Source organism: Streptomyces sp. Q2, from assembly GCF_056820935.1.
In genome coordinates, this window is the sequence record NZ_JBXEJE010000002.1 from 1 (window position 1) to 230,686 (window position 230,686).

Genomic DNA, 230,686 nt, shown 5'->3' on the forward strand with positions numbered 1-230,686 from the left:
GGCGGCCGGCGGTGCCGCACTCGCCGTCGGCGTCGGCGCGGGACCCGCGCGGGCGACCGGCGCCGGCCGCACCACGGGACGTACGCGGACCGGAGTGCGGACGTACGTCCTGGTCCACGGCACGCACAGCGCAGGCGCGTTCTGGACGGCGATCGGCAGGGAGCTGGCGCTGCGCGGGCACCGTGTGGTCGCGGTGGACCAACCGCTGCACGGCACCGAGAAGTTCATACCCAGGGCCTACCAGGCGCAGGACCTGCGGGCCCTCGCGACCGAGCCCTCCCCGGTCGCCGCGCTCACCCTGGACGACTTCGAGCGGCGGGTGACGGGCGCCGTACGGCGGGCCGCGCGGCTCGGCGGTCCCGTCGTGCTGGTCGGGCACAGCATGGGCGGCCTGTCGGTCAGCAGGGTCGCCGACGCCGTGCCCGGACTCCTCGCGCACCTCTGCTATCTGGCCGCCTTCTGCCCGAGCCGGAGCATGCCGTCGCTCGACGCGTGTGCGGCGTCGCCCGAGGGGCAGCGCTCCATCACGCCGGTGGAGCAGATCGTCGGGGACCCGGAGAAGCTGGGTGCGCTGCGCCTCAACTGGCGTACCTCCAGCCGCCGCGACCTCGCCGTGTTCAAGGAGATGATCTGCGCCGAGTACACGGACGGCGAGTTCCTGAGGGTGCTGGAGGGCATGCAGACGGACGAGTCGCTGACGGCGTACGCGGGCCGGGCGGTGGGCCGCGCGCACACGTGGGGCCGGATTCCCCGCACGTACATCCGCTGCGGCAAGGACAGGACCGTGTCCCCGGAGCTCCAGGACCGCATGATCGCGGAAGCCGACGAACTCACCCCGGACAACCGCTTCAGGGTCCACAACCTCCCGGACTCCGGCCACCTCGGCCCTTCGGACCCGACCCGCGTCACGGACCTCCTGCACGGTCTGCCGCTGTAGCCCGGAAGCGCCGGTCTGCTCTAATCGACCAGTTGCCGGGACGGCGGCAACGAACGGCGGCAGGGGGAGCGGGGCGATGGGGGACCATTTCCAGCGGATCGTCGACGTCGAGGCGACGGACGAGCAGGCAGGCCCGCTCGCGGAGCGGATCGTCGACTGGATGGTCGAGGAAGGGCTGATCACCCGGCAGATCTCCGGTGACGGCGTGTACAGCCCGAGCGCCGACACGGGACACGTGCCCGGCCCCGACTGGCGCCGCGCGGTGGCTGATCCCTCCGATCCGGCATGGCGGCCGGGTCCGGTGGCCGTCATGGTCGGACGCGACTACTACGTCGAGGGCCAGGGCACGGACGAGGCGGACTCCGCGACCTGCCCACGCTGCGCGACGCGGACCGTCGTCATCGACTACCCGGAGAGTTTCGAGCCGGACCAGGAGGTCTGGCAGCCCTTCGAGGACGCCGTGGCGGCCTGGAAGGCGACGACCGGCGAGGCGAGCGTCATCTGCCGGTCCTGCGCCGCGCCGGTACCGGTCACGGAGTGGGACTTCGGCTCCGGCTTCACCCTCGCCACCCTGGCCTTCGACTTCTGGGGCTGGCCCCCGCTCGCGGCCGGCTTCCTCACGGACCTCGCCGCCCGCCTGGGCCACCGCGCAGTGGAACAGACCGGCAAGTTCTGAGCGCCGATCGCCGGCGGCCCGAACGAACACCCCGACGCGACGAAGGAGACATCGGTGACCCCGGCCGCCCCCTGGACCGACGTCGAGACCATCCTCCGCCGGCGGTACGTCACCGACGTCCTCCTCGCCGGCTACATCGAGCGCGATGCTGCGATCCCGCGATTCCAGCCGGCGTCGTACGTCGTGTTCGTCACCCTCGACGAGGGCGTCCTGAAGCTCGAAACCGACGGCCAGAACGCCCAACTGGACGTGAGTGTCATCGAATCCGTCACGCTGGACGGCATCGAGTTCTTCCGGGACTTCGAGGAGGAGACGGGCGACGAGCCCGCTGTCGGGTCGCACATCGTGCAGCTTTTCGGCGACGGCTGGAGCCGATTGCCCTGTACCGGGATCCGCGCCTTCGCCGACGCCCGTTCGTCCCCGCAGTCGGGTGTGCTCAAGGCCCTCGCCCTCGAACTGGACTCCCGGCACTGGCTCTTCTTCGATCCGACGCACACCTTCGGCATCGGGATCGGCAGGGCGGACGACCTGCGCCGCTGGGAGCGGGCCGCCACGGAGTACGGAGTGGTGGAGCTGCCCCCGGCAGCCGGATGACCAACCCGGCGGCACGGCCTCCCGGCGACCCGGACCTACTCTCCCTCCCCTTGCTCCAACTCGATCGCTATCGGCGCCCCGACCTGCACCCCCCACCCCGCCATCGCCCCGGCCTCCGCCTCCAGCACATGCCGGGCCCGCACCCTCGGCAGTCCCAACCTGCCCGGACTCATGGTCCGTACGGCGATGATCTTGAGCCTCCGGTCCAGGTACGCGACGTCGATGGGCATGCGCATCCGGAAGGTGTGGACGCTGTTGGCGGGGGAGAGGAGCATCGCCCCGTCGACACGGTCCCGGCCGAGCAGGCCTTTCGTACGGGCCCGGTAAGAGGCGGCGATCTCCAGTGGAACCCTGACGACCGCCCCGTCCTCGCCGGGTACGACCAGCGTCCCCCGCCCGTCACGCCACCGCCCCATACCCGTACCGCCGCCTTCCCCCTGCGTCTTCGCCCTATCATCCCCGGCGGTGATCAGGCACAACACCCCTCACGGGTCAGCCCGGCCGGTGATCCCCCGTCGCTCCGTCGACGAGTTCCCGCAGAATGTCCATGTGGCCCGCGTGTCTCGCGGTTTCCTCGATCATGTGGACCAGGACCCAGCGCAGGGACACGGAGTCGTCCCGGCGCCATGCCGGGTGGCCCAGGGCGTCCAGGGGCAGGGTGGAGATCATGTGGTCGGCGGCGGTGCGGGCCCGGCCGTAGAACTCGACGATCCGGGCCTTCGGCTCGTCCTCGCCCACCCACATGTCCTCGGCGCTGTACGGGTCGAACCACAGCGGCTCGACCTCACCGCCGAAGGCCTGCACGAACCAGCCGTACTCCACCGATCCGAGGTGTTTCAGCAGTCCGAGCAGGTTCGTGCCGGACGGGGTGATCGGCCGGCGCAGCTGCTCGTCGTCAAGTCCCTCCAGTTTCCACAGCACAGCGTCCCGGTGGCGGTCCAGGCTCGCGCGCAGTGTGTCCTTCTCTCCGCCGGTGTACGGCATGCCCGAAGTGCCTGCTACGCCCTGAACATCCTGGCTCGTCATGTCATAAAAATTAGCAGCGCCCACTGACAACGCCCTGCGACGATCACCTCATGGCAGAGCAGCGCGGCATGACGGATCACGGCACGCGGGAGCAAGGGCGACGCGGCTTCGAGGAACTCGTCGCCGAGGGTGCCGCCGTCCCCACGGAGGGATGGGACTTCTCCTGGTTCGAGGGGCGGGCCACCGAGGCACGGCCCTCCTGGGGCTACGCGCGCTCGATGGCGGACCGGCTGGCCGCCGCGACGGCCGTGCTGGACATCCAGACCGGCGGAGGGGAGGTCCTGGACTTCGCCGTCGGCGCCGCCCCGAAGGCGCCCGCGCTGACCGTCGCGACCGAGGGCTGGCCGCCGAACGTCGCCAAGGCCACCGTCCGGCTCCGCCCGCGCGGTGTGGCCGTCGTCGCCTCGCCGGAGGACGCGCCGCTGCCCTTCGGGGACGCGGCCTTCGACCTCGTGGTGAGCCGCCACCCCGTCCGTCCCAACTGGCCGGAGATCGCCCGTGTGCTGGAGCCCGGCGGCACCTACTTCGCCCAGCACGTCGGGCCCGCCAGTGTGTACGAGCTCGTCGAGTACTTCCTCGGTCCGTTGTCGCAGGAACAGCGAAGTGGCCGTCATCCCGACCGCGAACGCGCCGGTGCCGAGGCCGCGGGCCTGGAGATCGTGGACCTGCGTGCGGAGCGCCTCCGCATGGAGTTCCACGACATCGCCGCCGTCGTGCACTTCCTGCGCAAGGTCGTGTGGATGGTCCCCGGCTTCACCGTCGAGGCGTATGAATCCCGACTGCGGGCCCTGCACGAGCAGATCGATTCCGAGGGCCCCTTCGTCGCCCACAGCGCCCGTCACCTCTTCGACGCCCGCAAGCCGAGGCCGTAAGGCCCGCGCACGTCCTCGCGCACGCACTCACGCATGCGCCCCCACCGTCACCTCCCCGACCACCAACTCCGCCCGCGCCTCCAGCACATCGCCCACCCGCTGCGCCTGCTCCCCCAACTCCCGCTCCTGCCGCGCCGTCAGGCGCCCCAGCGGCTCCACCGTGACGGTCGTACGGCGTCCCTGGCGCCGCTGGTGCCACACCCCCGCCACCACCCCGTCGACGAGCAGCACGGGAAAGTTCCCGGCCTGCCCGCCCGCCAGCGCCCGCCGGTACGCGGCCCCGGGGAACAGCAGCTCACGGGGTTGCGCGGCGATGCCGTAGGCGTCGAAGTAGGGCAGCAGCCGCACGCCACGGACCGGCCCGTCGGGGAAGGCGGTGTCGCCGGCCGCCACCCACGCCTGGGCGCCCTCGAAGGCGACCTCCTCGATCTCGCCCGCCTCCGCGAGCTCCCGGAACAGGCCGCCGGCCCAACCGCCCGGCGCGGCGAGCCACTTGGCGAAATACGCGGGTGTCGAGGGGCCGTAGACGCGCAGATACCGCCGTACGAGCTCACGCACCGCGTCCCGGGGCGGCAGCGGGTCGACGTGCGGCGGGCGGGTGTACGTCACCTTGCGGCCCCGGTTCGGGCCGAAGCACAGGGCGCCCGACTGGCCGGCCCGGTGCAGTACCTGCCGCCAGCGCGGCCACAGGTCCTGGAAGGCGGGCATCACCGGGTCGCCGGCCCAGGAGCCGGTACGGGCGACGATCTCCTCGGTCAGCTCGTCGACGGTCAGGCACACGCCGTCGAGGGCGTCCCCGATCGCCGCCACGATCTGCCCGGTCTGCTCCTCGGTGACCCGGACCTCCGGGGCGAAGGGGCTCGCGCCGGACGGCACGGCCGGCAGCGCGGCGCTCCACAGCGGCAGCTCACGCAGGGTGAGCAGATGGACGGTCCCGCGCGGACCGTGCGTCTTCACCAGGGAACGGTCCTCCCACAGCGCCGCCCGTACGTCCGCGCGGGTCGTCCCCGTGCCCCGCACCCCCACCGAGATCTCCGCCGCGGAGAGCACCTGCGCATGCGTGGCGAGCATCGCGTCGACGATGTCGGCGGCCGGAGTACCCCTGTCGGCGGGAGTGGTCAGGAACTGACGTTCCAGCCGCCGGGCACTGGCCTGGTCCCACGTGATTCTCACGGTCATGGGGCGACGGTAGGGCGAGAGTAGGTCACATCCTGTCCTTCTTCCCGAGCTCTGGCTCTCCGGAATCGGGTGATCGGGATGTTCGGCCGCCGTGCATCCATGGCCCCGGGCGGTTCCCACATTGTTATCGCAGGCGGCTCGCATCGGGCCCGGGTAGCCCGTAAGTTCAGACCAATGGTAATTCGCGTGAGCAAAGTTGCGCGGGCGGTACCGCGCAGCGGAGGGGGCTGCGCGGTGCCGGGTCAACGACGCGCACGTCCCGGTGTCACCCGGAAGAGGGAAATACACCAAACCTCCCGGATCTCCCCGGCTCCCGTCCGATTCCCCTGGGAATCCGCTGTGTTCCGGCCATGAACCCGCCCTGGAAAGGGCCTCGAACGGCCATCTGGCCGTCGTCGCCCGACTCCGGAGAGTAGTTGTGGCACGCCGATGCGCGCAGCAGCCCTTACGAAGGGTTATGGTGGAAACCCCCCCTCGGGCCGGTCCGTATCCCCCCCACGGACCGGCCCGTTTTTTCTGCCCGGACGGGGCACCCGTACCGAGGCGACCGCCGCGCCCGCAGGGGCACAAGCACTCCCACGGGTGGCGCCCGAACCCGCCCGCAACCCGCCCGCAACCCGGACCGCGCGCCCGCGATACCCTTCGCTGCGCGGGGACCGCCACCGTACGGAGGGGCTGACAAACACGTGAACCTGCGCGACAAGCTGCGCAGCCTGCTCGTCAGGCTGTACGCACGCCGGGTGGAAGGTCACCTGGACCACGCCCAGGTGCCCAAGCACATCGGCGTCGTCATGGACGGCAACCGGCGCTGGGCGAAGGCCGCGGGTTCCACCACAGCCCAGGGTCACCGGGCGGGTGCCGACAAGATCGAGGAGTTCCTCGGCTGGTGCACCGAGACGGACGTCGAGGTCGTCACCCTCTGGCTGTTCTCCACGGACAACTTCGACCGGCCGCAGGAAGAGCTCGTCCCGCTCTTCGGGATCATCGAGGACGTCGTCCGCTCGCTCGCCGCCGACGGCCGCTGGCGCGTCCACCACGTCGGCACGCTCGACCTGCTGCCGGAGGGGATGCAGCGCACCATCAAGGAGGCCGAGGAGGTCACCGAGAAGGTCGACGGAATACTCGTCAACGTCGCCATCGGCTACGGCGGCCGCCAGGAGATCGCCGACGCGGTCCGGGCGATGATCCTCGACGCCGCCGACAAGGGCACCTCGATGGCGGAGCTCGCCGAGTCCGTCGACGTCGACATGATCGGCCGCCACCTCTACACCGGCGACCAGCCCGACCCCGACCTGGTGATCCGTACCAGCGGCGAACAGCGGCTGTCCGGATTCATGCTGTGGCAGACGGCCCACTCGGAGTACTACTTCTGTGAGGTCTTCTGGCCGGCCTTCCGCAAGGTCGACTTCCTGCGCGCCCTGCGTGACTACGCGGCGCGCCACCGGCGCTACGGCGGCTGAGGCGCGCGCCTCGCCGAAGGGCGGCCGTGTACCCCGTTTGGGGCGGAAGTAACAAGGAGTTCATCAGCGCGCCGTCATATGCACTGGCATGGCGGCGCATGTTCGAGGGCATAAGGCAAGCAGGTCGACGCCCGAACCACGGGTGTCGTATCTCAGCGGACGGCACGGGGCCGTCCGCCCGGGAGGCCCTTTGCACCAGCCCGACCGTGCGGTCACAGCACGGACGACGACGCGGAGGGCCGGTTCTCGGCCCGTGCAGGGCGGCCGACGACCGGTCCAGCTCCACTCCGTCGCTCCCCGACCTCATCCGAGGGGGTACGTCCTTCCGTGGTGACCAGCACAAAGCGCCATAAGCCCGACCGGCGCACTTATGTTCTCGACACCAGCGTCCTGCTGGCCGACCCGCACGCCCTGAACCGCTTCGACGAGCATGAAGTCGTGCTGCCGATCGTCGTGGTCACGGAGCTGGAGGCCAAGCGGCACCATCCCGAACTCGGGTACTTCGCCCGGCAGGCACTGCGCCTGCTCGACGAGTTCCGCGTCCGGCACGGCCGCCTCGATGCCCCCATCCCGATCGGGGACCTCGGCGGGACCGTCCGTGTCGAGCTCAACCACTCGGACCCCAGCGTGCTGCCCAGCGGCTATCGCCTCGGGGACAACGACTCCCGCATCCTCGCGGTCGCCCGCAACCTGCAGGCCGAGGGGTTCGACGTCACAGTCGTGTCGAAGGACCTCCCGCTCAGGATCAAGGCCTCGTCCGTCGGGCTCCTCGCCGAGGAGTACCGCGCCGAGCTCGCCATCACGGACTCCTCCGGCTGGACCGGAATGTCCGAACTGACCCTGCCCGGCGAGCAGGTGGACATCCTCTTCGAGGAGGGACACGTCTACGTCCCCGAGGCCGCGGACCTGCCCGTGCACACGGGCCTGACCATCCAGTCCGAGCGCGGCAAGGCGCTCGGCCGGGTCACGCCCGATGGCAACATCCGGGTGGTGCGCGGGGACCGCGAGGTGTTCGGCATCAAGGGCAGGAGCGCCGAGCAGCGCATCGCGCTCGATCTGCTCCTCGACCCGGACGTCGGGATCGTGTCCATGGGCGGCCGGGCCGGCACCGGCAAGTCCGCGCTCGCGCTGTGCGCGGGCCTGGAGGCGGTCCTGGAGCGCCGCCAGCACCAGAAGGTGATGGTCTTCCGGCCGCTGTACGCGGTCGGCGGGCAGGATCTCGGCTATCTGCCCGGCTCCGAGTCCGAGAAGATGAGTCCCTGGGCCCAGGCGGTCTTCGACACGCTGTCCGCGGTCACCAGCCGCGAGGTCATCGAGGAGGTCACCGCACGCGGGATGCTGGAGGTGCTCCCTCTCACCCACATCCGCGGCCGCTCCCTGCACGACGCGTTCGTGATCGTGGACGAGGCGCAGTCGCTGGAACGGAACGTCCTGCTGACCGTTCTGTCCCGGATCGGAGCCAATTCACGGGTCGTTCTGACCCACGATGTGGCGCAAAGGGACAATCTGCGAGTCGGTCGCTATGACGGAGTCGTCGCGGTCGTCGAGAAACTGAAGGGGCATCCGCTTTTCGCCCATGTCACGCTGACGCGGTCCGAGAGGTCCCAGATCGCGGCCCTTGTGACCGAAATGCTGGAAGACGGGCACATCTGACCCTTCACGCCCCATCCCGGGGTGGTTTCACAGCAGTTGGCGCCGTCCGGAAAGGCAGTGAGCCTAGCCGGGCGGCGCCTTCGCGTGTGGAGGTTTCTCGATTTCCCCAGGCCCAAACGGCATGTGAGCTTTCACACGCAACTCGGAATTGCCTTGCGGCGTCCGGTTACGGCAGAGTCTCACTCCTGTCAGGCCCCGCATACGGCACACCTGTACCCCCAGCGGTACGGCACCACAGAAGCACCACATCAACTCCATATCGTCGCCGTATGCCGCCCGCGTCTCCACACGGCGCTCCCCCCGGGGAGTTGCCCCACCGGGCCCGCGCCTCCGTGACCCGCAGTTGGGAGGCCAGTGCAAGGGGCACGATTGCGTCCGCCAGGGTCACCGAAGCGGGCGATGCTGGAAGGAAACCGTGTGAGCCCGATTTCGGTCCGGGGATTCGCAGTGGCCTCCGCCACGGCGGTCACCGCTGTCGGAAGCGTTGTTGGAGTTGCCTCGGGCAGCACCGCGCAGAACAACGACGCCGAGGCGACGGCAGCCGACTCGACGCTCCTCGCAGACATCCCCGCGGGACAGCAGGCCCAGGTACAGACCGCCTCCCTGACACAGCAGGCGGACGTACAGGCCATCGCGGCGGACGCGAGCGCCAAGAAGGTGGCGGAGGAAGCGGCCCGCAAGGCTGCCGCCCAGACCGCGATCGACAAGAAGGAAGCCGCCGAGAAGGCCGCCCAGGCCGCCAAGGAACGCGCTGAGGCGAAGACCAAGGCCAGCCGGGACTCCTCCAGCTTCCCCATCCAGAACTCCTACACCATCGCGCAGATCCAGGCGATGGCGCAGTCGATGGTGCCGAGCGGCCAGTTCCAGTGCTTCAGCAACATCGTGGACCACGAGTCCAGCTGGAACTACCGGGCGGTCAACGCCTCCTCCGGCGCCTACGGCCTCTTCCAGGCCCTGCCGGGTTCCAAGATGTCGTCGGTCGGCTCCGACTGGCAGACCAACCCGGCCACCCAGATCAAGTGGGGCCTCAACTACATGGACAGCCGGTACGGCAGCCCATGTGAGGCCTGGTCGTTCTGGCAGGCCAACCACTGGTACTAGCCCGCACCGGCTCAACCCGGCACAGCCCCTCCCCGTCCTAGGGGGAGGGGCTATCGCCATGTACGGTCGGTGCCGACGACGCCAGGGGGAGTGGTGGGCAGAGACGGGGGAGAGGGACGGATCATGTCACGCGTGCCAGGGTGGCTCGGACGGGTCGGCGCCAGACTGACCGACATGGGTGAGCGGTTCGGCGAGCGCCGGGCCGAGGCGGAGCGGGAGCACGCGGAGGCGGAAGAGCGGGACCTGCCCGCCGACCTCCCGCCGCCCGCGGATCCCGCGCCCGTGGTCGTGGTGGACCGCCCTGATCCCGCACTGGCCGTGCCCTGGGGGATGCGTGTCGCCGCCGAGGCCGGCTGGCGTCTGCTCGTCCTCGCGGGCACGCTCTGGGTCCTCATGCGGGTCATCAGCGCCGTACAACTCGTCGTGCTGGCCTTCGTGGCGGCACTGCTCATCACGGCCCTGCTCCAGCCGACGGTGGAACGGCTGCGACGGCTCGGCTTCCCGCGCGGGCTCGCCACCGCCCTCACCGCGGTCCTCGGGTTCGTCGTGATGGGCCTCATCGGCTGGTTCGTGACCTGGCAGGTCATGGAGAACATCGACAACCTCTCCGACCAGATCCAGGACGGCATCGACGAGTTGCGCAAGTGGCTGCTCAACAGCCCCTTCCACGTCACCGACAAGCAGATCAACGACATCGCCGAGAACCTGCGCGAGGCGGTCGGCGCGAACACCGACCAGATCACCTCAGCGGGTCTGGAGGGCGTGACGGTCGTGGTCGAGGCGCTGACCGGCATACTGCTGGCCGCCTTCTCGACGCTGTTCCTGCTGTACGACGGCCGGCGCATCTGGGAGTGGACGCTGAAGCTGGTGCCGGCGGCGGCCCGGCCCGGCGTCGCGGGAGCGGGCCCGCGGGCCTGGCGGACGCTGACGGCCTACGTCCGCGGGACGGTGATAGTCGCCCTGATCGACGCCATCTTCATCGGCCTGGGCATCTACTTCCTCGACGTCCCGATGGCCGTCCCGCTCGCCGTCTTCATCTTCCTGTTCGCCTTCATCCCGCTCGTCGGCGCGGTCGTGTCCGGCGCGCTGGCGGTGGTCGTCGCGCTGGTGACGCAGGGCGTCTTCACGGCGGTCATGGTGCTGGCGGTGGTCCTGGCGGTCCAGCAGATCGAGGGCCACATCCTCCAGCCGTTCATTCTGGGCCGCGCGGTCCGGGTGCACCCGCTGGCGGTGGTCCTGTCGGTCGCCGCGGGCGGGATGGTCGCCGGCATCGGGGGTGCGGTGGTGGCGGTGCCGCTGGTGGCGGTGACGAACACGGTGGTCGGCTATCTGCGGTCGTACTCCCATGAGGTCGCTCTGAAACAGTCGCCGCGTCCGAGGGGCGCCACGGCGGTGGGACCGGCCCCGCACGAAACGGCCCAGAAGGAAGCGGCCCCCAGGGAAACGCCTCCGAAGCCATCGGCCCCGAACGAGACGCCCCCGCCGCCATAGCGCTTCTCACCGCCACTACTCCGAGCCCGCCCTGTTAATCGTTCAAACGGACGCCCGACAGAGGCAGTTGGAGAGCCGGAAGGCACAACTTCCGTCAGTCGGGGACAGCTCGCAATACCGCGTCCGGAATATGCGCCCGGCCTGATACACCTGCCCCCTCAGGGCCACGCGTCGGGCGGGTGCGCGCAAGGCCGGCGGCGCGATGCCTGGCTACGCGTCGCTCCCTCGCACCGGCCCAGGGCTCGTCGGGGGAAGCCGAGCCGATCACATGCGAACGGACATAGGGGAGTGGGATACATGGATCACAAAGCCCTGGCGCTGGAGATGCGCGGCTTGCGTGAGCGGGTCGCCGGGATCACCGACACCGCCGTAGCCGCCGTCGACGGACTGCTGATCGCCGCCGACACCGCCGACTCCATCGACCCGGAGGGCCTCGCCGCGCTCGCCGCGGCCGGGCTCGGTCTCGCCCGCCGTACCGCCGAGGCGACCGAGCGCGGCGCGCTGAGCCGCACGGTGACGTACGGCAGCCACGGCTGCACCGCCTTCTACGCCGTCGGCGAGACCGCGCTGATGGTCGTCGTGGGCGACGAGGGGATCGACGTGGAACAGCTCCACCGCGCGACCCGGCCGACCCTGCGCCGTATCGACGCGATCCTCACCGGCCGGGCGACTTCTCCGACCGGGTGAGGGCGGCCGTGGGCCCTCCGGGAGAACCGGAGGGCCCGCTGCCGCTACTCCGTCCGCAGGCCGTCCGGCCGCATCAGCCTGAGCAGCGGCGGCAGGCTGAGCAGCGTCACCACCAGGACGACCGCGGCACCGACGCCGGTCATCGACAGCACGCTCGGCCAGTCCACGCGTACGGTCGTGTTCGTCATCCGCAGCAGGACCGCGCCCAGGGTCAGTCCCACCACCGAGGCCAGCAGCAGACCGAGCGCGATCGGGATGGCCGTCTGCCACAGCACCGACAGACTCAGCGTGCGCCGCCGGGTGCCGAAGGCGACCAGGACCGACAACAGCTTCTTGCGCTCGCGCAGTTGCTCCAGCTGCGACACCAGCAGGCTCGCCCCGATCAGCGCGAGCACGCAGGCGGCGCCGACGAACAGGCCGGTGCGGATGGCGGTGAAGCGGTCGGCCTGCTCGAACGACCGCCAGACCAGCGGGTTGGCCAGCGGGTCGATGGTCGCCGCCGTGTTCCGCACCAGATCGCTCACGTCCGGCACGGACTCGTCGAGCTGGAGATAGACCTGCCCGGTCAGCGCCGGCCCGGCCGCGGCGGGCACCGCCTTCGGGGTGATCAGGAAGCCGCCCCGCTCCATCCCGGTCGGGTCCTTGCGGGTCTGCGCCTGCTTCAGGTCCGCCGGCACCACCCAGGGGGCCTCCGCGCTCTTCGGGCCGTCCTCGTAGGACGGGTCGAGGTACAGCGTGCGGCCGGGCTTCGCCAGCTTCGGGGTGTCGGTGTCGTACACGGCGCCCTCTAGGGCGAACACATCGCCGTCCTGGCAGGAGGGCAGCTCGGCCACCTCGCGCAGCGACGCGCAGTCGCCGACGGTGACCTGGGCGCCGAGCTGCGCATCCCTGCGCCGCTCGCCGAGGTAGCCCTCGGAGTAGGTGTAGATCTGGCGCACGCCCTCGGTGTGCCGGAACTTCTCGGCGGCCTGGCCGAGCGGCAGTCCCTTCGGCACCGTGACCTGCATCTGGGCCCGCGTGACGTCGTAGTCCGTGTTCTTCGTGTAGTCGCTGTCCACCCCGGCGAACAGCATCTGCAGCGCGATCGCCCCGGCCACCGCGACGGCGATGCCGTTGACCATGCGAGCCGCCGTGCCGCTGCTCAACTGGAGTCTGCGTACGGCCAGTTGCCAGGCCACGCCACCGCCGCCGAGCCGGCCGACGACCGCCTCCACGATCCACGGCAGCAGTGCGGTCACGCCGATGAGCAGCAGGACGACACCGCCGGTGACGAGGTACTGGTTGAAGTCGCCGTTGTCGCGCCCCTGCCCGACCATCGGGTAGAGCATCGCGAGCCCGGCCAGCGGCAGCAGCAGCCGCCACCACAGACGGCGCCGCGCGGGCCGCGCCGTCCGCACCACACCGAGCGGCTCGATCACCACACGGCGCAGCGCGAACAGGGTGACCAGTACGGCGGCCGCCGGCACGGCGAGGCCGACCAGCAGGGCCAGGGCGGGGGAGGGATTGAGGTAACTCGGGTACACGCTGATGGCGAACACCTCGATCGAGCCAGCCACCTGACGTCCGATCAGGAAGAAGCCCGCCCCGAAGACCAGCCCCAGCACCGCGCCCGCGAGCGCCTCGCCGGCGGCGATCCGTCGGGTGGCCCGGCTGTCGGAGCCCACCAGCCTGAGCGCCGCGAGCCGCCGGTCGCGCCGCTCGCCGCCGAAGCGTACGGCCGCGGCGATGAAGACGGCGACCGGCATCAGCAGGACGACGAAGACCACGAGGATCAGCAGGAGCAGGACGGGGTCCAGCTCCTCGGACGTCTGCTGGGAGACTCCGAACCGCTCGATCCGCGCCACCCCGCCCCCGTCGAGCCCGTCGGCGAGGCCCTGGCCGCCCCGGTAGAAGGCGAGCTCGGCCGAACCGATCAGCCCGCTCTCGCCGATCGTGCCCACGATCCGCTGCGGCAGCCGCTCTCGCAGCAGTTTCCCGGAACCGGACTCCAGGAGGTCCTTCAGCGCGGGGGAGACCACCATCTCGCCGTGCGCCGGGAACGTGTCCACGCCCGGCGGCGGCGACGCCCGGGACCCCTCGGGCTCCATCTCCCGTCCCCGGACGTGCTTGTCGCGGAAGTCCGTGTCGGCGTTCGCGATCAGGAGGGAGTGGTCCGACCTGGACACCTTGGTGTCGGTGTCGCCGTAGTAGAGGTCGTTGCGGGCGCTTTCCCGGTCGTGCCGCGCGGCCAGCGCGTTCGGCACCGCGGTCGTCAGCAGCAGCAACGCCACCCCGAGCCCCACCCCGACAGCCGTGAGCAGCGCCCGCGACCACCCCTCGCGCCCGCCGGCGAACGCGAACCTGACCCCCATGGCAAGGTCCCTCGACCTCCCCCACGTCCGGCCTCGCTCGTGCGGAAGGTGCCCCCTCCTCACGCTCATACGACCCGCTCCATGTCCCGGGACTTCCCGTCCCGTACGACGATCTCGCGGTCCGAGTAGGCGGCCACCCGCGCCTCGTGCGTGACCAGCACGACGGCGGCGTTGGTGGACCGGGCGGCGTCCGTGAGCAGCTCCATCACGCGCTCGCCGTTGAGGGAGTCGAGGGCGCCGGTCGGCTCGTCGGCGAACAGCACGCGCGGGTTGGTGACGAGGGCCCGGGCGACGGCGACCCGCTGGCCCTGCCCGCCGGACACCTCACCGGGCCGCTTCTTGCGCAGGTCGTCGACCTCCAGCCGTTCCATCCACGACAACGCGGCCCGCTCCGCCTCCTTGCGGGAGGCGCCGTTCAGCCTCAGCGGCAGGGCGACGTTCTCCACGCAGGTCAACTCGGGCACCAACTGCCCGAACTGGAAGACGAACCCGAACTCGCTGCGCCGGAGCGCGCTGCGCTGGGCGTCGTTCATGGTCGCCATCTCGTGCCCGTTGTACGTGATCGACCCGGAGTCGGGCGTGACGATCCCGGCGAGACAGTGCAGCAAGGTCGACTTGCCGGACCCGGACGGGCCCATCACGGCGACGATCTCACCGGCGTGGACGGAGAACTCGGCGCCGTCGAGCGCGACGGTCGGCCCGTAGGCCTTGCGCAGCTCGTCGGCGGCGAGCAGGGAGCCTGCGGGCGCGGTCACCTGGTCACCACCTCGGCGAGCTTCTCCAGCCGCGCGGTCGTCAGCTCCAGCCAGCGCAGGTCGGCTTCGAGGTGGAACAGCGCGTGGTCGCAGATCAGCTGGTCGGCCAGGTCGCCCTTGCGCTTGCGGTCGGTGAGGATCCGCATCATGCGCAGGTGCTCGGCGCGCTGGGTGTCGAGGATGTCGCCCGCGTCGCGCCGGGTGAGCAGCGCGAGGACGACCTTGGTGTACAGCGTCGACTGGAGGTACGGCTCCGGCTTCTCCGGGGTCGCGAGCCACCGCTGTACGTCGGTGACGCCGGCCTCGGTGATGGCGTACCGCTTCCGCTCCGGACCGTCGCCGGGTTCGATGCCGTCGACCTCGACGAGGCCGTGCTTCAGCAGGCGGGACATCGTCGAATAGACCTGGCCGTAGTGCAGCGGCCGGTCGTGACCGAACTTCTCGTCGAAGGCCCGCTTCAGGTCGTAACCGTGACGGGGGCCGGACTCCAGGAGTCCCAGGAGGGTGTGACCGATGGACATGGAGAGGACTGTACACGGGGTGTATACCTCGCGTGTATAGATCGAGGAATCCGGTGCGGGCCCGGTGCTTCGAGCCATGTGGACGCCGGGTCGAGTGCTCAGGTGGGCTCGGAGCCGCCGGGTGGCCGGCCCCGCCGGGGGATCGGCTTGGCCTCGCCCGGCAGCCGACCGGCCTCCGCGAGCGCGCGCCGCAGCAGGAACTCGATCTGCGCGTTCGCCGAGCGCAGTTCGTCCCCCGCCCAGCGGGCCAACGCCTCGTACACCGCGGGATCCAGCCGCAGCAGCACCTGCTTGCGCTGCTGCGGCCGACGCTGAGGGGCCGGGCCCTCGGAGGGATCCGTCACTGGTACAGGGTTCCCGTGTTCAGGACCGGCTGCGGTGCCCGGTCGCCGCACAGCACCACCATCAGGTTGGACACCATCGCCGCCTTGCGCTCCTCGTCCAGTTCCACGATGCCCTGCTCGGCGATCCGGGCGAGCGCCGCCTCGACCATGCCCACCGCTCCGTCCACGATCTCCCGCCGCGCCGCGACGACCGCCCCCGCCTGCTGCCGCTGGAGCATCGCCGAGGCGATCTCGGGAGCGTACGCGAGGTGCGTGAAGCGGGACTCGATGATGGAGACGCCGGCCGCCTCCACGCGCGCGTGCAGTTCGACGGCGAGCTTCTCGGTGATCTCCTCGGCGTTGCCGCGCAGCGAGAGGCCGTCCTCCTCGTGGGCGTCGTACGGGTACTCGATGGCGATGTGCCGTACTGCCGCCTCGGTCTGGGTGGAGACGAACTCCAGGAAGTCGTCCACCTCGAAGGTGGCCTGAGCGGTGTCCTCGACCCGCCACACCACGACCGCGGCGAGCTCGATCGGGTTGCCGTAGGCGTCGTTGACCTTGAGGACGGCGGTCTCGTGGTTGCGGACGCGGGTGGAGATCTTCTCGCGGGAGGTGAACGGGTTCACCCAGCGCAGCCCGTCCTCGCGGATCGTCCCCCGGTAGCGCCCGAAGAGCTGGACCACCCGGGCCTCGCCCGGTGCCACCGTGTTCAGGCCGCACATGGCGATGAAGGCGGAGAGACCTATCACGACGCCGCCGACGATCAGGGCCGCCTTGGCGCCGGTCGCGGTGATGGTCGTGGCGGTGACGACCATGCCGATACCGAGCAGCAGGCCGACCAGGCCCAGCAGCAGCGCGAGCGCGCCACCGATGCTGTGCGCGGCGAACTCTCTGACGCGCGGAGTGGGCATTCGGGGCAGGTCGGCGGTGGGAGTGGAGTCGTGCGTGGAGTCATGTGCGGAGTCGTGCGTGGACATGGGGGTCCCCCGTTCTGGTACTGCGAACCACGAAGCCGGTCTAGCTTGGTGATGACTAAGTGATATCACTTTACCCTGCCACGGCAACCCCGAACCCCTCTCGGGAGTCAGGTTCCATGGACGCAGGTGCTGATTCTCACGTCCGTAAAAGACCGGATCGAAGGCCCTTTGTCACATACGGCGGTGTTAGCTTTCTGAGCTGACCTGGCCCACGAACCTGTGTGACAGCCGAGAAGGAAGCGGAGCGAGCGGACTCATGGGACGAGCGGAAGAGAGACGAGCGCGGCAGCGCGGTGGCCGCCGCGCGGCGCCCAAGAGCCGCCGTTCGTCGGCCGCCGCGGGCGGCACGCCCGGAAAGAGCCTCATACGCAGGCTCTTCACCTGGAAGAAGATCCTCGGCACCTTCTTCGGAGTGTGCCTGCTCGGCATCGGCGCGTTCATCGCGCTGTACATGATGGTGGGCGTCCCCAAGGGCAACGCGGCCGCCCAGCAGCAGAGCAACGTCTACAAGTACAGCGACGGCACGATCCTGACCCGCAAGGGCGAGACCAACCGCGAGATCGTGGATCTCAGCGTGGTCCCCAAGCCCGTCCAGTACACCTTCGTCGCGGCGGAGAACAAGAGCTTCTACACGGACGCCGGCATCGACCTCAAGGGCACCGCCCGCGGCCTGATCAACACGCTGTCCGGCAAGGGCAAGCAGGGTGGCTCGACGATCACCCAGCAGTACGTCAAGAACTACTACCTGAACCAGGACCAGACCGTCACGCGCAAGCTGAAGGAACTGGTCATCTCCTTGAAGGTGGACCGCACCACGTCCAAGGACGACATCCTCGCGGGCTACATCAACACCAGCTACTACGGCCGCAGCGCCTACGGCATCCAGGCCGCCGCCCAGGCCTACTACCGCGTCGACGCCAAGGACCTCAAGGTCGAGCAGGGCGCCTACCTCGCCGCCCTGCTCCAGGCCCCCAGCCAGTACGACTGGTCGGCCGCGAGCGACACCGGCAAGGCACTGGTGACGGAGCGCTGGAACTACGTCCTGGACAACATGGTCGAGGAGGGCTGGCTGAGCAAGGCCAAGCGCGACGCCATGACGTTCCCGAAGCCGAAGGAACCGAAGGGCGCCCCCGGCCTGGACGGCCAGAAGGGCTACCTGGTCGACCTCGCCAACCGGCAGCTCGAGGACCAGCTCATGCAGGAGCAGGGCATCTCGCGGGACGAGGCCGAGGCGCAGGTCGACAACCAGGGCTGGACCATCACCCTCAACATCGACAAGAAGAAGCAGGCCAAGCTGGAGAAGGCGGCCGAGACCCAGCTGACCAGCAAGCTGGACCCGAAGAAACGGTCGGTCGACAAGAACATCCAGGCCGGTGCCGTCTCCGTGGACCCCAAGACGGGCAAGGTCCTCGCGCTGTACGGCGGCGAGGACTACTACAAGCACTACCGCAGCAACGCGACCCGCGCCGACTACCAGCCCGCGTCGACGTTCAAGCCTGTCATCCTCGCCGCCGCGCTGGAGGACAACGCGAAGACGCAGGACGGCAAGCCGATCACCGCGAGCACGATCTACGACGGCACCAGCAAGCGTCCCGTCGAGGGCAGCGACATCGCCTTCTCGCCGGAGAACGAGGACGACCAGGACTACGGCGACGTCACCGTCCAGACGGCGATGAACAAGTCCATCAACTCCGTCTTCGCGCAGCTGGGCGTCGACGTCGGCATGGACAACGTCCTCGAGGTGGCCGCCAAGCTCGGCATGGACACCGCCGACCTCAAGGCGGTGCCCGCGCAGACCCTCGGCACCATGGGCGCCAGCCCGCTGCAGATGGCCGGCGTCTACGCCACCCTCGACAACCACGGCAAGAAGGTCACGCCGAGCATCCTCAAGTCGGCCGAGCACAACTCCCGCACGGTCGAGCTGCCCGACCCGATCGGCGACCAGGTGCTCAGCCCTGAGACCGCCGACACCGTCACCTCGGTCCTGACCGGCGTGGTCGACGACGGCACGGCCCGCACCTCCGTCCGCGACAACTCCGAGCGCGACGGCCAGCAGGTCGCCGGCAAGACGGGTACCTCCGACGACAACAAGTCGGCCTGGTTCACCGGCTACACGCCCGACCTGGTCACCTCGGTCGGCCTGTTCGGCGAGGACGCGAAGACCGGCGCGCAGACCAAGATGTACGGCGCCGGCGGCCTCGACCGGGTCAACGGCGGTGGCTTCCCGGCGCAGATCTGGGCGGCGTACACCTTCGGCGTCTCGGCCAAGAACTCCAAGTTCGACCTGGACACCGACCAGGGCGCGGCGGTCCAGCCGACGAAGTCGCCGACCCCGACCCGCACCGCCACCCGGACCCCGACCAAGGAGCCGACCACCGAGCCTCCGTCGACGGAACCCGAGACCTCGGAACCGGCGACGACCTCGCCCCCGCCCCAGACCCCGTCGTCGACTCCGACGACCCGACCGCCGACAACCCCGACGACGTCACCCCCGGCGGACGACACCACCCCGGAGGACCCGCTGGACCCGAGGGACGACGACAACCTCTAGCAACAGCAAGGGGCGCCCGGTGCGTACCGGGCGCCCCTTGACGTACCCAGGGGCGCGGGAACTGCGCGACAAGCCCCAACGAACCCGCAGCCGCCCTACGACCAAAACCCCCGCGGCGCCAGCGAACCCCGCCCCACCGCCGGAGGCATCAGGCCTCAGCTGCTGTTCAGCTCGAACCAGACGACCTTCCCCGTGCTCAGCCGCGTCGCCCCCCACCGCCGGGCCAGCCGGTTCACCAGGTACAGACCGCGTCCGCCCTCGTCCGTGGCACGAGCCTGCCGCAGCCGGGGAAGTTGCGGAACGTCGTCCCCGACCTCGCAGCGCAGCACGTCCGTCCGCAGCAGTCGCAGCGTGATCGGCCGGGTCGCATAGCGCACGGCGTTCGTCACGACCTCGCTGACCAGCAGCTCCACGGAGTCGGTGATGTCCTCCATGCCCCAGCGGGACAGCGCCCGCCGGGCCAGCCGCCGGGCCCGTCCGGGGGCCGCGTCCTCCGGCTCCAGGAACCAGTACGCCACGTCACTCGGCGCGATCCCGTCGAAACGGGCGGCGAGCAGGGCGATGTCGTCGTCCCGGTCGCCCGGGCCGAGCATGTCGAGCACCTCGTCGCACAGCGCTTCCAGGGGCGGCGGATGGTCGGGTCCCGTGAGCTGCGCGGTGGCGGCGAGCTTCTCCCGCAGCTGCTCTATCCCGGTCCACACGTCCCTGAGGCGCGATTCGACGAGCCCGTCCGTGTACAGGAGCAGGGTCGCGCCGGCCGGGGCGTCCAGCTCCACGGCCTCGAAGTCGACACCCCCGACCCCGATGGGCGCGCCCGGCGGCACCCGCAGCACCTCGGCACGGCCGCCCAGGTGCAGCAGGACCGGCGGGGGATGGCCGGCGTTGGCGATGGTGATCCGGTGCGAGACCGGGTCGTAGACGGCGTACAGACAGGTCGCCATGCGGTCGGTGCCGAGCCGCTGGGCCTGTTCGTCGAGGTGGTGCAGGACCTCCTGCGGCGGCAGGTCGAGCCCGGCGAGGGTCTGCGCGGTGGTCCGCAGCTGGCCCATGATCGCGGCGGACGTCATGGAGTGCCCCATGACGTCGCCCACCACCAGCGCCACGCGACTGCCCGGCAGCGGGATCGCGTCGTACCAGTCGCCGCCGACCCGCGCGGTCTCGGCGGCCGGCAGATACCGGGACGCCAGACGCACACCCGTGGGCCGCGGCAGCGTCTCCGGCAGCATGGTGCGCTGCAACTCGTCGGCGATGTACGCCTCACGGCCGTACAGCACCGCCTTGTCGATGCCGAGCGCGCTGTGCGTGGCGAGCTGGGCGGCGACCAGCAGGTCGTCCGGCTCGAAGGCGATGCGCTCCGGGCGGCGCAGGAACAGCGCGGCACCGATCACCCGGCGCCGGCCGCGCAGCGGCGCGAGGATCGCGCGCTCTCCGGCGGGTACCGCGAACTCGGAGCTCTCGCCGAGGAGTTCGGCCAGCGCGGCGCGTACGTCCGGGGTGTCGGTGAAGACGGGGCGCACCCCGCGCAGCACCTCGGCGAGCGCGCTGCCGGGCCGTACCTCGCACAGTTCGGTGCCGATCGTGTTCAGCTCGGGCTGATCCGGCACCGGCACCGGCAGGATCCCGTCCTCCAGGTCCCGCTCCTGCGGGATCCGGTCGGTCCGGCGCAGCCGCAGCACCAGTGGCCCGGTGGGCCGTTCGTCGCCGACCGGCAGCGGGTCGCGCAGATAGACGAGGATCGCGTCGGAGAAGGTCGGCACGGTCGCCCGGCACAGCCCCATCACGATCTCGTCGAGGTCGATGCCACGGGCGATCCGCCGGGTCGCGGCTCCCACGAACCGCAGCCGGTCCCCGTCCCGCCGCATCGGCGTGGGCCGGCCGGGCGGCAGCCCTTGTCCGGTACGGCGCTCCGCGCCTGTGCCGCCGTCGGTGCCCGGCTGGGCCGGGATCGTCTCCGGCACGGGCCGCGGACGGTGCGTGTCGGACTCCGCGGAGGCGGCGGGCTGGGAGTGCTCGGGGTCGGTACCTACGGCTCTGGTGTCCTTACCGCTCGATGTCGTCGTGCCGGGACCGGCGGGCGGCGTCTCGCCGCCGCGTGCCTGTGCCGGTAAGACGCCGGCGCCGGGCGCGTGCGACGGCGTATCGGCGCTGTGCGCAGGCGACGGCGTCGGGGTACGCAGGAGCGCCCCGCGGGGATCCGCGGGGGCGACGCCCGGCTGGGGGCGTTCGAAGGAGGTCGGCTGCTCCGTCACGCGTGTCGAATCCGTCCGTCCGGCGCTGAATGCCGCGCGTGCAGTTGGTCCCGCCGAAAACCCGATACCCGGAATACGTGTCCCAGGAACGGATTTCCCGCGTGGTCAGAGGCTGTTTCTGTGCCACCGGCGAAAAAACCGCCGTCGGCACCGGTGTTGCCCTCGTACCCCTCGCTCACGTCCTGCCGCCCCTCGGTGACGATCGGTCAAGCCCAGCGCATGCCCCCGAAGTTGCCAGTGCGCGCCCTTGCGGAGGACGATCCTACGTTTCTTGCCCGGGGGCGCATCAAGGGTCTCACGACGACATGTGCGCGGGCGTGCGATCCCAGTCCTCCGGCAGGGCCGGGACACTCCAGGACGGATCGGGACGCCAGTGCTGCCAGCCGTCCGAGAACGGCGGCCCCCAGTCCCGGATCACGTCCACCACACGGTGGCCAGCCTCCCGCACCTTCCGCGCTTGCTGGTCGTCCATCAGCCCGTCCCGCTGGGCCTGCGCGAACTCGTCCTCGTCCAGCCAGCGCCAACTGCGGTCGGAATGGACGGAGATGTCGAGAAAGTGATCCTCGGAGTCCACCCCGCCCGCCCAACGCGCCAGTGGCTCCTCCAGGTTCACGTACCAGTTCTTGAACCGCCAGCCCGGTTCCCAGAACAGCCACACCGACCACGGCTCACCCGGCCGTGCGAGCTTCAGCACACCCGTCCCGAACCACCGGTCGCGCTGCACGGACCGCGGCTTGGTGTAGCGGCTCTCCAACGGCTCGACGTGCACGGGCGTACCGTCCGCGAGCACCGGCTTCACACACTCGGTGCCCGGAGCCATCCACACGGCGAGCAGTTCGCTGTCGTCCCGTACGACGGTGACGGGACGCACGATGTGGAACCCCGCGCCGCCGTTCTCCCGGTAACGCCACAGAATGTGACTGCCCGGCGCCCAGAACACCGCCGACCCGCCCGCGCCCACGTCGGCTCTCACCGCTCCACCGTCTGCCATGCACAGATATTAGGTGCCATAGGCATACGACGCTGCGGCGCGTGTCACGGTTCACGCGCGGGGCGCGACGGGTGCGCGATTGGTTACGGGTGCGTCATCCGCAGGACATCCAGCGCCTCGTCGAGTTGCTCGGCCGTGAGGTCGCCACGCTCCACGTACCCGTTCTCGACGACGACCTGACGGATGGTCTTCCGCTCCGCCAGCGCCTTCTTGGCGACCTTCGCGGCCTCTTCGTACCCGATGTACTTGTTGAGCGGGGTCACCACGGAGGGCGACGACTCGGCGTACTCGCGTGCCCGGTCCCGGTGGGCGACGACGCCGTCCACGGTCCGGTCGGCGAGCAGCCGCGACACGTTGGCGAGCAGCCGGATCGATTCCAGGACGTTCTTGGCGATGACGGGCAGCATCACGTTCAGTTCGAAGTTGCCGGCGGCTCCGGCGGTGGCGACGGTCGCGTCATTGCCGACGACCTGGGCGCAGACCATGAGCACGGCTTCCGGGATCACCGGATTGACCTTGCCGGGCATGATCGAGGACCCGGGCTGGAGGTCGGGGAGACTGATCTCGGCGAGGCCGGTGCGCGGACCGGAGGCCATCCACCGCAGGTCGTTGGCGATCTTCGTCAGCCCGACGGCGATGGTCCTCAGCTGCCCGCTGGTCTCGACGATCCCGTCCCGGGCACCCTGCGCCTCGAAGTGGTCGCGGGCCTCGGTGAGCGGCAGCCCGGTGGTGCGGGCGACTTCCGCGATGACGGCGGCGGAGAAGCCGGGGGGCGTGTTGATCCCGGTCCCGACGGCGGTCCCCCCGAGCGGCAGCTCGGCAAGGCGCGGGAGGGAGGCCCGCAGCCGCTCGACGCCGTACCGCACCTGCGCCGCGTACCCCCCGAACTCCTGCCCCAGCGTCACCGGTGTGGCGTCCATGAGGTGGGTCCGCCCCGACTTCACGACGTCGGCGAACTCGTCCGACTTGCGGGCGAGGGAGTCGGCGAGGTGCTGGAGCGCCGGGACGAGATCCCGGGTGACCGCGGCGGTGGCGGCGATGTGGATCGACGAGGGGAACACGTCGTTGGACGACTGGGACGCGTTGACGTGGTCGTTGGGGTGGACGTCCCTGCCCAGCCGCTCGGTCGCGAGCGTGGCGATGACCTCGTTGGTGTTCATGTTGGACGAGGTCCCGGACCCGGTTTGGAACACGTCCACCGGGAAGTGCTCGTCCCAGTCCCCCCGGGCGACCTCGTCGGCCGCCTCCTGGATGCCCTCGGCGATGTCCTTGTCCAGCACCCCCAGACCGGCGTTGACCTTGGCGGCGGCTCCCTTGATGCGGGCGAGCGCTTCGATGTGGGCCCGTTCGATCCGTTGCCCGGAGACCGGGAAGTTCTCCACGGCCCGCTGCGTCTGGGCCCGCCACTTCGCGTCGGCGGGCACCCGCACCTCGCCCATGGAGTCGTGCTCGGTCCGGTAGCGCTGGTTGCCGTCGTCGGCAGTCGTCGTCATCGTCGTACCTCCGGTAGGAGAGCATGGCCGCGCGAGGGCGTATTCCCCTGCTGGTTCCCCTGCCAGCATGATCTTCACGGCCCGGCTTGTCCTGCCCGGCCACCCGAGGAGCCACGCCGGCGCTTGTTCTTCGGGCGCCACCACTCCCAGCCCGTCCGGCGTTTGAGGACGAGGCCGTCAGGCCGAACGGGGTCTGGGGCGGAGCCCCAGGGGACGGGACGGGCAGGGGCGGCGGGGGCGAAAGAATCCCCCGGCGCCCCCGTGGCACTACGCCAGCCCGGGCCCCCGCACCGGGATCGAAGTGAAGGTCGGCGCCGGGGCGGGATCCTGGAAGAAGTCGTTGCCCTTGTCGTCGACGACGATGAACGCCGGGAAGTCCTCGACCTCGATCTTCCAGACGGCCTCCATGCCGAGCTCCTCGTACTCGACGACCTCGACCTTCTTGATGCAGTCCTGGGCGAGGCGGGCGGCGGGGCCGCCGATGGAGCCGAGGTAGAAGCCGCCGTGGGTGTCGCACGCGTTGGTGACCTGGGCGGACCGGTTGCCCTTGGCCAGCATCACCTTGGAGCCGCCGGCGGCCTGGAACTGCTCGACGTAGGAGTCCATGCGGCCGGCCGTGGTCGGGCCGAAGGAACCGGACGCGTAGCCCTGCGGGGTCTTCGCGGGGCCCGCGTAGTACACGGGGTGGTCCTTCAGGTACTGCGGCATCTCCTCGCCCGCGTCCAGCCGCTCCTTGATCTTGGCGTGCGCGATGTCGCGGGCCACGACCAGCGGACCGGTGAGCGAGAGGCGGGTCTTGACGGGGTACTTGGTCAGCTCGGCGAGGATGTCGTCCATCGGCTGGTTCAGGTCGATCTTGACGACGTCACCCTCGGTCTCCAGGTGCTCGTCCGTCGTCTCCGGCAGGAAGCGCGCCGGGTCGGTCTCCAGCTGCTCCAGGAAGACGCCCTCGGCGGTGATCTTCGCGACCGCCTGACGGTCGGCGGAGCAGGACACGGCGATGGCGACCGGGCAGGACGCGCCGTGCCGGGGCAGGCGCACCACGCGGACGTCGTGGCAGAAGTACTTGCCGCCGAACTGCGCCCCGATGCCGATCTTCTGCGTCAGCTCGAAGACCTTCTCCTCCAGCTCCTTGTCCCGGAAGCCGTGGCCCAGCTCCGAGCCCTCGGCGGGGATCTCGTCCAGGTAGTGCGCGGAGGCGTACTTGGCCGTCTTCAGCGCGTACTCGGCGGACGTACCGCCGACGACGATCGCGAGGTGGTACGGCGGGCAGGCCGCGGTACCCAGCGAACGGATCTTCTCCTCCAGGAACTTCATCATGGAGGACTCGTTCAGGACGGCCTTCGTCTCCTGGTAGAGGAAGGACTTGTTGGCGCTGCCGCCGCCCTTCGCCATGAACAGGAACTTGTAGGCGCCGCCGTCCGTCGCGTACAGCTCGATCTGCGCCGGCAGGTTGGAGCCGGTGTTCTTCTCGTCCCACATGGTGAGCGGGGCCATCTGCGAGTAGCGCAGGTTCAGGTTCAGGTACGCGTCGTAGATGCCGCGGGACAGGGCCGCCTCGTCGCCGCCCTCGGTGAGCACGTTCTGGCCGCGCTTGCCCATCACGATCGCCGTGCCGGTGTCCTGGCACATGGGCAGGACGCCCGCGGCCGCGATGTTCGCGTTCTTCAGCAGGTCCAGCGCCACGAACTTGTCGTTGCTCGACGCCTCGGGGTCGTCGATGATCCGGCGCAGCTGGGCCAGGTGGGCCGGGCGCAGATAGTGCTGGATGTCGTGGATGGCCTCCTCGGCGAGCTTGCGCAGCGCCTGGGGCTCGACCTTGAGGAACGTCCGCCCGTCGGCCTCGAAAGTGGAGACACCCTCGGAGGTCACCAGCCTGTACGGGGTTGTGTCCTCTCCCATGGGGAGCAGATCGGTGTACGCGAACTCAGGCATCTCGCCCATTCCTCACTCGACAGACGGCCGCTGGCCTCCATTGGCAGCGCCCACCAGCGTAGAACCTGCCGCTGACAGCGGTCTTGTGAGGTAGGGCTCAGTTGGCCGGATCGAGCCGGGTCAAGGTTGTCCACAGCCCCTAGTCGCGATCTATCGCGTTTGGGTACGCTGCTGCCGTGGACCTTCAGAAGCACACCGAACCGCAGGTGCCGTCGGCCGAACTCCGCGCCTCGGACGCCGACCGCGACCGGATCGCCGACATCCTGCGCGAGGCCCTCGCGGAGGGCCGCCTCACCGCCGACGAGCACGCCGAGCGCGTCGAGGGGGTGCTGAACGCCAAGACGGTGGGCGAGCTGGAGGTCTTCATCCGGGACCTGCCGGCCGCCCACGAGCGCCGGGCCACCCCTGCCTACAGCCCGGCCCCGAACCGTCCCACGGACGCGATCCCGCACGACCCGGACGACAACGTGGTCGCGGTCTTCAGCAGCGCCGTCCGCAAGGGCCGCTGGCGAGCGGGCCGCCGTATCCACGCGTACGCGGTCTTCGGCAGCGTCGAGATCGACCTCAGCGAGGCGATCTTCGAGTACCGGCAGGTCGTCATCAAGGCGATCTCGGTCTTCGGCAACGTCGAGGTCCGCGTCCCGGAGAACGTCTCGCTGCGCGGCACCGGCGGTGGCGTCCTCGGCAACTTCGAGGTGGACACGCTGGATTCGGCCGACCCCGAGGCCCCCGTGGTCTACGTGGACGGCTGGGCCGTGCTCGGCAACATCGAGGGCAGACCCAAGCGCGGCAAGCTCGTCGCGGACATCCTGGACCGAGTGCACCGCAAGGTCGACAGGAGTTTGCGCAAGCACCTGGATCATTGACGGTCGCGAATTCGGCGGCGTGCGAAGCGGAGGGATCGCCGTCCGTCGCGCCTGAGAGCGCGTACAGGCCCCCGAATCCCGGCGGTTGGGGACTCAGTGCATAGGCGCGCGCACAGCGGGTAGGCCTTGCTGCATCGTCGCTCGCTCGCGAAGCCGTCGTCAGGAGTAGACCGTGCTGCAACCGCCGCATTCGTCCCTGCAGGTCGCTGCCGTTCCGGCCCAGCGGGTGCCAGTGCGGGACAGGGACCAAGACGCACCCTGGCACACCGAGGCGGTGTGCCGGCGCGACGAGGCCGGCCTGTTCTTCGCACCGTCCAAGGAACCCACCGCCGCCCGGCTCTCCCGCGAGGAGGCCGCGAAGCGCGTCTGCGGGCGCTGTCCGGTCATGGTCGAGTGCCGCGAGCACGCGCTCCTGCAACCGGAGCCGTACGGCGTCTGGGGCGGCCTGACCGCCGCGGAACGCCGTGTGGTGCTGGCCCGGCGCCGCCGCCGCGACCTGGAGCTGAAAAAGGCGACGAGGCCGGCGGACCACATAGCGGCCGCGGGCTGACCGGCCCGCCCGACATACGCCGAGGGGCGCCCCCACCGCACCGGGGGCGCCCCTTCGACGCTGGACGGGGAGGTGGCATACCCCCCGGCGAACGTACTTGCGAACCTTGTTCCGAACCTACTTCGCCTTGTCGAAGTCGATCGCGCTGTAGGCCCGCAGCTTGCTCAGCCGATGCTCGGAGTCGATCCTGCGCACCGTCCCCGACTTCGACCGCATCACGATCGAGTCGGTGGTCGCGGTCTCCGACCGGTACCGCACGCCCCGCAGCAGCTCACCGTCGGTGATGCCGGTCGCCACGAAGAACACGTTCTCGCCGGAGACCAGGTCGTCGGTCGTCAGCACGCGGTCCAGGTCATGCCCGGCGTCGATGGCCCGCTGCCGCTCCTCGTCGTCCTTCGGCCACAGCTTGCCCTGGATCGTGCCGCCCAGGCACTTCACGGCACAGGCGGAGATGATGCCCTCCGGGGTGCCGCCGACGCCGAGCAGCAGGTCGACGCCGGTGCCCTCGCGCAGCGCCAGGATCGAGCCGGCCACGTCGCCGTCGGAGATCAGCCTGATGCGCGCGCCGGTCTCCCGGACCTCCTCGATGAGGCCCTGGTGCCGCGGCCGGTCCAGGATGACGACGGTGACGTCCTCGGGCGTGGACCGCTTGGCCTTGGCGACCCGGCGGATGTTCACGGACACGGGCGCGTTGATGTCGACGAAGTCGGCGGCCTCGGGGCCGGTCACCAGCTTGTCCATGTAGAAGACGGCGGACGGGTCGAACATCGACCCGCGGTCGGCGGCGGCCAGCACGGCGATCGCGTTGGTCATGCCCTTCGCGGTCAGCGTGGTCCCGTCGATCGGGTCGACGGCGATGTCGCACTCGGGCCCGGTCCCGTCGCCGACGCGCTCCCCGTTGAAGAGCATCGGGGCCTCGTCCTTCTCGCCCTCCCCGATGACAACCACGCCGTTCATCGAGACGGTGGAGACGAGCGTCCGCATGGCCCGAACCGCGGCACCGTCGGCGCCGTTCTTGTCGCCGCGCCCGACCCAGCGGCCCGCGGCCATGGCCGCGGCTTCGGTCACCCGGACGAGTTCCAGGGCGAGGTTGCGGTCGGGAGCTTCGGAGGGAACCTCGAGCTCGGACGGCAGATGATGATGCTCGGTCATCGGAGCGCACCTTTCTGATACGGCGACGGCCGGATGAGGGTATGGGCCAGACTCTATCGTCAGGCAGACAAAATGAGCAGGGGGCCCCACGGATGAGCGGACCAGGGCACCTGCGACGATAGGGACGTGGCAGGTTCGAACGGTAAGCAGAAGACGGTCCGGGACATGATCCTCTCCCTGGGTCTGATCGGGCTCATGGCGGGTGTCATCTACCTCTTCATCCCTCATGACGACTCCGATCCGGAGATCAAGAAGGTCGACTACCGCGTCGAGCTGCTCACGGCACGCCGCGCCGCGTCCTACCCGGTGGCGGCGCCCGAGGGCCTCCCCGCCGGCTGGAAGGCCACCTCCGTCCGCTACCAGGGCGACAACTTCGACATGTGGCACCTGGGCTTCCACGCGCCCGACGGGGAGTACGTCCAGGTCGAGCAGTCGACTCAGAAGCCGTCGACGTTCATCGACGAAGCCAGCCAGGGCGGCAAGGCGACGAAGACCACCGAGGAGATCGGCGGCCGGACCTGGACGCGGTACACCGGCGGCCGCTACGACGCGCTCGTCCACCTGGGCGACGGGGCGACGACGGTGGTGGCGGGCACGGGTCCGTTCGAGCGGCTGACGGAGATGGCCGGGGCGCTCAGGACGGCGTGAGCGCCGAGGACGCGAAGAAGGCCCCCGGCGTTGCCGGGGGCCTCTTGCGTGATCTTGCACCGCTCAGTCGCGGACCGCTCAGACCGTGGTGACGACCTCGTCGTACGCCAGGCGGGGGGAGCGCGGGAACCAGGCGTCCTCGCCCGGCTTGCCGATGTTGACGACCATCAGCGGGGTGTGGTCGTCGTCGAGGAACTCCTTGCGGACGCCCTCGAAGTCCAGGCCGGTCATCGGGCCGGCGGCGAGGCCCGCGGCACGGACGCCGATGATGAAGTACGCGGCCTGCAGGCCGGCGTTCAGCGCGGCGGCACCCTCACGGGCGGAGCGCTCGCCGAAGAAGACGTCCTTGGCCTGCGGGAAGTGCGGGAAGAGCTCCGGGAGCTCCTCGTGGAACTCGTTGTCCGCGGAGAGGATTGCGACCAGCGGGGCGGTGGCCGTCTTGGGCTGGTTGCCCTCGGCCATGTGCTGGACCAGGCGCTCACGGGCCTCGGCGGAGCGGACCAGGGTGACGCGCAGCGGGGACTGGTTGAAGGCGGTCGGGCCGTACTTGACCAGGTCGTAGATCGCCTGCACCTGCTCGTCGGTCACCGGCTCGTCGGTGAAGGTGTTCGCGGTACGGGCCTCACGGAACAGGAGGTCCTGGGCGGCGGGGTCAAGGACGAGAGACATGGATGAACCTTTTCGAGACGTACGTCGGGCCCGGGGGCCGGACCGGCTGACGTCAACGACCGTACGCGAATGAAGTTCAACCTTCAACAAAAACCGGATCGCGGTGATCCGCCTCACAGGACCGGAGGTCTCGGTCCCGTCCCCTGGCTGCCTCGCGCCTGCCCTCGGCTCGCTACTCGGCGTCCCCGGCGTCCTCCCGGCCGGCCGGCTCCTCCTCCGCGAGGGCCGCGTCCAGCCGCGCCCGCGCCCCCTCCAGCCAGCGCCGGCACACCTTCGCCAGCTCCTCGCCCCGCTCCCACAGAGCGAGGGACTCCTCCAACGTCGTACCGCCCGCCTCCAGCCGCCGCACCACGTCGATCAGCTCGTCCCGCGCCTGCTCGTACCCGAGCGCCTCATCCACCTTGCTGCTCATCCGCCCACCCTAGGGCCTGTCCGGCGGCCCACCCCGGGGCCGCGGGGCCTGGCACGCACATCTGCCGCGTTGTCGTCAGTCGCCGACTCCCCCGCTCTCGACTTCGCTCGAGCGGGGGGACCCCCATCGCGTCGACTCCCTCCTCCGTCTTGCAGCTGCACGCACCAGGCCCCGCTCACCCGTGCCTATTCGGCGCCGTGAGCCGGCGTCGGGCTGGTCCGCCGGAACGGCCCTGCATCGACTCGAACGACGAACTCACCCTCGGCGACCCGTGCCCGCAGGACCTCGTCGCCCGTGACCTCGTCGGGGTCGCGGACGACGTGGCCGTCGGTCTTCTGGAGCACGGCGTACCCCCGCTTGAGGGTGGCGGCGGGGGAGAGGGCCACCACGCGTGCGTGCGTGTGCGTCAGCTCGGAGTCGGCGCGGTCGAGATGGTGGCCGAGGGTGCGCCGGCCGCGGTCGAGCAGGGCCCCTACCTGGTCCGCCCGCTCGTCGATCATCCGGTGCGGATCCTCTATCACCGGCCGGGCGAGCGCCTGGGCGAGCCCGCGTTCCTCCCGGTCGACGAACGCCTGCACGCACCGCCGGGCCCGGTCCCGCAGCATCCGCACCCGCTCGAACTCCTCACCGACGTCCGGTACGACCTTCTTGGCGGCGTCGGTCGGGGTGGAGGCGCGCACATCGGCGACGTAGTCGAGGAGCGGGGTGTCGGGTTCGTGCCCGATGGCGGACACGACGGGCGTACGGCAGCTCGCGACGACCCTGATCAACTGCTCGTCGGAGAACGGCAGGAGATCCTCCACGCTGCCGCCCCCACGCGCGACGACGATCACGTCCACCTCGTCGATCTCGTCGAGCTCCTTCACCGCCTGCACGACCTGCGGCACGGCGTGCACCCCCTGCACGGCCACGTTGCGCACCTCGAAGCGGACGGCGGGCCAGCGGTGCCGGGCGTTCTCCAGCACGTCCCGCTCCGCGGCGGACGCCCGCCCGCAGACCAGCCCGACGAGCTGGGGCAGGAAGGGCAGCGGCTTCTTGCGCTCCGGCGCGAACAGCCCCTCGGCGGCGAGGGCCTTCTTCAACTGTTCGAGCCGGGCGAGCAGTTCGCCGACGCCGACCGGCCTTATCTCCGCGGCCCGCAACGAGAGCTGCCCGCGCGGGGCGTACCACTCCGGCTTCGCGAGGACGACGACCCGCGCACCCTCGCTGACGACATCGGCGACGGCGTCGAACACCTGCCGATAACAGGTCACGCTCACCGAGATGTCGTACGACGGATCCCGCAACGTGAGGAAGACGACCCCCGCCCCCGGCCGCCGCGACAACTGGGTGATCTGCCCCTCCACCCACACCGCCCCGAGCCGGTCGATCCACCCTCCGATGAGCCGGGAGATCTCACCGACGGGCAGGGGCGCTTCGGGGGACGTGTTGACTGCCATGCCGCGAGCGTATCGGCCGCGTACGACAACGCCCGGTCGTGCGTCGCCCGTCTCGCGAGAGCCCCGTCCGTGTGGTCCTCGCCACCACGCCCGCCCCGGTCACCGTCGCTCTCCCCACCAACCCGACACACCGGCGATCTTCGACCCGCCGAACGCGGCCTTACGATGGGGTGCATGACTGCTTCGCCTGGCCGCCGTGTCCTGCTCGCCGCCCCCCGTGGCTACTGCGCGGGTGTGGACCGCGCCGTGATCGCCGTCGAGAAAGCCCTGGAGCAGTACGGCGCTCCGGTCTACGTCCGGCACGAGATCGTCCACAACAAGTACGTCGTGCAGACCCTGGAGAAGAAGGGAGCCATCTTCGTCGAGCAGACGGAGGAGGTGCCCCCGGGCAACATCGTCATGTTCTCGGCGCACGGCGTCGCCCCGACCGTCCACGAAGAGGCCCAGCAGGGCCGGCTCGCCACCATCGACGCGACCTGCCCGCTGGTCACCAAGGTCCACAAGGAAGCCGTCCGCTTCGCGAGCGAGGACTACGACATCCTCCTGATCGGGCACGAGGGCCACGAGGAGGTCATCGGCACCTCCGGCGAGGCCCCCGACCACATCCAGCTCGTCGACGGTCCCGCCGACGTCGCCAAGGTCGAGGTCCGCGACGAGTCGAAGGTCGTCTGGCTCTCCCAGACCACCCTCTCCGTCGACGAGACCATGGAGACCGTCGACGCCCTGAAGGAGAAGTTCCCGCAGCTCATCTCCCCGCCCAGCGACGACATCTGCTACGCCACGCAGAACCGTCAGCTCGCCGTGAAGCAGATGGGCGCCGAGGCCGAGCTGGTGATCGTCGTCGGCTCCCGCAACTCCTCCAACTCCAAGCGCCTGGTCGAGGTCGCCAAGCTCGCGGGCTCGCGCGAGGCATACCTGGTGGACTTCGCCGACGAGATCGACGAGGCGTGGCTGGAGGGCGTGTCCACGGTCGGCGTCACCTCCGGTGCCTCCGTGCCGGAGATCCTGGTCGAACAGGTGCTGGAGTGGCTGTCGCAGCGCGGCTTCGAGGACGTCGAGCTGGTCAAGGCGGCCGAGGAGTCCATCATCTTCTCCCTGCCGAAGGAGCTGCGCCGTGACCTCCGCGAGGAGGCGGCGACGCTCATGGAGCAGCGTGGTGGATCCGGTGCGGGTGGTGTGTGAGAAGGCCTCGACCGATGCGTGAAAGCACCTCGGCCGAATAACTGTCCGTCGTCCGTCGTAACGTAGAGCCATGCAGATCTTCGGCGTGGACATCGGTGGATCCGGGATCAAGGGCGCTCCTGTGGACCTGGACAGGGGCGACCTGGCGGACGAGCGTTTCAAGGTGCTGACTCCGCACCCGGCGACCCCGGACGGAGTGGCCGACGGCGTCAAGCAGGTCGTCGAGCACTTCGGCTGGACCGGGCCGGTCGGGCTCACCTTCCCGGGCGTGGTCACCGGCGGAGCCACGATCCGTACGGCGGCCAACGTCGACAAGGACTGGATCGACAAGGACGCGCGCGCGTTGTTCAGCGACCGTCTGGGCGGCCTGCCGGTGACGGTGGTCAACGACGCGGACGCGGCGGGCGTCGCCGAGATGCACTTCGGCGCCGGGCAGGGCCGCAAGGGCACGGTCGTCCTGCTCACCTTCGGCACGGGCATCGGCAGCGCCGTCTTCGTCGACGGTGTCCTCGTCCCCAACACCGAGCTCGGTCACCTGGAACTGCACGGGCACGACGCGGAGAAGCGCGCCTCCAGCAAGGCCAGGGAGGACGAGGACCTGACGTGGGAGCACTGGGCCCAGCGCGTCCAGAAGTACCTCGCCCACGTCGAGATGCTCTTCTCACCGGAGCTGTTCATCATCGGCGGCGGCGTCAGCCGCAAGTCACAGAAGTTCCTGCACCACATCGAGGGCATCAAGGCGGAGATCGTCCCGGCGCAGCTGCTGAACAACGCGGGGATCGTGGGGGCGGCGATGCACGCGGCGGAGGGGAACTAGGGATCACACGGGCGGGCGGTTTCTCGCGGCCCGGCGGTTCATCAGGCGGATCTTCCGCACCGTCGCGATCAGACCGGCGATGAGCGTGCCTCCGTACAGCCACCCGGCCTGTGTCGCGAGCGCCGTGAACAGCCCCATCAGCCGCCCGCCGATCCCGCCGCCCCCGGTCTCGGCCACGGGGAGGAGCCCCACGGCGAAGGCGATCGGTACCACGATGGGGGCGGTCAGCAGATCGCCCCGCCGGATCCACACGGCGGTCACGACGCACACCGGCAGGAACAGGACGCCGTACACCGTGAGCGAGGCCCCGAACAGCAGGTGGTCGAGGGAGCCGAGCGCGAACATCAGCGCCATGCAGAACAGCCCGCCGCCGAGCCCGGTCAGCCGCGGGTTGGGCACCCGGCGTACGGCCTGGACGATCGGCGGGGCGGTGGGCCGTACCGCCGCGGGCCGTCGTGGCGGCACACCACCGCGTGCCGACGGCGAGCCGGTTCTGCCGGCCTTCGCGCTCCGCGCCGCCTGGGGCGGCAGGGGCGGCGGCACACCGCGGCGCGTTCCGACGTGCGGGGATCGTGTCCTGTGTTGCTCCACTGGACCAACTTAGGTCGTTTTATGTGTCGAATGGCCTCTCAGACACGCCGTCGAGCGGACCTTGGCCAAGCGTTCGATACGTCGCCGGGGCGGGAGCGGGCACGCCGTAGACTGGTGGATCGGCCCCCAGGGGCCTGACGCCAGGGGCCCGCCCCCGGTCCTCTCTCGCCAGCCCTCTCACTCCGGGAAGTCGCACCGTGTCGCTCACGATCGGAATCGTCGGACTGCCGAATGTCGGCAAGTCGACCCTGTTCAACGCCCTGACCAAGAACGACGTGCTGGCGGCCAACTACCCGTTCGCCACCATCGAGCCGAACGTCGGCGTCGTGGGCGTCCCGGACGCCCGGCTGACCAAGTTGGCCGAGATCTTCTCCTCCCAGCGGATCCTCCCGGCCACCGTCGACTTCGTCGACATCGCGGGCATCGTTAAGGGCGCCTCCGAGGGCGAGGGCCTGGGCAACAAGTTCCTGGCGAACATCCGTGAGTCCGACGCGATCTGCCAGGTCATCCGCGCCTTCAAGGACGAGAACGTCGTCCATGTCGACGGCAAGGTCTCGCCCAAGGACGACATCGAGACGATCAACACCGAGCTGATCCTCGCGGACCTCCAGACGATCGAGAAGGTCCTGCCGCGCCTCCAGAAGGAGTCGCGGATCAAGAAGGACATCGCCCCGAAGGTCAAGGCCGTCGAGGAGGCGAAGGAGATCCTGGAGAAGGGCGACACGCTGTTCTCGGCGGGCATCGTCCAGGGCTCCGGCAACGAGGAACTGCTGCACGACCTGCACCTGCTCACCACCAAGCCGTTCCTCTACGTCTTCAACGTCGACGAGGACGAACTGGTCGACGACGACTTCAAGGCCGAGCAGCGTGCCCTGGTCGCCCCCGCCGAGGCGATCTTCCTCAACGCCAAGCTGGAGCAGGACCTCGCCGAGCTCGACGAGGAGGACGCGATGGAGCTCCTGCAGTCCGTCGGCGCCGAGGAGCCCGGCCTCACCACCCTCGCCCGCGTCGGCTTCACCACCCTCGGCCTCCAGACCTACCTGACGGCAGGCCCCAAGGAATCCCGCGCCTGGACCATCAAGAAGGGCGCCACCGCCCCCGAGGCCGCCGGCGTCATCCACACCGACTTCCAGAAGGGCTTCATCAAGGCGGAGGTCATCTCCTTCGGCGACCTGGTGGAGACCGGCTCGGTGGCGGAGGCCCGCGCGAAGGGCAAGGCCCGCATGGAGGGCAAGGACTACGTCATGCAGGACGGGGACGTGGTGGAGTTCCGCTTCAACGTGTGATCACGTCGTTACTGTGCGCTAGATGATTCGTCAAGTGCGCAGGTCGAGCTTCTGGGCGGTCGCCAGCCGCCCGGCCGCCCGGCTCGTCGCCCACGAGGACGTGCCGCGAGCCACCACGGTCATCCTCGGCGGCGTCGGAGCCGCGAACGTGTCGGTGTCCCGCTCGGCACCCTGGTCGGTGACCTCACCGGCTGGCGCATCGCCTTCTCCTCGCTGAGCGCCCCGGCGCTCGTCACACTCATCGCCCTGCTGGCGGTGCTGCCGGGGATGGCCGCCTCGCAGGCCATCCGGCCGAAGCTGCTGATGGAGCACTTCCGCAACCCGGGTGTGCGCGTCGGCATCATCGCGACGGTGCTCATCGTGTTCGGGCACTTCGCCGCCTGCACGTTCGTGAGCCCGGCGCTGCGGAAGCTGTCGGGGATCGACGAGCGCTACGTCGGTCCGCCGCTGTTCGGGTTCGGTGTGGCCGGCATGATCGGCAACTTCGTCGCCGGCTTGGCGATCTCTCGCCGCCGCGCCCCCTGCGGGACTTCTTCGCCTCGACCACGCTCGTGAACGGCATCCCCATTCACGAGGTTTCCCGCTCACTCGGCCACAGGCCCATCAAAGTCACCGTCAGTTCTACGGGCACCTCGTGTCCCGCGCCCGGCAGCGCCGCCGGGAAATCGGCCGGTGCTGATTCGGTGCTGACCTATTGACCGGCCTGCCGCAGGAAGCTGAGGCATTAGGACAATCGGGCTGTTTCTGCCCATATACGATATTCGCCCGGCGGGCAAGTGCATAGACACCTGGACGAGACAGACCAGGGGTGTGCCATGACCATCAAACTCCCGGCGCAGGCCGATGCGCGCCGCGCCGCGCAGCTTCAGGCTCCACCGCCGTCCGTGGTGCTCAGGACCTATCGGAGGCTGCTGCCCCTGCGGATGCGCAGGGCCATGCGGGCCCGGTTCGGTGCGGAGCAGTGGGAGAGGCTGCGGCAGCGGCTGGAGAGACCGGCGTCCTTGGTGCGCGAGGCGCGGCACCGCCGGCTCTGCGCGCGCCTGAAGCGCCTGGGACTGCTGCGGGACGGCGAACGGGTGCCCGTACGGAGCGCCGGAGGGACCCGTATCGCCCTGCTGCAGGAGGGCGTGACGCCCCTTCTGGCCCGGGAGCACAATCTGCGACTGGTGCTGAGCACGCTGGAAAAGGCGGGCGTGGAGCACTTCGTCGTACGCAATGCCGCGAGCACCTCCTCCGCCGTGGGGATCAGCTCCGAAGACCGGGCGGCAGCCGAAAGCGCACTGGTCGCCATGGGCGCGGACGTGCCGGCGTACCTTACGCGGACGGGTGGATCCGAGCGGGCCCGGGACCGGCGCGCCGAACCGGCCGGCTCCCGGCGTTCCTGGCACCGGGCCGCCGGCCGGCAGGTCATCCGCGTCTTCTGCTATCTGGCCGACGCCGCCGCACCCGGCATGGTGCTCGGTGCGGGCTACGGCTGCGACATCGAGGTCTGGCGACCGTCCGAGGGGGGCGCCGAACTCGTGGCGCCGCGCCGCAACCGTACCTGTGAGCGCGTCTGCCGGGAGGCGCCCACGGTCGAGGTTCCCGGTCGCCGCTTCACCCGACTCGCGTCCGAGCACACCCGGCCGCAGCCCGCCACCGTACGCACCCGGCGCGAGTTCGCCGAGCCGGTGCCCGACGACATCCACTTCCCCGTCGACGCCGTGTACACCTGGGTCGACGGCTCCGACCCCGAATGGCAGCGGCGCCGCGCGGCGGTCGTGGGGGAGCCGTACCACCCGCAGGCCGCCAACGCGGCCCGCTATCTCAGCCGCGACGAGCTGCGCTATTCGCTGCGCTCGCTGCACATGTACGCCCCCTGGATCCGGCACGTCTACCTCGTCACCGACCAGCAGGTGCCCGCTTGGCTGGACACCGGACATCCCCGGCTCACGGTCGTCGACCACCGGGAGATCTTCACGGACCCTGCGGTGCTCCCGACGTTCAACTCGCACGCCATCGAGAGCCAGTTGCATCACATCGACGGGCTCGCCGAGCAGTTCCTCTACTTCAACGACGACGTCTTCCTCGGGCGCCCCACGGTGCCGCAGCAGTTCTTCCTGGCCAACGGCATCAGCAAGTTCTTCCTCTCGAAGGCGTTGCTGCCGCCCGTCGGAAGCGCGGGCGCGGACGACGTACCGGTCTCCGCCGCGGGCCTCACCAACCGCCGGCTCCTTCAGGCCCGCTTCGGCAGCAGCATCACCCAGAAGATGAAGCACACACCGTGCGCGCTGCGGCGCAGTGTGCTCGCGGAGATCGAACAGGTCTTCGCGGACGAACACCGGCGCACCGCCGCCCACGCCTTCCGCAGCCCGGACGACATCTCGATCACCAACTCGCTGCACCACTACTACGCATTCCACACGGGCCGGGCCGTGCCCGGCGGCATCCGCTACGACTACATCGACATCTCCCAGCCCGACATCGCCCCGCGGCTGTGCCGTCTGCTGGCCTCCAGATCGAATGTCGCCTTCTGCCTCAACGACACGGTGACCTGCGACGCCGAGCGCCACACCGATGTGGCACTCGTGCAGCGCTTTCTGGACGGCTACTTCCCCACCCCCAGCCCCTTCGAGTACCAGCCCGACCACAAGGAAGCGCTCTCCCTGCCATGCCCCTCGCCATCAGGCTCCCTCACCATTCCGGCGTCCTCGAGGCCGACGGCTCCTATCCACGCGCGCTCAACGTCCTGAGCCGCAAGCAGACCGCCGTACAGCGGCAGCTGCGCCGATCGGGCCTGGCGGGGTACGAGCCCGTGACCCAGGCGACGCTGCTGGCTCTGGCGCAGCAGGCGCCGCCGGGCAGCGCGGTGTACGACGTCGGCGCGCACATCGGGCTCTACGCGGCACTGATCGACGCGGTGTACGGCCACCGGCTGTCGGTGCACGCCTTCGAACCGACACCGGACACGGCACGCATCTGTGGGGACATCCGCCGGCACAACGGCCTCGGCTTCGAGCTGATCACCTCGGCGGTCTCCGACACGCCGGGCACCGCCGAGCTCTATCTGTCCCTGAAGGCCGAATCCTCCAACTCCCTCAACGCCGCGCATCGCAAGCACACCGAGACCGTGAGCGTGCCGGTCACCACGCTGGACGCGTTCACCGAGGAACGGTCGGCCCGGCCCAGCCTCATCAAGATCGATGTGGAGACGCTGGAGGGCCAGGTGCTGGCGGGCGCGCTGGAGACGGTGCGCCGGCACCGGCCCTGGATCGTGCTGGAGATCCTGCCCGGCTCCGACCATGACGCCTTGGGGCGGGCCTTGGATGTGCTCACCGAGCTGGGATACGGACTGCATCTCCTCCAGCCGGAGAGCCCGTGGCCCGGCAGAAACCGCGGCGACTACCGTCGGCACGTGGGCGGTCAGTGCCGCGACTGGCTGCTCGCGCCCGCGCCGCTCACGTACGACTTCCACCTCGCGGTACGCACCTGGCTCAGGGCCATCCTGGCGTGCGACGAGCGCACCAACCTGATGGTCCCCGCCGGTGACTCCTTCCCCCGCGGCTGGAACGCCCCGTATCTGCGGCGCACAAGGTTCACTCCGCGTGAGGACGGGTCATTCTCGCACTGCGAACACGCGACACATGAACATGCGACGTCACCAGTCCCGAGGGCCGAGCGCGTGCGGCTGTCCGAACGCCGCGTACGCGATGAACCGTTCGACGCCACCTTGTGCGAACCGCGCTGATTCTGTGCTGACTTGGATCTCGCAGATGCCCGTTTCAGCGAGTGGGAGCGTTGTGGTCGACGTCCGCTTCAACGTGTGATCGATTCGCCACTCTCCGCCAGGTGATCCGTCAAGCGTCCAGGTCAGCAGGGGGCGGACTCCGTTGAGCCCGCCCCCTTCAGTGTTCACGTGCTGACTTGGTGCTGACTTTCGGCTGCTCCGTTGAGGAGTGAGTGCGGGATCCCGGCCTCCGCGTATGTGCGGAACTTGACCGTGCGGTCGCGGCTAGCGGATTCAGGGGAGACGACCTCGACGGCCAATCGCACTTCGTCCGCGGCGAACAAGGCGCGCACGGTATTCCGTTGTGGTGATCAGTGAACTCGATAACTCCCGATCACTGAGGGCCGTGCCGTCACGCGTCCTGCCGACATGGCTTCGCTCAGATGATGGTGCGACCCTTTGTGTCGGGTCACTGAAATGAAACTGCAGAGATAGGGTGCGCAGTGCGAACTCTCTGCCAATGCGTGTCGACGCTCTTCGGCCGCCTGCGCATCTTGTGGCCTCTCGGAGGAAAGTAGCCGTGCAGATCTGTGTAGTGGCGCTCGGAAAGATCGGCCTGCCGCTGGCTGTCCAGTTCGCTGCAAAAGGCCACCACGTCATCGGCGCCGACGTGGACGGGCACGTCGTGCACCTGGTCAATGAGGGCGTTGAGCCGTTCCCCGGTGAGGCCGGACTCGCTGAGAGGCTCAAGAGCGTCGTCGCGGAGGGGCGGCTGCTGGCCACCACCGACACGACCGCGGCGGTCATGCGGGCCGAGGCGGTAGTCCTGGTCGTTCCGGTATACGTCGACGCCCGGGGCACCCCCGACTTCGGCTGGATGGATACAGCGACGCGGGCTGTGGCACGCGGGCTGCGGCCCGGCACACTCGTGTCGTACGAGACGACACTGCCCGTCGGTACCACGCGAGGGCGCTGGGCGCCCATGCTCGAGCAGGGCAGCGGGCTGACCGCGGGCCGGGACTTCGCTCTGGTCTTCAGCCCCGAACGGGTGCTGACCGGACGTGTATTCGCCGACCTGCGCCGCTACCCCAAGCTGCTCGGCGGCATTGACGCGGCCTCCGCGCGCCGAGGTGTCGAGTTCTACGAGTCCCTCCTCGACTTCGACGTACGCGACGAGCTGCCTCGCCCCAACGGTGTCTGGGACCTCGGCTCGGCAGAGGCCGCGGAGTTCGCGAAGCTGGCCGAGACAACCTACCGTGACGTGAACATCGGGCTGGCGAACCAGTTCGCACGGTTCGCGGACCGCACCAACATCGATGTGGACCTGGTGATCGACGCCTGCAACTCGCAGCCCTACAGCCACATCCACCGGCCCGGCATCGCCGTAGGCGGTCACTGCATTCCCGTCTATCCGCGGATGTACCTGTGGAACGACTCGGACGCGACGGTCGTACGAGAGGCCCGTGCGGCCAATGCCTCGATGCCCGAGTACGCGGTACGGCGGCTTGCGGATGTGTACGGCGACCTGACCGGCGCAGGCGTGCTGGTATTGGGCGCGGCCTATCGGGGCGGCGTCAAGGAGACCGCGTTCTCCGGGGTGTTCCCCGTCGTCGAGGCGCTGCGGTCGCGGGGCGCCGAACCGTACGTGTCCGACCCGCTGTACAGGGCCGATGAGCTGAGCGCACTCGGCCTGCCGCCGTACAGCGGCCAGACAGTCACCGCCGCCGTCATCCAAGCCGACCACGGCGAGTACCGGGAGCTCGGATCCGACCGGTTCCCGCAGGTGCGCGTCGTGGTCGACGGCCGGCGGATCACGGACCCCGATCGATGGGCCGGGGCCGAGGTGATCGTGCTTGGTGCGCCGTCGCCGACGGCTCAGCGGGCCTGAGATCCGCTCATGTGATCTTCCAGCGCCCGCACCACGCGGGGTGCTGCTCTCCCGTCGCCGTACGGCATGCCGCGGGAGCTCTCCGGCGCAGGGCGCAGGACGATGTCGGGCCATGCCTGGGAGCCCGGTTCACGAGGATCCGGCACGAGTGTGTTCCAGCCGCCCCGGAGCGTCTCAGGCCATTCCGTCTCCGTACGGAGTGTCGTGCACACGCGCTCCAACAGGAACGCCTCTTTCTGGAGTCCTCCCGAGTCGGTGATCACGCCGCGTGAGCCGAGCACCGTGCGGATCAGCTCGGCGTAGGGAAGGGGGCGGCTGATACGGAGAGAGCCGTGGTCGAGCTTGATGCCGAAGTCCTCGGCACGTGCGAGCAGCCGGGGATGGGCGGCCAGGGCGACGGGAACCGGCAGACTGGCCAAGGCGTTCACGAGAGCGGCCAGGCGCTCGGGATGATCCGTGTTCTCGGCCCGGTGCAATGTGGCGAAGAGGTAGGGCTCCTGGGCGTCGAGGAAGGCCGGAAGTGCGGCGGTGGCGTTGTCCCTCAGCACCTTGTCCCTGATGCGCAGGCAGACGTCGACCATGACGTCCCCGGTCAGGACCGCGCGGTCGGCCAGGCCCTCGGCTGCCAGGTGGTCCACCGCCTCCTCGGTGGGCGCGAGCAGCAGATCGGCCGCGTGGTCGGTGAGGACGCGGTTGTGCTCCTCGGGCATCCGCCGGTTGAAAGAGCGCAGGCCCGCTTCCAGGTGGGCAACGGGGATGTGCTGCTTGGCCGCGGAAAGGGCGCCGGCAAGAGTTGAGTTGGTGTCTCCGTAAACCAGCACCCATTCGGGATGTGCGGCGGCGATGACGGGATCGAGGGCCGCCAGAATGGTACCGGTCTGCACGCCGTGGGTGCCTGATCCCACGCCCAGGTGCACATGGGGCTCAGGGATGGAGAGGCCGGTGAAGAAGACGTCGGACAGACCGGCGTCGTAGTGCTGGCCGGTGTGGACGATCGTATGATGGTGCTCCGTGTTTCCGAACGCTGCGGCGACTGCGGCAAGCTTCACGAATTGGGGGCGCGCCCCCACTACGCTCATGACCTTCACGGGCTCAACTTTTCTCGGTATTGAGCTGAAAGCTCCGTCAGAATTCCGTCTGTTTCTGCGTAAAGAGTCCCCTTACTCGGGCACTCCCAGAATCCGACCCGATCCGGCAGTGCGCGCAGACGCTCGCCGGCTCGGCCCACCCATCCGATCTGATGGGCAGGGACACCGGCAACGAGGGCGAAATCCGGCACGTCCTTGGTGACGACGGCCCCCGCGGCGACCATCGCCCAGCGGCCGATGCTGACCGGAGCCACACACACTGAGCGCGCGCCAAGTGACGCGCCCTCAGCGACTCGGACGCCGACCGCCTCCCAGTCACCGGCGCGTTTCAGACCTCCGTGCGCGTCGACGGCGCGAGGATTGCGGTCGTTCGTGAGGACGACCGCAGGCCCGACGAAGACGCCGTCGGCCAGCTCGGCAGGCTCATACACCAGCGCATGGTTCTGAATCTTGACCCTGTGGCCGATCTTCACCCCGGGTCCCACGTAGACACCCCGGCCCACGACGCAGTCACAGCCGAGCACGGCTTCCTCGCGAATCTGCGCGAGTTCCCACACGGTGGTACCAGGGCTCAGCACGGCTGACTCGTCGACCTGCGCACCGGGTGCGATCCGCACCTGAGGAAACGCCACCTTCCCGCTGAGGTTCATGTGCTGAGCAACGAGCACAGACCGCTCCGGGTGCGCCTGTCTGAGCCCTCTCCAACTCAGTTCGGTGAGCGGCAAGGTGAGGTGCTGTTCGCCGACCAGGCCTCTGAGCAGGAGGGCACGCGGCAGGCCCGACTCGCGGAAGAACCATTTGAGTTTCTGATCAGTAGGGCGACCGCCGACTTTCTGGCGCGCCGCGAATGGGGCGTCACCGTTTGCGCCTGTCCACTGGACTTCCTGCACCTGGTGGCCGGCTCGCCGAACGGACTGCTTCCTGGCGCTCGGCAGGGGTGCTCGTCACGACCGCTGGGTGACCATTGCCAGGGCCGGCGTGTGCGGGCGTCGCAGGCTCACGGACGCCTTCCTCAGTGCCGAGTCGAGGACGGCCTCCGCCACCTCGACCGTCCTCAGCCCCTGATCGAGAGTGACGATGTCCGTCGCTTTGCCGTCCACGGCATCACGGAACCGCTCGTGCTCGACGAGGAGCGGCTCGCGCTTGGGGATGGCGTAGCGGACCATGTCGCCCTCGGCTACGCCGCGGAAGGCGCGCAGCGCCTCCCACTCGGTGGTCACCGCTCCGTTGGCGTGGAAGGTCAGGTCTGCCGTGAGAGTGTCGGCGACGAGGCAGCCACGCTCGCCGGTCACCGCCGTGTAGCGCTCTTTGTGGGGGCTGAGCCAGTTGACGAGGTGGCTGACCAGGGTGCCGTCGCTGAGGTCGCCGACCACGGAGACCATGTCCTCATGAGGGCGGCCGCTCTTGGACACCGTGCGCGCCGAGACCGAGACGTAGTGGTGGCCGGTGACCCAACCGGTGAGGTCGATGTCGTGGGTTGCCAGGTCCTTGACGACCCCGACGTCGGCGATGCGGTGCGGGAAGGGCCCCTGGCGGCGCGTGACCACTTGGAAGACCTCCCCGAGTTCTCCCGCCTCGAGGCGGGAACGCAGGCTCTGCAGTGCCGGGTTGAACCGCTCGATGTGTCCGACACCGGCGACCAATCCGGCTCTGTCGAAGGCGTCGACCAGCCGTTGTGCGGCCGTCGCTGAGTGGGCGAGCGGCTTCTCGATCAGCGCGGGCACGCCGTTCTCGGCCAAGGCCAGGCCGACCTCCTCGTGCAACGCCGTGGGACAGGCGACCACCGCGTAGTCGAGTCCGAGCGCGAGCAGCTCGGGCAGGGTGGCGACGACGGGGGTGTTCCGGCCGGCCCCCGTGGAATCGCCTGCCGGGTCCATGGCGCCCACCAGCTCGACACCGTCAAGCGACGACAGCACCCGTGCGTGGTTGTGTCCCATGGCTCCAAGACCGATGAGTCCGGCCCGCAGGGTGTGCCGGCTCACCGTACTCCTCCGGCATCGCTCACGGCCTGTGCGATCCGCTCCAACTCGGCCCGCCCCAGGGTCGGGTGAACCGGGAGGGACAGAACCTCGGCAGCTGCCCGATCGGTCTCGGGGAGGGACGGCCTGCCGTGGTCCTGATAGGGCTTGAGTCGGTGGATCGGGGTCGGGTAGTACACCGTGCTGCCGATGCCCTGTCGCGCCAGGTCCTGCTGCACGGAATCCCTCAGACCGCCCGGGATGCGGACCGTGTACTGGTGGTAGACGTGCCGCGCGCCGTCCGCCTCATGCGGAACAGACAGTCCCTCGATGTGGGAGTCGAGCACCTTGGCGTTGGCTCTCCGCTGCTCCGTCCAGGCTGGTAGCTGCTTCAGCTGCTCACGGCCGACGGCCGCCGCGACGTCGGTCATCCGCATGTTGGCCCCGACGATCTCGTTCTCGTATCGCTGCTCCATGCCTTGGTTCCGCAAAAGCCGAAGGGTGCGGGCGAGGTGCGGATCGCCGGTCGAAATGATGCCGCCCTCGAGAGCGTGCATGTTCTTCGTCGGATAGAAGCTGAAGCATCCTGCCTCACCGAAGCTGCCGACGGGGCGGCCGTGCAGCGTGGCTCCGTGCGCTTGGCAGGCGTCCTCCAGTACGGCGAGCCCATGGCGTGCGGCAAGCTCCATCAGCTGGTCCATGGGCGCGGGGTGCCCGTACAGATGCACCGGCATGAGGGCCGCGGTGCGCGGACCGATCATCGCTGACGCGGCGAGCGGGTCGAGGCAGTAGGTGCCAGGCGTGATGTCGGCGAAGACGGGATCGGCGCCTACCAGACGTACTGCGTTGGCGGTCGCCGCGAACGAGAACGAGGGCACCACGACCTCGTCTCCCGGTCCGATGCCCAGGGCCATGAGGCTCAGCTGCAGGGCGGAGGTTCCGGAGTTGACCGCTACGCAGGCGCGTCCGGCGACCAACTCGGAGAACTCGTCTTCAAACGCGGCCACTTCTGGGCCCTGGACGACACGGCCACTACGCAGAACGCGTACGGCCGCAGCGATCTCGGCCTCACCGATCACGGGTCTGGCCGCCGGGATCGATGGAAAGGAGCGGGTCATTGGACTTCTCCGTTCGGGGGGCGAGAGAGAGTCGACCTACGTTCAACTTCTGCTCACCCCACCCGGTTTTCCTGCGCGTCACATATCCACTCTTATGGACGATCAGAGGCGATGCGCGTCGCTTGATTCAGGAACACATCGAGTACACGCGCCAGAATAGGCGTCATCATGGTAAGTACGTGGCTTCACGCAGTGAGCCTTTTTGAGAGATCTAGGCTAGGCCGTTCGGACCAAGTTTCCCGACATCTGGCGTGGTGACGCTTGCAATGCGTCTTAGCGACTGTCATTACTGATCCAAGAAAAATGCTTGGTTGCGGTGGACCCTTTCGATTCATGGGTAGGCAATGAAGGCAGGGAAGGACCCAGTGTGCAGCCGGAAGGGCGCTGTGGAGAGTGCGCGGGCATTCGCGGCTCTGATGTTACGGCGCCGCAACCGGGTCTTCCTCTGGGTTGCCGGAGCCGTCGGTCTGTTGTCCGCCGCGTCGGCCGGTTTCCTGGTGTGGGAGGTCCGCGCGGTCCAGAGCAACCTTGCGGCGGCTCAGGTGGCCACTGACCGACTGCAAACGGAGATGGCCCGTCAGCGCCGGCCCTCAGCCGAGGGGTTGGGCGACATCCGGAGACACACAGCTGCCGCCCGGAGCGCGGCCAGCACGCCGGTGTGGAGCGTGGCCGAGGGCCTCCCGCTGATGGGTCCACCGCTCCGTTCTGCCCGGGGGCTGAGTGTCGCCGCCGACGAGATGGCCACCGGCGTGCTGCCGGAGGCTGTGCGACTGCATCAGATGCTCGCGTCCGGCCGGATCGTGTCCAACGGTCGCGTCGACCTCCGTCGGCTTTCGGCTGCCACGGACCTGCTGGGGAATGTGGACCGTCAGCTGACCGGAATCGAGACGAGTTTGAATGGCCTGCCCGGCTCGACAGTGGTCGGTCGCCTCGACATGGCACGGCAGCGGCTGTCCGACAGAGTGGCACGCCTTTCCGACTCGGTCTCCGAGGCGGAGGCGACGACGCGGCTTCTGATGCCTCTTCTGGGTGCCTCGGGGCCACGCTCCTACTTTCTGGCCTTCCAGAACAATGCCGAGGCCCGGGGCACCGGTGGCCTCGTAGGCACCTTTGGTATCTTGACCGCCGACCGTGGTCGCATCACTTTGCACGACTTTGCGTCGGATGACACGCTGCCGCGCACCTCCACCCCCGTGGCGAACTTCGGACCGGCCTTCGACCGCCGGTACGGAGCCGCTGAGAGCACGCAGGGGCTGGCCAATTCCAATCTGTCCGCTCATTTTCCCTATGCGGCGCAGATCTGGATGGGCCTGTGGCAGCGGCATACGGGGCAGCGTCTCGATGGGGCCATCGCGACCGATCCTGTGGGACTCGCCCGTGTCCTCAGAGCCACGGGGCCGGTCCGACTTCCGGACGGAAAGCAGCTGACGGCGGATAACACCGTAGAGCTCACCGAGAGCACCCTTTACGCGTCGTACAGCAACATCGAACGAAAGCGTTTCCTGGTACAGCTCGCACAGTCAGTCGCTGCTGCCTTGCTGGGTCCCCACCATGATTCGGTGGCCCTCCTCCACGCACTGCGGCAGAACGTCGACGACGGCCGACTGCGTGTGTGGAGCAGAGATTCCTCCACCGAGTCGGCGCTCGAAGAAGCCGGGCTGGCCGGCGCCGTCCCCGAGAGAACAGGGCCGTTCGCCTATCTCGTGGTCAACAATTCCGCAGGCAACAAAATGGACTACTATCTTCGGCGGTCGCTGACCTACGAGCTTGGTCCTTGCGAGGGCGGTACCCGTTCCAGCATGGTGCGAATCAGGCTGACGAACACCGCTCCCGCTGCGGGCCTGCCTGCCCTCGTACCTCTCCGTTCCGACGATCCCCGGCGCTCACACCTCCGGGGGTCCACAAGCATCTGGCTTTCGCTGTACGCCAGTTCCGGTGCGCGGTTCACCGGTGGGACCCTGGACGGGCGGCGACTTCTGTTGTCGTCGACCGAGGAGCGCGGTCACCCCGTATTCGGGACGCAGGTGGAACTCCTGCCCGGTCAGACGCGAGAAGTTGACATTAGTCTGCTGGAACCGGCTTCGGACCGCGCCCCCGTGATGCCCTTGCAGCCGTTGGCATGGCCGCAGACCACCAAGGTGCGTATCCAGCCGTGCGTGAAGTAGTCGGACCGCTTGAGTGAACCTCAAGGGGCGCCCGCCCGCTCAAGAAGGATGCAGCGGGACTCATCCAGCCCAGCAGCGAAATCGTACCCACGGAAAGTCAAGTCTGCCAGAACACAAGAAATATTCTGATTCACCCAAAAGGATGCGGCGGCGTCCGTGGACATGCCGTCGGCAAAGTGTCGGAATAGGTCTTTGGCACATGACAACCTGCTGATCGGGGTTCACCTTGCGTGGGGAATGCGCGGGCAACGACAAGCTGACAGCGGATCATCCTGCGGTGTTCCACACCGCACAGGAAAGCCGCGTTGCGCCGGGTGGTTGGTCTGGCGTTGCCGCCCGGTACCGCCGGCCGGCGGTGCAGGCCGCCATAGACGCGATCGCATGGACTTGCGGCCTGTTGATTGCCGGCCTGATCACCAGCGGCGCTTACGATCCGCTCGTCGGACCAGGCGATCTGGTGATCATCTGTGTTGTCACATCGACAGCAGCGGTACTGGCCGGGGCCGTGTGTGGGCTCTACTCCGGGCGCTATCAGGCCGAGACCGGCGCGGAGTTGAGCGCGGTGCTGGTCTCCGCGGGGGTGACCGGGCTCCTTCTGGAGGGCATCTGCCGCGCGGGGCTTCCCCTGGTGGGCGACAAGCCAGGCGTGGCCGGCCTCGCCGCCCTGGTCGGCGTGCTTGCCATGATCACCGTGAGGGCCGCGGTCGCGGCTATCCGGCGCAGGCCGAGACGGCCCGCGCCGACCGCCGTCAAGGTGATCGTGTTCGGTGCGGGCAGCGCCGGAACGCAACTGGTGCAGCGGCTGATCGGTCACCCTGGCGCGCGGTACCAACCGGTTGCCCTGCTGGATGACGACCCAGGCAAGCGCCGACTGCGGATCTGCGGTATCCGTGTGCGCGGCGGGCGGGACCGGCTCGCGGAGGTCGCTGCCGAGACCGGGGCGACGGTCATGGTGATCGCGATCGCCGGCGGGTGCCGGGGCGGCCAGGTGATCCGCGAGCTGATCGCACTGGCCGAGTCGATCGGCCTGATCACCAAGGTGATTCCGCGCGTTGAGGAACTGGTCGCCGGACCGGCGCGGATCGATGACGTCCGTGATCCGCGGATCACTCAGCTGCTGGGCCGCGATCCGATCCGGCTTGACCTTGAGTCGGCTGCCGGTCAGTTCGCCGGACGCCGCATCCTTGTCACCGGCGCCGGCGGCTCGATCGGTTCGGAGCTGTGCCGCCAGTTGCACCCGCTGGGTCCCGCGTCGCTGGTGATGCTCGACCGGGACGAATCAGCTCTGCACGCGATCCAGCTCGCGCTGCACGGCCGTGCGCTGCTCGATTCCGACGAGGTCGTACTCGCCGACATCACAGATGCCTCCCGCATCCGCGAGGTCTTCGCGCAGACCCGCCCCGAGATCGTGTTCCACACGGCGGCGGTGAAACACCTGCCGCTGCTCGAGCGGTATCCGGCCGAGGCGCTGAAGACGAACGTGGCCGGGACGCTGAACGTGCTGCAAGCGGCTGCGGCCTGTGGCGTGCGGTCGTTCGTGAACGTCTCCACCGACAAGGCGGCCGACCCGGTCAGTGTCCTCGGCACCTCCAAACGGCTCACCGAGCGGCTCACCGCCCACATGGCCGGTGAATACCCCGGGACCTGGGTGTCCGTCAGATTCGGCAACGTCCTGGGCAGCCGGGGTTCGCTGCTCGGCTCGCTGTCCGCGCAGATCGCTGCGGGCGGCCCGGTCACCGTGACTCACCCTCAGGTCGCTCGCTACTTCATGACAGCCACCGAAGCCGTCCAACTGGTGCTGCAGGCCGTGACCGTCGGGGAGAGCGGTGAGGTCCTCGTCCTTGACATGGGCGACCAGGTCCGCATCGTCGACCTCGCCCGTCGCATGGCCGCCTCGGCATCGCGGCACGTCGAGATCGTCTTCACCGGGCTGCGGCCCGGCGAAAAGCTGACCGAGGACCTGCTGGGCAAGGGGGAGCCAAACCACCGGCCGAGGCATCCGCTGGTCAGGCAGGTGCCGGTGCCCGTACTCGATCCCGGTGAGGTCATCGGCATCGGTCACCTCACCGATGCCGATGAGGTACGCGCCGCCCTGGCGCGTCTCGCCGTCGCACCCGGCCCCGAGCAGTCGGCCGGCCAGCCCGCGCTGCCCGGCCAGCCCGGCCAGCCCGGAAAAGCGGAGGCCAGCAGATGACCGCCCCGCCTCTGTCAGGCCGGTACCCGGCAGACCCGGCAGACCCGGCAGACCCGGCAGACCCGGCAGACCCGGTGATCCCGGAGGCGCCCGCTGCAGCGCCCGGCGGCGCCCGGGTCGGCGACCGGGTGCCTCACCGCAGGTCGTACCGCGGCAAGCGACTGCTGGACCTGGTCGTGGTCAGCCTGATCATCGTGCCGGCCGCTCTGCTCTGCGCGATCGCCGCGCTGGCGCACCTGCTCGCGCATGGCAGACCCGTACTGTTCCGGCAGCAGCGGGTCGGCCGCGACGGTCGCCCGTTCGTCCTGCTGAAACTGCGCACGATGCGGAGTGTTCCGGCCGGCGCTGAGAAACCGGGTGACGCCGATACTGCCCGGGTGACCGCGGTCGGCCGGGTACTGCGCCGCACGTCCCTTGACGAGTTGCCACAGCTGGTCAATGTGCTGCGCGGACAGATGAGCCTGGTCGGGCCCAGGCCGACCTTGCCCTACCAGGTAAGCCGGTACACCGATCGTCAGCAGTTGCGGCTGCTGGCCACCCCAGGCCTGACCGGCCTGGCGCAGTTGCATGGGCGACAGCGGCTGAGCTGGCCGGAGCGCATCGAGTGGGATCTGCGGTACGTCCTCCGCCCGAGCTTCCGGCTCGACCTGGCCATCTTGTTCCTCACCATCTGGACGGTCCTGGCCGGGGGCGGAGCCACCGCCAGCCACGACAACGATCCGATCGCCCGCGAACCAGAAGGGATGCTCTCAGGTGGCTGACAGCAACGTCCGGATCCGGCTTGCCAGTCCCGACCTCGGTGAGGAGGAGGGTGAGGCGGTACGCAGAGTCCTGCGCAGCGGTGTTCTCACCAACGGCGCGGAGAACGAGGCCTTCGCGCAGGAGTTCGCCGACCGGCATCAGGCGCGGTTCGGTGTGACGTTCTGCACCGGCACGGCCGCGCTGCATGCGATGTTGCTCGCCGAGGGCCTCGGCCCCGGCGACGAGGTGATCGTCCCGTCGATGACATTCGTCGCCACCGCGACATCGGTGTGCCACGTCGGGGCCACCCCGGTGTTCGCCGACATCGACCCCCGGACGTTCAACCTCGACCCGGTATCGGTCGCGGCCCGGATCACCCCGGCCACGCGGGCGGTCATGACCGTCCACTACGCCGGGCAGCCCGGTGACCTCGACGGGCTGGCGCGGGTATGCGGCGCGGCCGGCGTGCCGTTGCTGGAGGACGCCGCGCAGGCGGCCGGCGCCGAGTACCGCGGCAGACCGGTCGGCACCTTCGGCCGGTCGGCCATGTTCAGCTTCACCCCCACCAAGAACATCACCACCGGTGAGGGCGGCATGGTGCTGACCAACGACCCGGGCGTCGCGGAGCGGCTGAAACTGCTCCGCAACCATGGTCAGACCGGGCTGTACCAGCATGAGAGCCTCGGGTACAACTGGCGGCTGACCGAGATGCAGGCCGCGATCGGCCGGGTGCAGCTGCGCAAGCTGGACGGCATCCTGGGGCGCAAACAGCTGATCGCGGAATCACTGACCCGGCGGCTGGCCGGGCTGCCCGGCCTGACGACGCCGCATCAGCTACCCGATGCCCGGGGAAGCCGGATGCTCTACACCTGCCTGCTTCCCGGCGTCCGCGACCAAGTGCTCGCCGACCTGTTGGGCCAGGGCATCGAAGCACGGATCTACTTCCCGCCCGTACACCGGCAGCCGATCTTCGCCCGGCGGGACGGCGGCACCGGGGACGCCGCGGCACTGCCGGTGACCGAGGCCGTCGCCCAGGCGATGCTCTCGCTGCCGGTGCACCACCGGCTGACCGAGGCCGAGGTGACCGAGATCGCCGACGCGGTGACCACCGCCGTCGCCCGGGCAACCGCGTCGCCGAATGCCACGGATCAGCCGATGCCGGTCGGTGCCCGGTGACCGCGCATCACGAGCGGGCGTTCACGACTTGGGCGCGATGGGCCAGAACCGCGCCCAGGTCCTGGCCGCGCTGCCCGGTGCAGGTCTGGTCACGGCCCGCGATCGGGACCTGACCGGCGGCACGGCGGTGCCCGGCCTGCCCGTGCTGCCGGACCTGCACCAGTCGCTCGCGCTGGACGTGGACTCCTGCAGGGGATCTGCGCGGACGCCGGGTGCTCGGGATCCCGTGATCGAACCGGACGGTCAGGGCTCCCGGGCCCTGGCGGGGACGCCGACGACCAGCTGACCGACGGCGACATCGCGGGTCACCAGAGCCGCGGCGCCGACCATGACGGACGGCCCGATCCGCCGGCCCTGCAGCACGGCGGCGTTACTGCCCACCGTGGACCCGGCGCCGATGGTCACGTTGCCGGCGATGTTGGCCCCTGGCAGGATCGTCACGAAATCCTCGAGCACCGTGTCGTGACCGATGCTGGCCTGGTAGTTGACCTGGACGTGTGCGCCGGTGACGGTGCCGGTGGAGATGAACGCCTGACCCAGCACAACGCAGCCACGCCCGATCCTGGCGCCGGGGGAGACAACCGCACGCGGGTCGATCACTGTCGCCGCTCGCAGGCCGCGGTCTTCGAACTCCCCGGCCAGCCTGCGGCGCGCGTCGGCGTCGGCGATCGCGACCACGAACTCGTTCCGCTGCCCGCCGGACGCAGCCAACTGCCCGGGCAGCAGCACCGGACAGCCGTCGACCGTGGTGGCTGCCGGGTGCTCGTCCACGAAAACAACCTCGGGTGCCGCGGCTGTCGCCCGCACCGCGTCCAGCGTCTCCCTGCCGAAGCCGCCTGCGCCCACGATGTGCAGCGTCACAGCCGAGCCTCCGTCACCGGACCCCCGGCCCGCGCCGGTTCCGAGACCGCGGCGAGGAACGCGCTTGCCAGCGCGGTCATGCCGTGGTGCCGGTAGACCCAGCGGCGGCCGCGCTCGCCCATCCGCTCCCGTTCGGTCTCGCTCATCGAAGTCAGCCCGGCCAGCCCGCCCGCCATGTCCGCCGGTGACTCGGCGGGCACGCACACGCCGCCGCCGGACTCGCGCACCGGGCCGCCGGGCGCGTTGCTCGCGAACAGCACGGGCTTGCCGGACGCCAAGTAGTCGAACAGCTTGTTGCTGCTCAGGCCGTACTTGAAGACCGCGACATCGCGCAAGCAGAACAGCGTCACGTCCAGCTCGGCCAGCACGGCCGGCACGGCCTGCTTCGGCACCGGCGGCCAGAACAGCACGTTGTCCAGGCCATGCCGGTGAGCGAGCCGTTGACACGCGGCCTTCTCCTGGCCGTCGCCGACCATCACCACAGCGACCCGCGGATGGCCGGGGCCCCGCAACTCCGCCGCGGCCGCGACAATGGTCGCCACCCCGTTGGCCGGTCCGTGCGAGCCGATGTAGCCGGCGGTGAGACAACCGTCCTTGCGAAAGCGCCTGATCCGCTCGATCAGGTCGGCGGCCCGGTCCCCGGGGTCCGCAACGTCCGGGTCGGCCGGCTCACCCGGTTCCATCGGCCGGGGGAAGTCGGCGATCCCGTTCGGCACATAGTGGATTTTGTCGGCCGGGAGACCGCGGGCCTTCAGGTAGTCGGCGGCACCGGGCAGCAGGCAGATCACGGCGGACGCACGCCGGCAGCAGAAGGACTCGACCAGCCGGAGAAGCCGGGCAGGCAGCCCGTTCGCGCGCAGCGCGCCCATGTCGATCAGTGTCTGCGGCCACAGATCGCGTACCTCGAAGACGAAGCGGGCGCGGCGGACGCGGGCCGCCAGCCAGGCGGCGAGCACCGCGGCCAGGTGTACTGATGAGCCGACGATCACATCCGGCCGGTTCAGGCCGCGCTGCGTCGAGAGCACCCGGGCCGCATAGTGGGCCATGTTCAGCACGCGGCGGTATCCGTTGCCGGCGTAGGGCGGCGTGCGGACCCAGACGAAGCGGACGCCGTCGATCGTCCGGGTGGCCACCTTCTCGCCGGGCGCGAGCCGCTCCTCGCGCCTGCTGAAATGGCTGAAGCTGCTGGCGAAGATGGTGACGTCGTGCCCCTCCGCCGCCAGCACCCGGCCCAGTTCGTAGTGCCGGGTGCCGGCGGCGCAGTCCGGTGGCGCCGCGTAGTGGTTGAAGATCCAGATCCTCATGTCCTCACCTCCGCCGAAGCCGCTCTGTCGCACCTGACGGCGTGCTGAGCCTGGGCTCGTCGTGGGCCCGTGGCGCCGGTCGAAGGACCGTAGGCCCGCCTCCAGGTGCGCGACGGGCAGTTCTCGTGCCGCCGCCGCGAGCCTTCCGGCGAGGGTGGAGTTGGTGTCGCCGTAGCTCAGTACCCAGTCCGGGCGCTCCCGCGCGAGTACCGGATCGAGCGCTGCGAGCATCCTCGAAGTCGGGGGGGGCGGGGGGGGGGGNCTCGTGCCGCCGCCGCGAGCCTTCCGGCGAGGGTGGAGTTGGTGTCGCCGTAGCTCAGTACCCAGTCCGGGCGCTCCCGCGCGAGTACCGGATCGAGCGCTGCGAGCATCCTCGAAGTCGGCTCGGCCTGACTGGCCGAGCCGACTTCCAGGTTCACGACCGGAGGCGGGAGGCCGAGCTCGTCGAAGAAGGATTGCGACAGCAGATTGTCGTAGTGCTGGCCGGTGTGCACGACCAGGTGCTCGTGGCCGCGGCGGGCGAGCTGCCACGCGAGCGGCTAGCTTGACGAACTGCGGACGTGCGCCGACCACGCTGAGGTCTTTCACAGCTGTGTTCCCCCTGCCCTAACCGGTCGTCCGCGCCGGGAAGGGGCCTTTTCCTGGCGTCTGGGATGCCGGCTGGGGCCGGCCGACGCCGAGAAACGCTACTACTTTGCGTGCTCAAATAGCTACTTATGGTTACTTGTGCCGCTATGTTGTGCCTGCCTGCCGAGGCGGCAAGAAAATCCGCCGCCCGCCGCAGCACCGCCCCGTCTCGCGACTCCGGAGGCCTTTCCCTGGTGCAGTCGATCATGAAAAGCCTCCGTGTCCGGCTGCCTGGGGTGAGTCCGGCGGCGATCGGGGGCACACTGGCCACGCGACTGCTGGCCACGGCCATGAGCTTCGCGGCGGGCGTCATCGCGGCGCGGGACCTTGGAGTGCAGGGCCGGGCCACGTTCGCGGTCATGATCTCGGTCCCCACCGTGCTGAGCATCGTCTCGGTCCTGGGTATGGACAACGCCAACGCCCGGTTCTCCGGAACCTCGCACACCGCATTCCGGCAGATCGTTCGGTGGAGCGTGGCGTTTTCCCTGGTTGCCGGTTCGGCACTGGCGGGGCTGTGGCTGCTGCTCGGTCATCTCTGGCCGGTCGTGCTGCTCGGCGTGCCGTTCAGGCTTGCGCTGGTCGCGGCTGCCATGTGCCCGGTGACCTTGCTGACCACACTGCTCGGCACGGCCGAGATCGGTCGGGGGCGCGTCAAGACGTACAACCGCGCGAGCACCGTCCCCGCGGTCTTCCACCTCATCGGAGTCTGCGGCCTGCTCGCCGCGGGATCGCTGACGCCCACCAGTTGCTTTCTGTCGGCGCTGGCCGGGCAACTGCTCTGCGCCGGGGTTCTGCTGATCGCGGCCACCGCCCGCGTCCACGACGATGGCGAACAGGTTTCCGCCCGGACCTTCGGCAGCTTCGCCATCAAGGCCTATCTCCCGAACCTCATCCATTACGGAATGATGCGTCTCGATGTGCCGGTGATCCAGTTGCTTGCCGGTGCGACGGCCGTGGCCATGTATGCCGTGGCGCTGCCCCTGGCCGAGGCGATGTTCCTGCTCCCGACGGCGGTCGCGCTGGTGATGTTTCCCGCGGTGACGTCGGGTGCCGTCGACGCGCGGGCGGCAGCGAGGATCGCCCGGACCGTGTTCGCTGCCGCCGCCATGGCCGCAGCCGTCGCGGCGGCAGCTGCCCCCGTCCTGATCCCAGCGATCTACGGGCGGCCGTACTCCGGTGCCGTGCAGGTGATCTGGGCGATGCTCCCCGGCCTGGTGCTGTTCAGCACGGGCCGCTCGCTCCAGGCGTACTTGTCTGCTGCCGACCTGCTTCGGCCGGTGATCACAGCCACCGTAGTCGGCGCGGTGGTCAACATCGCGTTCCTCGGAGTCCTGACCCCCCACTATGCCGCGGTCGGTGCTGGCGCGGCCAACTCGGCCGGATATCTGGTCTTCGCGGTGCTGCTCGGCCGCGGGGTGCGGCAGCGCGTCCGCGCCTGCCCGCGCGAGTCGGCCGAGCCCGTCACCGAGGAAGTACCGGCCACCCCCGCTCGTCCGTCGCTTGGGCGACTGTCGCTCAAGACGGTCGGCGACCGCTGGCGGGACGCTTACCCGAGGCAGGTGAGGTCCGTTCCGTTCAGCAGAGCACCCGTGGTTGCGGCGGGACTCCTGACCGCGGCGGGCGTCGGCTACCTCGCAATGGCGTACGGCCCCGCCATCAGCACCTTCACCGTCCTGAGCGCCGCCGGGCTCGTCGTCATCGTGCTGGCCTGTGTGCTGATCCCGGACGCAGGGCTGTATGTGCTCGCCGCCGCGGTCCCGCTGTCACAGTCGGACGTCGGGACTTCGCTGATCAGCCCGAGACGGCTGGTCGCTTTGATGCTCATCTGCCTGCTGGGTCGCGTCGTCGCCGGCAGGGGGATCGTGTGGCCGAAGCCGACCGGCGTACTGATCACCGTCGGCACGGTCGGTTACCTGGCGGCCGCCAGCGCCCTGATCTACGACGCCGGTCCGCAGGGCACCGGCAACTGGCAGTACCTGCTGCTAGCGTGCGCGCCGCTGCTGCTGCTGCCACTGACCATCGAACCTGGACCGGCGCTTGACCGGGCGCTCCTGGTGTTCTGCTGGGGCAGCGTGATTCTGGCCGTGGTCGAAATCGTTCAGGCGGGGTCCGTCTTCGCCATGAAGGGGGACCTCACCCCTGCCGACACCGCTGTTCTGGCCATCACTCAAGAAGGTGCGGCCAACCACAACGCCGTGGGTGCCCTGTTCGTCATGGCGGCCGCAGTCCTGCTCAGGCGCTGTGCGGTCGTCCGGAAGGGCCTGTCGCGGTTGGCAACCGGTGCCGGGGTCGTCGTGCTCGCTCTGGGGATCGCGTACTCGCTGAGCCGCGCGGCCTACCTGGCGGGAATCGCGGTGATCGCGCTCTATGCCATCCGCAGATCGCTGCGCGGCGTCCTGGCCCTGAGCCTCGGCGCGGCCTGCCTGGTACTGCTGCTGCCCGCCGCGATCGCGGCCCGGTTCGACTCGATCCTCGGCGGCGCTCCGGACGCCAACTCCGCGGTACGGCTCGATCTGTGGAGCAGCGCACTGCGGATGTTCGAGGCGCACCCGCTTTTCGGTGTCGGCTATCTCAACTTCGCCGACCAGTTGCCCGCCTATTACCAAGCCACTGGTGATTACGAGATCATGTTCCTACAGTTCCCGCTCCTGGAATTCGCGCACAACACCTACCTGACAGTGCTCTCGCAGACCGGCCTGGTGGGCGCGGTCGGAATCGGCGCGATTGTCGTGCTCGGCGTCCGCCGGACATGGCGCGCGATCCGCTCCGGCGACCCTGCGGGCGAGGCGGCTCTGCTGGCCATGGTCGGTGTCGGCGTCTGCTCGGTGTTCGGCGAGATCCTGCTGGTCCCGCCCCTGTTGGCCGGTCTGCTTCTGATCATCCTGGCTGCGAAGCCGGCTCCGGCCGACGTACCACGACCGGTACCGGCACCGGCCTCAGCTCGGGCTTCGGCACCGGTACCGGCAGGGGGGGCGCGATGAGTACGGCCGGGATCGAGAAGTCCTCCCGGCCGCTGCGCATCCTGCAGATCACCTCGACCGCTGTCGGCGGAAGCTGGTTCCTCGATCAGGTGCGGGGCCTGGCCGAGCTGGGCAACGAGGTCTGCGCGGTGTTGCCCCGAGAGGGCCCGCTCGCCCACCAGTTGCGCGGGGTACGGGGCGTCCGGGTGGAGATCATCCCGTTCGGGCTGTCCCGTCGGATCAGGCAGCTGCCGGGGCTGATGGCTGCGCAATGGCGGCTGATGAAGTTCGTCAGGGAATACAAGCCGGATGTGATTCATTCCCACCTGATCATCGCGATGCTCGCCGCCCGTGTGGCGTCGGCCGCCTACCGGCCGGCGCTGGTCGTGTCGCAGGTTCCCGGACTGGTGCATCTACGGATCGCGCCCTTCCGGATCCTGGAGCGGCTTTCGCTGCGCCGGGACGATCTGGTGCTCGGATCGTGCCGGGCGATCGCGCGCCGCTACCAGGCCATGGGAGCGCGGTCGGTCGCGGTCAGCTACTACGGCTGCCACGTACACCGGTTCGACCCGGCAGCACCGCCGGATGCGTTCCGCCGTGAGTTCGGCCTCACCGACGACACACCGGCCGTCGGCATGGTCGCCTACATGTATCCAAGCAAACTCCGGGAGTTCCGCCAGGTCGGTGTCAAGGGGCATGAAGTCTTCATCGACGCCGTCCCGCTGATCCTGCGTCAGTATCCCGAGGCCAGGTTCTTCGTGGTCGGTGACGAGTTGGTCGGTGACGGGGAGTACCGGCGCGAGCTGGAACGCCGCGCCGCCCGGCTCGGCGTCGCCGACCGGATCCGGTTCACCGGCTTCCGGTCCGACATCAGCTCGGTCATGGCCGGGCTGGACGTCCTGGTGAACCCGTCCATGGACGAATCCGCCTGCTATACCGTGGTGGAGGCGTTGCTCATGCGAAAGGGTGTGGTGGCGACCGACGTCGGTGGCCTGCCGGACACCGTCCAGCACGGCCGCACCGGCCTGTTGATCCCGCCCGCCGATCCCCCGGCACTGGCACAGGCCGTGAACGCACTGCTCGCCGATCCCGCAGCGCGTCTCCGCATGGCCGACCGGGGCCGTGAACTCGCGCTCCGGCAGTTCGATATCGCCGACACAGTCGGCCAGGTGAACGAGCTGTACCACCAGGCACTGGCCGCGCGGGGACGACGCGGGCCGCTCCGCAGGGAGAGTCCGGTGTGAAGGACAACAGGACGTGGGCCAGAACGACGCTGGCCGGCATGGCGGGAAAAGCCGTACGCGATCTGCGGCGGCCGAGCTTCCCGGTCGACGCGACGCCGCCGGGTGACATGACCACCGACCAGCCGGGCAGGTACCCGCTCGACCTGCGGCCGATGACGGCCGGGAGCACGCTCGACCACGAGCGCGTGGTGGTGACCCGTGCCGCGACCGGCGAGACCTACCGGAACCCGGTCTCTGTCAGCCTGTATGCGCTCGCACAGCACACCGGCGCGCTCGCCGCCGGCCGGCACCCGGCCACTGGGGACGAACGGTCGCCGGGCGTGCAGGCTCTGCTGACCCAAGCCGGATGGCTGCGCGCCGGCCAGGACAGCAACGGCGGATGGCGCTATCCGGTACCAGTACCCCGGTACGGGGTGCGCCCGGGCTGGTACTCGGCCATGGCCCAGGGCCTGGCGGTGTCTGTGATGCTGCGCGGATACGCCACAACCGGTCAGCGGTCCTTTCTCGATGCGAGCGAGGGTGCGGTGGAACTGATGCTCCGGCCGCTGGACGCGGGCGGTTGCTCGCACTACGACCACCTGGGGCGCCCTTTTCCCGAGGAATGCCCGTCGGACCCGGTCAGTCACATTCTCAACGGAGCGGTCTTCGCCCTCTTCGGTCTCTGCGAGCTGAGCCGGCATCAGAGCGGGACTGCCCACGAACGTGTGGCGGACCGGATCCGCGACTCGCTGACCGCGTTCGACCTGGGGTACTGGACCAGGTACGACCTGAGGCACACCGCGCCCGCCAGCTTCGCGTACCAATGCCTGCACGTCGCGTTGCTGACCGCGGCCGGAGAGGTGCTCGCCGACCCGCGATGGCCGGCGGTGGCCATCGCGTGGGACCGCTACACGCGCAGTCCGGCCGGCCGACTGCGGGCTGCGGCGGGCAAGGGCCGGTTCGTACTCAAGGAGCGCCGTGCCCGGTCATGACCAGACCCGACGGCTGGGCATCTGCGATGCGCCGGCCGCGCCGCTGCGCGTCGTCCTGCTCGCGTCGGCCACGTCGGCGCACACCCGGCGCTGGGCGGACGATCTGGCCATGCGGGGGCATCAGGTGACTGTCTGCAGCTGGCATGAGCCGGGCCCGCGTCCCGACGGCTGGCGAGCCGTGTCCGCCCCCACCGGGTCTTGCCTGCCGTTGCGGGCAGCGCGCGGGGGGCACTGGCTGCGCCGCGAGGTACGCCGGGCGCGGCCGGATGTCATCCACGTCCATTCGCTCGGCGTGCACGGGGCGCTCTCCCTTCTGCTGCCGGCCCACCCGGCAGTGCCGGTCGTGATCACTCCGTGGGGATCCGAACTGCGTGCGGCGGACCGGCACTCCGCCCGGGCGCTGGTCGCTCGGCTGGCGCTCCGGCGGGCCGCACGCGTGGTGCCGACCTCCCGGGAGGTGGCTGAGCTGGTCGCGAGCCGATACCGGGTCCCCTCTTCACGGATCACGGTCCTTTCCTGGGGGGTACCGGACGCGCTGCTGGATGCCGGAAACGACGCCGATCCCCGGTTGACGCGCGCGAAGTACGGAATTCCGGCCGGTGCCAGGGTCGCGCTGTCGGTCCGCAGCACGTCGGAGGTCTACCGGACCCACGAGATTCTCGCGGCATTCACCCGTGCCGCGCGAGTCCGGCCCGACCTGTTCCTCGTCTTGGTGGCGGGTCACCAGCCGGCTCATGCCGCCGCCAGACGCGCGCAACAGGAATATCTCGCGCTTCTGCACGCCCGGGCAAAAGATCTGGCAGGCCGGGTCGCCGTCATCGATCGGCCACTCGGACAGGCCGAGATGTTCAGCCTGATGCGCGCGAGCGGTGTGGCGATTTCGGTTCCCCGGGCCGACCAGCGAAGCTCATCGGTGCTCGAAGCCGCGGCTGCCGGATGCCGGCTGCTGCTCTCCGACATCGCGCCCTACCGAGAACTGGTGGAGGACGGCCTGCTGGCGGATCTGCTTCCCGATCCGCTGGTCAGCACGTTGGCTGACGCTCTCTCAAACGCAGGGCCGCTGGATGCCGGTGATCGCCTGTCCAATCGGAAGCTGATCAGCCAGTCCGAGCGCGGCTCCCTGAAGGTCGCGGAACTCGAACGGCTGTACAGGGATGTGGCCCGCGCGGGGGCGGTGTGATCAAGACCCGCTTATGCGGGGGGCAACGAGGAGTGAGTACCTCGTGCCGGAAGGCGCCACTGCCCACTGTCCGGTTTCAGCGGGTGGTGCGGCTCGGCGGCTGTGCCGGAACAAGGACGACACGGAACATCTTGGGCCAGAACTTGCCCGTGAGGAGGAATTGGTCCGTTCCGGGGACGGCCGCGATGCCGTTCAGGGTGGAGCCGGGGACGAGTTGGTCGGCGTGCAGGAGGCCCGAGGCGTCGATGCTCGCCGTCACCGCGCCGGTGATGGGGTCGATGCGCACGATGCGTTCGGTGGGCAGCACGTTGGCGTACACGGCGTGGTCGGCGCACTCCAGCTCGTTCACTCCCGTCACCGGCCGGCCGTCTTCGGTCACGGTGACCTCACCGTTCTTCGCGAGGGTGCGCGGATCGCGGAAGGTCAGTCGTGCCGAGCCGTCGCTCGTCACCAGCTGCCGCCTGCCGCGGTCGAAGCAGATGCCCCAGCCTTCGTCGGGGTACGGGACGCGGCGCAGCTCCCTCAACGTCGTCGCGTCCCGCTCGATGGCGATCCGGTCCCGCCAGGTCAGCTGCCACAGGGTCCGACCCAGCAGGGTGATCCCCTCACCGAAGAGAGGAGCGGGAAGGCTGGTGTGCACCCTGGGTTGCTTGCCAGGGGACCCGGACCGCACGGAGGACTGACCGGACAGCCCGGTGCCCTCGTAGAGCGTGCCGCCGGCCATCTCCAGGCCCTGAGTGAACGATTTCGGGTCGTGGGGGAGGGTTTCGAGGACCTTTACCCGCAGGCGTTCGACCCGGTGGGGGCCGGTCTGCCGCCAGTGTGTGTGGCTTCGGCCGGCCGGATCGTTGGACACTGCTTCGACGTCCCGCTGGGCCGTGAGCGGCTCCGGTCGGGTGAGCAGCCCGGTGGCTGCGATGCAGACGGAGCCGGTGACCAGGACCGCCGCGATGGCCGACAGGACGTGTCTCAGTGTGATCCCTCAGGAACTGCGACGACGGCGTACGGTCAGCACCGTGCCACCGCCCGCCATGAGCAGGGCGGCCGCCGTGCCGCCGATCAGCAGCGCCTGTTCACTGCCCGTCGCCGCGAGCCCCTTGCCGTTCTGGTCCGATCCCGGCGAATTCGACGGCTCAACGGCTGCGGGGAGGTCGTGGGCATCGTTGCGGCCGCCGCCATCTCCGTGGTGCCCACCGTACCCCGCCTCGTCAGGGTGCCCGGGCTTGCCCGGGTGGTGGGGCGGCTTTGGGGTCGGGGTGGGCGTCATGCTGCCCTGCACGTGGATGCTGACGCCGACACTCTGGTGGGGGTGCTTGGAGGTGAGCCGGAAGACGTGCCAGCCGGAAGCGGTGTCCGCCGGGATGGTCACGGTCCCCGCAACCGATCCGTCGGCCCGGGCCCGGAAGTGGCCGAGCACGACCGGGCGTGATTGCAGCAGCGCCGTGACGTCCGCCCCGGGCTCGAACACGCCGGGGATGGTACTGAAGCTCAACTCCTCCCCGGCCGTCACCGTGGTGGTACTGACGGACAGGGGCGGGGTCGGCGGCGGGTACGGCTGCGCCGAGGCGGCCTGCGCCCCGATCAGCGGTACCGCGATGAGAAGGGCAGTCGATGCCGCCGATGCCAAAGCGGCCCGCCATCTGCGCGATGCTGTCATCTTCTTCAATCTCCTCGACTTGGGCCCGGGCCTGGTCGTGCGGCGGCCGCGATTCGGGGTGGACACCAATACCTGGATACATGGCGCAAATAGAACATAACGACATTTATTGGTTTGATGGCGCAAGAAGTCACTGCATTGGGGGAGTCCCGGCTCGCACGGTGTGCGTCGCGGGTCTTTCGAGGGGGCGACACGGGGGGTGGCTCCCTCGCTCGAAGAGTCCGAGTCCCTATGGTCGACTGCGTCCATAGGGAACAGAAGCCCCAATTCGGGTGGTTCCCTCAGTCCCGTGAGGGGTGCAGCTTGGATCTCCAAGGATTCCTGAAGGCTCTTGCCAGACGGTGGCCGACGGTCGTGGTCTGTCTGGTTCTCGCGGTCGGGGCGGCGCTCGCCGTGACAAGCGTGAGCACCCCCGTGTACGAGGCGAGGACGCAGCTCTTCGTCGCTACCCGCACCGGTGAGAACACCGTCGATCTGAATCAGGGGCAGACGTTCTCGCAGGCGCGTGTGCAGTCGTACGCCGAGATCGTGAGGACCCGTCAGGTCACCGCTCCCGTGGTGAAACGGCTGCGGCTGCGCACCACCCCGGAAGAGCTGGCGTCCCGGATCACCGCCGTCGTTCCGCTCAAGACCGTGCTCATCGACATCACCGTCCGGGACACCGACCCCCGGCGCGCGGCACGTATCGCCAATACCGTTGCGAGTAGGTTCAGTTGGGTCGTCGAGCAGTTGGAGACCCCCAAGGAGCCGGCCCCCTCGGCACTGCCCGAAACGGGTGACAACGCCGAGCGTGACGCGCCTGTCCCACCGGTCTCCCCGGTCTCCCTGGGCGTGACCGAGGAAGCCGTCGCCCCGACCTCTCCTACATCGCCCCGCCCGTTGCTGAACCTGGCCGTGGGTGTGGTCGGCGGCCTGCTGCTCGCTGCCGGGCTGGTCGCCCTCCGCGAGACGCTCGACACCACGTTCAAGACGAGCACGGCACTGGGCGCATTCACCGCTCTGCCCGGCCTCGGCACCATCCCGTACGACAGGACCGCCCCAAGGCAGCCGCTGGTCAGTGCCGACGGGCACTCCAAGCGCGCCGAGGCGTTCCGCAAACTGCGTACCAACCTGCAGTTCTCGCAGGTCGACGATCCGCCGCGGATCATCGTGGTGACGAGCTCGATGCCCGGTGAGGGCAAGACGAACGTCGCGATGAACCTCGCCCGCTCCCTCGCCGAGGCCGGCGTTTCCACCTGCCTCGTGGACGGCGACCTGCGCCGTCCGTGCGTGGCGCCGGCTTTCGGCCTCGTCCAGGACGGGGGCCTGACCACGGTGCTCATCGGACAAGCCCGTGTCGAGGATGTGATGCAGCAGGTCGCCGGCGGCGTCTCGGTGCTCGCCAGCGGTGCTGTGCCGCCGAACCCCGCGGAACTGCTCGCCTCGGCGCGTATGAAAGAAGTGCTGCGCGAGCTCGCGGACGTGTACGACGTTGTGATCATCGACACTGCGCCGCTGCTGCCGGTCGCCGACACCATGGGACTCGCCTCTCTCACTCAGGGTGCGCTGCTTGTCGTACGGGCCGGGAAGACCAACCGGGACCAGGTGCGCACCGCCACGGAATCGCTGGAGCGCGTGGGCGCGCGCGTGCTCGGCACCGTGTTCAGCATGGCTCCGGTTCCCAAGGGCGGCCGTTATGGCCGTTACGGCGCCTACGGGGAGTACGGCGAGCTGCCCGCTCCGCGTACGTCCGCCGCGCAGGAGGGAAGGGCTGCCTCCGCGGTGATGCGTCCCACGGACGGGAGATGACTCGGATCCTGTTCGTCTGCACGGGCAACGTGCACCGCTCGGTGCTCGCGGAGCGCCTGCTGGCGGCGAAGCTGCCGCCAGGCTCGACCCTGCGGCCGGAGAGCGCCGGCACGGAGGCGTGGCACCGTTTCCTTATGGAGGACACCACTCGGGCGGTGCTGGAGGAACTGGGCGCTGATGGCTCCGGATTCGCCTCCCGCCCGCTCACCGCACAGCTCATGGCGGGCGCCCCGCTGGTCCTCGGCCTCGCGCGCGAGCACCGCGAGGCGGCCGTGCGCCTCGCGCCGGCGGCGATGCGGCGCTGCTTCACCCTGAAGGAGTTCGTGCGGCTCGCGGACGGCGGAGCCGCGGGGGGTGGCGGGGGCGGCTTCGAGGCCGTGGTGGCGGCGGCTGCCACCCGCCGCGGTGCCGCGGCCCCAGTCCCGCCGGCGGAGGACGACATCCCGGACCCCTGGAGCAGGCCCCGTGAAGAGCTGTACGAGTGTGCCCTGGAGATCGACAGGGCGGTGACCGGGCTGGTCCGGCTGTGGGGGCTGCGTCATTAGTACTGCGCTTGCGGTTCTCCATTCGATCCCGTGGTGTGTCACGAACGGTCCTCCCGCGGAGGCGCAGGCGGCGGCTTGAGGTCTCCCTCGCCGCGCGCCGGCGCGGCAAGGGCACGATGCCCACCGTCTCCACCTACGGCTACCACTTCCCAGAGGCGTACCGGTTGACCGGCCTGGTCGATGCGGACGGCGAGACGAAGTACACGCCTGGCAGGCTGCGGCAACTTCTTCGCCCCGACCGCCCCGACTCACGGCGTTCCGATCCATGAGGTCTCACGCCGGCTGGGCCACCGGTCGGTGAAGACCACGATCGACATCTGGGCTGTCATCGGTTTGGCGGTGCGTGGTGGAGGCGGATCGATTACGAGCACCGCCTTGTCAGGTGCGATCGGAACGGCGGTGCTGCCCCTCACTGTGGCGTGGATCACGGTCTTGGAGGTGAGCGTTGCCCGGGGTCGACCTCCGTATAGAACTGCACGATGACCGGTGTCCGGATGCGAGGATGAGGCGCCATGACTGCCGGGTGGGGTTCTCGCACGTTGCGGGCCGCGGTGTTCGCGGTCGTCTGCGTGCTGTTCGCCGCCGTGGGCCACGTCATGATGTCCGGCAGCCAGGTTCCCGCAGGGACTCTTGCCGGCGGAGCCGCCGTGACGGGAGTCGTGGGCTGGAGTCTGGCGGGGCGTGAGCGCGGACTGCCGTTGATCGTGTCCGTGGTGGTCACGGTGCAGACGGCCCTTCACGCTTCCTTCTCGCTCGTGCCGCACGAGGCCGTGGGCCGCGCGCAGACGCCCACGGGCATGGGCTCCGTGAGCCACACCATGGGGTCCATGGACCTCGGTCACATGAGCATGCGGCACGTGGACCACGCCGGGCCTGTGACAGGCGGTACGTCGCCGGTCGGCATGTTCGCCGCCCACCTGCTGGCCGCGCTGCTGTGCGGTCTTTGGCTCGGGTACGGAGAGCGCGCGGCCTTCCGCATCCTGCGGGCCGTCGCCGGATGGCTGGCCGCACCTTGGCGGCTGCTGCTTGACCTGCCCGCCCCGCCGGACCGCCCACGCATCCGCGTACGCCGTCACCACGACGACCGGTCACCGCGCCGGCTTCTTCTCGACCATGCGATCACCTTGCGGGGTCCGCCCATGGGGATCGCTGTCGTCTGACGACTGCCGGGTGTCCAGAGGCGGCCTTGTTCCGCCTCGGGCCAGCCGTAGGCGCGCGCCCGCAGGCGCAGGCGACCGCTTCCCGTCTTCACCGGACCGGTCGAACTCGCCGCGCCGCACGACCTGCTGGCTTCGACGACGGAATCGCCCTCCGGACCTGCTCGCCGCCCTGCCCGACGAACACCGTGAGGCGTTCGTCGTCAGCGACTGCTCCGTCGGCACCGTCCGCTTCCGCGTGGCCCGCGCCCGGGCGACCTTCACGGCCCTGTTGACCGAGGTCGAGGCGTCCGCACCGGCGACGCCGGCCGCCGCGTGAGGAACGGTGCTCCTGAATTCTGAAGTACTGGACCAACGCCACCGCCACCACGAACCGCAACCAGGGGGAACCCGTCATGCACAGCTCCACCCGCTCCTTCCGCGCACGCAGCCTGTGCCGTCTCGGCGCATTCATGGCAGTCGCTCTGGCGGCCACTGTCGCCACCGCGGGCCCGGCCTCGGCCCACACCGAGGTCGAGGCGGAGGGCGCCCGAGCCCTCGACCAGAAGGTCGCGCTGACCTTCACAGCGGAGTCGGAGTCCGCCTCGGCCGGGATCAGCAAGCTGGAGGTGATCCTGCCCAAGGGCCTCACGTCGCAGGACATCACCTACGAAGAAGGTCCGGAGGGCTGGAAGTTCGCCACCACCGGCAGGGGCTACACCGTGTCCGGGCCGAAGCTCGCTGTCGGCGAGGACGCCGAGTACGTCGTGACCGCACGGCAGTTGCCCGACGCCAGGGAACTGGTCTTCAAGACGCTGCAGACCTACAGCGACGGCCAGGTCGACCGCTGGATCGAACTGGAGGAAGAGGGTGGTGGCGACGGCCACGGTCACGGCCATCCCGCGCCTCGCCTGGAGTTGAAGCCGGCCGCGCCCGGCGCGAAGCCCTTGAGCCCCAGCCCCACCGCGGAACCCGCCACCACCGCCCCCTCGTCGGGCACCGGCGCGGGCGAGCCGACGACCGGGGCGTCGTCCCAGTCGTCGGCGCAGCCCGTCGCGGACAGTGCGGAAGGGGATGACGGCATCCCCCTGGCCGTGCCCCTTGGCATCGGTGTGGCCGTGCTCGCGCTCGGTGGCGGGGTGTGGTGGTTCAGGAGCCGCCGAAGCCGGGATGCCTGAGACGGGGTGCGGGGCGAGAGGACTCGACATCGCCTGTCCCGGCGGCGCTTTGGACATCGCCAACCGGTACGGCGCCGTGCCGCCGTACTTCACGGCCCCAGAGGTGACCCGGTGGGGAAGGGAACGGGAACAGGGCGGGAAGGCCGCCGTGCACAGTGGCGCTCATGTGTCCACACTCCCCGAGGAGTTCGCAGTTCAGGCTGCTCCTGGTAAAGCCCAGTCACCAACTCGTGCGGAAAGGCGCCGAGTTGGGGTTCCGTATCTGGTCGTTATGGGATCCGTCGCAGCTTGAGACCGACTTCGCGCCGCGCGTCGAAGAGGCCTCCGAGGAGCTGCTGTTCACCGACTTCACCGACGAGGCCGGACTGCGTGAGGTCATCGCGCGGACCGCACGGCGCCATGACGTCGACGCCGTGCTGCACTGCGGACACGGCGGCTCCGTCCTGCCGGTGGTCCAGGAGGCGTGGCAACTGGGCGTGTCTCCCACCCCCCCGGCGGTGTACGAACGGCTCCAGGCCGGGGAAGGGGACGACTGGGCCCCTGCCGAGGCCCCCAGGGTGAGCGTCGAGACGCTGACCGTGAACGGGACCCACCACATCGTGGGGATGACGGCTCAACGCACCACGGGACCACCGCACTTCCTCGTCACGGGCTACCTGCATCCGGCGCCGTTGACCGACGACGAACGAAAGATCATCGGGGCGGTGGTCGAGGAGCGGCTGACGTCGAGCGGATACCGTTTCGGCCCGGCTCACACGCAGGTGGCGCTGCTGCCCGACGGGCCGCGGATCGTGTCCTGCAGCGCGCACCTGGGCGGCGACCGTATCCCCCTGCTCGTCGAGATCGCGCACGGGTTCGACCTGGAGGCTGCGGTCTTCGCGGCCCTCCTGGGGCGCCCCCCCGTCGTGCCGAGCGCTTCCCGGTACGCCGAGGTCGGCTTCTTCCTGCTGCCCGAGGGGTGGCTGGAAACGTACACCGGCACAGAGGACATCGCCGTGACCCCATGGGTCCGTGGGGCCCGCTTCCCGTACACCGTCGGTGACTGGATCGCGCCTGTCGGTGACCCCCGCGCCCGTCGCGCCTACGTGGTGGTGGAGGGGGACACACCCGAACTGACCCGCGAACGAGTCGCCAAGGCGCGACAGGATCTTGTGGCCGATATCCGTCCGGCCACCCGATGACGCGCGCCGGGTAGTTATGTTTTCCTTCTGAAGAGGCGAAGCACGGGGGACGGGACGCGGGGCCGAACCTGCCTGGTGCATGTACTCCGAGAGGTGATCTACTCTCGCGGTGACGTGCGTCCCATCTCATCGCTGACGGGGGAGGGCAAGATGCGGGCCGCGACATCGAGACATATTCAAGACGAAACAAGTTCCATGCCGGAATTCGCCGTGCTGGGATCTCTGGAAGTCAGCAACGGCAGCGACCGCGTATCGGTCAACGGGGCTCTGCAACGGCGCGTTCTCGTGATGCTGCTCCTTGAGGCCGGGCGCGTCGTGCCCGTCTCCCGCCTGGTGGAGGCCGCGTGGAACGAGGAACCGCCGGACAGCGCCGACCACCAGGTGCGCAAGACCGTTGCCAAACTGCGCAGCCGCATTCCGCACGGCCCCGACATCATCGTCACCGACGGGCCCGGATACCGCGCGGTGGTCGACACCGAGCAACTCGACTTGCTGCGCTACCGGAAGCTGTTGAGACAGGCCAGGACAGCACTGGACGCGGGGGAGTCGGAGCGGGCCGCCACGCGACTGCGTGAGGCACTGGCGCTGTGGCGAGGGCCGGTGCTGTCCGGCTCCGGCGGCCGTGTGGTCGACGCCGCGTCGACGGCCCTGGAGGAGCAGCGCCTCACCGCCGCCGAGCAGCTCTACGACCTGTGCATCGACGCGGGCGAGGGCGCCAGGATCACGGGCGAGCTGCGTGTCCTCGTCGACGAGCATCCGCTGCGCGAGACACTGCGCAGCCGGCTGATGCTCGCCCTCTACCACTCCGGCCAACAGGCCGCCGCCCTCGACGAGTTCGCCCGGGCCCGCAAACACCTCGGGGACGAACTGGGCATCGACCCCGGCACGGAACTGACCGGACTGCACGAACGCATCCTGCGCCAGGACCCGTCGCTCACCCGCCCGGAACGCGCCGCGACCCCCGTCCCGCGCCAGATGACCGAGGCTGTGCACGCGCTGCCGTTCGACGTGCCCGACTTCTCCGGCCGCAGCTCCGAGCTGCAGTGGATCTGCGACGCGGCCCAACGTGCCACCGAGGGCTCACCGACAGTCCTGGCCCTCGACGGCATGGGCGGCGGCGGCAAGACGGCACTCGCCATCCGGGCGGCCCACCAACTGGCCGAGCAGTATCCGCACGGCAGTCTCTTCATCGACCTGCACGGCTTCACACCGGGCCAGACGCCGATCAGCGCGTTCCAGGCACAGGGAGACCTGCTCGCCGCCGCCGGCATCCCCAGCGAGGAGCTGCCCACGGTGCCGGCGGGACGCGCCGCGCGGTGGCAGTCCTACATGCGGGGCCGTCGCATGCTCCTGGTGCTGGACAACGCCGCCGCCTCGGAGCAGGTGCGGGAGCTGATACCCGCCTCGTCCGACAGCCTGGTCCTGATCACCAGCCGTCCGCGGCTGACCGGACTGGACGGCGTCGAGTGGCACTCCGTGGGGGCTCTGCCGGAGCTGGACAGCCACCAACTCCTGCGCAACACCCTCGGCGCCGCACGCGTCGAGAGGGAGCCGGACGCGGCCCGTGAGCTGCTGCGGCTGTGCGGAGGACTCCCGCTGGCGGTCCGGATCGCCGCCGCCCGGCTGGCGAACCGTCCGCACTGGACCGTCCAGCGACTCGCCGAACGACTGCGGGACCACGACCGGCGACTGGACGAACTCACCAGCGAGGGCAGGGGAGTGGCGGGCGCGCTGCTGCTGTCGTACCAGTCCATGTCCCCGGACCAGCGCACGGCCTTCCGGCGCCTGGGACACCACCCCGGACGCTATCTGGACGCCGAGGAGGCCGCCGCACTGCTGGACACGGACGTCCTGACGGCCGAGGACGTACTGGAGGAACTGGTCGACGTACGGCTGCTGGAGGCCAGGGAGCCGGGGGTGTACGCGCTCCACGACCTGGTGCGCAGCTTCGTGCAGCGGGTCGCGCAGGATCAGAGGGCGCCGGAGGACGGGCAGGCGGTGCGGCGACTGCTGGACCACTACCTGAACACGGCGGAAGCCGCGTGCGACACGCTGTTTCCCGGACGGCGCCGTTTCGGGCAACACGAGGAAACAGGCCGGGCGGACGACGAGTTCGACCGCAAGGACAAGGCACTCCAGTGGCTCGACCAGCACCGCGACAGTCTGCTGGCGGCGGTGGACACCGCGTATCACGGGGGACTGCTGTGGCACGCCGCGCGGCTGCCGCGTGAGCTGGGCTTCCACTCCAGCATCCGCGGCTACGACGCCAGCGCGAACGTGGCACTGGAGAAGGGCGTCAGCGCGTCGCGACAGCTCGGCGACCGGCCGTTGACCCGGCTGAACCTGATGAACCTGGCCATGGGCAAGTGGCGGCTGGGCCAGTTGCGTGACGCGGTCATCCGGCTGGAGGAAGCCGTCAACCTGTCCCGGCTGATGGAGGACGTGCACAGCGAGGCGGAATGCCAGGCCCGGCTGGGACAGGCGTACAACAGCATGGGGGAACTGGAACGCGCGCTGCTGCTGTGCCAGGAGGTCAACGCGCGTGCGCGCGAACTCGACTTCACCCGGCTCGACGGCTCGTCGCTGAGCACGCTGAGCCTGATCCAGGTGCGGCTCGGGCGGTTCGAGGAGGCGGCGGAGTCGGCGCAGCGGGCGGTGGCCATCTTCGACTCGATCAAGGAGATACAGCTCTCCGTGGACGCGCTGAGCAATCTCTCCCAGGCGATCGAGGGACTGGGCCGCTTCGAGGAGGCGCTCGCCCGGGCCGACGCCGCGCTGGAACGGTGCCAGCGCATGAGCATGCCCTCCGTGCTGCCGCTCGTACTCGCCCGCAGAGCCGACGTGCTGGTGCGCATGGGCGAGCTGGACGAGGCGGATGACAGCGCCGGCCACGCACTCGCCAAGGCCGCCAGCAGTACCGACGACATCCACCGTGCCACCGTGCACCTGTCGGTCGGGCGCGTGCGGTACGCGCAGGGGGACCTGGACACGGCGCAGGCCCAACAGCTGCTTGCCCACGAGATCGCCTGCCGTATGGAGTTGCGCTACGACGAGGCGTGCGCGCTGTGGGGCCTGGCCCGTACCGCAGAGGCCCAGGGACACCCGCAGATGGCCCGGCAGCACCGCTCGGCGGCGGACGACCTCTTCTCCCTCATGAAGGTGCCGGAAACGGCACGGTGAGTCCCGTGCGTCGGGTGGCGCACTGCGCGGGGATCGGACGGGTGTCCAGAGGGGAACGGGCCGGGAAGACGGACCGGGAGCATCAGCGGAGTCGAAAAGGCCTGCTGCTCTGAAGGAGTTCACTTATGCGCGTCACCCCTATCGCCGCCTCCGTCATCGCTCTCGGGGCACTTCTGGGGGGATTCACGGCCTCCTCCGACGCAGGCGCGCCGGAGACGGTCCAGCAGCGCACCGTCGCCTCCGCCGCCCTCCTGACGGACGAGGTCGTCGTCGGGACGCAGGACAACAACGGCAACGGCTGACCGGAGTGGGCCGCAACCGCTGGTTGCGGCCAAGCACTCCGGCCACCCGCAAGGGCTACCGCTGAGAGTCGACACCGCATCAGGCGGTGGACCCGCGTCCGGTCTCCCCACGCGTCACACGGGTTACTGCTCGTCACGTCGATGAGGCCGAACGGATGCCCTTCGGGGCGAGCCCCGCGCATCGCGCGCCGCGATCCGGTGCGGGACAGCGAGGCATCTTCGTCATCCTTATCGAGGGGAACACAATGACTATTCGGGTGCTCATCTGTGACCAGTTGCCTGTCATCGCGGACGGTCTCAGAACCCTTCTCGACGCGGTGCCGGACATCGACGTGATCGGCACGACCGACAACGGCATGGAGGCCATCGTCTCGGTGCGCACCCTGCGGCCCGATGTCGTGGTCACGGATCTGAACCTCCAGACCATCTCCGGCCTGGAGCTGATCCGCAGACTCGGCAAGGAGGACGCGCCGCCCAACGTCGTCGTGTTCACCGCGTCCGACGCCGACAAGACGGTGAGCGACGTGCTGCACGCCGGCGCGAGCTGCCTGCTCGGCAAGGACGCGAGCCCGCAGGAGCTGATCACCGCCATCCAGGCGGCAGCCGCCGGGCAGACCATGCTCGCGCCGAACATCGCGCAGCGCCTGGTCACCTGGTTCCGTGCGCAGCCCGAGCGACAGGAGAGCGCGCCGTGCCCGGAGGTCACCGAGCTGACCCCGCGGGAACGGGAGGTGACCCGGATGGTGGCCCGGGGCATGTCCACCGAGGAGGTGGCCCGCGAACTCATCATCGGTGAGGCCACCGTGCGTACCCACCTCTACCGCGTACGCACCAAGCTCGGCGTCCGCGACCGCGCCGAGCTCGTGTCGCTCGCCTACCGGACCGGGCTCATCCACTCGGCCGGCCAGCCCTTCGGTGACGAGAGGCTGGAGCCGGCCCTCGGCCTGCGCGCGAGCTGACCCCCTACCGCCGGGCCGCCGCCGTGACCGCGGAATCCCCGTCGGCGGCGGCGCGCCGGGCCGCCCGGACGCAGTCGGCGCCGACGATCCGCCACAGGGCGGCGGGGTCGCCGTACCGGCCGTACTCGGCCGCCGCCAGCCGGAAGTACCGGTGCAGACCCAGCTCCGCCGTCATCGCGCGCACCCCGCAGCTCTGCATGCTCAGCCGCACCACGTCGCGCGCGGTCTCGGCGGCCATCGCCAGCGCCACGACCGGCGCGGTACCGGCCTCGTCCGGCTCGGAGTCGACCGACCAGGCCGCCCGGTACACCGCCGCCCTTGTCGCGCGCAACGCCACCATGGCGCGGGCCAGCGGGAACGAGACCGCGGGCAGATCACGCAGCCGGGTCCCGAACTGCCGCCGGAAACCGGCGTACTCCACCGCGACCTGATGTGCGCCCTCGGCGATGCCCAGCAGGTAGGCGGCCTGCCGCAGTCGGGCTCGCGCGAGCGGGCCGGTGGGCGAGTCGTCCAGCGGTCCGACGATGTCGGCCGCGGCGACCGGCGTGGCCTCGAACCGGACGACCGGCGGCCGGTACCCGCTCTCCGTGATGCGGCCGGCCGCACCACGCGCCACCGCGACGAGGACCGGTCTGCCGTCCGTCCGGGTGGCCACCAGAAGCGGGCAGGGAATCACGTCGTCCACCGTGGCCGTGCCGGTCAGTTCCCAGCCGTCCCCGCGCGCGGTGGCGATGACCCCGCCACCGGTCGGCAGGGCCTCCAGACCGGCCAGCGCCGCGCCGGCCGGGCCGCCCAGGTCGGCCGCCAGCGCGTCGGCCCGGTAGGAGTTCCCGCATGCCGCGCGGCCCAGTTCCTCGCTGACCAGTGCCCCGGCCGTCAGGCCGAGACCGAGCCCGCCCGCGGAGACAGGCCGTTCGAGGTCGGCCGCGCCCAGCTCGTCGAGGACCGTCCGGGTCGGGCCGGACGCTCCGTCGGCCACCGGCGCGCCGTGCACGCCGTCCAGGGCGGGGACGCCGGCGAGACCCGCGCGCAGTGCCTTGCGCAACCGGACGAAGAGGGGGTCGGGGGTGAGGTCCATGTCAGTGTTCTTCCTGTCCGATGGAGTCGAACGCGGCGGCCATGATCTGGAGCATCACCTCGGAGGTGCCGGCCGACAGTGTGAGCCCGGGCGCCTCTCGGAAGGCCGAGTCCAGGGTCACGGCCGCTCGGGTGCGGTCCGCCCGCTGCTCAGGGGTGGGGACGTCGGCGGCCCACGCCGCGACGCTCTGGGCGAGTTCGCTGCTGTGGTACTTCGCGACGGCGGTGGAGACCTGGTCGACCCGGTCCGACGCCAGGCCGGTGAGCACCTCCCAGGCCAGGACGTGGTCGGCGGTGAGCGCGCCGTACCAGCGCCCGATCTGTTCGTGGTGCGCGTCGTGCGAGCCGTCGGCCCCGCGGTCGATCAGCGCCTCCAGCGCGGCCTCCAGCCAGTGCTCCGCCTTGAGGTGGTAGTCGAGGCCGGTGCGTTCGATGGCCAGTGCCTGATTGAGCAGCGGCCACCCCTCGTCACGCGGCCCGAGGAGGTCGTCGCCCGACACCGGCACCCCGTCCAGGTCGACCCGGTGGAAGTGCTCGTCGCCGATGCCGGGGATGACCGACACCGCGACGCCGGGAGCGTTCATGTCGACCAGGAAGAGACTGATCCCCTGGTACTTCCCGGCTCCCGGCGTGGTGCGGGCCGCGCACAGCCCGAGGTCCACGAACCGGGTCTTCAGGCTGAACACCTTGGTGCCCGTGATCCGGTAGTCGTCGCCGTCCGGTTCGGCCACGGCCCGCAGCGCGCCGAGATCCGATCCCGCGTCCGGCTCGGTGTAGAGCACCGAGGCGAAGCTCTCACCGCGGGCCAGCGCGGGCAGATACCGGCGCTTCTGCTCTTCGCTGCCCGCCATCAACAGGAACTGGCCGACGATCTGGATGGTGTTGACATGGAAGGTGTCCGGCACCCCCGCGCGCACCAGTTCCTCGGCGACGATCGCGGCATCGGTCAGCGGACGGCCCGCGCCGCCGAACTCGACGGGCCAGTGCACGGCGAGCAGCCCCAGCTCGCCGAGCAGGCGGTAGAGCGGACGCGCGTCCGGCTCGACACCGTCCGCGCCGGTGGCCTCCGCCGCCGCGGCACGCACCGTCGCGGACCGCAGCGTCCCGCGCACGTCCGCCCGGAACCGTTCTTGATCCTCGGTGAACCCGAACCGCATGTGCGTCTCCTCAAGGGGCGAGCGACTCTTCGATCGCCGCGACTACCCGGCTCAAGGCCGGTTCTGTGAAAAGGGTGTAGTGGTCACCGGGCACCCGCTCGGCCCGGAACCGGCCCGTGCACACCGTCCGCCACCGCTCACCCACGGCGCCGCCCGGGGAGGCGGCGAGCACCGTGACCGGTCCGCCGTACGGAGCCGGTGGCTCGTAGGCCTGCATCGACAGGGCGCAGGACCGGAAGGTCGCGAAGCGGGAGGTCAACTCCTGCTCGGTGAGGTCCAGTTCGACGCCGACGCGGGTCAGGGTCTGCCTGATGCCGGCGGTGCCGGCGAGCGGATCGTCCAGCACCGCCCGCACCGACGGGGTGTCACGCCCGGTCAGCCTGGCGACGTCGTGCACGAACCGCCGCCGTACCGTCGGCTCGTCGAGCGGGTCGGTGTCCTCGTCGTAGGCGGCGTCCAGCAGGACCACCGGTGGCCGTAGCCCGGTCTCCCGCTCGATCTGCCGGGCGACCTCGAAGGCGAGCACGCCGCCGTAGGACCAGCCGGCCAGGCAGCACGACTCGGGCAGGCCGCGCGCGGTCAGCGCCCGTGCGATCCGGGCGGCGGTCGCCGCCAGCCCGTCGTGCGGGTCCACGGCGGCGTCCTGTGGATCGGCGGCGAAACCGATCACGCCGATGTCCTCGCGCAACGCCCGGACCAGAGGTATGTAGCAGAACAGTTCACCGCCCGACGGGTGCAGCAGGACGACCTGCGGCTGCGCCTCGCCGGACGGGCGCATCACCACCGGCGCCCGGTCGTCCCGCGCGGTGGTCCCCGCGGGCCCCTGCCGGGACAGGCTCTCCAGCGCGTCCGGCGGATCGTCGTCCTCGCGCCGTGCGGCGCGGACGGAGTCGACGGTGGCGGCCAGGTGCGCGACGGTCGGGGAGACGAAGAAGTCGCCGAGCGAGATCTCCACCCCGAAGCGGCGGTTGATCGCGGACATCAGCTGAACGGCCTGGAGACTGTTGCCGCCCGCCAGGAAGAAGTCGTCGTGCACGCCGAGCCGGTCGTCGTGCAGCAGGGGAGCGAGCACGTCGTGCAGCAGCCTGCGCTCCGTCTCGGTGAGCGTCTCGTCGCCCGGTCCGTTGTCCGTACGCGTCAGGTCCGGCGGGGGCAGTCTGCGCCAGTCGACCTTTCCGCTGCTGGTGAGCGGCAGTTCGTCGAGTACCACGAAGTACGACGGGATCATGTACGACGGCAGGAACGTGCCCAGATGCTCGCGCACCGACGGCACCTGCTGCTCGGTGACGCCCGTCAGATAGCCGACCAGGTGCTTGGCACCGGTGTCGTCGGTCCACGGCTGTACGCTGACCGGCCCGATCCCGTCGAAACCGGTCAGTGCCGACTCCACCTCGCCCAGTTCGATGCGCAGCCCGCGGATCTTGACCTGCTGGTCGAGCCGGCCGAGGAACACCAGCCGGCCGTCCGCCAGCCGCTTCACCAGGTCGCCGGTGCGGTACAGCCGTCCGCCGGGCGCGGTGCCGAACGGGTCGGTGACGAACTTCTCCGCGGTCAGCTCCTGGCGGCGGAGATAGCCGCGCGCGAGCCCGGCACCGCCGATCACCAGCTCACCGGGGACCCCGACCGGCACCTGGCGAAGGTCACCGTCCAGCACGTGCGCCACGTGGTTGGCCATGGGCAGACCAATCGGCGGTGAGGCCTCCCAGGTGCCCGCGCACTCCTCCACGATCATCGTCACGGTGCACTCGGTCGGCCCGTAGCCGTTGAACAGCCGCCTGCCCGGGTTCCACCGGTTCACCAGTTCACCGCTGAACGCCTCGCCGCCGACGAACGCGATCCGCAGGGCGGTGAACCTCTCGGGCGCCAGCAGCGGCATCACGGTCGGGGGCAGGTCGATGACGGTGATGCCGGCCCGCTCCATCAGCGACTGGAGCCGGTCGACGGACAGCCGCTCGTCCTCGGTCGCCAGGTACAGCCGCGCTCCGGTCAGCAGCGCCGAGAACGTCTCGAACACGGAGACGTCGAAGGTCACCGAGGCGAACCCGAGCACCCGGTCGGCCGGCGTCAGATCGAACAGCTCGCGGGTGGAGTCGACGAAGTTGACGACTCCCCGGTGTTCGAGCAGGACGCCCTTGGGCCGGCCGGTGCTGCCGGAGGTGTAGATGACGTACGCGACGTCGCCGGGCCGCGCGGCGAGGGGCGGGTTCCCGTCGGGCATCGCCGCCAGGTCGTCGCGGACGTCGTCCAGTGTCACGACGGGCGCGTCGACCTCGCTCACGGTCTTGACGACGTCGGCGTGCGCGATCACCGCGCTGACCTCCGCGTCGGCGGCGATCTCCGCGACCCGGGCGGGAGGGTGGGCCGTGTCGAGCGGCACATAGGCCGCGCCCGCCTTGAGCACCGCGAGCATCGCGGTGCTCACGTCCACGTTCCTGCGCAGGCACAGGCCGATCCGCGAGCCCGGCTCGACGCCGTGCGCGCGCAGCAGGGCGGCGAGCCGGTTCGCTCGGGCGTTGAGTTCGGCGTAACTGGTCTCGACACCGGCGACGACGACCGCCACGTCGTCCGGCGACTCCCGCACGCGCGCCTCGAACTCCTCCACGACGGTGGATTCGCGGATCGGCCGCATCGGCCCCTTGCCGACCTCGGCGAGGAACTCCTTGTCCGCCGGGCTCAGTACCTCGGCGGCGGACAGCGGGGCGTCCGGCGCGGAGGTCAGGGTGTGCAGCAGTCCGTCGTAGTGCCGGGCGAACCTGGCGATGCTGTCGGCGTCGAACAGGTCGGTGTTGAACTCGATGCGCAGCAGCGCCTCGGCCCCGGTGGCCGACGGCGGTGTCAGGCTCCAGCTCATGTCGAAGCGGGAGGCTCCGGAGCGGACGCGCTCCCGCGAGGCGACGAGTCCGGGCCAGGTGGCGGTGCGTACGCCTTGCGCACCGGAGGTCCGGGCGCCATCGCCCTCGGCGCCACCGCCCTTGACGTCCGCCGCGTCGACGTCCGCCGCGTCGAAGTCCTGCGCTCCGAAGACGATCTGGAAGATCGGTGAGCGGGAAGGGTCGTGGACCGGGTCGACCGCGTCGACCAGCTTGTCGAACGGCAGCCCGCCGTGCTCGTGCGCCTCGGACGTCACCCGCGCGACCCGCCGGACCAGTTCACGGAAGGTCGGGTCGCCACAGACGTCGGCGCGCAGCACCCTCAGGTCGGCGAAGAGTCCGATGACGGAGGACAGGGTCTCGTGCCGCCGGCCCGCGTCCGGCGAGCCGATCACCAGGTCCTCCAGGCCGGTGTAGCGGTGCAGCAGGGTGAAGAAGGCGGCGGCGAGGACGTCGGACGGGCTCGCGCCTTCCTTCCGGGCCAGCTCCCTCGCCCGCTCCAGGCCCTCGTGCCCGACCGTGAAGTCGCCGCTGGCGCCGGCGAAGGTCCGGCTGTCACCGCGGGGACGGTCGGTCGGGAACTCCAGTACCTCGGCGCCCGCCAGCCTGTCCCGCCAGTAGCCGCCCAGCTTGTCCAGGTCACCGTTGTCGAGACGGCCGTGCTGCCACACCGCGTAGTCCGGGTACTGCACGGGAGGACCGGACAGCCGTGGCGCGTCGCCGTCGCACGACGACCGGTAGCACTCGGCGAGTTCCCGCAGCAGGACCTCCTGCGAGCGGGCGTCGCACACGAGCCGGGGGATGTCGAGCAGGAACAGGTGATCGTCTGGCGCCACCCGAACCAGCGTCGCGCGCCACATGGGTGTCCGGCCCGGGTCGAAGGGCGCCCCGGCCCGTTCCCGGACCAGCGTCCGTGCGGCGGCGAGCCGCTGCTCGTGGTCGTCGCCCGCCGCCTCGACCAGCGGCAGTTCGACCGGCACCTCGGTGGCGATCACCTGCATGGGGCGGCCCTCGCGTTCCACGATCGCGGTCCGCAGCGCGTCGTGCCTGGCCACGACCCCGGCCAGCGCCGAGCGCAGCGCGCTCACGTTCAGCTCGCCCTCGAGGCGCACACACAGCGGCACGTCGGAGGCGGGGCCGTCCGGGGCCGGGCGATCGAGGAACCGGAGCGTGCGCTGCGCGTGCGACAGGGGCGCCGGACCCGTGTTCCCGCGCGGCGTCGGGCCCCGCCCGGCCGCGGCCGCCACCTGCTCCCGCAGCCGGGTGAGGAACCGTTCGCGGCGCTCCGGGGGCAGCGCGGCGAGGCGCTGGGTCATGCCGGTCACGTGAGACTCCCTTCGGGCTGCCGCGCGTCGGTCGCCCGCTCGTCCGGGCGGACGGGCAGGTGTGCCAACTCCGAGACGGCAAGGGTGAGCACGTCGATGCCGCGCACGAAGTCCGAGAGGATGATGTGCTCGTCGTCGGCGTGATCGAGGCTGCTGTCGCCCGGTCCGTAGGTCGCCATCGGGATGTCCCAGACCTCGGCGAGGGTGTTCATGTCCGAGGTGGCCGTCTTCACCACCAGACGCGGCTGGGCGCGCAGTCGGCGGACACCGGACACCAACGCGCGGACCACCGGGTCGGCCCGGCCCACCCGGCAGGCGGCCACCGAGTTCAGCACTTCGAGGTGGCCGGCCGGCAGACGGTCACGCAGCCCGCGCACCAGCCCGTCGACGTCGAATCCCGGCGGTATGCGGACGCTGAGGTCCGCCGTCGCCGTGGTCAGATCGGCGTTGAGCTGACAGAGCGTCGCGCCCGGCTGGGCGAACACGCCGTGGCTCGCGTCCGGCCCGAGCAGCTCGACCAGCGCCTGCCAGCAGGCGACGGCCAGTTCGGACGCCTTCGGTTCCGGGTTGCTGGGGTGCGTGGCGGGACATCTGACGGTGTAGCGCAGATCCAGCTTGCCCTTGTAGCCGAGCACCACGCTCGACCAGCCGCTCGGTTCGCCGATGATCAGCGCGTCCGGCCGGTCGTGGGTGGCCCGGATCGCCATCGCGCCGCGGGAGCGCGGGGTCTCCTCCTCGACGACGCCGATCACCACGATCCGCCCGCGGAAGTCCACCGCGCCGGCCGCCGCGCAGATCATCGCCGCGAGCGGTCCCTTCGCGTCCACCGCGCCCCGGCCGTAGAGCCTGCCGTCCTCGGAGCGGACCGGGACATGGCCCGAGACGGTGTCCATGTGCCCCAGCAGCATCACCGTGGGGCCGTCACCGCGTTCGATCACGCCGACGACGTTGCCGACCCCGTCGATGTGCGCCTGGAAACCCAGGTTCGTCATCGCTTCGGCCAGGTAGTCGGCCAGCGCACGCTCGTGGTAGGACACGGAGGGGATCTCCAGCATCCTGCGCAGCAGTCCGAGCGCGTAGGTCTCGGTGACGCTGCCGGAGGAAGTGAACGCCACGTTCATCGTTGGGCTCGTTCCAGTAGATGGCCGACGATGTGGTCCGCGACATCGACGCGGTCGCCGAGCGCGGATTGGAAACCGCTGAACTCCACCCGGTGGTTGACCTCCAGCACCAGCAGCCGGCCGTCACGGTCCTCGATCAGGTCGACACCGGCGATGTCGGCTCCGACCGCCGCGGCGGCGTCGACCGAGAACTTGTTGATCTCCGGTGTCACCTCGCACGGCTTGGCCTGCCCGCCGAGCGCCACGTTGGTGCGCAACGCCTCACCGGTCCGGTAGACGGCGCCCAGCACCTCGCCACCGACCACGATCACCCTGATGTCCCGGTCCGGCTTGTCGATCAGCTCCTGCACGTACCCGAGGTGCGACTGCGGGCCGGGCAGCGCGGCGACGTATTCGAGCACGCCCTCCGCACTGGAACGGTCGGCCAGCGGAACCACCAGCCGGCCCCACGAGCCGACCAACGGCTTGATCAGCGCCGGGTAGCCGATGGAGTCCAGGGCGGCCAGCGCGGCCTGCGGAGTGAGGCCGAGCGCGGTGCGCGGTGTCGGCAGCCCGGCTGACTCCAGGGCCAGGGTGGTGAGCCACTTGTCGCCGCACACCTCGGTCGCGTCCGCGCTGTTGACCACCTCGACTCCCGCCGCGGTGAGGCAGCGTGCCGCGTACGCCGCGCGGACCTGACCGATCTCCCGGTTCAGCGCGTAACCCCAGGGCAGGGCACGCCGACCGGCCACGAACCACTGCCGGCGCGTGTCGACGTGGTCGAAAGGGACACCGCGCCGGTCGAATGCGTCGAACAGCCTTTTCTCGTCCGCAGCGACCCTGCTGGCGAGTACGGCGATCCTGCCGTCACCTGGGCGCTCTGGTGTCGCTGACACGTGACCTCCGTATTAGGACCACTGGCGTATGAGGACCACTGGTTGACCGGACGGCATGACCGGCCTGCCGCGTGAAAAGGAAACTACGAGCGATCCGGCACCGTGCGCGTCCGCGACAAGTTCATGAACGGGGACGCATCGCGTTGACTTTCAACCCCTGCGACTGCGAAGTCTGCTTACCCGGCTCCGGTCACACCCGTGCCACGCTTGACGGGATTCGCATACCTGCCGCATTGGCTCGCCGCGCGCTTTTCGTTCGGCTGCACCCAGCCGTGCCCAAGACGAGGGGGAAATGGTGGAACACACATCGGAGCGGATACCGGTGCTCGCTTTGTGGAGCGCGCCGCGCTGCCGCTCCACCGCGTTCGCGCGGATGATGACGGAGCGGGACGACCGCCTCGTCGTGCACGAGCCGTTCTCCCGAGTGGTCGACTTCGGCGAGGTGGAGGTCGCCGACCGGGTCGCGCGCACCGAGGAGGACGTCCTCGCGGCGCTCCGTGCCGTCGCATCGCACAAGCCGGTGTTCTTCAAGGACACCACCGACTTCCACTACCCGGCGCTCCTCGCCGACCAGGCCTTCCTGTCGGGTGCGACCCACACCTTCATCATCCGGGACCCGGCCGAGGCCATCGCCTCGCATCACGCGCTCAACCCGGACCTGGGCCGCGACGAGATCGGCTTCGCGCGGCTGTACGAGATCTTCGCCGCCGTGCAGGACGCCACCGGAACCACGCCGGTCGTGATCGACTCCGACGACCTGCTCGACCGGCCGGCCGAGACCGTGCGGGCGTACTGCTCGGCGGTGGGCATCCCCTTCCTCCCCGAGGCGCTGAGCTGGAAGCCGGGCATGCGGTCGGAATGGCAGACGACCAGCAAGTGGCACAAGTCGACCAGTGAGACCGCCGGATTCACGCGCGGTTCGAGCGGCAAAGCCGAGGCGGTCGCGGCGGACCCGACGCTGCGGGCCTACCGCGACTACCACCTGCCGTACTACGAGAAGCTGCGCGCCGTCGCGCTGCGGCCGTGACGAGGCGGCCGGAACAGTCAGCGGGATTACCCGGCGATCACACCGCAACGGCGATGCGCACATGCCACGTCATCGCGGTGCGGACGTTCAGCGTGAAATCAGCGGACCAGGTCTGACATGCATAACGGCGTTTCAGTGAGGTGGATCACTTGACGGGCATTTCGGTGTCCTCCGCCATAACGAGGCTGTGCGATCCGGTCGACATCTCCGGCCATCGCAACAACACAGCCATCTCCGCGGCGACGGAGACAAAAGCGGGGGCATTCAATGTGTGGAGAAACTCGTTTGCGGCCGAATACCTGCCGGCGGGCAGGAGTCTCGTCCACGTGGACGGCGTTCCCTTCGAATTTCCTCCGGTCTGCGACGGACCGGACAACGTCCGCTGTGCCGGACAGTTCATCCGCGTCCCCGAGGGCCGCTACGACTGGATCCATGTCCTGGCGGCGTCCGAGCGGCGCTGCGAGGAGACCGTCGAGCTGAACTTCGCCGACGGCTCCGTCGACGCGGAACCGCTGCGGGTCTCCGACTTCTGGGCGGCGCCCGCGTGGTTCGGCGAGGTCAAGGCGTTCGAGAGCCTCGTCATGCACTACCCGCACCACGTGCAACGAGGCGTCCCGGCGGTCATGTGGGCGCAGCGCGTGCCGGTCACCCGGCGGGCCGGCCTGACCGGCGTCCTGCTGCCCCGCAACGTCGCGGTGCATGTCTTCGCGGTCACCCTCCAGCGGACGGAGCCCTGACATGACCGTCGACATGACGGCACGGACGTACATGATCACCGGACCGGAACCCGAGTGGTGGTACCGCGACCTCATCAGCTGCCTGCAGGCCACGTTCGGTTCGGTGCTGGCACGCGAGGGCGTCGATCCGCTGTCCGTGCTCGGCGCCGGCTGGCGGTTCCTGCACCTGCCGGGTGACGTCAGGTCCGAGGAGTTCTACTACCCCTGCCCCACAGACGAGTCCGGGGGCGCGGACCTCGGTGCCGCCCTGGCACCGCACCACGAACTGCGCGCGCGCTGGTGGCAGCCCGCCGACGAGAGCGACGTCTGGCGGGAGGTGCGCGAGACGCTGGCCGACAACCGGCTGGTCATCGCCGCCGTGGACAACTTCCACCTGCCGTTCCGGCCCGCGTACGGAGACGTGCACGCCGCGCACCTCGTGGTGATCTACGGCCTGGACGAGGCCCGTGGGGTGGTCTACGTCTCGGACGCGATGCCGCCCGCCTTCCGCGGTGCCGTCCCGATCCGGGAGTTCCTGCGCAGCTGGGGCTCGGCGAACCCGACCGACGTCCAGGACGCCTTCTTCAGCGACGCGCGGATCGGCCGGCGCTGTCTCGACGTCCGCCTCGACGCCCCGCCCGCACCCCTGACGCCCGAGCTGCTCGGCGACTTCCTGCGCACCGACGTCGACGGCTTCACCACGGCACCCCCGGACAGCTCCGCCCGTACCGGTCTCGCCGGATTCGACGCGTTCGCCGCGGAACTCCTCGACCGGTGCCGGGCCTCGGACGCCGGCGCGCTGCGTGAGCTGTATCCGTTCGGCTGGGGCATGCAGGCGCAGGCGTCGCTGCACGGTGAACTGCTGCGTCGCTGCGGCCACCAATGGGGCGATCCGGCACTCGCCGGTGCGGGACGCGCGGTCGAGGCCGTCGCGCACGCGTGGACCGGACTGCGGTTCACCGGTGCGCACGGGCTGGAGGACCCGCGCGCGGTCGCTCCCGACATCGCGCACCACGCCACGAGGCTGCGCGGCACGTACGCGCGTGCGGTCGATGCCGTCGGCGCGGCGGCGGCGCGGCTGTGACCGCGTACGCACCAAACACCGTGACCCTGTGGAGTGGAGAGTGATGAGCAAGCTGGCAGCGTTCGGCGGTACGGCGTCCGTGCCGAGGGACCGACGCCGTGTGCAGTGGCCGTTGGTCGAGGACGAGGACCGCAAGGCCGTCCTCGACGCGCTCGACAGCGCGAGACTGGTCTCCGACACGGACGGGGTGAACCCGGTGTCCGTTCTGGAGGAGGACTGGGCCCGGCGGTTCGGCTTCGACCACTGCGTGGCGGTGTCGAACGGCACCGCGGCACTGGCCCTCGCGCTGGCCGCGCTCGGCGTCGGGCCGGGGGACGAGGTGATCGTGCCCGCGCTCAGCTTCATCGCCACCGGGCTCGCGCCGGTGCACCAGATGGCCGTTCCCGTGTTCGCCGACATCGACCCGGTCACCTTCAACATCGATCCCGACGACGTGGAGCGCCGGATCACCCACCGGACCAAGGCGATCATCCCCGTGCACCTGCACGGCGCGCCCGCCGACATGGACCGGATCACCGCGATCGCGCGCAAGCACGGCCTCGCGGTGATCGAGGACGCCGCACAGGCTCCCGGGGCCACCCACCGCGGCAGGCCGGTCGGCGGGATCGGCGACGCGGGCGCCTTCAGCCTCCAGGTCAGCAAGAACATTCCGACCTGTGGTGAAGGCGGCCTGGTGGTGACCCGCAACGCCGAGCTGGCCGAGGCGATGCGCCGGGGCAGGCAGTTCGGTGAGGTGATCGAGAGCGGTCGCGAGCGCGACTACGTGTCCTACGGCCTGGGCTGGAACTACAAGATGAACGCCCTCCAGGCCGCGTTCACCTCCGCGCAGCTCGCCCGGTTCGACGACTACGAGCGCGCGCGGCAGCACAACGTCACCGCGTTCCTCGCCCGGCTCTCGAAGCTGCCCGGTCTGCAGGTGCCGACCGCGCTGCCGGACACCACCCACGCCTGGCACATCCTGCGGTTCCGGTTCGACCCGGCCGCGTTCGGCCTGCGGGGAGTGCGACCGGAGGCGCTGCGCTCGGCGCTGCGGCGGCTGCTGCGCGCCGAGGGCGTCCCGATGTCGCAGTACCAGCTCATGCCGCTGCCGGACCAGAAGGTGTTCGTGGACCGCCTCGGCTTCGGCTCGGGCCACCCGTGGTCCGTGACCGGCGCGCCCGGAACGGCCGAGGGCGAGGGCTACCCGGTGACCCGCGCGGTCATCGCCGACTCCCTGACCATCCAGAAACGCCACCTCCACCCGGCGTCGGGCGAACTGCTCGGCCTGTACGCGGACGCCTTCGAGAAGGTCTGGGCGAACAGCGAGATGGTGGCCACGCTCGCGAAGGCGGCCTCATGACGGTCACTCAGGTCCTGGAGCGGGACACCCTGGGCACGATCGCCGCACGCATCCGCTCCCACGTCGTCGACATGTGCGCGGGTCCCGAAGGCGGCCACCTCGGCGGCGCGTTCTCCTGCGCCGACGTGCTCGCCGCGCTGTACTTCTCGGTGCTGAACGTGGACCCGCGGCGGCCGGACGACCCGGATCGCGACCGCTTCCTGCTCAGCAAGGGCCACGCCGCCGTCGGCCTCTACGCGACGCTGGCCGAACGGGGCTTCTTCCCGGTCGACGAGCTCGCCGGATACGGACGCCCCGGCAGCAGGCTGATGGGCCATCCGGTGCGCGCCGTGCCCGGTGTGGAGCTGCCGACCGGGTCGCTCGGTCACGGACTCGCGCTGGGCTGCGGGTTCGCGCTGGCCGCCCGGTACGCCGGCCGTGACGCGCGCACCTTCGTCCTGCTCGGCGACGGCGAGCTCCAGGAGGGCTCGGTGTGGGAGGCGGCCATCGCGGCCGCGTCGCTGCGCCTCGACCGGCTGGTCGTGGTGGTGGACCGCAACGGACTGCAGCTGACCGGTGCCACCGACGGCATCGCGCCGATGGAACCGCTGGCCGACCGCTGGCGCAGTTTCGGCTGGGCGGTCCGCGACGTGGACGGCCACGACCCGGACCAACTGGCGGACCATCTCGGCGCCGCGCCGTGGGAACCGGGCAAGCCGAGCGTGCTGATCGCGCGCACGGTCAAGGGCCAGGGGCTCCCGTTCCTCGCCGGCCGCAGCGCCAGCCACTACGTGACGCTGTCACCGCGCAACCACGCGCGGGCGGTCCGCGCGCTACGAGCCACGGAGGACTCCGGATGAGCCGCGCGACCAGGGAGGCGTACCGGGACACCCTGCTTCCCCTGCTGAAGCGGCATCCCGAACTGATGTGCCTGGACTCCGACACCGGACTGTTCAACGCCGAGCACGCCGCGGCGGCCGGCGAGCAGTACCTCAACCTCGGCATCGCCGAGCACAACCTGATGGGCGTGGCCGCCGGGATGGCCGCGTGCGGGCGGATCCCGTTCGTCAACACCATGGCCGCCTTCGCCGCGTCCCGGGCACTGGAACCTATCAAGATCGACATCGCTTACAACCGGCTGCCGGTCCGCATCATGGCCACCCACGGCGGTCTCGCCGCGGGCCACCTCGGTCCGACGCACCACGCCCTGGAAGACCTCGCCGTGCTGCGGGTACTGCCCTCGATGACCGTGGTGGTGCCTGCCGACGCCGCCGCCACGGAGGCGTTCGTCGAGCAGAGCCTGGACCTGACCGGACCGCTCTACGTCCGGCTCGGCCGCAAACCGACCCCGGCACTGCCCGCGGCCCCGCCCCCGGTCATCGGGAAGGCGCAGACGCTGCGGCAGGGCGGCGACGTGGTGCTCGCGAGTTGCGGCCCGTACCCGGTGCTCGCCTGCCTCGCGGCAGCCGATGTCCTCGCCGGGCACGGCATCGAGGCCACCGTGCTGAACATGCACACCCTGCGGCCGTTCGACGCGGAGACGCTGGTGGCCGCGGCCCGGCCGGCCTCGCTCGTGGTGACGCTGGAGGAGCACTGGCGCAGCGGCGGCCTCGGCGGCGCGGTGGCCGAGACGCTCGCGGAGGCGGCGCCCACGCGGGTGTTGAGGCTGGGCATGCCGGATCAGTTCGTCGACGAGGTGGGCAACCAGGAACACCTCGTCGCACATTACGACCTCACCGCGGAGCGGGTCGTGAGGGCGGTCCGTACCGCCCTCGACACGGCGGCCCGCTCCGGTAAGACCGATCAGAAGGAGTACATCTCATGACCACGACCACTGCGCAGGCCTGCCCGGAGTGCGAGGAGCCGGTACAGATCAGCGATTCGGTGCGGCTCAACGAGATTCTGGACTGCGTGGGCTGCCGAAGCGAACTGGAGATCGTGGCGCTGAACCCCACGGTGCTCGCCCTCGCGCCCGACGTCGAAGAGGACTGGGGCGAGTAGTCGTCCGAGGCAACCCGCCTGGCAACGCCCCTTGAATCTGAAGCACTTTCAAGGGGCGATCTCCCTGCCCCGTCAAGTGAATCCTCCCTCAAGGCGACTGGGCTCGCTTTGCTGAGAACGGGGAGGATCTCAGGCTCGACACCTTCAGGGACCAAGAAGTGGTCCGGCGGGGAGTTCGATCCAGTCCGAAGACGGTGACCATCTCGTCACCACGTCGCTCTGCGAGCCCGGTGACATCACGGGTTTCACCGCGCTCTGAGCGCGAGCGCTCATCAGGACCCGGTCCTTCAGCGGCAGGCTTTCAGAGTCGGCCCATGCGGACCGGTTCCGCTTCCTCGTGACGTGTCTGATACGCCCCAGCTCGCCTGGGCGCCCGTACCGGGACGGCCTTTGGGCCCGCAGATCTGGTGCTGCGGGCCCACTGGTGTGCAACCACACTCCTGGACGCTCGCCGTCACTCCGCCGGCGCTCGTGCGGGCGCTGCTCACGGTCAGCTCCTGTGCTGACATCACCTGAGCCCGAACACGCCGCTGCACGGCGATCACACGGATGACGAATCCCGTGGATGCCGTGCAGGCATGGCTACTTCTTCTGAAGACCCCCTATCGGGGGCTGTTGCCGTAGAGATAGTCCCGTTCGATCTCTCGCAGTTTCTGATAGTCGGCGAGAACCTGTGCCGGCTCGTCGGACATGAGAAAGACGAAGCCCGGCTGTGTGGCGATATCGATCGTCCGGGAAAGCGACTTCCCTTCCGAATGCCTCATGACGGTGAAGACGTGGGACGGTAGCGTGCGGATGGCGGCCATCGCCTCGTGAGACGGGATGATGCCGTGGTCCCTCGGATTGATGAGATGCACGAAACGATGGTGTTCCAGAATCTGGTAGGCGGTGGTGGGCAGGCGGTCGAACTCGTCCGGTTTCGCCACGGACAGAGCGAGGAGCTCCACCTGGTTGGTGCCGTAACAGCGTGTGTTGATGTCCGGAACCTGGCCACCGCCCATGCGTGCGGCGCTCTCGACCAGCACCGGTCCCCTGGAGGTCAGCATGACCTCGGTGTGACCGGCCGCGTTGTGCACCTCCAGGGCGTCGAGCACCCGGTGGGTGTAGGACTCCAGCTCTCTGGCGACCGGATCGTCAGGCGACAGCGGCTCGTTGTAGTCGGAGATGATGTGGCCGCCGGGGATGCGAAGTTTGTAATATCGGCAAATTTCGACAGTGTGGTGCCTGCCACCACGACTGACGGTATTGACGAAGTATTCCTCCCCTTCCAGGAACTCCTGTGCGAGCACCGTCGTGTTGGGCATCCCATGACGGTCGGTGCTGTTCATGATTTTTTTGTGGACAGCGCGAGCCTGTTCCGGGGACGAACATGCCACTACGTTGTCCGTGCTGGAGCTGGCGACCGGTTTCAGGACGACTGGATAGCCTGTCCTCTCGGCCCACGCGACGATCTCGTCGACATCGCTCGAGACCACGCTGGCCGCGTGTGCCAGGCCGGCATCGCGCAATGCCATGGCCATCTCGTACTTGTTGCGGCGGGCAGTCGGTCGGCTCATCCCGTTGCCGGGGGTGCCGAGTTCGGCGGAGAGCTGGTCGGCCAGTTCGACACCCGCCTCCTGGCCCGCGATCACATGGGTGACTTCATGCTTGCGCAGTACGGACGCTGTGGCCGCGACGTCGCCGAAATGGCGAATGTCGTCGAGGAATGTCTCAGGGGCGCTCGACAGGAGGATGTCCGGGTTGGGCGACCGGACATGCACCCACTGGATGTCGTACTGCTCCAGTACGGGCGGCAGGAGGCTCCCCGTCGAGTAGGCGTCGACAATCGCCACGCGCTTCGTTGGCGTACCGAGGTCTGTCGGCATCGTTGGCCACTTCCCTTCCGAGTTGGGCTGGTCCTAAGAGGTGGATCCGGGTCGCACCGGTGACTCGACTCGGGGCCCTCACGAAAGACGATCGGACCGCCACGCGGCCGCAGGGACACCCGGAAACGCCCAACCCCCGCCGGGGAAGGGCCGGTTGATAGGAGGGCACAGCCGAGCAGGCCGCTTTGGGACGCGACCTGCGAACCCACCCGCACCCCGCGCGTCCGCGACAAGCTCGTCCCCCACGACGCACCCGCCTGACAAGACCCCCACCCGGCTGAAAGTGAGGGTGTGGATCCGGTGTGCAAGGGCCGACCGTGGAGCCGGCCGCTGGAGGGCCGCGTGCTCTTGGTCGCCGACCTACGGGTGACAAACCTGACCCTGCGCCGACCGGCACCGCTGTCCTGGGGAGTCCAGGTCTGCCGCCGACTGCATCATCGGCCACTCGCCGTCGCCCGCCTTCCGGCAACGCAGGAGGTTCCGCAGGAATACCGTGCTGATCGCGCAGTCGAAGAACCACCGTTGCTCCGGCAACCGCAATGACTGCAAGGCGTGGGAGCCGGCCAGGGCGAAAGCCGCGGTCGGCGACACCACCGTGATCGCCGGGGGCGTCCACCGCACCATGTCAAGAAACGTCCGGACCGGTATCGAGAGTGGCACGGAAGAGGTCACGTCGGAGTAAGCGAGATGCTTATCCGCAGGAGAGAAGGTCAACGCAATGTGTCCCCGCGAATGAACTTCTCGCGGACGCGCATGGTGTCTGCGCGGTTCTACCGTTCTCTTCGGTCCGGCAGATCGGTTGTGTCGTCCGGTCACCCAATTGCCGGCAGGGTCGATGAGCAGCGGGATTCGCGCTGTCTCTCCGACTTCCTGCTTCGGCGAGTGGGTTGTACCCGAAACCGGCTCCGTCTCTCCCTGAGCGGAGGGTCGGGTCGGTCATCAGACGATCGCTCACTGTTTCGCCAAGGAATCGATCATCACTGCCGAACACGATACTCCAGGAGGTCGCGGCTTGAAATCCGTGCTCATTTTCTCCAGGCAACACTTCGGCAGCGTGGCCCTTGCCGCCGAACAACTGCGAGCCCGCGGTCTGCGTTCGGTGCTGGTCTCCGAGCTTCCTGACAATCGCCACCGAGACACATGCGACGACCATGTCGTGGTCGACTGGGAGAGCGATGACCTGTCCGTACTCCCGACCCGGCTTGAACAGCGTGGCATCGCCCCCATCGCCGTCGTCAACATGCTCGAATCGTTGTCGCCCTGGCAGGTGGCTGTAGCCACGCACTACGACCTTCCGGGTGCTGACGAGAGTCGCCATGTGCTGCTCGACAAAGTGCTGGTCCGAGAGCACATGCAGGCCCTGGGACTGTCCGACATGCGCTTCTCCGGCGATCCGGCGGCAGTGGACTTCTTCCCCGCCATCGTCAAACCCTCACGTGATTCCGGGGCCTCACGTCTGGTCAGCCGAGTGGACGGTCCGGACGAGCTTCTCGCCTACCGGCGCCGCCTGGCCGAAGCCGGCCTTGCCGACACCGAGTTGATCATCGAGGAGTACCTGCCCGGTGTTGAGTTCTCCGTGGACGGTCTTGTCGTCGACGGCCGTTTCCATCCGCTCCTGGCGGTCGAGAAGCCCGAGCACGACGACATCAGGCACCACGATGCGGGACTCGAGTTTCATCCGCCTCAGCAGGATCATGTGCGTGAGGGTGTGCGCGTCCTGTGCGAGAGGATCACCATGCTCTGCACTCATCTCCGTCTCGACCAGTTCTGGCTGCACTTCGAGGGCCGGGCCACCGAAGACGGTCGGACAGAGCTCATAGAGATCAACCCGCGCCCCGGCGGCGGCATGATCCCCGCAGCGGTCCGCGAGATCAGCGGGATCGACTCGATCGAGGCATTCGTCTCCATGGCACTGGGTGAATTCACGCTGGATCGACCGATTCCGCTTCGCGACCGGCCGATCATCGGCTGGATCGACATGGAAGGCGACGAGCTCGGCACTGTCGAGGTCAGCACCACAGTGGATGATCTGCGCGAACTACCCGGCGTAGTCGGCGCACAGATCACCAACGGCTACCAGATCACCGATTTGGAGCAGGAGAACTTCTTCCTGCGCTTCGCGGTCACCGCCGATTCCGTGACTCAGTTGCGTGAGCGTGTGGAGACCGTCCGGAACAAGGTCGATTACCGCATCACGGCGCAACCGCCGGCGAACTGAGCAACCAGCGGCAGGAGCTGGGGCCGAGCGGGCGGTGGGCACGCGAACGCGACCCCGCATCGCACGGCCGGCGCCCGGATCGAGTGGTAAGCGAAATCCACAGCCGCAGGAGAGGAAAGTCAACGTGACACGTCGCCGCGAATGCGTTTGTCGCGGAGGTGCACGGTACCGGCGTGCCCGTAGTGTCCCTTCGGCGGGCATGGAAATGCATGGCCGCTCCCCTGAACTCTGAACAGGAAAAAGCCGCCAACGAGGTGGAGGAAAGGAGGGCGAGTGAGCACTGACACAACAAATTGGGCGTACACCGGCCGGCGATACACCATGTATCGCTTCCCGCCGGACGTGGCACGCGACCTGAAGGCGTTGAACGCGCCTGACAACTGGCATGCACTGCTGGCGTGGTTCAAGGACCTGGTGTGGATGGCCGGCTGTGTTCTGCTGTGCGTCTACGGCTCGTATGGGTTCTATCCCTTGGCAGTCCTCATCATCGGTGCCAGGCAGCGCGGTCTGTCCACGATTCTTCATGATTGCGCGCACGGGGTGGGCATAGCGAACCGCCATCTGCAGATGGCCGTCGGTACCGTGCTGACCGCATACCCGATCTTTCAGCAGCATTACGCGTACAAGGTGTCGCACGTCTACACGCACCACCCGCGCCTCGGCAGCCCCGACCTCGATCCCGATCTGCGGTTCTTCATCGAGCAGGGGGCATACGAGAAGGCCGCGGCGCCGACGTACATACGGCGGGTGGTGCTCATGCCGCTGCTCGGTTCGCAGACGTGGGGCTATATCCGCTATCTCGTCCGCAATCGCTACCGGGTGCTCACCGGGGCGGAGAAGTCGTCGGGCCCCGCGAATCCTGTGCAACGGCGAAAGCGGATTCTCGACGGGGTCGGCTTCTGGGTGTTCTGGGCGACGGTCGCGGGCGCGGCCTGGTACGGAGACTGGTTCGTCGGACTGCTGCTGTTCTGGGTCATCCCGTACTTGACGAGCTTTCAGATCCTGGGCTGGTACATCGAGCTGTCGGAGCACACCCCTCTGGTGCGCGACTCCTCGGTGGACCTCTACATGACACGCAATCGCAAGAGTCGCCTCTGGGAGCGACTGCTCACCGGGATCCACAACGACCACTTCCACCTGGAACACCATCTCGACCCGCGCACGCCCTTCTACAAGCTGTCCCAGGCACGCGAGATACGGATGCGCGACCCCGAGTACGCAGAGGTGGACGCCCAGTTCGGCGGATTGTGGCACCGCGGTCCACAGGGGCAGCCCAGCGCAATCACCGCGATCGTCCGCTCCATGGTCCGAGACGAGGAGGACAACGGTGTCCCGGCCTGAGGTACCCGCACAACGCAAAGCATTCCGTGCCGTGGAGACAGCGGCCATCCACGGCGGATACGAATGGCGGCTCGGCATCACACCGCCGGTCGTCACGCCGATCTACCAGACCTCCGCGTACGAACTGCCCAGCACGGCCGACGCGGCCGGGATATTCGACCTGCAGCAGGACGGACATGCCTACACACGGCTGAACAACCCCACGTGCGATGTGCTCGAAGAGCGCATGGCCGCGGTGGACGGGGCCGCGGCCGGGCTCGCCGTCGCCTCCGGGCAGGCGGCGATCTCCATCGCGCTGCTCAATCTGTGTCAGGCCGGGGACAACATCGTCAGCTCCAACGAGCTGTACGGCGGTACGTGGAACCTGCTCGCCAACACCTTCAAGCGGTTCGGTATCGAGACTCGGTTCGTCAGCCCCTCCGATCCGAAGAACTTCGCCGCCGCCACGGACGAACGCACCCGCTGCTACTTCGGTGAGACCCTGCCCAACCCGCGGCTGAGTGTCTTCCCCATCGAGGCCGTCGCCGAACTCGGCGAGCAGGCGGGTGTGCCGCTGGTCCTCGACAACACGATGGTCCCGTACGTGTGCCGGCCCATACGACACGGCGCCCACATCCTGGTCTATTCCGCCACCAAGTACATCGGGGGCCACGGATCGACCCTCGGTGGGCTCGTCCTCGATTCCGGCCGCTTCGACTGGGAGGCGCACGCGGGCCGTCATCCGCTGCTCACGGAACCGGACGCGGCACATGGCGGGGTGGTATGGACGCGTACCGGAAAGGAGTTGAACAGTGCGCTCGGCCGGAGCAGCTACCTGCTCAAGGCCCGCGAGACCCTGTTGCGTGACCTGGGTCCCTGTCTCAGCCCCTTCAACGCCTGGCTGCTGCTCCAGGGCCTGGAGACCCTCCACCTGCGTATGCGCGCCCACGGGGAGAACGCGACCGCGGTGGCCGACTTCCTCAAGACCCACCCCAAGGTCGGGACGGTGCGCCATCCCAGCCTCAGCACCGGCGAACAAGCCCAGCTCGCCGCACGCTACTTCGGGGACAACGGCGGGCCCCTCGTCCAGTTCGAGCTGACCGGCGGACGCGAAGCCGGCTGCAGGTTCATCGAGTCGCTCCAGCTGATCTCGCACGTGACCAACGTCGGCGACGTGCGCTCACTCGCCACCCACCCGGCCTCCACCACGCACGCCCAGCTTCCCGAGCAGGAGCAACTCGCCGCCGGGGTCACCCAGGGCTCCATACGGCTGGCCGTCGGCATCGAGCACATCGACGATCTGCTGACCGACCTCGGTCAGGCCCTGGACCGCTCATGACCCGTCCGCTCGTCGCCCTCGCATGCTCGGCCGAGACGTGGGACGAGGTGCGTCACCACGCGGTGCGTCACGCCTACGTCGCCGCGCTGGAAGACGTGGCCGAGTGCACCGTGGTCCTCGTCCCGGGGGCCGGTCGCACCTTCGTGGCCCAGCTGGACCGGTTCGACGGACTGGTGCTCGGCGGCCATGAGACCAACGTCGCCCCGGAACGCTACGCGGCGGCGGACGGGCCCGGTCCCTTCGACCCCGACCGCGATGCTCTCGCGCTCGCGGTGATCCCAAAGGCCGTCGAGGCCGGTCTTCCCCTCCTCGGCATCTGCCGAGGGCTGCAGGAACTGAACGTCGCCCACGGCGGCACCCTCCGCGCCCTGGACCCACCGGTTCATCGCGAGGACCTTTCGCTCCCGCGGGATCAGCAGTACCTGCCCGCACACGAGATACGGATCAGTCCGGGCGGAACGCTGTACGAGCTGACCGGTCGCACCGGTTCGGCACGGGTGAACTCCCTCCACGGCCAGGCCATCGACAGTCTGGGGGCGGGACTTCGGATCGAGGCCGAAGCCCCCGACGGCGTCGTCGAAGCGGCGTCCGTCGCTGACGGCCGGGCCTTCGGGCTCGCGGTGCAGTGGCACCCCGAGTGGTATGCCACCACGGACTGGCTGTCCAGGAAGATCTTCCACGCTTTCGGTGACGCTGCCCGGAAACATGCGGCGGGCCGCTGACTTCTGGAGGACAAGAACTTGAACGCGTTTCCCGTCATCGAGGACCACAGGGCTGCCACCTTCGGCCTTCCCGCGTCCCTCAGCCGTCACCTGAAGATCGCCACCGTCTTCACTCCGGAACATCCGCTCGTCCTGGAGTCGGGCCGTTCGCTCTCCCATGTGCAGGTCGCCTACGAGGAGTACGGGACCCCGTCACGCCACCACGACAACACGGTGTTCGTCTGCCATGCCCTCACCGGGGACTCGCACCCGGCACGGCACGACCCGGACGACATACCCGGCTGGTGGGACGTGATGGTCGGTCCGGGCCGGCCGATCGACACGGACACCTTCCACGTCGTGAGCGCCAACGTCCTGGGCGGCTGCGCGGGAACGACGGGCCCCCTGTCCCCGGGGGAGACCGGCCGCCCGCTGGGCCCCGACTTTCCCGAGGTCACGGTCTCGGACATGGTCACCGTGCACCGGGCACTCCTCGCTCATCTCGGCATCCATCGCCTGCACTCGGTGGTCGGCGGCTCGCTGGGCGGCATGCAGGCGCTGGAGTGGCTCCTGCGTCACCCCGGCGACGCGGGGCGCTTCTTTCTCATCGGCACGGCGGCCTGTCTCACCGCCGACGGCCTGGCGGCCCACGCGGTCGGCAGAGCGGCGATCCGCTCCGATCCGCGCTTCGACAACGGTCGTTACGTGGACGGTCTCATCGAGGGGCCGCGGGACGGCCTGGGCATCGCGCGGATGGTCGCCCATCTCACCTACATGTCTCTCCAATCGCTGGAGACCAAGTTCGGGCGGGCCGTCCAACCCGGTCGCGAACCCGCCGGTCCGGCCCACGGCCGCTACGCCATCGAGAGCTATCTGGAACACCAGGCCCGCAAGTTCGTGGACCGCTTCGACGCCAACAGCTATCTCCACCTGACGACCGCGATGGACCGGTTCAGCGCCTTCGACCGCCCGCACGCCGTCACACCGGACAACGACCCGGCGGTCCACGTGTTCAGCTTCGCTTCGGACCGCCTCTTCGGCCAGGACGTCACCAGTGCGCTCCTGGCGCAGTTGACGGCCACCGAACTGACGACGGTCACCCACCACCGGGACAGCACCTCGCCCGCCGGCCACGACGCATTTCTGCTCAACGTCCCCGGATACCTGCGTGAGATGAGCACCGTCCTCGCGCCGCCGGCCGTGTGACGCCGTCGCACCAAGCAGTTCGATCCATCATCCGCAACGTCTGTAGGGACATGCCTTGATTGACAACGCGCCGACAGTAGTGGACGCACAGGGCGGGGACTTGAGGAGTCTCCCCGACCGGGAGTATCTGGACCTGGGAACCTGTGTGAACCGCTACGGCCCTCCTCCTGCCGTGGAAGCCGCTTTGCGTTCCATCAAGCCGGAGCACCTCCTCGCGCACCCCTACGGCTCCGAGGAGAGCTTCACCGAGGCCTACGCGGACTTCATCGGAGCGTCGCCGGACCGGTTGATACCCGGCCGCGGGATCACCGAGTTCATCCGCGTCCTCGCACAGCTCCTTCCGACGGAGCAGGTCGCCGTCATCACGCCCGACTACACCGACACGATTCGTTGGTTCCCCACGCATCTCGACCCTCCGTCGGGAACCGCGGAAACGCCCCAGTCACGCCTTGACCGCGTGGACTTGGCGATGCGCACCCACCCGTACGTCATGCTGTCCAACCCGAACAATCCACTGGGTTTCTACCTGCACCGAGACGACCTGGTGGACATCTGTCGCGCCAACCCGGACTCGGTTCTCATCGTCGACGAGGCGTACATCGAGTTCCTGCCCGAGCACGCCGAACTCTCGATGACGCAGAGCGGCCTGTCGAACGTGGTGGTGCTGCGCTCTCCGAACAAGTTCTTCGGTATCGCCGGCACGCGTACCGGGGCGCTCTGGACGTTGAACTCCGAGATCTACCGCAGGGTGGCCGAGCGCAAGCTCAACTGGACGCTCTCCCACGTCGACACCGTGCTGGCGACGGCCGCCCTGGCCGAAACCGAATGGGCCGAGCGCACCCGGTCCGCTCTGCTGCGCAACGCCGTCGGCCTGGAGGAGATCATCGGCGACCGGTTCCCCGGCCTGGTGCGCGGCGTCCCCGTCCACTACCGCTTCATCGCCACCGACGACCCCGTCGAAGGGCACCGCTTCTTCCTCGACCACGGTGTGGCCGTGCGGGCCCTCGACGGGAGGCAGCCGGGGCGGGTGTCCGGTCTGCGCGTGACGGCGCCTACCGCCACGGAGCTGGCGAACCTCAAGGACTCTCTGACCCAGCTGGAGCACGTGTGAGCGGGCTGAGGCCCGTTTCTTCCTCGACGAGGCCGTGCGGCTGATCCACGGCGTCGAACCCGACAGGCGGTCCCCGGTCAGAGGGGACCGCCTTCGTCGGTCAGAACCGTCTCAGGTGTCAGGTCTCAGGTCTCATGTCACGCGTCCGTCGAGAGACGCGAAAAGCCGGGGGCATCGCTGCCCCCGGCTCTCACGGAACTGTGCTCGGGCCTTACTCCATGGTCGGCCTGCGCTCGTCGATGAGCGCGGCGATGTCCGCAATGCGCGAACCGCCGACCAGGTCGGCCATGTCCACGCTGACCGAGGTCTCCTCGAAAATGCGGAACTGCAGGGCGACCGCCTGCAGCGAGCCGGCGCCGAGCTCGCGCGGTGTCCGCAGGTCGACCTCTTCGGACTCGGGCAGCCGCAAGACCTCCCGGACCATGGTCCGCAGCCCCGGCAGTGTGCCGGGATCCGCACCGACGTCAACAGTCCGGTTCTGGCCGGCCGCGGAACTCACTGCGACCGACCCTGGACGACAGAAGCCGCGATGATCATTTTCTGCACTTCGGCAACTCCTTCATGTATGCGCAACGACCTGAGCTGTCGGTTGAGTTGTTCGGTCCCGCCGCCTTCGACCGACCGGAGGCCGGCGCGCTCATGCGGAACTCACCGGCCGTTCCGCGGAGTCGGCACGCAGCAGGATGCACACCCGCAGCCCGGACACACTCGATGCCAGCAGGTAGAGCCCGCCCGCCCGGACTGTTCCGGCGGACGACCGGTCGACCAGGTTGATCAGCGGGTCTGCGGCAAAGCAGTGTCCGACCCTGGTGATGTTCGACGTGTCCAACTGGGACGTGCCGAAACCGGCCTGCACTTCCTTCATCGTCACGACGGGGAGGAAGAGGTTGTTGTGCAGCAGGCCGTCGATCGCCTCCATGCCGATGCCGGCCTCGGCGAACAGGCGCTGGTTGGCGATCCTGGTCAGATCGGCGCTGATCTCGTCGCCCCGGCCGAGCGCGGCCGGATCCTGAGCGGACGCGTCGGCGACCCATTCGTAGGTTTCCGAAGCGCCGTCCGACCGTCGCGTGACCAGGCAACTGGCCGCACCGTCGCTGAACAGTGCGAAGTCCGAGAGCCGCTCGGATTCGGCGGCCACCCGGTCCGCCGTGATCACCAGCACGGTCCGATGGCGGCCCGCGGCAACCATCGCGGCGGCGGTCTGCAGTCCGGTGAGCATGTTCGCGCACCGGTTCAGCGTGATGCCGGTAACCGGAACGGACCCGAGCTCCAGCCCACGGAGGACCGACCCGATCAGCTCACCGTGCGCCGCGATGTCGGCGGGAAACACGGTGGAGCACAGTACGAGTGCGTCGACTTCGTCCGGCTCGACGCCTGCCGCGCTCAAGGTCCGGCGGCCGGTTCGTACGGCGAGAGCGGCCGTGTCGAGTGCCGTACGGTGAACCGCACCCCACCCCCACATCCGGGCGTCGGGCACCATCTGCCGCTGGTCGACGAAGTCGGCGAATCCCTCGATCTCCGTATGGTCCATCGAGGTCTCGCCGAGCACGTACCTGGGGGCACGCAGAACCACACCGGTGGTTTCGTCCGGTTTCATGTCACCCCAGTCGCCGGCGCAGGAAGTCGGCGATCACGTCGAACGCGTCCCTGGAGGTGTCCAGCACGGACGCCAAGGCCAGAAAACCGTGCGGCAGGCTCGTGTACGCGTGGTACTCCACCGGCACGCCCGCGCGCTTGAGGGCGTCCGCATAGGCTTCGCCCTCGTCGTACAGCGGACAGTACTCGGCCGTCATCAGCAGCGCCGGGGCAAGTCCACTGTGGTCGGCCGCGTTGAGCGGTGAGGCGTAAGGGGAGTCGCCATCGGCGGGATCGGCGAGGTAGTGGTCCCAGAACCAGGCGGACGAGTGGGCGTTGAAGAACATCGGATCGGTGTTGTCGCGCATGGACTTCGTGTCCGCGCCGCTGCTGCGCGTGGGCGGGTAGACGAGCACCTGGGCGGAGATCGGCGGTCCGTCGTCGTCTCTGGCCATGAGGGCGATCGCCGCCGCCAGGTTGCCGCCGGAGCTGTCTCCCGCGAGGCCGATGCGCCCGCTGTCGGCACCGAGTTCGGACGCGTGCTCCGCCACCCATTTCACGGCGGCGTAGCAGTCGTCGATGGCTGCCGGGAACGGATGCTCGGGTGCCAGTCGGTAGCCCACGGAGACGATCACGCAGGGAACCTTGGCGGACAGCGTGCGGCAGATCGCGTCCGACGTGTCCAGGGAGCCGACGACCCAACCGCCGCCGAAGAAATACACCAGTACGGGAAGCGGGCTCTCACTCTGCGGGCGGTACACCCTGAGCGTCAGTTGGCCGGCCGGACCAGGGATGTCCAGATCGAAGACCTCTTCAGGTTGTTTGATCCAATCCCAGTTCGTGGCTTCGGTTTCCGCGTCCGCTTTCCGGGCCTGGTCCACCGACATCGTGTAAAGCGGTGTGAAACCGGTTGCGACGCGATAGTCCCTGACTCCCGCAACGGTTGGATGAAGCGGCATTCACACTCTCCCAGTTCTTCGGAACCAACGCTGCACGGCATTTCATTGGAGAAACATCCGGACCAGCATCCAGGGTGGCACGGTCCAGGGCAGCGCCGGGGTAAGCGAGTTGCTTAGCCACAGGAGAGAAAAGTCAACGCAATGTGTCCGCGTACCTGAACCTGTCGCGGACGCACATGTCGGCGGCGCGATCGTACGGTCCTTTTTGACGCGGCAGACGGGGTGCGTAATTCTCATCTCCGATGAGCCGACAGAGCTTCGTGCTGACGTGGAGGGGGAACCCCGCTCTCGGCGAGTCGTCGGGTGGAAACGCAAGATAAGGAGCCACGTTGTCCAACAATGTCGTACGCACCAGTCAGCGGCCCTCGGCGGTCATCCGGAGCGCCGCCGCCGAAGCGATCGCCCGCGGTGGACAGCCGGCCGCGGCGATCCACGTGCGCACCGAGTCAGTCGCGTGAACACCGCGGCGTCGGACCGGTCGAGCGTCGACAAGCCGCGATTCCGTGACACTCTGCGCGGCCTGCCCCGCCGGGTCTGGATCGTCAGTCTCGGCAGCCTGATCCTCCAGGTCGGCAGCTTCCTGCCCGTGTTCATCGTGCTCTACCTGACCCAGCGTGGCCATTCCGCCGGGGCCGCGGGGCTCGTGCTGGGCGCGTCAGGTCTGGGCAGTGTGCTCGGCCACGTCATCGGTGGCTATCTCACCGACACCATCGGCCGGCGATCGGCCATCCTGCTGTCCGTCGTGACCACTTCCGGCCTGACAGCGCTCGTGCCGTTCGTCGAACCGCTGCCGGTCATCATCATCGTGGTCGGTCTCATCGGCGTGATGTCGCAGATCCACCGGCCGGCCATGGCCGCGGTGCTGGTGGACTCCGTGGCGCCCGAGCAACGGCTCGCCGCCTTCGGAGTTCTCCGGTTCGCGCAGAACATCGGCGCTGCCCTGGGCGGCGTCCTCGGCGGCATCCTGGCCAGCCACTCCTACGTGGAGCTGTTCCTCATAGAGGCCGCGGCCCTCCTGCTGTTCGGCGTGATCGTGGCGGTGCTGCTGCGGGACGCCAACCGGCCGCGGTCCGACGAGGGCGAGGCCGACCCGCAGGAGGACCGGACGGTGGGGTACCGACAGGCCCTCACCGACCGCACCCTGGTGCGGTTCCTGCTGATGACCGTCTTCGGCATGTTCGTCTACATCCAGACCACCGTCGGCCTGCCCCTGCACGTCAACGACACGGGTCTGGACGAGCGGGACTTCGGTCTCCTCATGGGGCTCAACGGTCTGCTGGTGGTGCTGCTGGAGCTGCCCCTCATCAGCGTGGTCTCCCGGTACCGGCCGGAGTACGTCCTGGCCGCCGGCAACCTGTTCACCTGTGTCGGTCTCACGCTGACCGGGTTCGCGACCAGCATGGGCATGCTGGCGGTGACCGTGATGATCTGGACGTTCGGCGAGATGGTGTACTCCTCCATCGTCCAGGCCCACCTGGTGAATCTGACTCCGCCGGGGATGGTCGGGCGCTACCAGGGGCTGTACGGCGCCGCGTACACGGTCGGCACGGGCGCCGGACCGGTCATCGGCGGTGCCGTGTACGCCTACGCCCCATGGGTGCTGTGGACCCTGACCGGCGTGCTGGGGCTGCTGAGCGTCCAGCTCAGTCTGCGGGTGCGCCCCTCGGCCTCCGCGACGAAGGAAGCGAGTGCCTGACCCGCTGCCGGCCGCATGAACCTGGCACATCCGCGCGAATCCACGACGTCACGTTGCGTCGTTTCTGTCTCCCCCCATGTCCGAAATGAACAGGAGAGAACCAGTGAGTGACTTCGAAGGACTCGTTGCGATCGTCACCGGCGGTGCGCAGGGAATCGGCCTGGCCACGGCGAAACTGCTGCGCAGCAGGGGGGCCGAGGTTGCCGTACTCGACCTCAAACCGGACGGACTCCCGGACGACATCATGGGCATCCAGGCCGACGTCAGCGACGACGCCCAGGTCGAGTCCGCCGTGAACGCCGTGGTCGAGCGGTTCGGCCGGCTGGACGTCGTGGTGAACAACGCCGGTATCCCCGCGGTCGGGGACGTCGCCGCGAACAGCGACGACGAGTGGCTGCACGTACTGAATGTCAACGTGGTCGGAATGGTCAGGGTCGCCCGGCACGCCTTGCCTCATCTGCGGCGCTCGCCCTCCGCGGCGATCGTCAACACGTGCTCGATCGTGGCGTGGGCCGGCCACCAGATGCGGGCGCTGTATTCCACCAGCAAGGGCGCGGTGTACTCCCTGACGCTGGCCATGGCGGCGGACCACGCCCGCGAGGGCATCCGGGTCAACTGCGTCGCCCCCGGCACCACGGACACCCCGTGGGTCGAGAAGCAGCTCAACGGAACGGCGGATCCGGCGGCCGCACGGGAAGCGATGCACGCGTTCCTGACGCCGGGTCGCCTGGTGACCGCCGACGAGGTGGCCGGCGCGATCGCCTACCTGGCGAGCCCGCTGTCGGGCGCTTCCGTGGGCACGATGCTCGCCGTGGACGGCGGTCAGCACAGCCTGCGGCTGCGGCCGCAGGACCAGCAGCACCTCATCGGCCGCTGACCGCGTTCCGCCCAGGAGACCGACTGCCCACATCGAGGCCGAGCAGGTGATCGATCACCTGCTCGGCCTCGGTGCTTTTCCCACCGGAAATGACGCACCGCGTTGACTTTCTCCGCTGCGACTGCGCATCTCGCTTAGCCGAGCCGAGTCCTGCCCGTGCCACTCTTGGCATCGGGTGTTTCGGAGAATGAAGGCAGAGGGGAGCCGCGGAAGATGTCACGCGACCACGCACTGACCGAGAGGTACATGGAGAAGATAGGACGCGTCGTTGGTCCGGTCGACGCCGGCGAGTTCACTCGGGTATTCACCACAGGGTCGTACGCACCCCGGCCGATGTTCCTCTCCGCGGAAGAGGTCCAGCAGCTGACCCGGGACCTGGATGTGCTGCGTGGCGCGCTCTATCGCCTCCCGCGTCTTCTGTTCGACGGCGATATCGCCGAGTTCGCCAGGGTGAACGGAATGGAAAAGGCGCAGATACGCGCCATCGAGCGCTCCTCCGCTGCCGTGCCCGGCAATCTGACCAGCATGGGACGAGCGGATCTCTACGCCGACGAATCGGGTTTCCGCCTCATGGAATTCAACATGGGGAGCACGATCGGTTGGGACGGCGGAGGCATCTGCCGCGGAATCCTGGCGGATCCCGAGTTCAGCCGATTCGCCTCGGAGGAAGGACTCCAGTACGTCGACACCGCGGCGGAACAGGTCCGCACGATCCGGCACGAGATGGGACTGGCGGCCGACGCCCGCCCCGTCATCGCGCTCACCGAATGGCCCTCGAACTTGGCGGAGATGGGGGCGTACATGAGCGCTCTCGTGAATCTGTGGAGCGAGCACGGCCTGGAGGCGTATCAGTGTCACATCGGGCAGCTCGAGAGGCGGGACGGCAGGCTGTGGCTGGAGGACCGCCCGATCGACATCGTCTACCGGCAGTTCATGATGGAGGACCTGCTCGACGACAATGCCGATGCGTTGCTGGAACCCTTGCTCGGGGCGCTCGAAGACGGTGAGGTACGCATGTTCACCTCACTGGAGTCGGAGCTTTACGGCAGCAAGGCGTCGCTGGCCATGCTCTCCGACCGCACGCACCGGCACCTGTTCTCGGACGAGGAACTGGATGTGTTCGACCGTCTGCTCCCCTGGACTTCCTCGGTGACATCCGGACGTGTCGTCCTGGAGGACGGTACGCAAGCTTCGCTGATGGACCACGCGGTGGCACATCAGCACGAACTCATCCTCAAGCCCGCTCTGCTGCATGGCGGGCAGGGTGTGGTTCCGGGCTGGTCGTCGAACGTCACTCCGGAGGAATGGCGCCGGCGGCTGCTCGACGCCATGGACGGCCCTTACGTGCTGCAGAAGCGAATCCACGTGATTCCCGAGCCCTTTCCGGACCCGGACGGGGGTGTCCGGCCCTGGATCGTCACCTGGGGAGTGGTCATGATGGCGTCCGGATTCGGTGGACTGATGAACCGTTGTGCCCCTGCCGACGGGGACATCGAGGTGCTCAACCTCTTTCTTGGCGCGCTCGTCGGGTCCGGATTCCATGTCGGCCCGAGTCCGCGTACGTGACTCTCCGACGGTTTACCGGAATTTCCCCGACGGGTGCCCGGCAGCGGCGGCGCGCCCGGGCCGGTAAACGAAATGCGCAGTCGCGGGGGAGCGCGGTAACCGCCATGCGTCCCGGTGGATGAACTTGTCGCGGACGCTCATCACACCGGGTGCCCGTAGCGTCCTTTCAGCGGCAGAGCGACCTCCGAAAGGAGTGCCGCCACGTGGCCACCACACAGATCCAGTCCTGTCCGGAGCGCCAGGACGAACCGGAGGTCACGACGTTGAGCCCGGCGGCGCTCGCCCTCACGCCCGAGGCCGAAGAACTGTGCGAGCCGGTCGCCGAGCCGGCCATCCGAGTGAGGATCACGATGAGTTTCTCCCAAGTGTTCGATCCCGGCGTTCTGGCCCTGCCGCTGTTCGACGACGCACACCGCACCCTCGCCGACGAGATCGGGCAGTGGTGCGCGGACCGGGCCGAGGCATGGGCGCACCTGGACACCACCGATCCGGCCGCCACCGGCCGGGCCATGCTCGCCGAACTCGGCCGGTCGGGTTGGCTGCGCCACCTCGACCCCGACCAGCCCGACTCCGACGTCCGGTCCCTGTGCATCAGGCGCCAGGCCCTGGCTCACCACGAGGACCTGGCCGACTTCAGCTACTCGATCCAGGAACTCACCGCCGCCGCGATCGGCCGCCACGGCACCGACCGGCAGCGTCGCCGCTACCTGCCCGCACTGGCCACCGGGACCAGCGCAGGGGCGCTGGCTCTCTCCGAGCCCGGCGCCGGCTCCGACCTCGCCGCTGTGGTGCTCGAAGCGACCCCCGACGGGGACGGATTCGTCCTCAACGGAACCAAGACATGGATCGCGCAAGGCGACATCGCCGACGTGTGTGTCGTCCTGGCCCGCACCGGAGACGGACCCGGACCGCTGGGCCTGACCACCTTCCTCGTCGATGGTGACGCCCCCGGCTTCAAAGCCCAGGCCATCGACGCGATCGCGCCCCGCTCGTGGGCCGAACTGACGTTCACGGACGTCCGCGTGGGCCCCGAAGCCGTCCTCGGCGAACGCGGCCAGGGCCTCGTGGTCGCTCTCGACCTGCTCGAACGAGCGCGTGCGACCGTGGCAGCCGCCGCGATCGGCTTCGCCAGGCGCGCCCACCGGCTCGCAGTCGGCCACGCCCGTACCCGCAAGGCCTACGGAGGCCGCCTGGCGGACCTCCAGCTCGTCAGGTCCTCTCTCGCGGGCATGGACGTCAAGCTCTCGGCCGCCGCTTTGCTGACCGCCCGCGCCGCCTGGGCGATGGACCTTGACCTCGACCACGCCAAGCACTCCTCGACCGCCAAGCTCTACGCCACCGAGGCCGCCGGCGAGATCGTCGACAGCGCCGTCCAGATCTTCGGCGCCGCCGGGCTCGTCTCCGGCAGCGCGATGGAGCGGCTCTACCGCCAGATCCGTTCCCTGCGCATCTACGAGGGGTCGTCCGAAGTGATCGAGATGACGATCGCCGACGCCCTGTGAACGACCGCGCTCGACAAGGGAAGACACCCATGACGCCCCCTCACCTGTGGCTGCGCGCCGAGACCCACCCCGGCGAGCAACGCACCCCACTGACCCCTGCCGACACCGCCACGCTCGTCAAGCAGGGCGCGCAGGTGACCGTCGAGCACTCTTCCGCACGCTGCTACCCGATCGCCGACTACCTCGACGCCGGCGCCCGGCCCGTCCCCGCCCACTCCTGGACCGACGCGCCCGCCGACGCCCACGTCCTCGGGCTCAAGGCCCTTCCCGAGGACACCGCCGCTGTCGGCGGCCGCCACCTGTACTTCGCGCACGCCTACAAGGGGCAGCAAGGTGCCCGGGAACTCCTGGCCCGCTTCGTGACCGGGGGCGGCGAGATCCTCGACCTGGAACACCTCACCGACGCCCGCGAACGCCGCCTCGCCGCCTTCGGCCACTGGGCCGGCTACGTCGGTGCCGCGCTGGCGGTCCGGCACTGGACGGGCGACCTCGTCCGTCCACTGCGACCGACCACCAAGGACGTGCTCGACACCTTCCTCGGCCCGCTGTCGCGGCGGCCGCGCGTGCTCGTCGTCGGCGCCCGCGGACGCTGTGGCCGCGGCGCCCGCGCCGCGCTCGAACGCGCCGGCATCGACGCGACCCTGTGGGACCTGGCCGAGACCGCCGACCTCGACCGTGAGGCCATTCTCGACCACGACATCCTCATCAACGCCGTCCAGCTCACCGAACCCGGCGAGCCCTTCCTCGCCCCTGAGCACCTGCGAGCCGACCGCCGCCTCTCGCTCATCGTCGACGTCACCTGTGACGTCGGCGGCCCCACCCATCTGCTGCCGGTCTACAACCGGCTCACCAGCTGGGACGAGCCGGTCCGTGCCGTCGCCGACGGGCTCGCGGTCATCGCCATCGACAACCTTCCCTCCCTGCTGCCGCGCGAAGCCAGCGACGACTTCTCCGCCCAACTGGCCCCTCATCTGCCGCAGTTGCCCGACGGCGACTGCTGGGAACGCAGCCGGCGAGCCTTTCGCACGGCCCTGAGTGAGACGGATCTCCATGATGTCTGACCTTCCCGTCCGACCCACCGGGACCGTCCATTGGGTCGGCACCGGTCTGTCGACCGGCCGTACCGGACTCGACCTTCTCGGCCAGGGAGCCGAGGTCACCCTGTGGGGCCGCACCCGTGAACGGGCCGACGCCCGCCTCGAGGCGCTCGCCCCTGAAGCGCCGGTGCGGACGCGCGGCCTTGACCGCGACGACCTCGCGGCCGCGCTGCGTCCCGGTGACGTGCTCGTCTCCATGCTCCCGGCGGGCCACCACCCCGGCCTGCTGCGCACCGCCATCGACGCCGGAGCCCACTTCGCCTGCACCAGCTACACCTCGCCGGAGATCGAGGCACTCTCGAAAGAGGCGGTGGCGCGGCGCCTGGTGGTCCTCACCGAAGCGGGACTCGACCCCGGCATCGACCACCTCATGACTCACCTGCTGGTCGCGCAGGCGCGCGATGCTGTCGGTGACCGCGCCGACCGAGTCGCGCTGACCTCCTACTGCGGGGGTATCCCCGCCGAACCGAACGAGTTCCGCTACCGGTTCAGCTGGGCCCCGCTGGGAGTGCTGACCGCCCTCACCGCCCCTGCCCGGTACGTGCGTGACGGCCAGGTACGCGAAGTCGAGCGACCCTGGGAGGCCACCGAGGAGCTCGTGCTCGACGGCGAGGTCTTCGAGGTCTATCCCAACCGCGACAGCGTCGGCTTCATCGACCAGTACGGCTTCCCCGAAGGCTGGCGCACCGACGCCTTCGTCCGCGGCACTCTGCGTCCACAGGGATGGAGGGCGGCGTGGAAGGGCGTGTTCGACACCGTCGCCTCCGGCGACCGCGTCCGCCTCGCCGCCCTGGCCGACGAGCTGGCCGAGCGGTACCCGACCACCGACACCGACCGCGACCGTGTCGTCCTCACCGTCGGCCTGGACGTCGAACACGACGGCCGGCACTGGTCCGGCAGCTACCGGCTCGATGTGAGCGGTGACGACACCGACACCGCGATGGCCCGGTGCGTCTCGACCACCGTCGCCTCCGGCGTCGAACGCGTCCTCGCCGCAGCCCTACCGCCCGGCCTGCAGCGGGCCGCCGTCGACACCGAAGAGGCGAGCCGCCTGCTCGACCGGCTCGCCCGGGCCGGCCTGCCCTGCACTCTCCGATCAACCGATCAGGAACGACAGCACTGATCCCGGTCTACGACCAGACACCGATGGCCCGCGGACGCCGGATCCGGCAAGCGTCGTGAAACGGGCTCAACAGCCTGCACCTCCTAGGGAAGGACTTGACGTGGGACCTGTACCGAAGCCAATGAGGACGTCCGGTTCCGCCGAGCAGACCAGTCACCACCGGCTCGTCGGCATCGGCGCAGGCCCAGCCAACCTGAGTCTGGCCGCACTGCTGCACGGCGATCCGGAGCAGCCGAACCTCTTCATCGACCGCAAGCCGAGCTTCACCTGGCACGACGACCAACTCGTCACCGGCGCGACCCTCCAGGTGTCGATCTTCAAGGACCTGGTGAGCCTGTCCGACCCGACCAACCGGTTCTCGTTCCTGTCCTATCTGCACGAGCACGGCCGGATATATCACTTCCTCAACGCCCAGTTCGCCGAGGTGCCCCGCACCGAGTTCCGCAACTACCTGGCCTGGGCGGCCGAGACCAACGAGAACGTGGCCTTCTCCGAGACCGTCGAACGGGTCGACTTCGACGGGGTCTTCCGCGTCACCACCGATCGTCGCCAGGTCACCGCGGACAACATCGCCGTGGGCGTCGGCACCGTTCCGTGGGTGCCCGAGTTCGCCGTCCCGCACCTGGGCGCGGGGCACTTCCACGTCAGCCAGTATCTGAGGCACGCGAAGGAACTGGCGGGCAAGCGGGTCGCGGTGGTCGGCGGTGGCCAGTCCGGGGCCGAGGCGTTCCTCGATCTGATCTCGCGGTCCGAATCCGAGCGTCCGGCCTGGGTCTCGTGGGTCTCCCGACGCCGCAACTACTTCCCGATCGACGACTCGACCTTCACCAACGATTTCTACATGCCGGAGTACTCCGAGTACTTCTACCGGCTGTCGGAGTCCAAGCGTGCCGAGCTCAACTCGGCCCACATGCTGAGCTCGGACGGGATCTCCGAGTCGACCCTCCGGGCGATCTACCAGGAGCTGTACCGACTCCAGTTCATCGAGCGGGACGAGCACCGATTCGGGCTCCTGCCCAACCGGACCGTCGTGGCCGCCGACCGCACGGGCAGCGGGGCCTTCGAAGTGACGCTGCGTCACAACGACGAGTCCGGCCAGAGCCAGTGTCTTCCGGTCGACGCGGTGGTGTGGGCAACCGGCTTCCGCCCCGCCCCCAAGACGTTCCTGGAGCCGTTGACGGACCGCATCGAGACCGAGAACGGCGAGGTCCGTGTCAACGAGGACTTCGCGGTCACCTGGGACGGCCCGCTCGACCGGAACATCTTCATGCAGAACGCGGTGCGCGGTCAGCGAGGCCTGCCCGACGTGAACCTGAGTCTGAACGCCTGGCGGGCCCAGCGCATCGCCAGCCGTCTGCGAGGCTGCAGCGCCCCCGAAATGGCGATGTCGTTCATCGACTGGTCGGCCAAGGACGGGCGGGGCACTCAGTGGACACTGTAGATCTCGCAGTCGTCGGCGGCGGGGTCATCGGTGCGCTCGTCGCCCACGAAGCGGTCACGGCTTTCCCCGACGCGCGGGTCGCCGTCCTGGAACGCGGCCTGATCGGCCAGGGTGCCTCCAGCCGCTCCGCCGGCGTCCATTTCCCGCGCGGCGCGACCCCGCGGGTCAGGTCCATGAGCGAGCACTCCCATCGCGTCTGGGAACGTCTGGCCACCGAACTCGACCTGCCGATCCGTGAGGTGGACGCGACGGTCGTCTCCACCGGCGACGCCGACGCGCTCTCCACCACCTACCCACGACTCGGTGACGAGACAGCCCCGGCCGACCCGGCCCGCGGCTGGGCGGCTCCGCCGGAGGGCCGTGCGTGGACCCTGCCCGGTTGCCACTACGCCGACGTCCAAGGAGTCGCCGGCCGCGTGCTGGCCAGGCTCCGCGACCGCGTGACCGTTCTGGAGGGAACCGAGGTCACGGAACTCGCCTCCGACGGCGCGTACCACCGCCTCACCCTCGGCCAGGGGCGCGAGTTGCTCGCCCGGCGGGTCGTCCTGGCCCCCGGTCCGTGGCTCGCGCACCCCGCCTGGGCCGACCTGGTCGCCCCGCTCGGCCTTCGCGTCAAGAAGGTCGTCGCCACCCATGTCGAGTCGACTCCCGGGCCCGACGATCCACTCACGATCTTCCACGACGAGGACGCCTTCCTCCTGCCGCTCCACGGGCGCGGACACTTCCTGTTCAGCTACACATGCGATCGCTGGGACGTCGCCCCCGACGACGTCGAACTCGCCTTGGAGCGTTCCGATCTCGACGATGCCCAGGCCGTCCTGGGCCGCTTCGCGCCCGACCTGGCGGCCCGGTGCGACTCCGGCCGGGTCTTCTGCGACGCCTACAGCCCGAGCCGCGAACCCGTGATCACCGAACTGAGGCCCGGCCTGGTCTTCGCCGGAGCCGCCAACGGCTCCGGCTACCGCCTGGCACCCGCCATCGCTGCCGAGACCGTCGCCGCCCTGGATCTCACACCGACCCGAACCCTCTCCCAGCCACGACAGAGGCAGTCATGATCCTCAACTATTACAGCGAATCCGAACTGTCCGAAGCCTTCGGCATCGACATGTCCTCGGTCGAGGGCCTCGGCGTCGGTGCCGGCTGGGGGCGTGTCGCCCCCGGCGTCACCTCGACCAGTCACCAGCACGACGAGACCGAGTTCTTCGTCATCGTCGCCGGTACGGGCGAGCTGAGCATCGACGGTCGCACCCATCCGGCCCGGCCCGGCACCGTGGTTCTGTTCGAGCCGTTCGAATCGCACACCATCACCAACACCGGCGAGACGGACCTGGTCTTCTTCACCCAGTACTGGCGCGACTCGGCCCGTGCCCGTGCCTCGGCGCTGTCACGTACTCGCGCGAACCACACCGAGCGCCCCCAGTTCGTGTTCTCCACTCCGCCGACCCCCAACGGCGACCTGCATCTCGGCCACCTCTCCGGCCCCTACCTCGGTGCCGACGTCTACGTCCGCTACCAGCGCCTCAGCGGCAACCGGGCCTGGCACCTGACCGGCAGTGACGACTTCCAGAGCTACGTCACGGCCGTCGCCGCTCGCGAGAACTCCACCCCCGCCGAGGTCGCCGCCCACTACTCGGCCGAGATCGCCGCGACGCTCAAGGCGATGGACATCGAGGTCGACCAGTACTACGTCACCAGCGTGGACGAGGGCTACCCCGAAGGCCTCCAGCGCTTCTTCACCCGGCTGGTCGAGTCCGGACAGGTCAGCCCCAAAACAACGCCTGGCCTTGTCGACTCCGAGACGGGCGAGTACCTCTACGAAGTCAACGTCGGCGGCACCTGCCCCAGTTGTTCCCACGGCGCCGGTGGCAACATCTGCGAAGAATGCGGCGAGCCCAACCTGGTCGCCGACCTCGTTGATCCGACCTCCGGCATCAGCAGCACCACACCGAAGAACGCCGACGTCGAGCGCTACACGCTGCCGCTGCACGAGTTCGCCGACGCCGTCGCCGACCACCACCGACGCGGCCGTGTTCCGGTCCGGCTGCGCGAACTGGCCCAGCGGGTCTTCGCCCGCGAGACGCTCGACCTGCCGATCTCCCATCCTTCCGACTGGGGAGTGCGGCCCGCCGAGGACGATCTGGACGGCCAGGTCATCTGGGTCTGGCCGGAGATGAGCCACGGCTTCCTCCACGGCATCGAACGGCTCGGTGCCGGTCTGGGGGAGGGCTGGTCGAAGGAGGTGCCTTCCCCCGACTGGAAGATCGTGCACTTCTTCGGCTACGACAACAGCTTCTACCACTCGATTCTCTACCCGGTCCTGTACCAACTGGCCTTCCCGGAGTGGAACCCGGACGTCGACTACCACGTCAACGAGTTCTACCTGCTCGAAGGCCAGAAGTTCTCCACCAGCCGGCGGCACGCGATCTGGGGCAAGGAGATTCTTACCCCCGACACCGTCGACGCCGTCCGCTACTACCTCTCCCGCACCCGCCCCGAGGGCGAGCGCACTGATTTCCGTCGCGCCGAATTCGACCGCGCCTGCGCCGACACGCTCGTCGGCCAGTGGGAGGAGTGGCTCAACGGCCTGGGCGACCGTATCGATGGTCGGTTCAGCGGCGTCGTCCCTGACGCGGGCACCTGGACCAGCGAGCACACCGCCTTCCTGGCTCGCCTGTCGCTGCGGCTCGACGAGATCACCGCCGCACTCAATCCCGAAGGCTTCTCGCTGAGGTCCGCCGCCACCGCACTCGACGGCATCGTCGCCGATGTCCGTGCCTTCTCCCGTCAGCAGTCCGCCTTGGCCCAGGACGACCGCTGGAGCTCCGAGGCCCGCACCGCCATCGCTCTCGAACTGGCCGCGGCCCGCCTCCTCGCCACCGTCTCGGCTCCCCTGATGCCGCGCTTCTCGGCCAAGCTGGCCGCCGCCCTCGGCATCCCGGCGATCGAAACCTGGCCCGACACGGCCGACCTGGTCGAGCCCGGCAGCCGCTGCACCCTCTCGGGCAGCCGCTTCTTCAGCACCGGCGAGCAGCGATGACCGACTCGATCATCAACCGCATCATCGCCACCAGGCCCGACCATGACGGTGCCCTCACCGTCGCCGGCCTCGGCCACCGCACCACCATGCCGCTGGCCGAGTTCCACGACCGGGCCAGGGCCGTCGCCGGAGCCCTGCGCCGCCGGGGCATCGGACCGGGCCACCGCATCGGCATCCTCTCGGCCAACCGTCTCGAATGGGTGCTGCTCGACCTTGCCGCCCTCATGATCAAGGCACAGACCGCGGGTTTCGAGCCCGGCAAGTTCAGTGCCGACGGCGACTTGATCGAGCGCTACGACCTCGACCTTCTCTGCACCGACGTGCCGCTGTCCGATCACGCCCCGTCCCGGGCCATGTCGATCTCGGCCATCGCCGGCTACGCCGAGGAAGCCACCGCGGCGTTCGACCCGGTCGAATGGGGCGCCACGGAATGCACCACCGTCAAGTTCACCTCCGGCTCCACCGGAGTTCCCAAGGGACTTGAGGCCACCGTCGGCAGCATCGACTCCTCGCTGCACGATGTGCAGAGCCTGTTCGACCATCGTCCGGGTGACAACATCCTTTCTTTTCTGCCCCTCTCGCTTCTTCAACAGCGCTACTGGCTCTATTCGGCGCTGTATTGGGGGCACGACATCACCATCACGACCTACCAGTCCGTCTTCGCCGTGATGCCGACCGTCCGCCCCACGGTCGTCATGGGGGTCCCCGCCTTCTTCGACACCGCCAGGCGACACCTCGAAAGCAGCCTCACCGACGGCGTCGAGCCCGCCAAGGCCGCCACCGAACTCTTCGGCGACCGCATCCGCTACCTGTGGACGGGCTCGGCCCCCGCCGACTCGTCCACGCTCAGGTTCTACGACGAAGCCGGGCTTCCCCTCTACGAGGGCTACGGCCTCAACGAAACCTGTATCGCCACCAAGAACCACCCCGGCGCCCATCGTGAAGGCAGCGTGGGCCGGCCTCTCCCCGGCAAGGGGATCATCATCGACGACGAGGGTGTGGTCTGCGTCCGCAGCGACCACCCGGTCAACACCGCCTACACATATGCCGCCCCCGGTGACAGCGAACGCATGTTCAAGCCCGGCGGTGTCGTCCGTACCGGGGACCTCGGCCGCCTCGACGAAGACGGCTTCTTGTACATCCTTGGACGCACCGACGATGTCATCGTCCTCGACAACGCCAAGAAGATCATCGTCAGGCCCGTCGAGACTCGTTTCCGTGACACCGGTGCGGTGGCCGAATGTGTCCTCTACTTCCCCAGCCAAGCCGGACTGGTCGCCGTCGTCTCCCCCCACCCCGGCCCGGTCGACACCACGGCGATCGCCCAGGCGCTCGCCTCGGTCAACGCAGCGTCCGAACGCGACGAGCGGATCTCCCGCGTCATCGTCGCCGACGAACCGTTCACCGTGGAAAACGGGCTCCTCACTTCTCAGTTCAAACCGATCCGCAAGCGCATCGCCGACCGTTACCGCCACCGCATCGACGACCCGAAGGCAGGTATCCATGCCCACTGACCTCGACACCCTGGCCCGCGAAAAGCTCTCCAAGGTGCTGCGTGACCACCCCGATCCCGTGGCCCTCGACCCCGACGAGGACCTCGTCCAGACCTATGGGATCACCTCCCTCAACAAGGTTCTGTTCCTGACCTCCCTGTGCAAGGAGGCCGAAGTCGGTCTCGACAAGTTCACCGAAGACGACCTCGCCGGCATGCGCACCCTCGGTGATGTCGTTGACGCCCTCCGGCCCCACGCCCCCCAGAAGGGATGAGGTTCTTGAGCCACACTGCCTGGAGCCAGAGCGCGTCCACGCTCCTTGCGAACGAGCACGTCGAACTCCATCCCATCTCGGAGAGCGACCGCGAACCGCTTCGCAAAATCGCATTCGATCAGCGCATCTGGACGTACTTCGTTTCCCGGGTCGAGAGCGACACCGACTTCGACCCGTTCTTCGACGCCATGCTCGCCGACCAGAACAGCGGCAAACGTGCGGTCTACATCATCGTCGACAAGAGCACCGGAGAGACCGCTGGAAGCAGCAGCTACGGCAACCTCGCCGAAGCGGACCGGCGCCTTGAGATCGGATGGTCATGGCTCGGTGCCGACTTCCAGGGGAAGGGCGTCAACCGGTGGGCCAAGTACCTCCTTCTGCAGCACGCGTTCGACGTCATGGGAGCTGAGCGCGTCGAATTCAAGACCGACGTCCTCAACGATCAGGCCCGGGCCGGCCTGCGCAAGATCGGTGCATACGAGGAAGGCGTCATGCGCAGCTTCAACCCCATGCCCGAAGGCAGGAGGCGGGACGCGATCTACTATTCGGTTCTCCGCGCCGAATGGCCCTCGGTCCGGGACCAGCTGAGCCGACTCGGCAGGGCTGTCAACCCGTGCGCATGAACAGCGTGCCACTCCTCGAGCTGTCCGGCCCGGCGCACGCCCGTGGGTTCGCACACGGACGCGCGCTGGCCGGACGGCTCCGCGGCTTTCTCGACGACTCGCTCGCCCGCCTCGGCCACCTCGGCGACCGGCCGGTGGACCTCGACTCACTGCGACCGGGCATCGCCGCCCACCGTGAGGTCGTCGCCACCGCGTTGCCGGACCTCGCGGACGAGGTCGACGGTCTCGCCGCCGGCGCCGGAGTCGACCGGGACGCGGCCTGGCTGCTGCAACTGCGCCGCGAGCTGCTGGGCTACAGCCGTGTCACCGGCGGGGACTGCACCACCTATGCCTCGGTCCGCGGCCGGCCGGTGCTGGCGCAGACGGTCGACCTGAACGGGAACCTCGACGACCAGATCGCCGTCCTGGCGGTCTCCGGACCGCGCCACCGCTCCCTGGTGCTCAGCTTCGCCGGACTCCTGGGCTACCTCGGCGTCAACGACGCCGGAATCGCCGTGGGCCTCAACCTCGTCCTCGGCGGTGCATGGGAGCCGGGAGTGCCGCCGTACCTGGCGATCCGGCACGTGCTGGACAGCGCCGGCAGTGTAGACGAGGCCGTCGAGACGCTGTGCGCACTCCCGTTGGCCAGCTCGCGCTCGTTCATGATCTGCGGCGAGGAGCGGGCCGTGTGCGTCGAAGCCCTGGGCGCGGAGCGGCGCGTCCTCGAAGGTGACGACCTGGCGCACACCAACCACTTCCTGGCCCCGGATTTCGCCGAAAGAGACGAGATCAACGTCTTCGCCAAGAACTCGTCGAGGCGACGCCTCGAGACAGTCCGAGAGGCGGGCATTCCGGATGCCGGCGATACCGCGAGCCATCACCGGCTCCTCGCGACGCCGCCGATCCTCGTGCCGGACAACGGCGACATCCGACGCGAGCGGACCGTTGCGGCAGTGCTGTTGCGCCCCGATCTGGGGGAGTTCCGGCTGTGGCCGGGTGATCCGTCCACCGCGCAGGAGCACGTTCACTCTTTGCCGTCGCGGTCGGCGTTCGGGCTCGCGTCGAGTAATCGCAACGCGTAGTCGCGCGGCGTGAAAGTCAGTCCGGTGCGTCCCTCGGAATGCGTTGATCGCGGACGCGGGCGACACGGGTTGATTCGTAGTTTCCCTTCCATGGGTGGTCGGTTCGGACTGAAGGGAGTTGTGGTGACAGGTCGGAGTGTGTCGGTGAGAGGGGTGTTCTCGTGATCCGCGTGGCAGTGGCCGGTGCGGCCGGTTATATCGGCGGGGAGTTGCTGCGGCTGTTGCTGGGACATCCCGAGGTCGAGGTGGTGGGCGCGGTCTCGTCCCGTTTCCCGGGGAAACGGGTCGACGGTGTGCACCCGAATCTGCGGTCCACCACCGATCTGACGTTCTGTTCGGCCGAGGAGGTCGAGGAGTGCGACGCGGTGTTCCTGGCGCTGCCGCACCGGGTGGCGATGACCCAGATCGATCAGTGGACCCAGCGGTCCAAGCTCGTCGTCGATCTGACCGGGGACTTCCGGCTCGATGACACCGAAGTCTTCCAGCGTTACTACGACGAGGAGCACCAGGCCCCGCACCTGCTGGACGATTTCGTGCCCGGCCTTCCCGAACTGCACCGCGAGAGCCTGCGCACCGCAGACCTGATCAGTGTTCCCGGCTGCATGGCCGCGGCCGGCGTGCTCGCCCTGTACCCCCTGGTGGCCCGTGATCTGATCGATCTCGAGCAAGGGGCGCAGTTCGATGCCCGTACCGGTTCCAGCGGCTCGGGCGCCACCGCCGGCCCGGCCAACCTGCACGCCGAACGCAGCGGTGCCATGCGCGTGTTCGCGCCCACCGGTCACCGGCACGAAGCCGAGATCTCGCGGCATCTGGGCCTGCCGGCCGCGATGACCGCCACCGGCGTCGAAGCGGTCCGCGGAGTCCAGACCATCTGCCATGCCACCCTGCGCCCCGGCGTGGACAAGCAGACCGTGCGCCGAGCCTTTCGCGAGCAGTACGCCAAGGAACCCTTCGTCCGCGTCGTCGCGCACCAACGCGGCATCTTCCGCTACCCCGACCCGAAGATCCTCCTCGGCTCGAACTACTGCGACGTCGGCTACGCCGTCGACGAGGCCGCCGGCCGTCTGACCACGATCGCCGCCCTGGACAACCTCGTCAAAGGCGGCGCCGGCAACGCCCTGCAATGCCTCAACATCCGCATGGGCCTGCCCGAGACGCTCGGCCTGACCTTCCCCGGCCTCCACCCCCTGTGAACCCCGGCCAACCGGAGAGACCGTGACCCCCAAACCGCTGACCGTCGTCAAATGCGGCGGCAATCCGGCCGTCGACGCCGCGGGCATCTGCGCCGACATCGCCCGTCTCGTCCACGAAGGACACTCGGTCCTTCTCGTCCATGGAGGCTCCGGCGAGATCGGGCGCCTCGCCGGCAGACTCGGCGTCGCACAACGCACCCTCGTCGCCCCGGACAACGTGTCCACGCGCTACACCGACCCGGAGACCCTCGAAGTGGTCGTCCTCGCCCTGGCCGGCGCGGTCAAGCCCGGACTCGTGGCGGAACTCTCCCGACACAAGGTGCCCTCGGTCGGCCTCACCGGCATGGACGGCGGAATGCTTCGCGCCCGACGGAAATCCGCCGTCCGCGCCGTCGTCGACGGCCGCACCGTCCTGATCCGCGACAACCACAGCGGCCGGATCACCACGGTCCGCACCGAACTCCCCGAGACCCTCCTGCAGGCCGGCTACGTACCGGTGATCTCACCGCCCGCCATCGACGAACACGACCAGCCCGTCAACGTCGATGCCGACCGTGCCGCGGCGGCACTGGCCGCCGCACTCGGCGCCGACCAGCTCCTCCTGCTCACCGGCGCACCCGGTGTACTCGCCGACCCCGACGACCCCACCAGCGTGCAGAGCACCCACCAGATATCCCCCACCGGCCCACCCGACCCGTCCGCCACGGGCGGCATGGCGCTCAAGCTCATCGCCGCACGCGAAGCGCTCACCGGCGGAGTCGGCACCGTACGCATCGCGGACGGACGCGCCTCCGAGCCCGTCAGCCGAGCACTCGCAGGGGCCGGCACCACGGTGCACGTCTCCCGCGCGGGGGCGCCGACCCACAGCTCACGCCAAAGGGAGATCCGCACATGAGCGAACCGCATGGCACATCAGCCGACTGGCAGGGCGGCACGGTCTGGCTGACCGGGCTGCCGAGCGCGGGCAAGACCACCATCGCGGTGGGTCTCGCCGACCGACTGCGCTCCGGTGGACACCGGGTTCAGGTGCTCGACGGTGACGAAGTCCGGGCCGCCCTCTCCGCGGAACTCGGATTCTCGAAGGAGGACAGGGACACCAACGTGCGGCGGATCGGCTACGTGGCCGCTCTGCTCGCCGAGCACGGCGTCACGGTGCTGGTGCCGGTCATCGCCCCCTACGCGCTGTCCCGCGCGGCGGTCCGGGACCTGCACGCGGCGCGCGGCGTCCCCTACCTCGAGGTGCACGTGGCGGCTCCGGTGGAGATCTGCGCCGACCGGGACGTCAAGGGCCTCTACGCCAGGCAGGCGGCGGGCGAGCTCAGCGGTCTCACCGGGGCGGACGACCCCTATGAGGCGCCCGTCGACCCCGATCTGCGTGTCCTCACGCAGTATCAGACAGTCGACGAATCGGTCCGGCAGGTGCGTGCGCTGCTCACGGCACGAGGTCTGTCGTGACCGCCGCCGCGCGGGCGGTGCCCGCCGGCCGTACCGGACGCTCCGGCCCGGGAGTGGATCCGGTGGCCCCGCTGACGCACCTGGACATGCTGGAGGCCGAGGCGGCCCACATCTTCCGTGAGGTGGCGGGGGAGTTCGACCGGTCGACGCTGCTGTTCTCCGGCGGCAAGGACTCGATCGTCATGCTGCACGTGGCGCTCAAGGCGTTCGCCCCGGCGCCACTGCCGTTCTCCCTGTTGCACGTGGACACCGGTCACAACTTCCCCGAGGTGATCGCCTACCGCGACCGGATCGTCGAGAAGCACGGTCTGAGGCTCGATGTGGCATCCGTGCAGTCGTACATCGACGACGGAACACTCCGCGAGCGGCCGGACGGCACCCGCAATCCGCTCCAGACCCTGCCGCTCCTGGACGCCGTGCGAGACGGCCGCTTCGGCGCGGTGTTCGGCGGCGGCCGGCGCGACGAGGAGAAGGCCCGCGCCAAGGAACGGGTCTTCAGTCTGCGGGACGAGTTCGGCGCCTGGGAGCCGCGCAGACAGCGGCCCGAGCTGTGGCAGCTCTACAACGGTCACCATCAGCCCGGTGAGCACTTCCGCGTCTTCCCCCTGTCCAACTGGACCGAGCTGGACGTCTGGCAGTACATCGAGCAGGAAGGCATCGAACTGCCGGAGATCTACTTCGCGCACTGGCGGAAGGTGTTCCGGCGCGACGGCATGTGGCTGGCGCCCGGCGACTGGGGCGGCCCCCGGGACGACGAGTCCCTGTGCGAGCGCCGGGTCCGGTACCGCACGGTGGGCGACATGTCCTGCACCGGCGCGGTCGACTCGTCCGCCTCGACGGTGGGAGAGGTGATCACGGAGATCGCCGCGAGCCGCGTGACCGAGCGCGGCGCGAGCAGGGCCGACGACCGGATGTCCGAGGCAGCCATGGAGGACCGCAAGCGAGAAGGGTACTTCTAGACATGTCAACGGACGTCGCGGAAGCGGCGAATCAGACGTGCTCCACCGACCGGCTCTCGGGTGGCCTGTTGCGGCTGGCCACCTGCGGGTCGGTCGACGACGGCAAGTCCACCCTGGTCGGGCGGCTGCTCTACGACACCAAGTCCGTCCTCGCCGACCAGGCGGCGGCCATCGAGGAGGTGTCCCGCAGACGCGGACAGGACGGCCCCGACCTGGCTCTGCTCACCGACGGCCTGCGGGCGGAACGCGAACAGGGCATCACCATCGACGTGGCCTACCGCTACTTCGCGACGCCCGCGCGGCGGTTCATCCTCGCGGACACCCCAGGTCACGTGCAGTACACGCGCAACATGGTGACCGGCGCCTCCACCGCGGATCTGGCGGTGATCCTGGTCGACGCACGCCAGGGCGTGGTCGCACAGACCATGAGGCATGGCGCGATCGCGGCCCTGCTGCGGGTGCCGCACGTCGTGCTGGCGGTCAACAAGATGGACACCGTCGGCTTCCAGGAGTCCACCTTCACCGCTATCGCGGACGAATTCGCCCAGCGGGCACGCGAGTTGGGCATCGCGGACGTCACCGCCATCCCGATGTCGGCGCTGACCGGCGACAACGTGGTGGAACCGTCGACCAGGATGGACTGGTACGACGGCGACACGCTGCTGTCCCACCTGGAGAACGTGCCGGTCGGAACGGATCCGATCAGCAAGCCGCTGCGCCTGCCGGTGCAGTACGTGATCCGGCACCCCTCCAAGCACCGGCAGGTGGTGGAGCGCTGGTTGGCCGGACAACTCGCCTCCGGCCTGCTCAGGGTCGGCGACCCCGTCGTCGTGCAACCGTCCGGGGCGACCTCCACGGTCGCCGGCCTCACCGTGCTCGGCGAGGAGACCGACAGCGTGTGGGCGCCGCAGTCGGTGGCCGTCCGACTCGCCGACGAGATCGACATCTCCCGGGGCGACATGCTGGCCGCGGGCCCCGCTCCACGGGTGCTGCGGCACATCACCGCCAACGTGTGCCATCTGCACGAGCGCCCACTACGCGCGCGACAGCGGGTCCTGCTCAAACACACCACCAGGACGGTCCCGGCGATGGTCGACCGGATCGACTACAGCATGGACGTCACCAACGCCCGCCGACTGCCCTGCCAGGACGGTCTCTTCGCCAACGACATCGGCGGCGTACAGCTCCGCACCGCCGAGCCGCTCGCCGTCGACGACTATCTGGAGAACAGACGAACCGGCTCGTTCCTCCTCATCGACCCGCAGGACGGGGCGACCCTCGCCGCCGGGATGATCGACGCCCGGACGGGGGACCGGCACCCTCAGCCCGAGCGGGACCGGTGACCGCGGCAGGCGGCCGGATACGGTGCGGCAACTGAGACGCCCCGGACGAACGGGAGACCGGCGGCGAGACGGGGTCCGGCTCTTCGGAGCCTGGCCCCTGCTTTTCACCCGCGGGCTTGTGGGCCGGACAACCGCGTCCGGGGTTCACCGTTCGGCGCTCCTCACGGCCCGGCGGGCGTTCCGCAGGACTCGCAGCGTGCCCGGCAGCGGAGGGCTCGCGGAGCCGTGCAGCAGTGCCGCTCCGCGTGCCAGTACGGCGTCGGCGGTCAGCAGTTCGATCTCGACGAAGGCGTTCAGCAGTGCCCGGCCGGGGGGCGGGGCCTGGGCGGCAAGCCCTTGCGCCGCCTCCAGGGCGGCCCGGGCCGCACCGACCTCGTGCTCCACCAACAGGCGCAGGCCCGGCGGCTCATGTCCCGCCGCGAGGTCCGCCACCGTGACCGAGAAACGCGCCAGCGCCTGAGCCGGGATGCCCGGTCGCCCTTCCGCGACGTCCTCGGCGAGATCATTGACGAAGTCCAGTCGCTGGCTGCCGTCGATGAGCGTCCGGCACATGGCCCGGTACCGTCCGTCATCGTCCTCGGGACCCAGCAACACGGCGATCAGCATGAAGGCGGGCAGCGAGTAGGCGTCCACGTAGGCCTGGTAGTCGGCCTCGGAGACGAAGCCTGTGAACTCCAACTCGGCGCCGGCGGTGGACAGATACTCCTCCACCACGCCCCGAAGCCGTGGATACGCGCCGACGGTGTGCAGCAGCGTGCGGATCAGCGGGTCGTCGGCCACCCCCGTTTCCAGCGCCTTGCGCACCCGCTGCTCCCAGGACGTCCACGCCGCGATCCGCTGTGGCTTCGGGCCGGTGTCCAGCAGGTTGTCCCCGTGATGCATCACGGCGGTCGCGGCCACCACGTGCGGCAGCACCGACGGCGGCAGCAGCAGACGGGCTGCCAGATAGGAACTACGGCGGAACCGCGCCACCAGCCGGCGCCCGTCGTCGTAGTCGTTCCGCAGCCCCGGTTCCCGGACACCGGCCGCGGTCAGAGTCCGCTTCCACGTGATCATCTTCGTCACCGTCCCGGGAGTTCGTCCTGCCCGGCGGCCTGTTCCAGGCCCCGGACGTCCGCGATCACGGCAAGCGGCTCCCGCCCCGCGTCGGCCGCCTGGCCGTCCGGCAGCGGGCAGGCGTCGGGTGCGGAGAACACCGTTTTGCCCTCCGTGGCCGCCGCCCACCTCGCGGTCAGCCCGTTCGCCGCCCGGATCGTCGTATTCGTGACTGGCATTCCACCCCCATGAGCCCCGCGCTTACCATGCGCTCTGTCGTACGTGTGTTCCGTACGGTCAACGCCCCGGCCCCGCCGCCCGAACCAGGAAGCACGGTACTCGTGTCCATACCCCCGCCCCCTGGGCCCTACCAGCCTCAGGAACCGCAAGGGCCGTACCCGCAGGGCCAGTACCCGCCACCGCCTCCGCCCTCCCCGCAGGGCCCGTACGGCCCCGCCTACGGCCCCTACCCCCAGCCGCCCTACCAGGGCTGGGGACAGGGCTACAGCCCGTACAACCAGCCGGCGCCGGTCAACGGGCTCGCCATCGCCGCCCTGGTCCTCGGCATCCTGTGCTGCCTGCCGGCCGTGGGACTGGTCCTGGGACTGATCGCGCTGCGGCAGATCAAGAAGAAGGGCGAGCGCGGGAAGGCCATGGCCGTCATCGGGGCGGTGCTGTCGTCCATCGGGCTCGCTCTGTGGGTGCTGACGCTCGCCACGAACGGTGTGTCGGAGTTCTGGGACGGGTTCAAGGACGCCGCGAGCAACAGCTCGCCGGCCAAGGGCGAGTGCTTCGACTCGCCGACCGGCCTTGAGGGTTCGACGTACGACCTCGACGAGGTGTCCTGCGCCGGCGCGCACGACGGCGAGGTGTTCGCGGTCGTCGTGCTGCCGGACGGCGACTTCCCCGGTGACTCCTCGGTCACCGACACCGCCGAGGACAAGTGCTACAAGCTCCGCTCCGCCTACGCCATGGACAGCTGGGCCATGCCGGACGACGTGGACGTGTACTACGTGGTGCCGTCCCAGGAGACCTGGGATCTCGGCGACCGTGAGATCACCTGCGCCTTCGGTAACACGGACAGCGACGCGGCCCTGGACGGCGGTTCGCTGCGCAACGACGAGACCACGCTCGACGCGGACCAGCTCGCGTATTTGAAGGCGGTCAACGTCCAGCAGGCGGCCAGTGAGTCGGTGCCCGAGGGCCTTCCCGAGGACGATCTGGCGGCCAACAAGGAGTGGGCCGCGCGCATCGTGTCCGCGCTCGCAGAGGAGACCGGCCTGCTGCGCGGACACACGTGGCCCGCCGATGCCCGCAAGCCGGTCGAGGCCGTCGCCAAGGAGGCCGAGGCTCTTCAGGTGCCGTGGTCGAAGGCGGCCGTGGCCGCCGACGTGGACGCCTTCTACCTGCACTACGGCGAGGCCCTGCAGCTGGAGGACTCCGGCCTGTCGGTCACCGCACGCAAGGCTCTGGGGCTGGCCACCACCCCGCCGAAGGACGAGGACGGTGTCGGCGGCGGAGACGTCGGGGGATCGGGTGGCGACCTGGAGGTGTGACGGCGGCCATAGCGGGGAGAAAGCGCCTGCGTAAAGCCCTGCCGGGGCTCATGTCATCACATCGAGTGATTCTCTGGCCTTTACTTGCACGGCACAACCCACGGTTGCCACGCTGTTGCTGTATGTACAACCTGATGGGAGCGGCCAGTGACTTTCGGTGAGCAGCCGGCGTACCTGCGTGTCGCGGGTGATCTCCGCAAGAAGATCGTCAACGGTTCGCTGCCACCGCACACCCGCCTCCCGTCCCAGGCCAGAATCCGCGAGGAGTACGGCGTCTCGGACACGGTCGCGCTGGAGGCGCGCAAGGTGCTGATGGCCGAAGGGCTGGTCGAGGGCCGCTCCGGGTCCGGGACCTACGTGCGCGAGCGGCCGGTGCCCCGCAGTATCGCCCGCTCCGGCTACCGCCCGGCCGGCGGGGCCACCCCGTTCCGGCAGGAGCAGGCCGACGGGGGGACACGCGGCACGTGGGAGTCGAGCAGCGAACAGGCGGAGGCGAGCGGGGCCGTCGCCGAGCGGCTCGCGATCCGGCCCGGCGACCGCGTGATGTGCACGAAGTACGTCTTCCGGGAGGCCGGCGAGGCGATGATGCTGTCCACCTCCTGGGAGCCCCTCGCCGTCACCGGCCGTACGCCCGTGATGCTGCCCGAGGAGGGCCCGCTCGGCGGCATGGGCGTGGTCGAGCGGATGGCCGCCATCGACGTGGTGGTGGACAACGTCACCGAGGAGGTCGGCGCCCGCCCCGGTCTCGCCGAGGAACTCCACGCGCTCGGCGGTGTCCCCGGCCATGTCGTCCTCGTCGTGCAGCGCACGTACTACGCCTCGGGCCGCCCGGTGGAGACGGCCGACGTGGTGATTCCGGCGGACCGTTACCGGGTCGCGTACCACCTCCCGGTGAAGTAGCGCGCATACCGGCCGACTTCTCCTGGGTTTGAGGTGACTCGGTGCGGCCGGATGTGAAGTGGCGCACGCCCTCCTGGCAGTTGCCCCCGGCGAACCCTCAACCGACGCCGTTTCGTACGGCGTTCGAATTCGGCCGTTCTAGCAGGTCGGCGCCGATGTCGGGGTCATGGCGCTGCCCGGATGCACCGACGCGCCAAGGGGGCGCGTTCGAAGATGCACGCCCCCCGGCGCGCCGGTCGGTGCTGGCTGGTTGCGTACCTCTTTGTGAAAAGGCGTGTTCGCTGCGTAAAGGTTGGGCGTAGGGTCGGGCATATGCGGATTGCGGTTTCCTTAGCGGGCGGGGCCCGTCGCAGGCTGTGGGTGGGAAGCGGGCGGGCCGGAGCCGGAAGGAGCAGTGGGGCGCGATGAACGACGGCACGATCACTCTTCCCTGGCTCGTCATACGGCAGGACGACAACGGCAATCGCTACCGAGTGGGCAGGTACGCGACCCGCGCCGAAGCCCAGAAGATCGCGGACAGCCTCGACGGCCGCGGCCACAAACAGCTCTACTGGGTCGAACGGATCGGGCAGAACGGAAGCAGCTCGGCCGACTGAGCCCTCCCGCCCCGTCGGCCCCTGAGCTCCCGTAGCATCCGGCCCATGACGGAACGGATCGTGGTGGTGGGGGCCGCCCTGCTCGACGGCGGCCGCCTCCTCGCCGCCCGCCGCAGCGCGCCCCCCGAACTCGCCGGGCGCTGGGAACTGCCCGGCGGCAAGGTCGAGGCGGGCGAGACGCCCGAGGCGGCGCTCGTGCGCGAACTGCGTGAGGAACTCGGCGTCCGGACCGAGCCTGTCGAGCGGATCCCGGGCGAATGGCCACTGAAGCCGCCCTACGTCCTCCAGGTGTGGACGGCCCGTCTCCTGTCCGGCTCCGACGACCCCAAGCCCCTTCAGGACCACGACGAACTCCGCTGGCTCGCTCCCGCCGAGATCTGGGACGTGCCCTGGCTGGACCAGGACGTGGCGGCGGTCCGCGAGGCGGCGACCCGGCTCCGGGCCGGGACGCGCTGACCGTCGTACGGCCGGGGACGCGCCCGAGTGCGCTGACCGTCGTACGGCTGGGGGAGTAGCGGCTCACCTTGGGTCATGTCGTTCGTGACCGGCGTGCCCTGATCGTCCCGTACGCCGTTGGTGCGACAGTGCGCCCTCGTGGGCGGTACTGGCAGCCTGATATCGGGTATGTGCCCATTAACCCCACGAAAACGGACATGGGTGAGCCGGCCGGCCCGGGATGTGATCGGAGTGATCGACACCGACGGCGAGTGCGCCGGGTGGACATTCCCGGCGGACCCGGGCGCCGTGCGCAGCGCTCGGGCCGTCGTCCGAGGGCAGCTGCGCGACTGGGGTCTCGACAGCCTCGCCGACCTCGCGGCGCTCCTGGTCAGCGAGCTGGTGACGAACTCCCTGCGGCACGCCACCGGCCCCATCGGGGTACGGCTGGTACGGCCCGCCGGCCTCGACGGCGTCCTGCTGGTGGAGGTCTCCGACCCGCTCCCGGACCCGCCCCGCAAGCGCGTCGCCCGGCCCGAGGACGAGAGCGGCCGGGGCCTGCAACTGGTGGCCCACGCCTCGCGCCGCTGGGGCACCCGGCCCGACGACGCGGGCAAGACGGTGTGGTTCGAACTCGCGGTGCCGGGATGAACCGGCGGTGTACGACCGCTCCCGCACTGTCGAGCACCTGGTTCAGGCCAGTGGCGGTGAAGAATCCGCGGGGTTCGACGACGTGTCCGCTGGTTAGAAGACTGTAGGTGTTGTCACGGTCCGGACCGAAAACCATCGGGACCGTGCTGTGATCGTGAACACCGTGTTGTGCGGCGCCGTAGTGCTGGATACTGCGGGCAGCCGCCCCCGGTGACCGGTGCCGGACGCGGTGAGCTGGAGGGGACGGTTCGCGTGAGCGAGATACCAGCGAAGGCCACGGAGTCGAAGGACCCGTCGGACGGCGCGAGGACGGAGGCCGCAGGCGATGCCGCTGCGGGGATCCGTCCGGAAGACGTGCCGCCCGGCGACGCCATGTGGCAGAGCAGCCCGCCCGGTTCGATCTACGACTACATCAAGGTCGCGTCCTTCTCCATCGGCCCCGGCGGGCTGGTCGAGCAGTGGAGCCTGCGCGCCGAGCAACTCTTCGGCATCTCCGCCGAGCGGGCCGTCGGCATGGACCCCATAGAGGTGTTCATCGACCCGGACCTGCAGGAGCGGGGCCAGCGGAAGATGGCGGAGATCCTCGACGGGCGGGAGTGGACCGGCGTGGTCCCCTTCCGGGTGCCGGACACCCTGACCGGCGAACCCGGCCGGCAAGGGCTCGCCGAGGTGTACGTCATGCCGACGCGGACCGAGGACGGCGAGAAGGCCGCCGTCTGCATCGTCGTCGACGTCCGCACCCTGCGCAGCATCGAGACCGACCTCGCCGCCTCGCAGTCGATTTTCGGTCAATCTCCGTTCGGCTTCCTGCTGATCGACCCCGATCTGCGGGTGCGCCGCGCCAACCTGCAGTTCGCCAACACCTTCGGCGGCACCCCCGACGACCACCGCGGCAAGGGCGTGTACGACTATCTGCAGGGCCCCGAGGCCGAGCGGGTCGCCGCGACCCTGCGCCGGGTGCTGGAAACCGGCAACTCCATCACGGACATGCACGTCACGGGCTTCGTGCCGGGCTCCGAAGAGCGCCGCCACTGGTCCATCAACCTCTACCGCGTGCACAGCGGCTCCGGCCGCCCCATCGGCATCGCCTGGCTCGGACTCGACATCACCGCCCGCCGCGCCGCCGCCCGCGAGGCCGCCTCCGCCCGGCGCAACCTCGCCCTCCTGAACGAGGCCGGTGCCCGCATCGGCAACTCCCTCGACCTGGAGACCACCGCCCGCGAACTCCTCGACGTCGTCGTCCCCGGCTTCTGCGACCTGGCGACGGTCGACCTCTACCAGGGCCTGCTGGCCGGCGACGAGACCCCGCCCGGCCTCGCCGACGGCAGCGCGGAACTGCGCCGCGTCGCCTTCGCCAGCGCCGTCTCGGACGCGCCCTTCGCCGGTTCGGGCGACCCGGTCGCGGTCGGCGCGGTCCACCACTATCCCTTCAACTCGCCCTGCGCGGACGCCCTGCGCACGGCCCGCCCGCAGTTGGTGCCCGCCGAGGACGGCGGCCTCGTCCAGTCCACGCTCGCCGTGCCGATGGTCGCCCACGACACGGTCGTGGGCATCGCCCAGTTCGCCCGGGCGAAGGGCAGCGAGCCGTTCGGCGACCGGGACCGGGACCTCGCGGTGGAGCTGGCCGCGCGGGCGGCCGTCTGTATCGACAACGCCCGCCTGTACCGGCGCGAGCACGAACGCGCGCTGATACTGCAGCGGTCGTTGCTGCCCCCCGGCGACCCGGTCGCCTCCGGACTCGACATCGCCTGCCGCTACCTGCCCGGCAACTCGTCCTCGGACCGGCCGAGCGAGGTCGGCGGCGACTGGTTCGACGTGATCGAACTGCCGGGGCACCGTACGGCGCTGGTGGTGGGCGACGTGATGGGCCGGGGCCTGCGGGCCGCGGTGGCGATGGGCGAACTGCGGTCGGCGGTACGCACACTGGCCCTGCTGGACCTCGAACCGGCGGAGGTCCTCTCCGCGTTGGACGAGATCGCGCGCGGCCTCGGGGCGCCGGGAGGCGTCCAGCAGGCCACCCGCGCGGCCCGCCGCCCCCGCGAGGCCGACCTCTCCGAGGTGTATCTGGCGACCTGCGTGTACGCGGTCTACGACTCGGTGACCCGCAGGTGCACGTTCGCGAACGCCGGCCACCTGCCTCCCGTCCTGGTCGAACCCGGCGAGGCGGCGCTGATGCTCGACGTGCCGCCGGGCATGCCACTCGGCGTGGGGGGCGAGCCCTTCGAGGAGGTGGAGGTCGAACTGCCGGAAGGCGCCCTGCTCGCGCTCTACACGGATGGACTGGTCGAATCGCGCGACCACCCGCTGGACGAGGGCCTCCATGCCTTCGTCGGAGCGCTGACGGATCCCTCCAGCCCTCTGGAGGACGTCTGCGACCACGTCCTGCACACCCTCGACAGCCTCCACGGCGAGGACGACATCGCCCTGCTCATGGCTCGCGTCCAGGGCCTGCCCGCCGACTCGGTCGGCGACTGGACGCTGCCGCGCGAGCCGCGCAGTGTGGGCAAGGCCCGCGAGTACGCCCGCGGCCGGCTGCAGAGCTGGGGCATGGAACCCCTGGTCGACACGACGGAGCTGCTGGTCAGCGAACTGGTCACGAACGCCCTGCGCTACGGCGAGGGCGACATCAGGCTGCGGCTGCTGCTCGACCGCACGCTGGTGTGCGAGGTCTGGGACTCCGGCCTGGTCCAGCCCCGCCGCCGCCGCGCCCGCGACACCGATGAGGGCGGCCGCGGTCTGCAACTGGTCGGCCTCCTCAGCGCGGCCTGGGGCTCCCGCCGGACGCCCCGCGGCAAGACGGTGTGGTTCGAACTCCCGCTGCCGGACGGGGAGACCGGCCTGGCGGATCCGGCGGAGGCCCTGCTGAGCCTGTTCTGAGCGGGGCGGGTGAGCCCGCGGACCTCACGGGGTCGGGGGGTCGCGGTGTGCCCGGGTGCCGGGGCCGCCGAAGCCTGCCGACGGGGCGGCGTCCGCCTGAGGAGTGCCGTGCGTGCGGACGTCCTGCTCGGCGAGCTCCCGGGCCCGGCGGGCCAGGCTGTCGGCGTGCAGTCGGTCGGTGAGGGTGTCGGTGAGGGTGGAGAGCGGTGCGACCGGTCCGGTCGATGCCGTGTCCCGCGCCGCCGCCAGCAGGGTGCGGGCCTCGGCGCCCACCACGGCCCGGTGCACCGCGATGAAGCTGTCCGCGTCGGCGATCGCGCTGTGCGCCGTGAGCAGCGCGGCCGCCGGGAGAACACCGGTGCGGCCGGTGGCGAGTGGTGCGGCCGCCTCGACGACCCGGCGGAGGAGGTCCAGCGGGTCGTACGGACGGGCGCCGGTCAGCGTGTGACGTACGGAGGCCAGGACGGCGTCGGCGTGCCGGAGCCGGGTTCGCAGTTCCCCCACCGGTACGTGGGGCAGGGGGCCGTCCGCGGGCCTCTGTTCCCCGGTGTCCGGCAGCCCCCGTACCACCGCCAGCTCCGCCTCCGCGCCCGTCAGGGTGGCCGGGAGCATCTCTTGAGCTGCCGTCAGATCCGCCGCCTGTCGCTCCACCCGGTCGAGGAGTACCGCGGCCCGTGCGATGGCGCCCTCGGCGGCGCGCAGGCCGCGGGCCGTGCCGTCCGGGTCGCCCGAATCGGCGGCCTGACGGGACCGGTTGAGGTGGGTGGTGGCGACGACCAGGTGGTCCTTGGCCTGTTCGACGTAACCGGTGACCGGGGCGGTGGCGGAGGGGGCGTGGTGCCGGGTGGCGTCCGAAAGGGTGGTCTGCGTGGTCGCCGTGCGGGCGGCCAGTTCGCGGAACCGGGTCTCCGCGAAGGCCAGGGCCTCCCCGGACTCCCGGGCCGGTGCGCGCAGTCGGTCCAAGGCCGCCGCCTCCGTGTCCAGTCGGCGGCCCGCCTCCTGACATCGGCCGACGATCCCGGTCAGCGCGTGACGACGGGAGGTCTCGTCCCCCGGGACGCCCGCGTCGTACCGGTGGCGGATGCGGAAGGCGGCGGACAGTTCGGACTCCGCCTCCCGTACGGCCCGGGTGAAGGGCGCGACGGCAGCCGATCCTGAACGCGGCTCGGCGAAGCTCAGTTCCTCGTGGCTGGCGCGGATCCAGTCATCGGCCTCGGTGAGGAGGGTCCGTGACTGTTGGTCGAGGTCGGTGAGGGGGGCGGCGGCCGGTGCGGGGTGGGTGCGGCCGCCGGGTGTCGTACGGGCTCGGGCCCGCCGGGTGCGCCGTACATAGCCGTATCCGGCCAGGGCGCCTGCCGCGCCCGCCACGGCGAGTGGCAGGACCAGGTCCACGGCCCACGTCTCCTCGTCCTGCGCCTCGGCGGCAACCCGCGTGTCGGTGCTGATCGCAACCGGAACGTCCGTCTTGATCGTCATCCCTGGCAACACCAGCCACACGAGCCCGGCCGCACCGCCCAGCACGGCATGCGCCACCCGCACGGATATGTGGGAGCGGGTGCGCCGCGGGCGGCTCCGGATCAACGATGACGTCACCTTTCGGAGCGTATGAGGAGGAATGCGGGGACGCGACCGGGGTGGCGGATGGCCGTACACCGATGGGGAGGGGAACGCCGTCATGGAACGTTCTGGGGGGACGGGGATGGAAGCAGAGCAGCAGGAACCCGACAAGCGCGAGACACCGGCGGCAGCCGACGGTGACGAGGCCACGCCACCGGAGCCGGACCCGGAGTCGGAGCCGAACCCCGAGCCCGCCCCGAAGCGGCGGCGGAGCTGGGTCCGCCGGGTCCGTCGCACCGCCCTCGCGCTCGTCCTGGTCGTCGTCCTGCCGGTGCTCGGGAGCCAGATCGCCCTCCGGGTGAACTACGCCGGCGATCCGGCGGCCGGCACGTACACCCGCGACAAGGACGCGATCTGGCTCGGACACGCCTGGGTCGACGGCCGCAAGAAGGACGCCGACGTCACCGCTCTGGCCCGTCGGCTGGAGACGACCGGGATCCGTGACCTCTACGTCCACTCCGGGCCGCTGGAGCACGACGGCACGCTTCCCGAGTCGGTGTATCCCAGGGCGCGTTGGTTCGTCGACGCGATGCACGACGCCGCGCCCGGCATCCGGGTGCAGGCCTGGCTCGGTGACGTGCTCGCCACCGAGAGCCCGAACGGCATGCGGTTGGAGCGGCCCGAGACCCGGGCCGCCGTCGTCGCGTCCACCCGGCAGATCCTGGCCGCCGGCTTCGACGGTGTGCACTTCGACCTGGAGCCGCTGCACTCGGGCGACCGGAACTACCTCACCCTCCTCGACTCCCTGCACCGCGTCACCCGCGCGCGGGACGCACAGCTGTCGATCGCCGCGCACCAGATCGATCCGGTGCCGGGGTTCCACTCCTTCTGGGGCACGGTCGCCGGGCACCCGAAGTGGTGGTCGCAGAAGTTCTTCGGGCAGGTCGCGCGCCGGGTCGACCAGATCGCGGTGATGTCGTACGACACGATGCAGCCGTTGCAGAGCACCTACGGCGGCTATGTCGCCCAGCAGACCGCGCTGGCCCTGGAGGTCACGCCGCAGTCCACCGACCTGCTCATGGGGCTGCCCTTCTACCACGAGAACCGGTTCGGCCACTGGAATCACGCCGAGACCGTCTCCGCCGCGGTCCGGGGCGTCCGGCTGGGCCTCTCGCGCACGGACGCGGACCGCGCCAACTTCGGCGTCGCCGCGTACGTGGACTTCGCCGCCACGGAGGAGGACTGGACGGCGTACCGGGAGGGCTGGGTGCGCTGAGAAACCCCCTGTGCCCCTCGGCAGAGCCGCGGAGGGTGTCGCCTTCGGATTCGTTGGGGGGCGGGGGCGCGTCGGGGGGTGTCCGTCCTCGGAACGTCGCGGAATCGGTTGCTCACCAACTCAACGGAGTTGACGCGCCAACCCTGCGGGCGAACACCCCCGACACGCCCCCTCCTCGCCGTACGCGGGTGCCGGACCCCCACGCAGTCCGACGTAAGCCTCCCGTGGCCGAGACGTCATGTGCGCTTCGCCCGCACGGGTTCTTCCGTTGGTTGTGAGAGTGCTGTGAGCGGCCCTACCGTCCACGGATGCGAGCGCTACTCACCAGCAAGGCTGCCCGGCGTGCCCTGCGGCCGATCGTCGAACTCATCGACCAGCGCATAGAGCGCCAGGTCCGCCGTGCCATCGGAAACGGCACCGGAAGCACCACAGGGAACCCCGCGTCCGACGCGTTGCAGCAGGAACTGAAGACGCTCCGCGGCCGCCAGCGCCCCCTGGAGCTGTTCTTCGACGGCACCGGGCGCGGCGCGTCACGGCTGCCGTCCGCGCCCCACCTCGACCGCACGATCGCGGAGCTGGCGCGGGTGACCGGGGACAAGGAGGGCGCCGAGCGCAATGTCGCCCAGGCGTTCCGGCTGCTCGTCGCGCTGGAGGCGCTCGGGGTCGGCCGGATCGCCGGCGGCACCATGAACATCGTCGGCAAGCTGTCCGCCGTACCGCTGCTCGATCCGCCGAACGACGAGGTCCTGGAGATCGGCACGCTGTACGGGATGTTCGGCGCGGCCCTGATCCGGATGATGGAGCGCGCCGGGCGTGACCCGCGGCTGACGATCGTCGACCCGCTCGCGGGAACACAGCTGCAGCCCGGCACCACCATGGGGGCCGACGCCTCGGGCACCCCCGTGCGGGGAGCCGCGGTGCGCACCAATCTGGCCCTGGCGGGCGCGGCCGGCACCGCCGCCCGGATCCAGCAGGGCTTCTCCGAGGACCCCGAGGTGCGCGCCCTGGTCTCCGACCGTTCCTACGGCGTGCTCGTCGTCGACGGGGACCACTCCGCCGCCGGTGTGGCGGCCGACCTGGAGTGGGCCGAGCAGATCGTCGCCCCCGGCGGCATCGTCGTACTGGACGACTTCGGGCACCCGAAGTGGCCCGGCATCAAGGAGGCCTTCGAGAAGCACATGGCCACCGAGACCCGCTTCACCTACCTCGGCCAGGTCGCGCACTCGGGCTATCTGCGGGCCTCAGCCTGACGAGGGCCGCCGCCGGATCAGCCCGAAGAAGGCCTCCGGCGGATCTTGTTGCCGAGCCACACGAGCGGGTCGTACTTGCGGTCGACCGCCCGTTCCTTCAGGGGGATCAGCGCGTTGTCCGTGATCTTGATGCCCTCGGGGCAGACCTCCGTGCAGCACTTGGTGATGTTGCAGTAGCCGAGACCGTGATCGTCCTGGGCCGACCGCTTGCGGTCGAGCCCGGCCTCCGCCGCAGCGTCCAGCGGGTGCATGTCCAGTTCGGCGACCCGCATCAGGAACCGCGGACCCGCGAACGCCGGCTTGTTCTCCTCGTGGTCGCGGACCACATGGCAGGTGTCCTGGCACAGGAAGCACTCGATGCACTTGCGGAACTCCTGCGACCGGTCCACGTCCTCCTGCATCATCCGGTACTCGCCGGGACCGAGATCGGCGGGCGGTACGAAGGCGGGTACCTCGCGGGCCTTGGTGTAGTTGAAGCCGACGTCGGTCACCAGATCCCGCACCACGGGAAAGGCGCGCAGCGGAGTGACGGTGATCGTCTCCTCGGGGGTGAACACCGACATGCGGGTCATGCACATCAGGCGGGGGCGCCCGTTGATCTCCGCGGAGCACGAGCCGCACTTGCCGGCCTTGCAGTTCCAGCGGACGGCGAGGTCACCGGCCTGGGTGGCCTGGAGGCGGTGGATGATGTCGAGGACGACCTCGCCCTCGTTCACCTCGACCTTGAAGTCCTCCAGGCCGCCGCCCTTCGCGTCCCCCCGCCACACCTTGAAGTGGGCCGTGTAGCCGCTCATTCGTACAGCTCCTCTTCGGCGAGGTACTTGACCAGCTCCTCCTTGTCGAAGAGGGAGAGCAGGTCGGGGCGGATGCGGTCGGTGGACTCACGGGTGAGGTCGATCTGGCCGCGCACCGGGTCGGTGGCCGCCAGCCCGCCGGTCGGATCCGTGAGCCGGCACAGCAGGTTGACGGGGCGCCACTCGCGGTCCATCGCCGGGTGGTCCTCGCGGGTGTGACCGCCGCGCGACTCGGTCCGCTCCAGCGCGGCCCGGGCCACGCACTCGCTGACCAGGAGCATGTTCCGCAGGTCCAGGGCCAGGTGCCAGCCCGGGTTGAACTGGCGGTGGCCCTCGACGCCGGCCCGCCGGGCACGCAGGCGCAGATCGGCCAGCTTCTCCAGGGCCTGCTCCATCTCCGCCTCGCGGCGGATGATGCCGACCAGGTCGTTCATGGTCTGCTGGAGTTCCTGGTGGAGGGTGTACGGGTTCTCCGGCGGCCCCCCGGCGGGTTCCGGGCCTTCCGCCGAGAACGGCCGCAGGGCCTCCGCCGCCGCCGTGTCGACCTGGCTGTCGTCCACGGGCGGGCGGTCCGCCGTGAGCCCGGTCGCGTAGTCGGCCGCGTGCCAGCCCGCGCGCCGGCCGAACACCAGCAGGTCGGACAGCGAGTTGCCGCCCAGGCGGTTGGAGCCGTGCATGCCGCCCGCGACCTCACCGGCCGCGAACAGACCCGGCACCCCGCGCGCGGCCGCCGTGTCCGACTCGACGGCGATGCCGCCCATCACGTAGTGACAGGTGGGCCCGACTTCCATCGGCTCCGCCGTGATGTCGACGTCGGCCAGCTCCTTGAACTGGTGGTACATCGACGGCAGCCGGCGCCGGATCACCTCGGCGGGCATCCGCGTCGACACGTCGAGGAACACGCCGCCGTGCGGGGAGCCGCGGCCGGCCTTGACCTCGGAGTTGATCGCGCGGGCCACCTCGTCGCGGGGGAGCAGCTCGGGCGGGCGCCGGTTGTGGTCCGGGTCCTCGTACCAGCGGTCGCCCTCCTCCTCGGACTGGGCGTACTTCTCCTTGAAGACGTCGGGGATGTAGTCGAACATGAACCGCTTGCCCTCGGAGTTCCTGAGCACCCCGCCGTCACCGCGCACCGACTCGGTGACGAGGATGCCCTTCACCGACGGCGGCCAGACCATGCCCGTCGGGTGGAACTGCACGAACTCCATGTTGAGGAGGGGTGCCCCGGCCAGCAGCGCCAGCGCGTGGCCGTCGCCGGTGTACTCCCACGAGTTCGACGTCACCTTGAAGGACTTGCCGATGCCGCCGGTCGCGATCACCACGGCGGGGGCCTCGAGGACGAAGAAACGGCCGGTCTCGCGGTCGTAGGCGAAGACGCCGGACACCCGCGAGCCGTCCTTGAGGACCCGGGTGACCGTGCACTCCTGGTACACCTTCAGGCGCGACTCGTAGTCGCCGGTCTCCTGGAAGTCCTCCTGCTGCAGCGACACGATCTTCTGCTGGAGGGTGCGGATCAGTTCCAGGCCCGTGCGGTCGCCGACATGGGCCAGGCGCGGGTACTCGTGGCCGCCGAAGTTGCGCTGCGAGATCCGGCCGTCCTTCGTACGGTCGAACAGGGCGCCCCAGGTCTCCAGCTCCCACACCCGGTCCGGAGCCTCCCGCGCGTGCAGCTCGGCCATCCGCCACTGGTTGAGGAACTTCCCGCCGCGCATGGTGTCGCGGAAGTGGACCTGCCAGTTGTCGCCGGAGTTCACGTTGCCCATCGCCGCCGCGATGCCGCCCTCGGCCATCACCGTGTGCGCCTTGCCGAACAGCGACTTGCAGATCACGGCCGTACGGGCACCGCGCTCGCGTGCCTCGATGGCGGCACGCAGCCCGGCCCCGCCGGCGCCGACCACGACGACGTCCCATTCCTGCCGGTCGACCACGGACATCAAAAAGCCCCACTCATCTAGAAGAAGCGCGGATCGTCGAACGCGCCGGACGCCACCAGGTACACGTAGAAGTCGGCGAGCGCCACGCTCACCAGCGAGGTCCAGGCGAGCAGCATGTGCCGGGCGTTGAGCCTGCCGACCCACTGCCACATCCGGTAGCGCACGGGATGCTTGGAGAAGTGCTTGAGCTTGCCGCCGACGATGTGCCGGCAGGAGTGGCAGGAGATCGTGTACGCCCAGATCAGCACGATGTTGAGCAGGAAGACCAGGGTGCCCAGACCCATGTGGCCCCACTCGTAGTGCTCGTCGCGGAAGGCGAGCACGGTGTCGTAGGTCAGGATCCCGGCGACGACGATCGCGGCGTAGAAGAAGTACCGGTGGATGTTCTGCAGCACCAGCGGGAAGCGGGTCTCGCCCGTGTACTTCTTGTGCGGCTCGGCCACCGCGCAGGCGGGGGGCGAGGCCCAGAAGCCCCGGTAGTAGGCCTTGCGGTAGTAGTAGCAGGTCAGGCGGAAGCCGAGCGGGAAGATCAGGATGATGATCGCGGGGGAGATGCCCCACCAGCCGCCGAACAGGTCGGTGTTGGGGCCGCTCCGCATCGGCTCGCAGTTCTCCGCCAGACAGGGGGAGTAGAAGGGCGAGACGTACGGCGCCGCGTAGTAGTCGGCGTTCGCGAACGCCCGCCACGTCGAGTACACGATGAAGGCGAGCAGACCGGCCGCCGTGGCGGCCGGGGCCAGCCACCAGCGGTCGGTCCGCAGGTGCGGGGCGTCGATCGCGGCGCGCGTACCGGTGTGCACGCCGCCGCGCCGGGGATGGGCGTCTTCTGTGGCGGGAGGTTCCGTACCAGTGGCCAATTCATGACTCCGGTCGGGTCGGGACTCCGGGACGGCTCAGGGGGCGCGGCGGTCCCGGGCGCCGAGTCCCTCGTCGTCCGAGTCGATCCACAGTGAGTCGTCGTACGGGGTGTCGGGGATGGTGACGAGATCGGGGCGCCTGGGTGAGGCCGGTGTGGAGGCCGCCTCCCGCAGCAGCGCGACGCTCTCGCGCAGGTGGTCGGCGTCGGCGCGGACGCGGCGCATGTCGAGCCCGCCGTTGCCGAGCTGCTGCTCCAGGCGTCCGACCGACCGGGTCAGATCGTCGAGGCAGCGCTGCACCATTGTCAGTTCGTCGTGCACGGACATGACGTGACCTCACTTCCGTGGGCGGGATTGCCCTGGGCGGCAACGTTCATGCGCCTGCGAGTGTTGCGCGTCACACCTACCGGTGGGAAGGGACGTGCACCGATTGGCCGAGGCGTATGGGTGCATTCCGTGGTGCGTTGCGCCGCACGGGTGGCCTTCCCGGCTGTCGTCGCCGTGTCGCCGTCCGTTGCCGAACCCTTTCCTCTTCAGTGGCCGCATACATGTGATCAGCTCCATATACCGCCAAAAGTGATCATAACGCCCGCGGCTCCCGGAGGTAAGCAGATGTTCCACGACGGCGTCAGACTGCGCGCGGTCATGCGCTCGGTCTCCTTCCTCACCGCGGGTGCGCTCGCGGTGCCCGTGCTCGCCGGATGCAGTTCCGAGGACCAGGCGGGCAGGCCGCTCGCCGGTCAGGACATCGCACCGGCCGGCCGCGCCCAGCTCGCCGACGGCGGCACCCTGCGCTGGGCCGTGGACGCCGTCCCGGAGACGCTGAACACGTTCCAGGCGGACGCGGACGCGGGAACCCACCGGATCGCGCAGGCCGTGCTGCCGTCGATGTACCGGATGGACCGCAACGGCCGGCCCGAGCGCAACCCCGACTACCTGGAGTCCGCGAAGGTCGTCGACACCGAGCCGAAGCAGGTCGTGCTGTACAAGCTGAACCAGCAGGCCGTGTGGAGCGACGGCCGGGAGATCGGCGCCGCCGACTTCGCCGCCCAGTGGCGGGCCCTGTCCGGCAAGGACACCGCGTACTGGACCGCGCGCAACGCCGGGTACGAGCGCATCGAGAAGATCGAGCGCGGCGCGAACGACCTGGAGGTGCGGGTCACCTTCGGGCGGCCGTACGCCGACTGGCAGTCGCTGTTCTCGCCGCTGTACCCGAAGGACGTCATGGGGGCCCCGGACGTTTTCAACGACGGGGCACGGCGGAAGCTCAAGGTCACCGCCGGTCCGTTCGCCCTGAAGAAGGTCGACAGCAAGGACGACGAGGTCACCCTCACCCGTAATCCGCGCTGGTGGGGGCGGCCCGCCAAGCTGACCGAGATCGTGCTGCGGGCCGTACCGCGCGACAAGCGGGCCGCCGCGCTGGCCGCCGGGACGGTCGACCTCGCCGAGATCGACCCCGAGTCCGCCGGACGCATCACCCTCGCCGCGCGCGCCGCGGGCAAGGGCACGAGCGCCCCGCTCCAGGGCCCGGACGGCACCAAGGAGAACAGCGCCGGCGAGCAGCGGCGCAAGACGGTCGCCGACCACCGGAGCCGGCAGGCGGCCCTTCAGGGCTTCGAGGTCCGCAAGTCCCTGGAACCCGCCTACACCCAGCTCGCCCTCAACGGCGCCGACGGTCCGCTGGCCGACGAGCGCGTGCGCCGGGCCGTCGCCCGCGCCCTGGACAGGGAGGCGCTGGCGAAGGCCGTCCTCAAGCCGCTCGGGCTGCCCGCCGAGCCGGTCGGCAGCCACCTCGCGCTGGCCGGTCAGGCCGCCTACGCCGACAACAGCGGCGCTCTCGGCGGGCAGGACACCGCGGAGGCGCGGGCGCTGCTCGCGGACGCCGGGTGGGTGCTCGGCGGGCCGGTCAAGAAGGAGAAGAAGAAGGGGGAGGAGGCGGCCGGCGCCGAGCGCGAGGCGGCCGGGAAGGCCGGGAAGTCCGGGACGTCCGAGAAGGCCGAGGAGGAGTCCGCCGAGGGCGACGACGGGACGTACATCGTCGGGGAGGACGGCAAGGCCCGCCACGAGGCCGACCAGGAGAAGAAGCACGCGACGAGCCACACGCGGAGCGACGCCGAGAACCACTCGGAGCAGGGCGAGGAGGGCGGCAAGCACCTCGCCCAGGACGGCAGGCAGTACGCGAACCAGCTGGAGCAGGGCGGTGCTCCCGGCGCCTACGCCCCCAAGGGCACCGCGGCCCCGGCGGGCACCGCGGCCGGAGTCCTCGCCAAGGACGGCAAGCCGCTCACCCTCCGCTTCGTGCTCCCGTCGGGGGCGGGCTCGCAGACGCTCCGCACGGTGGCCGACCGGATCAGCCGCATGCTGCGGAAGGTCGGCATCCGCGCCGAGATCTCCAAGGTCGCAGACGAGAGCTACTTCAAGGACCACATCGCGTCCGGCCAGTACGACCTCGCCCTGTACTCCTGGCCCGCCTCCGCCTTCCCGGCGACCGACGCCCGCCCCATCTTCGCCAAGCCGGTGCCCGCAGCCGACGGCTCCCTGAACGTCGAGCAGAACTACACCCGCGTCGGCACCGACCAGGTCGACCAGCTCTTCGACCAGGCCGTCGCCACGCTCGACCAGGACGAGAGCCGCGGCCTCATCCGCAAGGCCGACTCCCGGATCTGGGCGGCGGCCGGCTCCATCCCCCTCTACCAGCGCCCCCAGCTCACGGCCGTACGAAAGGGCCTGGCCAACGCCGGAGCCTTCGGCTTCCAGACACCGGTCTACGAGGACATGGGCTTCCTGAAGAAGGGCATGAAGCAGTCCGCGAGCGCGTCGCCGAAGTGAGCCCCGTGGCCCTGTGGAGGCCGTCTCCGCCAGGGCCACGTACCATGGGGTGAGGCCGTGGCGTGTCCAGCCCGGCAGGGTCCCGCGTAACACAGATGTACGCGCAGGCCTTCCTCACACTCCGGGAGATCGCCGCAATATGGCCACGCGCCACGACATCCGCAACGTCGCCATCGTCGCCCACGTCGACCACGGCAAGACGACCCTCGTCGACGCCATGCTCAAGCAGGCGGGTGCCTTCGCCGCGCACGCCGCCGAATCGCTCGACGACCGCATGATGGACTCGAACGACCTGGAGCGTGAGAAGGGCATCACGATCCTGGCCAAGAACACGGCGGTCAAGTACCACCCGAAGGATGGCAGCGATGTCATCACCATCAACATCATCGACACCCCCGGCCACGCCGACTTCGGTGGTGAGGTCGAGCGCGGCCTGTCGATGGTGGACGCGGTCGTGCTGCTGGTCGACGCCTCCGAGGGCCCGCTCCCGCAGACCCGCTTCGTGCTGCGCAAGGCGCTGCAGGCCCGCCTGCCCGTCATCCTGTGCATCAACAAGACGGACCGCCCGGACTCGCGCATCGACGAGGTCGTGAACGAGGCCTACGACCTCTTCCTCGACCTCGACGCCGACGAGGACCAGATCGAGTTCCCGATCGTCTACGCGTGTGCGCGGGACGGCGTGGCCTCGCTGACCAAGCCGGAGGACGGCACCGTCCCGGCCGACAGCGACAGCCTGGAGCCGTTCTTCTCCACGATCCTGTCCCACGTCCCGGCCCCCGAGTACGACGAGGAGGCCCCGCTCCAGGCGCACGTCACCAACCTGGACGCGGACAACTTCCTCGGCCGTATCGCGCTGCTCCGCGTCGAGCAGGGCGAGCTGCGCAAGGGCCAGACGGTCACGTGGATCAAGCGTGACGGCACGATGTCCAACGTCCGCATCACCGAGCTGATGATGACCGAGGCGCTCACCCGTAAGCCCGCCGAGAAGGCCGGCCCCGGTGACATCTGCGCGGTGGCCGGTATCCCGGACATCATGATCGGCGAGACGCTCGCCGACCCCGAGAACCCGGTCGCGCTGCCCCTGATCACGGTCGACGAGCCGGCGATCTCGATGACCATCGGTACGAACACCTCGCCGCTGGTCGGCCGCGGCGGCACCGGCAAGGGCGCCACCGCGAAGGCCGCGGTCAAGGACCGCAAGGTCACCGCCCGTCAGGTCAAGGACCGTCTGGACCGCGAGCTGGTCGGTAACGTCTCGCTCCGCGTGCTCGACACCGAGCGTCCGGACGCGTGGGAGGTCCAGGGCCGTGGTGAGCTGGCGCTCGCCATCCTGGTCGAGCAGATGCGCCGCGAGGGCTTCGAGCTGACCATCGGCAAGCCCCAGGTGGTCACCCAGGAGATCGACGGCAAGGTCCACGAGCCGGTCGAGCGCATGACGATCGACGTGCCCGAGGAGCACATGGGCGCGGTCACGCAGCTCATGGGCGTCCGCAAGGGCCGCATGGACAACATGTCGAACCACGGCTCGGGCTGGGTCCGTCTGGAGTTCGTCGTCCCCTCCCGCGGCCTCATCGGCTTCCGGACCGAGTTCCTCACCGGCACGCGCGGCACGGGCATCGCCCACTCCATCCACGAGGGCCACGAGCCGTGGTTCGGCCCCCTGACGACCCGTAACAACGGTTCGCTGGTCGCCGACCGCGCGGGCGCCGTCACCGCCTTCGCGATGACGAACCTCCAGGAGCGCGGCGTCCTGTTCACCGACCCCGGCACCGAGGTGTACGAGGGCATGATCGTCGGCGAGAACTCCCGCGCCGACGACATGGACGTGAACATCACCAAGGAGAAGAAGCTCACCAACATGCGCTCGGCCGCCGCCGACTCGTTCGAGGCGATCGTCCCGCCGCGCAAGCTCTCCCTGGAGCAGTCCCTGGAGTTCTGCCGCGACGACGAGTGCGTCGAGGTGACCCCGGAGGCCGTTCGCATCCGCAAGGTCGTCCTCGACCAGAAGGAGCGCGGCCGCTCCGCGAGCCGCGCCAAGCACGGCTGACGCCCAGTCGGCACACAGCCCTGAGCCCGGTTGCCCCCATGGTGGGGGCAACCGGGCTTTTTGCAACCGGTTTTGGCCTGATCCTGAGGTGACGCGTGTCCGGATTGCGGAGATCCTCGCCCGGTACCCATGTAACACGTCCGTTTCGCACCCTTCTCGTGCCGAACAGTTTGTCCAAGTTTTGGAAGATGTACGCGTCAGCTGTGACTGAATTGAGATTTAAAGACGGTGGTCGGTAGTTGGCTCATGGCAGATAGTTAGCCGCGTAACGCTCGGGTCAATGGGTCTCGCGCTGTGGGGACAGTGCCGACTCACGAGCACCAGGGGGTGTCTGGCCCTCCGTCAGGGGTGTCGGAGGACAGACATGCGCCCCCTCCTGTTGGTGAACACGTGGAGTCATGAGGAGGAGTCCCATGCGCGGTGTCACAAGCACCAGGTGGGTCACAGCATCCAAAGCCGTCAACTGTCCGCCCCTGTACGGCGATTGCCTCTGAGCGCAGGCGGCCGGCCGCTCAGCACGCCCTGGCGCCTACGCGCGTCCGGCTGCGGGTTTCCCGTCTCCTCGGAGCGCCCTGACGCTCCTTCATGATCCGGTCCGCGATCGCGCACGCCTGCGTCGGTCGCCGGCTCGGCACACCCACATCTGTGAAATGGGCGAACTGTGACAAGTCCTATCGACATCGAGGGCGGCGGGACGTCGGTCGTCGTCGACGGCGAACCCGAGCCGAAGAAGAAACCCGAGGACCAGCAGCTGGTCGGCCGTTCTCCCGGCCAGTTGATGTGGATCCGCTTCAAGCGCGACCGCACCGGCATGATCTCCGCCTGCGTGGTCATCTTCTTCTTCGCGATCGGACTGCTCGCTCCGGTGATCTCCAAGCTGTACGGCAAGGATCCGTACACGGTGAACGCCGACGAGCGCCCCGAGCTCTTCGACAGCGCGGGTGTGCCCCTGCAGCCCAACGGCGGCATCAGCGGCGAGTTCTGGTTCGGCCTGGAGCCGGGCAACGGCTACGACGTCTTCACCAAGCTGATCTACGGCATCCGCAACTCCCTGATGATCTCCCTGGCGGTGACGGTCGCCACCGTCGTCACCGGCATCCTCCTGGGGGTCGCCGCCGGCTATCTCGGGGGCAGGACCGACTACTGGATCAGCCGGGTGATCGACTTCCTGCTGGCCTTCCCCGCGCAGCTCTTCTTCATCGCGAGCATGCCGGTCGTGGTCTCGCTCTTCGTGAGCCCGCGGGACGAGACGCCGGTGTACGTCCGGGTGGTCGCCCTCATCGCGGTGCAGTGGTTCCTCGGCTGGATGAGCCTCGGCCGCATCCTGCGCGGCACCACACTCGCCCTGCGAGAACGGGAGTTCATCGAGGCGGCCAAGGTGAGCGGGGCGTCCCCCAGGCGCATCATCCGCAAGGAGATCCTGCCCAACGTGGTCACACCGATCCTGGTGCAGTCGACGTACATGCTCCCCAACTTCGTGACCGCCGAGGCCGGTCTGTCCTTCCTCGGCGTGGGCATCGTCGAACCGACGCCGGACTGGGGGCAGATGTTCTCCAAGGCGTCGACCGAACTCGTGATGCAGAACGACATCACCTACATGTTCTTCCCGGGCATCTCGATGATCATCTTCATCGTCGCGTTCAACCTGCTCGGGGACTCGGTCAGGGACGCCTTCGATCCCAAGACGGCGCGCTGACCGCCAGGTTCTGGGCGTCCTCGCCCGACACGACCGGACGGCACCGACGGCCGGTCGGCACTTCATTCGCACTGGTGACACAAGATGGGTGGATCTGAGTGATGGGTAAGGGTGGACGCCACGCCTACGCCGCGCTGTCACTGCTCGCAGCGGGGGCTCTCGTGCTCACCGGCTGCAGCGAGGGTGGCAGCAAGGACAGCAGCGACAACAAGGAGGACAAACAGAACGCCGAACGGCAGCAGGCCGGCATCTCCTTCGGGGACGCCAAGGCCTCGACAGGCCCGGCGGCCGAGATCTCGGGTGCCAAGCCGGGCGGCGCGGTGACGGTGCTCCAGCGGGACAGCTTCGCGCACCTCGACCCCGGACAGATCTACGTCTCGGACGAGATGGCGCTCTCGCAGCTGATCCACCGTGGCCTGACCTCCTACAAGGCCACCAGCGACGACGGTGAGAAGCACGAGGTCGTCGGTGACCTCGCCACCGACAGCGGCAAGACCACCGACGGCGGCAAGACCTGGACGTACACGCTGAAGGACGGGATCAAGTGGGCCGACGGCTCCGCGATCACCGCCGCGGACGTACGGCACACCTTCGAGCGGCTCTTCGCGCCGTTCGTCTCCAACGGCCCCACCTACATCCAGCAGTGGATGGCCAACACCCCGGGCGCGGAGTACCGCAAGCTCCTCCCGGACGGCCCCTACAAGGGCAAGCACCTGCCGGACAGCGTCCTGTCGACACCTGACGACAAGACCATCGTCTTCCACTTCGAGCAGGCGAAGCCCGACCTGCCGTACGCGCTGGCCATGGCGGGCTACTCCCTGGTGTCGGAGAAGAAGGACACCAAGGAGAAGTACGACAAGGCCCCGATGACCGCGGGCCCGTACAAGATCCAGGACTTCAAGTCCGGCAAGTCGATGACCCTGGTGAAGAACACCAACTGGGACCCGGCCACCGACGCGGTCCGCCACCAGTACGTCGACCGGTTCAACTTCGAGTTCAACAAGCAGTTCGAGGACTCGACCAAGGCGATCCTCGACGACAGCGGCGCGAACGCGACCGCGATCAGCTTCAGCAACCAGGTCGACGCGGGCAACCTGTCCAAGGTCCTGCGCGACGCGGCCATGAAGTCCCGCACGGTCTCCGGCTACCAGCCGTACGTGGGACAGATGAACATCAACCTGTCGCAGCCCGAGATGCAGGACAAGGCGGTTCGCGAGGCCATCGCCTACGCCCTGCCCGTCACCCCCTTCGTGCGTGCCTTCGGCGGCACCGACGCGATGGAGGTCGCCGGCGGTCTGATCAGCCCGACCGTCTCCGGGTACGACCCGACCTTCGACCCGTTCGGGAAGAAGAAGAAGCCCGCCGGTGACCCGGCCAAGGCCAAGGAACTGCTGGAGAAGGCCGGCAAGACGGGCCTGAAGCTGACCTTCGGCTACATCAACACCCCCGAGGGCCAGCAGTACTCCACCGCCATGGCGGCGGGCCTGGAGAAGGCCGGCTTCGACGTCCAGCGCCAGGAGATCCCGGCCGAGACGTACTACGACCAGGTCAGCAAGGTCAAGAACAACTACGACATCTACCACACCGCGTGGGGTGCCGACTGGCCGAGCGCGTCGACCGTGATCCCGCCGCTGTACGACGGCCGCCAGATCCAGGACGGCGCCTCCAACTACTCGCACCTCAACGACCCGAAGGTCAACGCGGACATCGACCGGGTGAGCGCCATCACCGACCCGGTCAAGGCCGCGGAGGAGTGGAACAAGATCAACGAGTACATCGTGAAGGACATGGTCTCCAACATCCCGACGGCGTACTACAAGCAGACCCAGATCGCCGGGTCCAAGATCGGCGGCCTCGTGTACGACGACGTCATCGGCGGCGTCGACCCACGCAGGCTGTTCGTGAAGTAACGCCCGCCCAAGCGGAGTCAGGTGCGCCCCGTCCCGTGACGGGGCGCACCCAGGGCCTGTGCCGGAAGTGGCGCCCGCCGCCCTCCTGGCGGATGACGCTTGCGACACAGGCCCTGGCCGCCAGCCTTCCGACGCCCGAAAGCTGCCACTGAGATGCTGCGCTTCCTCTTCCGCCGGATCCTCGGCTCACTCGTGATCCTGGTCCTGCTGACCGTGGTCGCCTTCCTGCTCTTCTTCGGCATGCCCCGCGATCCGGCGCTGCTGATGTGCGGCAAGACGTGCACCCCCGACGCCCTGGCGAACATCCATCACACCCTCGGGCTCGACAAGTCGATCCCGGAGCAGTACTGGATCTTCCTGCAGGGGCTGGTGATGGGCCGCGACAACTTCCCGCAGGGACCCTGCCCCGCCCCGTGCTTCGGCTACTCGTACCACACCAACGAGGCGGTCTGGTCGACGCTGATGGACCGGCTGCCGCTCACGCTCTCGCTGGCGTTCGGCGCCACCATCCTGTTCCTGTTCATCGGGCTCGGCACCGGACTGCTGGCCGCGTGGAAGCGCGGAACCCTCGTCGACAAGTCCTTCACCGCGGGCTCCATGGTGATCAGCTCGATGCAGATCTACTTCCTGGGCCCGCTGGCACTGGCGATCCTGGTGTACCAGGCGCACCTCTTCGACGAGCCCAAGTACACGAGCCTCACCGACAACCCGGCCGCCTGGTTCACCGGACTGCTGATCCCCTGGGCCGTCCTGTCGACGATCTTCGCCGCGCAGTACACCCGTATGGCCCGCTCGGCGATGATCGAGCAACTCCAGGAGGAACACGTCCGCACGGCCCGCGCCAAGGGCATGGCCCGGCAGTACGTCTTCTTCCGCTACGCCTGGCGCGGCTCCCTCATCCCGATCATCACCATCCTCGGCATCGACCTCAGCTCCCTGCTGGGCGGCGCGATCATCACCGAGTACACCTTCGGACTCCCAGGACTCGGACGGCTCGCGGTGGAGTCGGTGCAGTTCAGCGATCTTCCGCTGCTGCTCGGCGTGATGATCTTCTCCGCCGCCGCGATCCTGCTGTGCAACATCGTCGTCGACGCCTGCTACGCCTTCATCGACCCGCGCGTGCGGCTGTCCTAGGAGCACTGTCGTGACCACTGTGACCAAGGAAGCCGCGTCCCCGAGCCCGGCGGACGCGGACGCCTTCCTGTCGGTGCGGGACCTGTACGTCAGGTTCAAGACCGAGGACGGCATCGTGAAGGCCGTCGACGGACTCTCCTTCGACCTCCACCGCGGCAAGACGCTCGGCATCGTCGGGGAGTCGGGCTCCGGCAAGTCCGTCACCAACCTGACCATCCTGGGGCTGCACAGCCCGAAGTTCACCACCGTCGAGGGCGAGATCCTCCTCGACGGCAAGGAGTTGACCACCGCCCGCGAGTCCGAGCTGGAGAAGGTGCGCGGCAACAAGGCCGCCATGATCTTCCAGGACCCGCTCACCGCGCTGTCCCCGTACTACACGGTGGGCCGGCAGATCGCCGAACCCTTCATGAAGCACACCGGTGCCTCCAAGAAGGCGGCCTGGGACCGCGCGGTGGAGATGCTCGGCAAAGTCGGCATCCCCAACCCGCAGCAGCGGGCCAAGGACTACCCGCACCAGTTCTCCGGCGGCATGCGTCAGCGCGCGATGATCGCGATGGCGCTGGTCTGCGACCCCGACCTGCTGATCGCCGACGAACCGACCACGGCCCTCGACGTGACCGTCCAGGCCCAGATCCTCGACCTCCTGAAGGACCTCCAGAGCGAGTTCGGGACGGCGATCGTCTTCATCACGCACGACCTCGGCGTCATCGCCGACATGGCCGACGACATCATGGTCATGTACGCGGGCGGAGCGGTCGAGCGCGGCACCGTGAACGAAGTGCTGCGCTCGCCCCAGCACCCGTACACCTGGGGCCTGTTGAACTCGATGCCCCGCCTGAACTCCGACCTCGACGCCCCCCTCTCGCCGATCCCCGGCGCCCCGCCCTCGCTGCTCACACCGCCGTCCGGCTGCCGCTTCCATCCCCGCTGCACCTTCCAGGACCGGGTCGGGGCCTCCCGCTGTGTCACCGAGCGCCCCCTGCTGGCCCCGGACCGGGCCTCCGCGTGCCACCTCACGGCGGAACAGAAGCGGACCATCTTCATCGAGGAGATCCGGCCCCGACTGGGGTAGGACGACAGCGTCGTGACGGACACGGTCATGACGGACAGGCCATGGCGTACAGGTCATGGCGTACAGGTCGTGACGGACAGGTCATGGCGTACAGGTCATGACGGCCATGGTCGTGACGGACATGAAAGAGGAGTCATGAAAGAGGATCTCGTCCTCCCCGCCCCGCGCGAGGCCGTCACCGACGGCCCCGGGGAGCCGCTGCTCGTGGTGGAGGGGCTCACCAAGCACTTCCCGGTCAAGGGCGGCTTCCCGATCCGGCGCACGGTCGGCGCCGTACAGGCCGTCGACGGCATCGACCTGACCGTGAACGTCGGCGAGAGCTTCGGCCTGGTCGGGGAGTCCGGCTGCGGCAAGTCGACCACCGGACGCCTGATCACACGGTTGTTGGAGCCGACGGCCGGCACGATCTCGTACCGCGGCCGGGACATCAGTCATGCCGGCCGCAAGGAACTGGCGCCGATCAGGTCCGAGATCCAGATGATCTTCCAGGACCCGTACTCCTCCCTGAACCCGCGGCAGACGGTCGGAAAGATCATCTCCGGCCCGATGGAGATCAACGGGATCGAGCCGGAGGGCGGCCGGGAGAAGCGCGTGCGCGAACTCCTGGAGATCGTCGGTCTCAACCCCGAGCACTACAACCGCTTCCCGCACGAGTTCTCCGGCGGTCAGCGCCAACGCATCGGTGTGGCAAGGGCGTTGGCCCTGGAGCCCAAGCTGATCGTGGCCGACGAGCCGGTCTCGGCCCTCGACGTCTCCATCCAGGCGCAGGTGGTCAACCTGCTCAAGAAGGTCCAGCAGGAACTCGGCATCGCGTTCCTGTTCATCGCCCACGACCTGGCCGTCGTACGGCACTTCTCCCACCGGGTGGCGGTGATGTACCTCGGGAAGATCATCGAGGTCGGCGACCGCACCTCCATCTACACCCGCCCCCGCCACCCCTACACCCACGCCCTGCTGTCGGCCGTACCCGAGGTGAACCTCACGGACGCCGAAGCGGGCCGGCGGGAGCGCATCCGGCTGGCCGGCGACGTCCCCTCGCCCATCTCGCCGCCCTCCGGCTGCCGCTTCCGCACCCGCTGCTGGAAGGCACAGGACAAGTGCGCGGCGGAGGAACCGCCACTGATCCGGCTCTCCGGCAACCATGACGGCCATCTGACGGCCTGCCACTTCCCGGAGGAGCCGACGATCGAGGGCCGCGAGGAGGACATCGTCCTGGACCCGGCGCTGGCGGCGCTGGAGGAGGGCTTGGAGGAGGGCTGAGGGAGGACCGGGGGTGGAGCAAGGGCCGTCCGGCGGACGGGCGTGCCAGACCCCGGGCCTGCGGCGTGATCCGCCGGGGACCCTAGGGGACGGGGTGCGCCGGGGGCCCTGGAGGACGGGGCCCGCCGGTTCTACAGGGCGGGCCGCGCCACGGTGATGATCTCGGGGCTCGCGGGTGTGCACGGCCCCCGACCCCAGTCGCCGTACCGCTCGGTGACCGCGAGCCCCGCCTCGCCGAGGAACCGGGACAGGGCGCAGGCGTCGAGGAACCGCAAGGTGGTCCTGCTGATCACGGGCCGCTTCCACGGTCCGCCCTCGAAGGTCTCGGTGAACGTCACCCGGTCTCCGAGGACGGGCTGCTCGACCTCGTGCCACACGAGTACGGGGGCGCCGTCAGGGCCGGTGATCTCGTACACCCGGTCCGGTGTCCATCGCTCCCAGGCGCGGACAGCGGGGTTGCGTGTCTCGAAGACGAACCGTCCGCCGTCCGCGAGCGCTGCCCGCACGGCCCGTAGCGCGAGCCGGATCTCTTCGTCGCCGACGAGCACCTGGAACGCGTGCCCGGTCATCACGACCAGATCGAACTCCCCGTGCCACTCCCGCGTCAGCAGATCCCCGAGTACCCACTCCACCCGCGGTGTGCTCCGCCGCGCCAGCACGAGCATGGCGGCCGCCGGATCGAGCCCCACCAGCCGCCCTTGATGCCCCGCCTCCAGGGCCCGCCTGAGCAGCCGCCCGGTGCCGCATCCGATGTCCAGCACGGACCCGGCGGACATCACGTATCCGAGACAGAAGTCGTCCCCCGCCTGCCACGGATTGAGCGTCTCGTACAAGGCGGCGAGCTCGGGGTCCCCGAACGACCGATCGACCATCGCGGCAGTCTGCCACAGGGGGATGCGGCGGATGACAGGATCGGGAGTTCGTACGGCCTTGTCGGTTCGGTCTTGTTCGTGCGGTCTTGTTCGTACGGCCTTGAGGGGAGCGGGAGTTGCTGCATCACGTGGAGCTGTGGGTGCCGGACCTGGAGCGTGCGGTCGGCTCGTGGGGATGGCTGTTGGAGCGGCTGGGCTACGAGGAGTACCAGAACTGGTCCGACGGGCGCAGCTGGCGGATGGCGGACACATACATCGTCCTCGAACAGTCCCCGGCGCTGCGCACCGGTGAGCCGTACGACCGTATGCGCCCCGGCCTCAACCACCTCGCCTTCCACGTCCCGAGCCGCGCGGACCTCGACGCGCTGGTCGAGGCGGCGCCGGAACACGGCTGGACCCTGATGTTCCCGGACCGGCATCCGTACGCGGGCGGGCCGGAGCACTACGCCGGCTACCTGGAGAACGGGGACGGGTTCGAGGTGGAGCTGGTGGCGCGGAAGAACTGAGAGCGAGTACCGGATTCGCTTAATGGTTCGACAGGCGGGTGCCGGTCCGGGAGCATCCTCGTCGATGACAAGAACCGACACTCCTCCCGCGTGGGACGAGCGCACCCAGCTGACCACCTTCCTCGACTACGCCCGCGACACCGCCCGCGCCAAGTGCGAGGACGTGTCGCCGGAGAACGCCCGCAAGGCCCCGCTGCCGGGCTCGCCGCTGATGACCCTGAGCGGGCTGGTCAATCACCTCCGCTGGGTCGAGTACTTCTGGTTCCAGGTGGTCTTCCTCGGCGAGGAGGACGAGGGTCCCTGGACGGACGAGGACCCCGACCGCGAGATGCGTATCGCCGTCGACCTCCCCCTCGCCGACGTCCTCGGCGAATACGCGGAACAGGCCGCCCGCTACCGCGAGTTGGTCGCCGCGCACGACCTGGACACCAAGGCCAAGCGCTCGAACAGCGGCGGCCGCCAGGTCGACCTCCGCTGGATCCTCCTCCACCTGATCGAGGAGACGGCCCGTCACAACGGGCACCTGGACATCCTGCGGGAGCTGGTCGACGGCACGACGGGCGTGTAGCGAAGAGAGGGTGAAGGCCCGTGCCTGGTCCGACGGGCCGCTCGTGATCAGAGGCTGTCGAATGGCGGAATAATCCGCGTGATCGCGATGAGGCGCAGCCGGGGCACCGGTAACGCGTAGAACCAGCCGTCGGACAGTAGCGGGATGCGGCGCACGCCCCCGGGCACGCCACGCCGGGGTCCCTCGCCGATGTCCGTCACATCGACGCCGACTTCGGCGAGGGCCACGAGTTCTGCCGCCAGGCGCTCGACCTCGCCGACGATGTGCTGCGGGAAGCCGACCGCGACGTGTTCGGCGTCCGGGTCGTACTCCCAGCGCCAGGCATCTTCGTCTCCCATGCCGTCACACGCCCTCGGCTCGGTCGACCCCGGCCTCCGCGCATGCCATGTCCAGTATGCGCCCGACCTCGGCCGCAATGGCCCGGGCTTCCTCAAGGCTCTCGGTAGTGGCGGCGCGTGCTTCCAGGGAATGCAGCCGAGCGGCCCGGTCGGGATGCCGCTGCACTGCCACGTACACCGCCCATTGACCCACGAAGCGGCGCATGGGCGCGGCGCTGACCTGCTCGCGTGCCTGCTGGAGTGCCGCGGACCGTTCGGCGTCGAATGTGGGCAGAGCGTCGGGCGCCAGCTGCGCCAGGACAGCCCGCAGGTCTTCCGGGGTGCTGGCCGGCTGGGGGGCGACAGCGTCGCCGGAGCCGGACTGTGCAGCGGTGCTCATGCGCGGTCTCCTCGTGGCGGTACGGCGGTCTGCCCACTGCTCGCCAGCGTACCGGCGATGTGGCGATGCGGGCTGGACCTGTGGATGGCTCACGCCTCGTCCCCGTTCGTCTCCGGTGCGACGCTGAACCACACCGCTTTGCCGTACGGATAATTCCGCACGCCCCACTGGTCGGCGCAAGCTTCGACGATGCCGAGCCCGCGACCGCGCTCGTCGTCGGCGCCGGGGTTGCGAGTCTCTGGCGTGCCGGGAGCGTGGTCCCAGACGGTGACCCGGAAGTCGTCCGGGGTGCGCTCCATGCTGACGTAGGTCTCCAGGGGGGAGTGGCGGTAGGCGTTGGTGACAACCTCGGAGACCAGCAACTCGACTGTGTCCACGATGCAGTTGAGCTTGGCGGCGGCGAGGATGCTGCGGATCGTGGCTCGGACCAAGGTATGCGCAGGGGTCGTGGGGGATGGTCAGGCCGTAGGTCCAGAGGGGAGTGGGGGGTTCGGGCGTGCGCATGTGGCAGCCTCCAGTTGCGTGCCTTCTGTGACTGATTCAATACGCAAGGTAGCGGTATTGGTTGCCAATACTCAACCAGCTTGTGAAAAAGGTGGGTTGTTGGATACTTCGTGGGTCGGCAAGGAGGAGGCTGCATGGGGCTGAGGGCGAACCCGACGTATCGACAGCGACGCTTCGGTGCCGAGGTACGAGCCATGCGTGAGGGCGCAGGGTTCACTGCTGCGCGTGCGGCCGAGGTGATGGGGATGAATGCCTCCCACATCAGTACCGTCGAGGCGGGACGGACGAGCCTGTCTTCAGACAGGTTGAACCGCCTTGCGGCAGCTATTGGTAGCGAAGACTCCACCTATGTCGATGCATTGGCTGAGCTGGGCAGTGCGTCCGGCAAGGGATGGTGGACGGAGTACCGGGACCGAGTGCGCCCCTCGCTCCTGGACCTGGCGGAGTTGGAAGACGGTGCCGCCGAAGTCGTCTGCTATGAGCCGTTCTTCGTGCCTGGCCCGCTCCAGACCGAGTCGTACGCATCGGTGATCCACCGCCAGGGCTATGCGCCGGCGGAGACAGCCGAGCACGACTTGGCGGTCGAGTTCCGCGTCGCCCGTCAGCGGATCCTCCGGGGAGAGAATCCTCCCCGGGTCCACGCCATCGTTCATGAGGCGGCGTTGCATCCGTCGTACGGAGATGGGCGTGTCATGCGCGATCAGCTGGCTCGGCTGATCGAGCTGTCACGTCTGCCTCAAGTCACCGTCCAGGTGCTGCCCTTCGACGGTCCGGTGCCCTTCGGTACGTCCTTCACCATGCTTCTGCCGCCTGTGAAGCGACTCGGCACGGTGGTCGTCGCGCACGTCGAAAGGTCCTTGTATCTGGGTGATGCCGAGGCCCTTGCTCGGTACACCGACCTGTTCGCTAGGCTGCGGAACACGGCCCTCCCGCCTGTAGGCGTGGCCGTACCGCCCGAGGGACACCTGGTGAAGGACTCCTTGGGGCTGATCCAAAGACTCCTCTATCCCCTCCTTTGAGAAGGCGAGCATGACCGGGCTGCGGTGGCAGAAGTCGACCTACAGCGAAGGCGGCGCCGATACCTGCGTCGAGCTAGCCCTCGATGACACCGGCACCGTCCACCTACGCGAGAGCGACACCCCCGGCACCGTCCTCGCCCCCGCTCCGTCCGCCCTCGCGGCGCTGCTCGACGGGATCAAGGGCGGCGGGACGGCCACTCGGCCGTCGTTGTAACTGGTTGAAAGCACGACTGGCGTATGGGCGACAGCCGCAAAGGTGAAGGCCCGCGCCTGGGTGGGCGCGGGCCTTCGTCCCCTGGATCGGACGTTCATGGGCTCGGGTCAATGGGCCGGAAAGTCCGCTCTCTGAGGAGGCGGCTGACGGAAATGGGGTGTTGTCAGGCCGCCGCCTGGGGGTCCTTGGAGAGGCGGGGGGCGGGAACCGTGTCCGTCTCGGGATAGTGGCAGGCGGTGAGGTGGCCGGGCTTGTTGCCCTCGGCCTCGACCAGCGGCGGGGCCTCGCTCGCGCACTTGTCCGTCGCCTTCCAGCAGCGGGTGCGGAAGCGGCAGCCGGAGGGCGGGTTGATCGGGGACGGCACGTCGCCCTTGAGGAGGATGCGCTCACGGGCCGGCACGTCGTCCGCGGTGGCCTCGGGTACGGCGGAGAGCAGGGCCCTCGTGTACGGGTGGCGCGGGTTGCCGTAGAGGTCGTCGCGGTCGGCGATCTCGACGATCTTGCCGAGGTACATGACCGCCACGCGCTGGGAGAAGTGGCGGACGATGGCCAGGTCGTGGGCGATGAAGACGAAGGCGATGCCCAGGTCCTTCTGGACCTTCTGCAGCAGGTTCACGACCTGTGCCTGGATGGAGACGTCCAGCGCGGACACCGGCTCGTCGGCCACGATCAGCTTCGGTTCCAGGGCCAGCGCGCGGGCCACGCCGATGCGCTGGCGCTGGCCGCCGGAGAACTCGTGCGGGAAGCGGTTGTAGTGCTCGGGGTTGAGACCGACGATCTCCAGCAGCTCGCGGACGCGGTTCTCGCGGCCACCCGCCGGGTTGATGTCGTTGATCTCCATCGGACCGGCGATGATCTTGCCGACCGTCTGGCGCGGGTTCAGGGACGCGTACGGGTCCTGGAAGATCATCTGGATCTCGGACCTGATCGGCGCGAGATCCTTGCGGCCGGCGTGCGTGATGTCCTGGCCGCGGTACGAGATCTTGCCGCCGGTCGGCTCCAACAGGCGGGTGATCAGGCGGCCGGTCGTGGACTTGCCGCAGCCGGACTCGCCGACCAGGCCCAGGCTCTCGCCCTCGGCGACCGAGAAGTCGAGCCCGTCGACGGCCTGTACGGCGCCGACCGTGCGCCGGATCGGGAAGCCGCCCTTGATCGGGAAGTGCTTGGTGAGACCGCTGACGTCCAGGAGGGGGTTCGCGTTGCTCATGATGGTGAAGTCCCGTCTCGTGTCCGTCAGTTGTGCCGTGATGCGGCGAAGTCGGCGAAGAATTCCCGGCGCTGGTCCGTCGTGAGGTGGCAGGCGGAACCCCTGCCCTCCACGACCTCCAGCGCCGGCTGCTCGGTGGCGCACAGCCCGCCCGCGACCTTCTCGGCGAAGGTGCACCGCGGGTGGAAGCGGCACCCGGTCGGCGGGTTGAGCAGCGAGGGCGGCGACCCCGGGATCGGCGACAGCGGCACGTCGACCGGGCCGTCCAGGCTCGGCATCGAGTTCATCAGCCCCAGCGTGTAGGGGTGCCGCGGGGCGCGCAGCACCTCCTGCTTGGTGCCGCGCTCCACGCACCGGCCGCCGTACATCACCAGCACGTCGTCCGCGATGTCGGCGATGACCCCGAGGTCGTGGGTGATGAAGACGATCGCCGTGCCGAACTCCTGCTGGAGGTCCTTGAGGAGGTCCATGATCTGCGCCTGGACCGTCACGTCGAGGGCCGTGGTCGGCTCGTCCGCGATCAGCAGCTCGGGGTCGCACACCAGCGCCATGGCGATCATCGCGCGCTGGCGCATACCGCCGGAGAACTGGTGCGGGTAGTCGTCCACCCGCATGTCCGGCTGCGGGATCCCGACCCGCTTCAGCATCTCGATCGCCCGCGTCCGGGCCTCCTGCTTGGAGGCGCCGGTGTGCTTGCGGTACGTCTCACCGATCTGCTTGCCGATGGTGTGGTACGGCGACAGCGAGGCCAGGGCGTCCTGGAAGATCATCGCCATCTTGTTGCCGCGCAGCCGCTCCAGCTCCTTCTCGGAGGCGGTGAGCAGCTCCTTGCCGTCGAGCAGGATCTCGCCGTCGATCGCGGTGCGGGCACGGTCGTGCAGGCCCAGGATCGTCAGGTTGGTGACGGACTTGCCGGACCCCGACTCGCCCACGATGCCGAGCGTCTTGCCCTTGGCGACGTCGAAGCTGAGGCCGTCGACGGCCTTGACGATGCCGTCCTCGGTGGAGAAGTGGACTTTCAGGTCCCTGACGGAGAGGAAGGGCTGCTGATCGGTGCTCGTCACGGGGACGCTCCTGAGGGGGGTGATGCGGGAGTCGCCGGGTGGGGCGGTGGGAGGAACATGGCTGGGGCGGAGGTCAGGCGAGCCGGATCCGCGGGTCGATGAGGGCGTAGACGGCGTCCACGATGATGTTGGCGAAGACGATGCCGGCGGCCGCGACGACCGTGACGCCGAGCAGCATGGGCAGGTCGCTGTCGGTGACCGCGCGGACGGCGAGCGTGCCGATGCCCTGCAGACTGAAGGTCGACTCGGTGATGATCGCGCCGCCGATCAGCGTGCCCATGTCGATGCCGAAGATCGTCACGATCGGACCCATGGCACCGCGCCAGGCGAAGCGGAAGAAGACCGAGCGGCGCGACAGGCCCTTGGCCCGCGCTGTGCGGACGTAGTCCTCGCTCAGCTGCTCCACCAGTTGCGAGCGGGTCATACGGGTGTAGTTGGCCGTGAAGATGATGGACAGCACGAGCCACGGCAGCAGCAGCCCCGAGACCCAGGCGCCCGGATTCTCGGTGAACGGCGTGTACGAGGGCTGGCTGAGGATGCCGGCCTGCTGCACCAGGAAGAACATCGCGATGTAGCCGACGAAGTAGATCTGCATCGACGAGCCGAGAAGCGAGAAGGAGCTGGCGATCTTGTCCAGTGCCTTGCCCTGCTTGACCGCGGCCAGCATGCCCGCGCCGACACCGATGATCAGGAAGAAGAAGGCCGCGCCGAAGGCGAGGGACAGCGTCGTCGGGAAGCGGTCCATGATCGTCTGGAAGACGGGCTCGCTGTTGGTGAACGAGTAGCCGAGGCACGGCGCGTCGCAGTGCCCGACGCCCGTGTACTCACGGCCGACGAAGATGCCCTGCAGCCAGTGCCAGTACTGGACCGGCATCGGGTCGGCGATCCCGAGGTTCTGCCGTACCTGCGCGAGCAGTTGGGCGTCACAGACCTTGCCGCAGGCCATCCGCGCGGGGTCGCGCGGGATGGCGTAGAAGAGGAAGAAGGTGACGGCGCTGATGATCAGCAGAATGACGAGCGCGCCGAGCACTCGACGGACCAGGAAACGGAACATGGGTGAAGGCTTTCCGGACGGGGCGCCGTCGCCGGGGGGTGTGGGGAGCGTGGACGGGGCCGGGGCGGCGGTCGCGAGGACCGCCGCCCCGAGGAAACCTCAGGCCTTGGCGAAGACCTTGCCGATGGCGACGCAGGTGTCACCGGCGTTGTAGATGACACCGCCGACCTTGGAACCGTAGAAGTAGTTGCGGACCGGGTTGTAGTCCGGGACGCAGGCCGCCAGCTCCATGATCTGCTTGTCGATCGCGCCCCAGGCCGCGTTGGCCTTGTCCGCGTCGGTGATGGCGGTGGCAGCGGCGATGGCCTTGTTCACGCTCGTGTTGTTCAGCTGCGACCAGTTGACACCGCCGTCGGCGATCTGGCTGCCGTCCCAGCAGGGCTGGATGACCGCGTAACCGGCCGGCCAGTCCGGGCCCCAGCCCGCGGCGAACATGTCGAACTTGTTGTCCAGCTGGCCGATCTGGCTGTAGAAGGTCGTCTTGTCGACCTGCTGGGTCACCACGTCGAAGCCGGCCTTGGTGAGGGCGGTCTTGATGGTGACGGCCGACTTGACGGCCTGGTCGGACTGCTGGAAGGCGATGACGATCTTCTGGCCCTCGGCACCGGCCTCCTTCAGCAGCGCCTTGGCCTTCTCCGGGTCGCCCATCGGCTTGGTCTTCTTGCCGTACAGGTCGAAGTCCACGTGGCCCGGGGTGAGCGGGCTGATGATCGTGGTGGCGGTCGAGGTGACGGCCGAGCCACCGCGCAGCTGCTTCAGCTGCGCCGCGGGCCACGCCCAGTTGAGCGCCTGGCGGACCTTGACGTCCTTGACGCGGGTCATGTTGATCGCGAAGTAGTAGCAGGTCGTGTCGACCTGGGTCAGCACACGCTTCTTCAGCGTGGCGTCGCCGAGCACCTTCGTGACGCGCTCGGGAGCGACCTCGTTGAGCAGCGAGAGCGAGAACTGGTCGTTGCCGGAGTCCGCGATGTAGCGGTCCGTGGAGGCCAGCGACTGGAAGCCGAACTGCATGACGACCTTGTCCGGGTAGCCGTTGCGGCACGGGTCCTTGGCGGCGTCCCAGTGCTCGTTGCGGACCAGGGTCAGGGACTTGTCGATGCTGCGCGACTGGATCTTGTACGGGCCGCAGGAGTAGGGGCGCTTGTCGTACTTCTTCTGCGTGTCGTGCTTCTTCGGCACGATCGCGAAGCCGCGCATGGCCAGCATGAACGGGAAGTCGGCGTGCGCCTCCTTGAGGCGGAAGGTGATGGTGCTGCCGTCCACCTCGATCGACGACAGGTGCTTGCCGTCGTACGGGCCCTTGTACTTGTCGCCGCCCTCGAGCCAGTTCTGCGGGTAGCGGGGGCCCTCGGTGACGAAGGAGGCGAAGAGGCGCTCGAAGCTGTGGCGGACGTCGTCGACGGTGACGTCGGCGCCGTCCTCCCACTTCACGCCGTCCTTCAGCGTGAAGGACCAGGTCTTGCCGCCGTCCTTCACCGTGCCCGCGTCCGTGGCGAGGTCGCCGACCAGGGTGGTGTTGCCCTTGGCGTCGACCCGGTAGCCGGTCAGACCGCGCAGGAACAGCACCGAACCGGCACCCGTGTACGACGAGTAGATCTGGGCCGGGTCCAGGTGGTCGAAGTCGATCTGGTCGAGCGTGTAGATCGTGCCGCCCTTGACCGCGCCCGGCATCTCCGGGGCGGGGCCCGCGGAGTCGGCCTTGGTGCCGACGTCGATCTTGGCAGCCTTGCCCTGGGGAGCCTTGGTCGCGCTGCCGCTGCCACCATCGGCGTTGCCGCTGCTGCACGCGCTCAGAACGGTGGACGCACCTGCAGCCACGGTGGTGGCTATCAGGAAGTTTCTGCGGGAAAAGGACATGGCTACCTGCCTAGACGTGATGGATGAGAGAGACGGGCTACGAGCTGCCGGCTTCCGGACGACTGTGACCGGGCCGGCGTGTGACTCAGCGCTTGGACTTCGGGTCGAGTGCGTCGCGGACCGAATCGCCGAGGAGGTTGAACGCCAGGACGAAGAGGATCATCGAGACGCCCGGGAAGATCATGAAGGTGATGTCGTCCGTGTAGAACTGCGCACCGCGCTGGATCATCACGCCCCAGTCGGGGGTCGGGTCGATGATGCCGACGCCGAGGAAGGCGAGGCCCGCCTCCGCGGTCACGAAGGCCGGGAGGGCGAGGGTGGACTGGATCAGGATCGGAGTCCACAGGTTGGGCAGCAGTTCCTTGAAGATGATGCGGGCCGGCGAGGCCCCGGTCACCTTCGCCGCCTCCACGAACTCCCGCTCCCGCAGGGCCAGTACCTGGCCGCGCAGGAGGCGGGCGATGGACGCCCAGCCGAAGGCCGTGAGGACGAGGATCAGGCAGGTGGCCCGCAGGGAGGTGGGGATGTCGTCGTCGGGCGCGACGAACACTCCGTACACGACGGGCATGAAGGCGATGAAGAACAGCGTGGACGGGAACGACAGCAGGATGTCGATGACCCGGCCGATGAGGTAGTCGGTCTTGCCGCCGAGGTAGCCGGCGGTGATGCCGATGACCACGCCGATGATCGTGACCAGGACCGTGGTGGCCGTCGCGATCAGCAGCGAGGTGCGGATGCCGTAGAGCAGGAAGGTGAAGACGTCGCGGCCCAGTGCCGGCTCGATGCCGAACCAGAAGTTGCCGTCGATGCCGCCGTTCGGCTTGATGGGGAAGCCGGCCTCGTTGAGCAGGCCGGCCTGTTCCTGGCCGTAGAGCGTGTACGGATCCTTGCCGTACAGGGCGGAGATCAGCGGGGCGCAGATCGCGATCACGAAGAAGAAGATCACGATGTAGGCGGAAATCACGCCCGTCCGGTCCCGCTTGAAGCGGGTCCAGGCGAGGCGGCCGGGGGAGCGGCTCTCGGCGCCCTTGAGGGTGGAGGACGCCGCCGGCTTCTCGACGGTTTCGTCGGTCACCTCGAGCGGGGCAGCCGCAGATGGAGATGGGGGGGTCATGGTGCTCCTGGCCCACGGAAAAGTCTGATGACTCCGCAGGGCACTCCCCTACGGGCTACGCCGGACTTTTTCAACGCAATTCGTTCAAGGTCAATAAAATCTGGGTCGACTTGGGTTTCTCTTTACCTTCTTTACCTCGACATGACCATCCCGTAGCTACGCGTGTAGCGCGCTGTGATCGAGTCGTGTCTTACATCGGACCAACCAGACTATTCAGGCAATGAGTTCGATATACGGACGCCTCAGTGTCGGAATGCGTACACCCAGGGGTCCTTTTCCAACGGTTCGGCATCGCTTGGTGAAGATCCATTGCGCCCTCCGGCGGAGATCCACTGCGCCACCCGCGAAGATCCACTGCTTGAGAAACGGAACGTCCGTTTCGTCGCCCCGACCGGACGCGTGCATCCGGATGACCCCTCCCTCCAAAGGCCCGAGCCGGTGTGCGGCTTCCACTGTTTGCCCCGATATTTACCGATAGCGGATCGGCGTCCGGGCGTCGGTGTCACAAGGCATTCATAGGAGGCACTCCATGCGTGGAACCACGCACGCCAAATGGGTCGCCTGCGCGGCGGCGGCAGCCCTCGCGGCGACGGCTTGCGGGGGCGGGGGGAGCGACAGCGGTGGCGACACCGGCGCGGTGCTCAGTTCCTCCTGGGGAGACCCGCAGAACCCGCTGGAGCCGGCCAACACCAACGAGGTGCAGGGCGGCAAGGTCCTCGACATGATCTTCCGGAGCCTGAAGAGGTACGACCCGGAGACCGGCGAGGCCAAAGACATGCTCGCCGAGAAGATCGACACCACGGACTCGCAGAACTTCACCATCACCGTCAAGGGCGGCTGGACCTTCAGCAACGGCGAGAAGGTCACCGCCAAGTCCTTCGTCGACGCCTGGAACTACGGCGCGAGCCTGAAGAACAACCAGAAGAACGCGTACTTCTTCGGCTACATCGAGGGCTACGACAAGACCCACCCCGAGGACGGCAGCAAGCAGAGCGCCGACACGCTCTCCGGCCTCGAGGTCGTCGACGACACGACCTTCACCGTCAAGCTCAACCAGAAGTTCTCGACCTTCCCCGACACCCTCGGCTATCCCGCCTTCGCCCCGCTCCCTCAGGCCTTCTTCGACGACCACGACGCCTGGGTGAAGAAACCGGTCGGCAACGGGCCGTACACGATCGACTCGTACACCAAGGGCTCGCAGATGTCGCTGCGGGCCTGGGACGGCTATCCCGGCACGGACAAGGCGCAGAACGGCGGCGTGGACCTGAAGGTCTACACCGACAACAACACCGCCTACACCGACCTGATGGCCGGCAACCTCGACCTGGTCGACGACGTGCCCGCCGCCCAGCTCAAGAACGCCAAGAGCGACCTCGGCGACCGGTACATCAACACCCCGGCCGGCATCATCCAGACCCTCGCCTTCCCGTTCTACGACCCCAAGTGGAACAAGCCCGGCATGGAGAAGGTCCGCACCGGACTGTCCCGGGCGATCAACCGCGAACAGATCACCGACACGATCTTCCAGAAGACCCGTACCCCCGCCACCGACTGGACCTCCCCGGTCCTCGGCGAGGAGGGCGGCTTCAAGGAAGGCCTGTGCGGCGACGCCTGCGAGTACGACGCCGACGCGGCCAAGAAGCTGATCGAGGAGGGCGGCGGCCTCCCCGGCGGACAGGTCAAGATCACGTACAACGCGGACACCGGCTCCCACAAGGAGTGGGTCGACGCGGTCTGCAACTCCATCAACAACGCCCTCGACAACGACAAGGCGTGCGTCGGCAACCCGTTCGGCACCTTCGCCGACTTCCGCACCCAGATCACCGACAAGAAGATGCCCGGCCCGTTCCGCGCCGGCTGGCAGATGGACTACCCGCTGATCCAGAACTTCCTCCAGCCGCTCTACTACACCAACGCCTCCTCCAACGACGGCAAGTGGACCAACAAGGAGTTCGACAAGCTCGTCGACGAGGCCAACGCCGAGACCGACACGGCGACGGCGGTGCAGAAGTTCCAGCAGGCCGAGGAGGTCCTCCGGGACGACATGGGAGCCATCCCGCTCTGGTACCAGAACGGCAGCGCCGGCTACTCGCAGCGGCTCTCCAACGTGAAGCTCAACCCGTTCAGCGTCCCCGTCTACAACGAGATCAAGGTCGGCTGAGCGTCCATGGGACGGTACGTCGTCCGGCGGCTGCTCCAGATGATCCCGGTCTTCATCGGGGCCACCCTGCTGATCTTCCTCATGGTGAACGTGATGGGCGACCCCATCGCGGGCCTGTGCGGGGAGCGCCAGTGCGACCCGGCGACGGCCGCCCAGCTGGAGAAGGAGTTCGGCCTCGACAAGCCGGTCTGGCAGCAATACCTGACCTACATGGGGAACGTCTTCACCGGCGACTTCGGCACCGCCTTCAACGGCCAGGAGGTCACCGAGCTGATGGCGACGGCGTTCCCCGTCACCATCCGGCTGACGGCCGTCGCCATCCTCTTCGAGATCGTCATCGGCATCACGCTGGGCGTGATCACGGGCCTGCGTCGCGGCCGGCCCGTCGACACCTCGGTCCTGATGTTCACCCTCGTCGTGATCTCCGTCCCCACCTTCGTCACCGGCCTGCTGCTCCAGCTCCTGCTCGGCGTCGAGTGGGGCTGGATCAAACCGTCGGTGTCGACGGACGCCACCTTCGGCGAGCTGATCGTGCCGGGTCTGGTCCTCGCCTCGGTCTCCCTCGCCTACGTGACCCGGCTGACCCGCACCTCCATCGCGGAGAACAAGCGGTCCGACTACGTCCGTACGGCGGTCGCGAAGGGGCTGCCCCGTCGCAGGGTGATCATCCGGCACCTGCTGCGCAACTCGCTCATCCCCGTCGTCACCTTCATCGGCACCGACATCGGGGCGCTGATGGGAGGTGCCATCGTCACCGAGCGCATCTTCAACATCCACGGCGTCGGCTACCAGCTCTACCAGGGCATCCTCCGCCAGAACACCCAGACCGTCGTCGGCTTCGTGACGGTCCTCGTCCTGGTGTTCCTGGTCGCCAACCTGCTCGTCGACCTCCTGTACGCCGTACTCGACCCGAGGATCCGTTATGCCTGAACCCCGGGAACCCGAAGGCGCGATCGCCGCGACCGGAATGGGCGGTGCCATGGACCTGGCCACGAGTGAGGGCGAGACGCTGGAGCAGCGCCCCGGCGGCCCGGACGGCTCGGGCCCCTTCGACAAGCCCCGCTCCCTCTGGTCCGACGCCTGGCGCGACCTGCGCCGCAACCCGGTCTTCGTCGTCTCCGGCCTGGTGATCCTCTTCCTCGTCGTCATCTCGATCTGGCCGTCGCTGATCGCCTCCGGCAGCCCCCTCAAGTGCGACCTCGCCAAGGCCCAGGAGGGCTCCCAGCCGGGCGCGCCGTTCGGCTACAACGGCCAGGGCTGCAACGTCTACACCCGTACCGTCTACGGCGCCCGTACGTCCGTCACGGTCGGCGTCTGCGCCACGCTCGGGGTGACCCTGCTCGGCTCGGTCCTCGGCGGGCTCGCCGGGTTCTTCGGCGGGTCCTGGGACTCGGTCCTGTCCCGGCTCACCGACGTCTTCTTCGCGATCCCGGTCGTCCTCGGCGGCCTGGTCCTGCTGTCCGTCGTCACCAGCAGCACCGTCTGGCCGGTCATCGGCTTCATGGTCCTGCTGGGCTGGCCGCAGATCTCCCGGATCGCCCGGGGTTCGGTCATCACCGCCAAGCAGAACGACTACGTGCAGGCCGCCAGGGCGCTCGGCGCCTCCAACTCCCGGCTGCTCCTTCGCCACATCACACCCAACGCGGTCGCGCCGGTGATCGTCGTGGCGACCATCGCGCTCGGCACCTACATCTCGCTGGAGGCGACCCTGTCGTACCTCGGCGTCGGGCTGAAGCCGCCGACGGTCAGCTGGGGGATCGACATCTCCTCGGCGTCCGCCTACATCCGGCAGGCCCCGCACATGCTGCTGTGGCCGGCGGGGGCGCTCGCGCTCACCGTGCTCGCGTTCATCATGCTCGGCGACGCGGTGCGCGACGCCCTCGACCCGAAGCTGAGGTGAGCCGCCGTCATGCTGCTCGAAGTGCGTGACCTGCACGTGGAGTTCCGGACCCGGGACGGGGTCGCGCGGGCCGTCAACGGCGTCGACTACGGCGTGGACGCGGGCGAGACCCTCGCGGTGCTCGGCGAGTCCGGCTCCGGCAAGTCGGTCACCGCGCAGGCGATCATGGGCATCCTCGACATGCCGCCGGGGCGGATCACCGGCGGCGAGATCCTCTTCCAGGGCCAGGACCTGCTGCGACTCAAGGAGGAGGAACGGCGGAAGATCCGTGGCGCCGAGATGGCGATGATCTTCCAGGACGCGCTGTCGTCGTTGAACCCCGTGCTCTCCGTCGGCGACCAGCTCGGCGAGATGTTCGTCGTGCACCGGGGGATGTCGCGGAAGGACGCGCGGGCCGAGGCGGTCGAGCTGATGGACCGGGTCCGCATCCCCGGCGCCAGGGAGCGGGTGAAGCAGTACCCGCACCAGTTCTCCGGCGGTATGCGCCAGCGCATCATGATCGCGATGGCGCTGGCCCTCGAACCCGCGCTGATCATCGCCGACGAACCGACGACCGCCCTCGACGTGACCGTGCAGGCCCAGGTCATGGAACTGCTCGCCGAGTTGCAGCGCGAGTACCACATGGGGCTCATCCTCATCACCCACGACCTCGGCGTGGTCGCGGACGTGGCCGACCGGATCGCCGTCATGTACGCGGGGCGGATCGTGGAGTCGGCGCCGGTGCACGACATCTACAAGGCGCCGGCCCATCCGTACACCCGCGGCCTGCTGGACTCCATCCCGCGCCTGGACCAGAAGGGCCACGAGCTCTACGCCATCAAGGGCCTGCCACCCAACCTCATGCACATCCCGCCGGGCTGCGCCTTCAACCCGCGCTGCCCGATGGCCCAGGACGTGTGCCGGACGGACGTACCCCCGCTGTACGAGGTCTCCGACGACCGTGGGAGCGCCTGCCACTTCTGGACGGAGTGCCTGCATGGCTGAGCCGATCCTGGAGGTCAGCGGGCTGGTCAAGCACTACCCGCTCACCACCGGCATCCTCTTCAAGAAGCAGGTCGGCGCGGTGAAGGCGGTCGACGGCGTCGACTTCGCCCTGGGCCGCGGCGAGACCCTCGGCATCGTCGGCGAGTCCGGCTGCGGCAAGTCGACGGTCGCCAGGATGCTGGTCAACCTGGAGAAACCGACGGCCGGTTCGATCAGGTACAAGGGCGAGGACATCGGCAAGCTGTCAGGCCGCGCCCTGAAGGCCGTACGACGCAACATCCAGATGGTCTTCCAGGACCCCTACACCTCGCTCAACCCCCGGATGACGGTCGGCGACATCATCGGGGAGCCGTACGACATCCACCCCGAGGTGGCGCCGAAGGGCGACCGTCGCCGCAAGGTCCAGGACCTCCTCGATGTCGTCGGCCTCAACCCCGAGTACATCAACCGCTACCCGCACCAGTTCTCCGGCGGCCAGCGCCAACGCATCGGCATCGCACGGGGGCTGGCGCTGCGCCCCGAGATCATCGTGGCCGACGAGCCGGTCTCGGCGCTGGACGTGTCCGTGCAGGCACAGGTCATCAACCTGATGGCGGGCCTGCAGCACGAGTTCGACCTCTCGTACGTCTTCATCGCCCACGACCTGTCGATCGTCCGGCACATCTCCGACCGGGTCGGGGTGATGTACCTGGGCCGGATCGTCGAGATCGGCAAGGACGCCGAGATCTACGACCACCCCACCCACCCCTACACCCAGGCGCTGCTGTCCGCGGTCCCCGTCCCCGACCCCGAGGCCCGCGAACACCGGGAACGGATCATCCTCGCGGGCGACGTGCCGTCCCCGACCCACATCCCGTCCGGCTGCCGCTTCCGCACCCGCTGCTGGAAGGCCCAGGAACGCTGCGCACTGGAGGTACCGGCACTGGCGATCCCCGCCGAGTTCCGCCACGCCCCCGGCCCCGCGGCCCACGACTCGGCCTGCCACTTCGCGGAGGAGAAACAGGTCGTGCCGGTGGAGGGGGAGCAGAGCTGACGCCGGCCACGGGCGGGACGTCATGCCCCGACCATAGGGGCCATGCGCCCCCTTGTGCGGCTGTGCACCGACCGATGCGCACGTACGGATAGTTATGGTCAATCGCACGGCCGGGGTAGAACACCGGCAAAGGAAAGGGCCCCCAGCGCGATCGGCTTCCCAACCAACACCGCGCTGAAGGCCCGCCCCCAGGCGAACCTGGAAGGTGATACGGATGACCGTACCTCAGTGTGTGAATGCCCCCGATGACGGTTGGGCACACGGCGCGAACGGGTGGCGCAGGGTCGTCGTCATCGTCACGATCACGGTGATCGTGACGATGTGCGCCGGACTGAGCCCTGAGCGGATCAGCGCGGTGGCGGGACTGCTCATGGCCGTCGGCGTGTTCGTGGGCCGGACAAAAGCCCACGAACCGCGTTAACAAGCAGGCAACTCGGCTGACCCGATCCCGATATACGGACGCGTCAGTCTGAACCGCGTACGGCCGTGCGGGTGCCGTAAACGGGCCGGAGCGCGCCATGTCGCTCCGGCCCGTTGCCATACCCCTCTTACGTCAGCTTCAACGACCGCTTCAGGAAGTCCAGTTGGAGTCGCAGCAGGTTCTCGGCGACGGTTTCCTGCGGGGTCATGTGCGTCACGCCGGACAGTGGCAGTACCTCGTGCGGGCGGCCGGCGGCCAGCAGGGCGGAGGACAGTCGCAGTGAGTGGGCGACCACCACGTTGTCGTCCGCGAGGCCGTGGATGATCATCATCGGGCGGTGCGGTTCCACGGCGTCGACCAGACCGGAGTCGTCGAGCAGGGAGTTGCGGCGGTAGACCTCCGGCTGCTCGCCCGGGTGGCCCAGGTAGCGCTCCTGGTAGTGGGTGTCGTACAGCCGCAGGTCGGTGACCGGGGCGCCGACCACGGCCGCGTGGAAGACGTCCGGGCGGCGCAGCGCCGCGAGCGCGGCCAGGTAGCCGCCGAAGGACCAGCCGCGGATCGCGACCCGGTTCAGGTCGAGCGGAAAGTCGGCGGCCAGGGCCTGGAGTGCGTCGACCTGGTCCTGCAGCACCACCTCCGCGAGGTCGTCCCTGACCGCCTTCTCCCAGGCGGGGGACCGGCCCGGCGTGCCCCGGCCGTCCGCGACGACCACCGCGAAGCCCTGGTCGGCGAACCACTGGGAGGTCAGGTGCGGATTGTGCGCGGCGACCACCCGCTGGCCGTGCGGGCCTCCGTAGGGGTCGAGGAGAACCGGCAGGGGAGTGTCTCCGTGATGGTCCGCGGGGAGAAGAACGGCGCACGGAATTCGACGTGCGCCCCCCTGGGTGAGGGTCACGCGCGGGGACATACCGGGATCTTCGGCGTACGAGATGACCGTCGCCGTCGGCTTCCCGTCGCGCAGTACCTGCGCCCGGGCGCCCGGCCGGTCCAGTGCGGCGGACACCAGCACGGTCACGCCCCCGGCGCGTACCGCCGAGTGCACGCCGGGCTCCTGCGAGACGCGCTCCAGGCCGAGCTCGTTCACCCGGTAGACGTGCACCTCGCCGGTCTCCGGGGCCTCGGCGTCCTCGCCGGCCGACGCCGAGACCAGCACGTCGTCGTCGGAAACGTCCAGCACCGCCCGCACGTGCAACTGGGCGCCCGTCAGAGGCCGTTCACCCACTGCGAGCACTCGTGCGCCCCCCTCGTCGGCGATGCGCACCAACTGCCCGGAAGGGCTCCAGGAGGGCACTCCGGGGAAAAGATCCAGCCAAACTGGATCTTCGTCCGCGTGCACCATCCGGGTCGCGCCCGTCTCCGGATCCACCGCCAGGTACAGCTGACTGCGCTGATCGCGCGCTTGTACGAGCAGCAGTGGCGCACCCGCCGCTGACCAGTGGACATGCGCCAGATACGGGTAACGCGTCCGGTCCCAGGCAACCTCCGTGCGCACCCCGTCCAGAGTGGCCACGAACAGCCGTACGTCCGCGTTGTCGGTGCCGGCCGCCGGATACGCCACGTGGTGTGGTTCACGCTCGGGGTGGGCCGGATCGGAGATCCACCACCGCTGCACCGGCGTGTCGTCCACCCGCGCCACCAGCAGCCGGTCCGACTCCGGCGACCACCAAAAGCCCCGCGAGCGGCCCATCTCCTCGGCCGCGATGAACTCCGCCAGACCGTAGGTGACCTGCTCCGACTCGCGCTCCGCGAGCGCCCGGTCGCCCTCGCCCTCGGCGCCCACGACCCGCAGGGCGCCCTGCGCGACGTACGCGATGTGCCGCCCGTCGGGGGAGGGGCGCGGGTCGATCACCGGTCCGGGTACGGGCAGTTCACGTGCCGTTCCGGCCCGCAGCTCCGCCGCGAAGAGCCGCCCTGACAAGGCGAAAGAGGCCAACTCGACGGCGGCGTCGGTCGCGTAGCCGACGACGCCGGCGCCGCCCTCACGGCTGCGCTCGCGCCGCGCCCGTTCCTCGGGCGAGAGGTGCTCGGGGGCGCCGCCCAGGAGGGCGCGCGGGTCCGCCGCGACGCGCTCCCCGGCGTCCGGGAGATCGAGCACCCACAGTGCGTTGGCCCGGTCCGTTCCGGAGCTCGAACGCAGGAAAACGACACGGGAACCGTCGGGCGCCACGGTGAACGCGCGTGGCGCGCCGAGCGTGAACCGCTGGGTGCGGGCGTGCCGGCGGGGGAAGGAGTCAGGCTCGGTCGTCATGCCCCGACCATATTGGCCGTGCGCCCCCTTGTGAGGCTGTGCGCCGACCGATGCGCACGTACGGATAGTTATGATCACTAGCGCATAGTGGGTATCAACCTGCTGGCCTCTTGTATGGATTTATCTGCCCCCATAGTTCCGTCCCGTCCGATCCCCCACGTCCCTGGGTTCTTTGGAGGTGAGCCGCCGTGGCACTCTCGATTTCGGCGGTGGTGCTGCTGGCGATCGTCGTCTTCCTTCTGATCAAGAAGTCAGGGCTGAAGGGCGGGCACGCGGTCGTGTGCGTCCTGCTCGGCTTCTACCTGGCTTCGTCGACGGTGGCGCCGACGATCAGTGAGCTGACGACGAACATCGCCGGCATGATCGGCAGCATCAAGTTCTGACCAGCCCTTTAGGGTGGGGTCCATGACGGAACTGCCCGCCCGGCGTCTGCTGCTGGTGCACGCGCACCCGGACGACGAGTCGATCAACAACGGCGCGACCATGGCCCGGTACGCGGCCGAGGGCACCCGGGTGACCCTGGTCACCTGCACCCTCGGCGAGCGTGGCGAGGTCATCCCGCCCGGGCTCGCGCATCTGACCGGCGCCGCCCTCGGCGAGTACCGGCTGCGCGAGCTCACGGCCGCCATGCGTGAGCTCGGCGTCGAGGACTTCCGTCAGCTCGGTGGCGCCGGCCGGTACCAGGACTCCGGGATGATGGGCCTCGCCGACAACGACGACCCCGCCTGCTTCTGGCAGGCCGACGTCGACGAGGCGGCGGCCCACCTGGTCGAGGTGATCCGCGAGGTACGCCCGCAGGTCCTCGTCACCTACGACGAGAACGGCGGGTACGGCCACCCCGACCACATCCAGGCACACCGCGTCGCCATGCGCGCGGTCGAGCTCGCCGCCGACGCGGGCATCGCGGTCGCCAAGGTCTACTGGAACCGGGTGCCCCGCTCCCTCGCCGAGGACGCCTTCGCGCAGCTTGAGCGGGACCTGCCCGGCCTTCCCCTCACCAAGGCCGCGGTCGTCGACGACGTACCGGGCGTGGTCGAGGACGAACACATCACCGCCGAGATCGACGGCACCGCGTACGCCGCCGCCAAGGCCGCCGCGATGCGCGCGCACGCCACGCAGATCACGGTGACCGAGCCGTACTTCCTGCTCTCCAACGAACTCGCGCAGCCTCTCTTCACGACCGAGTACTACGAGTTGGTACGTGGCGAGCGGGCGTCCGGCTCACGGGAGAACGACCTTTTCGCCGGTGTCGAGGAGACGTCATGAGCGACCGGACGACTTCCCCGCTGGCCCAGCCCCTGCGGCGGCCCTCCGTCGGACGGGTCGCCGCCCACGTCGGGCTGTTCGTGCTCGGCGCGCTGGTCGGAGTGGCCGGGGCGCTCGTGCAGTCGGGCTGGTTCCCGGGCGGGCTGCTGCTCGCGCTCGTCGCCGAGGCCGGGCTCTGCCTGGGCGGGGCGCGGGCCACCGGCAGCCGGGCCGGGGCCGTCGCGCCCGCCGGTGGCTGGATGCTCGCGGTCATCCTGCTCACCGCCAGCCGCCCGGAAGGCGACTTCGTCTTCGCCGCGGGCAGCGGGTCGTATCTGTTCCTGCTCGGCGGGATGGCTGTGGCTGTGATCTGCGCCACGCTTGCCCAGGGGCGGCAACCGGGCGGTGATGGCGTCCGACTTGGCAAGTGACGTACCACTTCGCCACACGCACTGCGTGGGAGTCCGGTGATGGTTTCCCCGGCGGTCGTGGGATACGCGCCAGAAGTGGCCAGTATGGTGGTGCGCGCCGCCGAGTCGCCCGAGAGAGGTCGTAACGCGGGCGGCGGAGCCAACCGGGAGAACCTGCCTTGAGTCGTGAAACTGACAGTCCGTCCTCCGGGCCCAACGGGCGCGGCGGAGCCGCATACCCCTCGGGCACGCCGCCGTACGGGACGCCCACGGCTTCCGACGGCGGCCCGGACGCGGGCCGTTCGGCCGCGCAGCCGGAGGAACGCAAGACCGAGACCACGCTGACCACCCGGATCCGGATCAACATCCCCGGATCCCGCCCCATTCCGCCGGTCGTCATGCGCCAGACCGTCACCGGGACCGAGGCCGAGGGTGCCGACGACGGCCCGGACGCCGAGGCGTCGGTGCCGGGCGCCGCCCCGCCCACGGGCACCACCGAGTCTCCCGCCGACGCCGGCCCGCCCGGCGACGAGAAGGCGAGCGACTGGTTCGCGCCCCGCAAGTCCGGCCCGGCCAAGGGCAGTCCGGGCGGCGACTCCACCAACGGGGCCGGTCTGCCGGGCGGTTCGGGTCCGGCCGGTGCCGGTGCCGGTGCCGGTGCCGGTGGCGCCGCCGCGGGTGCGGGTGCGCCCGGCGGTACGCGTCCCGGCGGCGCCCGTCCCGGTGGCGTGGTCGGCTCCATGAGCGTGCGGGGAGGCTCCCGGCCCGGCGGTGCGAGCGGCACCGGGACCGGTGGCTCCCGCCCGGGCGGTACGAACGGCTCGGGGCTTCCCGGTGGTGCCACCGGCGGCCCTGTCGCCCCCGGGCACGGCGGCGGCACCGGTTCCTTCGACGTGACCGAGGCGCTGTCCGCGGGCGGCCCCCCGCCCGGCGGCTCCCGCCCCGGTCCGGGCCGCGACGACCTGCCGTACTTCTCGGACAACGGCAACGGCCAGAACGGCGGCAACACTCAGAACGGCAATGGCCAGAACGGCCAGAGCGCTCTGAGCGGTTACGACAATGACCTGAGCGGCTACGGCGGCCAGAGCGGTCCGAACGGACCAAGCCCCTACGGCGGCCAGAGCGGCCCGGGCGGCCCCAGCGGCTTCAACGGCCCGAACGGTCCCGGCGGTCCTGGCGGCCCCGGCCCGCAGGGCCCCGCGGGTCCGACCGGCGGCCCGGTCACCGGCGACGGTTCGCTGGTACCACCCGTCGGAGGGGGACCCGACACCCTCGGCGGCTCCTACGACTTCAACGGACCCGACGGCCTCGGCGGCTCCGGAACCCCCGGTGGACCCGGTGGCCCGGCCGGTCCTCCTGGGACCCGCGGCCCGGGCGGGCCCGGTGGCCCCGGTTCCCCGTCCGGCCCTTCCGGGGGCCGTGGACCGGGCGGCCCTGGCGGCCCCGGCTCTCCCTATGGCCCCTCCGGCCCCGGTGGCCCGGGTGGGCCAGGCGGACCTGGCGGCCCTGGTTCCCCCTCCGGTCCTTCCGGGGGCCGTGGACCGGGTGGCCCTGGCGGTCCCGGCTCTCCCTCCGGCCCCGGTGGCCCCGGCCCCGGTGGCCCCGGTGTGGCGCAGGCCTTCGGCGGTCCTGGAGGTCCCGGAGGCCCGGGCGGTTCCCCCGCCCTCGGAGGCCCCGCCGGACCCGGCAGCGCCCCCCACGCCGGCCGCGGCCCCGCCGGTGGTCTCAGTGACGACACCGCGATCCTCACGCCGCAGAAGCCGGCCCCCGAACCCGGCGGCCACGGCTACGGCGGCGCCGCCGACAACGTCTCCGGGCACACCGTCACCAGCGGTATCCCCGTCGTGCCGTCGGACCGCAACGGGACCTTCCCCCCGGGCGCCCGCACCGACGCCCCGGCCCCGCCCGCCCCGAAGCCCGAGTCCGGCAAGTCGGCGGCGGCCAAGAAGCCCAAGAAGAAGGGCCGCAACAAGCCGGCGCTCCTCGGCGGCCTCCTGATCGTCGTCGCGGCCGGTGCCTACGGCGCCGGGCTCCTGATGAACAGCTCCGACGTGCCCAAGGGCACCACCGTGCTCGGCGTCGACATCGGCGGCGGCACCCGGGACGACGCCGTCGAGAAGCTCAACGAGGCCTTCGACGGCCGGGTGAACAAGGACCTGAAGCTCACCGTCGACGGCAAGACCGTCACGCTCAAGCCGGAACAGGCCGGGCTCCAGTTCGACATGGCGGCCACCGTCAGCGGGGCGGCGAACAGCGACTACAACCCGGTCTCCGTGATCGGCTCGCTGTTCGGCAACCACCGGGTCGTCGACCCGGTGATGCCGGTCGACGAGGAGAAACTGCAGGCCGAACTCCAGGACACCGCCGGCGGCACCGGCTCGGCGACCGACGGCACGATCGAGTTCAAGTCCGGCAAGGCCGTCGCCGTGTACGGCAAGGCGGGCAAGGGCGTCGACGTGGCCAAGTCGACCGCGGCGGTCGAGGAGGCCTACCGGACCCAGGTGGAGACCGGTACGGCCCCCGCGGTGGCGCTCGCGACCACCACCAAGCAGCCGACGGTCTCGAACGCCGAGGTCGACCGGATGATGAAGGAGTTCGCCGAGCCGGCGATGTCCGAGCTCGCTACGGTGCAGACCGACGCGTCTCACAGCATCAACTTCGGCTCCGTGTCACTGCCGAAGATCCTCGGCTTCAAGGCCGTCAACGGCAAGCTCGTGGAGACGTACGACCTCGACGCACTCAAGGAGGCGTACGGCACCACCTTCGCGGGCGTGAAGATCGACGGCGCGAGCGGCAAGCGGGACGTCCTGCCGCAGGACGTCGCCTCCGCGCTGGGCAAGGCCCTGCGTGGCAAGACGACGGCGGAGCGCACCGTGGTCATCGACACCACCCCGAACTAGCGGGGCGCGGTCACGACGAGGGGGCACCCGGCAGCACGCCGGGTGCCCCCTCGTCGTGGCGGCAGGGGACCGCCGTATGACAGCGCCCCGGTGAGGACCGCAAGGGAAAGGGCCGGCGCCGCGTCAGCGGCCGTCCGGCGAGAGTCAGTTCAACATCGCTCGCGCCGCATGGGCCTGCTGTCGCACCCGGGCCGCGGCAGGCTCGTCCACCGCCCCCACCACCTCGGCATACGCCTCCAACTCGGCGGCCCCGTCGACGAAGTCACCCCGCTGCACGAGCAACTGCGCCCGCTCGTACCGCAACCGGGCGGGATGCGAAGGCAACAGCAACGACAACTCCACCGCCCACAACGACACATCCGACCGCTCAGGGCGGGCCGCGGCCCATGCCCTGATGTTGTTCAGGATCCGCAGCACAAGCTCCAAAGGCTCCGCGGGGCCGAGCATCGACGGCTGCAGCGAGGCTCCCGTCGCCCCCGCCACCATCAACTCGGCGTCGCCCCCGGTCAACACCCGCCCCCCGTCGAACGGGTCGGCGAGAACCTGTTCGTCCGGCGGTCCGAAGCCGACGACGAAGTGTCCGGGCAGGGCGACCCCGTAGACCGGTGCTCCCGCCCGCCGCGCCACCTCCATCCACACCACGGACAGCAGGATCGGCAGCCCGCGCCGCCGCCGCAGCACCTCGTGCAGCAGCGAGGACTCCAGCCGCTGGTAGTCGGCGGGGGCGCCGCGGAAGCCACACCGGTCCCCGAGCAGCTCGCGCAGCGACACCGCCCAGGAGCGCGGCCCGCCGGGCCGGAACGGCAGCTGTCCGGCCAGCCGGTCCAGCTCGATCTGCGCGGCGTCCAGGCCCGCCTCGTCGAGCGCCCCGTCCGCCTCCGCGCCCACCAGCAGACACAGCATGGACAGGTCGGGCCGCTCGGAGCGGGCTTCCTGGGCGAACCGGCGGCGCAGTTCGGCGGAGCGTTCGGGGGGCGGGGGGTAGGGGGGACGCATAGCTGGCTCGTGCCCTTTCACGGCGATCGCTACCGGTCGTTCGCTACCGTTCGTTGTCGGCACCCGTGGGGGCGCGGTAGTGGTGGTACGCATGATGCGCCGCGAAGCCCATCCCGGCGTACATCGCCCGCGCACCGGCGTTGTCCGCCTCGACCTGGAGCCACGCCGCCGAGGCGCCCTCGTCGAGGGCCCGCCGGGCGAGCGCGGCCATCACGGCGGAGGCCAGCCCCCGCCGCCGCAGCGCGGGATCCACCTCGACGGCGGCGAAACCGGCCCACCGCCCGTCGACGACACACCGTCCGATGGCGGCGGGCGCGTCGGCACCGGGAACCGTGGCGAACCACACGGAAGGCCCGCTCCCCAGCACCTTCAGGGCCACCTCACTCATCCCCTTGCGCTGATACCGGGCCAGCCAGGCATCGTCCGCCTCCCGGGACAGCACCACCGAGGTGTCCTCCGCGCGGTCGGCGAGCGGAGCCAGTGCCCCGATCCACAGCTCGGCGGTCACCTCCCGGGTCCAGCCCCGCTGCTCCAGCTCCGCGCACAGCAGCTCCTGCGTGCCCTCGGCGCCGGTGGCGGTCTGGACGTAGGCGGGCAGCCCGCGGTCGCCGTACCAGCGTCGTACGGCCGTCAGGGCCGCGTCGAGCGGCATGCCGGGGTCGCCGAGCGGCAGTACCGAGTTGGCCCGGCGCGTGAACCCGGCGGCGGCCCGCAGCTCCCACTCGCCCAGACGCCGGCTCTCCACCGGCCGCCAGGCCCGGGAGGCGACCTGTGCGAGCTCCTCGTACGAGGCCGCCGGACCCCGTCGGCGGGCCGGGGCGGGCGGCACGACCTTGCCCGCGACCAGCGAGGATTCCGGAATCCGGACACTCTCCCCGTCCCGTCGTGTGATCAGCAGCACACCGTTGTCCCATGATGTGAGAACACCCACCGTGTCGGTGAACTTCTCACCGGTCACACCAGGTTCGCCCAGGCGCCGTACGGACACCCGTTTACCCACGTCAGCAGCGCTGATGCGGACCACGAGACGTCCGGTCGGAGATATTTCCACAGGTCGGTCCACCCCTCCTGTTCGGATCATGCCCAGGAACGGAGATACTAGGGGCGGGCATCGACGACGCCGCGCTCCCGCGCGCCAGGCGGCGGAGCCTGAGGAGGCCCGCCAGCGCCCTATCGAGGAGGAACGACAGCGTGACCTACGTCATCGCGCAGCCTTGTGTCGACGTCAAGGACAAGGCGTGCATCGAGGAGTGCCCGGTCGACTGCATCTACGAGGGCCAGCGGTCCTTGTACATCCACCCGGACGAATGCGTCGACTGTGGTGCCTGTGAGCCGGTCTGCCCGGTCGAGGCGATCTTCTACGAGGACGACACTCCGGAGGAGTGGAAGGACTACTACAAGGCGAACGTCGAGTTCTTCGACGAACTCGGCTCTCCCGGCGGTGCCAGCAAGCTGGGGCTGATCGAGCGCGACCACCCCTTCATCGCCGCGCTGCCGCCGCAGAACGGCTGAGAGCGGCCCGCGTCACCAGCGCCGCCTCGGTCCCGTACGGCCTGATCGCCTTGATCATGACCGTCGTACGGGACCGAGGCGTTTGCCGTACCAGAAAGTGAGCCAGACCCGTGTCCGCAGTCTCCGACCGTCTCCCCACCTTCCCCTGGGACAAGCTGGCGCCGTACAAGGCGACGGCAGCGGCGCATCCGGACGGCATCGTCGACCTGTCCGTCGGCACGCCGGTCGACCCGGTCCCCGAGCTGATCCAGAAAGCGCTCATCGCCGCGGCCGACTCGCCGGGCTACCCGACCGTCTGGGGCACGCCCGAGCTGCGCGACGCGATCACGGGCTGGCTGGAGCGCCGCCTCGGCGCCCGCGAGGTCACCCACCGCCACGTCCTGCCGATCGTCGGCTCCAAGGAACTCGTCGCCTGGCTCCCGACCCAGCTGGGTCTCGGCCCCGGCGACCGGGTCGCGTACCCGCGGCTGGCCTACCCGACCTACGAGGTCGGCGCGCGCCTGGCCCGCGCCGCGTACGAGGTCTACGACGACCCGGCCGACCTGGACCCGGCCGGCCTGAAGCTGCTCTGGCTGAACTCGCCGTCCAACCCCACCGGCAAGGTCCTGTCGAAGGCCGATCTGACCCGGATCGTCGCCTGGGCCCGCGAGCACGGTGTCCTGCTCTTCTCCGACGAGTGCTACCTGGAGCTGGGCTGGGAGGCCGACCCGGTCTCCGTCCTGCACCCCGACGTGAACGGCGGCTCGTACGACGGCATCGTCGCCGTCCACTCGCTGTCCAAGCGCTCCAACCTGGCCGGCTACCGCGCCGCGTTCCTGGCGGGCGACCCGGCCGTCCTGGCCCCGCTGCTGGAGATCCGCAAGCACGGCGGCATGATGACGTCCGCGCCCACGCAGGCAGCGGTGGTGGCGGCCCTGGGCGACGACACCCACGTCCGCGAGCAGCGCGAACGCTACGCGGCCCGCCGGACGGTCCTGCGCGAGGCGCTGGTGGGTCACGGCTTCCGCATCGAGCACAGCGAGGCCAGCCTCTACCTCTGGGCCACCCGCGACGAGTCCTGCTGGACCACGGTCGCCCACCTGTCCGACCTCGGCATCCTCGTCGCCCCGGGCGACTTCTACGGCGAGGCCGGCGAGAACTTCGTCCGCGTGGCGCTCACGGCCACGGACGAGCGGGTGCGGGCGGCCGCGGAACGACTGTCGTAACAGGCAGACAGGCAGACAGGCAGAGCGAGCGGACAGGCCAAACGGACACAGCGACGGGGCCCGGGAAACTTCCCGGGCCCCGTCGCCGGTTCCAGCCGAGTGCCTAGCCGAGCGGCAGGCCACCCTTCGCCGGCAGCGAGTCGGCCGCCGGCAGTCCACCCTTGGTGAGGGAGTCCGTGGGCAGCCCGCCCTTCGTCGCCGTCGACGTGGTGTCACCGAGGACGCCCTCGGCGGAGCCCGCCGCGTCGCCCGCGGTCTTCTGGGCGGTGGGCGCCGCCTTCTTCACGGCCTTCTTCACGGCCTTGCCGCCGGTCTTGCCCGCGGTGTCGGTCACGTTCTTGGTCGCATCGTCGACGGTGTTGTCGACGCCCGCCCCGTCCAGGGCGGTCAGCCCGCCGAGGTTCGGGGTGGCCGGCAGCTCGGGGGCCGCACTGGCGGAGCCGGCCGCACCGACCCCGGCAGCCGCTCCCGCAGCGACGAGCAGCGCGGCACGGGCGATCCGTCGGGTCAGGGGGAGGGACATGTTGCTCCTTTGACGGAAGGGAAAGATGAGTGTCCGGACCTGCCCGGCAGTCGACCGACTGGCTGTCGATCGGCTGTTGATCTCCGGGCTCGGACGCAGTGACTACCGCTCGAAGCCCGGGAAGGTTGCGGCGAGCCGACGTAAAGAGTTGGTAATGCGTCGCATTATCGGCTGCGGATAAAAACGGGCAAAAAGTGCCCGGTCCGAAAGTGTGCCGAATCCTTACAGCCCTTTGTTCGCAAGGGTTTCGACGGATACGGGGGCGACGCGACGAAAACCTGCGCACACCCAGGCCCGGGCCCGTCGGACGTAACCCTTCCGAGTGATCGCCCGTACTACTGCGCAGTGACGATGTGGACCGCGCCCGTGGCCCGCTCCGCGCCTTGGGCGCCCTTCCTACCGGCGGCGCGCCATTGGCTGTCCGTGTTCCCGGCCGTCCACTGCCGCCCGGCGTACGAGACCCGTTCGATGTGCAGCGCGGAGGCGTTGGCCACGGCCCAGTGCGCCAGCTGCCAGCCGCGCTGCCCAAGGCTGCGACCGGAGCCGGAGCCCGTCTCGGTCACCGGCAGCGTGACGGTCCGCCCGCCGTCTCCGGTCCCGCTCACGGAGGGCCTCGGCGTGGGAGTCGCCTCGGCGCCCACCTCGGCCGAGGCCGGCTCCAGCACGTCCCGCCCGAAGTCCCGCACGAGCGCCGTGCGCACCGCGTTGCCCCCCGCGGCCTGCGTCGCGGCCGGACGGCCCTCGCAGGTCAGCGTGGCCGGCGACTGCCCGGTGAGGGCGGCGGCGAGCAGCGTGGCGTCCGGTTCGTGCTTGGCGTACGCGGTCGGATAGCCGCTGCGCTGCACCTTCTGCGCGGCGACGGTCAGCGGCAGCTTCGTGTAGTCGGGCACCTTGGCCAGGTGCTTGTAGAAGACGTCCGCCGCGTACGTCGGGTCCAGGATCTCCTTCGGCGTGCCCCAGCCCTGCGAGGGCCGCTGCTGGAACAGGCCGAGCGAGTCGCGGTCGCCGTGGCCGATGTTGCGCAGCGCCGACTCCTGGAGCGCGGTGGCGAGCGCGATCGTCACGGCCCGTTCGGGCATCCCGCGCCCGGTGCCGACGGCCGCGATGGTCGCCGCGTTCACCGCCTGCTCGGGCGTGAACTCGTACGTGGCTCCGTCGCTCTTGCCCGAGACGACCTTGCAGCCGGGTGTGCCCGCTCCTCCGGTGAGGTACTGCACCACGAGGTAACCGGCGACGGCACACATGACCACCAGGGCCGCTCCGAAACGGAAGAGGCGGCCGCGACGCTTGGGAGTGGGGGACAGCTCTGGCACGCGCCACAAGATACTGGAGAGTACTGTGCGGCTGCGCCGGGTGCGGAAAGTCTGTGCGAAGCACCAGCGCGTTAGGGTCGACAGATGGCCGACACCTCACTTGACCTGACGCTGGACGCAGCGAAGCTCACCGCGCAGCTCGTCGACATCCCCTCCGAGAGCGGCTCCGAGAAGCCCCTCGCGGACGCGATCGAGATCGCCCTGCGCGCCCTGCCCCACCTGACGGTCGACCGGTACGGCAACAACGTCGTCGCCCGCACGAACCTGGGCCGCGCCGAACGCGTCATTCTCGCCGGGCACATCGACACCGTCCCGATCGCGGACAACGTCCCCTCCCGGCTCGACGACGACGGCTACCTGTGGGGCTGCGGCACCTGTGACATGAAGTCCGGGGTGGCCGTGCAGCTGCGCATCGCGGCGACGGTCCCGGCCCCGAACCGCGACCTCACCTTCGTCTTCTACGACAACGAAGAGGTCGCCGCACACCTCAACGGTCTGAAGCATGTGGCCGCGGCCCACCCCGAGTGGCTGGAGGGCGACTTCGCGGTCCTGCTGGAGCCGACGAACAACCAGGTCGAGGGCGGCTGTCAGGGCACGCTGAGGGTGTTCCTGAAGTTCAAGGGGACGCGGGCGCACTCCGCGCGCGCGTGGATGGGCTCCAACGCGATCCACGCCGCCTCCGCGGCCCTCGCCAAGCTCGCCGCGTACGAGCCGCGCAAGCCCGTCGTGGACGGCCTCCAGTTCCACGAGGGCCTCAACGCCGTGGGCATCGAGGGCGGCGTCGCCACCAACGTCATCCCCGACGCCTGCACGCTCGTCGTCAACTTCCGCTACGCGCCCGACCGCAGCGAGGCGGAGGCGGAGGCCTTCGTCCGGGACTACTTCGCGGACTGCGGCGTCGACGAGTTCGTCGTCGACGACCACACCGGCGGCGCCCGCCCCGGCCTCACCCACCCGGCCGCGCAGGCCTTCATGGCCGCCGTCGGCGGCGAGGCCCGCCCCAAGTTCGGCTGGACGGACGTGGCCCGTTTCAGCGCCCTCGGGGTACCCGCGGTGAACTACAGCCCCGGCGAGCCGCTCCTCGCCCACAAGGTGGACGAGAAGGTGAAGGCGTCGCTCATCCCGAAGGCGGAGGAGCGTCTGCGGTCGTGGCTGACGGCATGAGGGGGCGCGTGCGGCCGTGAGCGTGCTTGGCGGCGCTTCATGGCGGACATGCTCACGTCCCCCGTCCGTAACCCACGTAGATCTACGCTGAGGTGGAAAGACGGCAAGCGGAGGGAGCGCACATGGCTACTGGCAACCCCGAGGGCAAGAAGCAGCCACCGGAGGAGCAGCGCCTGGGACCCGTCCTCCGAAGGCGGGAACAGGTCCAGGCCAGCACCACCGACCAGCGCCTGCTGGACGCGGGCGGCCCCTCGGACTGGGTCCACACCGACCCGTGGCGCGTCCTGCGCATCCAGTCGGAGTTCATCGAGGGCTTCGGCACGCTCGCCGAACTCCCGCCCGCGATCAGCGTGTTCGGCTCCGCGCGGACGCCCGCCGACTCGCCGGAGTACGAGGCGGGGGTGCGGCTCGGTCGCGGCCTGGTGGAAGCGGGCTTCGCGGTGATCACCGGGGGCGGCCCCGGGGCGATGGAAGCCGCCAACAAGGGCGCCTGCGAGGCGAAGGGCATCTCCGTCGGCCTGGGCATCGAGCTGCCCTTCGAGCAGGGACTCAACCCATACGTGGACATCGGCCTCAACTTCCGCTACTTCTTCGTCCGCAAGATGATGTTCGTGAAGTACGCCCAGGGGTTCGTGGTCCTGCCGGGCGGCCTCGGCACGCTGGACGAGCTGTTCGAGGCGCTGACCCTGGTCCAGACCCAGAAGGTCACCCGCTTCCCGATCGTCCTCTTCGGCACGGAGTACTGGGGCGGGCTGGTGGACTGGCTGAAGAACACGCTGATCGCGCAGGGCAAGGCCTCGGAGAAGGACCTGCTCCTGTTCCACCTCACGGACGACGTGGACGAGGCGGTGGCGTTGGTGTCGAAGGAGGCGGGCCGCTAGCGGGCACCTCTTCGCCCCCGCCGCCCCTTCCCTTTTCCCGTCCCCGGGGGCCGCGCCCCCAGACCCCCACGTCGCGCTGAAAATTCAGCCCCTCCGGCGTTTGAGGAGCGGGGTCCGGGGCGGAGCCCCAGAAGGACGGGAACGGGAAGGGGCGGCGGGGGCGACGAAAAACCCTACGCCAGCCCCCGCCGCGCCACCGCCGGCGCCCGGTGTCCCGCGATCGACGCCACCATGTCCAGCACCTGCCGGGTCTCGGCGACCTCGTGCACCCGGTACACCTGGGCACCGAGCCACGCGGACACGGCCGTCGTGGCCAGCGTCCCCACCACCCGCTCCTTCACGGGCCTGTCCAAGGTCTCGCCCACGAAGTCCTTGTTGGACAGCGACACCAGCACCGGCCACCCGGTGTCGACCATCTCCCCGAGCCGCCGCGTCGCCTCCAGACTGTGCCGCGTGTTCTTCCCGAAGTCGTGCCCGGGATCGATCAGCACGGACTCCCGGGGCACGCCGAGCGACACCGCCCGTTCGGCCAGGCCCACGGTCACCCGAAGGATGTCCGCCATGACGTCGTCGTACGTCACCCGATGCGGCCGCGTACGAGGCTCGGCACCGCCGGCGTGTGTGCACACCAGTCCCACCCCGTACCGCGCGGCGACCTCCGCCAGCCCCGGGTCCACCCCGCCCCACGCGTCGTTCAGCAGATCCGCACCCGCCTCGCAGACGGCCTCGCCGACCTCCGCCCGCCAGGTGTCCACGCTGATGACGACGTCGGGGAAGCGCCGCCGGACCTCCGCCACGAAGCCGACCGTCCGCCGCGCCTCTTCCCGGGCCGTCACCTCTTCGCCCGGCCCCGCCTTGACCCCGCCGATGTCGACGACGGCCGCGCCCTCCGCCACCGCCTGCTCCACGCGCGCCAGCGCCGGTTCGTCGCGGAAGGTGGCTCCCTGGTCGTAGAAGGAGTCCGGGGTCCGGTTCACGATCGCCATGATCACCGGCTCGTGCGCGCCGAATTCACGCCTGCCCAGCCTGAGCATCCCCTGTGACCTCTCCTCGTACGTCCTGGTCTTCGGCGTCTGTGGCCGCCTGCGACCCTAACTGTCAGACTCGCATGGCACGATCGGACCCTGACACATTCGACGCCGACGCCCAGCACGTCGGCACGGATCATGGGGACCTCAGCGATGGTTATGTTCTTGTTCCTGGTCATCGCGCTGGCCGTGGTGGTCGCCGCGGTGACGCTCGCCGTCGTGGGCGGCGGCGAGGGCGGCGGCCCGCTGCCGGAGGCCGCTCCGGAGCGCCTGCAGGACCCGCTGCCCCCGGACCGCCCGGTGAACCGCGCGGACATCGAGACCCTGCGCTTCCCGCTGGCCGCCCGCGGCTACCGCATGGCGGACGTCGACGACGCGCTGGGCCGCCTCGGCGCGGAGCTCGCGGAGCGGGACGCCCGGATCGCCGACCTGGAGTCCGCGCTGGCCGGCGCGCAGGCCGCCGCGAGCCACGTCTCCATGGACAAGCCCGCGCAGGAGGACCGGCCGTGAGCGAGAGCGCCGCCCTGGCCGGTCCGGACGGCGCGCCGCGCTGCCCCTGGGCGCTGTCGGCCGCGGAGTACGTGACCTACCACGACGAGGAGTGGGGCCGCCCGGTCCACGGCGACGACGCGCTCTTCGAACGGCTCAGCCTGGAGGCCTTCCAGTCCGGCCTGTCCTGGATCACGATCCTGCGCCGCCGCCCCACCTTCCGTACCGCCTTCGCCGACTTCGAGATCGCGAAGGTCGCCGCCTTCACGGACGACGACCGCGCGCGCCTGCTCGCCGACCCGGGCATCATCCGCAACCGCGCCAAGGTCGACGCGACACTCGCCAACGCGCGCGTGCTGGCCGACTGGACCCCGGGCGAACTGGACGACCTGATCTGGTCCCACGCCCCCGACCCGGCCGCCCGCCCGGCCCCGAAGACCCTCTCCGACGTCCCCGCGGTCACCCCCGAGTCGACCGCCCTGTCGAAGGCCCTCAAGAAGCGCGGCCTGCGTTTCGTCGGACCGACGACGGCGTACGCGCTGATGCAGGCGTGCGGGCTGGTCGACGACCACTTGGAGGAGTGCGTGGCGAGACGGGGCTGAGCTTGCCCCCGCCCCGCACCCTCCGTGCCGCCGATCAGCGGCCCAGGTACTTCGGCTTCTCCTTGTTCACGAACGCCTGCACCGCGATCGCGTGGTCCTCGGAGGAGCCTGCCCGGGTCTGCAGCTCGTCCTCCTTCTCCAGGGTCTCGGCCAGGGAGTGGGACAGCCCGTAGGCCATCGCCTCCTTGATCGCCCCGTACGCCACGGTCGGCCCCTCGGCCAGCGCCCGCGCCACCTTCTCCGCCTCGGCCCGCAGGTCGGCCGACGGTACGACCCGGTTGGCGATGCCCAGCTCGTACGCCTCCTGTGCCGTGATGCTGCGCGGGAAGAGCAGCAGGTCGGCCGCCCGGCCCGGGCCGATCACGCGGGGCAGCGTCCAGGAGATGCCGGAGTCGGCGGTCAGTGCCACGCCCGCGAACGACGTGTTGAAGGCCGCCGTGTCCGCCACCACCCGGTAGTCCGCGGCCAGCGCGAACCCGAACCCGGCCCCGGCCGCGACGCCGTTCACCCCGGCCACCACGGGCTTGCGCATCTCCGTCAGCGCCCGCGCGATGGGGTTGTAGTGCTCCCGGACCGTGCTCATGGTCTGCCCGGTCCCGGCCTCGCGGTCGGAGGCCAGCAGCCCGATGTGCTCCTTGAGGTCCTGCCCCACGCAGAACGCCCGTTCCCCGGCGGCCGTCAGCAGCACCGCCCGTACGGCCTCGTCGGCCGACGCGGCCTGGACCGCGTCCCGCAAGGCGACCTTGGTGGCGATGTTCAGCGCGTTCATCGCCTCAGGGCGGTTCAGCACGATCGTCGCGAGTCCGTCGCTCACCTCGTACAGCACGGTGTCGGCCATGGCATGTCCCCTCCGGTCCGCGGCTCGGACGTACTCGTCGGTACGTCCCTGTGTCCGAAGGACAGCATGGCGGAGATCACCGTCCGGGGACCGGACCGGACGTGTGACCTGCGTCAAAGATTTCGGGACCACTTCCGCCCGGCGGATGTCCGTGCGGCGGCGCAGTATCGCAGTCACATCGCCGAATTGAGTGGTTTTGCTCGCGCGCGTTGCCCAAGCGATGCCGACTGATGTTGGTCATCGGGTCCTGAGATGCGGGATAATGGCCTGGAAGCAATGTGTTCGATGCCGGTGTCGTGCGTCCCACCCCGGGACAAGCGTGCCCTCCAGGGCCGTCGGCTTTGACGATGAGCTGGTTTCAGGAAGGGGAACGAGCATGGCGGCCATGAAGCCGCGGACGGGCGATGGCCCGCTCGAGGTGACCAAGGAGGGGCGGGGCATTGTCATGCGCGTTCCGCTCGAAGGCGGCGGGCGGCTCGTCGTCGAGCTGACCCCCGATGAGGCCGACGCGCTCGGTGACGCCCTCAAGAAGGTCGTCGGCTGACGCGGAACGCGACCATACCCTTTCGGCAACCCCGGTACCGCCTGCGGTACCGGGGTTGCGGTCTTTCGTCCCCGGTGCCGTCCTCGTCGCCGTCTCGACGTCGATCTCGAACGGTCAGCGCTTGACCGCGCAGAGCAGCCCGTCACCCACTGGGAGCAGTGACGGCACGAGCTCCTGGCTCTCGCGCACCGCGCGCAGCAGCTCCCGCAGCCGCAGGACCTCCGTGGGCTGCGGGCCCGAGTCGACCGTCCGGCCGTTGGCGAAGACGCCCTCGAAGACGACCAGGCCACCGGGGCGCAGCAGGCGCAACGATTCAGCGAGGTAGTCCATGACCTCCTGCCGGTCGCCGTCGCAGAAGACCAGGTCGTAGCCGGCGTCCGCGAGCCGGGGCAGGACGTCCAGGGCGCGGCCCGGGATGAAGCGGGCCCGGTTGCTGGCGAAACCGCTGGCGCGGAAGGCCTGGCGGGCGAACTGCTGGTGTTCCGGCTCGGGGTCGACCGTGGTCAGCACACCGTCCGGACGCATTCCGTGCAGCAGGTGGATCCCCGACACGCCGGTGCCGGTTCCGATCTCCGCGACCGCCTTGGCCTCCACGGTGGCAGCGAGCAACCCGAGCGCCGCGCCCGTGCCGGGCGACACCGAGCGCAGCCCCGCCTCGCGGGCCCGGTCACGGGCCCAGCGCAGGGTTTCGTCCTCGGCGACATAGGCGTCGGCGAACGCCCAGCTCGTCTGCCGGTTGCCGGTAATGACCCTCTCCTGTCCCCGTGGTTGCCTGGGCGTGACTGTATCCGTTGGCGTCGGGAACCCGCAGATGGGACCGGGCGTTTAGAGGGGTGGGAGACAGGGCGGGGGGACACAGTTGGATCACGACGACGAGCAGGCGCTCGAGCAACTGCTGACGCAGCCGCACGAGCCGTATCAGCACAGATCAATTTCTCGTAAAACCGCTTATCCGGAGCTAACGGGCGAGGTGGCTATGGTAGGGGCTCCACTGGACACCACCAGAGCCGACAGGGGAGGTGCGGCTGCACCTGTGGATCGCGGAGGAGTGCTGCGGCGCTTCCTCGGATCGGCGGGCAGGCCGAAATCCGTGAACGACACCGCTGCTGACCACAGTCACGCCGCCGAGTACGCCCAGACCGCGACCTTCTCCACCGACGCGGACGGGCAGGCGTGGACTCCGCCCACCTGGGAGGAGATCGTCAGCACGCACAGCGGCCGGGTGTACCGGCTCGCCTACCGTCTGACGGGCAACCAGCACGACGCCGAGGACCTCACCCAGGAGGTCTTCGTCCGCGTCTTCCGCTCGCTGTCGACCTACACGCCCGGCACCTTCGAGGGCTGGCTGCACCGCATCACCACCAACCTCTTCCTGGACATGGTCCGCCGCAAGCAGCGCATCCGCTTCGACGCCCTCGGCGAGGACGCGGCCGAGCGGCTGCCCAGCCGCGAGCCGTCGCCGCAGCAGGTCTTCAACGACGCGCACTTCGACGCCGACGTCCAGCAGGCCCTCGACACCCTCGCCCCCGAGTTCCGCGCCGCGGTCGTCCTGTGCGACATCGAAGGACTGTCGTACGAGGAGATCGCCGCGACCCTGGGCGTCAAGCTCGGCACGGTCCGGTCCCGGATCCACCGCGGCCGTTCCCAGCTGCGCAAGGCCCTCGCGCACCGCTCGCCGGAGGCCCGGGCCCAGCGCCGTTCCTTCATGGCCCGTGTTCCGGCGCTGGGGGGAGGGGGCGCGACCGCGTGAGTGGATCACGGCCTACCCCGTCCGAACAGCATCTGGGAGACCGACTCGCCGCCCTTGTGGACGGAGAGCTCGGTCATGAGTCGCGCGACCGTGTCCTCGCGCACCTGGCCACCTGTGCCAAGTGCAAGGCCGAGGCCGACGCACAGCGCCGACTGAAGAACGTCTTCGCGGAGGCGGCACCCCCGCCCCCCTCCGAAAGCTTCCTGGCCCGCCTCCAGGGTCTTCCCGCGGGAGGCGACGCCGACGGTGGCGACGACTCGCCGTTCGGTGGCTCGGGCTTCCCCGGCCAACTGGCCGGACGACCCGGGTCCACCGGGGTCTTCGGCCTGAAACGCGGCGAGCGGTTCGCGTTCGACTACATGCCGGCCCGCCCGCACGCCTCGGTGCTTCCGCCCTCCCCGGCGAACCGCGGCTTCCGCATCCACGACGTCAGCCGTCACGAGGCCGAGCGGTCGGCATCACGCGGGCTGCGGTTCGCGTTCGTCGCCGCCGGGGCGGTGTCCCTGGCCGCGATCGCGCTGGGCGGGGTCGCCACGGTGACGCCGGGCGACACCGCCGCGGACGCGCGCGGCGGTTCCGGCACCGGCAGCAATGTGACACCGGCCCGCACGCAGGGCACGGGAGCGGCCACGTCGCCCGACAGCCAGCGGCGCCGTGGGCTCGGCCCGCTGCTCGCCCAGGGGCAGAGCCAGGGCTCGCTCGGTGACACCCCGGTCGCCCCGACCGAGGTCTCGGCACCGTTGCTGCCCGGGGGACAGGTTCCCGCGGTGGACCGGCTGCAGGAGGGCGTCCACTCGCTGGCCGCACCCGTCATGGCCGGTGCGGCCGCCATGTCCCCTCTGATACGTCCGCTCAGCGCGACCCCGCCGCTCGACCTCACCGCGTGGTCCGCGACCCCGGACCTGCTCGCCACCCCCGGCCTCCTCGCCGCGACCGTCCCCGACTCGACCCCCTCCCCCTCGGCGTCCTCCGCCTCCCCCCGCTGACTCGCCGGCCCCTCCCGGCCGACGCCCGCCTGACCTGCCCCTGCGCGGCGGCTCGGGAACCTGGTTGAATCCAGGGAGTCGTACGTTCGGCGCGTGGGGGCCGCAAGGCGGAGCCCGAGCTGTGGGGAGAGCATGAACGAGGGGAAGCCCGCGAGGGCGAAGTGGTGGAGTCGTCCTCGACCGCAGGACCTCGCGGACGCGGCGGAGGCGCCCGGTCCGGTTGCGGACGCGGTGCCGGGCGACGCCGGGACCGGCGTCCGCGGTGCCGGCTCCGACGGTGACTTCGAACTGAGGGCTCCGGACCAGAGGCCCGATACCGGGGGCGATTTCGAGCTGGCACGACCCAGTGGGGTGGCCACGGTGCCGGAAGGGGAAGCGGTGGTGGTCGCGTCCGGCGTCGACCGCGGGACCGGGGCCGGCGCCGAGCAAGCCCTCGTATCGGTGGCAGGTCGCCCCGGCCGGCCGGAAGCCGAGACGGACCTTGCCGTGGCGCCGACCGTGGCGCCGACCTCCGAGCAGCCCCCTGTGCCCGCTGCCGAGCGTCCCCGCCCCCTGCACGACCCCGACCCCTACAGCACCCCGCCCTACGGAGAGCCGGGCCCCTGGGCACCCGCACCGCCCGTACAACATCCGGCGACCCCGCCGCCGCACGGCACGTCCGCACCGGCGCCGACACGGCAACCCGGCCCATACGTCCCGGCCACGGGTTCCGACGGGCCGACCGCGGTCTCCGACGTCCCTGCTTCGGGCCCGCTCGCCCCGACGTCGACCCCGCCCGCGAACCCACACGCCGTGCCGTCACCGGCCTCCAGCACGCAGGCAGCCCCTGTCGTCCCGGCTGCGCCCGGCGTGGTGCCGGGAGTTCCCCCCGCCCTTCCACCCGCCGCGGGGCCCTCAGTGGTCCCGCAGAGCCCCGCGCAGGGTGCGTCCACCCCTTGGCAGAACTACGACCCCTGGGCCCCGCTCCCCGCCGCGCCCCTCCAGCAGAACGGCGCGGCCGTCCTCACCGAGGAGCAGCAGCGCAGGCGCGTGAAGAGGGTGCTCGTGGGTGGTGCCGTGCTGTTGGCGCTCGTGTCCGGGGGCGTCGGTGGTGTCGTAGGGACGTATCTGGAGCGCAACGGCGGCCTCGGTGCTGTCGAGCTGCCCCAGGCCGAGGCGGAGTCGGCGGGGCGGGCTCCGGACAGCGTGGCGGGAATCGCCTCGCGGGCGCTGCCCAGTGTGGTGACCCTGCATGTGAGCGGGTCCGACGAATCCGGTACCGGTACCGGATTCGTGCTCGACGACCGCGGTCACATCCTCACCAACAACCACGTCGTCGAACCCGCCGCCGACGACGGCGAGATAACCGTGACCTTCCACAGTGGTGACACCGCCAAGGCCACCGTCGTCGGCAGGGACAGCGGCTATGACCTCGCCGTCGTCAAGGTCAGCGGGGTGAGGGGCCTCAAGCCCCTGACCCTCGGCAACTCCGACGACGTCCAGGTCGGCGACCCCGTCGTCGCCATCGGCGCCCCCTTCGACCTGGCGGGCACCGTCACCTCCGGCATCATCAGCGCCAAGGAGCGGCCCATCACGGCCGGCGGCGAGAGCGGGGACGGGAGCGACGTGTCGTATGTCGACGCCCTGCAGACCGACGCGCCCATCAACCCCGGCAACTCCGGCGGGCCCCTCCTCGACGCGCGGGCCCGTGTGATCGGCATCAACTCCGCCATCCGGTCCGCCGACAGCGGCTCCGCCCCGGACGGCGGCCAGGCCGGCTCGATAGGCCTCGGGTTCGCCATACCGGTCAACCAGGGCAAGCGTGTCGCCGAGGAGCTGATCAACACCGGCAAGGCGACCCACCCGGTGATCGGCGTCACCCTCGACATGGACTACGCCGGTGACGGCGCCCGCGTCGGTACGAAGGGAGGCGACGGCGGCCCCGCGGTCACCGTCGACGGCCCCGGCGACCGGGCCGGCATCGAGGCCGGCGACGTCATCACCGAGGTCGACGGCCAGCGCGTCCACTCCGGCGACGAGCTCATCGTCAAGACCCGCGCCCACCGCCCGGGCGACCGCCTCGAACTCACCGTGGAGCGCGACGGCAAGGAGAGGACGATCTCGCTCGTCCTCGGATCCTCCGACGGCGGCTGAGACTCACACGAACATCACAGAAGAGGGCCCGTAATGGCCTGATCAGTGGCCCCACAAGGCAAACAACCCGGAAAACCCCACACGTACCGCACTCGGAGGGCTCGGGACAGTACCCGTCTCGCGGGATCGCCGGGTACCGTGGACTCGGCCCGGACCACGGAAGACCGCACAGACCACCGAGGGCCGAGGGCCGAGGACATCGCAAGGAGCGACAGGTGTTCAATGACATAGGACCGCTCGAGCTGATCACGCTCGTTGTCCTCGCCGTGCTCGTCTTCGGTCCGGACAAGCTTCCGAAGGTCATCCAGGACGTCACGCGGACCATCCGCAAGATCCGGGAGTTCTCGGAGAGCGCCAAGCAGGACATCCGCAGCGAACTGGGCCCGGAGTTCAAGGACTTCGAGTTCGAGGACCTCAACCCCAAGGCGTTCATCCGCAAGCAGCTGGACAACGACGAACTGGGGCTCAAGGAGATCCGCAACGGCTTCGACCTGAAGAAGGAGATGGCCGAGGTCACGGACGCGGTCCACAGCCGCGACAGCGACTCGTCGTCGTCCTCTTCGTCGTCCGGCTCCTCCGGCGGCACCCTCGACATGACGAAGAAGCCCGAGACGCCCGAAGCGCGCCCGCCGTACGACGCGGACGCCACCTGAGCCGTACGCCCGGGCGCACGCTCCACCGTACGTGACGCGTTTCATACTCCTCAGGGACCTCTCACGGCCTGAACGTGCCTCCTGGGCGACCCACGCGCCGGGCGGCTTCCCGGCTGCTCGGAGCAGTGTGGCTATGCTGCCGAGTTGTTGTGCGGAGCGGACGAGTACGCCCGAAGGGGGGCGGGCCGTTCGTTCCGACGAGAGCGAGGAGGCGTCCGGGCACATGGAGACGACGAGTCGGGCAGTCGGGCAGGCGTCGGCCGCGGAGGGTGGACAACAGGTCCCCTCCGCCCGGCGCACGGTCGACGGCTACCTGCTGGCGCCCTTCCCGTGGTACGGCCTCGACGAGGCCTTCACGGGACCGCGCTGGCTGATGCAGGTCGGTACGGCGGCCGACGGAGCCGTCGAGCACGGTTCCATCGGACACGGCGACGAGCCCTCCGTACGGAACGAGTCCTCGCAGGACAAGGAGAAGTTCGCGGTGGTGGTCACCGTCGCGGCCAATCCCGTGCGGCGCAGCGGCGACGGCACCGGCGTCCTGGAGGCCACGTCGGTGTCCTCGGCTGCCTGGCTGGCGGGGGTGGGGCTGCTGTCCTTCACCTGGCCGGGCCAGATGGACCACAGTCTGCGTGACGACTGGCTGGACCAGCAGACCGAGACGGCGTGGGCCCTCGCGGACGACCTGGACGGCGACGACTGGTCGACGCTGTCCCTGCCCGTGGACGGCGTTCCGACGCCCTTCCACTACCGGGAGTCCGAGTTCGGCTGGGTGCTGGCCGGGTCGACTCAGCAGGGGGTGCACGTGGGGGCGTACGGGAGAGGCATGAGCGCGTACGGGCTCGGCTTCGCCATGATCAAGGACATCACCGACTACGCGTGACAAACGCCTACGCATGACAAACGCCTACGCGTGAAAAAGGGGCGCCGGTGGTATTCGGCGCCCCTTCGTCGTAGGGGTTGTGCGCGTCGGCGGCCGCGCGCGGGGCGTTCTAGAACTTGTTCCTCGGCGTGATCCCCAAGGACAGTCCCGAAAGACCCCGCTGCCGTCCTCCCAGCTTCCCCGCGATCGCCCGCAGGGCCGCGCCCGCCGGGGAGTCCGGGTCGGTCAGGACGACCGGCTTGCCCTCGTCGCCGCCCTCGCGGAGGCGGACGTCGATGGGGATGCTGCCGAGGACCGGCACCGAGGCGCCCGTCGTGCGGGTCAGGCCGTCGGCGACCGACTGGCCGCCGCCCGTGCCGAAGACGTCGACCATCTCGCCGCAGTGCGGGCACGGGAGGCCGGACATGTTCTCCACCACGCCGACGATCTTCTGGTGGGTCTGGACGGCGATGGAGCCCGCCCGCTCGGCCACCTCGGCCGCCGCCTGCTGAGGCGTCGTCACGACCAGGATCTCGGCGTTCGGGACCAGCTGGGCCACGGAGATGGCGATGTCGCCCGTGCCGGGCGGGAGATCGAGCAGCAGCACGTCCAGGTCGCCCCAGTACACGTCCGCCAGGAACTGCTGCAGGGCGCGGTGGAGCATCGGGCCGCGCCAGACGACCGGGGCGTTGCCGGGGGTGAACATGCCGATCGAGATGACCTTCACGCCGTGCGCCGACGGCGGCATGATCATGTTCTCGACCTGGGTGGGACGGCCGTCGGCGCCCAGCATGCGCGGCACGCTGTGGCCGTAGATGTCGGCGTCCACGACACCGACCTTCAGCCCGTCCGCCGCCATCGCCGCCGCCAGGTTGACGGTCACCGAGGACTTGCCGACGCCGCCCTTGCCGGAGGCCACCGCGTACACGCGGGTCAGCGAGCCCGGCTTGGCGAAGGGGACCTCGCGCTCGGTCTGGCCACCGCGCAGCGCGGTCGCCAGTTCCTTGCGCTGTTCGTCGCTCATGACGTCGAGTTCGACGTCGACGCGGGTGACGCCCTCGACCGCCGAGACCGCGTCCGTCACGCGCTGTGTGATCGTCTCGCGCATGGGACAGCCGGAGACCGTCAGGTACACCGCGACCGCGACCGCTCCGTCCGCGCCGATCTCCACGGACTTGACCATCCCCAGTTCGGTGATGGGTCGGTTGATCTCGGGGTCGTTCACCGTCGCCAGTGCTTCACGCACCGCGTCTTCCGTAGCCATAAGGACGATGGTACGGCGCCCGGCGGGGGCTCCGGAAAGCCCCGTCACCGGTCGTCTACGTCACGTACCCGCGACCGTTCTGCCGGGAATACGACATGGCCGTCGTGCCGCTCGTCCAGTTCCTTCACCAGGTCCTGCAGTTCGGAGCGGATCCAGTCGCGGGTCGCCACCTCGCCGAGGCCGATCCGGAGCGAGGCGATCTCGCGGGTCAGGTACTCGGTGTCGGCGATGGACCGCTCGCTCGCCTTGCGGTCCTGTTCCAGGTTGACGCGGTCACGGTCGTCCTGCCGGTTCTGCGCGAGCAGGATCAACGGGGCCGCGTAGGAGGCCTGGAGCGACAGCATCAGCGTCAGGAAGATGAACGGATAGTTGTCGAAGCGCAGGTCACGGGGCGCGAAGATGTTCCACAGCACCCACATGATGATGACGATCGTCATCCAGACGATGAACCGCCCGGTGCCCAGGAAGCGCGCGATGCGCTCCGACAGCCGCCCGAAGGCCTCCGGGTCCCACTCGGGCAGGAGCCGGCGCCTGGGCGGGCGGGGCTGGTCGAGCCGGGGGCGGGAGCGGGTCGTGGCGGTCGCGCCCGCCAGGGTGCGCTCGCGGGCGGCCTCGCGGGTGCTCTCGCGCTCAGGAGCCATGAGGGGCCACCTCCTCGTCCTCGTTCTCGTCCTCGTCGAGGTGGAACTCGGTCTCCCGCCAGTCGTCGGGCAGCATGTGGTCCAGTACGTCGTCCACGGTCACCGCGCCCAGCAGCGACCCGGCCTCGTCCACGACGGGCGCCGCGACCATGTCGTACGTCGCGAAGAACCCGGCGACCAGGGGCAGCGCCGCGTCCGGGGCCAGGGACTGCAGGTCGTCGTCGATGATCGAACTGACCAGCGTGTACGGAGGGTCGCGCAGCAGGCGCTGGAAGTGGACCGTGCCGAGGTACTTGCCGGTCGGGGTCTCGTCGGGCGGCCGGCAGACGTAGACCTGGGCGGCGAGGGCGGGGGACAGGTCGGGGTTGCGGACGCGGGCGAGGGCGTCGGCGACGGTCGCGTCGGGCCGCAGCACGATCGGTTCGGTCGTCATCAGACCGCCGGCCGTGTGCTCCTCGTAGGCCAGCAGGCGCCGCATGTCCGCCGCGTCGGCGGGCTTCATCAGGCTCAGCAGCCGCTCCTGGTCACCCTTGGGCAGCTCGGAGAGCAGGTCGGCCGCGTCGTCCGGGTCCATCGCCTCCAGGACGTCGGCGGCCCGCTCCTCCTTCAGCTTGCCGAGGATCTCGATCTGGTCGTCCTCCGGCAGCTCTTCGAGGACGTCGGCCAGGCGGTCGTCGTCGAGGGCGGCGGCGACTTCGGCGCGCCGCTTGGGGGAGAGGTGGTGCAGGACGTTGGCGAGGTCGGCCGGGCGCAGTTGCTCGAAGGTGGCGAGGAGGCTCTCGGCGCCCTGTCCGTGCTCCTCCAGGGAGAAGCCGGTGACGGCGGACCACTCGACGGTCAGGGTCTCGCCCTTCCGCCGGAAGGCGCCGCCCTTGCCGCCCTTGCGGACGAAGACACGGTCGATCTCCCAGTCCCGGCGGGCCGGCAACTGCTGCACCGCCACGTCCAGGACCGTGACCTCCTCGCGGGTCTCGGCGAGTGTGACGCGCCGGTCGAGGAGTTCCCCGAAGACGAGCCGCTCGGTGGGCCGTTGTTCGAAGCGGCGGACGTTGAGCACGCCGGTGGTGATGACCTGGCCGGACTCGATGCCGGTCACGCGGGTGATGGGCAGGAAGATGCGGCGGCGGGTGGCGAGTTCGACGACCAGGCCGAGCAGGCGTGGCGGCCGCCGTCCGACGCGCAGCATGACGACCAGGTCGCGCAGGCGGCCGACCTGGTCGCCTGCCGGGTCGAAGACGGCGACGTCGGCGAGATGCGAGACGAAGATCCGGGGGGCGCCCGCTGCCATGGCTGTGCTTCCTTTTCGTGCGGGGTTCGTACGGGGTTGCGTCCTGGGCCGCTGGGTGGGTCTCTTTTCCGAATTGCCCGCTCGGGTGGGCTTCAGGCTAGCCCGTCCCGATCGGATACGCGCTGGTGAGGCGTCCGGACGGACTGGCTCCACCGGGGGCCCGGGGCCCCGGTACGCTGCCGTACGCCGCTGAAGGACCCTTGTCAGAAAGGCAGCCCCACCTGTGACTGCGATTCCCCGGCGCCGTACCCGCAGGGCCGCCCTGGCAGGCGCGTTGTGCGCCCTCGTCGTGACGGGGACCGGCCTGACGGGATGCGGTGAGGACCCGGACGCGGGGACCAACGGCGTCGGCAAGCTGCCGGCCGACCAGATCCAGTCCAAGACGCGTACCGCGGCCGGGTCGGCCGCGGCGGTCCACCTCTCGGGGAACGTGGTCGCCAGTGGGCGGACGTACAAGCTCGACATGCGCCTGAAGTCCGACGGCGGCTCCGGCTCGGTCACTTCCGAGGACGCGACCTTCCACCTGCTGCGGATAGGCGAGCAGCTCTTCCTCAAGGCGGACGCCGGCTTCTGGACCGACGCGGACGGCAAGGGGGACGGCTCCGACGCGGACGCGGCGGCGGCCGACAAGCTCGACGGCAAGTACGTGAAGGTGCCGCAGGGCGACCCCTCGTACAAGAAGTTCAGCGGCTTCACGGACATGGACGTCCTCCTCGACGGTCTGCTGACGCTGCACGGCACGCTCGGGACGGACGGCCACCACGAGCAGGCGGGTGTGCGCACCATCCGCATCGCCGGCGACGACGGCTCCGGCGGCACGCTGGACGTCTCCCTGGAGGGCAAGCCGTATCCGCTCCGCCTGGTACGGGCGGGCGGTGCCGGGACCCTGACCTTCTCGGCCTGGGGCAAGACCTTCGCCCTGACGGAGCCGGACAAGGACGAGACGGTGGACTACGGCAAGAAGCTGCCGACGTCCTGACGGCTAGCGTCGCTTGCGGCGCTTCAGCAGCAGTCGCGGCAGCGCCGCGGGAACCGGCTCACGCGTGGTCGCCGACGTCGGCAGCGGAGCCTGGGCCAAGTCCCCGTCGGGCAGCGGGGACGTCGTGCCGGTCGGCTCCAGGCGGAGTACCCGGCATTCGCGGGCCCACCGCTCCGTCATGGCCTCGCCGTCCGGGGCGTTCAGCCGTTTGCCCTTGAGCTCAGCGACCGCCGCTTCCCACTCGGGCGACCGGGACGTCAGCTCCACGACCGTCGCCGCCCAGGAGACCAGCCGGCCGCCCTTGTCCTTGCTGCGGACCGTGACCTGGGCCGTGGTCCTGTCGGCCAGCCCGGGCAGCGGCTGTTCGCCGGGCCCGTCGCCGATCAGACAGGCCGCGCCCTCGTGCCACACGTGCCACAGCGCGCGGGCCGGGCCGTCGGGGCCCTCGACCCAGATGAGACCGGACTTCTTCGTGGCCTCCTCGACGAGGGCCTGGTCGAGCAGCTCGCTAGTCATGGGCTCAGCCTATCCAGGGGTCCTCAGAGCCAGCCGTTGCGCTTGAGGGTGCGGTGGATGCCCACACAGAGGGCCACCGTGACCGACATGATCACCGGGTAGCCGTACCTCCAGTGCAGCTCCGGCATGTGGTCGAAGTTCATGCCGTACACACCGCACACCATCGTCGGTACGGCGATGATCGCGGCCCACGAGGTGATCTTCCGCATGTCCTCGTTCTGCGCGACGGACGCCTGCGCGAGGTTGGCCTGGAGGATCGAGTTGAGCAGTTCGTCGAAGCCGAGGACCTGCTCCTGGACGCGGGCCAGGTGGTCGGCGACGTCCCGGAAGTACTTCTGGATGTCCGGGTCGATCAGCCGCATCGGGCGCTCGCTCAGCAGCTGCATCGGGCGCAGCAGCGGCGAGACGGCCCGCTTGAACTCCAGCACCTCACGCTTGAGTTGGTAGATCCCCGCCGAGTCCACACCGCGCGAGACGCCGCCCCGGCGGCCCGGCGAGAAGACCTCGGTCTCCACCTCGTCGATGTCGTCCTGCACCGCGTCCGCGACCGCGATGTAGCCGTCGACGACATGGTCGGCGATCGCGTGCAGTACCGCCGAGGGGCCCTTGGCGAGCAGCTCGGGGTCGTCCTGGAGCCGGTGACGCAGTGCCCTGAGCGAGCCCTGGCCGCCGTGCCGGACGGTGATGAAGAAGTCACGGCCGGTGAAACACATGACCTCGCCGGTCTCGACGACCTCGCTGTTGGCGGTGACCCGGTCGTGCTCGACGTAGTGGATGGTCTTGAACACGGTGAACAGGGAGTCGTCGTAGCGCTCCAGCTTGGGGCGCTGGTGGGCCTGCACCGCGTCCTCCACGGCCAGCGGGTGCAGCCCGAACTCGCCCGCGATACCCGAGAATTCGGCCTCGGTCGGCTCGTGCAGCCCGATCCACACGAAGCCCCCGTCGCGGCGCACCAGGCGCATCGCCTCGTTGGGGCTGAGCGGCTTCGGCAGCTCGACGCGGGCGCCGTCGCGGTAGACGGCGCAGTCGACGACGGCGGACGGGGTCGAAGGGTCGCGGGTGGTGTCGTAGACGCTGCTGCTGTCCTTGCGCAGGGAGACGCGGGACGGGCGGACGACGGCGCGCAGGTCGCGGATCATCGACATGGCAGGCTCCTTCGTGACAGGCAACGAAAGGCCGCCGAGGCGGTTGGAACTGCCCGGAATGGGGACGTCCTGACTGCGGATGTTTGGCACGTCCACAAAGCGGGGAGCACCGCACCGTCGCGGTGGCGAGCTTCGCTACTGATTCAGCTACTGCCGTGAAACAGGCAGTTCGGACAGATCAGGTAAAACGAAACGAAGCGCTCTTCCGCGGTGAAGCGAGTGCGAGAGGTGGCGGCCAGCCAGAGCCAGAGCAGCTACATCAGCGGCGGGAAGAGCGGGTGCTACTGCACGGTCGACTTCGGTCCATTGCAGCCCCACCTCCTCCGGCCGGTCCCTCGTAAGGGAGTTCCTTCGGCGTCGGGGCTTGACCGCGACGCTTTAGCGTGCTGCCCCGAACCACCGGGCCAGAGTACCAGTCGACCGAAGTGTCAAGGCGCTGCTTTGCCCGGTACTGACGAGTTCTATGCTCGCGGCATGGCTGATGTTCTTCCTCTGGTCGAGGCCCGGTTGCGCAGCGCGCTGGGCGAGCCGGACGCGCGCGCGGCGGTCACCTTCCTCGGCACGGACCGCATCGAGGTGCTGCGTTTCCAGGACACCGGCCCGGAGGGCGGTGTCGTCCGCTACGCCACGCTCGGCATGTCCGCGCAGCCCATGGCCGACCCCACCGCGGTGCTCGCCGACCCGGTCAAGGGCCCGCGCGCCGAGCTGGTCCTTTCGGTACGAAGTGGTCTCGCCGAAACCGGCAAGGTGCTCCGTCCGCTCGCCGTCCTGGCCGCTTCCCCGCAGGTCGAGGGCGTGGTCGTGGCCCCCGGCGCCTCCCTCGACGTCGGTGAGCCGCTGTGGCCGGGCGCCCCGTTCACCTCGGTCCTGGTCGGTGAGCCGGGCGGCCTGGTCGAGGACCTGGAACTCGACGAGCCCCTGGACCCCGTACGGTTCCTGCCGCTGTTCCCGATGACGCCGAACGAGGCGGCCTGGAAGCGGGTGCACGGCGCGCAGGCCCTCCAGGAGCGCTGGCTGACGAACGGGACGGACCTCCGGGATCCGTCCCGGAAGTCCGTCCCGCTGGAGTGAGCGATCTCACCAACCGGTGGCTGAAAAGCGTCAGTTGACTCAAGGGTTCAGCCGGCGAAGACGGTGACCCCGTCCTCGGTCGCGTGCCTCGGCTCCAGCTCCTCGGCCTCGTGCGCGAGCGCCTTCCGTCGTACGACGACCACGAGCGCGCCCAGGACCGCCGTCACGGCCGCGACGACGAACGGCATGTGGATGTCGCTCCACTCCTCGATCTTCGGCGCGAAGTAGGGCGCGGCGGCGGCCGCGAACCAGCGTACGAAGTTGTAGCCGGCGCTCGCCACCGGCCGCGGGGCGTCCGACACTCCGAGCGCCAGCTCCGTGTACACGGTGTTGTTCACGCCGATGAAGGCGCCGGACAGGATCGTGCAGACGATGGCGGCCGTGTGGTTGCCGTATCCGAGGGCGAGCACGTCGACCGCGAGCAGCACGAGTGAACCGCCGAGCACCTTCAGCGAGCCGAACCGCTCCTGCATGCGGGGCGCCACGATCACGGAGAAGACGGCGAGCAGCACACCCCAGGCGAAGAACACGGCACCCGACTTGTACGGGGTCATGTCCAGCACGAACGGGGTGAAGGCCAGCACGGTGAAGAACGTGTAGTTGTAGAAGAACGCCGACACCGCCGCCGACGCCAGGCCGCCGTGGCCCAGTGCCTTGACCGGGTCGAGCAGTGAGGTCTTCCTGGCCGGCTTCGGCTGCTCCTTCAGGAACGCCGTGATGCACAGGAAGCCGATCGCCATCAGGAACGCGGTGCCGAAGAAGGGGTAGCGCCAGCTGGCGTCACCGAGCAGCGCGCCCAGCAGGGGCCCGCACGCCATGCCCAGGCCGAGGGCGGACTCGTACAGCAGGATCGCTGCCGCGCTGCCGCCGGCCGCCGCGCCGACGATGACCGCGAGGGCCGTCGAGACGAACAGCGCGTTGCCCAGACCCCAGCCGGCCCGGAAGCCGACGAGTTCGGCGACCGAGTTCGAGGTGCCCGACAGGGCCGCGAAGAGGACGACCAGGGCGAGGCCGAGCAGCAGGGTCCTGCGGCCGCCGATGCGGCTGGAGATGAAGCCGGTGACCAGCATCGCGATCGCGGTGATCAGGAAGTACGAGGTGAAGAGCAGCGACACTTGGCCGGCGGTGGCGTCCAGGCCCGAGGCGATGGACGGCAGGATCGGGTCGACGAGTCCGATGCCCATGAAGGCGACGACGGACGCGCCGGCGGTCGCCCAGACAGCCTTGGGCTGTCGCAGGATGCCACCGGCTCCCGCGTCGAAGGGATCCTTGGGGTCTCCCATCGTGTTCTCCCATCACGGCGAAGATAGTTGGTATATGCACATAGTAAGTTAGCTCGGCTAAATAATGCAAGCTACATGCAACTCTCGCCGGTGGGGCACTTCCGCCCGGACGGGTGATCAGTCCTTGACGTGGGGGAGCGAGGGTAGGACCGTGGGGCCCTATGAGGGGCGAACCCAGTTGCCCGAAGTGTGGTGGCCGGGTCAGGGCTCCCGGACTCTTCGTCGATACCTGGCAGTGCGATGCGCACGGCACCGTGCACCCGGTGCAGCCCGTGATCCCGCCCAGCGTCGAGGCCCTCGAAGTCGTGGTGCACCGCACGCAGGTACCGGTGTGGATCCCGTGGCCGCTGCCCGTCGGCTGGCTGTTCACCGGCGTGGCCTGCGCCGGTGACGACCGCAGCGGCGGCCGTGCCACGGCCGTGGCGTGCTCCGGACCCGGACCGCTCGGCGGCATGGGCGAACTGATCCTGGTGGCCGAGGAGCTCGGCGTCGGCCTCGGCGCGCGGTACGCGGGCATCGACGGCCCCGACCCGGGACCGTACATGAGCGTCGAGAAGCCACCCCAGGCCAAGGTCCTCGCCGCCGGCCGCCCGACCCCGCTGTGGCACGTGGCCGGCGCCCCGGACGACCGCGCGGTCTTCGCGGGCGAGGCGCTCGGGCTGTGGGTGTGGGCGGTCGTGTGGCCCGAGCAGTCCGGGCTGCTGATGTACGACGAGTTGGTGCTGACGGATCTGCGGGACGCGGGGGCCGAGGTGGAACTCGTGCCGTGCGGGGCGCTGTCGCCGCGCCTGCTCGAACCCTAGGGGCCCGCTGGGACCGGCCTGGGTGGTTGTGTAGGGGGCTCTGTGCACTTACGGGTGTGACAGGGAGCTCGAAAATCCGGTTATCCTTGAGCTCCTCACCGTCCCGTCATCGCTTGGAGTCCGCGTCGTGCGCATCGACCTGCACACCCACTCCACGGCCTCCGACGGTACGGACACCCCGGCCGGGCTGGTACGCAACGCCGCCGCGGCCGGCCTGGACGTGGTCGCTCTGACCGACCACGACACCACCCGCGGACACGCCGAGGCGATCGCGGCGCTGCCGGAGGGGCTCACGCTGGTCACCGGCGCCGAGCTGTCCTGCCGGGTAGACGGCGTCTCCATGCACATGCTGGCCTACCTCTTCGACCCCGAGGAACCGGCCCTGCTCGCCGAGCGCGAGCTGGTGCGGGACGACCGGGTGCCGCGGGCGCGGGGCATGGTCGCCAGGCTCCAGGAGCTGGGCGTGCCGGTGACCTGGGAGCAGGTGGCGCGCATCGCGGGTGACGGCTCGGTCGGACGCCCGCATGTCGCGACCGCCCTGGTCGAGCTCGGTGTCGTGCCGACCGTGAACGACGCCTTCACGGTGGACTGGCTGGCCGACGGCGGCCGGGCCCACGTGGCGAAGCACGAGACCGACCCCTTCGAGGCGATCCGGCTGATCAAGGGCGCGGGCGGCGTCGCCGTGTTCGCCCACCCGGGCGCGAGCAAGCGCGGGCGCACGGTCCCGGAGTCCGCGATCGCCGAGCTGGCCACGGCCGGGCTCGACGGCATCGAGGTCGACCACATGGACCACGACCCGGACACCCGGGCACGGCTGCGCGGCCTCGCCAAGGAGCTCGGGCTGCTCACGACGGGGTCCAGCGACTACCACGGCAGCCGGAAGACGTGCGTGCTCGGCGAGTACGTGACGGATCCCGAGGTGTACGGGGAGATCACGCGACGGGCGACGGGCGCGTTCCCGGTGCCGGGAGCCGGCGGGGCCTGAGGGTTCACGTTCCTCGGTCCTCGCGCACTTCGCGCCCGCACCTCGCGGTCCTCACGCAGCTGGTGCACTTCGCGTCTCCACGCACCTCGCGGTCCTTTCGCACCTGGTGCACTGGCGATCCAGGTCCTCACGGTCCTGATCCGCACGCCCCATCCGTTCGTCGCTCAGCAAGGCCCTCATGTTCGACCTCGCCGTCTTCGGCTCCCTGTTCCTCACCCTCTTCGTCATCATGGATCCCCCCGGGATCACTCCGATCTTCCTGGCACTGACCTCCGGGCGCCCCGGCAAGGTGCAGAAGCGGATGGCGTTCCAGGCCGTCTGCGTGGCCGGCGGCGTGATCACCGTCTTCGGGCTGCTCGGGCACCAGATCCTCGACTACCTGCACGTGTCCGTGCCCGCGCTGATGATCGCGGGCGGGCTGCTGCTCCTGCTGATCGCGCTGGATCTGCTCACCGGCAAGACGGACGAGCCGAAGCAGACCAAGGACGTCAACGTCGCGCTCGTACCGCTGGGCATGCCGCTGCTGGCCGGGCCGGGTGCGATCGTGTCGGTCATCCTCGCCGTGCAGAAGGCCGACAGCGTCGCCACGCAGGTGTCGGTGTGGACGGCGATCCTCGCCATCCACGTCGTCCTGTGGGTGGTGATGCGGTACTCGCTGCTGATCATCCGGGTCATCAAGGACGGCGGCGTGGTCCTGGTGACACGGCTCGCGGGCATGATGCTCTCCGCGATCGCCGTGCAGCAGATCATCAACGGGATCACCCAGGTCATCCAGGCAAGCTGAGGGCACGGGTCCTGTCGCGTCCTGCCGGTCCGCTCCCGCCGGGTACGCGCAGAGCCCCCGTACGGCGTCGATGCCGTACGGGGGCTCTGAAACGTGTAAGGGGATCCCGGGGGTTACGAGGCCGAGGTCTCGGCCGGCCGGATCCACAGCCGCTGGCCGATCGCGGCAGCCTGCTGAACGATACGGTTGACGGAGGCGGCGTCCACGACGGTGCTGTCCACGGCCGTGCCGTCGACATCGTCGAGTCGCATGATTTCGAAGCGCATTGGCTTCTCCCTTCGTCTGGTCATCCTCCTGCGGAGAACTACTTCTGTTGCGTCTTGTGGCGTGGTGCCATCTGTACGTAGTCAACGGGATGCGTGTTACAAACATTCCCTACGCTAAAGAAATTTTTCGAACAGCTAATTACTGACCGGTAAGCCACGTGGACGGGACTGACCGGGACCAGTTGTGTTCACAGCGTGACCGCCGGGACAATGGAGGCGATGAACGACGACCTCGCGGCCCTCAGCGCCCGCATCGACCGCACCAACGAGCTGCTCCAGCGCATGCTCGCCGAGGTGGCGAAGACGCCCTCGACCCATGCGATCTTCGTCGACGCGGGATACCTGTACGCGGCCGCGGGACGCCTCGTCTCCGGGACGGAGGACCGCCGCGCCTTCGATCTGGACGCCGAAGGGCTCATCGAGGCGCTCATCGACAAGGCCCGCACGATCTTCGCGGACAGCCGGCTGCTGCGGGTCTACTGGTACGACGGCGCCAGACGCCGCATCCACACCGGAGAGCAGCAGTCCATCGCCGAACTCCCGGACGTCAAGGTCCGGTTGGGCAACCTGAACGCGAACAACCAGCAAAAGGGCGTCGACTCCCTCATCCGCTCCGACCTGGAATCCCTCGCCCGCCACCGCGCCATCAGCGACGCGGCGCTCCTCGGTGGTGACGAGGACCTGGTCTCGGCCGTCGAGGCGGCCCAGGGCTACGGCGCCCGCGTCCACCTCTGGGGCATCGAGGCGCCGGAGGGCCGCAACCAGGCCGAGCCCCTGCTCTGGGAGGTCGACAGCCAGCGCACGTTTGACCTCGACTTCTTCAAGCCGTACGTGTCACGCCGCACAGCCCCCGCCTACGAGCCGACGGCGTCCCGCCCCACCCGCGAGGCCGTCCGCTTCGTCGGCGCGCAGATCGCCGCGAAGTGGCTGGCGGCGAGGGGCCGCGAATCGCTGGTGGAACTGCTGCCGGGCCATCCCTATCTGCCCGGCTCGGTGGACCAGGACCTCCTGGTGGAGGCGGAGGGCCTTCTCCAGTACTCGCTGCGCGGCCAGCCCGACCTCAGACGCGCCCTGCGGGACGGCTTCTGGGAGCACCTGCAGGCGCAGTACTAGCCCGAACCGGTACCAGTACAGCCCGAAGCAGTGCCGGCCCGAAGCAGTGCCGGCCCCAATCGGGTCGGCCCTGGTGTTCAGCGGTCAGGCCGTGAGGGGCTGGACGCCGTCCCAGAAGTCCGCGAGGGCGCGGGCGGTCGGGAGGGGCCGGTCGGTGTTCGGGGAATGCTCGGCGCCCGGGATGACCGTCCGCCGCGCCCTCAGCCGTACGGCCATGTCGTCCAGCAGCGCCACCGGCCACGTGTCGTCGTGGGCGCCGGACAGGACGTGCACCGGGAGTGCGACGGCGGCGAGTTCCGCGACCCGGTTCGGCTCGGTGCACAACTGGCGTCCGGTGGCGCGGAGTTGGGCGGGCTTGTGGCCCAGCCAGCGGCGGCGCAGCTGCTCGGTGCCGCCGATGCCCCGGGCCGGTCCGCCGACCTCCTCCGGAGGTCCCATGGCCAGGATGGCCTCCCACACCTCGGCCATGCCCATCACGGCGAGCGCGTCCCGCAACAGTTTCACGCGCTGCTGCTGGGAGTCGGAGATCTGAGCCGGTCCGGAGGCGACCAGGGTGAGGGAGCGGAACGGGGAGTGGTCGAGCAGTACTGCGGCGCGGGCGATCTGCCCGCCGAGAGAGTGCCCGAGCAGATGCAGGGGGCCCTCGAGGGTGCCGGCCTGGGCGAGCACGTCCCGCGCCAACTCGTCCTGCGCGTAGGCGGTTTCGTCCTCCTCGGGCCCGTCCGACTCGAACTGACCCCGTCCGTCCACGGCCACGACACGGTACCCACGCTCCGCGAGCGGCTCGTGCAGCAGCGTGAAGTCCTCCTTGCTCCCCGTGAAACCGGGCAGCATCAGCACGGTGCCCCTCGGCTCGACACCGGAGGGCACGAGCGAATCGACGACGGCGAAGTCACCGCGCCGGGTGCGCAGGGGGTAGGCGCGGGAGTTGGGGGGTGCGGCGAAGGAGGCTTGGCTGCTCACGGGGGGAGGGTATCGGGTCGGGTCCCGCCGCCGGACCCCGGTGAGGGCCGCCAACGCCGACGGCCCGGTCCACACGAGGTGAACCGGGCCGTCGGGCGGGAGATCAGCTCTCCGTGGGCTCCGTGGCCACCGCGGCCTTACGAGCCCGGCGCCGAGGCGCGGCCACCGGCTCCGCGGCGGCCTGGGCCGGGATGGCGGCGGCCACCGCGGGCTCCGCGGCCTTGCGGGTGCGACGACGAGGCTTGGCCTCCACACCGTCCGCCGCGTCCTCGGCAGGTTCGGCCACAGCGGCGGCGGTCTTGCGCGTACGACGGGGCTTGACCTCAGCCGCCACCTCGACCGTGTCACCCTCAACTGCCTTGGCGGCGGCGGTCTTGCGCGTACGACGCGGCTTGGCCTCCACTGCCTCGGCGGTGTCGAGGGCGGTCTCCGCCGGAGCCGCGGCGGCGGTCTTGCGCGTGCGGCGCGGCTTGGTCGCCGTGCCCTCGGCGGTGTCGACCGCTGCCTCGGCGGGGGCGGCGGCCTTGCGCGTACGGCGGGGCTTGACCTCGGCCGGCTCCGCCTCCGGGGCCGTCTGCGCCGGGATCTCGACGGCGGCGGCGGGCTCGGCGGCGGCGGTCTTGCGCGTACGGCGACGCGGCTTGGCCTCCACTGCCTCGACGGTGTCGAGGGCGGCCTCGGCCGGAGCCACGGCCGCCGTCTTGCGCGTACGACGGCGAGGCTTGGCCTCTGCCGCCTCTGCCGCCTCTGGTGCTTCGGCTTCCGGAGTGCCGGTCCCCTCGGCCGTGTCGACCGCGACCTCGGCCGCAGCCGTGGCCTTGCGGGTACGCCGGCGCGGCGCGGCGGCGGGAACCTCGGCCTGCGGGGCCTCGGGGGTCACCGGGGCCTTTGTCACCGTCTCCGGCGTCGTGGACCCGGCCGTGTCGACCGCGTTCTCCGCGGACCTACGGGTACGGCGGCGGCGCGGCTTCGCCACCGTCTCGGCGGTGTCGAGGGCAGCCGTGCCCTCGGCCGTCGCGACAGCGGCCTCGGCGGCCTCCGTCACCGGGGCGACCTCGGACATTGTCGGCTCGGTCGTCACGGCTGCCGTGGCCGGCGCCGCCTCCGACGATCCGTTGCGGGTGCGGCGACGGCGACGCGGGGTCCGGCTCGCGGTGGCGTCCTCCGGCGCGGTGGTCTCCTGCGGGGTGACGACGCCCTCGGCGGGAGCCGTCCCGACGGGAGCGGTCGTGTCCAGCGGGGTGCCGTTGCGCGTGCGGCGACGGCGACGCGGCGTACGGGCCGAACGCTCGTCCTCGGCCGCACGGGACTCGTCCCGACCGCCTCGGGTGTCCCGACCGCCTCGGCTGTCGCGGTCACCTCGACCGCCGCGGTCACCACGGCCGCCGCGGTCTCCGCGACCACCACGTGCCCCACGGCCGCCCGTCTCGCCCAGGTCCTCCAGCTCCTCCGCCCCGAGCCCGGCGCGCGTGCGCTCCGAGCGCGGCAGGACACCCTTGGTGCCCGCGGGGATGCTCAGCTCCTCGAAGAGGTGCGGGGAGGTGGAGTACGTCTCCGGCGGGTCGTTGAACCCGAGGTCCAGCGCCTTGTTGATGAGCTGCCAGCGCGGGATGTCGTCCCAGTCGACGAGCGTGATCGCGATGCCCTTGGCGCCCGCGCGGCCCGTACGGCCGATGCGGTGCAGGTACGTCTTCTCGTCCTCGGGGGACTGGTAGTTGATGACGTGGGTGACGCCTTCGACGTCGATACCGCGGGCGGCGACGTCGGTGCAGACCAGGACGTCCACCTTGCCGTTGCGGAACGCGCGCAGCGCCTGCTCGCGGGCGCCCTGGCCGAGGTCGCCGTGGACCGCGCCGGAGGCGAAACCGCGCTGCTGGAGCTGGTCGGCCAGATCGGCCGCCGTCCGCTTCGTACGGCAGAAGACCATCACGAGACCGCGGCCCTCGGCCTGCAGTATCCGCGCGACCAGCTCGGGCTTGTCCATGTTGTGCGCGCGGTAGATGTGCTGCTTGGTGTTCGCGACCGTCTTGCCCGCGTCGTCCGGAGCCGTGGCGCTGATGTGCGTGGGCTGCGACATGTAGCGGCGCGCGAGGCCGATGACCGCGCCCGGCATGGTCGCCGAGAACAGCATCGTCTGGCGGCGGGCCGGCAGCATGTTGATGATCTTCTCGACGTCGGGCAGGAAGCCGAGGTCGAGCATCTCGTCGGCCTCGTCGAGGACGAGCGCCTTGATGTGCTTGAGGTCGAGCTTCTTCTGGCCCGCGAGGTCCAGCAGACGGCCCGGGGTGCCGACGATCACGTCGACGCCCTTCTTGAGGGCCTCGACCTGCGGCTCGTACGCCCGGCCGCCGTAGATGGCGAGCACGCGCACGTTGCGGACCTTGCCCGCGGTCAGCAGGTCGTTGGTGACCTGGGTGCACAGCTCGCGCGTGGGGACGACGACGAGCGCCTGCGGGGCGTCGGTGAGCTGCTCGGGCTTGGCGCGGCCGGACTCGACGTCGGCGGGGACGGTGACGCGCTCGAGGAGCGGGAGGCCGAAGCCCAGCGTCTTGCCGGTGCCGGTCTTGGCCTGGCCGATGACGTCCGTGCCGGTGAGGGCGACGGGGAGCGTCATCTCCTGGATGGGGAAGGGGGTGACGATGCCGACGGCCTCAAGTGCTTCGGCCGTCTCGGGAAGGATTCCGAGCTCTCGGAAAGTCGTAGTCAGGGTGCTGCCTCTTCTGTGTGCGCGGCGCGAGGGCGAGCGCGGGGGTCGTCTAGGACCGTGCTGGGGACGTCGACTACTGCCTTACGGGCGAGCCGTATGACACGGGACCACTGCCGACGCTCTAGCGCTCGAACCGCTGAGGGTCCCCCTCCGAACTTCGTACGCACTGCGTCGTACGGGCGAGGAGGGCTGTCGGGTCGGAGCCGATCGGGCCACCGACCGGGCATCCTCATACATGCAGCCCGTCGAATAGTCGGCAGGCGCATTACCACTGTACCCCGGAAACGCGCACACGCGATGGCCGATTTCGTCACGTAGTCGTCGTCACACTGATTGAGCAGGGACTTCCGCCGCGCGGCGAGCCAGCTATTGTGCGCTTCATGACGACCTCTGACAAGCCTGACAACGCCTCCGCCGGATCTGCCGCACCCACCGGAGTCGCCGCCCAGGACTGGACACAGGCCTGTGCCGAACCTCAGTACCGCGCCGCGGTCGTCGACCTGCTCGGCGCGCTCGCGTACGGCGAACTGGCGGCGTTCGAGCGGCTCGCGGAGGACGCGAAACTGGCGCCGACGCTGGCGGACAAGGCGGAGTTGGCGAAGATGGCGTCGGCCGAGTTCCACCACTACGAGAAGCTGCGCGACCGGCTCACCGAGATCGGCGAGGAGCCGACCTCGGCCATGGAGCCGTTCGTCGCCGCGCTCGACGGATTCCACAAGCAGACGGCGCCCTCGGACTGGCTGGAGGGGCTCGTCAAGGCGTACGTCGGCGACTCGATCGCCAGCGACTTCTACCGGGAGGTCGCCGCCCGGCTCGACACCGACACCCGCGAGCTCGTCCTGGCCGTCCTCGACGACACCGGCCACGCCGGCTTCGCCGTCGAGAAGGTGCGCGCGGCGATCGACGCGGAACCGCGCGTGGGCGGGCGGCTCGCGCTGTGGGCGCGGCGGCTGATGGGCGAGGCCCTGTCGCAGTCCCAGCGCGTGGTCGCCGACCGGGACGCGCTGTCGACGATGCTCGTGGGCGGCGTCGCGGACGGTTTCGACCTCGCGGAGGTCGGCCGGATGTTCTCCCGGATCACCGAGGCGCACACCAAGCGGATGGCGGCGCTGGGACTGGCGGCCTAGCCTGCTGCCCTTGCTCGCCGGCCCGGCCCGGCCGATCCAGGTCGTCGGCCCGGCTCGCTGACCTGCGCTCAGTGGGGTCGCCGCGATCGGCGGTGGGTCAGGCGGTCGCCGATCGGCGGCGGAGTCTTCCCGCGGGGCGCAGCAGGAGCGAGAGCGAGGCCGAGGCGACGATCGTCGCGCCGACGAGGGTCAGCAGGGCGCCTCCCGCGTCCAGCGCGCTGTGCGTGACGAACGCTCCGAAGAGGGCGCCGGCCACGCCGGTCGCGAGGACCAGCGAACGGGCGGGCAGACGGTGGGACAGTCGGTGGATCGCCAGCCACGCCAGCACAAGACCGAGCAGAGCGGAGCCGAGCGCTTCCAACAACATCATGGGGTCCCTCCCACACGGCCACACTGCGCGTTACGGTCGTTCCCCGTCATACCCGTGACCTGCGGAATGCAATCCTCCCCTGTGCGCGAGTTGTGCTCCATATGTGGAGAGAAAAAAGTCGAGAGGGGCGCCGCGGCACCAGGTGGGCGGGCNGGTCCCTCCCACACGGCCACACTGCGCGTTACGGTCGTTCCCCGTCATACCCGTGACCTGCGGAATGCAATCCTCCCCTGTGCGCGAGTTGTGCTCCATATGTGGAGAGAAAAAAGTCGAGAGGGGCCCGGCGACACATGGTCGCCGGGCCCCTCTCTCCGCGTGTGACTACAGCGCGCCGAAGCCCACCTTGCGGGGGGCCGGCTCACCGAGCTCGACGTAGGCGAGACGGTCGGCCGGGACGAGGACCTTGCGGCCGTGCTCGTCCACCAGGGTCAGCAGCTGCGACTTCCCGGCCAGCGCCTCGGACACCGCCCGCTCGACCTCATCGGCACTCTGACCGCTCTCCAGAACGATCTCGCGAGGCGCGTGCTGCACGCCGATCTTGACCTCCACGGCTATGTCCCTCCGACGGTCAGTGAAGTGCGCGACCTTCCGCGCCGTACTCCGCACACATTAGCCCGGTGAGGGGACGTCCATGCTCCGCACAAGAACGCCAGAAGCGAACAGCGGGCGGGAACAAACCCTCGTGGTGCGTGCGGTCAGTGGTGCTCGGTGCCGTGCAGCGGGAAACCGGCGATGCCCCGCCACGCCAGCGAGGTCAGCAGCTGGACCGCCTGGTCGCGCGGGACGCTGCGGTCGCTGTGCAGCCAGGAACGGGCCACCACCTGGGCGAGACCGCCGAGCCCGGAGGCCAGCAGCATCGACTCCGCGCGGGAGAGGCCGGTGTCCTCGGCGATGACGTCGCAGATCGCCTCGGCGCACTCGTTCGTGACCTTGTCGACGCGCTCGCGCACCGCGGGCTCGTTCGTCAGGTCCGACTCGAAGACCAGGCGGAAGGCACCGCCGTCGTCCTCGACGTACGCGAAGTAGGCGTCCATGGTCGCCCGTACACGCTGCTTGTTGTCCGTGGTTGACGCGAGCGCCGTGCGGACGGACTGGATCAGCGACTCGCAGTGCTGGTCCAGCAGCGCGAGGTAGAGGTCGAGCTTGCCGGGGAAGTGCTGGTAGAGCACCGGCTTGCTGACGCCGGCGCGCTCGGCGATGTCGTCCATCGCGGCCGCGTGGTAGCCCTGTGCCACGAAGACTTCCTGCGCGGCGCCCAGCAGCTGGTTCCGTCGGGCACGGCGCGGCAGGCGCGTGCCTCGCGGGCGTGCCGCCTCTGTCTGCTCGATGGCTGTCACGCCGCCTCCCAAAGTCGTCCCTCTGCGGTGTGCGCCGCGCCGCCATCGTACTTTTCGGTAACCGTGGTGTGCGCGCTGCGAGCGCAGAATTTCACGGACCGGACGCTGACGATTACCACGCACGGTGCCTCTAACCGGGACGGAACGGTCGCTCTCACCGATAGTCGTCCTCGTCGATGGAGACGACGCGGGCCTGTTCCATGAGGTCGGCCTCGCTCGCGCGGTCCGGCTCCACGCCGGTCAGCGGGTCGTCCCGGTCCGGCTTGACCTCCGTCAGCTGCTCTGCGGCGTCGTTCTCCGGCGCCTCGACGTCGATCTCGGTCGCCTGCTCGGCGTCCTCGTGCACGAACGTCTCGGGGTCGGTGGGGTCGACGGCCATGATGGGCTCCCTTCCTAGAACATCCCTGAGTGGAACAGGGGGCCACATGCGGGTGCCCTGCGCACGAGCCTAGGAGACACCCGATCTGGATGCCATGCGATCCGAGTGCCCCCTGTGACGCCGAACACATGAACCAGAGCGTGATCGTCTCGTAACATTGCCGCATGTCTTCGACCGAGCAGCCGTTCGTGCCGCCCGCCAACGTGCTCCCCAGGGTGGCGCCCGTCAGGGTCGCGGAGGGCGAGAGGCTCAGGTCGGTGGGGCTGCCCGGGATCACGCTGACCGTGCGGTCGAGGCCGCCCGCGCGCGAGGGACTGCCGCCCGCGCTGTACGTCCATGGACTCGGCGGTTCCTCCCAGAACTGGTCGGCGCTGATGCTGCAACTCGAGGACGCCGTCGACGGCGAGGCCGTCGACCTGCCGGGCTTCGGCGACTCCCCCCCGCCGGACGACGGCGACTACTCGATCACCGGGCACGCGCGCGCGGTGATCCGTTATCTCGACGCCTCCGGGCGCGGTCCGGTGCACCTCCTCGGGAACTCGCTCGGCGGCGCGGTCTCCACACGCGTCGCCGCGGTACGCCCCGACCTCGTCCGCACCCTCACCCTCGTCTCGCCCGCGCTGCCGGAGCTCCGCGTCCAGCGCACGGCCGTGCCGACGGGGCTGCTGGCGGTGCCCGGCGTGGCGGGACTCTTCACGCGGTTCACCAAGGAGTGGACGTCGGAGCAGCGGGTCCGTGGGGTCATGGCCCTTTGTTACGGCGATCCCGGGCGGGTGACCCCCGAGGGGTTCCGACACGCCGTGGAGGAGATGGAGCGGCGGGTACGGCTGCCGTACTTCTGGGACGCGATGACGCGTTCCGCGCGCGGGCTGGTGAACGCGTACACCCTGGGCGGTCAACACGCGCTGTGGCGCCAGGCCGAACGCGTCCTCGCGCCGACCCTCCTCGTCTACGGCGGCCGTGACCAGCTCGTCGGCTTCCGCATGGCCCAGAGGGCGGCCCGCGCCTTCCGCGACTCCCGCCTCCTCACCCTGCCCGAGGCGGGGCACGTGGCGATGATGGAGTACCCCGAGACGGTGGCCGGAGCGTTTCGCGAACTGCTCGCCGACACAGGCGCTGTTGACCGTGGGATGGCGGCACGCGGCGGCGGCGAGGGTACCGTTGGCGACGAAGAGGGAACCTCCGGCGACAGGGCCGGGATGTCGGACAGCATGAACTCGGGGAGCTGAGAGGCTACGTGGGACGCCACAGTCGACGTGGACCCGCTCCCAGGAGTGGCCCCACGGGGGACGACGCCGATCCGACGGGCCGGGGCCGGAACCAAGGCCCACCTCCCGCACGACAGGCACCGCCCGCGCCACCCGCCCCTCCGGCGGGATACGGGACGTACGGGACGCCCGCTCGGCCGGTTCCCGGATTCGCCGACGGGACCCCCGCGCGCGGGGTACCGCGTCTATCCGAGGGCACGCCCGCGCGCGGGGTGCCCAGGTTCGCCGACGGAACGCCTGCTCACGGCGTACCGAGGCTTTCTGACGGAACGCCGGCTCGGGGTGTGCCGCGTTTCCCCGACGGCACGCCGGCGCACGGGTTTCCTCAGGTCCGTGGGGGGCACCCCGAGCAGCGTGAATCGGGCGGCGGATGGGGAGAGTTGAGCGGGCGTGGTGGCGTCGGGTACGGCAGGCCGGGCGGCCCGGGCGGTGCAGGTGGCCCGGGTGTCGGCCTTCCTCGGCAGCGGCAGGCGCCATCTGCGGGGGCCGCGGGATTGAGGGGACCTCGACAGGACTACCTCGACGCGTTCGAGGGGGAGGACGAGGACTTCGAGCGGGAGGACGACGTCTTCGCGCCCCGAGCACCCGTCACCGCACCGCACCGCGCCCCGGCCGTGGCGCACGCCTCCGGCCCGTACTCCTCCGCCACCGCCTGGCCCACCGAGACCGGCAGTGACGGTGTCGATGACGACGCGCCTCCCACGGGCGAGCCTGCGCCCGTCAGGGGCGGCAAGGGGCGGACGTTCACCGGCATCGCGGCCGCCGCCGTCACCACCGTGCTGGCCGTCGTGGTGGCCGGCCAGGTCGCGAACGGGCGGGACGACGACGCCGTGCAGTCCCAGTCCGCCACCGACCAGGCCCGGGACGCCCGCGACTCCGCCTCGCGCGGGGACGGCCGGCCGACGCCTTCCGGATCACCCGGCGTGGCGACGCTGACGTACGAGCAGAAGATGGACAAGACGTACACGCTCGGTGCCGCGTTCAAGGGGCCGGGGGAGTTCGACGCCGTCAAGGGCATCGACAAGGCGCCCGGCAAGGGGCAGAAATACACCTACCGCGTCGACGTCGAGCAAGGGCTGGGTCTGGACGGCGAACTCTTCGCGCAGGCCGTGCAGAAGACGCTCAACGACGAACGGAGCTGGGCCCACGGCGGAGCCCGCACCTTCGAGCGCATCCACTCCGGCAAGCCCGACTTCGTGATCACTCTGGCCAGCCCCGGAACCACCGCCACCTGGTGTGCCAAGTCCGGTCTGGACACCACCGTGGACAACGTCTCGTGCGACTCGGCCGCCACCGAACGCGTGATGATCAACGCATATCGATGGGCGCAGGGATCCGAGACCTACGGTGATCAGATCCATGCCTACCGGCAGATGCTGATCAACCACGAGGTCGGCCACCGGCTCGGCTACAGCCACGTCACCTGCGACAAGAACGGCGACCTCGCCCCGGTCATGCAGCAGCAGACCAAGTTCCTCGACCACGACGGAATTCACTGCCGCGCCAACCCCTGGCCCTACCCGGGCAGTTGACGGTCCCGTACGCCGAGAAGCGGCCGGCACACGCACCGGCCCCCACCCCGGCGCTCGCCCACGTGTCGCGGTGACGATCGGTGCGCACATGATCTCCTAGCGCGACGGAACGCCACCCGCACGGGAAAGTTACGACCGTTCACCCCTTTTGGTGGGGCGCTGGACAACCGTCCGTCGCGCCACNCGTGTCGCGGTGACGATCGGTGCGCACATGATCTCCTAGCGCGACGGAACGCCACCCGCACGGGAAAGTTACGACCGTTCACCCCTTTTGGTGGCGCGATGGACAACCGTCCGTCGCGCCACCACCTTGTCCGCATACGTTCGTCCCGCTGCGAGCCGCCGGGTCAACGGTGGCTCTCCATACGGGAGATCGGGGGTGCGCTGGTGCGCATCGGACTGCTTACGGAGGGTGGCTATCCGTATGTGAGCGGTGACGCCAGGCTCTGGTGCGACCGGCTCGTGCGCGGGCTTGAGCAGCACGAGTTCCACATCTACGCGCTCAGTCGCAGCGAGCGCCAGGAGGACGAGGGCTGGGTTCCGCTGCCACCGCAGGTCAGCAGGGTGCGCACGGCACCGCTGTGGACGGCCGAGGACGACGGGGCCAGGTACGGACGGCGCGCGCGCCGGCGCTTCGCCGAGGGCTACGGCGAGTTGGCGGCCGCCCTGTGCGAGGGAGCTGTCGCAGAGGCGCCCGGAGGACCTTCGGGCACTGAGGCGGACCGTTTCGCCAGTGCCCTGTACGGGCTGGCCGAACTCGCCCGCGACGAGGGCGGCCTGGTGGGAGCGCTCCGCTCCGAGGACGCCGTACGCGCCCTGGAACGCGCCTGCCGTGCGCCCGGCGCGCTGCGAACGGCGCGCGAGGCGCGGGTACCGGAGCTGCTCACCGTCGCCGCCCACCTGGAACGCGCCCTGCGCCCTCTCTCGCTCGACTGGTACGAGGACGACGACATCGGCTCCGTCGACCTGTGCCATGCGACGTCCGGAGGCGCGGCGGCCCTGCCCGGACTGCTCGCGCAGCACTTCTGCGGCGTACCCCTGCTGGTCACCGAGTACGGAGTGCGGCTGCGCACCCACTACCTGACCGCCACGGAGTCCTCGCCCCCGGTACGCGCCCTGCTCACCGCCTTCCACGGCAGGCTCGCCGCCGAGACCTACGGCCGGGCCGCGGTCGTCACGCCCGGCAACGCGCACGCGCGCCGCTGGCAGGAACGCTGCGGCGCCGACCGCGCCAAGCTCCGCACGGTCTACCCGGGCATGGACGCCTCCCGCTTCACGGACGTCGGCGAGTCGTCCGCGTGCGCGGACCCGCACACCCTGGTCTGGGTGGGCCGGGTGGAACCGGCCAAGGACCTGGTCTCCCTGCTGCACGCCCTCGCGGAGATCCGCAAGGAGGAGCCCAAGACACGACTGCGGATCGTCGGCGCGCCCGCCGGCTCCGAGGGCGCGGCCTACCTGGGTCACTGCCGGGCGCTGGCCGCGCAGCTCTTCCCCGACGAGGCCGACGGGCCGCACGCGGTCGGCGACAACCCGGTGTCCTTCGAGGAGATCGGCGGCCCGGAACTGCCGGCCCTGGCGGACGCGTACGCCGCGGGCGCGGTGACCGTCCTGTCCAGTGTCGTCGAGGGCTTCCCGCTCAGCCTGGTCGAGGCCATGTTCTGCGGTCGGGCGACGGTGTCCACGGACGTCGGCGCCGTCGTGGAAGTCATCGGCGGCACCGGTCTCGTCGTCCCCCCGCGCAATCCGCGGGCGCTCGCCGAGGCGTGCGTGGCACTGTTGCGCGACACCGAGCGCCGCGAGCGCCTGGGGGCCGCCGCCCGCGCCCGCGCTCTCGAACTGTTCACCGTCGAGCAGAACATCACAGCATTTCACGGCATCTACCTGGATATCGTCTCGCAGACCCCGGTCCGCCGTGTCCTCCTCGACGACACCGGCGAACCCCTGCCGTTCGCCGCCCCCGCCGAGGCCCATGTAGCCGGCCGCTGGACCGAGCGGGGCGTGCGCGTCGTGGCCCGCGGCGGCCCCGGCTGGGCCGCCGGACCGCCCGTACGCGCCACGCCGTCCGCCGTCACGGAGGGAGCGTCATGAGCGATCTGGGCGAACTGGACCGCCCCGGCGCCCCCGAGAGCCCCGGAGCCTGGGACCCACGGTCGGAGGAGTGGCTCATCACGGAGACGCACGTACCGAACGAGCAGGAATCGCCCGACGCAGAACTCGACCCCGACTCCGCTGCAGACCACCACCGTCCGCCGGACCCCGCCGTCGACCCCGACGAACGCGCCACCGGAACCAGCGGATCACGCAGCCCGGTCAAGCCCCGCCGCACCGCCGCGGACCCGGTGAAGGTCCTGATGCACCGTCACCGGGATCTGTGTGAACGGGCCGTGGACCCTCTGGAGATCGCGGCGGGCCTGGAGGCCCACGGTGTCACGGACCGCACCGCGGCCCGCTTCCGCCACCGCGACGTCTTCTCGCTGGCCGAGGAGATGTACGCCCGGATCCCCCGCGACGGCGAATCCCCCCAACCCCCCGCCCCCCAGGCTGCCACCCGCCCACGCGCCGACTGGGCCCTGCTGACCCTCCTCCCCGGCGCGCTGTGCACGGCGACCGTGATCGGCCTGCACCTCACCCACGGCCGAACCCGCCACACGGTCGCCGCCGCAGGCGCCCTCGCCGTGGCCGTGGCCGTGCGCGCGGCCCTCACCCGAGGACCGCTCAGCCCCCGGGCCGGCGCCCCCGCGAGCGGCACCAGCACCTGGACGTACTGGCTCATCGCGTACGCCCTCCTCGGTGACGGCTTGCTCCAAGCCGCCCTGGCCGGAGGCCCCGACGGCCTGCCCGACGGCACCCCGGACGCCCCCTGGCCCCTCACCACGGCCCCGCTCCTGGCCCTCACCTGGGCCTGCGCCCCGGCGGCCTGGAGCACCCACCTCCTCACCACGCGAGCCCGTCGCAAACTGACGGCCAGCCGCGGTCTGGAGGACTTCGCCGCCTCCGTGCGCCCCCTGCTGCTCGGCACGTTCGCCCTGTTCCTGTGCGCCCTCACCGCCCTCCTCACCCTGACCGCCGCAACCCTGGACGAACCCGCCGCCTACGCCCAGACCCTCACCCTGGGCGCCCTGCTCCTCTTCTCCCGCCTCCTCACCGTCCACCGCTTCACCCACGCCCCCGCGGTCCTCCTCACCGCCACCGCGATGGCCCAGGCAACGGCCCTGGCCTCGGTCTTCGCAGCCCGCCTCCCCGGCTGCGCCTTCCTCTCCGTCCCGGTCGAGACGCTCACCGACACCTGGGGCCCGGGCAGCGTCCAAACGCTCACCTGCGCCGCCGGGTCGCTGATCCTCCTTCTCCACGCGACCCGCACCCTCACCAGGGCCTCGTCCCACGCCCCGACGGAGAAGCAGCGGTGACGCGGCCAGCCCCGCCCCGGCGCCGCGCCACCCGCGTACGACGAGAAGGGGACGCCCCGGGGGATGTCCGCGCGCCCGGTCGGCGCGGCACCCAGGTACGACGAGAAGGGGACGTCTCGGGGGATGTCCGCGCGCCCGGGCGGCGCGGCACCCAGCTACGACGAGACGGGGACGTCTCGGGGGATGTCCGCGCGCCCGGGCGGCGCGGCACCCAGCTACGACGAGACGGGGACGTCTCGGGGGATGTCCGCGCGCCCGGGCGGCGCGGCACCCAGCTACGACGAGACGGGGACGTCTCGGGGGATGTCCGCGCGCCCGGGCGGCGCGGCACCCAGGTACGACGAGAAGGGGACGTCTCGGGGGATGTCCGCCCGCCCGGTCGGCGCGGCACCCAGGTACGACGAGAAGGGAACGCGCCGGGGGATGTCCGCCCGCCCGGTCGGCGCGGCCCCGCCCCACACACCCGCCGTAGGCGAAGCCGCACCCGCACCCCCACACACCCGTACACCCGCACAGGCCGCCGCAGGCCCCCCGCAAGACCTCCCCGAAGGAGACCACCAAATGATCACCTCCCGACCCGACGCCTCGGCCCCGGGAGCCGCCCGATGAGAGTCCTGCTGATCGGAGCCAACGGCTACCTCGGCCGCTTCGTCGCCGACCGACTGCTCGCCGACCCGGCCGTCCAGCTCACCGCCCTCGGCCGCGGCGACGACGCCGACGTCCGCTTCGACCTCGCGTCCGGCAGCCCCGGCGCTCTCACCCGGTTCCTCGACGCGGTCCACCCCGGTGTCGTCGTCAACTGCGCCGGCGCCACCCGTGGCGGCGCCCGCGAACTCACCCGCCACAACACCGTCGCCGTGGCCACCGTCTGCGAGGCCCTGCGCCGCAGCGGCTGCGGCGCCCGACTCGTGCAACTCGGCTGCGGCGCCGAATACGGCCCCAGCCAGCCCGGCTCCTCCACCGCGGAGGACGCCGTCCCCCGTCCCGGGGGCCCGTACGGCGTCAGCAAACTCGCCGCCACCGAACTCGTCCTCGGCTCCGGCCTGGACGCGGTGGTCCTGCGCGTCTTCTCACCAGCGGGCCCCGGCACCCCCGCCGGCTCCCCCCTCGGCCGCCTGGCCGAGGCCATGCGCCGGGCCATGCAGTCCGGCGACGGCGAGCTCAAACTCGGCGGCCTCGGCGCCCAGCGCGACTTCGTCGACGTACGTGACGTGGCCCGCGCCGTACACGCGGCCTCGCTCTCCGCCGCGCAGGGCGTCATCAACATCGGCTCGGGCCGCGCAGTCCGTCTGCGTGACGCCGCCGCGGTCCTCGCCCGAGTGGCCGGGTACGGCGGCGCCCTCCACGAACTCGACGGGCCTCCCGGCCCGTTGAGGGCGACCATCGGCCACCCCCGCATGGAGTCGGACCACGCGGCCCCGGTCGCGTACCCGTACCCCGACGGCTGCGGCAGCTGGCAGCAGGCCGATGTGCGCACCGCCCGCGACCGGCTCGGCTGGCGCCCCCGGATCGGTCTCGAAGAGTCTCTCGCCGACATCTGGATGGAGGCGGCATGCCGCATCTGACCCGCGCCATACGGGGCACGGCGAGCACCGACCTCCGCGTCGGCGTAGGCATCCCCGGTTTCGCCCACCCCCTCGTCGCCCCGGCCGAGTGGGCCGAACTCACCCGCCCCGGCACCCCGCTGCACTGGGTTGTCCTCAACGTCTCGGACGGCCCGGGCAGCCGCCCCGACCCGCACTGTCTGGAGGCCGCCGGCCGGCTGCGCAACGGGGGCGTCCGCGTCCTCGGCCACCTCGACACCACGTACGGCGCCCGCGCCCTCGGTGAGGTGATCTCCGAGGCGCACCGCTACATCGACTGGTACCAGGTCGACGGCTTCCTCCTGGACCGCTGCCCGACCGAACGCGCCGCGCTTTCCGAGATCCGCCGCACGGTCACCACGCTGCGGGCGCTGCGTGACGACGCCCACATCGTCCTGGGCCACGGCATCCACCCCCACCCCGGTTACGCCGAGAGCGCCGACCAGTTGGTCACCTTCGCCGGCCCCTGGAGCGACTACCGCTGGTCCCAGGTGGCGGAGTGGACCGCCGACCACCCACCCGAGCGCTTCTGCCACTTGGTCCACGGAGTGCCCCGCCCTCATCTGGAGGAGGCGCTGCGCATCGCCCGCTGGCAGGGCGCGTCGACGATCTACTTCACCGACCGCACGGACCGCTGCGGCCGCACCGATCCCTGGGAGACCATGCCCGGTTACTGGGACGAAATCGTCTCGCGGATCGGAACGGGTGTCTCGGAATGAAAAAGGACATGGCACTGTTACGGAGAGAACAACCGTAATGATTGACCGACCAACGGAGTCCCCGTGTCGCTGCCACCCCTGGTCGAGCCCGCTGCCGAGCTCACCGTAGACGAGGTCCGCAGGTACTCCCGCCACCTGATCATCCCCGACGTCGGGATGGACGGGCAGAAGCGGCTGAAGAACGCCAAGGTGCTGTGTGTGGGCGCCGGCGGCCTGGGCTCGCCGGCGTTGATGTATCTGGCCGCCGCGGGCGTGGGCACGCTCGGCATCGTGGAGTTCGACGAGGTCGACGAGTCGAACCTGCAGCGGCAGATCATTCACAGCCAGGCCGACATCGGCCGCTCCAAGGCGCAGTCCGCGCGCGACTCCGTCCTCGGCATCAACCCGTACGTGAACGTGGTCCTGCACGAAGAGCGGCTCGAGGCCGAGAACGTGATGGACATCTTCAGCCAGTACGACCTGATCGTCGACGGCACGGACAACTTCGCGACCCGCTACCTGGTCAACGACGCGTGTGTGCTGCTCAACAAGCCGTACGTGTGGGGTTCGATCTACCGCTTCGACGGCCAGGCCTCCGTCTTCTGGTCCGAGCACGGCCCCTGCTACCGCTGCCTCTACCCGGAGCCCCCGCCCCCGGGCATGGTCCCCTCCTGCGCCGAGGGCGGCGTGCTGGGCGTGCTGTGCGCGTCCATCGGCTCCATCCAGGTCAACGAGGCCATCAAGCTCCTCGCGGGTATCGGCGAACCGCTCGTCGGCCGCCTGATGATCTACGACGCCCTGGAGATGCAGTACCGCCAGGTCAAGGTCCGCAAGGACCCCGACTGCGCGGTCTGCGGCGAGAACCCGACCGTCACCGAGCTCATCGACTACGAGGCCTTCTGCGGCGTCGTCTCCGAGGAGGCCCAGGAGGCTGCCGCGGGCTCGACGATCACTCCGAAGCAGCTCAAGGAGTGGATCGACGACGGCGAGAACATCGAGATCATCGACGTCCGTGAGATCAACGAGTACGAGATCGTCTCGATCCCGGGCGCCAGGCTGATCCCGAAGAACGAGTTCCTCATGGGCACCGCCCTGGAGACCCTCCCGCAGGACAAGAAGATCGTCCTGCACTGCAAGACGGGTGTCCGCAGTGCGGAAGTCCTCGCGGTCCTGAAGTCCGCGGGCTTCTCCGACGCCGTGCACGTCGGCGGTGGCGTGATCGGCTGGGTCAACCAGATCGAACCGAGCAAGCCGATCTACTGACCCGGCATCCCGGCCCGAGCGGCGGGGGTCTCGCGCACCGACGGTGCCCGAGGCCCCCGCCGTCGTCATGAGCAGACCCTGCCGTCCCTCGGCACCGTCCCGGCCAGCAGGTACGTGTTCACCGCGGAGTCCACACAGTCGCTCCCGCTCCCGTACGCACCGTGCCCCTCGCCCTTCCAGGTGAGCAGCACACCGACGTCCTTGCCCAACTCGTCCGCCATCTTCCGGGCGCCCTCGTACGGCGTCGCTGGGTCGCCGGTGTTGCCGACCACCAGGATCGGCGCCGCACCGGGCGCGCTCACCTCCGGCGTCTCGTGCTGACCGGCCACCGGCCAGTCGTGGCACCAGCCGGCCGTGTCCCAGCCCAGGAACTCCCCGAAGACGGGCGAGATCCTCTCGAACTCCGGCAGCAGCTTCCTCGTCTCCGCGGCGGTCGGCCGCTGCTTGTCGTCCAAGCACGATATGACCCGTTGCGAATGGGTCGTGGTGCCGTAGCGACCCGACGGGTCGCGCTCGTTGTAACCGTCGGCGAGCGCCAGGAGCTCCGACCCGTCTCCCTGCTCCGCCGCCTCCAGGGCGCTGGTCAGCGTCGGCCAGCTGTCCTGGCTGTACAGCGGCAGGATGATGCCGGTGACGGCGAGGGTCTGCGTCAGCTTGCGCCCGGACGATGTCGGCAGCGGGTTCGCGTCGATCTCCTTGAGCAGTCCCGCGATCTTCCGCGTGCCCTGCTTCGGGTCCTGGCCGGTGGACTTCAGGTAGCCGTCCAGTGCGCGCTGGAAGCCCCGGGCTTGGTTCTCCGCGTGGCCCACGGTGTCGGCGCTCGGGTCGACGACAGCGTCCAGGACCAGTCGGCCGACGTTCTTCGGGAACAGGTGGGCGTACACGCCGCCGAGTTCGGTGCCGTAGGAGATGCCGAAGTAGTGCGTTTTCTTGTCGCCCAGGACCTGGCGCATCAGGTCCATGTCGCGGGCGGTGTCGGTGGTGGAGACGTGCGCCAGCATCTTTCCGGCGTCCTCGGCGCAGCCCTTGCCGAAGTCGGCGGCGTCCTTGAAGTAGGCACTCTCCTCGGCGGTGGTGTCCGGCGAGACGTCCACCGACTCGGCGGCCTGGATCTCCTTGTCGCTGCGGCAGCGGACGCCCCCGCTGGCGCCGACCCCGCGCGGGTCCCAGCTGACCAGGTCGTACCGCTCGCGAAGCAGGGAGACGGTGGCCGCGTAGGCCGGCATCGTGGACACACCGGAGCCGCCGGGGCCGCCGAAGTTGAACAGGAGCGAGCCGACGCGGTTGTCGCCCCGGGCCTTGGTGCGGATCAGCGCGAGGCCGATCGTCTCGCCGTCCGGCTTCGACCAGTCCAGCGGCGCCTTGAGCGTCGCGCACTGCCAGTCGCTGCCCGGCGCGGAGGAGTCCGCGGTGGCCTTGCAGCGCCCCCAGTCGAGCTTCTGGGAGGTCAGCGCTGAGGTCGGACCGGCGTCGGCCGTACCGGACGATCGGGCCGACGGCTGCGTCCGGCCGGTCTTCCTGCCGCCCTTGTCGTCACTGGACGAGCCGCTGCTACAGCCTGTCACCAGGAGCGTGGCGGCGGTCCCCACCGCCGCCCACCGTACGAAACGCGTCATTGCGGGTTCCCCCCTCGCAGGCCCTCCGCCCCGTGCCGCGGATGGCTGTTCCGCCATAGTAGGCGGACCACAGCACCGCCGCTGCGGCCTGTGGATAACGTTCTGACCTGCGAATTCTCCCGAGATTCGAGTGGGGTGTCAGGAGCAGACGGTTCCGGCCGCGGGAACCTTCCCGTCCAGCAGATAGCCGTTCACGGCGTCCTGCACGCACCTGTTCCTGCTGTCGTACGCCCCGTGCCCCTGCCCCTTGTACGTCAGCTCGACCCCGACGCCGGCACCGAGCGCGGCCACCATCTTCCTCGCCCCTTCGTACGGCGTGGCCGGGTCGCCGGTGTTGCCCACGACGAGGATCGGTGCGGAGCCGGGCGCGCTCACGTCGGGATGGTCGGCGGCGCCCGGCACCGCCCAGTCGGTGCAGCCGACCATGCCCCAGGCCAGGAAGTCTCCGAACAGGGGGGAGGCGGCCCGGAACTCGGGCAGTTTCCGCTGCACGTGGCCGGAGGTGTACCGCGCCTTGTCGTCGGCGCAGTTGATGGCGACGTTGGCGGCGGTGATGTTGCTGTACTCGCCGTCCTGGTTGCGGCCGTTCATCGCGTCGGACAGTGCCATCAGGATCTGCCCGTTCCCGTCGTACGCCTGCGCGAGGCCCTCGGTGAGGTACTCCCAGAATTCCTGCGAGTACAGCGCCTGCGCGATGCCGCTGGTCGCGGCGGTCTGGGTCAGCTCGCGCGGGAAGATGCCGGGAATCGGCTTGCCGTCGAGGTCCTTGAGCAGCTTGGCGATGCGGTTCTTGACATCCTGGGCGGTGTCGCCGACCGGGCAGTCCTCGGCCTTGGAGGCGCAGTCCTCGGCGTAGTTGTCGAGGGCGAGCTGGAATCCCCTGGCCTGCCCGAGCGAGCCCTGTTCGGCGTTCTGTGTCGGGTCCACGACCGCGTCGAAGACCGCGCGGCCGACGTTCTTCGGGAACAGGTGGGCGTACACGCCGCCGAGTTCGGTGCCGTACGAGATGCCGAAGTAGTGCAGCTTGTCGTCGCCCAGGATCTGGCGCATCAGGTCCAGGTCGCGGGCGGCGTCGGTGGTGCGGACATGGGGCAGCACCTTCTCGGAGTTCGTCTCGCAGGCCTCGTTGAACTCCTTGGTGTTGTCCAGGAGCGTGGTGCGCTCGGCCGCGTCGTCGGGGGTCGCGTCCTGCTGGAAGTAGGCGTCGAGCTCGAGGTCGTTCTCGCACTCCACGGGGGCGCTGCGGCCGACCCCGCGTGGGTCGAAGCTGACCAGGTCGTAGCGGGTGCGCAGTTTCGCGTAGTCCTCGCCGAAGGCGGGCAGCGTGGTGACGCCGGAGCCGCCGGGGCCGCCGAAGTTGAAGATCAGCGAGCCGATGCGCGCGCTCTCGGCACCGCTCGCCTTCGCCCGGATCAGCGCCAGCTTGATCGTGTCGCCCTTGGGTTCGTCCCAGTCCAGGGGCGCCTTCATGGTGGCGCACTGCCACTCGTCGCCGTCCGCGAGGGGTGACGGGGCGTCACCGCCACCCTCCGCCGCGGACGGTGCCGGACAGTCCTTCCAACTCAGCTCCTGCGCCGACACGTCCTCGTCCTGGGCGTCGTCACCGCAGCCCGCCAGCACGGTGGACAGCACCAGTGCGGTGGCGGTCAGGGCAGCGGCGCGCAGCCGGGGAGGGCTCGGCATGGTCCCATCCTGCGGGCGCGCCCGGCGGGACGCGCGGGGCGCGGGCCGTACGAGGTACGCCGCCGAGACCGCCGTACCGGATGGCGGACTACAGCGAGCCTTTGCGCGTGAGGTGGTTGAAGACGAGCCAGCCCGGCAGCACCGGCAGCCATAGGGTCAGCAGGCGGAACAGCAGCACCGCCGGTGCGGCGACCTCCTTGGGAAGGCCGACGGCGATCAGACCGACCGTCAAGGTCGCCTCCACCGCGCCCACACCGCCTGGCGTGGGGGCCGCGGACCCCAGCGCGTTGCCGGCGAGGAAGACGACGGCGACGCTGGCGATGCTGATCGAGGTTCCCTCGGTGCCGAACGCCCGGATCGACGCGTCCAGGCACATCACGAAGCAGGCCGTCAGGAGCAGCATGCCGCCGATCCCGGTCACCAGCTTCTGCGGTCGCTGGAGCACGTCGAGCATGCGCGGCACCACGCCCGCGAACAGTGACCTCACGCGCGTGACGACGAATTTCCGCAGGAACGGCACCGAGGTCACCACGAGCACGAGTACCGCCACGGTCAGCAGACCCGCGATGACCGTCCGGGACGGCGACAGCGACGGCGTCTTCTCGGTACCGGTGAGATAGCCGAAGGACAGCAGCATCAGGATGTGGCAGCCGAGTCCGAACAGCTGCGACGCTCCGACGCTCGCCACCGCGAGTCCGGGGCGTACGCCCGCGCGTTGCAGGAAGCGCGTGTTGAGGGCGACGCCGCCCACGGCGGCCGGAGCGACGATCTTCACGAACGACCCGGCGACCTGGGCCGCCATGGTCCGCAGGAACGGGACCCGTTCGGGCACGAAGCCCAGGAGCGCCATCGCCGCCGCCACGTAGCTCATCGCGGAGAAGGCCACGGCGGCGGCGACCCAGCCCCACTCGGCGTTCTCGATGAGCAGGCCGAACTCGATGTGCGTGAGCTGCGTCAGCAGGAAGTACGCGCCGATCGCGCCGGCGATGAAACTCAACAGCGTGCGCGGCCGCACCCGCTCCAGTCGGGCCGGCTCCACCGGGGCCTGCGGCCGGATCAACAGCACCTCGTGGCGGATCTGCGTGAGCAGGTCCTCCTCGCGCGCCTCTTCCAGAGCCTCGTCGATGGCCCGCTTCTCGGCCCTGGCCTCCGCCTTCACGGCCTTCTTGTCGGGCTTTTCGAGTACGGGCGGCCCGGCCTCGTGCGGGGCTTCCTCCAGGCGGGCCTGCTTGTCCTGACGGGACGCCTCCAGGACCGCCTCCCGCTCGCGCTCGGCCCGCTCCCGGGCGAGTCTGCGCAGTGTCGCGCGCGTGGAGCGGCTCAGGGCGATGGGCTGCAGCATCGGCAGACAGTCGGCCACGGCGTCGGGACCGAGCATGGCGACCGCTGTGGCCACCGCGCGCTCGGCGCCCACCCTGAGGCCGAGCGTGACCAGCAGTTGGGAGATGTCCATGCGCAGCAGCAGGTCGCCGGCCGCGATCTCGCCGACGCGCAGGTCGGTGAGGATCACCGTGCCGGAACGATCCACCAGGATCGCGTCGCCCACGAGTCTGCGATGCGCGATGCGCCGGGACTGCAACGCCCGCACCTGGTGCCAGGTGTCGCGCAGCAACTCGTCGGTGATCTCCTCGTCGGAGAGGGAGTCGAGGGTGCGTCCGCCGGTGTGCTCGTAGACGAGCATGACCGCGTCGGGGCCCAGTTCGGAGGTCGCGATCAGCTTGGGCGCGTTGGCACCCGCCGCGATGGCGGCGTACGCGAGCAGTGCCTCCTGCTCCAGTGCCTGCCGCAGTGACTGGAGGCTGCTGCGGGTGGCGAAGCCGCGCAGCGTCAGGTTGCGCCAGGCGCGGTAGAAGAAGCCCTGGGCCTGCTGTTCCCGGTCGACCACCGTGACGTCCAGGGGTGGACCGTCCTCCAGGGCGACGAAGTAGCGCCGGCCGCGGTCTCCGGTCTCGGGAGTGTCCGCCACCTCCTCGCGGGCCGCGCTCACCGGGTGGAAGCCGACGTGCCTGAGGCCCGCCATCAGGGTCCGTCCGGTGGGGCGGACATTGGGCGAGCCGACGGCGTAGAGCGTGCCGTAGGCCACGGTCCAGCCGATGAGCACCGTCAGGATGATCGAGAAGGGTGTCGTGTAGCCGGTGACGAGCATCGAGAAAGCGTCGAGCATCAGCACGATCCACAGCACCGCCCGCCAGCGCGGTCTGCGTGACATGCCGACGGCCGTCATGTAGGCGATGACGGGCGCCAGATAGCCGTGTACGGGATCGGTGAGGGCGTGGATGTCGCCGGGGGAGGGCTGGGTGAGCGCCTCCTGGATCGAGTCGGGGGCGGCCTTGGCGACCCACAGGTCGGTGGCGAGTGTCACTCCGTGCGCGAGGACGGCCGCGAGGACGCCGTCGGCGATGCGCAGTCCGTCGCGTTTGATCAGACGCTCGATCGCGAACGCGACCGGCACCAGGAGGATCGCGATGCTGGACGCCAGCCCCGCGATCTTGATCAGCAGGTCCGGTGCCCGACCGGTGCCCTTGTTGATGTCCTGCTCGAGACCAGAGGTGGTGCCGTGGGCGAACGCGGCGATCGCGAGCAGTACGGCCACGGCCAGCACGCCGACCATGAGCCGCATGAGATCGGAGGGCCGGTGCACGCGCGCGGGGAGCAGCGGTTCGTCACCTTCGACCTCGTCGGCGTGCACGTCGTCGGGGTCGTCGCCGTTCGGCCCGGAACGGGTCGCGGGCGCTTCCCTGCCGGCGCTCGCCGCATCCTTCGTGTCCGTCGTCCCGTCCTCGTCGGCGGTGCCCGGGCGCGACGATGCGGCAGGGGTGCTTTCCGCGTCCTCGGGATGCACACCCTGCTCTTTCATCGTCTCTTCTTGGTCTCGTATCACCTGTCACCGCCCGCACGATGGTGGCATGCCCCACCGACACACGGGGGTGTCAGGGTGCACATGCGGGGGCGCACAGTCTGCCGGAAGCGCCGTCCCAGGGCGAGGGACCCCCGCAGTCACGAGCGCGTCGCATTGTCGGTGGGGTGGGGCAGGATGGGGCGGATGAGCGAGGAGAGCCTTCCGGACGACGCCCGCGCGGAGAATGCGGACGCGCTGCCGGAGTATGCCGAGCGGGTCCTCGACGTGGCCGAACGGATTCCGCCCGGCCGCGTCATGACGTACGGGGACGTGGCCGAGTGGCTGGACGAGGGCGGGCCCCGGCAGGTCGGACGTGTCATGACCCTCTACGGAGGAGCCGTTCCGTGGTGGCGGGTCGTCCGCGCGGACGGCGTGCTGCTCCCGGCGCATGAGCTGGAGGCGCTCGGCCACTACCGCGCGGAGGGTACGCCTCTGAAGGAGGCGAGCCGGGCCGCTGAGGGGCATCTGCCGCGGCTCGACATGAGACGGGCGCGGTGGGACGGCGACGAACGCGCGGAAGGTCACACCTGACAGCTTCCGCCATCGGACACCCTCACGGGCGGCCTGAGGTCCGTACGGGCGAAATGAAGCGCGTCCGTGACACGACGGGGGAAACAGGACATGTCCGTGGCATGGCGTACGTTCGTGGGCGGAGGGACGTACGTGTCGCGAGTGACGTGAGGGAAGAAGAGGAAGCCCTGCTTCCGCGCCTTCCGTCGGCGTAGCGTCGCCTGCGCGCGTCCCTCTCATCCCGCGACCACCGTCCTCCCCGTACGGAGGCCGTCCCACCCCTCACCCGACCTCCACCCCGCGACGGCGGCGCTTCGCGCCCGCGGCGACAGATGGCACACCCACCAGGACCGGCGAACCACGTGAGCTCCTTTTCCTCCACCAAGCGCCTGTCGCACCCGCAGGGGCGACAGGGGAACCGTGGCGCTTACCGACTGGTGCGTACCCCGCCGGTCCGCATGGATCCCCCTCGTCTGGACGCCGCGCAGCGTGCCGTGGTTGACCACACGACCGGTCCGCTGCTCGTTCTCGCAGGTCCGGGCACCGGAAAGACCACCACGCTCGTCGAGTCGGTGGCTACGAGGATCGCCCGGGGCGGTGACCCCGCGCGCGTGCTCGTGCTGACGTTCAGCCGCAAGGCCGCCGTCGAACTGCGCGACCGCATGGCGCTGCGCATAGGGGCTGCCCGCGCGCCCCAGGCGACCACCTTCCACTCCTTCTGCTACGCCCTGGTCCGTGCCCACCAGGACACCGACCTGTTCGTGGAACCCCTCAGGCTGCTGTCCGGCCCCGAGCAGGACGTCGCCGTCCGCGAACTGCTCGCGGGCCAGCCCGACCTGGAACGGCTCGGCCTCGCGCACGTGCGCTGGCCGGACGAGCTTCGTGCCTGCCTGACCACCCGCGGCTTCGCCGACGAGGTCCGCGCGGTCCTCGCCCGCAGCCGCGAACTGGGCCTGGGCCCCGGCGCGCTGGACGCCTTCGCCCGCCGTATCGGCCGCCCCGACTGGCGCGCGGCGGCCGCCTTCCTCGCCGAGTACCTCGACGTCCTCGACCTGCAGGGGGTGCTCGACTACGCCGAACTGGTCCACCGCGCGGTCCTCCTCGCCCGCCGCCCCGAGGTCGCCCAGCGGCTCGCCGCGCAGTACGACGCCGTCTTCGTGGACGAGTACCAGGACACCGACCCGGCACAGGTACGGCTCCTGCACGCGCTCGCCGGCGGCGGCCGCACCCTCGTCGCCTTCGGCGACCCCGACCAGTCGATCTACGCGTTCCGCGGCGCGGACGTGAACGGCATCCTGGACTTCCCCCGGACCTTCCCGCGCGCGGACGGCCACCCCGCGCCCGTGGAGGTCCTGCGCACCTCCCGCCGTTCCGGTGCCGGCCTGCTGGCCGCGACCCGGCTGCTGACCCAGCGCATGCCACTGACCCGCCTTCCGGCCGACAAGGTGCGCGCGCACCGCGAGCTCGCCCCGGTCCGGGACGGGGGCCGCGTCGAGGTGTACACGTACCCGACGCCCGGCACCGAGCTGGACAACATCGCGGACATCCTCCGCAGGGCTCACCTGGAGGACGGCGTCCCCTGGGGCGAGATGGCCGTCCTGGTGCGCGCCGGATCTCGCACCATCCCGACGGTCCGCCGCGCGCTCACCGCGGCCGGTGTGCCCCTGGACATCGACGGCGACGACCTTCCCCTGCGGCACGAGCCCGCGGTGGCACCGCTGCTGACAGCGCTACGGGCGGTGGCTGCGGCGGAGGCCGAAGGCGCGGTGGCCATGGAGCAGGCCGAAGGAGGAACGCAGCCAACGGAGCGGCCCGAAGAGGCGGGGGCCAGGGAGCCCTCTGACGAGGCTGGGGGCACGGAGCCCTCGGACGAGGCGGAGACTACGGACTCCTCGGACGAGGCGGGGGGCACGGAGCCCTCGGACGAGGCGGGGACCACGGAGTTCTCGGGGGAGTCGGGGACCACGGAGCCCTCGGACGAGGCGGGGACCACGGAGCCCTCGGACGAGGCGGACACCACGGAATCCCCGGACGAGGCGGACACCACGGAACCCCCGGACGAGGCGGACACCACGGAACCCCCGGAAGAGGGGAATGCCTCCGAAGGACGGGAGCCGGACACCTCCTGGCTCGACACCGAAACCGCCCTCACCCTCCTCGCTTCCCCCCTCGCGAGCATGGACGCCGCCGACCTGCGTCGCCTCGGCCGTGCCCTGCGCGACGAGGAGCGGGCCGCGGGCAACCCCCTGCCACCGCCCTCGGACGAGCTGCTCGCGCGGGCGGTGGCAGAGCCCGAGCGCCTGGCCGTGCACGACCCCACGTACGCGCGGGGTGCCCAACGGCTCGGCGCGCTGCTGAGGAAGGCCCGTGAGCGTCTCGCGGGCGGCGGTACGGCCGAGGAGGCCCTGTGGGACCTCTGGGAGGGCACGCCGTGGCCCACACGCCTGGAGCGGGCCGCCCGACGCGGCGGCGCGGCCGGACGCAACGCGGACCGCGACCTGGACGCCGTGTGCGCCCTGTTCGCGACCGCGGCCCGTGCCGAGGAACGCACCGGCGGCCGGGGCGCCCTGAACTTCCTCGCGGAGATCGACGCGGAGGACATCGCCGCCGACACGCTCACCCGGCGTGCCGTACGCCCCGACGCCGTCCGCCTGATGACCGCGCACCGCTCCAAGGGGCTGGAGTGGCGGCTCGTCGTCGTCGCGGGAGTCCAGGAAGGGCTGTGGCCGGACCTGCGCCGCCGCGGCTCCCTCCTGGAGGCCGACCGCATCGGCCGCGACGGACTCGCCGAACCGCTCACCCCGGGGGCGCTGCTCGCCGAGGAGCGCCGCCTGTTCTACGTGGCCGCCACACGCGCGCGTGAACGCCTGGTCGTCACCGCGGTGAAGGCGCCCGCTGACGACGGCGACCAGCCCTCCCGCTTCCTGACCGAACTCGGCGTCGAACCGCGGGACGTCACGGGCCGCCCCCGCCGCCCCCTGTCGGTCGCCGCGCTCGTCGCCGAACTCCGCGCCACCACCGTCGATCCGCGCGTCTCGGACACCCTCAGGGAGGCCGCCGCCCGCCGACTGGCCCGGCTTGCCGCGCTCGCCGACGAGGACGGCCGCCCCCTGGTGCCGTCCGCCCACCCCTACCGCTGGTGGGGCATGTTCGAGCCGACCGAGAGCAAGGTGCCACTGCGCGACCGGGACCAGCCCGTCGTGCTCTCCGGCAGCGCTCTCGACCAGCTCGCCAACACCTGCGCCCTGCAGTGGTTCCTGGGCCGCGAGGTGAAGGCCGACGCGCCCGCGACGGTCGCCCAGGGTTTCGGCAACGTGGTGCACGTCCTCGCCGACGAGGTCGCCTCCGGGCACACCCCGGCCGACCTCGCCGTCCTCATGGAGCGCTTGGACTCGGTGTGGAACGCGCTCGCCTTCGACGCGCCGTGGAAGTCGGCGCAGGAGAAGGACAACGCGCGCGTGGCGCTCGAACGCTTCCTGAAGTGGCACGTCATGGACCGCACCGGGCGTACGCCGGTCGCCAGCGAACACGACTTCGACGTCACCCTCGAAGCGGGCGAGGTCGAGGTACGCATCCGCGGTCAGATGGACCGGGTGGAGGCGGACGGAGAGGGCCGCGCCTACGTTGTCGACTTCAAGACCGGCAAACAGGCGCCCACCGCGGCCGAGGTGGAGCGCCACCCCCAGCTCGCCGTCTACCAGCTCGCCGTCCGCGAGGGCGCCGTCGACGAGGTCTTCGACGGAGTGCGCCCCGAGCCGGGCGGCGCCGAACTCGTCCAGCTGCGCCAGGGCGCCCCCAAGCGGGACGGCGGCGAGAGTCTGCCCAAGGTGCAGGCCCAGGAGCCGCTGGAATTGGAGTGGGTCGGCGACCTGCTCGCCACGGCCGCAGGCAAGGTCCTCGACGAGCGGTTCACGCCGAGTGCGGGCCAGCACTGCACGCACTGCGCGTTCCGGGCCTCGTGCAGCGCGCAACCCGAGGGACGGCACGTGATCGAGTGACGCACGTGACCCTCCGTCCTCTGTGTGATCGACCGCACCACAGGTGCTGACCTGCGCTTCTCCCGGCCTCGAGGGTTATGTGGCCTCCGCTGTCAGTGGCCGCCGCTAGCCTCTGCGACATGCCCGCCCGTATCACCGATCCCGATCAGCTCAAGGAGCTCCTCGGTATCCCCTTCACCCCGGAGCAGACGGCCTGCATCACCGCGCCGCCCGCCCCGCAGGTGATCGTGGCCGGAGCCGGATCGGGCAAGACGACGGTGATGGCGGCCCGCGTGGTGTGGCTGGTGGGCACCGGCCAGGTCGCCCCCGAACAGGTACTCGGCCTCACCTTCACCAACAAGGCCGCCGGCGAACTCGCCGAACGTGTCCGCAGAGCGCTGATCAAGGCGGGCGTCACCGACCCCGACGTGATCGACCCGGACAACCCCCCGGGTGAGCCGGTGATCTCCACGTACCACGCCTTCGCGGGCCGTCTCCTGACCGACCACGGCCTGCGGATCGGCCTCGAACCCACCTCCCGTCTGCTCGCCGACGCCACCCGCTTCCAGCTGGCCGCGCGGGTGCTGCGCGAGGCGCACGGCCCCTACCCGGCGCTGACCCGCTCCTTCGCCGACCTGGTCAGCGACCTCCTCGCCCTCGACGCCGAGCTCGCCGAACACCTCGTACGCCCCGAGGACCTGCGCGCGTACGACGCCGACCTGCTGCGTGCGCTCCAGGGCGCCAAGCTCACCAACGAGGCCTTGCGCAAGGTGCCCGAGACGGCGGCCGCACGCCGTGAACTCGCCGACCTCGTCGTCCGTTACCGCGCCGCCAAACGCGAACGTGACCTGCTGGACTTCGGCGACCAGATCGCCCTGTCCGCCGAACTCGCCCGCATCCCCGAGGTGGGCCGCGTCCTGCGCGACGAGTTCCGGGTGGTGCTCCTGGACGAGTACCAGGACACCTCCGTGGCCCAGCGCATCCTCCTCGCCGGCCTGTTCGGCGGTGGCACCGGCCACCCCGTGACCGCGGTCGGCGACCCCTGCCAGGCGATCTACGGCTGGCGCGGCGCCTCCGTCGCCAACCTCGACGACTTCCCCGAGCACTTCGCCCACGCCGACGGCCGGCTCGCCACCCGTCAGGCGCTGAGCGAGAACCGCCGCAGCGGCGGCCGCCTCCTCGACCTCGCCAACAGCCTCGCCGCACCCCTGCGCGCCATGCACGCGGGCGTGGAGGCGCTGCGCCCGGCCCCCGGCGCCGAACGCGACGGCATGGTCCGCTGCGCCCTCCTGCCGACCCACGCCGAGGAGATCGACTGGCTCGCCGACTCGATCACGCACTTGGTGAACACGGGCAAGGCACCCGGCGAGATCGCCGTCCTGTGCCGTACGGCCACCGACTTCGCCGAGATCCAGGGCGCGCTCGTCGCCCGGGACGTCCCCGTCGAGGTCGTCGGCCTCTCCGGGCTGCTCCACCTGCCCGAGATCGCCGACCTGGTGGCGGTCTGCGAGGTTCTTCAGGACCCCGGCGCCAACGCCTCCTTGGTGCGTCTGCTGACCGGCCCGCGCTGGCGCATCGGCCCGCGCGACCTCGCCCTCCTGGGGCGGCGCGCCCGGCTGCTCGTGTCCCACGCGCGCGTGGACGGCGACGACGACCCCGACCGCCGGCTCGCCCAGGCCGTCGAGGGGGTCGACCCGTCCGAGGTGATATCGCTCGCGGACGCTCTCGACACGTTCCTGGAGACGCCGTTCGACGGCGACGGGGACCACGACGGGCTGCCCTTCTCGCCGGACGCGCGCGTGCGGTTCGCGCGCCTGGCCACCGAACTGCGCGACCTGCGCCGCTCCCTGTCCGACCCGCTGATGGACGTCCTGCACCGCGTCCTCGCCGTCACCGGCCTGGAAGTGGAGCTGTCGGCGTCCCCGCACGCCCTGGCCGCCCGGCGC

Annotated in this window: 204 protein-coding genes and 3 pseudogenes (1 of these 207 cut by a window edge); 130 read left to right on the forward strand and 77 right to left on the reverse strand. The window is 70.0% G+C overall.

Annotation, left to right across the window (positions count from 1 at the left end; translation table 11 throughout):
* The 3 genes from ACWBNA_RS02170 to ACWBNA_RS02180 form a co-directional block, all read left to right on the forward strand.
* Positions 1–937: alpha/beta fold hydrolase (locus ACWBNA_RS02170; RefSeq protein ID WP_482701704.1), on the forward strand; the 937-nt coding region annotated here is incomplete at its 5' end.
* Positions 938–1,013: 76 nt separating this feature from the next.
* Entirely contained in the window at positions 1,014–1,613 is a 600-nt protein-coding gene (locus ACWBNA_RS02175) for a hypothetical protein (protein WP_482701706.1), read from the forward strand.
* 54 nt (positions 1,614–1,667) lie between these two features.
* Complete coding sequence (locus tag ACWBNA_RS02180) at positions 1,668–2,207, forward strand: hypothetical protein (RefSeq protein WP_482701708.1); 540 nt, start codon at positions 1,668–1,670, stop codon at positions 2,205–2,207.
* Positions 2,208–2,242: 35 nt separating this feature from the next.
* Here ACWBNA_RS02180 and ACWBNA_RS02185 read toward each other — a convergent pair whose 3' ends face one another.
* Positions 2,243–2,623: a DUF192 domain-containing protein gene (locus tag ACWBNA_RS02185; RefSeq protein ID WP_482701710.1), complete on the reverse strand. Its 381-nt coding sequence runs from the start codon at positions 2,621–2,623 to the stop codon at positions 2,243–2,245.
* 76 nt (positions 2,624–2,699) lie between these two features.
* Entirely contained in the window at positions 2,700–3,233 is a 534-nt protein-coding gene (locus ACWBNA_RS02190; protein WP_482701712.1) for a DinB family protein, read from the reverse strand.
* 50 nt (positions 3,234–3,283) lie between these two features.
* Between ACWBNA_RS02190 and ACWBNA_RS02195 the strand changes: the two genes are divergently transcribed.
* Positions 3,284–4,105 carry a methyltransferase domain-containing protein gene (locus tag ACWBNA_RS02195; RefSeq protein ID WP_482701715.1) on the forward strand — a complete coding sequence of 274 codons (822 nt, stop codon included), beginning with the start codon at positions 3,284–3,286 and terminating at the stop codon, positions 4,103–4,105.
* Between the two features lie 27 nt (positions 4,106–4,132).
* Here the strand turns inward: ACWBNA_RS02195 and ACWBNA_RS02200 are convergent, their stop codons facing one another.
* A complete protein-coding gene (locus tag ACWBNA_RS02200) occupies positions 4,133–5,284 on the reverse strand; it encodes a winged helix DNA-binding domain-containing protein (protein ID WP_482701717.1) in 1,152 nt (383 codons plus the stop codon).
* A gap of 686 nt (positions 5,285–5,970) precedes the next feature.
* Here ACWBNA_RS02200 and ACWBNA_RS02205 point away from each other — a divergent pair.
* From ACWBNA_RS02205 to ACWBNA_RS02225, 5 genes are all read left to right on the forward strand, one after another.
* The gene (locus tag ACWBNA_RS02205; RefSeq protein ID WP_482701719.1) at positions 5,971–6,744 is read left to right on the forward strand and encodes an isoprenyl transferase; all 774 of its coding nucleotides are present in this window, start codon (positions 5,971–5,973) and stop codon (positions 6,742–6,744) included.
* Positions 6,745–7,071: 327 nt separating this feature from the next.
* A complete protein-coding gene (gene phoH2 / locus ACWBNA_RS02210) occupies positions 7,072–8,397 on the forward strand; it encodes an RNA 5'-3' helicase PhoH2 (RefSeq protein WP_482701721.1) in 1,326 nt (441 codons plus the stop codon).
* Positions 8,398–8,814: 417 nt separating this feature from the next.
* Complete coding sequence (locus ACWBNA_RS02215; RefSeq protein WP_482701723.1) at positions 8,815–9,498, forward strand: aggregation-promoting factor C-terminal-like domain-containing protein; 684 nt, start codon at positions 8,815–8,817, stop codon at positions 9,496–9,498.
* A gap of 123 nt (positions 9,499–9,621) precedes the next feature.
* The gene (locus ACWBNA_RS02220; protein ID WP_482701726.1) at positions 9,622–10,989 is read left to right on the forward strand and encodes an AI-2E family transporter; all 1,368 of its coding nucleotides are present in this window, start codon (positions 9,622–9,624) and stop codon (positions 10,987–10,989) included.
* Between the two features lie 297 nt (positions 10,990–11,286).
* Positions 11,287–11,676 (forward strand): roadblock/LC7 domain-containing protein, encoded by a 390-nt coding sequence (locus tag ACWBNA_RS02225; protein WP_482701728.1) that lies wholly within the window; start codon positions 11,287–11,289, stop codon positions 11,674–11,676.
* 44 nt (positions 11,677–11,720) lie between these two features.
* Here the strand turns inward: ACWBNA_RS02225 and ACWBNA_RS02230 are convergent, their stop codons facing one another.
* The 5 genes from ACWBNA_RS02230 to ACWBNA_RS02250 all read right to left on the reverse strand — a co-directional run bounded on the left by ACWBNA_RS02230 (position 11,721) and on the right by ACWBNA_RS02250 (position 16,603).
* Positions 11,721–14,027, reverse strand: coding sequence for an ABC transporter permease (locus tag ACWBNA_RS02230; RefSeq protein ID WP_482701730.1), 2,307 nt, complete (start codon positions 14,025–14,027; stop codon positions 11,721–11,723).
* Positions 14,028–14,092: 65 nt separating this feature from the next.
* Positions 14,093–14,782 (reverse strand): ABC transporter ATP-binding protein, encoded by a 690-nt coding sequence (locus ACWBNA_RS02235; protein WP_482701732.1) that lies wholly within the window; start codon positions 14,780–14,782, stop codon positions 14,093–14,095.
* A complete protein-coding gene (locus ACWBNA_RS02240; protein WP_482701734.1) occupies positions 14,779–15,303 on the reverse strand; it encodes a PadR family transcriptional regulator in 525 nt (174 codons plus the stop codon). The genes ACWBNA_RS02235 and ACWBNA_RS02240 overlap by 4 nt, the downstream gene beginning before the upstream one ends.
* A gap of 98 nt (positions 15,304–15,401) precedes the next feature.
* Positions 15,402–15,647 carry a type II toxin-antitoxin system antitoxin gene (locus ACWBNA_RS02245; protein ID WP_482701736.1) on the reverse strand — a complete coding sequence of 82 codons (246 nt, stop codon included), beginning with the start codon at positions 15,645–15,647 and terminating at the stop codon, positions 15,402–15,404.
* Complete coding sequence (locus tag ACWBNA_RS02250; RefSeq protein WP_482701738.1) at positions 15,644–16,603, reverse strand: SPFH domain-containing protein; 960 nt, start codon at positions 16,601–16,603, stop codon at positions 15,644–15,646. Before ACWBNA_RS02250 ends, ACWBNA_RS02245 begins: the two co-directional genes overlap by 4 nt.
* Before the next feature lie 256 nt (positions 16,604–16,859).
* Between ACWBNA_RS02250 and ACWBNA_RS02255 the strand changes: the two genes are divergently transcribed.
* Positions 16,860–19,154: a transglycosylase domain-containing protein gene (locus tag ACWBNA_RS02255; RefSeq protein ID WP_482701740.1), complete on the forward strand. Its 2,295-nt coding sequence runs from the start codon at positions 16,860–16,862 to the stop codon at positions 19,152–19,154.
* Positions 19,155–19,309: 155 nt separating this feature from the next.
* Here ACWBNA_RS02255 and ACWBNA_RS02260 read toward each other — a convergent pair whose 3' ends face one another.
* From ACWBNA_RS02260 to ACWBNA_RS02275, 4 genes are all read right to left on the reverse strand, one after another.
* Positions 19,310–21,403, reverse strand: coding sequence for a SpoIIE family protein phosphatase (locus ACWBNA_RS02260; RefSeq protein ID WP_482701742.1), 2,094 nt, complete (start codon positions 21,401–21,403; stop codon positions 19,310–19,312).
* Between the two features lie 295 nt (positions 21,404–21,698).
* A complete protein-coding gene (gene fomD / locus ACWBNA_RS02265) occupies positions 21,699–22,394 on the reverse strand; it encodes a cytidylyl-2-hydroxypropylphosphonate hydrolase (protein ID WP_482701744.1) in 696 nt (231 codons plus the stop codon).
* Positions 22,395–22,477: 83 nt separating this feature from the next.
* Positions 22,478–23,887, reverse strand: coding sequence for a class II fumarate hydratase (locus ACWBNA_RS02270; protein ID WP_482701746.1), 1,410 nt, complete (start codon positions 23,885–23,887; stop codon positions 22,478–22,480).
* Positions 23,888–24,154: 267 nt separating this feature from the next.
* On the reverse strand, positions 24,155–25,822 hold the full coding sequence (locus ACWBNA_RS02275) for a fumarate hydratase (RefSeq protein WP_482701748.1): 1,668 nt from the start codon (positions 25,820–25,822) through the stop codon (positions 24,155–24,157).
* A 176-nt stretch (positions 25,823–25,998) separates the two neighbouring features.
* Here ACWBNA_RS02275 and ACWBNA_RS02280 point away from each other — a divergent pair, with 176 nt between their 5' ends.
* Together ACWBNA_RS02280 and ACWBNA_RS02285 are read left to right on the forward strand one after the other, a co-directional pair.
* Positions 25,999–26,688, forward strand: a complete 690-nt coding sequence (locus ACWBNA_RS02280) for a DUF1707 SHOCT-like domain-containing protein (protein ID WP_482701750.1) — start codon at positions 25,999–26,001, stop codon at positions 26,686–26,688.
* Positions 26,689–26,860: 172 nt separating this feature from the next.
* The gene (locus ACWBNA_RS02285) at positions 26,861–27,238 is read left to right on the forward strand and encodes a WhiB family transcriptional regulator (RefSeq protein WP_482701752.1); all 378 of its coding nucleotides are present in this window, start codon (positions 26,861–26,863) and stop codon (positions 27,236–27,238) included.
* 117 nt (positions 27,239–27,355) lie between these two features.
* Here the strand turns inward: ACWBNA_RS02285 and glpX are convergent, their stop codons facing one another.
* A complete protein-coding gene (glpX, locus tag ACWBNA_RS02290; RefSeq protein ID WP_217241150.1) occupies positions 27,356–28,390 on the reverse strand; it encodes a class II fructose-bisphosphatase in 1,035 nt (344 codons plus the stop codon).
* A gap of 126 nt (positions 28,391–28,516) precedes the next feature.
* Between glpX and ACWBNA_RS02295 the strand changes: the two genes are divergently transcribed.
* Complete coding sequence (locus ACWBNA_RS02295) at positions 28,517–29,038, forward strand: DUF4245 domain-containing protein (protein ID WP_482701755.1); 522 nt, start codon at positions 28,517–28,519, stop codon at positions 29,036–29,038.
* Between the two features lie 78 nt (positions 29,039–29,116).
* Here ACWBNA_RS02295 and ACWBNA_RS02300 read toward each other — a convergent pair whose 3' ends face one another.
* The 3 genes from ACWBNA_RS02300 to xseA form a co-directional block, all read right to left on the reverse strand.
* On the reverse strand, positions 29,117–29,707 hold the full coding sequence (locus tag ACWBNA_RS02300) for a malonic semialdehyde reductase (RefSeq protein WP_468647271.1): 591 nt from the start codon (positions 29,705–29,707) through the stop codon (positions 29,117–29,119).
* Between the two features lie 172 nt (positions 29,708–29,879).
* Positions 29,880–30,119, reverse strand: a complete 240-nt coding sequence (locus ACWBNA_RS02305; protein ID WP_482701757.1) for an exodeoxyribonuclease VII small subunit — start codon at positions 30,117–30,119, stop codon at positions 29,880–29,882.
* A 185-nt stretch (positions 30,120–30,304) separates the two neighbouring features.
* Complete coding sequence (gene xseA / locus ACWBNA_RS02310; protein ID WP_482701759.1) at positions 30,305–31,558, reverse strand: exodeoxyribonuclease VII large subunit; 1,254 nt, start codon at positions 31,556–31,558, stop codon at positions 30,305–30,307.
* A 165-nt stretch (positions 31,559–31,723) separates the two neighbouring features.
* Between xseA and ACWBNA_RS02315 the strand changes: the two genes are divergently transcribed.
* Both ACWBNA_RS02315 and ppgK read left to right on the forward strand, forming a co-directional pair.
* Entirely contained in the window at positions 31,724–32,740 is a 1,017-nt protein-coding gene (locus ACWBNA_RS02315; protein WP_482701761.1) for a 4-hydroxy-3-methylbut-2-enyl diphosphate reductase, read from the forward strand.
* A gap of 70 nt (positions 32,741–32,810) precedes the next feature.
* The gene (gene ppgK, locus ACWBNA_RS02320; protein ID WP_482701763.1) at positions 32,811–33,557 is read left to right on the forward strand and encodes a polyphosphate--glucose phosphotransferase; all 747 of its coding nucleotides are present in this window, start codon (positions 32,811–32,813) and stop codon (positions 33,555–33,557) included.
* Between the two features lie 3 nt (positions 33,558–33,560).
* Here ppgK and ACWBNA_RS02325 read toward each other — a convergent pair whose 3' ends face one another.
* On the reverse strand, positions 33,561–34,148 hold the full coding sequence (locus ACWBNA_RS02325; RefSeq protein WP_482701765.1) for a DUF6542 domain-containing protein: 588 nt from the start codon (positions 34,146–34,148) through the stop codon (positions 33,561–33,563).
* 197 nt (positions 34,149–34,345) lie between these two features.
* Here ACWBNA_RS02325 and ychF point away from each other — a divergent pair, with 197 nt between their 5' ends.
* The 4 genes from ychF to ACWBNA_RS02345 all read left to right on the forward strand — a co-directional run bounded on the left by ychF (position 34,346) and on the right by ACWBNA_RS02345 (position 39,161).
* Entirely contained in the window at positions 34,346–35,434 is a 1,089-nt protein-coding gene (ychF, locus tag ACWBNA_RS02330; RefSeq protein ID WP_482701767.1) for a redox-regulated ATPase YchF, read from the forward strand.
* Between the two features lie 267 nt (positions 35,435–35,701).
* Positions 35,702–35,989: a hypothetical protein gene (locus ACWBNA_RS02335; protein ID WP_482701769.1), complete on the forward strand. Its 288-nt coding sequence runs from the start codon at positions 35,702–35,704 to the stop codon at positions 35,987–35,989.
* Positions 35,990–36,249: 260 nt separating this feature from the next.
* Positions 36,250–38,166 (forward strand): stealth family protein, encoded by a 1,917-nt coding sequence (locus tag ACWBNA_RS02340; protein ID WP_482701771.1) that lies wholly within the window; start codon positions 36,250–36,252, stop codon positions 38,164–38,166.
* Positions 38,085–39,161, forward strand: a complete 1,077-nt coding sequence (locus ACWBNA_RS02345; RefSeq protein ID WP_482701773.1) for an FkbM family methyltransferase — start codon at positions 38,085–38,087, stop codon at positions 39,159–39,161. The genes ACWBNA_RS02340 and ACWBNA_RS02345 overlap by 82 nt, the downstream gene beginning before the upstream one ends.
* Positions 39,162–39,373: 212 nt before the next feature.
* On the opposite strand, the pseudogene ACWBNA_RS02350 reads toward ACWBNA_RS02345, so the two are convergent.
* Positions 39,374–39,490: pseudogene (locus ACWBNA_RS02350) on the reverse strand (Uma2 family endonuclease); the annotation flags it as partial.
* A gap of 230 nt (positions 39,491–39,720) precedes the next feature.
* Between ACWBNA_RS02350 and ACWBNA_RS02355 the strand changes: the two are divergent.
* The gene (locus ACWBNA_RS02355; RefSeq protein WP_482701775.1) at positions 39,721–41,028 is read left to right on the forward strand and encodes a nucleotide sugar dehydrogenase; all 1,308 of its coding nucleotides are present in this window, start codon (positions 39,721–39,723) and stop codon (positions 41,026–41,028) included.
* Here the strand turns inward: ACWBNA_RS02355 and wecB are convergent.
* The 4 genes from wecB to ACWBNA_RS02375 all read right to left on the reverse strand — a co-directional run bounded on the left by wecB (position 41,016) and on the right by ACWBNA_RS02375 (position 45,192).
* Positions 41,016–42,116 (reverse strand): non-hydrolyzing UDP-N-acetylglucosamine 2-epimerase, encoded by a 1,101-nt coding sequence (wecB, locus tag ACWBNA_RS02360; RefSeq protein WP_482701777.1) that lies wholly within the window; start codon positions 42,114–42,116, stop codon positions 41,016–41,018. The genes ACWBNA_RS02355 and wecB overlap by 13 nt on opposite strands.
* The gene (locus tag ACWBNA_RS02365) at positions 42,113–42,766 is read right to left on the reverse strand and encodes an acyltransferase (protein WP_482702408.1); all 654 of its coding nucleotides are present in this window, start codon (positions 42,764–42,766) and stop codon (positions 42,113–42,115) included. The genes wecB and ACWBNA_RS02365 overlap by 4 nt, the downstream gene beginning before the upstream one ends.
* Before the next feature lie 294 nt (positions 42,767–43,060).
* Positions 43,061–44,053 (reverse strand): Gfo/Idh/MocA family protein, encoded by a 993-nt coding sequence (locus ACWBNA_RS02370; RefSeq protein ID WP_482702410.1) that lies wholly within the window; start codon positions 44,051–44,053, stop codon positions 43,061–43,063.
* A 41-nt stretch (positions 44,054–44,094) separates the two neighbouring features.
* Positions 44,095–45,192, reverse strand: coding sequence for a DegT/DnrJ/EryC1/StrS family aminotransferase (locus ACWBNA_RS02375; protein WP_482701779.1), 1,098 nt, complete (start codon positions 45,190–45,192; stop codon positions 44,095–44,097).
* A gap of 386 nt (positions 45,193–45,578) precedes the next feature.
* On the opposite strand from ACWBNA_RS02375, the gene ACWBNA_RS02380 reads away from it, so the two are divergent.
* The 5 genes from ACWBNA_RS02380 to ACWBNA_RS02400 all read left to right on the forward strand — a co-directional run bounded on the left by ACWBNA_RS02380 (position 45,579) and on the right by ACWBNA_RS02400 (position 51,754).
* A complete protein-coding gene (locus ACWBNA_RS02380; protein WP_482701780.1) occupies positions 45,579–47,357 on the forward strand; it encodes a DUF4012 domain-containing protein in 1,779 nt (592 codons plus the stop codon).
* 277 nt (positions 47,358–47,634) lie between these two features.
* On the forward strand, positions 47,635–49,551 hold the full coding sequence (locus tag ACWBNA_RS02385) for an SDR family NAD(P)-dependent oxidoreductase (protein ID WP_482701782.1): 1,917 nt from the start codon (positions 47,635–47,637) through the stop codon (positions 49,549–49,551).
* Between the two features lie 128 nt (positions 49,552–49,679).
* Complete coding sequence (locus tag ACWBNA_RS02390; RefSeq protein ID WP_482702412.1) at positions 49,680–50,312, forward strand: sugar transferase; 633 nt, start codon at positions 49,680–49,682, stop codon at positions 50,310–50,312.
* Complete coding sequence (locus ACWBNA_RS02395; protein WP_482701785.1) at positions 50,305–51,468, forward strand: DegT/DnrJ/EryC1/StrS family aminotransferase; 1,164 nt, start codon at positions 50,305–50,307, stop codon at positions 51,466–51,468. Before ACWBNA_RS02390 ends, ACWBNA_RS02395 begins: the two co-directional genes overlap by 8 nt.
* A 37-nt stretch (positions 51,469–51,505) precedes the next feature.
* A complete protein-coding gene (locus ACWBNA_RS02400) occupies positions 51,506–51,754 on the forward strand; it encodes a hypothetical protein (RefSeq protein ID WP_482701787.1) in 249 nt (82 codons plus the stop codon).
* On the opposite strand, the gene ACWBNA_RS02405 is transcribed toward ACWBNA_RS02400, so the two are convergent.
* The 4 genes and pseudogenes from ACWBNA_RS02405 to ACWBNA_RS02420 form a co-directional block, all read right to left on the reverse strand.
* Positions 51,712–52,329: an acetyltransferase gene (locus tag ACWBNA_RS02405; RefSeq protein WP_482701789.1), complete on the reverse strand. Its 618-nt coding sequence runs from the start codon at positions 52,327–52,329 to the stop codon at positions 51,712–51,714. The two genes, ACWBNA_RS02400 and ACWBNA_RS02405, sit on opposite strands and share 43 nt — an antisense overlap.
* Positions 52,326–53,633 carry a glycosyltransferase family 4 protein gene (locus ACWBNA_RS02410; protein ID WP_482702414.1) on the reverse strand — a complete coding sequence of 436 codons (1,308 nt, stop codon included), beginning with the start codon at positions 53,631–53,633 and terminating at the stop codon, positions 52,326–52,328. The genes ACWBNA_RS02405 and ACWBNA_RS02410 overlap by 4 nt, the downstream gene beginning before the upstream one ends.
* Before the next feature lie 66 nt (positions 53,634–53,699).
* A pseudogene (locus tag ACWBNA_RS02415) lies at positions 53,700–53,873 on the reverse strand (UDP-N-acetylglucosamine 2-epimerase); the annotation flags it as partial.
* Complete coding sequence (locus ACWBNA_RS02420; protein ID WP_482702417.1) at positions 53,810–54,127, reverse strand: UDP-N-acetylglucosamine 2-epimerase; 318 nt, start codon at positions 54,125–54,127, stop codon at positions 53,810–53,812. The gene ACWBNA_RS02420 and the pseudogene ACWBNA_RS02415, both read right to left, overlap by 64 nt.
* Positions 54,128–54,454: 327 nt before the next feature.
* Here ACWBNA_RS02420 and ACWBNA_RS02425 point away from each other — a divergent pair, with 327 nt between their 5' ends.
* From ACWBNA_RS02425 to ACWBNA_RS02440, 4 genes are read left to right on the forward strand one after another with little or no spacing between them, the layout of a single operon-like run.
* Positions 54,455–57,241: an O-antigen ligase family protein gene (locus ACWBNA_RS02425; protein WP_482701791.1), complete on the forward strand. Its 2,787-nt coding sequence runs from the start codon at positions 54,455–54,457 to the stop codon at positions 57,239–57,241.
* Positions 57,238–58,464, forward strand: a complete 1,227-nt coding sequence (locus ACWBNA_RS02430; protein WP_482701793.1) for a glycosyltransferase family 4 protein — start codon at positions 57,238–57,240, stop codon at positions 58,462–58,464. The genes ACWBNA_RS02425 and ACWBNA_RS02430 overlap by 4 nt, the downstream gene beginning before the upstream one ends.
* Entirely contained in the window at positions 58,461–59,435 is a 975-nt protein-coding gene (locus ACWBNA_RS02435; protein ID WP_482701795.1) for a D-glucuronyl C5-epimerase family protein, read from the forward strand. The genes ACWBNA_RS02430 and ACWBNA_RS02435 overlap by 4 nt, the downstream gene beginning before the upstream one ends.
* Positions 59,422–60,615 carry a glycosyltransferase family 4 protein gene (locus ACWBNA_RS02440; RefSeq protein WP_482701797.1) on the forward strand — a complete coding sequence of 398 codons (1,194 nt, stop codon included), beginning with the start codon at positions 59,422–59,424 and terminating at the stop codon, positions 60,613–60,615. The genes ACWBNA_RS02435 and ACWBNA_RS02440 overlap by 14 nt, the downstream gene beginning before the upstream one ends.
* A gap of 76 nt (positions 60,616–60,691) precedes the next feature.
* Here the strand turns inward: ACWBNA_RS02440 and ACWBNA_RS02445 are convergent, their stop codons facing one another.
* Together ACWBNA_RS02445 and ACWBNA_RS02450 are read right to left on the reverse strand one after the other, a co-directional pair.
* A complete protein-coding gene (locus tag ACWBNA_RS02445; RefSeq protein ID WP_482701799.1) occupies positions 60,692–61,471 on the reverse strand; it encodes a glutaminyl-peptide cyclotransferase in 780 nt (259 codons plus the stop codon).
* 126 nt (positions 61,472–61,597) lie between these two features.
* Positions 61,598–62,083, reverse strand: a complete 486-nt coding sequence (locus tag ACWBNA_RS02450) for an LPXTG cell wall anchor domain-containing protein (RefSeq protein ID WP_482701801.1) — start codon at positions 62,081–62,083, stop codon at positions 61,598–61,600.
* Positions 62,084–62,090: 7 nt separating this feature from the next.
* On the opposite strand from ACWBNA_RS02450, the gene ACWBNA_RS02455 reads away from it, so the two are divergent.
* The 10 genes from ACWBNA_RS02455 to ACWBNA_RS02500 all read left to right on the forward strand — a co-directional run bounded on the left by ACWBNA_RS02455 (position 62,091) and on the right by ACWBNA_RS02500 (position 72,541).
* On the forward strand, positions 62,091–62,372 hold the full coding sequence (locus ACWBNA_RS02455) for a hypothetical protein (protein WP_482701803.1): 282 nt from the start codon (positions 62,091–62,093) through the stop codon (positions 62,370–62,372).
* Positions 62,373–62,503: 131 nt separating this feature from the next.
* Positions 62,504–64,060, forward strand: a complete 1,557-nt coding sequence (locus tag ACWBNA_RS02460; protein WP_482701804.1) for a tyrosine-protein kinase domain-containing protein — start codon at positions 62,504–62,506, stop codon at positions 64,058–64,060.
* A complete protein-coding gene (locus ACWBNA_RS02465) occupies positions 64,057–64,605 on the forward strand; it encodes an arsenate reductase/protein-tyrosine-phosphatase family protein (RefSeq protein ID WP_482701806.1) in 549 nt (182 codons plus the stop codon). The genes ACWBNA_RS02460 and ACWBNA_RS02465 overlap by 4 nt, the downstream gene beginning before the upstream one ends.
* A 35-nt stretch (positions 64,606–64,640) precedes the next feature.
* Positions 64,641–64,874 carry a hypothetical protein gene (locus tag ACWBNA_RS02470; RefSeq protein WP_482701808.1) on the forward strand — a complete coding sequence of 78 codons (234 nt, stop codon included), beginning with the start codon at positions 64,641–64,643 and terminating at the stop codon, positions 64,872–64,874.
* 243 nt (positions 64,875–65,117) lie between these two features.
* Positions 65,118–65,765 carry a hypothetical protein gene (locus ACWBNA_RS02475; RefSeq protein ID WP_482701810.1) on the forward strand — a complete coding sequence of 216 codons (648 nt, stop codon included), beginning with the start codon at positions 65,118–65,120 and terminating at the stop codon, positions 65,763–65,765.
* A gap of 392 nt (positions 65,766–66,157) precedes the next feature.
* Positions 66,158–66,919, forward strand: coding sequence for a DUF1775 domain-containing protein (locus tag ACWBNA_RS02480; protein WP_482701812.1), 762 nt, complete (start codon positions 66,158–66,160; stop codon positions 66,917–66,919).
* Positions 66,920–67,167: 248 nt separating this feature from the next.
* On the forward strand, positions 67,168–68,100 hold the full coding sequence (locus ACWBNA_RS02485; RefSeq protein WP_482701814.1) for a phosphoribosylglycinamide synthetase: 933 nt from the start codon (positions 67,168–67,170) through the stop codon (positions 68,098–68,100).
* Between the two features lie 195 nt (positions 68,101–68,295).
* Positions 68,296–71,280: an AfsR/SARP family transcriptional regulator gene (locus ACWBNA_RS02490; RefSeq protein WP_482701816.1), complete on the forward strand. Its 2,985-nt coding sequence runs from the start codon at positions 68,296–68,298 to the stop codon at positions 71,278–71,280.
* A gap of 125 nt (positions 71,281–71,405) precedes the next feature.
* Complete coding sequence (locus tag ACWBNA_RS02495) at positions 71,406–71,582, forward strand: hypothetical protein (RefSeq protein WP_482701818.1); 177 nt, start codon at positions 71,406–71,408, stop codon at positions 71,580–71,582.
* Positions 71,583–71,827: 245 nt separating this feature from the next.
* The gene (locus tag ACWBNA_RS02500; RefSeq protein ID WP_482701819.1) at positions 71,828–72,541 is read left to right on the forward strand and encodes a response regulator; all 714 of its coding nucleotides are present in this window, start codon (positions 71,828–71,830) and stop codon (positions 72,539–72,541) included.
* Between the two features lie 4 nt (positions 72,542–72,545).
* On the opposite strand, the gene ACWBNA_RS02505 is transcribed toward ACWBNA_RS02500, so the two are convergent.
* The 5 genes from ACWBNA_RS02505 to ACWBNA_RS02525 are packed head-to-tail and all read right to left on the reverse strand — an operon-like array spanning position 72,546 to position 80,966.
* A complete protein-coding gene (locus tag ACWBNA_RS02505; protein ID WP_482701821.1) occupies positions 72,546–73,619 on the reverse strand; it encodes an acyl-CoA dehydrogenase family protein in 1,074 nt (357 codons plus the stop codon).
* 1 nt (position 73,620) lies between these two features.
* Positions 73,621–74,775 carry an acyl-CoA dehydrogenase family protein gene (locus ACWBNA_RS02510; protein WP_482701822.1) on the reverse strand — a complete coding sequence of 385 codons (1,155 nt, stop codon included), beginning with the start codon at positions 74,773–74,775 and terminating at the stop codon, positions 73,621–73,623.
* Positions 74,776–74,785: 10 nt separating this feature from the next.
* Complete coding sequence (locus tag ACWBNA_RS02515; protein ID WP_482702419.1) at positions 74,786–78,961, reverse strand: non-ribosomal peptide synthetase; 4,176 nt, start codon at positions 78,959–78,961, stop codon at positions 74,786–74,788.
* Between the two features lie 5 nt (positions 78,962–78,966).
* The gene (locus ACWBNA_RS02520) at positions 78,967–80,091 is read right to left on the reverse strand and encodes a M20/M25/M40 family metallo-hydrolase (RefSeq protein WP_482701824.1); all 1,125 of its coding nucleotides are present in this window, start codon (positions 80,089–80,091) and stop codon (positions 78,967–78,969) included.
* Complete coding sequence (locus ACWBNA_RS02525; RefSeq protein WP_482701825.1) at positions 80,088–80,966, reverse strand: RimK family alpha-L-glutamate ligase; 879 nt, start codon at positions 80,964–80,966, stop codon at positions 80,088–80,090. The genes ACWBNA_RS02520 and ACWBNA_RS02525 overlap by 4 nt, the downstream gene beginning before the upstream one ends.
* A gap of 292 nt (positions 80,967–81,258) precedes the next feature.
* Between ACWBNA_RS02525 and ACWBNA_RS02530 the strand changes: the two genes are divergently transcribed.
* The 7 genes from ACWBNA_RS02530 (at position 81,259) to ACWBNA_RS02560 (ending at position 87,112) form a co-directional block, all read left to right on the forward strand.
* Positions 81,259–81,993, forward strand: coding sequence for a sulfotransferase-like domain-containing protein (locus ACWBNA_RS02530; protein ID WP_482701827.1), 735 nt, complete (start codon positions 81,259–81,261; stop codon positions 81,991–81,993).
* Between the two features lie 326 nt (positions 81,994–82,319).
* The gene (locus ACWBNA_RS02535; RefSeq protein WP_482701828.1) at positions 82,320–82,730 is read left to right on the forward strand and encodes a hypothetical protein; all 411 of its coding nucleotides are present in this window, start codon (positions 82,320–82,322) and stop codon (positions 82,728–82,730) included.
* A gap of 1 nt (position 82,731) precedes the next feature.
* Positions 82,732–83,793, forward strand: coding sequence for a BtrH N-terminal domain-containing protein (locus ACWBNA_RS02540; protein ID WP_482701829.1), 1,062 nt, complete (start codon positions 82,732–82,734; stop codon positions 83,791–83,793).
* A 43-nt stretch (positions 83,794–83,836) separates the two neighbouring features.
* Positions 83,837–85,132, forward strand: coding sequence for a DegT/DnrJ/EryC1/StrS family aminotransferase (locus ACWBNA_RS02545; protein ID WP_482701831.1), 1,296 nt, complete (start codon positions 83,837–83,839; stop codon positions 85,130–85,132).
* Positions 85,129–85,971, forward strand: a complete 843-nt coding sequence (locus ACWBNA_RS02550; RefSeq protein ID WP_482701833.1) for a transketolase — start codon at positions 85,129–85,131, stop codon at positions 85,969–85,971. Before ACWBNA_RS02545 ends, ACWBNA_RS02550 begins: the two co-directional genes overlap by 4 nt.
* Positions 85,968–86,936, forward strand: coding sequence for a transketolase family protein (locus ACWBNA_RS02555; RefSeq protein WP_482701835.1), 969 nt, complete (start codon positions 85,968–85,970; stop codon positions 86,934–86,936). The genes ACWBNA_RS02550 and ACWBNA_RS02555 overlap by 4 nt, the downstream gene beginning before the upstream one ends.
* The gene (locus ACWBNA_RS02560) at positions 86,933–87,112 is read left to right on the forward strand and encodes a lysine biosynthesis protein LysW (protein WP_482701836.1); all 180 of its coding nucleotides are present in this window, start codon (positions 86,933–86,935) and stop codon (positions 87,110–87,112) included. Before ACWBNA_RS02555 ends, ACWBNA_RS02560 begins: the two co-directional genes overlap by 4 nt.
* Positions 87,113–87,714: 602 nt before the next feature.
* Here the strand turns inward: ACWBNA_RS02560 and ACWBNA_RS02565 are convergent.
* On the reverse strand, positions 87,715–88,977 hold the full coding sequence (locus ACWBNA_RS02565; RefSeq protein ID WP_482701838.1) for an ATP-grasp domain-containing protein: 1,263 nt from the start codon (positions 88,975–88,977) through the stop codon (positions 87,715–87,717).
* A 285-nt stretch (positions 88,978–89,262) separates the two neighbouring features.
* On the opposite strand from ACWBNA_RS02565, the pseudogene ACWBNA_RS02570 reads away from it, so the two are divergent.
* From ACWBNA_RS02570 to ACWBNA_RS02600, 7 genes and pseudogenes are all read left to right on the forward strand, one after another.
* Positions 89,263–89,587 (forward strand): annotated as a pseudogene (locus ACWBNA_RS02570) (IS5/IS1182 family transposase); the annotation flags it as partial.
* 411 nt (positions 89,588–89,998) lie between these two features.
* Complete coding sequence (locus tag ACWBNA_RS02575) at positions 89,999–91,195, forward strand: ATP-grasp domain-containing protein (RefSeq protein WP_482702421.1); 1,197 nt, start codon at positions 89,999–90,001, stop codon at positions 91,193–91,195.
* Between the two features lie 273 nt (positions 91,196–91,468).
* Complete coding sequence (locus ACWBNA_RS02580) at positions 91,469–92,536, forward strand: fatty acid desaturase family protein (protein ID WP_482701840.1); 1,068 nt, start codon at positions 91,469–91,471, stop codon at positions 92,534–92,536.
* Positions 92,537–92,567: 31 nt separating this feature from the next.
* The gene (locus tag ACWBNA_RS02585) at positions 92,568–93,854 is read left to right on the forward strand and encodes an O-acetylhomoserine aminocarboxypropyltransferase/cysteine synthase family protein (protein ID WP_482701842.1); all 1,287 of its coding nucleotides are present in this window, start codon (positions 92,568–92,570) and stop codon (positions 93,852–93,854) included.
* Positions 93,851–94,576, forward strand: a complete 726-nt coding sequence (locus tag ACWBNA_RS02590) for a gamma-glutamyl-gamma-aminobutyrate hydrolase family protein (RefSeq protein WP_482701844.1) — start codon at positions 93,851–93,853, stop codon at positions 94,574–94,576. Before ACWBNA_RS02585 ends, ACWBNA_RS02590 begins: the two co-directional genes overlap by 4 nt.
* Before the next feature lie 18 nt (positions 94,577–94,594).
* Complete coding sequence (metX, locus tag ACWBNA_RS02595; protein WP_482701846.1) at positions 94,595–95,761, forward strand: homoserine O-acetyltransferase MetX; 1,167 nt, start codon at positions 94,595–94,597, stop codon at positions 95,759–95,761.
* 100 nt (positions 95,762–95,861) lie between these two features.
* Positions 95,862–96,872 (forward strand): aminotransferase class I/II-fold pyridoxal phosphate-dependent enzyme, encoded by a 1,011-nt coding sequence (locus ACWBNA_RS02600; RefSeq protein WP_482701847.1) that lies wholly within the window; start codon positions 95,862–95,864, stop codon positions 96,870–96,872.
* A 211-nt stretch (positions 96,873–97,083) separates the two neighbouring features.
* Here the strand turns inward: ACWBNA_RS02600 and ACWBNA_RS02605 are convergent, their stop codons facing one another.
* The 3 genes from ACWBNA_RS02605 to ACWBNA_RS02615 all read right to left on the reverse strand — a co-directional run bounded on the left by ACWBNA_RS02605 (position 97,084) and on the right by ACWBNA_RS02615 (position 99,334).
* Positions 97,084–97,371, reverse strand: a complete 288-nt coding sequence (locus ACWBNA_RS02605; protein ID WP_482701849.1) for an acyl carrier protein — start codon at positions 97,369–97,371, stop codon at positions 97,084–97,086.
* A 138-nt stretch (positions 97,372–97,509) separates the two neighbouring features.
* Positions 97,510–98,469, reverse strand: coding sequence for a beta-ketoacyl-[acyl-carrier-protein] synthase family protein (locus tag ACWBNA_RS02610; RefSeq protein ID WP_482701851.1), 960 nt, complete (start codon positions 98,467–98,469; stop codon positions 97,510–97,512).
* 1 nt (position 98,470) lies between these two features.
* The gene (locus ACWBNA_RS02615) at positions 98,471–99,334 is read right to left on the reverse strand and encodes an alpha/beta hydrolase (protein WP_482701853.1); all 864 of its coding nucleotides are present in this window, start codon (positions 99,332–99,334) and stop codon (positions 98,471–98,473) included.
* Between the two features lie 401 nt (positions 99,335–99,735).
* On the opposite strand from ACWBNA_RS02615, the gene ACWBNA_RS02620 reads away from it, so the two are divergent.
* From ACWBNA_RS02620 to ACWBNA_RS02710, 19 genes are all read left to right on the forward strand, one after another.
* Positions 99,736–99,864 (forward strand): hypothetical protein, encoded by a 129-nt coding sequence (locus tag ACWBNA_RS02620; protein WP_482701855.1) that lies wholly within the window; start codon positions 99,736–99,738, stop codon positions 99,862–99,864.
* Entirely contained in the window at positions 99,861–101,102 is a 1,242-nt protein-coding gene (locus ACWBNA_RS02625; protein ID WP_482701857.1) for an MFS transporter, read from the forward strand. The genes ACWBNA_RS02620 and ACWBNA_RS02625 overlap by 4 nt, the downstream gene beginning before the upstream one ends.
* A 103-nt stretch (positions 101,103–101,205) precedes the next feature.
* Positions 101,206–101,979: an SDR family NAD(P)-dependent oxidoreductase gene (locus ACWBNA_RS02630; protein WP_482701859.1), complete on the forward strand. Its 774-nt coding sequence runs from the start codon at positions 101,206–101,208 to the stop codon at positions 101,977–101,979.
* A 246-nt stretch (positions 101,980–102,225) separates the two neighbouring features.
* The gene (locus ACWBNA_RS02635; protein ID WP_482701861.1) at positions 102,226–103,545 is read left to right on the forward strand and encodes a hypothetical protein; all 1,320 of its coding nucleotides are present in this window, start codon (positions 102,226–102,228) and stop codon (positions 103,543–103,545) included.
* A 203-nt stretch (positions 103,546–103,748) separates the two neighbouring features.
* On the forward strand, positions 103,749–105,047 hold the full coding sequence (locus ACWBNA_RS02640; protein WP_482701863.1) for an acyl-CoA dehydrogenase family protein: 1,299 nt from the start codon (positions 103,749–103,751) through the stop codon (positions 105,045–105,047).
* A 29-nt stretch (positions 105,048–105,076) separates the two neighbouring features.
* Positions 105,077–106,108, forward strand: a complete 1,032-nt coding sequence (locus ACWBNA_RS02645; RefSeq protein ID WP_482701865.1) for a saccharopine dehydrogenase — start codon at positions 105,077–105,079, stop codon at positions 106,106–106,108.
* Positions 106,098–107,267, forward strand: coding sequence for a saccharopine dehydrogenase family protein (locus ACWBNA_RS02650; protein ID WP_482701866.1), 1,170 nt, complete (start codon positions 106,098–106,100; stop codon positions 107,265–107,267). The genes ACWBNA_RS02645 and ACWBNA_RS02650 overlap by 11 nt, the downstream gene beginning before the upstream one ends.
* 121 nt (positions 107,268–107,388) lie before the next feature.
* On the forward strand, positions 107,389–108,708 hold the full coding sequence (locus ACWBNA_RS02655; protein ID WP_482702423.1) for a lysine N(6)-hydroxylase/L-ornithine N(5)-oxygenase family protein: 1,320 nt from the start codon (positions 107,389–107,391) through the stop codon (positions 108,706–108,708).
* The gene (locus ACWBNA_RS02660) at positions 108,696–109,763 is read left to right on the forward strand and encodes an NAD(P)/FAD-dependent oxidoreductase (RefSeq protein ID WP_482701868.1); all 1,068 of its coding nucleotides are present in this window, start codon (positions 108,696–108,698) and stop codon (positions 109,761–109,763) included. Before ACWBNA_RS02655 ends, ACWBNA_RS02660 begins: the two co-directional genes overlap by 13 nt.
* Complete coding sequence (locus ACWBNA_RS02665; RefSeq protein WP_482701870.1) at positions 109,760–111,745, forward strand: class I tRNA ligase family protein; 1,986 nt, start codon at positions 109,760–109,762, stop codon at positions 111,743–111,745. The genes ACWBNA_RS02660 and ACWBNA_RS02665 overlap by 4 nt, the downstream gene beginning before the upstream one ends.
* A complete protein-coding gene (locus tag ACWBNA_RS02670) occupies positions 111,742–113,259 on the forward strand; it encodes an AMP-binding protein (protein ID WP_482701871.1) in 1,518 nt (505 codons plus the stop codon). The genes ACWBNA_RS02665 and ACWBNA_RS02670 overlap by 4 nt, the downstream gene beginning before the upstream one ends.
* Complete coding sequence (locus tag ACWBNA_RS02675) at positions 113,249–113,512, forward strand: acyl carrier protein (RefSeq protein ID WP_482701873.1); 264 nt, start codon at positions 113,249–113,251, stop codon at positions 113,510–113,512. The genes ACWBNA_RS02670 and ACWBNA_RS02675 overlap by 11 nt, the downstream gene beginning before the upstream one ends.
* Complete coding sequence (locus tag ACWBNA_RS02680) at positions 113,509–114,135, forward strand: GNAT family N-acetyltransferase (protein ID WP_482701875.1); 627 nt, start codon at positions 113,509–113,511, stop codon at positions 114,133–114,135. Before ACWBNA_RS02675 ends, ACWBNA_RS02680 begins: the two co-directional genes overlap by 4 nt.
* Positions 114,132–115,196, forward strand: coding sequence for a C45 family autoproteolytic acyltransferase/hydrolase (locus tag ACWBNA_RS02685; RefSeq protein WP_482701877.1), 1,065 nt, complete (start codon positions 114,132–114,134; stop codon positions 115,194–115,196). Before ACWBNA_RS02680 ends, ACWBNA_RS02685 begins: the two co-directional genes overlap by 4 nt.
* Positions 115,197–115,357: 161 nt before the next feature.
* The gene (argC, locus tag ACWBNA_RS02690; RefSeq protein WP_482701879.1) at positions 115,358–116,389 is read left to right on the forward strand and encodes an N-acetyl-gamma-glutamyl-phosphate reductase; all 1,032 of its coding nucleotides are present in this window, start codon (positions 115,358–115,360) and stop codon (positions 116,387–116,389) included.
* Between the two features lie 22 nt (positions 116,390–116,411).
* Entirely contained in the window at positions 116,412–117,284 is an 873-nt protein-coding gene (locus ACWBNA_RS02695) for a [LysW]-aminoadipate kinase (protein ID WP_482701881.1), read from the forward strand.
* Positions 117,281–117,844 (forward strand): adenylyl-sulfate kinase, encoded by a 564-nt coding sequence (cysC, locus tag ACWBNA_RS02700; RefSeq protein WP_482701882.1) that lies wholly within the window; start codon positions 117,281–117,283, stop codon positions 117,842–117,844. Before ACWBNA_RS02695 ends, cysC begins: the two co-directional genes overlap by 4 nt.
* An 86-nt stretch (positions 117,845–117,930) precedes the next feature.
* On the forward strand, positions 117,931–118,803 hold the full coding sequence (cysD, locus tag ACWBNA_RS02705) for a sulfate adenylyltransferase subunit CysD (RefSeq protein ID WP_482702426.1): 873 nt from the start codon (positions 117,931–117,933) through the stop codon (positions 118,801–118,803).
* Positions 118,804–118,805: 2 nt separating this feature from the next.
* Positions 118,806–120,146, forward strand: coding sequence for a sulfate adenylyltransferase subunit 1 (locus tag ACWBNA_RS02710; RefSeq protein WP_482701884.1), 1,341 nt, complete (start codon positions 118,806–118,808; stop codon positions 120,144–120,146).
* Positions 120,147–120,290: 144 nt separating this feature from the next.
* On the opposite strand, the gene ACWBNA_RS02715 is transcribed toward ACWBNA_RS02710, so the two are convergent.
* Entirely contained in the window at positions 120,291–121,202 is a 912-nt protein-coding gene (locus ACWBNA_RS02715; protein ID WP_482701886.1) for a squalene/phytoene synthase family protein, read from the reverse strand.
* A gap of 5 nt (positions 121,203–121,207) precedes the next feature.
* Positions 121,208–121,420 carry a hypothetical protein gene (locus tag ACWBNA_RS02720; protein WP_482701888.1) on the reverse strand — a complete coding sequence of 71 codons (213 nt, stop codon included), beginning with the start codon at positions 121,418–121,420 and terminating at the stop codon, positions 121,208–121,210.
* Positions 121,421–121,522: 102 nt separating this feature from the next.
* Here ACWBNA_RS02720 and ACWBNA_RS02725 point away from each other — a divergent pair, with 102 nt between their 5' ends.
* From ACWBNA_RS02725 to ACWBNA_RS02750, 6 genes are all read left to right on the forward strand, one after another.
* Positions 121,523–122,737 (forward strand): DUF4190 domain-containing protein, encoded by a 1,215-nt coding sequence (locus ACWBNA_RS02725; protein ID WP_482701890.1) that lies wholly within the window; start codon positions 121,523–121,525, stop codon positions 122,735–122,737.
* Positions 122,738–122,884: 147 nt separating this feature from the next.
* Positions 122,885–123,637, forward strand: a complete 753-nt coding sequence (locus ACWBNA_RS02730; protein ID WP_482701892.1) for a GntR family transcriptional regulator — start codon at positions 122,885–122,887, stop codon at positions 123,635–123,637.
* Positions 123,638–124,041: 404 nt separating this feature from the next.
* On the forward strand, positions 124,042–124,233 hold the full coding sequence (locus tag ACWBNA_RS02735; protein WP_482701894.1) for an SPOR domain-containing protein: 192 nt from the start codon (positions 124,042–124,044) through the stop codon (positions 124,231–124,233).
* Positions 124,234–124,278: 45 nt separating this feature from the next.
* Positions 124,279–124,689, forward strand: a complete 411-nt coding sequence (locus tag ACWBNA_RS02740) for a (deoxy)nucleoside triphosphate pyrophosphohydrolase (protein ID WP_482701896.1) — start codon at positions 124,279–124,281, stop codon at positions 124,687–124,689.
* 168 nt (positions 124,690–124,857) lie between these two features.
* Positions 124,858–125,319 carry an ATP-binding protein gene (locus tag ACWBNA_RS02745; RefSeq protein ID WP_482701898.1) on the forward strand — a complete coding sequence of 154 codons (462 nt, stop codon included), beginning with the start codon at positions 124,858–124,860 and terminating at the stop codon, positions 125,317–125,319.
* A 252-nt stretch (positions 125,320–125,571) separates the two neighbouring features.
* Entirely contained in the window at positions 125,572–128,196 is a 2,625-nt protein-coding gene (locus tag ACWBNA_RS02750) for a SpoIIE family protein phosphatase (protein WP_482701900.1), read from the forward strand.
* 24 nt (positions 128,197–128,220) lie between these two features.
* Here ACWBNA_RS02750 and ACWBNA_RS02755 read toward each other — a convergent pair whose 3' ends face one another.
* Positions 128,221–129,789, reverse strand: a complete 1,569-nt coding sequence (locus tag ACWBNA_RS02755; protein ID WP_482701901.1) for a hypothetical protein — start codon at positions 129,787–129,789, stop codon at positions 128,221–128,223.
* 106 nt (positions 129,790–129,895) lie between these two features.
* Here ACWBNA_RS02755 and ACWBNA_RS02760 point away from each other — a divergent pair, with 106 nt between their 5' ends.
* Complete coding sequence (locus ACWBNA_RS02760) at positions 129,896–131,029, forward strand: glycoside hydrolase family 18 protein (RefSeq protein ID WP_482701903.1); 1,134 nt, start codon at positions 129,896–129,898, stop codon at positions 131,027–131,029.
* Positions 131,030–131,337: 308 nt separating this feature from the next.
* Entirely contained in the window at positions 131,338–132,279 is a 942-nt protein-coding gene (locus tag ACWBNA_RS02765; protein WP_482701905.1) for a class I SAM-dependent methyltransferase, read from the forward strand.
* 17 nt (positions 132,280–132,296) lie between these two features.
* On the opposite strand, the gene ACWBNA_RS02770 is transcribed toward ACWBNA_RS02765, so the two are convergent.
* From ACWBNA_RS02770 to ACWBNA_RS02785, 4 genes are read right to left on the reverse strand one after another with little or no spacing between them, the layout of a single operon-like run.
* Positions 132,297–133,073, reverse strand: a complete 777-nt coding sequence (locus tag ACWBNA_RS02770; RefSeq protein ID WP_482701907.1) for a succinate dehydrogenase/fumarate reductase iron-sulfur subunit — start codon at positions 133,071–133,073, stop codon at positions 132,297–132,299.
* Positions 133,070–135,004 carry a fumarate reductase/succinate dehydrogenase flavoprotein subunit gene (locus ACWBNA_RS02775; protein WP_482701909.1) on the reverse strand — a complete coding sequence of 645 codons (1,935 nt, stop codon included), beginning with the start codon at positions 135,002–135,004 and terminating at the stop codon, positions 133,070–133,072. The genes ACWBNA_RS02770 and ACWBNA_RS02775 overlap by 4 nt, the downstream gene beginning before the upstream one ends.
* Before the next feature lie 17 nt (positions 135,005–135,021).
* Positions 135,022–135,861, reverse strand: a complete 840-nt coding sequence (locus ACWBNA_RS02780; RefSeq protein WP_482701911.1) for a hypothetical protein — start codon at positions 135,859–135,861, stop codon at positions 135,022–135,024.
* Positions 135,862–135,897: 36 nt separating this feature from the next.
* Positions 135,898–136,188 carry a hypothetical protein gene (locus ACWBNA_RS02785; RefSeq protein WP_482701913.1) on the reverse strand — a complete coding sequence of 97 codons (291 nt, stop codon included), beginning with the start codon at positions 136,186–136,188 and terminating at the stop codon, positions 135,898–135,900.
* A gap of 285 nt (positions 136,189–136,473) precedes the next feature.
* Between ACWBNA_RS02785 and ACWBNA_RS02790 the strand changes: the two genes are divergently transcribed.
* The 7 genes from ACWBNA_RS02790 to ACWBNA_RS02820 all read left to right on the forward strand — a co-directional run bounded on the left by ACWBNA_RS02790 (position 136,474) and on the right by ACWBNA_RS02820 (position 147,809).
* Positions 136,474–138,690, forward strand: coding sequence for an ABC transporter family substrate-binding protein (locus ACWBNA_RS02790; RefSeq protein ID WP_482701915.1), 2,217 nt, complete (start codon positions 136,474–136,476; stop codon positions 138,688–138,690).
* Between the two features lie 139 nt (positions 138,691–138,829).
* The gene (typA, locus tag ACWBNA_RS02795) at positions 138,830–140,737 is read left to right on the forward strand and encodes a translational GTPase TypA (RefSeq protein ID WP_482701916.1); all 1,908 of its coding nucleotides are present in this window, start codon (positions 138,830–138,832) and stop codon (positions 140,735–140,737) included.
* Positions 140,738–141,398: 661 nt separating this feature from the next.
* Positions 141,399–142,433: an ABC transporter permease gene (locus ACWBNA_RS02800; RefSeq protein WP_482701919.1), complete on the forward strand. Its 1,035-nt coding sequence runs from the start codon at positions 141,399–141,401 to the stop codon at positions 142,431–142,433.
* 101 nt (positions 142,434–142,534) lie between these two features.
* Positions 142,535–144,343: an ABC transporter substrate-binding protein gene (locus ACWBNA_RS02805; RefSeq protein ID WP_482701921.1), complete on the forward strand. Its 1,809-nt coding sequence runs from the start codon at positions 142,535–142,537 to the stop codon at positions 144,341–144,343.
* Positions 144,344–144,496: 153 nt separating this feature from the next.
* A complete protein-coding gene (locus ACWBNA_RS02810; RefSeq protein WP_482701923.1) occupies positions 144,497–145,477 on the forward strand; it encodes an ABC transporter permease in 981 nt (326 codons plus the stop codon).
* Between the two features lie 10 nt (positions 145,478–145,487).
* Entirely contained in the window at positions 145,488–146,549 is a 1,062-nt protein-coding gene (locus tag ACWBNA_RS02815) for an ABC transporter ATP-binding protein (RefSeq protein ID WP_482701924.1), read from the forward strand.
* Between the two features lie 135 nt (positions 146,550–146,684).
* Positions 146,685–147,809: an ABC transporter ATP-binding protein gene (locus ACWBNA_RS02820; RefSeq protein WP_482701926.1), complete on the forward strand. Its 1,125-nt coding sequence runs from the start codon at positions 146,685–146,687 to the stop codon at positions 147,807–147,809.
* Between the two features lie 131 nt (positions 147,810–147,940).
* On the opposite strand, the gene ACWBNA_RS02825 is transcribed toward ACWBNA_RS02820, so the two are convergent.
* Positions 147,941–148,681 carry a class I SAM-dependent methyltransferase gene (locus ACWBNA_RS02825; protein ID WP_482701928.1) on the reverse strand — a complete coding sequence of 247 codons (741 nt, stop codon included), beginning with the start codon at positions 148,679–148,681 and terminating at the stop codon, positions 147,941–147,943.
* Positions 148,682–148,797: 116 nt separating this feature from the next.
* Between ACWBNA_RS02825 and ACWBNA_RS02830 the strand changes: the two genes are divergently transcribed.
* Together ACWBNA_RS02830 and ACWBNA_RS02835 are read left to right on the forward strand one after the other, a co-directional pair.
* Positions 148,798–149,187, forward strand: a complete 390-nt coding sequence (locus tag ACWBNA_RS02830) for a VOC family protein (RefSeq protein WP_482701930.1) — start codon at positions 148,798–148,800, stop codon at positions 149,185–149,187.
* A gap of 64 nt (positions 149,188–149,251) precedes the next feature.
* Positions 149,252–149,755 (forward strand): DinB family protein, encoded by a 504-nt coding sequence (locus ACWBNA_RS02835; RefSeq protein WP_482701932.1) that lies wholly within the window; start codon positions 149,252–149,254, stop codon positions 149,753–149,755.
* Between the two features lie 47 nt (positions 149,756–149,802).
* On the opposite strand, the gene ACWBNA_RS02840 is transcribed toward ACWBNA_RS02835, so the two are convergent.
* The 3 genes from ACWBNA_RS02840 to ACWBNA_RS02850 all read right to left on the reverse strand — a co-directional run bounded on the left by ACWBNA_RS02840 (position 149,803) and on the right by ACWBNA_RS02850 (position 150,903).
* A complete protein-coding gene (locus ACWBNA_RS02840; RefSeq protein WP_482701933.1) occupies positions 149,803–150,093 on the reverse strand; it encodes a hypothetical protein in 291 nt (96 codons plus the stop codon).
* A gap of 4 nt (positions 150,094–150,097) precedes the next feature.
* Entirely contained in the window at positions 150,098–150,472 is a 375-nt protein-coding gene (locus ACWBNA_RS02845; RefSeq protein ID WP_482701935.1) for a DUF6247 family protein, read from the reverse strand.
* Between the two features lie 89 nt (positions 150,473–150,561).
* Positions 150,562–150,903 (reverse strand): ATP-binding protein, encoded by a 342-nt coding sequence (locus ACWBNA_RS02850; RefSeq protein WP_482701937.1) that lies wholly within the window; start codon positions 150,901–150,903, stop codon positions 150,562–150,564.
* Positions 150,904–151,110: 207 nt separating this feature from the next.
* On the opposite strand from ACWBNA_RS02850, the gene ACWBNA_RS02855 reads away from it, so the two are divergent.
* A complete protein-coding gene (locus ACWBNA_RS02855) occupies positions 151,111–151,995 on the forward strand; it encodes a helix-turn-helix domain-containing protein (RefSeq protein ID WP_482701939.1) in 885 nt (294 codons plus the stop codon).
* A 10-nt stretch (positions 151,996–152,005) separates the two neighbouring features.
* Positions 152,006–152,209, forward strand: coding sequence for a DUF397 domain-containing protein (locus ACWBNA_RS02860; protein ID WP_482701941.1), 204 nt, complete (start codon positions 152,006–152,008; stop codon positions 152,207–152,209).
* Positions 152,210–152,372: 163 nt separating this feature from the next.
* On the opposite strand, the gene ACWBNA_RS02865 is transcribed toward ACWBNA_RS02860, so the two are convergent.
* The 5 genes from ACWBNA_RS02865 to ACWBNA_RS02885 form a co-directional block, all read right to left on the reverse strand.
* Positions 152,373–153,416, reverse strand: coding sequence for an ABC transporter ATP-binding protein (locus ACWBNA_RS02865; RefSeq protein WP_482701942.1), 1,044 nt, complete (start codon positions 153,414–153,416; stop codon positions 152,373–152,375).
* A 26-nt stretch (positions 153,417–153,442) separates the two neighbouring features.
* Positions 153,443–154,480 carry an ABC transporter ATP-binding protein gene (locus ACWBNA_RS02870; protein ID WP_482701944.1) on the reverse strand — a complete coding sequence of 346 codons (1,038 nt, stop codon included), beginning with the start codon at positions 154,478–154,480 and terminating at the stop codon, positions 153,443–153,445.
* A 73-nt stretch (positions 154,481–154,553) separates the two neighbouring features.
* Positions 154,554–155,534 carry an ABC transporter permease gene (locus ACWBNA_RS02875; RefSeq protein WP_482701946.1) on the reverse strand — a complete coding sequence of 327 codons (981 nt, stop codon included), beginning with the start codon at positions 155,532–155,534 and terminating at the stop codon, positions 154,554–154,556.
* A gap of 99 nt (positions 155,535–155,633) precedes the next feature.
* Positions 155,634–157,352, reverse strand: coding sequence for an ABC transporter substrate-binding protein (locus ACWBNA_RS02880; RefSeq protein ID WP_482701948.1), 1,719 nt, complete (start codon positions 157,350–157,352; stop codon positions 155,634–155,636).
* A gap of 124 nt (positions 157,353–157,476) precedes the next feature.
* Positions 157,477–158,505 carry an ABC transporter permease gene (locus ACWBNA_RS02885; RefSeq protein WP_482701950.1) on the reverse strand — a complete coding sequence of 343 codons (1,029 nt, stop codon included), beginning with the start codon at positions 158,503–158,505 and terminating at the stop codon, positions 157,477–157,479.
* Between the two features lie 529 nt (positions 158,506–159,034).
* On the opposite strand from ACWBNA_RS02885, the gene ACWBNA_RS02890 reads away from it, so the two are divergent.
* From ACWBNA_RS02890 to ACWBNA_RS02915, 6 genes are all read left to right on the forward strand, one after another.
* Positions 159,035–160,666, forward strand: coding sequence for a peptide ABC transporter substrate-binding protein (locus ACWBNA_RS02890; protein ID WP_482701952.1), 1,632 nt, complete (start codon positions 159,035–159,037; stop codon positions 160,664–160,666).
* A gap of 6 nt (positions 160,667–160,672) precedes the next feature.
* A complete protein-coding gene (locus ACWBNA_RS02895) occupies positions 160,673–161,596 on the forward strand; it encodes an ABC transporter permease (RefSeq protein WP_482701954.1) in 924 nt (307 codons plus the stop codon).
* The gene (locus ACWBNA_RS02900; protein ID WP_482701956.1) at positions 161,589–162,566 is read left to right on the forward strand and encodes an ABC transporter permease; all 978 of its coding nucleotides are present in this window, start codon (positions 161,589–161,591) and stop codon (positions 162,564–162,566) included. The genes ACWBNA_RS02895 and ACWBNA_RS02900 overlap by 8 nt, the downstream gene beginning before the upstream one ends.
* 9 nt (positions 162,567–162,575) lie before the next feature.
* Entirely contained in the window at positions 162,576–163,550 is a 975-nt protein-coding gene (locus ACWBNA_RS02905) for an ABC transporter ATP-binding protein (protein WP_482701957.1), read from the forward strand.
* Entirely contained in the window at positions 163,543–164,583 is a 1,041-nt protein-coding gene (locus tag ACWBNA_RS02910; protein WP_482701958.1) for an ABC transporter ATP-binding protein, read from the forward strand. Before ACWBNA_RS02905 ends, ACWBNA_RS02910 begins: the two co-directional genes overlap by 8 nt.
* Before the next feature lie 214 nt (positions 164,584–164,797).
* Positions 164,798–165,004 (forward strand): hypothetical protein, encoded by a 207-nt coding sequence (locus ACWBNA_RS02915; protein ID WP_482701960.1) that lies wholly within the window; start codon positions 164,798–164,800, stop codon positions 165,002–165,004.
* Positions 165,005–165,131: 127 nt separating this feature from the next.
* Here ACWBNA_RS02915 and ACWBNA_RS02920 read toward each other — a convergent pair whose 3' ends face one another.
* Positions 165,132–167,252: a S9 family peptidase gene (locus tag ACWBNA_RS02920; protein ID WP_482701962.1), complete on the reverse strand. Its 2,121-nt coding sequence runs from the start codon at positions 167,250–167,252 to the stop codon at positions 165,132–165,134.
* 188 nt (positions 167,253–167,440) lie between these two features.
* On the opposite strand from ACWBNA_RS02920, the gene ACWBNA_RS02925 reads away from it, so the two are divergent.
* The 4 genes from ACWBNA_RS02925 to ACWBNA_RS02940 all read left to right on the forward strand — a co-directional run bounded on the left by ACWBNA_RS02925 (position 167,441) and on the right by ACWBNA_RS02940 (position 171,807).
* A complete protein-coding gene (locus ACWBNA_RS02925; RefSeq protein ID WP_053749487.1) occupies positions 167,441–167,635 on the forward strand; it encodes a hypothetical protein in 195 nt (64 codons plus the stop codon).
* A gap of 22 nt (positions 167,636–167,657) precedes the next feature.
* Positions 167,658–168,518, forward strand: a complete 861-nt coding sequence (gene mshB / locus ACWBNA_RS02930; RefSeq protein WP_482701965.1) for an N-acetyl-1-D-myo-inositol-2-amino-2-deoxy-alpha-D-glucopyranoside deacetylase — start codon at positions 167,658–167,660, stop codon at positions 168,516–168,518.
* Complete coding sequence (locus ACWBNA_RS02935; RefSeq protein WP_482701967.1) at positions 168,515–168,928, forward strand: DUF6113 family protein; 414 nt, start codon at positions 168,515–168,517, stop codon at positions 168,926–168,928. The genes mshB and ACWBNA_RS02935 overlap by 4 nt, the downstream gene beginning before the upstream one ends.
* 158 nt (positions 168,929–169,086) lie before the next feature.
* Positions 169,087–171,807 carry a peptidoglycan binding domain-containing protein gene (locus ACWBNA_RS02940; RefSeq protein ID WP_482701969.1) on the forward strand — a complete coding sequence of 907 codons (2,721 nt, stop codon included), beginning with the start codon at positions 169,087–169,089 and terminating at the stop codon, positions 171,805–171,807.
* Between the two features lie 144 nt (positions 171,808–171,951).
* Here ACWBNA_RS02940 and ACWBNA_RS02945 read toward each other — a convergent pair whose 3' ends face one another.
* Both ACWBNA_RS02945 and ACWBNA_RS02950 read right to left on the reverse strand, forming a co-directional pair.
* Positions 171,952–172,803 (reverse strand): transglutaminase family protein, encoded by an 852-nt coding sequence (locus tag ACWBNA_RS02945; RefSeq protein ID WP_482701971.1) that lies wholly within the window; start codon positions 172,801–172,803, stop codon positions 171,952–171,954.
* Between the two features lie 43 nt (positions 172,804–172,846).
* Positions 172,847–173,854 carry a GNAT family N-acetyltransferase gene (locus ACWBNA_RS02950; protein ID WP_482701973.1) on the reverse strand — a complete coding sequence of 336 codons (1,008 nt, stop codon included), beginning with the start codon at positions 173,852–173,854 and terminating at the stop codon, positions 172,847–172,849.
* 140 nt (positions 173,855–173,994) lie between these two features.
* Here ACWBNA_RS02950 and fdxA point away from each other — a divergent pair, with 140 nt between their 5' ends.
* On the forward strand, positions 173,995–174,315 hold the full coding sequence (gene fdxA / locus ACWBNA_RS02955; RefSeq protein ID WP_010474859.1) for a ferredoxin: 321 nt from the start codon (positions 173,995–173,997) through the stop codon (positions 174,313–174,315).
* Between the two features lie 110 nt (positions 174,316–174,425).
* A complete protein-coding gene (locus ACWBNA_RS02960; protein WP_482701975.1) occupies positions 174,426–175,520 on the forward strand; it encodes a bifunctional succinyldiaminopimelate transaminase/glutamate-prephenate aminotransferase in 1,095 nt (364 codons plus the stop codon).
* Positions 175,521–175,623: 103 nt separating this feature from the next.
* Here the strand turns inward: ACWBNA_RS02960 and ACWBNA_RS02965 are convergent, their stop codons facing one another.
* Together ACWBNA_RS02965 and ACWBNA_RS02970 are read right to left on the reverse strand one after the other, a co-directional pair.
* Positions 175,624–176,043, reverse strand: a complete 420-nt coding sequence (locus tag ACWBNA_RS02965) for an ATP-binding protein (protein WP_482701976.1) — start codon at positions 176,041–176,043, stop codon at positions 175,624–175,626.
* 335 nt (positions 176,044–176,378) lie between these two features.
* Positions 176,379–177,356, reverse strand: a complete 978-nt coding sequence (locus ACWBNA_RS02970; protein WP_482701978.1) for a VldE C-terminal domain-containing protein — start codon at positions 177,354–177,356, stop codon at positions 176,379–176,381.
* Positions 177,357–177,440: 84 nt separating this feature from the next.
* Between ACWBNA_RS02970 and dapE the strand changes: the two genes are divergently transcribed.
* Together dapE and ACWBNA_RS02980 are read left to right on the forward strand one after the other, a co-directional pair.
* Complete coding sequence (gene dapE / locus ACWBNA_RS02975; RefSeq protein WP_482701980.1) at positions 177,441–178,520, forward strand: succinyl-diaminopimelate desuccinylase; 1,080 nt, start codon at positions 177,441–177,443, stop codon at positions 178,518–178,520.
* Positions 178,521–178,642: 122 nt separating this feature from the next.
* Complete coding sequence (locus tag ACWBNA_RS02980; RefSeq protein ID WP_217241086.1) at positions 178,643–179,401, forward strand: LOG family protein; 759 nt, start codon at positions 178,643–178,645, stop codon at positions 179,399–179,401.
* A gap of 173 nt (positions 179,402–179,574) precedes the next feature.
* Here the strand turns inward: ACWBNA_RS02980 and folP are convergent, their stop codons facing one another.
* Positions 179,575–180,435 carry a dihydropteroate synthase gene (gene folP, locus ACWBNA_RS02985; RefSeq protein ID WP_482701982.1) on the reverse strand — a complete coding sequence of 287 codons (861 nt, stop codon included), beginning with the start codon at positions 180,433–180,435 and terminating at the stop codon, positions 179,575–179,577.
* A 153-nt stretch (positions 180,436–180,588) separates the two neighbouring features.
* On the opposite strand from folP, the gene ACWBNA_RS02990 reads away from it, so the two are divergent.
* Both ACWBNA_RS02990 and ACWBNA_RS02995 read left to right on the forward strand, forming a co-directional pair.
* Complete coding sequence (locus ACWBNA_RS02990) at positions 180,589–180,939, forward strand: DivIVA domain-containing protein (protein ID WP_482702428.1); 351 nt, start codon at positions 180,589–180,591, stop codon at positions 180,937–180,939.
* The gene (locus tag ACWBNA_RS02995; RefSeq protein ID WP_482701984.1) at positions 180,936–181,520 is read left to right on the forward strand and encodes a DNA-3-methyladenine glycosylase I; all 585 of its coding nucleotides are present in this window, start codon (positions 180,936–180,938) and stop codon (positions 181,518–181,520) included. The genes ACWBNA_RS02990 and ACWBNA_RS02995 overlap by 4 nt, the downstream gene beginning before the upstream one ends.
* Before the next feature lie 34 nt (positions 181,521–181,554).
* On the opposite strand, the gene chcB is transcribed toward ACWBNA_RS02995, so the two are convergent.
* Positions 181,555–182,358, reverse strand: coding sequence for a 2-cyclohexenylcarbonyl CoA isomerase (gene chcB, locus ACWBNA_RS03000; protein ID WP_482701986.1), 804 nt, complete (start codon positions 182,356–182,358; stop codon positions 181,555–181,557).
* 376 nt (positions 182,359–182,734) lie between these two features.
* On the opposite strand from chcB, the gene ACWBNA_RS03005 reads away from it, so the two are divergent.
* On the forward strand, positions 182,735–182,902 hold the full coding sequence (locus ACWBNA_RS03005; RefSeq protein ID WP_003966491.1) for a DUF3117 domain-containing protein: 168 nt from the start codon (positions 182,735–182,737) through the stop codon (positions 182,900–182,902).
* Positions 182,903–183,016: 114 nt separating this feature from the next.
* On the opposite strand, the gene ACWBNA_RS03010 is transcribed toward ACWBNA_RS03005, so the two are convergent.
* Positions 183,017–183,715, reverse strand: coding sequence for an O-methyltransferase (locus ACWBNA_RS03010; protein WP_482702430.1), 699 nt, complete (start codon positions 183,713–183,715; stop codon positions 183,017–183,019).
* A gap of 163 nt (positions 183,716–183,878) precedes the next feature.
* Here ACWBNA_RS03010 and sigE point away from each other — a divergent pair, with 163 nt between their 5' ends.
* From sigE to ACWBNA_RS03035, 5 genes are all read left to right on the forward strand, one after another.
* Positions 183,879–184,652, forward strand: coding sequence for an RNA polymerase sigma factor SigE (gene sigE / locus ACWBNA_RS03015; protein WP_266434131.1), 774 nt, complete (start codon positions 183,879–183,881; stop codon positions 184,650–184,652).
* Positions 184,649–185,638 carry an anti-sigma factor family protein gene (locus ACWBNA_RS03020; protein WP_482701988.1) on the forward strand — a complete coding sequence of 330 codons (990 nt, stop codon included), beginning with the start codon at positions 184,649–184,651 and terminating at the stop codon, positions 185,636–185,638. Before sigE ends, ACWBNA_RS03020 begins: the two co-directional genes overlap by 4 nt.
* 132 nt (positions 185,639–185,770) lie before the next feature.
* Complete coding sequence (locus ACWBNA_RS03025; RefSeq protein WP_482701990.1) at positions 185,771–187,771, forward strand: S1C family serine protease; 2,001 nt, start codon at positions 185,771–185,773, stop codon at positions 187,769–187,771.
* Positions 187,772–187,986: 215 nt separating this feature from the next.
* A complete protein-coding gene (locus tag ACWBNA_RS03030; RefSeq protein ID WP_482701992.1) occupies positions 187,987–188,424 on the forward strand; it encodes a sec-independent translocase in 438 nt (145 codons plus the stop codon).
* Positions 188,425–188,647: 223 nt separating this feature from the next.
* Positions 188,648–189,304, forward strand: coding sequence for a hypothetical protein (locus ACWBNA_RS03035; RefSeq protein WP_482701994.1), 657 nt, complete (start codon positions 188,648–188,650; stop codon positions 189,302–189,304).
* A 109-nt stretch (positions 189,305–189,413) separates the two neighbouring features.
* Here ACWBNA_RS03035 and ACWBNA_RS03040 read toward each other — a convergent pair whose 3' ends face one another.
* From ACWBNA_RS03040 to ACWBNA_RS03050, 3 genes are read right to left on the reverse strand one after another with little or no spacing between them, the layout of a single operon-like run.
* Positions 189,414–190,547 (reverse strand): Mrp/NBP35 family ATP-binding protein, encoded by a 1,134-nt coding sequence (locus ACWBNA_RS03040; RefSeq protein WP_482701996.1) that lies wholly within the window; start codon positions 190,545–190,547, stop codon positions 189,414–189,416.
* Between the two features lie 44 nt (positions 190,548–190,591).
* On the reverse strand, positions 190,592–191,188 hold the full coding sequence (locus ACWBNA_RS03045; RefSeq protein ID WP_383858301.1) for a DUF1003 domain-containing protein: 597 nt from the start codon (positions 191,186–191,188) through the stop codon (positions 190,592–190,594).
* A complete protein-coding gene (locus ACWBNA_RS03050) occupies positions 191,178–192,476 on the reverse strand; it encodes a magnesium transporter MgtE N-terminal domain-containing protein (RefSeq protein ID WP_482701998.1) in 1,299 nt (432 codons plus the stop codon). The genes ACWBNA_RS03045 and ACWBNA_RS03050 overlap by 11 nt, the downstream gene beginning before the upstream one ends.
* Positions 192,477–192,699: 223 nt before the next feature.
* On the opposite strand from ACWBNA_RS03050, the gene ACWBNA_RS03055 reads away from it, so the two are divergent.
* Entirely contained in the window at positions 192,700–193,455 is a 756-nt protein-coding gene (locus ACWBNA_RS03055) for a hypothetical protein (RefSeq protein ID WP_482702000.1), read from the forward strand.
* 3 nt (positions 193,456–193,458) lie between these two features.
* Here ACWBNA_RS03055 and ACWBNA_RS03060 read toward each other — a convergent pair whose 3' ends face one another.
* Positions 193,459–193,971, reverse strand: coding sequence for a hypothetical protein (locus ACWBNA_RS03060; RefSeq protein WP_482702002.1), 513 nt, complete (start codon positions 193,969–193,971; stop codon positions 193,459–193,461).
* Positions 193,972–193,994: 23 nt separating this feature from the next.
* Positions 193,995–195,116, reverse strand: a complete 1,122-nt coding sequence (locus tag ACWBNA_RS03065) for a magnesium and cobalt transport protein CorA (protein WP_482702004.1) — start codon at positions 195,114–195,116, stop codon at positions 193,995–193,997.
* Positions 195,117–195,590: 474 nt separating this feature from the next.
* On the opposite strand from ACWBNA_RS03065, the gene ACWBNA_RS03070 reads away from it, so the two are divergent.
* Positions 195,591–196,187: a suppressor of fused domain protein gene (locus ACWBNA_RS03070; protein ID WP_482702006.1), complete on the forward strand. Its 597-nt coding sequence runs from the start codon at positions 195,591–195,593 to the stop codon at positions 196,185–196,187.
* Between the two features lie 47 nt (positions 196,188–196,234).
* Here ACWBNA_RS03070 and ACWBNA_RS03075 read toward each other — a convergent pair whose 3' ends face one another.
* Positions 196,235–197,470, reverse strand: a complete 1,236-nt coding sequence (locus ACWBNA_RS03075; protein WP_482702007.1) for an MFS transporter — start codon at positions 197,468–197,470, stop codon at positions 196,235–196,237.
* Positions 197,471–197,631: 161 nt separating this feature from the next.
* Here ACWBNA_RS03075 and ACWBNA_RS03080 point away from each other — a divergent pair, with 161 nt between their 5' ends.
* The 3 genes from ACWBNA_RS03080 (at position 197,632) to ACWBNA_RS03090 (ending at position 200,042) form a co-directional block, all read left to right on the forward strand.
* On the forward strand, positions 197,632–198,273 hold the full coding sequence (locus tag ACWBNA_RS03080) for a DUF6758 family protein (protein WP_482702010.1): 642 nt from the start codon (positions 197,632–197,634) through the stop codon (positions 198,271–198,273).
* A gap of 127 nt (positions 198,274–198,400) precedes the next feature.
* Positions 198,401–199,258 (forward strand): PHP domain-containing protein, encoded by an 858-nt coding sequence (locus ACWBNA_RS03085; RefSeq protein WP_482702011.1) that lies wholly within the window; start codon positions 198,401–198,403, stop codon positions 199,256–199,258.
* A gap of 178 nt (positions 199,259–199,436) precedes the next feature.
* Positions 199,437–200,042, forward strand: a complete 606-nt coding sequence (locus ACWBNA_RS03090) for a MarC family protein (protein WP_482702013.1) — start codon at positions 199,437–199,439, stop codon at positions 200,040–200,042.
* Positions 200,043–200,155: 113 nt separating this feature from the next.
* Here the strand turns inward: ACWBNA_RS03090 and ACWBNA_RS03095 are convergent, their stop codons facing one another.
* The gene (locus ACWBNA_RS03095) at positions 200,156–200,308 is read right to left on the reverse strand and encodes a hypothetical protein (protein WP_217241068.1); all 153 of its coding nucleotides are present in this window, start codon (positions 200,306–200,308) and stop codon (positions 200,156–200,158) included.
* A 219-nt stretch (positions 200,309–200,527) separates the two neighbouring features.
* Here ACWBNA_RS03095 and ACWBNA_RS03100 point away from each other — a divergent pair, with 219 nt between their 5' ends.
* On the forward strand, positions 200,528–201,421 hold the full coding sequence (locus ACWBNA_RS03100; protein ID WP_482702015.1) for an NYN domain-containing protein: 894 nt from the start codon (positions 200,528–200,530) through the stop codon (positions 201,419–201,421).
* 84 nt (positions 201,422–201,505) lie between these two features.
* Here the strand turns inward: ACWBNA_RS03100 and ACWBNA_RS03105 are convergent, their stop codons facing one another.
* Together ACWBNA_RS03105 and ACWBNA_RS03110 are read right to left on the reverse strand one after the other, a co-directional pair.
* On the reverse strand, positions 201,506–202,384 hold the full coding sequence (locus ACWBNA_RS03105) for an alpha/beta fold hydrolase (RefSeq protein WP_482702017.1): 879 nt from the start codon (positions 202,382–202,384) through the stop codon (positions 201,506–201,508).
* A gap of 103 nt (positions 202,385–202,487) precedes the next feature.
* Positions 202,488–204,998, reverse strand: a complete 2,511-nt coding sequence (locus ACWBNA_RS03110) for a DEAD/DEAH box helicase (protein WP_482702019.1) — start codon at positions 204,996–204,998, stop codon at positions 202,488–202,490.
* A gap of 464 nt (positions 204,999–205,462) precedes the next feature.
* Between ACWBNA_RS03110 and ACWBNA_RS03115 the strand changes: the two genes are divergently transcribed.
* Positions 205,463–206,218 carry a ferritin-like domain-containing protein gene (locus ACWBNA_RS03115; protein WP_482702021.1) on the forward strand — a complete coding sequence of 252 codons (756 nt, stop codon included), beginning with the start codon at positions 205,463–205,465 and terminating at the stop codon, positions 206,216–206,218.
* A 97-nt stretch (positions 206,219–206,315) separates the two neighbouring features.
* On the opposite strand, the gene ACWBNA_RS03120 is transcribed toward ACWBNA_RS03115, so the two are convergent.
* The 4 genes from ACWBNA_RS03120 to ACWBNA_RS03135 all read right to left on the reverse strand — a co-directional run bounded on the left by ACWBNA_RS03120 (position 206,316) and on the right by ACWBNA_RS03135 (position 208,304).
* Positions 206,316–206,585 (reverse strand): hypothetical protein, encoded by a 270-nt coding sequence (locus ACWBNA_RS03120; protein ID WP_482702432.1) that lies wholly within the window; start codon positions 206,583–206,585, stop codon positions 206,316–206,318.
* A 324-nt stretch (positions 206,586–206,909) separates the two neighbouring features.
* Positions 206,910–207,137: a DUF3107 domain-containing protein gene (locus tag ACWBNA_RS03125; protein ID WP_217239500.1), complete on the reverse strand. Its 228-nt coding sequence runs from the start codon at positions 207,135–207,137 to the stop codon at positions 206,910–206,912.
* Positions 207,138–207,283: 146 nt separating this feature from the next.
* Complete coding sequence (locus ACWBNA_RS03130; RefSeq protein ID WP_217239499.1) at positions 207,284–207,925, reverse strand: TetR/AcrR family transcriptional regulator; 642 nt, start codon at positions 207,923–207,925, stop codon at positions 207,284–207,286.
* 154 nt (positions 207,926–208,079) lie between these two features.
* Complete coding sequence (locus ACWBNA_RS03135) at positions 208,080–208,304, reverse strand: hypothetical protein (RefSeq protein ID WP_482702024.1); 225 nt, start codon at positions 208,302–208,304, stop codon at positions 208,080–208,082.
* A 164-nt stretch (positions 208,305–208,468) separates the two neighbouring features.
* Here ACWBNA_RS03135 and ACWBNA_RS03140 point away from each other — a divergent pair, with 164 nt between their 5' ends.
* The 7 genes from ACWBNA_RS03140 (at position 208,469) to moeZ (ending at position 218,055) form a co-directional block, all read left to right on the forward strand.
* Positions 208,469–209,533: an alpha/beta fold hydrolase gene (locus ACWBNA_RS03140; RefSeq protein WP_482702026.1), complete on the forward strand. Its 1,065-nt coding sequence runs from the start codon at positions 208,469–208,471 to the stop codon at positions 209,531–209,533.
* Between the two features lie 8 nt (positions 209,534–209,541).
* Complete coding sequence (locus ACWBNA_RS03145; protein WP_482702028.1) at positions 209,542–211,104, forward strand: DUF3152 domain-containing protein; 1,563 nt, start codon at positions 209,542–209,544, stop codon at positions 211,102–211,104.
* Between the two features lie 387 nt (positions 211,105–211,491).
* Positions 211,492–213,192 carry a DUF3492 domain-containing protein gene (locus tag ACWBNA_RS03150; RefSeq protein ID WP_482702030.1) on the forward strand — a complete coding sequence of 567 codons (1,701 nt, stop codon included), beginning with the start codon at positions 211,492–211,494 and terminating at the stop codon, positions 213,190–213,192.
* Positions 213,189–214,511, forward strand: a complete 1,323-nt coding sequence (locus ACWBNA_RS03155) for a hypothetical protein (RefSeq protein ID WP_482702031.1) — start codon at positions 213,189–213,191, stop codon at positions 214,509–214,511. Before ACWBNA_RS03150 ends, ACWBNA_RS03155 begins: the two co-directional genes overlap by 4 nt.
* 605 nt (positions 214,512–215,116) lie before the next feature.
* Entirely contained in the window at positions 215,117–216,076 is a 960-nt protein-coding gene (locus tag ACWBNA_RS03160; RefSeq protein ID WP_482702033.1) for an NAD-dependent epimerase/dehydratase family protein, read from the forward strand.
* Positions 216,064–216,813, forward strand: a complete 750-nt coding sequence (locus ACWBNA_RS03165) for a spherulation-specific family 4 protein (protein WP_482702034.1) — start codon at positions 216,064–216,066, stop codon at positions 216,811–216,813. Before ACWBNA_RS03160 ends, ACWBNA_RS03165 begins: the two co-directional genes overlap by 13 nt.
* A gap of 63 nt (positions 216,814–216,876) precedes the next feature.
* Positions 216,877–218,055: an adenylyltransferase/sulfurtransferase MoeZ gene (gene moeZ, locus ACWBNA_RS03170; protein ID WP_482702036.1), complete on the forward strand. Its 1,179-nt coding sequence runs from the start codon at positions 216,877–216,879 to the stop codon at positions 218,053–218,055.
* Between the two features lie 65 nt (positions 218,056–218,120).
* Here the strand turns inward: moeZ and ACWBNA_RS03175 are convergent, their stop codons facing one another.
* The 3 genes from ACWBNA_RS03175 to ACWBNA_RS03185 form a co-directional block, all read right to left on the reverse strand.
* Positions 218,121–219,671, reverse strand: a complete 1,551-nt coding sequence (locus tag ACWBNA_RS03175; RefSeq protein ID WP_482702038.1) for an alpha/beta hydrolase — start codon at positions 219,669–219,671, stop codon at positions 218,121–218,123.
* 138 nt (positions 219,672–219,809) lie between these two features.
* Positions 219,810–221,354 carry an alpha/beta fold hydrolase gene (locus tag ACWBNA_RS03180; protein ID WP_482702040.1) on the reverse strand — a complete coding sequence of 515 codons (1,545 nt, stop codon included), beginning with the start codon at positions 221,352–221,354 and terminating at the stop codon, positions 219,810–219,812.
* A gap of 88 nt (positions 221,355–221,442) precedes the next feature.
* Positions 221,443–224,211, reverse strand: a complete 2,769-nt coding sequence (locus ACWBNA_RS03185) for a lysylphosphatidylglycerol synthase transmembrane domain-containing protein (RefSeq protein WP_482702042.1) — start codon at positions 224,209–224,211, stop codon at positions 221,443–221,445.
* A 186-nt stretch (positions 224,212–224,397) separates the two neighbouring features.
* On the opposite strand from ACWBNA_RS03185, the gene ACWBNA_RS03190 reads away from it, so the two are divergent.
* The 3 genes from ACWBNA_RS03190 to ACWBNA_RS03200 all read left to right on the forward strand — a co-directional run.
* Positions 224,398–224,784, forward strand: a complete 387-nt coding sequence (locus ACWBNA_RS03190) for an MGMT family protein (protein ID WP_482702044.1) — start codon at positions 224,398–224,400, stop codon at positions 224,782–224,784.
* 437 nt (positions 224,785–225,221) lie between these two features.
* Positions 225,222–228,761 carry an ATP-dependent helicase gene (locus ACWBNA_RS03195; protein WP_482702046.1) on the forward strand — a complete coding sequence of 1,180 codons (3,540 nt, stop codon included), beginning with the start codon at positions 225,222–225,224 and terminating at the stop codon, positions 228,759–228,761.
* A 119-nt stretch (positions 228,762–228,880) separates the two neighbouring features.
* Positions 228,881–230,686 carry the 5' portion of a UvrD-helicase domain-containing protein gene (locus tag ACWBNA_RS03200; RefSeq protein WP_482702048.1) on the forward strand. It continues 1,767 nt past the right edge of the window, so only the first 1,806 of its 3,573 coding nucleotides appear in the window; its start codon is at positions 228,881–228,883; its stop codon lies off the right edge, out of view.

Bases quoted from the DNA above. Each gene is read 5' to 3' on its own strand.
- ACWBNA_RS02765 (WP_482701905.1), top strand. From the start codon at position 131,338: ATGCGAGCGCTACTCACCAGCAAGGCTGCCCGGCGTGCCCTGCGGCCG.
- ACWBNA_RS02340 (WP_482701771.1), top strand. From the start codon at position 36,250: ATGACCATCAAACTCCCGGCGCAGGCCGATGCGCGCCGCGCCGCGCAG.
- ACWBNA_RS02520 (WP_482701824.1), bottom strand. From the start codon at position 80,091: ATGAACGTGGCGTTCACTTCCTCCGGCAGCGTCACCGAGACCTACGCG.
- ACWBNA_RS02635 (WP_482701861.1), top strand. From the start codon at position 102,226: ATGGAGAAGATAGGACGCGTCGTTGGTCCGGTCGACGCCGGCGAGTTC.
- ACWBNA_RS02610 (WP_482701851.1), bottom strand. From the start codon at position 98,469: ATGAAACCGGACGAAACCACCGGTGTGGTTCTGCGTGCCCCCAGGTAC.
- ACWBNA_RS02860 (WP_482701941.1), top strand. From the start codon at position 152,006: ATGACCGGGCTGCGGTGGCAGAAGTCGACCTACAGCGAAGGCGGCGCC.
- ACWBNA_RS02315 (WP_482701761.1), top strand. From the start codon at position 31,724: ATGGGGTGCATGACTGCTTCGCCTGGCCGCCGTGTCCTGCTCGCCGCC.
- ACWBNA_RS02495 (WP_482701818.1), top strand. From the start codon at position 71,406: ATGCGCGTCACCCCTATCGCCGCCTCCGTCATCGCTCTCGGGGCACTT.
- ACWBNA_RS02785 (WP_482701913.1), bottom strand. From the start codon at position 136,188: ATGTCCGTGCACGACGAACTGACAATGGTGCAGCGCTGCCTCGACGAT.
- ACWBNA_RS02680 (WP_482701875.1), top strand. From the start codon at position 113,509: ATGAGGTTCTTGAGCCACACTGCCTGGAGCCAGAGCGCGTCCACGCTC.
- ACWBNA_RS02805 (WP_482701921.1), top strand. From the start codon at position 142,535: ATGGGTAAGGGTGGACGCCACGCCTACGCCGCGCTGTCACTGCTCGCA.
- ACWBNA_RS02825 (WP_482701928.1), bottom strand. From the start codon at position 148,681: ATGGTCGATCGGTCGTTCGGGGACCCCGAGCTCGCCGCCTTGTACGAG.
- ACWBNA_RS02540 (WP_482701829.1), top strand. From the start codon at position 82,732: ATGACCGTCGACATGACGGCACGGACGTACATGATCACCGGACCGGAA.
- ACWBNA_RS02810 (WP_482701923.1), top strand. From the start codon at position 144,497: ATGCTGCGCTTCCTCTTCCGCCGGATCCTCGGCTCACTCGTGATCCTG.
- ACWBNA_RS02910 (WP_482701958.1), top strand. From the start codon at position 163,543: ATGGCTGAGCCGATCCTGGAGGTCAGCGGGCTGGTCAAGCACTACCCG.
- cysC (WP_482701882.1), top strand. From the start codon at position 117,281: ATGAGCGAACCGCATGGCACATCAGCCGACTGGCAGGGCGGCACGGTC.
- ACWBNA_RS02550 (WP_482701833.1), top strand. From the start codon at position 85,129: ATGACGGTCACTCAGGTCCTGGAGCGGGACACCCTGGGCACGATCGCC.
- ACWBNA_RS02375 (WP_482701779.1), bottom strand. From the start codon at position 45,192: ATGACCCGCTCCTTTCCATCGATCCCGGCGGCCAGACCCGTGATCGGT.
- ACWBNA_RS02675 (WP_482701873.1), top strand. From the start codon at position 113,249: ATGCCCACTGACCTCGACACCCTGGCCCGCGAAAAGCTCTCCAAGGTG.
- ACWBNA_RS02885 (WP_482701950.1), bottom strand. From the start codon at position 158,505: ATGACCCCCCCATCTCCATCTGCGGCTGCCCCGCTCGAGGTGACCGAC.
- ACWBNA_RS02645 (WP_482701865.1), top strand. From the start codon at position 105,077: ATGACGCCCCCTCACCTGTGGCTGCGCGCCGAGACCCACCCCGGCGAG.
- ACWBNA_RS03135 (WP_482702024.1), bottom strand. From the start codon at position 208,304: ATGGCCGTCGACCCCACCGACCCCGAGACGTTCGTGCACGAGGACGCC.
- ACWBNA_RS02840 (WP_482701933.1), bottom strand. From the start codon at position 150,093: ATGGGAGACGAAGATGCCTGGCGCTGGGAGTACGACCCGGACGCCGAA.
- ACWBNA_RS02655 (WP_482702423.1), top strand. From the start codon at position 107,389: ATGAGGACGTCCGGTTCCGCCGAGCAGACCAGTCACCACCGGCTCGTC.
- ACWBNA_RS02220 (WP_482701726.1), top strand. From the start codon at position 9,622: ATGTCACGCGTGCCAGGGTGGCTCGGACGGGTCGGCGCCAGACTGACC.
- ACWBNA_RS02455 (WP_482701803.1), top strand. From the start codon at position 62,091: ATGGTACTGAAGCTCAACTCCTCCCCGGCCGTCACCGTGGTGGTACTG.
- ACWBNA_RS03060 (WP_482702002.1), bottom strand. From the start codon at position 193,971: ATGACTAGCGAGCTGCTCGACCAGGCCCTCGTCGAGGAGGCCACGAAG.
- ACWBNA_RS02990 (WP_482702428.1), top strand. From the start codon at position 180,589: ATGTTCTTGTTCCTGGTCATCGCGCTGGCCGTGGTGGTCGCCGCGGTG.
- ACWBNA_RS02735 (WP_482701894.1), top strand. From the start codon at position 124,042: ATGAACGACGGCACGATCACTCTTCCCTGGCTCGTCATACGGCAGGAC.
- ACWBNA_RS02865 (WP_482701942.1), bottom strand. From the start codon at position 153,416: ATGAGCAACGCGAACCCCCTCCTGGACGTCAGCGGTCTCACCAAGCAC.
- ACWBNA_RS03095 (WP_217241068.1), bottom strand. From the start codon at position 200,308: ATGCGCTTCGAAATCATGCGACTCGACGATGTCGACGGCACGGCCGTG.
- ACWBNA_RS02740 (WP_482701896.1), top strand. From the start codon at position 124,279: ATGACGGAACGGATCGTGGTGGTGGGGGCCGCCCTGCTCGACGGCGGC.
- ACWBNA_RS02720 (WP_482701888.1), bottom strand. From the start codon at position 121,420: ATGCCAGTCACGAATACGACGATCCGGGCGGCGAACGGGCTGACCGCG.
- ACWBNA_RS02225 (WP_482701728.1), top strand. From the start codon at position 11,287: ATGGATCACAAAGCCCTGGCGCTGGAGATGCGCGGCTTGCGTGAGCGG.
- ACWBNA_RS03195 (WP_482702046.1), top strand. From the start codon at position 225,222: ATGGATCCCCCTCGTCTGGACGCCGCGCAGCGTGCCGTGGTTGACCAC.
- ACWBNA_RS02275 (WP_482701748.1), bottom strand. From the start codon at position 25,822: ATGCCTGAGTTCGCGTACACCGATCTGCTCCCCATGGGAGAGGACACA.
- cysD (WP_482702426.1), top strand. From the start codon at position 117,931: ATGCTGGAGGCCGAGGCGGCCCACATCTTCCGTGAGGTGGCGGGGGAG.
- ACWBNA_RS03180 (WP_482702040.1), bottom strand. From the start codon at position 221,354: ATGCCGAGCCCTCCCCGGCTGCGCGCCGCTGCCCTGACCGCCACCGCA.
- ACWBNA_RS02790 (WP_482701915.1), top strand. From the start codon at position 136,474: ATGTTCCACGACGGCGTCAGACTGCGCGCGGTCATGCGCTCGGTCTCC.
- ACWBNA_RS03075 (WP_482702007.1), bottom strand. From the start codon at position 197,470: ATGGGAGACCCCAAGGATCCCTTCGACGCGGGAGCCGGTGGCATCCTG.
- ACWBNA_RS03190 (WP_482702044.1), top strand. From the start codon at position 224,398: ATGAGCGAGGAGAGCCTTCCGGACGACGCCCGCGCGGAGAATGCGGAC.
- ACWBNA_RS03165 (WP_482702034.1), top strand. From the start codon at position 216,064: ATGCCGCATCTGACCCGCGCCATACGGGGCACGGCGAGCACCGACCTC.
- ACWBNA_RS02430 (WP_482701793.1), top strand. From the start codon at position 57,238: ATGAGTACGGCCGGGATCGAGAAGTCCTCCCGGCCGCTGCGCATCCTG.
- ACWBNA_RS02300 (WP_468647271.1), bottom strand. From the start codon at position 29,707: ATGTCTCTCGTCCTTGACCCCGCCGCCCAGGACCTCCTGTTCCGTGAG.
- ACWBNA_RS02465 (WP_482701806.1), top strand. From the start codon at position 64,057: ATGACTCGGATCCTGTTCGTCTGCACGGGCAACGTGCACCGCTCGGTG.
- ACWBNA_RS02920 (WP_482701962.1), bottom strand. From the start codon at position 167,252: ATGACGACCGAGCCTGACTCCTTCCCCCGCCGGCACGCCCGCACCCAG.
- ACWBNA_RS02240 (WP_482701734.1), bottom strand. From the start codon at position 15,303: ATGTCCATCGGTCACACCCTCCTGGGACTCCTGGAGTCCGGCCCCCGT.
- ACWBNA_RS02185 (WP_482701710.1), bottom strand. From the start codon at position 2,623: ATGGGGCGGTGGCGTGACGGGCGGGGGACGCTGGTCGTACCCGGCGAG.
- ACWBNA_RS02500 (WP_482701819.1), top strand. From the start codon at position 71,828: ATGACTATTCGGGTGCTCATCTGTGACCAGTTGCCTGTCATCGCGGAC.
- ACWBNA_RS02460 (WP_482701804.1), top strand. From the start codon at position 62,504: ATGGTCGACTGCGTCCATAGGGAACAGAAGCCCCAATTCGGGTGGTTC.
- ACWBNA_RS02770 (WP_482701907.1), bottom strand. From the start codon at position 133,073: ATGAGCGGCTACACGGCCCACTTCAAGGTGTGGCGGGGGGACGCGAAG.
- ACWBNA_RS02365 (WP_482702408.1), bottom strand. From the start codon at position 42,766: ATGAACCTCAGCGGGAAGGTGGCGTTTCCTCAGGTGCGGATCGCACCC.
- ACWBNA_RS03175 (WP_482702038.1), bottom strand. From the start codon at position 219,671: ATGACGCGTTTCGTACGGTGGGCGGCGGTGGGGACCGCCGCCACGCTC.
- glpX (WP_217241150.1), bottom strand. From the start codon at position 28,390: ATGACCGAGCATCATCATCTGCCGTCCGAGCTCGAGGTTCCCTCCGAA.
- ACWBNA_RS02555 (WP_482701835.1), top strand. From the start codon at position 85,968: ATGAGCCGCGCGACCAGGGAGGCGTACCGGGACACCCTGCTTCCCCTG.
- ACWBNA_RS03050 (WP_482701998.1), bottom strand. From the start codon at position 192,476: ATGGCAGCGGGCGCCCCCCGGATCTTCGTCTCGCATCTCGCCGACGTC.
- ACWBNA_RS03005 (WP_003966491.1), top strand. From the start codon at position 182,735: ATGGCGGCCATGAAGCCGCGGACGGGCGATGGCCCGCTCGAGGTGACC.
- ACWBNA_RS02715 (WP_482701886.1), bottom strand. From the start codon at position 121,202: ATGATCACGTGGAAGCGGACTCTGACCGCGGCCGGTGTCCGGGAACCG.
- ACWBNA_RS03140 (WP_482702026.1), top strand. From the start codon at position 208,469: ATGTCTTCGACCGAGCAGCCGTTCGTGCCGCCCGCCAACGTGCTCCCC.
- ACWBNA_RS02545 (WP_482701831.1), top strand. From the start codon at position 83,837: ATGAGCAAGCTGGCAGCGTTCGGCGGTACGGCGTCCGTGCCGAGGGAC.
- ACWBNA_RS02935 (WP_482701967.1), top strand. From the start codon at position 168,515: ATGAGCGACCGGACGACTTCCCCGCTGGCCCAGCCCCTGCGGCGGCCC.
- ACWBNA_RS02195 (WP_482701715.1), top strand. From the start codon at position 3,284: ATGGCAGAGCAGCGCGGCATGACGGATCACGGCACGCGGGAGCAAGGG.
- ACWBNA_RS03025 (WP_482701990.1), top strand. From the start codon at position 185,771: ATGAACGAGGGGAAGCCCGCGAGGGCGAAGTGGTGGAGTCGTCCTCGA.
- ACWBNA_RS02875 (WP_482701946.1), bottom strand. From the start codon at position 155,534: ATGTTCCGTTTCCTGGTCCGTCGAGTGCTCGGCGCGCTCGTCATTCTG.
- chcB (WP_482701986.1), bottom strand. From the start codon at position 182,358: ATGGCCGACACCGTGCTGTACGAGGTGAGCGACGGACTCGCGACGATC.
- ACWBNA_RS02835 (WP_482701932.1), top strand. From the start codon at position 149,252: ATGACAAGAACCGACACTCCTCCCGCGTGGGACGAGCGCACCCAGCTG.
- ACWBNA_RS02685 (WP_482701877.1), top strand. From the start codon at position 114,132: ATGAACAGCGTGCCACTCCTCGAGCTGTCCGGCCCGGCGCACGCCCGT.
- ppgK (WP_482701763.1), top strand. From the start codon at position 32,811: ATGCAGATCTTCGGCGTGGACATCGGTGGATCCGGGATCAAGGGCGCT.
- ACWBNA_RS02230 (WP_482701730.1), bottom strand. From the start codon at position 14,027: ATGGGGGTCAGGTTCGCGTTCGCCGGCGGGCGCGAGGGGTGGTCGCGG.
- ACWBNA_RS02900 (WP_482701956.1), top strand. From the start codon at position 161,589: ATGCCTGAACCCCGGGAACCCGAAGGCGCGATCGCCGCGACCGGAATG.
- ACWBNA_RS02475 (WP_482701810.1), top strand. From the start codon at position 65,118: ATGACTGCCGGGTGGGGTTCTCGCACGTTGCGGGCCGCGGTGTTCGCG.
- ACWBNA_RS02855 (WP_482701939.1), top strand. From the start codon at position 151,111: ATGGGGCTGAGGGCGAACCCGACGTATCGACAGCGACGCTTCGGTGCC.
- ACWBNA_RS03040 (WP_482701996.1), bottom strand. From the start codon at position 190,547: ATGGCTACGGAAGACGCGGTGCGTGAAGCACTGGCGACGGTGAACGAC.
- xseA (WP_482701759.1), bottom strand. From the start codon at position 31,558: ATGGCAGTCAACACGTCCCCCGAAGCGCCCCTGCCCGTCGGTGAGATC.
- ACWBNA_RS02270 (WP_482701746.1), bottom strand. From the start codon at position 23,887: ATGACGACGACTGCCGACGACGGCAACCAGCGCTACCGGACCGAGCAC.
- ACWBNA_RS03070 (WP_482702006.1), top strand. From the start codon at position 195,591: ATGGCTGATGTTCTTCCTCTGGTCGAGGCCCGGTTGCGCAGCGCGCTG.
- mshB (WP_482701965.1), top strand. From the start codon at position 167,658: ATGACGGAACTGCCCGCCCGGCGTCTGCTGCTGGTGCACGCGCACCCG.
- ACWBNA_RS02615 (WP_482701853.1), bottom strand. From the start codon at position 99,334: ATGTCGGTGGACCAGGCCCGGAAAGCGGACGCGGAAACCGAAGCCACG.
- ACWBNA_RS02410 (WP_482702414.1), bottom strand. From the start codon at position 53,633: ATGAGGATCTGGATCTTCAACCACTACGCGGCGCCACCGGACTGCGCC.
- ACWBNA_RS02255 (WP_482701740.1), top strand. From the start codon at position 16,860: ATGGGACGAGCGGAAGAGAGACGAGCGCGGCAGCGCGGTGGCCGCCGC.
- ACWBNA_RS02200 (WP_482701717.1), bottom strand. From the start codon at position 5,284: ATGACCGTGAGAATCACGTGGGACCAGGCCAGTGCCCGGCGGCTGGAA.
- ACWBNA_RS02890 (WP_482701952.1), top strand. From the start codon at position 159,035: ATGCGTGGAACCACGCACGCCAAATGGGTCGCCTGCGCGGCGGCGGCA.
- ACWBNA_RS03035 (WP_482701994.1), top strand. From the start codon at position 188,648: ATGGAGACGACGAGTCGGGCAGTCGGGCAGGCGTCGGCCGCGGAGGGT.
- ACWBNA_RS02510 (WP_482701822.1), bottom strand. From the start codon at position 74,775: ATGCGGTTCGGGTTCACCGAGGATCAAGAACGGTTCCGGGCGGACGTG.
- ACWBNA_RS02905 (WP_482701957.1), top strand. From the start codon at position 162,576: ATGCTGCTCGAAGTGCGTGACCTGCACGTGGAGTTCCGGACCCGGGAC.
- ACWBNA_RS02670 (WP_482701871.1), top strand. From the start codon at position 111,742: ATGACCGACTCGATCATCAACCGCATCATCGCCACCAGGCCCGACCAT.
- ACWBNA_RS02710 (WP_482701884.1), top strand. From the start codon at position 118,806: ATGTCAACGGACGTCGCGGAAGCGGCGAATCAGACGTGCTCCACCGAC.
- ACWBNA_RS02480 (WP_482701812.1), top strand. From the start codon at position 66,158: ATGCACAGCTCCACCCGCTCCTTCCGCGCACGCAGCCTGTGCCGTCTC.
- ACWBNA_RS02895 (WP_482701954.1), top strand. From the start codon at position 160,673: ATGGGACGGTACGTCGTCCGGCGGCTGCTCCAGATGATCCCGGTCTTC.
- ACWBNA_RS02915 (WP_482701960.1), top strand. From the start codon at position 164,798: ATGACCGTACCTCAGTGTGTGAATGCCCCCGATGACGGTTGGGCACAC.
- ACWBNA_RS02650 (WP_482701866.1), top strand. From the start codon at position 106,098: ATGATGTCTGACCTTCCCGTCCGACCCACCGGGACCGTCCATTGGGTC.
- ACWBNA_RS02590 (WP_482701844.1), top strand. From the start codon at position 93,851: ATGACCCGTCCGCTCGTCGCCCTCGCATGCTCGGCCGAGACGTGGGAC.
- ACWBNA_RS03080 (WP_482702010.1), top strand. From the start codon at position 197,632: ATGAGGGGCGAACCCAGTTGCCCGAAGTGTGGTGGCCGGGTCAGGGCT.
- ACWBNA_RS02945 (WP_482701971.1), bottom strand. From the start codon at position 172,803: ATGCGTCCCCCCTACCCCCCGCCCCCCGAACGCTCCGCCGAACTGCGC.
- ACWBNA_RS02370 (WP_482702410.1), bottom strand. From the start codon at position 44,053: ATGGGACACAACCACGCACGGGTGCTGTCGTCGCTTGACGGTGTCGAG.
- ACWBNA_RS03155 (WP_482702031.1), top strand. From the start codon at position 213,189: ATGAGCGATCTGGGCGAACTGGACCGCCCCGGCGCCCCCGAGAGCCCC.
- typA (WP_482701916.1), top strand. From the start codon at position 138,830: ATGGCCACGCGCCACGACATCCGCAACGTCGCCATCGTCGCCCACGTC.
- ACWBNA_RS03045 (WP_383858301.1), bottom strand. From the start codon at position 191,188: ATGGCTCCTGAGCGCGAGAGCACCCGCGAGGCCGCCCGCGAGCGCACC.
- ACWBNA_RS03120 (WP_482702432.1), bottom strand. From the start codon at position 206,585: ATGTTGTTGGAAGCGCTCGGCTCCGCTCTGCTCGGTCTTGTGCTGGCG.
- sigE (WP_266434131.1), top strand. From the start codon at position 183,879: ATGGTAGGGGCTCCACTGGACACCACCAGAGCCGACAGGGGAGGTGCG.
- ACWBNA_RS02745 (WP_482701898.1), top strand. From the start codon at position 124,858: ATGTGCCCATTAACCCCACGAAAACGGACATGGGTGAGCCGGCCGGCC.
- ACWBNA_RS02515 (WP_482702419.1), bottom strand. From the start codon at position 78,961: ATGACCCAGCGCCTCGCCGCGCTGCCCCCGGAGCGCCGCGAACGGTTC.
- dapE (WP_482701980.1), top strand. From the start codon at position 177,441: ATGGCCGACACCTCACTTGACCTGACGCTGGACGCAGCGAAGCTCACC.
- ACWBNA_RS03110 (WP_482702019.1), bottom strand. From the start codon at position 204,998: ATGACGCTCCCCGTCGCCCTCACCGGCACGGACGTCATCGGCCAGGCC.
- folP (WP_482701982.1), bottom strand. From the start codon at position 180,435: ATGCTCAGGCTGGGCAGGCGTGAATTCGGCGCGCACGAGCCGGTGATC.
- ACWBNA_RS02980 (WP_217241086.1), top strand. From the start codon at position 178,643: ATGGCTACTGGCAACCCCGAGGGCAAGAAGCAGCCACCGGAGGAGCAG.
- ACWBNA_RS02965 (WP_482701976.1), bottom strand. From the start codon at position 176,043: ATGTCCCTCCCCCTGACCCGACGGATCGCCCGTGCCGCGCTGCTCGTC.
- ACWBNA_RS02175 (WP_482701706.1), top strand. From the start codon at position 1,014: ATGGGGGACCATTTCCAGCGGATCGTCGACGTCGAGGCGACGGACGAG.
- ACWBNA_RS03160 (WP_482702033.1), top strand. From the start codon at position 215,117: ATGAGAGTCCTGCTGATCGGAGCCAACGGCTACCTCGGCCGCTTCGTC.
- ACWBNA_RS02400 (WP_482701787.1), top strand. From the start codon at position 51,506: ATGGGCCAGAACCGCGCCCAGGTCCTGGCCGCGCTGCCCGGTGCAGGT.
- ACWBNA_RS02345 (WP_482701773.1), top strand. From the start codon at position 38,085: ATGCCCCTCGCCATCAGGCTCCCTCACCATTCCGGCGTCCTCGAGGCC.
- ACWBNA_RS02490 (WP_482701816.1), top strand. From the start codon at position 68,296: ATGCCGGAATTCGCCGTGCTGGGATCTCTGGAAGTCAGCAACGGCAGC.
- ACWBNA_RS02565 (WP_482701838.1), bottom strand. From the start codon at position 88,977: ATGCCGACAGACCTCGGTACGCCAACGAAGCGCGTGGCGATTGTCGAC.
- ACWBNA_RS02560 (WP_482701836.1), top strand. From the start codon at position 86,933: ATGACCACGACCACTGCGCAGGCCTGCCCGGAGTGCGAGGAGCCGGTA.
- ACWBNA_RS02665 (WP_482701870.1), top strand. From the start codon at position 109,760: ATGATCCTCAACTATTACAGCGAATCCGAACTGTCCGAAGCCTTCGGC.
- ACWBNA_RS03090 (WP_482702013.1), top strand. From the start codon at position 199,437: ATGTTCGACCTCGCCGTCTTCGGCTCCCTGTTCCTCACCCTCTTCGTC.
- ACWBNA_RS02760 (WP_482701903.1), top strand. From the start codon at position 129,896: ATGGAAGCAGAGCAGCAGGAACCCGACAAGCGCGAGACACCGGCGGCA.
- ACWBNA_RS02775 (WP_482701909.1), bottom strand. From the start codon at position 135,004: ATGTCCGTGGTCGACCGGCAGGAATGGGACGTCGTCGTGGTCGGCGCC.
- ACWBNA_RS02845 (WP_482701935.1), bottom strand. From the start codon at position 150,472: ATGAGCACCGCTGCACAGTCCGGCTCCGGCGACGCTGTCGCCCCCCAG.
- ACWBNA_RS02250 (WP_482701738.1), bottom strand. From the start codon at position 16,603: ATGTCCACGCACGACTCCGCACATGACTCCACGCACGACTCCACTCCC.
- ACWBNA_RS02335 (WP_482701769.1), top strand. From the start codon at position 35,702: ATGGCCGCCTCGCAGGCCATCCGGCCGAAGCTGCTGATGGAGCACTTC.
- ACWBNA_RS02505 (WP_482701821.1), bottom strand. From the start codon at position 73,619: ATGGACCTCACCCCCGACCCCCTCTTCGTCCGGTTGCGCAAGGCACTG.
- ACWBNA_RS02305 (WP_482701757.1), bottom strand. From the start codon at position 30,119: ATGAGCAGCAAGGTGGATGAGGCGCTCGGGTACGAGCAGGCGCGGGAC.
- fomD (WP_482701744.1), bottom strand. From the start codon at position 22,394: ATGGCAGACGGTGGAGCGGTGAGAGCCGACGTGGGCGCGGGCGGGTCG.
- ACWBNA_RS02820 (WP_482701926.1), top strand. From the start codon at position 146,685: ATGAAAGAGGATCTCGTCCTCCCCGCCCCGCGCGAGGCCGTCACCGAC.
- ACWBNA_RS03100 (WP_482702015.1), top strand. From the start codon at position 200,528: ATGAACGACGACCTCGCGGCCCTCAGCGCCCGCATCGACCGCACCAAC.
- ACWBNA_RS03065 (WP_482702004.1), bottom strand. From the start codon at position 195,116: ATGTCGATGATCCGCGACCTGCGCGCCGTCGTCCGCCCGTCCCGCGTC.
- ACWBNA_RS02190 (WP_482701712.1), bottom strand. From the start codon at position 3,233: ATGACGAGCCAGGATGTTCAGGGCGTAGCAGGCACTTCGGGCATGCCG.
- ACWBNA_RS03185 (WP_482702042.1), bottom strand. From the start codon at position 224,211: ATGAAAGAGCAGGGTGTGCATCCCGAGGACGCGGAAAGCACCCCTGCC.
- ACWBNA_RS02530 (WP_482701827.1), top strand. From the start codon at position 81,259: ATGGTGGAACACACATCGGAGCGGATACCGGTGCTCGCTTTGTGGAGC.